The sequence below is a fragment of the Mucilaginibacter sp. P4_E8 genome, assembly GCF_056401495.1.
Genome location: NZ_JBFUJG010000001.1, coordinates 1 through 230,686, shown reverse-complemented (window position 1 = coordinate 230,686; position 230,686 = coordinate 1). Strand labels below are relative to the sequence as shown.

General features: G+C 44.2%; 230 protein-coding genes and 2 pseudogenes (1 of these 232 cut by a window edge). 110 read left to right on the top strand and 122 right to left on the bottom strand.

Going from position 1 to position 230,686, the window contains the following annotated elements; translation table 11 throughout:
* From tssR to AC1DRQ_RS01105, 12 genes are all read right to left on the bottom strand, one after another.
* Positions 1-2,223 carry the 5' portion of a type VI secretion system protein TssR domain-containing protein gene (gene tssR, locus AC1DRQ_RS01160; protein ID WP_477421815.1) on the bottom strand. 114 nt of this gene lie to the left of the window's left edge, so 2,223 of the gene's 2,337 nt are visible here — the first part of the coding sequence; it begins with the start codon at positions 2,221-2,223; the stop codon falls past the left edge of the window.
* Positions 2,224-2,229: 6 nt separating this feature from the next.
* Positions 2,230-3,171 carry a PKD domain-containing protein gene (locus AC1DRQ_RS01155; RefSeq protein ID WP_477421813.1) on the bottom strand — a complete coding sequence of 314 codons (942 nt, stop codon included), beginning with the start codon at positions 3,169-3,171 and terminating at the stop codon, positions 2,230-2,232.
* Positions 3,172-3,201: 30 nt separating this feature from the next.
* Positions 3,202-3,696 carry a type VI secretion system transmembrane protein TssO gene (locus tag AC1DRQ_RS01150; protein WP_477421811.1) on the bottom strand — a complete coding sequence of 165 codons (495 nt, stop codon included), beginning with the start codon at positions 3,694-3,696 and terminating at the stop codon, positions 3,202-3,204.
* A 529-nt stretch (positions 3,697-4,225) separates the two neighbouring features.
* The gene (locus AC1DRQ_RS01145) at positions 4,226-4,363 is read right to left on the bottom strand and encodes a hypothetical protein (protein WP_477421809.1); all 138 of its coding nucleotides are present in this window, start codon (positions 4,361-4,363) and stop codon (positions 4,226-4,228) included.
* Between the two features lie 54 nt (positions 4,364-4,417).
* A complete protein-coding gene (locus tag AC1DRQ_RS01140) occupies positions 4,418-5,143 on the bottom strand; it encodes a YoaK family protein (protein WP_477421807.1) in 726 nt (241 codons plus the stop codon).
* A 70-nt stretch (positions 5,144-5,213) separates the two neighbouring features.
* Complete coding sequence (locus AC1DRQ_RS01135) at positions 5,214-5,957, bottom strand: SDR family oxidoreductase (protein ID WP_477421805.1); 744 nt, start codon at positions 5,955-5,957, stop codon at positions 5,214-5,216.
* Between the two features lie 36 nt (positions 5,958-5,993).
* Entirely contained in the window at positions 5,994-7,064 is a 1,071-nt protein-coding gene (locus AC1DRQ_RS01130) for an NADH:flavin oxidoreductase/NADH oxidase (protein ID WP_477421803.1), read from the bottom strand.
* A gap of 77 nt (positions 7,065-7,141) precedes the next feature.
* Entirely contained in the window at positions 7,142-8,509 is a 1,368-nt protein-coding gene (locus AC1DRQ_RS01125; RefSeq protein WP_477421801.1) for an NAD-dependent succinate-semialdehyde dehydrogenase, read from the bottom strand.
* 549 nt (positions 8,510-9,058) lie between these two features.
* Complete coding sequence (locus AC1DRQ_RS01120) at positions 9,059-10,234, bottom strand: Pycsar system effector family protein (RefSeq protein ID WP_477421799.1); 1,176 nt, start codon at positions 10,232-10,234, stop codon at positions 9,059-9,061.
* A gap of 58 nt (positions 10,235-10,292) precedes the next feature.
* Positions 10,293-11,342, bottom strand: coding sequence for an aldo/keto reductase (locus tag AC1DRQ_RS01115; RefSeq protein WP_477421797.1), 1,050 nt, complete (start codon positions 11,340-11,342; stop codon positions 10,293-10,295).
* A 446-nt stretch (positions 11,343-11,788) separates the two neighbouring features.
* Complete coding sequence (locus AC1DRQ_RS01110) at positions 11,789-12,730, bottom strand: SphA family protein (RefSeq protein WP_477421795.1); 942 nt, start codon at positions 12,728-12,730, stop codon at positions 11,789-11,791.
* Positions 12,731-12,943: 213 nt separating this feature from the next.
* Positions 12,944-13,318: a cupin domain-containing protein gene (locus tag AC1DRQ_RS01105; RefSeq protein WP_477421793.1), complete on the bottom strand. Its 375-nt coding sequence runs from the start codon at positions 13,316-13,318 to the stop codon at positions 12,944-12,946.
* Positions 13,319-14,224: 906 nt separating this feature from the next.
* Here AC1DRQ_RS01105 and AC1DRQ_RS01100 point away from each other — a divergent pair.
* The 4 genes from AC1DRQ_RS01100 to AC1DRQ_RS01085 all read left to right on the top strand — a co-directional run bounded on the left by AC1DRQ_RS01100 (position 14,225) and on the right by AC1DRQ_RS01085 (position 18,270).
* The gene (locus AC1DRQ_RS01100) at positions 14,225-15,037 is read left to right on the top strand and encodes an SDR family oxidoreductase (protein WP_477421791.1); all 813 of its coding nucleotides are present in this window, start codon (positions 14,225-14,227) and stop codon (positions 15,035-15,037) included.
* A 448-nt stretch (positions 15,038-15,485) separates the two neighbouring features.
* Complete coding sequence (locus tag AC1DRQ_RS01095) at positions 15,486-15,776, top strand: putative quinol monooxygenase (protein ID WP_477421789.1); 291 nt, start codon at positions 15,486-15,488, stop codon at positions 15,774-15,776.
* Positions 15,777-16,430: 654 nt separating this feature from the next.
* A complete protein-coding gene (locus AC1DRQ_RS01090) occupies positions 16,431-17,078 on the top strand; it encodes a LuxR C-terminal-related transcriptional regulator (RefSeq protein ID WP_477421787.1) in 648 nt (215 codons plus the stop codon).
* Between the two features lie 259 nt (positions 17,079-17,337).
* Entirely contained in the window at positions 17,338-18,270 is a 933-nt protein-coding gene (locus tag AC1DRQ_RS01085) for an alpha/beta fold hydrolase (RefSeq protein ID WP_477421785.1), read from the top strand.
* 730 nt (positions 18,271-19,000) lie between these two features.
* Here the strand turns inward: AC1DRQ_RS01085 and AC1DRQ_RS01080 are convergent.
* From AC1DRQ_RS01080 to AC1DRQ_RS01020, 13 genes are all read right to left on the bottom strand, one after another.
* Positions 19,001-22,657 carry an ABC transporter permease gene (locus AC1DRQ_RS01080; protein ID WP_477421783.1) on the bottom strand — a complete coding sequence of 1,219 codons (3,657 nt, stop codon included), beginning with the start codon at positions 22,655-22,657 and terminating at the stop codon, positions 19,001-19,003.
* A gap of 579 nt (positions 22,658-23,236) precedes the next feature.
* Positions 23,237-24,409, bottom strand: coding sequence for an acyltransferase family protein (locus AC1DRQ_RS01075; protein ID WP_477421782.1), 1,173 nt, complete (start codon positions 24,407-24,409; stop codon positions 23,237-23,239).
* On the bottom strand, positions 24,409-26,622 hold the full coding sequence (locus tag AC1DRQ_RS01070; protein ID WP_477421780.1) for an alpha-N-acetylglucosaminidase: 2,214 nt from the start codon (positions 26,620-26,622) through the stop codon (positions 24,409-24,411). Before AC1DRQ_RS01070 ends, AC1DRQ_RS01075 begins: the two co-directional genes overlap by 1 nt.
* Positions 26,623-26,768: 146 nt before the next feature.
* Positions 26,769-28,385 (bottom strand): RagB/SusD family nutrient uptake outer membrane protein, encoded by a 1,617-nt coding sequence (locus tag AC1DRQ_RS01065; protein ID WP_477421778.1) that lies wholly within the window; start codon positions 28,383-28,385, stop codon positions 26,769-26,771.
* Between the two features lie 24 nt (positions 28,386-28,409).
* Positions 28,410-31,646, bottom strand: a complete 3,237-nt coding sequence (locus tag AC1DRQ_RS01060; RefSeq protein WP_477421776.1) for a TonB-dependent receptor — start codon at positions 31,644-31,646, stop codon at positions 28,410-28,412.
* Positions 31,647-31,952: 306 nt separating this feature from the next.
* Positions 31,953-33,134, bottom strand: coding sequence for a FecR family protein (locus AC1DRQ_RS01055; protein ID WP_477421774.1), 1,182 nt, complete (start codon positions 33,132-33,134; stop codon positions 31,953-31,955).
* 73 nt (positions 33,135-33,207) lie between these two features.
* A complete protein-coding gene (locus AC1DRQ_RS01050) occupies positions 33,208-33,810 on the bottom strand; it encodes an RNA polymerase sigma factor (RefSeq protein WP_477421772.1) in 603 nt (200 codons plus the stop codon).
* A gap of 159 nt (positions 33,811-33,969) precedes the next feature.
* Positions 33,970-34,263, bottom strand: coding sequence for a type II toxin-antitoxin system RelE/ParE family toxin (locus AC1DRQ_RS01045; RefSeq protein WP_477421770.1), 294 nt, complete (start codon positions 34,261-34,263; stop codon positions 33,970-33,972).
* Positions 34,260-34,469, bottom strand: coding sequence for a DUF2683 family protein (locus tag AC1DRQ_RS01040; RefSeq protein WP_477421769.1), 210 nt, complete (start codon positions 34,467-34,469; stop codon positions 34,260-34,262). Before AC1DRQ_RS01040 ends, AC1DRQ_RS01045 begins: the two co-directional genes overlap by 4 nt.
* 298 nt (positions 34,470-34,767) lie before the next feature.
* Positions 34,768-35,226 carry a hypothetical protein gene (locus tag AC1DRQ_RS01035; protein ID WP_477421767.1) on the bottom strand — a complete coding sequence of 153 codons (459 nt, stop codon included), beginning with the start codon at positions 35,224-35,226 and terminating at the stop codon, positions 34,768-34,770.
* Positions 35,227-35,504: 278 nt separating this feature from the next.
* Positions 35,505-36,263, bottom strand: coding sequence for a hypothetical protein (locus AC1DRQ_RS01030; protein ID WP_477421765.1), 759 nt, complete (start codon positions 36,261-36,263; stop codon positions 35,505-35,507).
* Between the two features lie 151 nt (positions 36,264-36,414).
* Positions 36,415-37,665, bottom strand: a complete 1,251-nt coding sequence (locus AC1DRQ_RS01025) for a sensor histidine kinase (RefSeq protein WP_477421763.1) — start codon at positions 37,663-37,665, stop codon at positions 36,415-36,417.
* Positions 37,665-38,339: a response regulator transcription factor gene (locus AC1DRQ_RS01020; RefSeq protein WP_477421761.1), complete on the bottom strand. Its 675-nt coding sequence runs from the start codon at positions 38,337-38,339 to the stop codon at positions 37,665-37,667. Before AC1DRQ_RS01020 ends, AC1DRQ_RS01025 begins: the two co-directional genes overlap by 1 nt.
* Positions 38,340-38,526: 187 nt before the next feature.
* Between AC1DRQ_RS01020 and AC1DRQ_RS01015 the strand changes: the two genes are divergently transcribed.
* Positions 38,527-39,204 carry a cytochrome b/b6 domain-containing protein gene (locus AC1DRQ_RS01015; protein ID WP_477421760.1) on the top strand — a complete coding sequence of 226 codons (678 nt, stop codon included), beginning with the start codon at positions 38,527-38,529 and terminating at the stop codon, positions 39,202-39,204.
* Positions 39,205-39,281: 77 nt separating this feature from the next.
* Here AC1DRQ_RS01015 and AC1DRQ_RS01010 read toward each other — a convergent pair whose 3' ends face one another.
* The 5 genes from AC1DRQ_RS01010 to AC1DRQ_RS00990 are packed head-to-tail and all read right to left on the bottom strand — an operon-like array spanning position 39,282 to position 42,568.
* Entirely contained in the window at positions 39,282-40,505 is a 1,224-nt protein-coding gene (locus AC1DRQ_RS01010; protein ID WP_477421758.1) for a DUF3570 domain-containing protein, read from the bottom strand.
* Between the two features lie 14 nt (positions 40,506-40,519).
* Complete coding sequence (locus AC1DRQ_RS01005; protein ID WP_477390401.1) at positions 40,520-40,747, bottom strand: DUF4266 domain-containing protein; 228 nt, start codon at positions 40,745-40,747, stop codon at positions 40,520-40,522.
* A gap of 3 nt (positions 40,748-40,750) precedes the next feature.
* Positions 40,751-41,707 (bottom strand): FAD:protein FMN transferase, encoded by a 957-nt coding sequence (locus AC1DRQ_RS01000; protein ID WP_477421756.1) that lies wholly within the window; start codon positions 41,705-41,707, stop codon positions 40,751-40,753.
* On the bottom strand, positions 41,694-42,131 hold the full coding sequence (locus AC1DRQ_RS00995; RefSeq protein ID WP_477421754.1) for a thioredoxin family protein: 438 nt from the start codon (positions 42,129-42,131) through the stop codon (positions 41,694-41,696). Before AC1DRQ_RS00995 ends, AC1DRQ_RS01000 begins: the two co-directional genes overlap by 14 nt.
* 11 nt (positions 42,132-42,142) lie before the next feature.
* Positions 42,143-42,568: a QcrA and Rieske domain-containing protein gene (locus AC1DRQ_RS00990; RefSeq protein ID WP_477421752.1), complete on the bottom strand. Its 426-nt coding sequence runs from the start codon at positions 42,566-42,568 to the stop codon at positions 42,143-42,145.
* Between the two features lie 362 nt (positions 42,569-42,930).
* Here AC1DRQ_RS00990 and AC1DRQ_RS00985 point away from each other — a divergent pair, with 362 nt between their 5' ends.
* The 4 genes from AC1DRQ_RS00985 (at position 42,931) to AC1DRQ_RS00970 (ending at position 46,834) form a co-directional block, all read left to right on the top strand.
* A complete protein-coding gene (locus AC1DRQ_RS00985) occupies positions 42,931-43,200 on the top strand; it encodes a hypothetical protein (protein WP_477421751.1) in 270 nt (89 codons plus the stop codon).
* 495 nt (positions 43,201-43,695) lie between these two features.
* Positions 43,696-44,154: a hypothetical protein gene (locus AC1DRQ_RS00980; RefSeq protein WP_477421749.1), complete on the top strand. Its 459-nt coding sequence runs from the start codon at positions 43,696-43,698 to the stop codon at positions 44,152-44,154.
* A gap of 158 nt (positions 44,155-44,312) precedes the next feature.
* A complete protein-coding gene (locus AC1DRQ_RS00975; RefSeq protein WP_477421747.1) occupies positions 44,313-46,352 on the top strand; it encodes a copper-translocating P-type ATPase in 2,040 nt (679 codons plus the stop codon).
* Positions 46,353-46,372: 20 nt separating this feature from the next.
* The gene (locus tag AC1DRQ_RS00970; protein ID WP_477421745.1) at positions 46,373-46,834 is read left to right on the top strand and encodes a hypothetical protein; all 462 of its coding nucleotides are present in this window, start codon (positions 46,373-46,375) and stop codon (positions 46,832-46,834) included.
* A gap of 29 nt (positions 46,835-46,863) precedes the next feature.
* On the opposite strand, the gene AC1DRQ_RS00965 is transcribed toward AC1DRQ_RS00970, so the two are convergent.
* From AC1DRQ_RS00965 to AC1DRQ_RS00950, 4 genes are all read right to left on the bottom strand, one after another.
* Positions 46,864-48,324: a L,D-transpeptidase scaffold domain-containing protein gene (locus AC1DRQ_RS00965; protein ID WP_477421744.1), complete on the bottom strand. Its 1,461-nt coding sequence runs from the start codon at positions 48,322-48,324 to the stop codon at positions 46,864-46,866.
* A 132-nt stretch (positions 48,325-48,456) separates the two neighbouring features.
* Positions 48,457-49,176 (bottom strand): LOG family protein, encoded by a 720-nt coding sequence (locus AC1DRQ_RS00960; protein WP_477421742.1) that lies wholly within the window; start codon positions 49,174-49,176, stop codon positions 48,457-48,459.
* Positions 49,173-51,743 carry a magnesium-translocating P-type ATPase gene (mgtA, locus tag AC1DRQ_RS00955; protein WP_477421740.1) on the bottom strand — a complete coding sequence of 857 codons (2,571 nt, stop codon included), beginning with the start codon at positions 51,741-51,743 and terminating at the stop codon, positions 49,173-49,175. Before mgtA ends, AC1DRQ_RS00960 begins: the two co-directional genes overlap by 4 nt.
* Positions 51,744-51,756: 13 nt before the next feature.
* The gene (locus AC1DRQ_RS00950) at positions 51,757-52,590 is read right to left on the bottom strand and encodes a hypothetical protein (protein ID WP_477421739.1); all 834 of its coding nucleotides are present in this window, start codon (positions 52,588-52,590) and stop codon (positions 51,757-51,759) included.
* Between the two features lie 348 nt (positions 52,591-52,938).
* Here AC1DRQ_RS00950 and AC1DRQ_RS00945 point away from each other — a divergent pair, with 348 nt between their 5' ends.
* Together AC1DRQ_RS00945 and AC1DRQ_RS00940 are read left to right on the top strand one after the other, a co-directional pair.
* Positions 52,939-54,126 (top strand): PAS domain-containing sensor histidine kinase, encoded by a 1,188-nt coding sequence (locus tag AC1DRQ_RS00945; RefSeq protein ID WP_477421737.1) that lies wholly within the window; start codon positions 52,939-52,941, stop codon positions 54,124-54,126.
* On the top strand, positions 54,123-55,175 hold the full coding sequence (locus tag AC1DRQ_RS00940; protein ID WP_477421735.1) for a response regulator: 1,053 nt from the start codon (positions 54,123-54,125) through the stop codon (positions 55,173-55,175). The genes AC1DRQ_RS00945 and AC1DRQ_RS00940 overlap by 4 nt, the downstream gene beginning before the upstream one ends.
* Before the next feature lie 330 nt (positions 55,176-55,505).
* On the opposite strand, the gene AC1DRQ_RS00935 is transcribed toward AC1DRQ_RS00940, so the two are convergent.
* Both AC1DRQ_RS00935 and AC1DRQ_RS00930 read right to left on the bottom strand, forming a co-directional pair.
* Positions 55,506-55,934, bottom strand: a complete 429-nt coding sequence (locus tag AC1DRQ_RS00935; RefSeq protein ID WP_477421734.1) for a hypothetical protein — start codon at positions 55,932-55,934, stop codon at positions 55,506-55,508.
* A gap of 20 nt (positions 55,935-55,954) precedes the next feature.
* On the bottom strand, positions 55,955-56,830 hold the full coding sequence (locus AC1DRQ_RS00930; RefSeq protein WP_477421732.1) for a universal stress protein: 876 nt from the start codon (positions 56,828-56,830) through the stop codon (positions 55,955-55,957).
* A gap of 273 nt (positions 56,831-57,103) precedes the next feature.
* Here AC1DRQ_RS00930 and AC1DRQ_RS00925 point away from each other — a divergent pair, with 273 nt between their 5' ends.
* From AC1DRQ_RS00925 to AC1DRQ_RS00915, 3 genes are all read left to right on the top strand, one after another.
* Entirely contained in the window at positions 57,104-57,898 is a 795-nt protein-coding gene (locus AC1DRQ_RS00925) for a DUF6544 family protein (RefSeq protein WP_477421730.1), read from the top strand.
* A 197-nt stretch (positions 57,899-58,095) separates the two neighbouring features.
* Positions 58,096-58,938, top strand: coding sequence for a universal stress protein (locus AC1DRQ_RS00920; RefSeq protein ID WP_477421728.1), 843 nt, complete (start codon positions 58,096-58,098; stop codon positions 58,936-58,938).
* Between the two features lie 17 nt (positions 58,939-58,955).
* A complete protein-coding gene (locus AC1DRQ_RS00915; protein WP_477421726.1) occupies positions 58,956-61,640 on the top strand; it encodes a cation-translocating P-type ATPase in 2,685 nt (894 codons plus the stop codon).
* Here AC1DRQ_RS00915 and AC1DRQ_RS00910 read toward each other — a convergent pair.
* From AC1DRQ_RS00910 to AC1DRQ_RS00895, 4 genes are all read right to left on the bottom strand, one after another.
* On the bottom strand, positions 61,637-62,707 hold the full coding sequence (locus tag AC1DRQ_RS00910) for an AI-2E family transporter (RefSeq protein WP_477421724.1): 1,071 nt from the start codon (positions 62,705-62,707) through the stop codon (positions 61,637-61,639). The two genes, AC1DRQ_RS00915 and AC1DRQ_RS00910, sit on opposite strands and share 4 nt — an antisense overlap.
* 126 nt (positions 62,708-62,833) lie before the next feature.
* Positions 62,834-63,292 (bottom strand): pyridoxamine 5'-phosphate oxidase family protein, encoded by a 459-nt coding sequence (locus AC1DRQ_RS00905; RefSeq protein ID WP_477421722.1) that lies wholly within the window; start codon positions 63,290-63,292, stop codon positions 62,834-62,836.
* 49 nt (positions 63,293-63,341) lie between these two features.
* Positions 63,342-63,599: a hypothetical protein gene (locus tag AC1DRQ_RS00900; protein ID WP_477421720.1), complete on the bottom strand. Its 258-nt coding sequence runs from the start codon at positions 63,597-63,599 to the stop codon at positions 63,342-63,344.
* Positions 63,600-63,700: 101 nt separating this feature from the next.
* Positions 63,701-65,182, bottom strand: coding sequence for an MBL fold metallo-hydrolase RNA specificity domain-containing protein (locus tag AC1DRQ_RS00895; protein WP_477421718.1), 1,482 nt, complete (start codon positions 65,180-65,182; stop codon positions 63,701-63,703).
* Positions 65,183-65,347: 165 nt separating this feature from the next.
* Between AC1DRQ_RS00895 and AC1DRQ_RS00890 the strand changes: the two genes are divergently transcribed.
* The 6 genes from AC1DRQ_RS00890 (at position 65,348) to AC1DRQ_RS00865 (ending at position 71,541) form a co-directional block, all read left to right on the top strand.
* Complete coding sequence (locus AC1DRQ_RS00890) at positions 65,348-65,491, top strand: hypothetical protein (protein WP_477421717.1); 144 nt, start codon at positions 65,348-65,350, stop codon at positions 65,489-65,491.
* A gap of 7 nt (positions 65,492-65,498) precedes the next feature.
* A complete protein-coding gene (locus tag AC1DRQ_RS00885) occupies positions 65,499-65,666 on the top strand; it encodes an Hsp20 family protein (protein ID WP_477421715.1) in 168 nt (55 codons plus the stop codon).
* A 173-nt stretch (positions 65,667-65,839) separates the two neighbouring features.
* Positions 65,840-66,712 carry a universal stress protein gene (locus tag AC1DRQ_RS00880; RefSeq protein ID WP_477421713.1) on the top strand — a complete coding sequence of 291 codons (873 nt, stop codon included), beginning with the start codon at positions 65,840-65,842 and terminating at the stop codon, positions 66,710-66,712.
* Positions 66,713-66,764: 52 nt separating this feature from the next.
* Positions 66,765-67,775, top strand: a complete 1,011-nt coding sequence (locus tag AC1DRQ_RS00875; protein ID WP_477421712.1) for a zinc-dependent alcohol dehydrogenase family protein — start codon at positions 66,765-66,767, stop codon at positions 67,773-67,775.
* A gap of 91 nt (positions 67,776-67,866) precedes the next feature.
* The gene (locus tag AC1DRQ_RS00870; protein ID WP_477421710.1) at positions 67,867-70,407 is read left to right on the top strand and encodes a cation-translocating P-type ATPase; all 2,541 of its coding nucleotides are present in this window, start codon (positions 67,867-67,869) and stop codon (positions 70,405-70,407) included.
* Between the two features lie 543 nt (positions 70,408-70,950).
* Positions 70,951-71,541 (top strand): L,D-transpeptidase scaffold domain-containing protein, encoded by a 591-nt coding sequence (locus AC1DRQ_RS00865; protein WP_477421879.1) that lies wholly within the window; start codon positions 70,951-70,953, stop codon positions 71,539-71,541.
* 144 nt (positions 71,542-71,685) lie between these two features.
* Here the strand turns inward: AC1DRQ_RS00865 and AC1DRQ_RS00860 are convergent, their stop codons facing one another.
* The 3 genes from AC1DRQ_RS00860 to AC1DRQ_RS00850 all read right to left on the bottom strand — a co-directional run bounded on the left by AC1DRQ_RS00860 (position 71,686) and on the right by AC1DRQ_RS00850 (position 73,044).
* Positions 71,686-71,979, bottom strand: a complete 294-nt coding sequence (locus AC1DRQ_RS00860; protein ID WP_477421708.1) for a hypothetical protein — start codon at positions 71,977-71,979, stop codon at positions 71,686-71,688.
* A gap of 120 nt (positions 71,980-72,099) precedes the next feature.
* Complete coding sequence (locus tag AC1DRQ_RS00855; RefSeq protein ID WP_477421707.1) at positions 72,100-72,735, bottom strand: chloramphenicol phosphotransferase CPT family protein; 636 nt, start codon at positions 72,733-72,735, stop codon at positions 72,100-72,102.
* Positions 72,736-72,813: 78 nt separating this feature from the next.
* Positions 72,814-73,044: a S1/P1 nuclease gene (locus AC1DRQ_RS00850; RefSeq protein WP_477421878.1), complete on the bottom strand. Its 231-nt coding sequence runs from the start codon at positions 73,042-73,044 to the stop codon at positions 72,814-72,816.
* A gap of 159 nt (positions 73,045-73,203) precedes the next feature.
* Between AC1DRQ_RS00850 and AC1DRQ_RS00845 the strand changes: the two genes are divergently transcribed.
* The 3 genes from AC1DRQ_RS00845 to AC1DRQ_RS00835 all read left to right on the top strand — a co-directional run bounded on the left by AC1DRQ_RS00845 (position 73,204) and on the right by AC1DRQ_RS00835 (position 75,139).
* Entirely contained in the window at positions 73,204-73,383 is a 180-nt protein-coding gene (locus AC1DRQ_RS00845; RefSeq protein WP_477421705.1) for a histone H1, read from the top strand.
* 285 nt (positions 73,384-73,668) lie between these two features.
* Positions 73,669-74,691: an LLM class flavin-dependent oxidoreductase gene (locus AC1DRQ_RS00840; RefSeq protein ID WP_477421703.1), complete on the top strand. Its 1,023-nt coding sequence runs from the start codon at positions 73,669-73,671 to the stop codon at positions 74,689-74,691.
* A 103-nt stretch (positions 74,692-74,794) separates the two neighbouring features.
* A complete protein-coding gene (locus tag AC1DRQ_RS00835; protein ID WP_477421701.1) occupies positions 74,795-75,139 on the top strand; it encodes a hypothetical protein in 345 nt (114 codons plus the stop codon).
* A 28-nt stretch (positions 75,140-75,167) separates the two neighbouring features.
* On the opposite strand, the gene AC1DRQ_RS00830 is transcribed toward AC1DRQ_RS00835, so the two are convergent.
* The 3 genes from AC1DRQ_RS00830 to AC1DRQ_RS00820 all read right to left on the bottom strand — a co-directional run bounded on the left by AC1DRQ_RS00830 (position 75,168) and on the right by AC1DRQ_RS00820 (position 76,446).
* Positions 75,168-75,434: a hypothetical protein gene (locus tag AC1DRQ_RS00830; protein WP_477421699.1), complete on the bottom strand. Its 267-nt coding sequence runs from the start codon at positions 75,432-75,434 to the stop codon at positions 75,168-75,170.
* Between the two features lie 39 nt (positions 75,435-75,473).
* Positions 75,474-75,782 (bottom strand): hypothetical protein, encoded by a 309-nt coding sequence (locus AC1DRQ_RS00825; RefSeq protein WP_477421698.1) that lies wholly within the window; start codon positions 75,780-75,782, stop codon positions 75,474-75,476.
* A gap of 232 nt (positions 75,783-76,014) precedes the next feature.
* Positions 76,015-76,446, bottom strand: coding sequence for a fumarylacetoacetate hydrolase family protein (locus AC1DRQ_RS00820; RefSeq protein WP_477421877.1), 432 nt, complete (start codon positions 76,444-76,446; stop codon positions 76,015-76,017).
* Between the two features lie 179 nt (positions 76,447-76,625).
* Here AC1DRQ_RS00820 and AC1DRQ_RS00815 point away from each other — a divergent pair, with 179 nt between their 5' ends.
* Genes AC1DRQ_RS00815 through AC1DRQ_RS00805 form a run of 3 tightly spaced genes read left to right on the top strand, consistent with a single transcriptional unit; the run spans position 76,626 to position 80,113 of the window.
* Positions 76,626-77,684 carry a sensor histidine kinase gene (locus AC1DRQ_RS00815; protein WP_477421696.1) on the top strand — a complete coding sequence of 353 codons (1,059 nt, stop codon included), beginning with the start codon at positions 76,626-76,628 and terminating at the stop codon, positions 77,682-77,684.
* Entirely contained in the window at positions 77,681-78,382 is a 702-nt protein-coding gene (locus AC1DRQ_RS00810) for a LytR/AlgR family response regulator transcription factor (RefSeq protein ID WP_477421694.1), read from the top strand. The genes AC1DRQ_RS00815 and AC1DRQ_RS00810 overlap by 4 nt, the downstream gene beginning before the upstream one ends.
* Before the next feature lie 30 nt (positions 78,383-78,412).
* Positions 78,413-80,113, top strand: coding sequence for a CocE/NonD family hydrolase (locus AC1DRQ_RS00805; protein WP_477421692.1), 1,701 nt, complete (start codon positions 78,413-78,415; stop codon positions 80,111-80,113).
* A 65-nt stretch (positions 80,114-80,178) separates the two neighbouring features.
* On the opposite strand, the gene AC1DRQ_RS00800 is transcribed toward AC1DRQ_RS00805, so the two are convergent.
* A complete protein-coding gene (locus AC1DRQ_RS00800) occupies positions 80,179-83,385 on the bottom strand; it encodes an error-prone DNA polymerase (protein ID WP_477421690.1) in 3,207 nt (1,068 codons plus the stop codon).
* A 463-nt stretch (positions 83,386-83,848) separates the two neighbouring features.
* Between AC1DRQ_RS00800 and AC1DRQ_RS00795 the strand changes: the two genes are divergently transcribed.
* From AC1DRQ_RS00795 to AC1DRQ_RS00785, 3 genes are all read left to right on the top strand, one after another.
* Complete coding sequence (locus AC1DRQ_RS00795; RefSeq protein ID WP_477421689.1) at positions 83,849-84,292, top strand: DoxX family membrane protein; 444 nt, start codon at positions 83,849-83,851, stop codon at positions 84,290-84,292.
* A 32-nt stretch (positions 84,293-84,324) separates the two neighbouring features.
* Complete coding sequence (locus tag AC1DRQ_RS00790; RefSeq protein ID WP_477421687.1) at positions 84,325-84,756, top strand: GNAT family N-acetyltransferase; 432 nt, start codon at positions 84,325-84,327, stop codon at positions 84,754-84,756.
* Between the two features lie 126 nt (positions 84,757-84,882).
* Positions 84,883-85,461, top strand: coding sequence for a TMEM175 family protein (locus AC1DRQ_RS00785; RefSeq protein ID WP_477421685.1), 579 nt, complete (start codon positions 84,883-84,885; stop codon positions 85,459-85,461).
* A gap of 47 nt (positions 85,462-85,508) precedes the next feature.
* Here the strand turns inward: AC1DRQ_RS00785 and AC1DRQ_RS00780 are convergent, their stop codons facing one another.
* Entirely contained in the window at positions 85,509-86,159 is a 651-nt protein-coding gene (locus AC1DRQ_RS00780; protein WP_477421683.1) for an FMN-dependent NADH-azoreductase, read from the bottom strand.
* A 203-nt stretch (positions 86,160-86,362) separates the two neighbouring features.
* Between AC1DRQ_RS00780 and AC1DRQ_RS00775 the strand changes: the two genes are divergently transcribed.
* On the top strand, positions 86,363-87,835 hold the full coding sequence (locus AC1DRQ_RS00775; RefSeq protein WP_477421681.1) for an aminotransferase-like domain-containing protein: 1,473 nt from the start codon (positions 86,363-86,365) through the stop codon (positions 87,833-87,835).
* A gap of 42 nt (positions 87,836-87,877) precedes the next feature.
* On the opposite strand, the gene pdxR is transcribed toward AC1DRQ_RS00775, so the two are convergent.
* A complete protein-coding gene (gene pdxR, locus AC1DRQ_RS00770) occupies positions 87,878-89,404 on the bottom strand; it encodes a MocR-like pyridoxine biosynthesis transcription factor PdxR (RefSeq protein WP_477421680.1) in 1,527 nt (508 codons plus the stop codon).
* A gap of 107 nt (positions 89,405-89,511) precedes the next feature.
* On the opposite strand from pdxR, the gene AC1DRQ_RS00765 reads away from it, so the two are divergent.
* From AC1DRQ_RS00765 to AC1DRQ_RS00745, 5 genes are all read left to right on the top strand, one after another.
* Positions 89,512-90,129 (top strand): nitroreductase family protein, encoded by a 618-nt coding sequence (locus AC1DRQ_RS00765; protein ID WP_477421678.1) that lies wholly within the window; start codon positions 89,512-89,514, stop codon positions 90,127-90,129.
* 29 nt (positions 90,130-90,158) lie between these two features.
* The gene (locus tag AC1DRQ_RS00760; RefSeq protein WP_477421676.1) at positions 90,159-90,710 is read left to right on the top strand and encodes a carboxymuconolactone decarboxylase family protein; all 552 of its coding nucleotides are present in this window, start codon (positions 90,159-90,161) and stop codon (positions 90,708-90,710) included.
* 137 nt (positions 90,711-90,847) lie between these two features.
* Complete coding sequence (locus tag AC1DRQ_RS00755) at positions 90,848-91,765, top strand: NADP-dependent oxidoreductase (RefSeq protein WP_477421675.1); 918 nt, start codon at positions 90,848-90,850, stop codon at positions 91,763-91,765.
* Positions 91,766-91,807: 42 nt separating this feature from the next.
* Positions 91,808-92,260, top strand: a complete 453-nt coding sequence (locus AC1DRQ_RS00750) for a hypothetical protein (protein ID WP_477421673.1) — start codon at positions 91,808-91,810, stop codon at positions 92,258-92,260.
* Between the two features lie 37 nt (positions 92,261-92,297).
* Positions 92,298-92,921 (top strand): uracil-DNA glycosylase family protein, encoded by a 624-nt coding sequence (locus tag AC1DRQ_RS00745; RefSeq protein ID WP_477421671.1) that lies wholly within the window; start codon positions 92,298-92,300, stop codon positions 92,919-92,921.
* Between the two features lie 164 nt (positions 92,922-93,085).
* Here the strand turns inward: AC1DRQ_RS00745 and AC1DRQ_RS00740 are convergent, their stop codons facing one another.
* The gene (locus AC1DRQ_RS00740; RefSeq protein WP_477421669.1) at positions 93,086-94,582 is read right to left on the bottom strand and encodes a Y-family DNA polymerase; all 1,497 of its coding nucleotides are present in this window, start codon (positions 94,580-94,582) and stop codon (positions 93,086-93,088) included.
* 3 nt (positions 94,583-94,585) lie between these two features.
* Positions 94,586-95,389, bottom strand: coding sequence for an ImuA family protein (locus AC1DRQ_RS00735; RefSeq protein ID WP_477421667.1), 804 nt, complete (start codon positions 95,387-95,389; stop codon positions 94,586-94,588).
* 2 nt (positions 95,390-95,391) lie between these two features.
* Here AC1DRQ_RS00735 and AC1DRQ_RS00730 point away from each other — a divergent pair, with 2 nt between their 5' ends.
* The 7 genes from AC1DRQ_RS00730 to AC1DRQ_RS00700 all read left to right on the top strand — a co-directional run bounded on the left by AC1DRQ_RS00730 (position 95,392) and on the right by AC1DRQ_RS00700 (position 99,414).
* Positions 95,392-95,664 carry a hypothetical protein gene (locus tag AC1DRQ_RS00730; RefSeq protein ID WP_429401511.1) on the top strand — a complete coding sequence of 91 codons (273 nt, stop codon included), beginning with the start codon at positions 95,392-95,394 and terminating at the stop codon, positions 95,662-95,664.
* Entirely contained in the window at positions 95,661-96,155 is a 495-nt protein-coding gene (locus AC1DRQ_RS00725; protein ID WP_477421665.1) for a helix-hairpin-helix domain-containing protein, read from the top strand. The genes AC1DRQ_RS00730 and AC1DRQ_RS00725 overlap by 4 nt, the downstream gene beginning before the upstream one ends.
* Positions 96,156-96,158: 3 nt before the next feature.
* A complete protein-coding gene (locus tag AC1DRQ_RS00720) occupies positions 96,159-96,767 on the top strand; it encodes an alpha-ketoglutarate-dependent dioxygenase AlkB family protein (protein WP_477421663.1) in 609 nt (202 codons plus the stop codon).
* Between the two features lie 52 nt (positions 96,768-96,819).
* On the top strand, positions 96,820-97,917 hold the full coding sequence (locus AC1DRQ_RS00715; RefSeq protein ID WP_477421661.1) for a S1/P1 nuclease: 1,098 nt from the start codon (positions 96,820-96,822) through the stop codon (positions 97,915-97,917).
* The gene (locus AC1DRQ_RS00710) at positions 97,914-98,162 is read left to right on the top strand and encodes a hypothetical protein (protein WP_477421659.1); all 249 of its coding nucleotides are present in this window, start codon (positions 97,914-97,916) and stop codon (positions 98,160-98,162) included. The genes AC1DRQ_RS00715 and AC1DRQ_RS00710 overlap by 4 nt, the downstream gene beginning before the upstream one ends.
* Positions 98,163-98,233: 71 nt before the next feature.
* Positions 98,234-98,995 (top strand): SDR family NAD(P)-dependent oxidoreductase, encoded by a 762-nt coding sequence (locus tag AC1DRQ_RS00705; RefSeq protein WP_477421658.1) that lies wholly within the window; start codon positions 98,234-98,236, stop codon positions 98,993-98,995.
* Between the two features lie 92 nt (positions 98,996-99,087).
* Positions 99,088-99,414 carry a nucleoside triphosphate pyrophosphohydrolase family protein gene (locus AC1DRQ_RS00700; protein WP_429401519.1) on the top strand — a complete coding sequence of 109 codons (327 nt, stop codon included), beginning with the start codon at positions 99,088-99,090 and terminating at the stop codon, positions 99,412-99,414.
* Between the two features lie 26 nt (positions 99,415-99,440).
* Here the strand turns inward: AC1DRQ_RS00700 and AC1DRQ_RS00695 are convergent, their stop codons facing one another.
* Together AC1DRQ_RS00695 and AC1DRQ_RS00690 are read right to left on the bottom strand one after the other, a co-directional pair.
* Positions 99,441-99,563, bottom strand: a complete 123-nt coding sequence (locus AC1DRQ_RS00695) for a hypothetical protein (protein ID WP_477421657.1) — start codon at positions 99,561-99,563, stop codon at positions 99,441-99,443.
* A 183-nt stretch (positions 99,564-99,746) separates the two neighbouring features.
* Positions 99,747-100,070, bottom strand: coding sequence for a hypothetical protein (locus AC1DRQ_RS00690; protein WP_477421655.1), 324 nt, complete (start codon positions 100,068-100,070; stop codon positions 99,747-99,749).
* 356 nt (positions 100,071-100,426) lie between these two features.
* On the opposite strand from AC1DRQ_RS00690, the gene AC1DRQ_RS00685 reads away from it, so the two are divergent.
* Positions 100,427-101,149 carry a hypothetical protein gene (locus tag AC1DRQ_RS00685; RefSeq protein WP_477421654.1) on the top strand — a complete coding sequence of 241 codons (723 nt, stop codon included), beginning with the start codon at positions 100,427-100,429 and terminating at the stop codon, positions 101,147-101,149.
* Between the two features lie 447 nt (positions 101,150-101,596).
* Here the strand turns inward: AC1DRQ_RS00685 and AC1DRQ_RS00680 are convergent, their stop codons facing one another.
* Positions 101,597-102,451: a DUF808 domain-containing protein gene (locus AC1DRQ_RS00680; protein WP_477421652.1), complete on the bottom strand. Its 855-nt coding sequence runs from the start codon at positions 102,449-102,451 to the stop codon at positions 101,597-101,599.
* Positions 102,452-102,707: 256 nt separating this feature from the next.
* On the opposite strand from AC1DRQ_RS00680, the gene AC1DRQ_RS00675 reads away from it, so the two are divergent.
* On the top strand, positions 102,708-103,535 hold the full coding sequence (locus AC1DRQ_RS00675; RefSeq protein WP_477421650.1) for a polysaccharide deacetylase family protein: 828 nt from the start codon (positions 102,708-102,710) through the stop codon (positions 103,533-103,535).
* 248 nt (positions 103,536-103,783) lie between these two features.
* Here the strand turns inward: AC1DRQ_RS00675 and AC1DRQ_RS00670 are convergent, their stop codons facing one another.
* Entirely contained in the window at positions 103,784-104,680 is an 897-nt protein-coding gene (locus AC1DRQ_RS00670; RefSeq protein WP_477421648.1) for a DMT family transporter, read from the bottom strand.
* Between the two features lie 248 nt (positions 104,681-104,928).
* Between AC1DRQ_RS00670 and AC1DRQ_RS00665 the strand changes: the two genes are divergently transcribed.
* Together AC1DRQ_RS00665 and AC1DRQ_RS00660 are read left to right on the top strand one after the other, a co-directional pair.
* A complete protein-coding gene (locus AC1DRQ_RS00665; RefSeq protein WP_477421646.1) occupies positions 104,929-105,096 on the top strand; it encodes a hypothetical protein in 168 nt (55 codons plus the stop codon).
* A 34-nt stretch (positions 105,097-105,130) separates the two neighbouring features.
* A complete protein-coding gene (locus tag AC1DRQ_RS00660; protein WP_477421645.1) occupies positions 105,131-105,379 on the top strand; it encodes a hypothetical protein in 249 nt (82 codons plus the stop codon).
* A gap of 227 nt (positions 105,380-105,606) precedes the next feature.
* On the opposite strand, the gene AC1DRQ_RS00655 is transcribed toward AC1DRQ_RS00660, so the two are convergent.
* Positions 105,607-106,182, bottom strand: coding sequence for a cupin domain-containing protein (locus tag AC1DRQ_RS00655; RefSeq protein WP_477421643.1), 576 nt, complete (start codon positions 106,180-106,182; stop codon positions 105,607-105,609).
* Between the two features lie 50 nt (positions 106,183-106,232).
* On the opposite strand from AC1DRQ_RS00655, the gene AC1DRQ_RS00650 reads away from it, so the two are divergent.
* Positions 106,233-106,367, top strand: a complete 135-nt coding sequence (locus tag AC1DRQ_RS00650; protein ID WP_477421642.1) for a hypothetical protein — start codon at positions 106,233-106,235, stop codon at positions 106,365-106,367.
* A gap of 203 nt (positions 106,368-106,570) precedes the next feature.
* On the opposite strand, the gene AC1DRQ_RS00645 is transcribed toward AC1DRQ_RS00650, so the two are convergent.
* Entirely contained in the window at positions 106,571-107,020 is a 450-nt protein-coding gene (locus AC1DRQ_RS00645; protein ID WP_477421640.1) for a hypothetical protein, read from the bottom strand.
* Between the two features lie 364 nt (positions 107,021-107,384).
* Here AC1DRQ_RS00645 and AC1DRQ_RS00640 point away from each other — a divergent pair, with 364 nt between their 5' ends.
* Positions 107,385-108,272 carry a bestrophin family protein gene (locus AC1DRQ_RS00640; RefSeq protein ID WP_429401537.1) on the top strand — a complete coding sequence of 296 codons (888 nt, stop codon included), beginning with the start codon at positions 107,385-107,387 and terminating at the stop codon, positions 108,270-108,272.
* Between the two features lie 313 nt (positions 108,273-108,585).
* Here the strand turns inward: AC1DRQ_RS00640 and AC1DRQ_RS00635 are convergent, their stop codons facing one another.
* Together AC1DRQ_RS00635 and AC1DRQ_RS00630 are read right to left on the bottom strand one after the other, a co-directional pair.
* Positions 108,586-109,494 (bottom strand): hypothetical protein, encoded by a 909-nt coding sequence (locus AC1DRQ_RS00635; protein ID WP_477421638.1) that lies wholly within the window; start codon positions 109,492-109,494, stop codon positions 108,586-108,588.
* Entirely contained in the window at positions 109,491-109,871 is a 381-nt protein-coding gene (locus AC1DRQ_RS00630) for a hypothetical protein (protein ID WP_477421636.1), read from the bottom strand. Before AC1DRQ_RS00630 ends, AC1DRQ_RS00635 begins: the two co-directional genes overlap by 4 nt.
* Positions 109,872-110,003: 132 nt before the next feature.
* Here AC1DRQ_RS00630 and AC1DRQ_RS00625 point away from each other — a divergent pair, with 132 nt between their 5' ends.
* Both AC1DRQ_RS00625 and AC1DRQ_RS00620 read left to right on the top strand, forming a co-directional pair.
* Positions 110,004-114,251 (top strand): NACHT domain-containing protein, encoded by a 4,248-nt coding sequence (locus AC1DRQ_RS00625; protein ID WP_477421634.1) that lies wholly within the window; start codon positions 110,004-110,006, stop codon positions 114,249-114,251.
* Between the two features lie 64 nt (positions 114,252-114,315).
* Positions 114,316-114,480 (top strand): hypothetical protein, encoded by a 165-nt coding sequence (locus AC1DRQ_RS00620; RefSeq protein ID WP_477421632.1) that lies wholly within the window; start codon positions 114,316-114,318, stop codon positions 114,478-114,480.
* A 134-nt stretch (positions 114,481-114,614) separates the two neighbouring features.
* On the opposite strand, the gene AC1DRQ_RS00615 is transcribed toward AC1DRQ_RS00620, so the two are convergent.
* The gene (locus AC1DRQ_RS00615; RefSeq protein WP_477421630.1) at positions 114,615-115,235 is read right to left on the bottom strand and encodes a hypothetical protein; all 621 of its coding nucleotides are present in this window, start codon (positions 115,233-115,235) and stop codon (positions 114,615-114,617) included.
* A gap of 922 nt (positions 115,236-116,157) precedes the next feature.
* On the bottom strand, positions 116,158-116,487 hold the full coding sequence (locus tag AC1DRQ_RS00610; RefSeq protein ID WP_429401549.1) for a winged helix-turn-helix transcriptional regulator: 330 nt from the start codon (positions 116,485-116,487) through the stop codon (positions 116,158-116,160).
* A 133-nt stretch (positions 116,488-116,620) separates the two neighbouring features.
* Between AC1DRQ_RS00610 and AC1DRQ_RS00605 the strand changes: the two genes are divergently transcribed.
* Positions 116,621-117,490, top strand: coding sequence for an SDR family oxidoreductase (locus AC1DRQ_RS00605; protein WP_429401551.1), 870 nt, complete (start codon positions 116,621-116,623; stop codon positions 117,488-117,490).
* Between the two features lie 675 nt (positions 117,491-118,165).
* Here AC1DRQ_RS00605 and AC1DRQ_RS00600 read toward each other — a convergent pair.
* From AC1DRQ_RS00600 to AC1DRQ_RS00565, 8 genes are all read right to left on the bottom strand, one after another.
* Positions 118,166-118,312 carry a hypothetical protein gene (locus AC1DRQ_RS00600; RefSeq protein ID WP_477421629.1) on the bottom strand — a complete coding sequence of 49 codons (147 nt, stop codon included), beginning with the start codon at positions 118,310-118,312 and terminating at the stop codon, positions 118,166-118,168.
* Between the two features lie 108 nt (positions 118,313-118,420).
* On the bottom strand, positions 118,421-119,008 hold the full coding sequence (locus AC1DRQ_RS00595) for an NADPH-dependent F420 reductase (protein WP_477421628.1): 588 nt from the start codon (positions 119,006-119,008) through the stop codon (positions 118,421-118,423).
* A gap of 91 nt (positions 119,009-119,099) precedes the next feature.
* Positions 119,100-119,858, bottom strand: a complete 759-nt coding sequence (locus AC1DRQ_RS00590; protein WP_477421626.1) for an SDR family NAD(P)-dependent oxidoreductase — start codon at positions 119,856-119,858, stop codon at positions 119,100-119,102.
* Between the two features lie 451 nt (positions 119,859-120,309).
* Positions 120,310-120,894, bottom strand: coding sequence for a Crp/Fnr family transcriptional regulator (locus AC1DRQ_RS00585; protein WP_477421625.1), 585 nt, complete (start codon positions 120,892-120,894; stop codon positions 120,310-120,312).
* 320 nt (positions 120,895-121,214) lie between these two features.
* Positions 121,215-121,418: a hypothetical protein gene (locus AC1DRQ_RS00580; protein ID WP_429401557.1), complete on the bottom strand. Its 204-nt coding sequence runs from the start codon at positions 121,416-121,418 to the stop codon at positions 121,215-121,217.
* 119 nt (positions 121,419-121,537) lie between these two features.
* Positions 121,538-122,377 carry a hypothetical protein gene (locus AC1DRQ_RS00575; protein WP_477421624.1) on the bottom strand — a complete coding sequence of 280 codons (840 nt, stop codon included), beginning with the start codon at positions 122,375-122,377 and terminating at the stop codon, positions 121,538-121,540.
* A 97-nt stretch (positions 122,378-122,474) separates the two neighbouring features.
* Positions 122,475-123,098 (bottom strand): response regulator, encoded by a 624-nt coding sequence (locus AC1DRQ_RS00570; protein ID WP_477421622.1) that lies wholly within the window; start codon positions 123,096-123,098, stop codon positions 122,475-122,477.
* 46 nt (positions 123,099-123,144) lie between these two features.
* Positions 123,145-125,085 (bottom strand): tetratricopeptide repeat-containing sensor histidine kinase, encoded by a 1,941-nt coding sequence (locus tag AC1DRQ_RS00565; protein WP_477421620.1) that lies wholly within the window; start codon positions 125,083-125,085, stop codon positions 123,145-123,147.
* A 119-nt stretch (positions 125,086-125,204) separates the two neighbouring features.
* Here AC1DRQ_RS00565 and AC1DRQ_RS00560 point away from each other — a divergent pair, with 119 nt between their 5' ends.
* Positions 125,205-125,816 (top strand): hypothetical protein, encoded by a 612-nt coding sequence (locus AC1DRQ_RS00560; RefSeq protein WP_477421618.1) that lies wholly within the window; start codon positions 125,205-125,207, stop codon positions 125,814-125,816.
* 486 nt (positions 125,817-126,302) lie between these two features.
* On the opposite strand, the gene AC1DRQ_RS00555 is transcribed toward AC1DRQ_RS00560, so the two are convergent.
* Positions 126,303-126,737: a nuclear transport factor 2 family protein gene (locus AC1DRQ_RS00555; protein WP_477421616.1), complete on the bottom strand. Its 435-nt coding sequence runs from the start codon at positions 126,735-126,737 to the stop codon at positions 126,303-126,305.
* Between the two features lie 171 nt (positions 126,738-126,908).
* On the opposite strand from AC1DRQ_RS00555, the gene AC1DRQ_RS00550 reads away from it, so the two are divergent.
* From AC1DRQ_RS00550 to AC1DRQ_RS00535, 4 genes are all read left to right on the top strand, one after another.
* Complete coding sequence (locus AC1DRQ_RS00550) at positions 126,909-127,307, top strand: winged helix-turn-helix transcriptional regulator (RefSeq protein WP_477421614.1); 399 nt, start codon at positions 126,909-126,911, stop codon at positions 127,305-127,307.
* Between the two features lie 444 nt (positions 127,308-127,751).
* On the top strand, positions 127,752-128,108 hold the full coding sequence (locus AC1DRQ_RS00545; protein ID WP_477421612.1) for a nuclear transport factor 2 family protein: 357 nt from the start codon (positions 127,752-127,754) through the stop codon (positions 128,106-128,108).
* 10 nt (positions 128,109-128,118) lie between these two features.
* A complete protein-coding gene (locus AC1DRQ_RS00540; RefSeq protein WP_477421610.1) occupies positions 128,119-128,472 on the top strand; it encodes a DUF1330 domain-containing protein in 354 nt (117 codons plus the stop codon).
* Between the two features lie 16 nt (positions 128,473-128,488).
* Positions 128,489-129,064, top strand: coding sequence for a Crp/Fnr family transcriptional regulator (locus AC1DRQ_RS00535; protein WP_477421608.1), 576 nt, complete (start codon positions 128,489-128,491; stop codon positions 129,062-129,064).
* Between the two features lie 257 nt (positions 129,065-129,321).
* Here AC1DRQ_RS00535 and AC1DRQ_RS00530 read toward each other — a convergent pair whose 3' ends face one another.
* Both AC1DRQ_RS00530 and AC1DRQ_RS00525 read right to left on the bottom strand, forming a co-directional pair.
* On the bottom strand, positions 129,322-129,789 hold the full coding sequence (locus AC1DRQ_RS00530) for a DUF6265 family protein (RefSeq protein ID WP_477421607.1): 468 nt from the start codon (positions 129,787-129,789) through the stop codon (positions 129,322-129,324).
* Positions 129,790-129,852: 63 nt separating this feature from the next.
* Positions 129,853-130,647: a DUF6597 domain-containing transcriptional factor gene (locus tag AC1DRQ_RS00525; protein WP_477421606.1), complete on the bottom strand. Its 795-nt coding sequence runs from the start codon at positions 130,645-130,647 to the stop codon at positions 129,853-129,855.
* A 413-nt stretch (positions 130,648-131,060) separates the two neighbouring features.
* Between AC1DRQ_RS00525 and AC1DRQ_RS00520 the strand changes: the two genes are divergently transcribed.
* The gene (locus tag AC1DRQ_RS00520; RefSeq protein WP_477421604.1) at positions 131,061-131,507 is read left to right on the top strand and encodes a GNAT family N-acetyltransferase; all 447 of its coding nucleotides are present in this window, start codon (positions 131,061-131,063) and stop codon (positions 131,505-131,507) included.
* Positions 131,508-131,655: 148 nt separating this feature from the next.
* The gene (locus AC1DRQ_RS00515; protein WP_477421602.1) at positions 131,656-131,883 is read left to right on the top strand and encodes a hypothetical protein; all 228 of its coding nucleotides are present in this window, start codon (positions 131,656-131,658) and stop codon (positions 131,881-131,883) included.
* A gap of 1 nt (position 131,884) precedes the next feature.
* On the opposite strand, the gene AC1DRQ_RS00510 is transcribed toward AC1DRQ_RS00515, so the two are convergent.
* The 3 genes from AC1DRQ_RS00510 to AC1DRQ_RS00500 form a co-directional block, all read right to left on the bottom strand.
* Positions 131,885-132,802 carry a helix-turn-helix domain-containing protein gene (locus tag AC1DRQ_RS00510; protein ID WP_477421600.1) on the bottom strand — a complete coding sequence of 306 codons (918 nt, stop codon included), beginning with the start codon at positions 132,800-132,802 and terminating at the stop codon, positions 131,885-131,887.
* A gap of 141 nt (positions 132,803-132,943) precedes the next feature.
* Entirely contained in the window at positions 132,944-134,218 is a 1,275-nt protein-coding gene (locus AC1DRQ_RS00505; protein ID WP_477421599.1) for an NAD(P)/FAD-dependent oxidoreductase, read from the bottom strand.
* Between the two features lie 10 nt (positions 134,219-134,228).
* Positions 134,229-134,930: an SDR family NAD(P)-dependent oxidoreductase gene (locus AC1DRQ_RS00500; RefSeq protein WP_477421597.1), complete on the bottom strand. Its 702-nt coding sequence runs from the start codon at positions 134,928-134,930 to the stop codon at positions 134,229-134,231.
* A gap of 294 nt (positions 134,931-135,224) precedes the next feature.
* Here AC1DRQ_RS00500 and AC1DRQ_RS00495 point away from each other — a divergent pair, with 294 nt between their 5' ends.
* From AC1DRQ_RS00495 to AC1DRQ_RS00465, 7 genes are all read left to right on the top strand, one after another.
* A complete protein-coding gene (locus AC1DRQ_RS00495) occupies positions 135,225-136,448 on the top strand; it encodes an efflux RND transporter periplasmic adaptor subunit (protein WP_477421595.1) in 1,224 nt (407 codons plus the stop codon).
* Between the two features lie 41 nt (positions 136,449-136,489).
* On the top strand, positions 136,490-139,651 hold the full coding sequence (locus AC1DRQ_RS00490) for an efflux RND transporter permease subunit (RefSeq protein ID WP_477421594.1): 3,162 nt from the start codon (positions 136,490-136,492) through the stop codon (positions 139,649-139,651).
* A 31-nt stretch (positions 139,652-139,682) separates the two neighbouring features.
* Positions 139,683-141,080 (top strand): efflux transporter outer membrane subunit, encoded by a 1,398-nt coding sequence (locus AC1DRQ_RS00485; protein WP_477421592.1) that lies wholly within the window; start codon positions 139,683-139,685, stop codon positions 141,078-141,080.
* Positions 141,081-141,139: 59 nt separating this feature from the next.
* Complete coding sequence (locus AC1DRQ_RS00480) at positions 141,140-141,601, top strand: hypothetical protein (RefSeq protein ID WP_477421590.1); 462 nt, start codon at positions 141,140-141,142, stop codon at positions 141,599-141,601.
* Positions 141,602-141,642: 41 nt separating this feature from the next.
* The gene (locus AC1DRQ_RS00475; protein WP_477421589.1) at positions 141,643-142,296 is read left to right on the top strand and encodes a TetR/AcrR family transcriptional regulator; all 654 of its coding nucleotides are present in this window, start codon (positions 141,643-141,645) and stop codon (positions 142,294-142,296) included.
* Between the two features lie 404 nt (positions 142,297-142,700).
* Complete coding sequence (locus AC1DRQ_RS00470) at positions 142,701-142,919, top strand: hypothetical protein (protein WP_477421587.1); 219 nt, start codon at positions 142,701-142,703, stop codon at positions 142,917-142,919.
* A 281-nt stretch (positions 142,920-143,200) separates the two neighbouring features.
* Complete coding sequence (locus AC1DRQ_RS00465; RefSeq protein WP_477421586.1) at positions 143,201-143,560, top strand: RNA recognition motif domain-containing protein; 360 nt, start codon at positions 143,201-143,203, stop codon at positions 143,558-143,560.
* 131 nt (positions 143,561-143,691) lie between these two features.
* Here the strand turns inward: AC1DRQ_RS00465 and AC1DRQ_RS00460 are convergent, their stop codons facing one another.
* Genes AC1DRQ_RS00460 through AC1DRQ_RS00450 form a run of 3 tightly spaced genes read right to left on the bottom strand, consistent with a single transcriptional unit; the run spans position 143,692 to position 144,618 of the window.
* On the bottom strand, positions 143,692-143,853 hold the full coding sequence (locus tag AC1DRQ_RS00460) for a hypothetical protein (RefSeq protein WP_477421584.1): 162 nt from the start codon (positions 143,851-143,853) through the stop codon (positions 143,692-143,694).
* A 7-nt stretch (positions 143,854-143,860) separates the two neighbouring features.
* Complete coding sequence (locus tag AC1DRQ_RS00455) at positions 143,861-144,076, bottom strand: helix-turn-helix domain-containing protein (protein ID WP_477421582.1); 216 nt, start codon at positions 144,074-144,076, stop codon at positions 143,861-143,863.
* Positions 144,077-144,078: 2 nt separating this feature from the next.
* On the bottom strand, positions 144,079-144,618 hold the full coding sequence (locus AC1DRQ_RS00450) for a DUF2975 domain-containing protein (RefSeq protein WP_477421581.1): 540 nt from the start codon (positions 144,616-144,618) through the stop codon (positions 144,079-144,081).
* Between the two features lie 173 nt (positions 144,619-144,791).
* Here AC1DRQ_RS00450 and AC1DRQ_RS00445 point away from each other — a divergent pair, with 173 nt between their 5' ends.
* The gene (locus tag AC1DRQ_RS00445) at positions 144,792-145,190 is read left to right on the top strand and encodes a hypothetical protein (RefSeq protein WP_477421580.1); all 399 of its coding nucleotides are present in this window, start codon (positions 144,792-144,794) and stop codon (positions 145,188-145,190) included.
* A 262-nt stretch (positions 145,191-145,452) separates the two neighbouring features.
* Here the strand turns inward: AC1DRQ_RS00445 and AC1DRQ_RS00440 are convergent, their stop codons facing one another.
* Genes AC1DRQ_RS00440 through AC1DRQ_RS00430 form a run of 3 tightly spaced genes read right to left on the bottom strand, consistent with a single transcriptional unit; the run spans position 145,453 to position 147,993 of the window.
* Positions 145,453-146,256 carry a helix-turn-helix domain-containing protein gene (locus tag AC1DRQ_RS00440; protein WP_477421579.1) on the bottom strand — a complete coding sequence of 268 codons (804 nt, stop codon included), beginning with the start codon at positions 146,254-146,256 and terminating at the stop codon, positions 145,453-145,455.
* Between the two features lie 29 nt (positions 146,257-146,285).
* Positions 146,286-147,098 (bottom strand): oxidoreductase, encoded by an 813-nt coding sequence (locus AC1DRQ_RS00435; RefSeq protein ID WP_477421578.1) that lies wholly within the window; start codon positions 147,096-147,098, stop codon positions 146,286-146,288.
* Between the two features lie 25 nt (positions 147,099-147,123).
* Positions 147,124-147,993, bottom strand: coding sequence for a hypothetical protein (locus tag AC1DRQ_RS00430; protein WP_477421576.1), 870 nt, complete (start codon positions 147,991-147,993; stop codon positions 147,124-147,126).
* Positions 147,994-148,202: 209 nt separating this feature from the next.
* Between AC1DRQ_RS00430 and AC1DRQ_RS00425 the strand changes: the two genes are divergently transcribed.
* Positions 148,203-149,024, top strand: a complete 822-nt coding sequence (locus AC1DRQ_RS00425; protein ID WP_477421574.1) for an SDR family NAD(P)-dependent oxidoreductase — start codon at positions 148,203-148,205, stop codon at positions 149,022-149,024.
* A gap of 64 nt (positions 149,025-149,088) precedes the next feature.
* Positions 149,089-149,991, top strand: coding sequence for a helix-turn-helix domain-containing protein (locus tag AC1DRQ_RS00420; protein WP_477421573.1), 903 nt, complete (start codon positions 149,089-149,091; stop codon positions 149,989-149,991).
* Positions 149,992-150,077: 86 nt separating this feature from the next.
* Here AC1DRQ_RS00420 and AC1DRQ_RS00415 read toward each other — a convergent pair whose 3' ends face one another.
* The 7 genes from AC1DRQ_RS00415 to AC1DRQ_RS00385 form a co-directional block, all read right to left on the bottom strand.
* Complete coding sequence (locus tag AC1DRQ_RS00415; RefSeq protein WP_477421571.1) at positions 150,078-150,992, bottom strand: glycerophosphodiester phosphodiesterase family protein; 915 nt, start codon at positions 150,990-150,992, stop codon at positions 150,078-150,080.
* A 9-nt stretch (positions 150,993-151,001) separates the two neighbouring features.
* Positions 151,002-152,258, bottom strand: coding sequence for an MBL fold metallo-hydrolase (locus AC1DRQ_RS00410; protein WP_477421569.1), 1,257 nt, complete (start codon positions 152,256-152,258; stop codon positions 151,002-151,004).
* An 80-nt stretch (positions 152,259-152,338) separates the two neighbouring features.
* Positions 152,339-154,405, bottom strand: a complete 2,067-nt coding sequence (locus AC1DRQ_RS00405; protein ID WP_477421567.1) for a beta-L-arabinofuranosidase domain-containing protein — start codon at positions 154,403-154,405, stop codon at positions 152,339-152,341.
* Positions 154,406-154,520: 115 nt separating this feature from the next.
* Positions 154,521-155,927, bottom strand: coding sequence for a RagB/SusD family nutrient uptake outer membrane protein (locus tag AC1DRQ_RS00400; protein ID WP_477421565.1), 1,407 nt, complete (start codon positions 155,925-155,927; stop codon positions 154,521-154,523).
* Between the two features lie 12 nt (positions 155,928-155,939).
* Positions 155,940-159,341, bottom strand: a complete 3,402-nt coding sequence (locus AC1DRQ_RS00395; protein WP_477421563.1) for a TonB-dependent receptor — start codon at positions 159,339-159,341, stop codon at positions 155,940-155,942.
* Positions 159,342-159,589: 248 nt separating this feature from the next.
* Positions 159,590-160,780 carry a FecR family protein gene (locus tag AC1DRQ_RS00390; RefSeq protein WP_477421561.1) on the bottom strand — a complete coding sequence of 397 codons (1,191 nt, stop codon included), beginning with the start codon at positions 160,778-160,780 and terminating at the stop codon, positions 159,590-159,592.
* Between the two features lie 90 nt (positions 160,781-160,870).
* Positions 160,871-161,461: an RNA polymerase sigma factor gene (locus AC1DRQ_RS00385; protein WP_477421559.1), complete on the bottom strand. Its 591-nt coding sequence runs from the start codon at positions 161,459-161,461 to the stop codon at positions 160,871-160,873.
* Positions 161,462-161,717: 256 nt separating this feature from the next.
* Here AC1DRQ_RS00385 and AC1DRQ_RS00380 point away from each other — a divergent pair, with 256 nt between their 5' ends.
* The 14 genes and pseudogenes from AC1DRQ_RS00380 to AC1DRQ_RS00315 all read left to right on the top strand — a co-directional run bounded on the left by AC1DRQ_RS00380 (position 161,718) and on the right by AC1DRQ_RS00315 (position 174,299).
* The gene (locus AC1DRQ_RS00380; RefSeq protein ID WP_477421558.1) at positions 161,718-162,014 is read left to right on the top strand and encodes a hypothetical protein; all 297 of its coding nucleotides are present in this window, start codon (positions 161,718-161,720) and stop codon (positions 162,012-162,014) included.
* Positions 162,015-162,065: 51 nt separating this feature from the next.
* Positions 162,066-162,239 (top strand): annotated as a pseudogene (locus AC1DRQ_RS00375) (histone H1); the annotation flags it as partial.
* Positions 162,240-162,693: 454 nt separating this feature from the next.
* The gene (locus AC1DRQ_RS00370; protein WP_477421557.1) at positions 162,694-165,453 is read left to right on the top strand and encodes an ATP-binding protein; all 2,760 of its coding nucleotides are present in this window, start codon (positions 162,694-162,696) and stop codon (positions 165,451-165,453) included.
* Positions 165,454-165,659: 206 nt separating this feature from the next.
* Positions 165,660-166,160 (top strand): hypothetical protein, encoded by a 501-nt coding sequence (locus tag AC1DRQ_RS00365; protein WP_477421556.1) that lies wholly within the window; start codon positions 165,660-165,662, stop codon positions 166,158-166,160.
* Between the two features lie 45 nt (positions 166,161-166,205).
* A complete protein-coding gene (locus AC1DRQ_RS00360; RefSeq protein WP_477421554.1) occupies positions 166,206-166,430 on the top strand; it encodes a hypothetical protein in 225 nt (74 codons plus the stop codon).
* An 18-nt stretch (positions 166,431-166,448) separates the two neighbouring features.
* Positions 166,449-167,024 carry a hypothetical protein gene (locus AC1DRQ_RS00355; RefSeq protein ID WP_477421552.1) on the top strand — a complete coding sequence of 192 codons (576 nt, stop codon included), beginning with the start codon at positions 166,449-166,451 and terminating at the stop codon, positions 167,022-167,024.
* 89 nt (positions 167,025-167,113) lie between these two features.
* Positions 167,114-168,187: a hypothetical protein gene (locus tag AC1DRQ_RS00350; protein WP_477421550.1), complete on the top strand. Its 1,074-nt coding sequence runs from the start codon at positions 167,114-167,116 to the stop codon at positions 168,185-168,187.
* Between the two features lie 222 nt (positions 168,188-168,409).
* Entirely contained in the window at positions 168,410-169,666 is a 1,257-nt protein-coding gene (locus AC1DRQ_RS00345; protein ID WP_477421548.1) for a serine hydrolase domain-containing protein, read from the top strand.
* 10 nt (positions 169,667-169,676) lie between these two features.
* On the top strand, positions 169,677-170,255 hold the full coding sequence (locus AC1DRQ_RS00340; RefSeq protein ID WP_477421546.1) for a cupin domain-containing protein: 579 nt from the start codon (positions 169,677-169,679) through the stop codon (positions 170,253-170,255).
* 32 nt (positions 170,256-170,287) lie between these two features.
* Positions 170,288-170,770, top strand: coding sequence for a YybH family protein (locus AC1DRQ_RS00335; RefSeq protein WP_477421544.1), 483 nt, complete (start codon positions 170,288-170,290; stop codon positions 170,768-170,770).
* A gap of 4 nt (positions 170,771-170,774) precedes the next feature.
* Positions 170,775-171,629: a hypothetical protein gene (locus AC1DRQ_RS00330; protein ID WP_477421543.1), complete on the top strand. Its 855-nt coding sequence runs from the start codon at positions 170,775-170,777 to the stop codon at positions 171,627-171,629.
* Between the two features lie 31 nt (positions 171,630-171,660).
* Positions 171,661-172,104, top strand: a complete 444-nt coding sequence (locus AC1DRQ_RS00325) for an alpha/beta fold hydrolase (protein ID WP_429401594.1) — start codon at positions 171,661-171,663, stop codon at positions 172,102-172,104.
* A gap of 508 nt (positions 172,105-172,612) precedes the next feature.
* Positions 172,613-173,605: an alpha/beta fold hydrolase gene (locus AC1DRQ_RS00320; protein WP_477421541.1), complete on the top strand. Its 993-nt coding sequence runs from the start codon at positions 172,613-172,615 to the stop codon at positions 173,603-173,605.
* A gap of 226 nt (positions 173,606-173,831) precedes the next feature.
* Positions 173,832-174,299, top strand: a pseudogene (locus tag AC1DRQ_RS00315) (RagB/SusD family nutrient uptake outer membrane protein).
* Between the two features lie 107 nt (positions 174,300-174,406).
* On the opposite strand, the gene AC1DRQ_RS00310 reads toward AC1DRQ_RS00315, so the two are convergent.
* Positions 174,407-174,685, bottom strand: coding sequence for a hypothetical protein (locus tag AC1DRQ_RS00310; RefSeq protein WP_477421539.1), 279 nt, complete (start codon positions 174,683-174,685; stop codon positions 174,407-174,409).
* Positions 174,686-175,016: 331 nt separating this feature from the next.
* Between AC1DRQ_RS00310 and AC1DRQ_RS00305 the strand changes: the two genes are divergently transcribed.
* From AC1DRQ_RS00305 to AC1DRQ_RS00295, 3 genes are all read left to right on the top strand, one after another.
* Positions 175,017-175,961: a hypothetical protein gene (locus AC1DRQ_RS00305; protein ID WP_477421538.1), complete on the top strand. Its 945-nt coding sequence runs from the start codon at positions 175,017-175,019 to the stop codon at positions 175,959-175,961.
* Positions 175,962-176,224: 263 nt separating this feature from the next.
* The gene (locus tag AC1DRQ_RS00300; protein WP_477421876.1) at positions 176,225-176,509 is read left to right on the top strand and encodes a DUF808 family protein; all 285 of its coding nucleotides are present in this window, start codon (positions 176,225-176,227) and stop codon (positions 176,507-176,509) included.
* Positions 176,510-177,086: 577 nt separating this feature from the next.
* Positions 177,087-179,474 (top strand): ABC transporter permease, encoded by a 2,388-nt coding sequence (locus AC1DRQ_RS00295; protein WP_477421536.1) that lies wholly within the window; start codon positions 177,087-177,089, stop codon positions 179,472-179,474.
* Between the two features lie 172 nt (positions 179,475-179,646).
* Here AC1DRQ_RS00295 and AC1DRQ_RS00290 read toward each other — a convergent pair whose 3' ends face one another.
* The 4 genes from AC1DRQ_RS00290 to AC1DRQ_RS00275 form a co-directional block, all read right to left on the bottom strand.
* The gene (locus AC1DRQ_RS00290) at positions 179,647-180,180 is read right to left on the bottom strand and encodes a dihydrofolate reductase family protein (protein ID WP_477421533.1); all 534 of its coding nucleotides are present in this window, start codon (positions 180,178-180,180) and stop codon (positions 179,647-179,649) included.
* 67 nt (positions 180,181-180,247) lie between these two features.
* A complete protein-coding gene (locus AC1DRQ_RS00285; RefSeq protein ID WP_477421531.1) occupies positions 180,248-181,030 on the bottom strand; it encodes an AraC family transcriptional regulator in 783 nt (260 codons plus the stop codon).
* Between the two features lie 467 nt (positions 181,031-181,497).
* Entirely contained in the window at positions 181,498-181,875 is a 378-nt protein-coding gene (locus tag AC1DRQ_RS00280; protein WP_477421529.1) for a response regulator, read from the bottom strand.
* Between the two features lie 50 nt (positions 181,876-181,925).
* Complete coding sequence (locus AC1DRQ_RS00275; protein WP_477421527.1) at positions 181,926-182,186, bottom strand: hypothetical protein; 261 nt, start codon at positions 182,184-182,186, stop codon at positions 181,926-181,928.
* Between the two features lie 348 nt (positions 182,187-182,534).
* Between AC1DRQ_RS00275 and AC1DRQ_RS00270 the strand changes: the two genes are divergently transcribed.
* Both AC1DRQ_RS00270 and AC1DRQ_RS00265 read left to right on the top strand, forming a co-directional pair.
* Positions 182,535-183,971, top strand: a complete 1,437-nt coding sequence (locus AC1DRQ_RS00270; protein ID WP_477421525.1) for an AAA family ATPase — start codon at positions 182,535-182,537, stop codon at positions 183,969-183,971.
* Positions 183,972-183,996: 25 nt separating this feature from the next.
* Entirely contained in the window at positions 183,997-184,140 is a 144-nt protein-coding gene (locus tag AC1DRQ_RS00265; RefSeq protein ID WP_477421523.1) for a hypothetical protein, read from the top strand.
* A gap of 196 nt (positions 184,141-184,336) precedes the next feature.
* On the opposite strand, the gene AC1DRQ_RS00260 is transcribed toward AC1DRQ_RS00265, so the two are convergent.
* The 5 genes from AC1DRQ_RS00260 to AC1DRQ_RS00240 are packed head-to-tail and all read right to left on the bottom strand — an operon-like array spanning position 184,337 to position 188,657.
* The gene (locus AC1DRQ_RS00260; protein ID WP_477421521.1) at positions 184,337-184,990 is read right to left on the bottom strand and encodes a YciE/YciF ferroxidase family protein; all 654 of its coding nucleotides are present in this window, start codon (positions 184,988-184,990) and stop codon (positions 184,337-184,339) included.
* Positions 184,987-185,475, bottom strand: a complete 489-nt coding sequence (locus AC1DRQ_RS00255; protein WP_477421519.1) for a DUF421 domain-containing protein — start codon at positions 185,473-185,475, stop codon at positions 184,987-184,989. The genes AC1DRQ_RS00260 and AC1DRQ_RS00255 overlap by 4 nt, the downstream gene beginning before the upstream one ends.
* 22 nt (positions 185,476-185,497) lie before the next feature.
* Positions 185,498-185,983, bottom strand: a complete 486-nt coding sequence (locus AC1DRQ_RS00250) for an inorganic diphosphatase (protein WP_477421518.1) — start codon at positions 185,981-185,983, stop codon at positions 185,498-185,500.
* Positions 185,983-186,444, bottom strand: a complete 462-nt coding sequence (locus AC1DRQ_RS00245; RefSeq protein ID WP_477421516.1) for a low affinity iron permease family protein — start codon at positions 186,442-186,444, stop codon at positions 185,983-185,985. Before AC1DRQ_RS00245 ends, AC1DRQ_RS00250 begins: the two co-directional genes overlap by 1 nt.
* The gene (locus AC1DRQ_RS00240; RefSeq protein ID WP_477421514.1) at positions 186,441-188,657 is read right to left on the bottom strand and encodes a hypothetical protein; all 2,217 of its coding nucleotides are present in this window, start codon (positions 188,655-188,657) and stop codon (positions 186,441-186,443) included. The genes AC1DRQ_RS00245 and AC1DRQ_RS00240 overlap by 4 nt, the downstream gene beginning before the upstream one ends.
* A gap of 199 nt (positions 188,658-188,856) precedes the next feature.
* Here AC1DRQ_RS00240 and AC1DRQ_RS00235 point away from each other — a divergent pair, with 199 nt between their 5' ends.
* From AC1DRQ_RS00235 to AC1DRQ_RS00215, 5 genes are all read left to right on the top strand, one after another.
* The gene (locus AC1DRQ_RS00235; protein ID WP_477421512.1) at positions 188,857-189,798 is read left to right on the top strand and encodes a manganese catalase family protein; all 942 of its coding nucleotides are present in this window, start codon (positions 188,857-188,859) and stop codon (positions 189,796-189,798) included.
* 5 nt (positions 189,799-189,803) lie between these two features.
* A complete protein-coding gene (locus tag AC1DRQ_RS00230) occupies positions 189,804-190,079 on the top strand; it encodes a hypothetical protein (RefSeq protein ID WP_477421510.1) in 276 nt (91 codons plus the stop codon).
* Positions 190,033-190,233 carry a hypothetical protein gene (locus AC1DRQ_RS00225; protein ID WP_477421509.1) on the top strand — a complete coding sequence of 67 codons (201 nt, stop codon included), beginning with the start codon at positions 190,033-190,035 and terminating at the stop codon, positions 190,231-190,233. The genes AC1DRQ_RS00230 and AC1DRQ_RS00225 overlap by 47 nt, the downstream gene beginning before the upstream one ends.
* A 19-nt stretch (positions 190,234-190,252) precedes the next feature.
* Positions 190,253-190,423, top strand: a complete 171-nt coding sequence (locus AC1DRQ_RS00220; protein WP_477421507.1) for a hypothetical protein — start codon at positions 190,253-190,255, stop codon at positions 190,421-190,423.
* A gap of 72 nt (positions 190,424-190,495) precedes the next feature.
* Positions 190,496-191,614, top strand: coding sequence for a DUF892 family protein (locus AC1DRQ_RS00215; protein WP_477421505.1), 1,119 nt, complete (start codon positions 190,496-190,498; stop codon positions 191,612-191,614).
* A gap of 118 nt (positions 191,615-191,732) precedes the next feature.
* Here AC1DRQ_RS00215 and AC1DRQ_RS00210 read toward each other — a convergent pair whose 3' ends face one another.
* The 3 genes from AC1DRQ_RS00210 to AC1DRQ_RS00200 are packed head-to-tail and all read right to left on the bottom strand — an operon-like array spanning position 191,733 to position 194,415.
* On the bottom strand, positions 191,733-192,560 hold the full coding sequence (locus tag AC1DRQ_RS00210) for a glycoside hydrolase family 130 protein (protein ID WP_477421503.1): 828 nt from the start codon (positions 192,558-192,560) through the stop codon (positions 191,733-191,735).
* Entirely contained in the window at positions 192,545-192,811 is a 267-nt protein-coding gene (locus AC1DRQ_RS00205) for a hypothetical protein (RefSeq protein WP_477421501.1), read from the bottom strand. The genes AC1DRQ_RS00210 and AC1DRQ_RS00205 overlap by 16 nt, the downstream gene beginning before the upstream one ends.
* A gap of 56 nt (positions 192,812-192,867) precedes the next feature.
* Entirely contained in the window at positions 192,868-194,415 is a 1,548-nt protein-coding gene (locus tag AC1DRQ_RS00200; RefSeq protein ID WP_477421499.1) for an FAD-dependent oxidoreductase, read from the bottom strand.
* Between the two features lie 110 nt (positions 194,416-194,525).
* Here AC1DRQ_RS00200 and AC1DRQ_RS00195 point away from each other — a divergent pair, with 110 nt between their 5' ends.
* From AC1DRQ_RS00195 to AC1DRQ_RS00170, 6 genes are all read left to right on the top strand, one after another.
* Positions 194,526-195,704 (top strand): zinc-dependent alcohol dehydrogenase, encoded by a 1,179-nt coding sequence (locus AC1DRQ_RS00195; protein WP_477421497.1) that lies wholly within the window; start codon positions 194,526-194,528, stop codon positions 195,702-195,704.
* A 217-nt stretch (positions 195,705-195,921) separates the two neighbouring features.
* On the top strand, positions 195,922-196,080 hold the full coding sequence (locus tag AC1DRQ_RS00190) for a lmo0937 family membrane protein (RefSeq protein WP_477421496.1): 159 nt from the start codon (positions 195,922-195,924) through the stop codon (positions 196,078-196,080).
* 73 nt (positions 196,081-196,153) lie between these two features.
* Complete coding sequence (locus tag AC1DRQ_RS00185; RefSeq protein WP_477421495.1) at positions 196,154-196,345, top strand: DUF2188 domain-containing protein; 192 nt, start codon at positions 196,154-196,156, stop codon at positions 196,343-196,345.
* Between the two features lie 4 nt (positions 196,346-196,349).
* Positions 196,350-196,574 carry a KTSC domain-containing protein gene (locus tag AC1DRQ_RS00180; RefSeq protein ID WP_477421493.1) on the top strand — a complete coding sequence of 75 codons (225 nt, stop codon included), beginning with the start codon at positions 196,350-196,352 and terminating at the stop codon, positions 196,572-196,574.
* A 166-nt stretch (positions 196,575-196,740) separates the two neighbouring features.
* Complete coding sequence (locus AC1DRQ_RS00175) at positions 196,741-197,007, top strand: DUF3072 domain-containing protein (protein WP_477421491.1); 267 nt, start codon at positions 196,741-196,743, stop codon at positions 197,005-197,007.
* Position 197,008: 1 nt separating this feature from the next.
* Positions 197,009-197,326 carry a hypothetical protein gene (locus AC1DRQ_RS00170; protein WP_477421489.1) on the top strand — a complete coding sequence of 106 codons (318 nt, stop codon included), beginning with the start codon at positions 197,009-197,011 and terminating at the stop codon, positions 197,324-197,326.
* 33 nt (positions 197,327-197,359) lie between these two features.
* Here the strand turns inward: AC1DRQ_RS00170 and AC1DRQ_RS00165 are convergent, their stop codons facing one another.
* The 6 genes from AC1DRQ_RS00165 to AC1DRQ_RS00140 all read right to left on the bottom strand — a co-directional run bounded on the left by AC1DRQ_RS00165 (position 197,360) and on the right by AC1DRQ_RS00140 (position 200,014).
* Positions 197,360-198,097, bottom strand: a complete 738-nt coding sequence (locus AC1DRQ_RS00165) for a DUF72 domain-containing protein (RefSeq protein ID WP_477421487.1) — start codon at positions 198,095-198,097, stop codon at positions 197,360-197,362.
* On the bottom strand, positions 198,097-198,321 hold the full coding sequence (locus AC1DRQ_RS00160) for a hypothetical protein (protein WP_477421485.1): 225 nt from the start codon (positions 198,319-198,321) through the stop codon (positions 198,097-198,099). Before AC1DRQ_RS00160 ends, AC1DRQ_RS00165 begins: the two co-directional genes overlap by 1 nt.
* On the bottom strand, positions 198,318-198,701 hold the full coding sequence (locus AC1DRQ_RS00155) for a TraR/DksA family transcriptional regulator (RefSeq protein ID WP_477421483.1): 384 nt from the start codon (positions 198,699-198,701) through the stop codon (positions 198,318-198,320). The genes AC1DRQ_RS00160 and AC1DRQ_RS00155 overlap by 4 nt, the downstream gene beginning before the upstream one ends.
* 218 nt (positions 198,702-198,919) lie before the next feature.
* Positions 198,920-199,111, bottom strand: coding sequence for a hypothetical protein (locus AC1DRQ_RS00150; protein ID WP_477421481.1), 192 nt, complete (start codon positions 199,109-199,111; stop codon positions 198,920-198,922).
* A 106-nt stretch (positions 199,112-199,217) separates the two neighbouring features.
* Positions 199,218-199,502: a hypothetical protein gene (locus AC1DRQ_RS00145; RefSeq protein WP_477421479.1), complete on the bottom strand. Its 285-nt coding sequence runs from the start codon at positions 199,500-199,502 to the stop codon at positions 199,218-199,220.
* A gap of 74 nt (positions 199,503-199,576) precedes the next feature.
* Positions 199,577-200,014, bottom strand: coding sequence for an Hsp20/alpha crystallin family protein (locus tag AC1DRQ_RS00140; RefSeq protein ID WP_429401628.1), 438 nt, complete (start codon positions 200,012-200,014; stop codon positions 199,577-199,579).
* Positions 200,015-200,119: 105 nt separating this feature from the next.
* Between AC1DRQ_RS00140 and AC1DRQ_RS00135 the strand changes: the two genes are divergently transcribed.
* Positions 200,120-200,569: a hypothetical protein gene (locus tag AC1DRQ_RS00135; protein ID WP_477421477.1), complete on the top strand. Its 450-nt coding sequence runs from the start codon at positions 200,120-200,122 to the stop codon at positions 200,567-200,569.
* A gap of 9 nt (positions 200,570-200,578) precedes the next feature.
* Here the strand turns inward: AC1DRQ_RS00135 and AC1DRQ_RS00130 are convergent, their stop codons facing one another.
* Positions 200,579-200,818, bottom strand: coding sequence for a hypothetical protein (locus tag AC1DRQ_RS00130; RefSeq protein ID WP_477421475.1), 240 nt, complete (start codon positions 200,816-200,818; stop codon positions 200,579-200,581).
* Positions 200,819-201,095: 277 nt separating this feature from the next.
* Complete coding sequence (locus tag AC1DRQ_RS00125; RefSeq protein ID WP_429401634.1) at positions 201,096-202,190, bottom strand: NHL repeat-containing protein; 1,095 nt, start codon at positions 202,188-202,190, stop codon at positions 201,096-201,098.
* A 1,021-nt stretch (positions 202,191-203,211) separates the two neighbouring features.
* Here AC1DRQ_RS00125 and AC1DRQ_RS00120 point away from each other — a divergent pair.
* The 3 genes from AC1DRQ_RS00120 (at position 203,212) to AC1DRQ_RS00110 (ending at position 204,853) form a co-directional block, all read left to right on the top strand.
* Positions 203,212-203,475 carry a type II toxin-antitoxin system VapC family toxin gene (locus tag AC1DRQ_RS00120; protein WP_429401636.1) on the top strand — a complete coding sequence of 88 codons (264 nt, stop codon included), beginning with the start codon at positions 203,212-203,214 and terminating at the stop codon, positions 203,473-203,475.
* A gap of 64 nt (positions 203,476-203,539) precedes the next feature.
* Positions 203,540-204,115 carry a hypothetical protein gene (locus AC1DRQ_RS00115; protein ID WP_429401638.1) on the top strand — a complete coding sequence of 192 codons (576 nt, stop codon included), beginning with the start codon at positions 203,540-203,542 and terminating at the stop codon, positions 204,113-204,115.
* A 171-nt stretch (positions 204,116-204,286) separates the two neighbouring features.
* Positions 204,287-204,853, top strand: coding sequence for a cupin domain-containing protein (locus tag AC1DRQ_RS00110; protein WP_429401639.1), 567 nt, complete (start codon positions 204,287-204,289; stop codon positions 204,851-204,853).
* Between the two features lie 230 nt (positions 204,854-205,083).
* On the opposite strand, the gene AC1DRQ_RS00105 is transcribed toward AC1DRQ_RS00110, so the two are convergent.
* A complete protein-coding gene (locus AC1DRQ_RS00105) occupies positions 205,084-205,644 on the bottom strand; it encodes a hypothetical protein (protein ID WP_477421472.1) in 561 nt (186 codons plus the stop codon).
* 706 nt (positions 205,645-206,350) lie between these two features.
* On the bottom strand, positions 206,351-206,722 hold the full coding sequence (locus tag AC1DRQ_RS00100; RefSeq protein ID WP_477421470.1) for a hypothetical protein: 372 nt from the start codon (positions 206,720-206,722) through the stop codon (positions 206,351-206,353).
* A gap of 272 nt (positions 206,723-206,994) precedes the next feature.
* Here AC1DRQ_RS00100 and AC1DRQ_RS00095 point away from each other — a divergent pair, with 272 nt between their 5' ends.
* Together AC1DRQ_RS00095 and AC1DRQ_RS00090 are read left to right on the top strand one after the other, a co-directional pair.
* Positions 206,995-207,987: an NADP-dependent oxidoreductase gene (locus tag AC1DRQ_RS00095; protein WP_477421468.1), complete on the top strand. Its 993-nt coding sequence runs from the start codon at positions 206,995-206,997 to the stop codon at positions 207,985-207,987.
* Positions 207,988-208,168: 181 nt separating this feature from the next.
* Positions 208,169-208,984: a helix-turn-helix domain-containing protein gene (locus tag AC1DRQ_RS00090; protein WP_477421466.1), complete on the top strand. Its 816-nt coding sequence runs from the start codon at positions 208,169-208,171 to the stop codon at positions 208,982-208,984.
* Between the two features lie 593 nt (positions 208,985-209,577).
* On the opposite strand, the gene AC1DRQ_RS00085 is transcribed toward AC1DRQ_RS00090, so the two are convergent.
* Positions 209,578-209,841 carry a helix-turn-helix domain-containing protein gene (locus AC1DRQ_RS00085; RefSeq protein ID WP_477421464.1) on the bottom strand — a complete coding sequence of 88 codons (264 nt, stop codon included), beginning with the start codon at positions 209,839-209,841 and terminating at the stop codon, positions 209,578-209,580.
* A gap of 301 nt (positions 209,842-210,142) precedes the next feature.
* Complete coding sequence (locus AC1DRQ_RS00080; protein ID WP_477421462.1) at positions 210,143-211,291, bottom strand: hypothetical protein; 1,149 nt, start codon at positions 211,289-211,291, stop codon at positions 210,143-210,145.
* Positions 211,292-211,841: 550 nt separating this feature from the next.
* On the opposite strand from AC1DRQ_RS00080, the gene AC1DRQ_RS00075 reads away from it, so the two are divergent.
* Both AC1DRQ_RS00075 and AC1DRQ_RS00070 read left to right on the top strand, forming a co-directional pair.
* A complete protein-coding gene (locus tag AC1DRQ_RS00075; RefSeq protein ID WP_477421460.1) occupies positions 211,842-212,654 on the top strand; it encodes a sensor histidine kinase in 813 nt (270 codons plus the stop codon).
* Positions 212,651-213,397: a LytR/AlgR family response regulator transcription factor gene (locus tag AC1DRQ_RS00070; protein WP_477421458.1), complete on the top strand. Its 747-nt coding sequence runs from the start codon at positions 212,651-212,653 to the stop codon at positions 213,395-213,397. Before AC1DRQ_RS00075 ends, AC1DRQ_RS00070 begins: the two co-directional genes overlap by 4 nt.
* On the opposite strand, the gene AC1DRQ_RS00065 is transcribed toward AC1DRQ_RS00070, so the two are convergent.
* Entirely contained in the window at positions 213,394-216,417 is a 3,024-nt protein-coding gene (locus AC1DRQ_RS00065; RefSeq protein ID WP_477421456.1) for a thiopeptide-type bacteriocin biosynthesis protein, read from the bottom strand. The two genes, AC1DRQ_RS00070 and AC1DRQ_RS00065, sit on opposite strands and share 4 nt — an antisense overlap.
* A gap of 89 nt (positions 216,418-216,506) precedes the next feature.
* Here AC1DRQ_RS00065 and AC1DRQ_RS00060 point away from each other — a divergent pair, with 89 nt between their 5' ends.
* Complete coding sequence (locus AC1DRQ_RS00060; protein WP_477421454.1) at positions 216,507-216,929, top strand: MauE/DoxX family redox-associated membrane protein; 423 nt, start codon at positions 216,507-216,509, stop codon at positions 216,927-216,929.
* Between the two features lie 102 nt (positions 216,930-217,031).
* Positions 217,032-217,316: a DUF6520 family protein gene (locus AC1DRQ_RS00055; protein WP_477421453.1), complete on the top strand. Its 285-nt coding sequence runs from the start codon at positions 217,032-217,034 to the stop codon at positions 217,314-217,316.
* 36 nt (positions 217,317-217,352) lie between these two features.
* Here the strand turns inward: AC1DRQ_RS00055 and AC1DRQ_RS00050 are convergent, their stop codons facing one another.
* From AC1DRQ_RS00050 to AC1DRQ_RS00035, 4 genes are all read right to left on the bottom strand, one after another.
* Positions 217,353-218,708 carry a RagB/SusD family nutrient uptake outer membrane protein gene (locus AC1DRQ_RS00050; RefSeq protein ID WP_477421451.1) on the bottom strand — a complete coding sequence of 452 codons (1,356 nt, stop codon included), beginning with the start codon at positions 218,706-218,708 and terminating at the stop codon, positions 217,353-217,355.
* Positions 218,709-218,727: 19 nt separating this feature from the next.
* On the bottom strand, positions 218,728-221,961 hold the full coding sequence (locus tag AC1DRQ_RS00045; RefSeq protein WP_477421449.1) for a SusC/RagA family TonB-linked outer membrane protein: 3,234 nt from the start codon (positions 221,959-221,961) through the stop codon (positions 218,728-218,730).
* A 24-nt stretch (positions 221,962-221,985) separates the two neighbouring features.
* The gene (locus AC1DRQ_RS00040; RefSeq protein ID WP_477421447.1) at positions 221,986-223,005 is read right to left on the bottom strand and encodes a TlpA family protein disulfide reductase; all 1,020 of its coding nucleotides are present in this window, start codon (positions 223,003-223,005) and stop codon (positions 221,986-221,988) included.
* 79 nt (positions 223,006-223,084) lie between these two features.
* Positions 223,085-223,393: a hypothetical protein gene (locus tag AC1DRQ_RS00035; RefSeq protein ID WP_477421445.1), complete on the bottom strand. Its 309-nt coding sequence runs from the start codon at positions 223,391-223,393 to the stop codon at positions 223,085-223,087.
* Positions 223,394-224,010: 617 nt separating this feature from the next.
* Here AC1DRQ_RS00035 and AC1DRQ_RS00030 point away from each other — a divergent pair.
* Complete coding sequence (locus tag AC1DRQ_RS00030; RefSeq protein ID WP_477421443.1) at positions 224,011-224,610, top strand: hypothetical protein; 600 nt, start codon at positions 224,011-224,013, stop codon at positions 224,608-224,610.
* A 304-nt stretch (positions 224,611-224,914) separates the two neighbouring features.
* A complete protein-coding gene (locus tag AC1DRQ_RS00025; protein ID WP_477421441.1) occupies positions 224,915-226,222 on the top strand; it encodes a phage integrase SAM-like domain-containing protein in 1,308 nt (435 codons plus the stop codon).
* A 1,137-nt stretch (positions 226,223-227,359) separates the two neighbouring features.
* On the opposite strand, the gene AC1DRQ_RS00020 is transcribed toward AC1DRQ_RS00025, so the two are convergent.
* The 4 genes from AC1DRQ_RS00020 to AC1DRQ_RS00005 all read right to left on the bottom strand — a co-directional run.
* Positions 227,360-228,088, bottom strand: a complete 729-nt coding sequence (locus AC1DRQ_RS00020) for a GntR family transcriptional regulator (RefSeq protein WP_477421439.1) — start codon at positions 228,086-228,088, stop codon at positions 227,360-227,362.
* A gap of 205 nt (positions 228,089-228,293) precedes the next feature.
* A complete protein-coding gene (locus AC1DRQ_RS00015) occupies positions 228,294-229,499 on the bottom strand; it encodes an alpha-mannosyltransferase (RefSeq protein WP_477421437.1) in 1,206 nt (401 codons plus the stop codon).
* Positions 229,500-229,614: 115 nt separating this feature from the next.
* Positions 229,615-230,508 (bottom strand): glycosyltransferase family 9 protein, encoded by an 894-nt coding sequence (locus AC1DRQ_RS00010; RefSeq protein WP_477421435.1) that lies wholly within the window; start codon positions 230,506-230,508, stop codon positions 229,615-229,617.
* On the bottom strand, positions 230,483-230,686 hold a 204-nt coding region (locus AC1DRQ_RS00005), incomplete at its 5' end, for a hypothetical protein (protein ID WP_477421433.1). The genes AC1DRQ_RS00005 and AC1DRQ_RS00010, both read right to left, overlap by 26 nt.

Here is a 230,686-nt window from a genome sequence, read left to right as displayed (position 1 = left end):
GATCAGGAACTTGATGTACCTTTCAAAATCGACCCGTGGCATTCGGCTGTCGCTTTTCAGGTCCTTTACGGTAAACTGATCAAACAGCTTGTTTTGGATCGGCAGGCCTGTAACTGTTTTAAAATACCGGGCCAGCGTCATAGATTTAATTGCACCGTTAGCCATATCCAAATCAAGCAGGTTGCGGGGTATGGTCAGGTAATTTTTAACCAGTTGTTTCCTGAACGAAGACTTATCGGCCTGCAGATTCTGCCCCACCATTAAAGCAATGAAATCATTCAGCTGTTTAAACTCTGCACCATTCAGCACGAGGGTGTATTGTAACAGGTTGTTATTTTTAACCACCACGTCTGCCGGCACGGTAGATGTCATGAAATATTTAAAGGCATTATGCGGCATTTTATCTGCCACATCATCGCCAACCGGCGGCGACAACTGGGCTTTTACCGTATCAGACAGGTTGGCATTGGCTATACCCCTTAACCTGAAGGCACTATCTAGCGAGGTGATCTGGTTATGGATATCAATATACGTTTCTTTCAAAAAACGCCTTGTGGCTGCGGTGATATATTTCTTTGAATTTACCTCACCCTTGGTTGGGAAAACCACACCTCCCTGAATTAAGCTGTTATTGGGATAATCAAGGTAAAAAGAAACCGAATCCAGCTGCGTAACATTGTAGGTTTGCCGGTCGTTCAGCCCCTCACCATTAATCAGGAACCCCTTCTTTCTTTCGGCTGCATACACAGCCGATTCTGAAACCAACTTTTTAGCATTCAATACAAAATTGTTGTACCATTCATTGTAATCGCTGTACATCTGTATGGTAAGTAACCGGGCATTCTCGCGACCAAACCGTTCGCTCAGCTGTTTGAAATGGGAGGTTGAATCGCCCACACTGCCTATCATTACTACCAGGTTGGTTTCGCTTTCATGGGTTTTAAACATGTCTAAAGCAGTTCTTACGCCCTCATACAATGGTTCGGCACTTACCTTACCGTCGCATTGTTTTGTTTTTTCGGCTTGTGCACCTAAAAAACTCATGAGTTTGCGATAATCAGAATATATGGCGGTGGTGCTTTCAATACCGCGGGCGCTGCAATGATCATTATCACGGTAAACCACGGCCCCATAGCTTAATGTGTTCTTTTTATCGAACTCATTAAAAACATTTTCAAGGGACTGAACCGTATTGGTTAAGCCCGGGAAATATTTTTTCATGGCGCTGCTCGCATCTATCACAAAAACCACATTGATGTTATGTATGTTTTTTCTCAAATTCAGGTAATCCGGATATTTGAGCAGGGAACCATCTATAGTGATCAGTGCATTTTGCGATTTGTTATACACGTCCGTTGCCTTACCCAAAACATAACCTGTTGAGGTATTGCTGATCACCGGTGAACTTTTTAAGATCAAATCATTCTGGCCCAGCAAAGGATCGGCATGTTCCTGGTTCAGGATCATGGAGGCCGAATCTGTCTGATCATCAGAACCGATCACGGCAGGCGATATGTATAACCGTTGGCCCCAGTTGTGGATCGCATCGGCAGCTATCCAGCCGTAAATAACCTTCCTGGCGCTGTCAGCTACCAATTGATCTTCATTACCGATAAGGTATTTACGCCCATCCTCTGATTTTTTAAAGATGTAGTTGATCTGGTGCAGCCTCACCTTGGCGATAACCTTTTTCAACTCCGGCGAGCTGTACACGAAAGCAGAGTCGGTACGGTCATAATAAAATTGTGATGCTGTTAAAGGTAGTTTACCATTGATAATAGCGATGGATTTTTCAGGGTAACCWGTGGCTTGATCGGAGTACGATCTGTTCCACATCAGCATTTTCCAGCGGGAGATCCAGCCATAACTTAAAGCACTTTTTTTATCATTTATTTTACGGCCGGTAAGCAGACTCGCATTGTATTTAATAAGCTTTAAAAACCCATTCTTTTCTTCAGCTACATAAAAGGGCTCCATGAGACTTAACTTTTTCATGAACAGGCTCCCGCCAGGGGTTGTTGTGGTGAAGTTATCGTCGCGATCAGAGAAAACTATCCAGGCTATGGTGCTTTTTGCTCCATTATCATTTAAATCGGTAGTTTCGGATGGTCTTCCAAACGCCTTAGGCATAGGTTTTACCTTTTTTTGAAAGGGTAATGGCAATTGCGCCATTACAAAGACAGCCTGAATAAGCAGGATGAAAAACAAAAATATTCTTTTCATAGGGGGTTATTTTTTTACTGTTTTGGCAGAGTGTTGTTTAATATTTAGTAAGGTTGCACAGGGCGAGTTAGCACTGATAGTGAGTTGTGCCTGATCTACAGATATCTCGCCTCCAAAAGTGAGTGTCATGCAATACGAGTAAAAATCAGTTGATCTTTTAGCGCTATCCTGCTCAATGGCTACGGTAACTTTTTCGTTGTTACATAAATACTTTTTGGTAACATAATAGTAGTTGGAGTTAAAATCGGCCCCGTTTGCAATGGCCTGTAAACGTGCCCTGATGTCGTCAATTATTTTGCGTTCACCTTCGCCCGGAACTACCAGAACAGTATCCAGGCTTGGATCAGTAATGTACATAATGTGCGTAACCGGGCGGCTTTTATCACTCCTGAGCTGCACCAGGAACTTACCGGGCGAATGAAAGGTGTATAAAGCAGTTTTGCCATTTACATCTACCCTACCGGTTTCGCCAAACGCCCATTCAAACTGGGTGCCTTTGCCCACAGCCTCTAAACGTACCTCTTCGTTTACTACACCTGATGTAGGACCATTAATAGTTAACGCAGTATCGGCTTTGGCAGTAACGGTATCTTTTACAGTTACCGGGAATTGAACCCTCATTGAACCATCAATGGTTAGCCTGATGATGTATGAACCCGATTTTTGATAGTGGTAAGTACCGTTTTGAGCGTTTGATTTGGCGCCGTCACCAAATTCCCAAAGCCATTTTTTAGCAGCCTTTGTGTTATCACTAAAAACCAAGTCTTCATTGGCGTATAGTTCATTTTTCAGAATGCTTGCATCGGCCGTACGTTTATCAAATAATGAGCTTTTCAAGAGAAATATTATAGCTGTAAGGACCAGGATTGCAATAAAAATGTATAGAAAGAAGTATCCCATGGAGTTACTGCTTACTGATTTTTCATTGTTGTTTATTGTGTTAGACATATTAGGTGTTTTTGTATTTTCTTTTTAAGATTAGCGGCTGGCCTGGTTGCCGATGGTTTCTTTCAGTTGACGGGTGGAAAGCTTACAGTCATCCAATGATTTCTTTAAATTTTCCATGTCGTTACTATTGCCCTTAAGCTCACGCCGGTTAAAGAAGAGCGTGTTATAGAGCAGGGAGAGTTGGAGAAAGGTTTTATACCGTGGGTCGAAGGCGTTTCTGTCGTAATTGGATTTGATGGAGCCCAATGAATATTTGATATCGTTTTCCAAAAAAGCGGCCTTAACGGCAGGGTCAAACTTTATGATCTGTTTATAAGCTGTATCAACCGTAGCACGCTGCACCTTAACCGTATTTTCAAATTCTGCATCCTGTGTCAGCTTATCAACCAAATCTTGTTTGGAAATAATTTTTTTGTCGCCAAAATCATGAAAGAGGCCAAAACCTATCAAACTTATGGTAAACAGAAATACGGCTATCATTAATAAAAATTGATCTCTTCGTTCTTTTATACTCAGCTTTATCATTGAAAAAAAGGATATGATTCCTGATTGATTTATGTTTCAAAACTGGGGATAAAATCACTGTTGGCATATCCCTAATAATGGGGGTATGACTAATCGTTTTTGGTGAGTGAGCGGAAAGGTTAAAAGGTAAAAGAGTTTAATTCAGTATTAAATAAAACAAATCAAACAATTGTTTATCAATGTTTTAGACATAAAACACTTGCATAATTATCAAACAATGCCATAGTTTGGCAGGTGGATTCGTTACCTTAAATATTAGTGATAAAGAGATAAAAAGGCTGGCACATTCCTCCCCCATTGTGTTGATCACAATGCCTTTATCAGGACGTGGATAGAACGAAGTAAATATCAGTAGCGCAGCGGCTTCACTACCAAAAGCGGCGAGCCGTCAAAACGCTATAAAGACGTGCCTTACTTGTTTAAACGATATTTTGATAAATAGCTTTTGCAACAACTTTCGTAAGGGAAGCCACATGCATCTTTTCATATATTTTTTTGATATGGCTGCGCATGGTTTCATAGCTGTTATTTAACTCGTTCCTATCATTTTATAACTCAGGTCATTTACTATGGCGGTAAGTATTTCCTTATCGCGCGCAGTCAGCTTATACTCCTCGCTTACTGGTTGCTTTTTGCCCCGGTACCCTTGCTGCAATATATTTAACACTCTTCGGGCAATCGATGGGGATCATAGGTGAGCCACCTCGATTGCGTGTTCTCTTTAACTCCTAAGGCGACGAAACTCACTTTGCTGGCGCCAACAGATAAAAAATGCAAGAGCTAACTGGGCGATTGGAATAAGCAAAGTGTAATTATTTGATTTTGAAGTTAACGATGCTGCTAATATTGTCCCTATAAGAAAGCAAAGACATACCAGACCGAACATTTTCGCTTGATGAAGTTCTCTGGGATTATGGTTAGGTAGATTTCCTTTAAAAAATGCTTCGGCAAAGATTCGTAGATTTCCGGTTGTAACTATTGAATTATATTCCCGTTTTCCTAATTTGTTAAAACTGAAATTTTGCATCGATGCTGCTACGGCAATTGAAAAAACCAATAGGGCGTCCGGAAAAGTATTAGGAATAAATATGGCGATTGATAAAACCAAAATTTCTATGCCTAAGCAAGTGAGCGCAGGTTTTGACAGATACTTTAATACCTTAGGCAAATGCATATAGTAAGCTATAAAGATCCCTGTCAGGAAAGCCACGAGTGACGGAAGGTTTAAAAGCGCCTGATCTCGTTGACCTTGTGCAATGTTGATACCTAGAAAAACAATATTTCCCGTCATTGTGTTAACAAAAACCCCGCCATGTGCTACGAAGGTGAATACATCCAAGAAGCCACCAGAAAGGGCAAGAAGCGCCGCAACTTCGATAGGGACATCAGAACTTGGATCACTAACGCTCTTTCCCGGGTTTACCATTGTTTTATTGTTACTGTCCATTTGTTAGAATTTAGATGATGATCAACCTTTTTTGTCAGATTTCGAGTCTCTAAACTTATGGCGTTCCCTGTTAAAAATCCTGAGCTGTTGGTCTTAAAATAATTTCATTGATGTCAACATCTGCCGGTTGCTCGATGGCAAATGCAATTGCCCTTGCGATGGTGTCTGTTGGAATAGCATATTTATAGAACTCTTGTACATTTGCGGCACTTTGGGTATGCGTTGTGCCCAATTTCAGTTCTGAATCTACAGCCCCGGGCTCAATCGTTGTTGTGCGTATGTCTGCGCCTACTTCCTGGCGTAATCCATCGCTAATGGCTCTTATTGCATACTTGGTCCCGCTATAAACCGTACCACCCGGGGCAAATACCTTGATCCCGGCAACGGAGCCTAAATTAATAAAATGACCCGATTTCTGTTTGATAAAAAGTGGTAACGCGGCCGCAATGCCATAAAGTACACCTTTGATATTGATATCGATCATATTATCCCATTCTTCCGTCCTTACTTCGGATAATGGTGCGATGGGCATGATGCCGGCATTATTGATGAGCACATCGATTTTGCCGTAAGTGTTTACTGCTTTGTCAACCAGAGCCTGCACATCAGCTTTCCGGGTAACATCCGTGGTTTGATAAACAGCTTTCCCGCCGTTAGCCGTAATTTCGTTAACGATGGCCGCTAACCTGTCCGCGCGTCTGGCACCTAAAACGACTGAGGCCCCCTGTGTTGCCAGAAATTTTGCAGTTGCTTCTCCCAGGCCGCTACTTGCGCCGGTAATAACTATAACCTTGTTTTCAATCAGATTTTTCATTTTTAAATCGTTTTAATAATTTTTATAATAAAATGGCTACCCTTTAGGCTTTGCCCTTTCGTATTGCACCGGCCAGGAAATATCATCTCCCAGTACAGAAGCGGCATGTAATGAGAAATATGGATCATTCAGCATCTCCCTAGCCATCACAATTAAGTCTGCATCTCTGTTGGTCAGAATAGTTTCAGCTTGAAAAGCATTTTTGATCACGCCTACTGTTCCCGTTAATATTCCTGTTTCCTTTTTTACTTTCGAAGCAAAAGGCAGCTGATATCCGGGGCCAACAGGGATTTTTTGATGACTTACAAGCCCACCGGTAGAAACATCTATAAGGTCGACACCTTTTTTTATTAAAACTTTGACCAGTTTTACCGAATCTTCCTGGTTCCATCCTCCTTCAGCCCAGTCAGTCGCCGATATTCGTACAAACAAAGGATAGTGTTCCGGCCATACCAATTTTATGGCATCTATAACTTCCAGCAAGATCCTGATGCGGTTATCAAAACTTCCGCCATATTCATCATCACGTTCATTGGTTAACGGTGAAATAAACTGGTGCAGTAAATAACCATGGGCACAATGAATTTCAATAACCTTAAATCCAGCCTTAACCGAGCGCTCGGCGGCCAATACAAAATCCTGAACTATTTTTTTAATATCAGCTATTTGAAGTTTCAATGGCATACGGTAAACAGCTGAATATGGGATTGCAGAAGGCCCGGAGGGAATCCACCCACCGTTATCAAGTTCTATTTTCCCATGCCCTTTCCAGGGCGAATGCGTACTTGCTTTTCGCCCTGCGTGATTAAGCTGAATTCCCGGTATACAGCCTTGCTCCATAATAAACGAGGTTATTTTACGCAGGTTCTCTATATGTTCATCTGACCAGATCCCAAGATCATCAGGTGATATCCGCCCTTCCGGAGAAACCGCTGTAGCTTCGGTAATAATAAGACCTGCGCCGCCAACGGCCCTGCTGCCGAGGTGTACAAAATGCCAGTCGTTCGCAAACCCTTCTATCGCTGAGTATTGGCACATCGGAGAAACCATGATCCTGTTTTTTAAAATAATTCCTTTAATTTCCAAAGGCGTGAAAAGTTTTGACATAATAGTTTGATTGAGATAAGCGAATTATTGTTTGATTAAATCAAAAAACGGACTTGCATTTACACCATTGGTATTTCTTATCGGACATAAACGGTTTTAATATTGACGAATTCACGGATACCGAACTCACCAAGTTCACGGCCATAACCAGAAGTTTTCACACCGCCAAAGGGTAAACGGGGATCAGATTGCACGCGTTGATTAACGTAGGACGATCCGGCCTGCAGTTCATTAGCAGCTATACGTTCGCCTTTGGCAATATCCTTAGTAAATATGGCAGAACCCAATCCAAAAATACTGTCATTGGCGATCCGGATTGCATCCTCTTCATCTTTGGCTGAAATGATAGAGGCCACGGGGCCGAATAATTCTTCGTTATATGCGGGCATTCCAGGCACAACATTAGTCAGGATAGTAGCCGGATAGTAGGCATTGTTCCCTTCCGGAATTTTGCCGCCGAGAATACATTTGGCACCTTTTTCAATAGACTTGGCTACCTGGCCATGCAATTCATCTCGAAGATCAGCCCTTGCCTGTGGCCCGATCTGGGTAGCCGCGTCAAGTGGATCTCCCATTTTCATCGCACTCATTTTATCCAGGAACAGTTGTGTAAATTTGGTGATCACCAATTCTTCCACCACAAAGCGCTTAGCCGCGATACAGCTTTGTCCGCTATTGATCAGCCTGGCGTTTACGCATATTTCTGCAGCTTTTTCAAGGTCAGCGTCAGCCAGTACAACATATGCATCACTCCCACCTAATTCAAGCACAGTTTTTTTTAACATTTCGCCGCATTTCCTGGCAACGCTTATACCGGCGGCGGTACTTCCTGTTAGCGTAGCTGCTACGATACGCGGGTTTTCGATGATCTTTTCTACCAGGGAACTGCTGATCAGTAAGGTTTGAAATATGTGAGGTGGAAAGCCAGCCTCCACAACCATTTCTTCAATAGCCAAGGCGCTGCCCGGTACATTGGAAGCATGTTTCAAAACACCTCCATTTCCAGCTGCAAGTGCTGGTGCAAGAAAACGAAAAACCTGCCATAGAGGAAAATTCCACGGCATTACCGCCAGCACAACACCAAGTGGTTGAAAAGAAGCGTAGCTTTTAGAGGCCTCTGATTTGATTATCTTATCGGTCAGATGAGCTTCGCCAAATTCGGCGTAATATTCGCAACAAACGGCACATTTTTCTACTTCCGACAGGCCTTGGGTCACCGGCTTCCCCATTTCATTAGCCAGGAGTTCAGAAAGTCCCTGCTTGCGTTCTCTGAGGACACTTGCAAGTTTATATAGCAGTGTTCTTCGAACATCATGACCCGTTTTCTTCCAGGAGAGCCAGGCCCGGTGAGTCTGCTCAATTTTTGCCGCTACTTGTTCATCATTCAGGGTAGCATATTCTTTGATCTGCTGTCCGTTCGCTGGGTTGATGGAAATGATACTCATGATTTTTTAGATTTTAATTTCAATTTGTGTATGTAAAGTTTTATTCATTCCTATATTACTGGCTTGTTGAACTTCCTGTTGGTTGATCAGCGAACATCCTACCCCGGATATTCCGCTGTTCTTTTTAGGGCAAAATTCCAGAATTTATGTTTGGTCGATGGCGTAAAATGAACACGTTTAAAATCAAATAACATATATCCAAGTTCGGTTTAGTTTATCGTTAAAGGAAATCAGTTAAATGATATACGCTATTAGTTATGTTATAGACTTGCCTGATTTTTAATGCATTAACATGCTTATTTTCGACTTTCTGAGGACAAGCCCTCAAGGCCCTGATGAGTTGAAATTATAAAAAKCTGGGGCAGGACTACCGAAAAACAGGGCTAATATAAGGGCGTTTTGAAACGCCTTTATATAAGGGCATCACGCCCTGAAGACATCATGATCTAATATTTTCCCAAAAGAAAAGGCAAAGCAAAATGGCAGTTTAATTTATATAAATCCTACAACGTTTTGTGCTGCAGGGTTCGGACTATCCGGTTACCCGTTCTACCACAATGTTGCAACCAGAAAGGTGAGGGTTGCTATCACCAAACCGTATATGAAAACGCTATAAGCTGTTCTGAGCAACCGATATTTCTTTGCCAATGCCATGCCTTGTCCATGTATGTTGTAGATCAGGTTACTGTATAATTTCTCCTTGTTTTCCATTATCTCCAGCATTGCTAAACGGTACTCTTCTTTTTTAATATTAAAAAAGTTCCCAAAGAAAAGCAGATCGGTTTCGTTATTTTTCAGTTCGTCCTGCGTAAAACGGCCCGAAAATATGTGCGGCCTTGTCGCGAGTATGGCAAACACCATGGCAAATAAACTTACACCTATCAGTATAAATGTTGGCCACAGCAGATAAGACTGTTGGGCAAGCCTGCGCAAAATGAGACTGATGACTGCGGACAGTATGATGGCGTTAACCGTTATAAGAATGTGAGCTTTGTTATCTGCCATATCACTTAAACGCTGATTATTACCGGAAGCTATCCGGATCATTGTTTCTATCCCTTTTTCAGGTATTTCCTTTTTTTCCATGTTACCTGAAATTTCAGCCTCCGTTGATTTGCAAGCATTGATGATCAGCTGCTCTCCAATCCCGGCCTTCAGATTTTTATCCACCCTCGGTTTTAATAGTTCAAGAGCGTAAAATGTTTGGAATTTATAACGGGCAGTCCATTCATAAGTTTCTTTTAACCAATCGCTTGTATCGATTTTTCTTGCGGAAATCCATTGTTGCTCTTGTCGCTGCAATTCAACTTTTTTCATGAAGGATTTTGTACCCAGATAATAAAATATGGCATCGTGCAAAATTCGCGCAAGCACATCCTCCACATCTTCCGTGTCCGGCTGTGTCATAATAATAGACGAGATCCTGTCAATCAGAATAGGTTCAACATCATTAGCGGCTAAAAATTTGGTTGCCAGATCTGATGCAGCCCCCTGGTGATCTTCCTTACGGATCAAATAACCTGTGGTATGAAACCAAGCTGCGGCAAGCAACATGAAGTGTTCCTTTTTAGATAGCTCATATCGAACCGCTATTTTCTCTGCGGCTTTTACTACACTTTTGGTCCGGTTATAAGTATGAAAACTTAATCCGGCTTTGTGATGTTCTGTGAAGCATTTTTTTACAAATTGGCGGATATGATCCAGCAATAAAGCTATATCCATCATCTTTTTATTTATTACATTATAAAAGGAAAGGTATTCTCATTTATGTGTTATTATCAAATCATTCCCAAATTGCAATGCCACCAGAGCCCCATTTAATCTGGCTTTTTTTATGGCCAATTGATAAGGTTACCTGATCAAGCTCGTTGTCAATGAAATCAAGCTCAGGCTTACCTAAGCTAATTTGCATAGCACCCGCATTGCTGATCGCCTGTTCTGCATTTCTGGCTCCGGCCAATACAATCGTTATTCCAGGTTGTAAAGTGGTCCAACGTAATACCAACTGTGCCACCGTCGCATTTTTATCTTTGGCCATCGGTTCGATCCTGTCAAGAAAAATTTTAATTTTTTCAAGATGAAAATGATTGAAATAATCATTCCGGTGATCATCGGCTTTCAGGCGGGCACCTGCAAAGTATTTCCCTGTCAGCAAGCCTCTTTCCAAAGGGGTATAGGCAATGATTCCTATATTTTCCTGAATCGCATGCGGAATTATCTCCGTTTCAATTTCCCTGGTCAACATGCTGTATGGTAACTGGCTTGATGCCAGCATGATACACTCTTCTGCTGTTTCCATCTGGGCCAGGTTATAATTACAAACGCCCGCAGTAAGGATTTTCCCCTGCTCTGTAAGTCTTTGCAGGGCTTCCATCGTTTCATCAATCCTCGTTGTGGGGGCGTTCCAATGAATTTGCAGCAGATCAATGTAATCTGTGTCGAGGCGCTTTAAACTTTCTTCGGCTTCCTTTATCACGTTTTCTTTTGAAGCGTAGTTATACACAGGGTAGCTTATTCCATTGTTATCTATGGTGAACATAAAGTCTCCTCTCCCGTTGTTACTGCCGTCCCATACCATACCAAATTTAGTTAGCAGTTGTATCCTGGACCGGTCTCTTCCCTTTATCGCTTTACCAATTAATTCCTCGCTCAAACCCAGCCCGTAAAAGGGCGCAGTGTCTATGGTACTAACTCCATAGTCAAGTGAAGCATGAATAGCACTAATTGCTTTATTTGTGTCGGTACCACCCCACATGGTTCCTCCAATTGCGAAACTTCCACAGGCAATTGCAGATAAGCTTAGCTCTGTTTTTCCTAATTTTCTATATTCCATAACTTCGTTTTAAATGAACGGTCCTGCGATCATATTCCACTGGTTCAAGTTCGCTTTAGTTAGTTGTTATATAAAATCATTTAAATAATATGCCATATTAGTTATGTTATAGATTCACCTGATTATGAATCCCTTAGTAAATTCGACATTGGTACCGGCCCGACTAAGGATCATGGGCGTTGAGAAAGTTGTATGCTTAGGCGTCGTGACGGTGATCTTACCTCAAAAAACGAGAAGAATGTTCGAAAGGATGAACCTATTAGATTTTTGATCGGTCGCTTCATGATGATGATCCGAAATTGGAAACAAACTGTTTTAAGAAAGTGTATTTTTATTTTTCGCAGTCATCCGGGGCGTGCCGACCATGTTGGAAATATAACTCAGCACCGGGAAAGATTTAGCTTTCGTCCGAAAACACCGTATAACCCGGTTTCTTTTGGGAATCATTACAAGGGGAAGGCCAGCACCATCGTGCTTCTGAACCCCTGCCTTCGGTTTACTGCGCCGGTTTCCCACATGGCTTTTAATTCTAATGACAGCTTGTTGCGCGTTGTATAACCGATACCAGGTCCGGCGGCAAATACCCGCTCTTTTGTTTCAGAAATCCCGTAATTATTTCTGTAATAATTTTGATCTCCATGATAAGAATCCTGGGTAAGTTGCGTCAGATAATAACCAACTACCCCTATAATCAATCTGTTCACCAGCGTGTATTCTAACGCATAGTTCAGATTGTAAGCAGTGCCTGTCTTTTTTGGCGAACCGATCTCACGGGTATAAAAATACATATTGTTTTTAATGCTTATAGCGAACCTGGCAACGGGAACAGCTGTCAATTCAAAATGAGGGAAGAACCTGTATCGATGTAATCCCGGATTATAATCGAAGCGCTCGTTGAAGGATCCTGTAGGAAAGCTTACGTTAACCCCTAGACGGTAAAACATATCAATGCCTAATAGTTTTTGATCGTTCCATTCAATATACGGTCCAACCAAAAGATCCCCCAACGGGTTAGGGTTAATGTTAACAGGCTTATCCTGTGACGCTGAGGTCGTAACCAAAGGCAAAAGGGCATTGAAAGCAACATTTCCGTTAAGCAGCTTCAATTTTGAGATGAAAATAAGTTGCTGCAAGGTAACAATTGAGGTCAATTTTGGCCCCGGAATCCGATCACCCCTTCCATCCCGCGTCGAAGTATTGGAATAAACCTGCAGGTATTGAACATAGTACCAACCTGGTGCGGACCATCTGCCTGCACCTATGTTATTAAAGCCAAAATTTCCTCCGGGCAATTTCGGATCCTGTGCCCTTGCATATTCGCCGAGCATTAAGAATATAAGAAATAGGATAACATGTCTTCTATTTTTCATGGCATTAGGATTAATCATTTATTTTTCAGCAATCCTGGAAATCACTACTCAAAATCATGTTCGCAATTCATTCAACAAACTTTAACCGCAGTTCAACCAAACCAAGAATGAAAAAAACCTACTCCGGGTCAAACTACGTGGAAACTTGATCGGCGTTCGCGCTTATTAGCCTTTACTGTCCGCAGGCCCTTTCCGACTTATTACTTAAATTTCTCTTTCGACTTATTCTGTTTAGTCAGGATCCTGAACATGGTTGGCAATAAAGTTTGTAGCTGCATTTTTCTGGAAAACAATGTACACCCGTTTCCACGGTTCCTGATTGAGCATCCGCCATTTATGCCCGGTACCGGTTTCATCAGTTGCTAACAATACATCTCCGGGATGAATGGTAAATTTTGCCCCCGTTTGGGTTTCAAATTCGAGATATCCCGATAAGGTGACCACATATTGTGGAACAGGATCGTTATGCCAGTCGGTGAAGGAATCTGGGGGCGATTCCTTAAATAAGGTCCGTTCTGCCTTTACAAATATATCCTCGGCAATAATGCCACGCTTAAAATGGGAATTACCGTCAGCCCCTGAGTACAAAAGGTATGCTCTTATCATGGTTTTATGTTTTAATTTGCATTGCAACCGTGCCTGCCTAATGCATTCTGCCGTGAACTATTACCACGCCAGCGCCATCCATCGAGTCTCTGCATGCGTTTCATGAAGCTTTTTCGGCCTGACGCTTCAAGGTTAGCAACTGCCCCTCTGAACCCGACGGGGCAATGACGCTTTTACCTTTTAGCCAGTTTCATCGGGCCTCCGGTACCTGCTCTCTTTGCTTCTGCAGTTTGATCGAAATCCTTTATGAAGGTCTACAGATTTCTGTGTAAATTAAAATAGCTTAAATGATACTAACAATCAGAAAAGTAATAGCGTTGATTGAAATTCCTTATGCCCTGAAGTACGATGGGGTTGTTGCGCGCATATCGAAGCTTTCGGGTTCAAAGAGAAGCAATAAAAAATAAGAATTCTGCCCGGCGTTATAACCTGAATAATAGCATTTATCAGCCAACCTCTACAGGCTGGATTCCCATCGTTGAACAAGCAATAATATAATGGAGCCAAATCCTTTGCCTAGCAGCTAAAATAACGGGATTTCAGATCTAAAATATGTGTCGTATCAGCTTCTATAATCATGAAATGGGCTTCTCCTGCCGGTAACAGCATCATAAATCTACTGAAATACAAAAGCATGCCCCCCACAATAGAACCTGTGATTTTGTTTCACCGCTGCCATTACTTGATTGATAATAAGTATCAGCAGGCTGATTTTGACCAGGAACATATTCGATCGATTTTTGACTTGTGTTTAAACGTTATGGTTCCGGCGACGAGCAGTCGGTTATGATGACCGGACGGTTCCACCGGGAGGATTTTAAAATTCCCGGCACCGGAACTTGGGGCCGACGATGATTCAGGAGAAAAACTAAATTCATTATTTTTTAACTAATAAATTTAAATATCATGCCAAACAGTAAAACAATTCTGATTACAGGCGCAGGTACCGGACTGGGAGAAGGTACAGCCATCGGGCTTGCTAAAGCAGGTCACCAAGTTATCGCCGGCGTACATATCTATCCGCAGGCAACTGCATTGCGCCAAAAGGCAAAAGAGCTTGGTCTTGAAAAAAACCTGCGGGTTGAAAGATTGGATGTCCTTGATCAATACGACGTGAATAATTCGCTAAGATGGGATATTGATATCCTGGTCAATAATGCAGGTATAGGCGAGACGGGTCCCATCTTCGAAATGCCCATAGAATTGGTTCACAAAAATTTTGAAACCAATTATTTTGCACCGTTGAACCTGGCGCAAAAATTTATTGCGAAATTCATCAGTGAAAAAAAGAAAGGAAAGGTTGTTTTTCTGTCTTCCATGGGGGGATTATTTTTACCTGCTCATTTTGGTTCATACTGTTCTACCAAGCACGCTGTGGAAGCCTTGGCTGAGTCATTGCAGCAAGAAGTCAGGAAATATGGCATCCAGATTCAAACCATAAATCCGGGAGCATTTACAACCGGCTTCAATGAAACTATGCTGGAAACAGCGTTTCGATGGCTCGATGATGACAAAAATTTCACCAAACGAGCAGAGCTACATGCCGAAATCGAAAAGCAGCTGGATTCGCCGGACTGGAAGTTAGTTCCTCAGGAAATGATCGATGTGATGATTAAAGTCATCCCGGCTGACACCGGCAAATTCAGAAATGTATTTCCTCAATTTGTCGAGGATATGCTTAAGGATAGTCAGGCAAAGGCCTGGGAAAATACTATTTAATTTGTCGGGGCGCTGTGTTTTACGGCGCCCCCGGCAAATTATAATCAACGACTCATTTCAAATCGACCTTAACCTCGCAGGAAGTTCTACCAGAATACATCACAAAAATTTACGCATATACAGCGAGTGAGTTAATTGGCTTCCTTCTACCGTCTGGACTGCTCCATTATCGTTTTAGGCTTTTAAATCAAAAGCGGATCGCAACCCGGTTTAACGCTCAACGGTCGTTAAGGTCCGCCCATCCGTAACGCCAGCAACAACATTTCAACTGTCTCTCCCGCTTATCAAGAGTATTATTATAAATATAAAAAATATTATTATAAATATAATAGAGGTTTCAGCCATGTTATTTTGATTAATCCAATTAGTACCCTAAATTCGTATATTTTATATATATACAATCCTATCCAACTGATGATCAGGAATAATTCCTCAAACAAATGACATCATGAGTATTCACGTATCAGCAATAATTAAAAGTAAAGCCGGCTTTGCGGCGGACCTGAAGCCATTTTTATTAGACTTGGTCAATGAATCCAGAAATGAAAAAGCTTGTTTGCAATACGATCTTTATCAGTCAGTTGATAATGAAAATATTTTCATCATTAATGAGGAATGGCTGGAGCAATGGTGGTTTGACATGCATCGTCAACAGGAGTATGTGGATAACTTTACCCACGCTTCGGAAGCACTGATCGAACATTCCATTGTCATGCACCTAACGGAAAAAATAGCGTAAATTCGTCATCATTTTGCCTCACGACCCCACAAACTAATAATATCTAGCTTTAAAGGCTTTCATCAAATTCTGCGGTATGACCTGTCTGTATGGGAACAGGTTTCCTGTTCAGAAGGGTTGTAGAATCCCCCATTTCTGTACGATTTTCACTTCCCTTGCTGTATCGGGTATAGGATATTATTGAAATTAATATAAAGCGAATCCATATACAATTTTTTTCACCATGGGACACGCGCTGGCCGTTTTATTTTAAAAAAGCAAGATGAACGCAACGGCCGCAATAGTTTATAGTTGTTCATACGATTAAGCATGTACAAAATATCTATCAGAAAAATAAAATTTCGCGACAAAAATCTGATATACGACCTTCCTGTGTGATAATTACTTTTGCGGCCTAAATACTTATGACGAACATTTGTGTTTGACCGTCTGCAAAACGGTCACGTTGCCCAATTGAAACCATCCCTAAGGTTAAAGTACGGCAGCGTCGTGTTAATGAGAAACTGATCAAATAAAAATTTTGAAAAATTAAAAAGATCAGCAGCAGTTTCACCAGTAATAGTGCATAACGCAAGCATCCACATCTGCCTATCGAGCGGCATTAGCAGGAGATCGCCATAACTATTTCAGTATATACGCTCATAAAATATAAAAATGACTACCCGAATTATCATATTTGACAACAATACAGAAACGACCGACAAGATCACCAGAATTTTAAACGAAAATCAGGCCTTTCAGGTGGTGGCAGCTTTTGACAATACCTCAACCTGTGTTGACGATGTAATTTCCACACAGCCCGATATCATTCTGATGGAAATCGAAACACCGGGGATTTGCAGCATAGCGGCAGTAACATCGCTTAGCCATAACTTTCCGCATATTCCCATTCTGATCCAAACCGATGTGGACGACGACCGTCGTGTGTTTAATTCTATCATAGCCGGAGCAAAAGGCTATTTATTGAAAAGCCAGCTGGCCTGTTGTTTAAAAAGATCCCTACAGGAACTCAAAAGAGGCGGCTCGCCGATGAGCCCTAAAATTTCCCGAAGCGTGCTTAGCCAGATCCAGCACCAACACCGGCTGAAAGCAAAAATACCGGAAGCCGATCACAAAATTTCCCCGCGCGAGAAAGAGGTCCTTCGCGAGCTTGTACAAGGCAAGAGTTACAAGATGATTTCTTATGAACTGAACATCAGCTACGAAACCGTTCGGAGCCACATCAAGAACCTATCTCAAAAACTTAATGCAACCTCCCTTACCAATCTGGTTGCTAATGCTTTGCATCATCATATTGTGTAGGGCATACTATTTGCGAACGTGCCTGAATCGTTCCAACCATTGCGGTGCGGGTAGGCTTGCTGTATCCGTTTAATACTTAATTGAACATGCTTATATCACCATGAGAAACATCCAATTTCTAACAGTCCTCCTGTGCTGCTGCCATTTTCAGGTCAAGTCATTCCCAAATTTCATTTATATCAGTTTAGCCAATCGACAACCCTCTGAATTTTATTATCAGCTCATAATTATGAATTTTTTATATAACACCAATTCCAAAATGAAAACAATTATTATTTATTTCAGTCTCGCATTTTTGATGTGCAGCCAGATCGCAAAAGCACAAAACAAATTAGTCGCGGGCGAGCACTTTGCAAAAGTCAACGGTATAACCATGCATTACTACGTCGAAGGAAGCGGCCCTGTATGTCTTATTCCTTCACCCGGCTGGGGCATTTCAGTGGATTACATGAGGCCAATCACCGTGCTTAAGAAACATTTTACAGTGGTATGTTATGATACACGTCATACAGGAAAATCAAGCGGACCGGATGATTATAGCAAATACACCGGAAAATACTTCAGTGAAGATATGGATGCCCTTAGAACATTCCTCGGCCAGCAGAAAGTCTGGATTGCCGGGCATTCCGGCGGAGGCTTCCAGGTACTGCGATATGGAATATATTACACTGGGAACCTGAACGGCATCATCGCGATAGATGCGCTGGCAGCGGCTGATAGTACCTACCTGGCAGAAGCTCATAAACAAATGCAAAAACGTTCCGAAAAACCCTACTTCACCTGGAAAAAGGCAAATATGGTGCTGGGTATCGACACTACGAAAAGGACCTTAGAAGAAGATCTTTCCCAAACATTTGAATTCTATTTCCATGATCCATCAAAAATGAAAATGTTCCCTTCCAATTACCTGCTGAATGATCAGGTATGGGACTATACGGGTAAAGCCGAGCTATTCGGTGAAAACCTTTTGCCTCAACTTCATAAAATTTCCGTGCCTGTTCTGGTACTTGCCGGGGACGACGACGTGGTTTGCGATCCGATTTCCCAGGCCGTACGCATTTATCAGCGGCTACCCAACGCCAGCATAGCTATTTTTAATAATGCAGGCCATTGCCCCTGGATCGAACAACCGGATGCATTCAATGCCGCTTGTGAAGCGTGGCTTAAAGAGCACCTGACCCCAGGCTCATAATCACTAGCAAATAGCACGTGATTACGACGATGGATTTGACGAGGTTAAATTTTTCATCATGCCGCAAGATCCCATTTTTCCAGTGAGTAAATATGCACGGGGCGAGAACTTCACGAAACCTTTTGCCCCGCGCCTTTCATATTAATAATTTATTTGCGGAAGACGATGTAAAAATTTTCAATCCTGTAGCGATCCGACATTGAAGTCGCTAACGTATGAGTTAGCAATGCCAAAAGGAGACCCCATTGTAAAATCGATAACCAGTCTTTTTTCCGCTTAAAATAAAACCATGTACACCAATACCATATACACCACCGAATCAAATAAGTTTCCTTTTGCCGCGATTATCATCGCCTCTCTCGGATACTTCGTAGATATTTATGATCTGCTACTTTTTAGTATCATCCGTGTTCCCAGTTTAAAATCGTTCGGTTTAAACGGTCGTCAATTTTTCTCCATTCCGCCAACATTAATTCGTACAATTCGTCATCCGATGAAGGTTGAGCTATGTAAGCCATTAATTCCATGAAATCCCGGCGCGCAATTTGATTGTTAAGGTATGCGGTAAAGAGAATTTTCAAACGACTTTTAGTCACTTTTTAAGCTTTTAACAGATTATCACGGGATGCGCCTAATGCTTTGAAATCAATCGTTGTTAATGCGCTCACTACGAAATCTGTCCCGCCCGCAAAGAATATCCAACAGTTGATTGGCATGCCGTATAGATATTTTATTCGCTTCTCAAACTCTTTACCGGGTTAGCCAGTGCCGCTTTAACAGCTTTGTAGCCTACGCTCGTCCAGGCAATAACAATTGACGCCAATATCGCTACGATAAATATGTCCGGGCCAATGGTAATCCTATAGGTGAAGTCCTGTAGCCATTGATGCATGAAGTAGTAGCCGATCGGGGCTGATATGGCGAATGCGATGACGATAAGTACGGTAAATTCTTTGGAAAAAAGGTACACAATATGCCCTACAGAGGCTCCTAATGTTTTACGTATGCCTACTTCTTTAGTGCGTTGTAAAGCCATGAACGATACAAGACCATATAGGCCAAGGCACGAAATGAATATCGCTATACCGGCAAAAATTTTATAAAGCGTGGACAGTTTGTCTTCGTTCCTGTAAAAATTGGCGATTGTCTTATCAAGGAATTGATACTCATAGATACCTTCCGGGAAAGTTTTATTCCATAGGTTTTCAATATTTGCAAGGGTTTGCTTCACGTTCCGGGGCTCGATTTTGATATTCAACTTTGCATACTGCCCCTTCCAGGGGCCCATCAATACAGGCGGGATCGCATTACGAAGTGAGGCCACATTGTAGTCTTTTACCACACCCGTAATCCGGGCGTTTAATTTCTTGTCATCCCAAAGCATAATGTATTTGCCTATGGCTTGCCTGGGGTCGGTGATACCAAGCTTATGTATCAGCGTTTCATTAACAACATAACCTGATACGGTATCCGTTTTCTTATATGGACCACCGGCTAAAAATTGAATATCGTATAAGCTGAAATAGTCAGCGTCGGCCCATTTCAGGCAGGCGGCAAAGTCGACCTGTTTGGGCGAATTATTGAATTTAAAATCACTGAACCAGCCGCCGTTATCCGACGGACCGTACAGGCTAACGCTTACGTCTTTTATTCCCGTTTGCTTTAAAAGCTGATCTTTCAATGCGTTCACCCTTGTTCTGCTAGTGCTATCCCCGGGAAAAGGAACAGTAATCACAGCCTCTTTATTAAACCCGAGTGATTTGCTTCCAAAATAATTCATCTGGTAGACCAATACCAGCGTGCCGATCACCAAAAACTGCGCTATGCAGAACTGTGCAACCACCAATACCCTGCGCAATGATACCCCGCTCGTGCGTCCGGCGTTGATCTTATTCCTCAATGCCGCTATCGGGTTAAATCCAGATAGCACAAGCGCCGGATAAAACCCGGCCAAAAAGGTTACACCAATGAGCACTCCCGCTAAAAACAAGAGCACCATTGGATCAGCCAGGAAATTTCCGCTCAGCTGTATCTCGAGCAGGTTATTCAACATCGGTAAAGCCACCATGGAGATCACAGCAGCGAGTACAAGCGCAAAAAAGGTAATAATCAAAGTTTCGCTGATAAATTGCAGCACCAATTGATAGCGGTTGCTGCCCAGAACTTTGCGTATACCTACTTCTTTCGAACGATTTACAGCCTGAGCAGTAGCCAGGTTGATAAAGTTAACGCAGGCTATGATCAGCAGGAATAAACCGATCAAACTAATTACACTAATCAATTGCTTACTGAACGGGTGCCCGCTGTACAAACCTGTTTCTGTGTTATAATGCATCTCTTTCAACGCCTGTAATTGAAAGATCCTACCTTTATTGTACGGCGCGGGCACATGCTTTTTTGCAAACGCGGCAAGGTCGGTGTTAAATTGTTTTTCGTTTACCTGCGGAGGCAAAATGATATAGCAATTCCGGTCGCCAAAAGTACTTATCCAATCCTGTGCATTGCCGCCAAGATCTCCGCCTTTTTCGATAAGTGTGACCCAGGAAAGCGCAAGTTTCATAGGGAAATCAGTATTGACCGGGGTATTCTCAAAGATCCCCGTTACTTTAAAATCGCGCTTGTTTTCGTATCGCACTATTTTTCCCATCGCGCTATGCCAATCGCCAAAAAATTTATCAGCTTCATCGCGGGATAATACCATGGTGTTGGGTTCTGCCAAAGCGGTATGTTTATCTCCCGCCAGCCACTTAAAATCAAAAACCTGGAAGAATCCAGGATCGGCGTAATAGGCCAGATCCTCTTTAAATTTCTTCAATGCCCCCCCATTGCGCCCCTCACCCACAGCGTAGTGTGATCCGTCATTTTTCATGATATTGGCGAACTGCTTTATTTGTGGGAAATCAAGCTTCAACCCATCGGTGAGTGGTAAAGGCGTCCCGCCACCGGCATGCGTTCCATCCGGACCGCTGTTTACCGTCACAATACGATATATCCCGTCTTTATTAGTATGGTAGCTGTCAAAGCTTGTTTCAAACTGAACCACCAGGAATATGAGCAGGCAGGCGGCGATACCTATGGCCAGGCCAGTAATATTGATCGTAGCATAGCTTTTATTGCGCATCAGGTTGCGCCAGGCGATTTTGAAATAATTTTTAAACATATGGTTGCGCTTTACTTTGTCATGTGACCACTTGGTAGGAGGTTCATGCTTCAAAATTAACGGCACAAACCGGTCGCGACTGCCCAAATGATAAGTTGGGCAGTCTTTTTTCAGGTTATTTTTGTATTCCAGAGGTGTTTTGCCAGTCACGTTCTTAAAAATCCGTGTAAATGTGCTTTGGGAGTTAAAGCCCGAGTCATACGCGATTCCCAGAAGTGTTAAATGATCAAGTGCGGGGTCCTGCATTTTTCGGACCGCTGCCTGAACCCGGTATTCGTTGATAAAGTCATTAAAGTTTTTTTTAAGGGCTGTATTGATGATCCGCGAAAGTTCATGCGGATGCAGTTTAAGTTTGTCGGCTAAAGAACTTAAGCTCAGCTCAGGGTCCTCGTAATAGAGGTTGGCTTTCATCATATTTTTCAACCAGGCGCTTCTGTGCTTCAGTTCAGCCGGAATCAATACATGCTGAAGCGGAGCTCTTTCCACCAGCCTGCTAACTTCCGGCCTCAAATAAATCATGATCGTAATCCTGATGAAAATGACTGCGTTTAGGAGATACAATGGGTAAAAGGAGCGTGCACCCAAATGATTATGGTAATAAAAATAATCCACTGCGGTAAAAGGTATCCATAGCAGCCATATCAGAACAAAATATTTCAGCAGGCGATCCAGCCATTGGAATTCATGCCGAAAGCGGTCACCCGCTATAAATTCCATCCTATGATAATGGCTTTCGATCAGTTTCCGGCACAAATACAAGTAAATAGTAACCGAAAAAAATACCAGTATTTGAAGTAATGGATTCCATTGCTGAAAGATCAGCGTATCGTAGGTGGGTTTTCCCGTGTTCCTGCTTTCATTGATCTGTAATATCAGGGCACCCAATTCCAATAGTGCAGGGCCGAAATGCAACAGATCCTTCAAGCGGAATTGATATTGCGGACGGGTAATTTTTAAGACATAAAAAAATATCAACGGGCCGATCGCCAGTGAAAAGTTTAAAGGTAACCAGTTCCAGCGGGGGAAATAATAATCCAGACCTGCGTCCCTTAAGAGTACCCATACCAGCCCCAACAAGGCCAGACCCAAGGCCGAACTTAAAAACCGGTTTGCAGCCCGGTCTGCTTTTTTAGCGAATCCTAATTGCAGCGCAAAAGTAAACCCGATAAAAATCAGCCCCAGAAAGGCCAGGTCATAAATGTCGATATGAAATATATATGAATTCAAGTATTATTAGTATCCCAAACGTTGTTCCAAATTTTTAACTAATTGATATATAGGAAATTACCATTTAACAGCATAAGTTACTTGTACCGAAAGCGAACGTCTCCATGTCCGCTATTAGCATATTCCATGGAGTTGGATGAAATTAATGTTTTCTATGTTCAATATTTGTTTGATGTTGTAGTTCTTTTTTCACCATCATGGGATAGCAACGGAATCCTGCGAAGCAGATATAGCGAGCCCGGCCCGAAAAGGATGCCATTGGAACGGGAAATTGTACTACAGTTTGGCAGCACGATGATGTAATAATTATCTTTAAAAAGATATAGATTGTGTAAATAAATATTAAGCTATGGGCGACGAAATATGCTGTAAAAGTACGATCCAAAATAAAAGACCACCTGTTAAATAAAACGCCATATTCTGCCATGCATTTCCGATGTTTAGATATGATTCAATATTATCTATTATACTCGCTCTTATGAGATTCGGCATACAAAAACTTTTATTCAGATGACTAGGTTTGACGAATAGCAATCCACGATAGGTAACTGACTTTGAATTTAGCTATGAGCGATGGTACTAAATTTTGAGGAAAATCTTATTGCGGTATAAAAAGTACAACAAGGTAAGCTGTACAATAAGAATGGATATAGCCACCCATACCGGTTGCCAGTTTTGAGCCAGATGACCAATAATCCCTCCGAAGAAAAAATTGGCTGTATGCTGGAAATCGATCATCCCTTCAGCTGCAAGATAGATCACTACCGAGTTTACCCCGATCAACACAAAAGGAAACGCCCACTTCCTGTACCCGGCAACATCTATCACCAGGTAAAATACTGATAGGAAAACCAGGCTCCACCCGCCTACAAGCAACACAAATGAGCTCGTCCATAAACGTTTATTAATAGGGAAAGCAATATTCCATAGTAAGCCTACTCCGATAAGTAAAACACCGGCTCCAAATAAACAGCCCCCCTTTTTCCACATCGGCCATTTTGCAGATTCAAGCTTCAGGAACTGTCCTGTAAAGATGCCTAACACGGCGGTACCAATAGCAGGAATAGTGGATAATATGCCTTCTGGGTCATGCACTTTATCATGCAGCCTGCCAGGAAGTAACAAACGGTCGATGTAGGATTCCAGGCTGCCATTCATCGTTAACACCCCTGCCCCGTAACCAGGCACGGGGATCAGTTCCATTAGGGCCCAATAGCCCAGCAATAAAATACCGAACCATAATACCTGCCCCCGCACGTTAAAATTAAGGTAAATAACGCCCGCGAAGAACCAGGCAAGCCCGATACGTCCCAGTACACTTGCAAACCGGGTATTCTCCAACCCGTTAAACTTAAACAAGCCGTTAACAACTACCCCTAAAAAAAGCAGGATAATGGTACGCCTGATCATAGAACCATAAATCTTCCGCTTAGGGGCGGATGGTAAAAGGTGTGGGTAAGCTACTCCATACTTACCGGCTTTACCGCCCATTGAATAAGGCATGGAAACCCCTGCGATAAACAAAAACAACGGAAAGATCATATCATAAAAGGTTATCCCGTTCCATTCTGTATGATGCAGTTGTCCCGACATCCATACCATGAGCGGCCAACCAGTTGCCTTAGCAAGGGCATGCACTACACCTTCCCCACTCATGATCCAAAACATATCAAAACCACGAAGTGCATCTAACGATAATAACCGTGTAGGCTTGGTAACAGTATTTCCAGGTTTAGCTATTGATGTATCCATTATTTAAGATCGTTACCCATGTTTGCTCTGTATTTTTCATATAACTGTTGCGCAACAACTGTGCTGCTGCCGGCAGGAGCAACAGGGTAAGTTTTGGATGAATTAACCCATTGCCATTCCCAGTTGCTTATTGATTTGTCAAACAGCTTAAAGTCCGGCTCTTTACCTGTTTCTATTGATCCATTCAGTAACTCAAAGAATTTTTGCCAGCGTACCTTGTAAAAATGATTAAGCAAACCGCTCCATTGCCTACAGGAGTATTCATGCAGCGGACTATCCGCATCGCCCCAAAGTGTTACCAGGTTACGGGCATTTTTTTCGAAAAGTGCTTTTTCACCGGAGGTTGTTCCCCAGCTACGGGCATCGGCTATCCAGGGGCCAAGCATAAAATCTTTGCGGGTGGCCAACAGCTTATCCATATCGGTTATCAGGTTAAGGTATTCAGTAGTATACTTGTCAAAAGCTTTATCATCTTTATCATGATATGCTTTAATCCATTTTAACTGCAGCGGTCTGCCATAGTTAGCCAGTACCTGCCGGGTTACATCAACCAGGTCATAATTAAAACCACTGCTTTGTTTGCATGCGGGTATGGCGGCAATCATTTTGTCCCAGGCAGGCAGCAGGTCTTTGCGGTTATAGTTTAATCGGGTACGTGTCCATACGGCAGCCGAATCAAGCGTTGGCCGACCGGTGATGATCGACTCGGCTCCGTCACGGATATCCTTGCCATTAAAAACGGTAGTCCTGAGTGTTTGCCAGGCATCCAATGCATCCTGGCTTTTCACCCCATAACGGTTAAATAAGTACTCCGGAAGCCATTGATCAAGATCAATGGGTTTCTTTTGCCAGGTATTTTGCGTCATCAATTCATAAAGCACCGGGGTTTGCTCAATAGCCTCCATCGTTAAGCCAATACCCACCATACGCCCCGATTTTGGATCATTAAGGGCCTGTGCCGGCTGCGTTGCTACGGCCTCTATCCTACCAAATAAATTGTTGTTACCACCATAATTATGCAACATGTTCCAGATCCAGGGTTTGCCGTAAAACGCCTCGGTTCGTTTCCATATAGGTTCATAATCGGTATTGAGGTCAAGCACGATCATATGATCATCTGGCACCGCATTCAGCAACGCTTTGATCTGTTCGTTTTGCCAGAATTTACGGTCGCTAAAAAATAACCAGCCCTGCATTACCCAAACAGCTTTTGGATCAGCCCCTTTCATACCGTCTAATACTCTTGCACTTAGTTCTGACAGAAATTTAGGATCATTTGAGGGCGGCTCGTTCTCATTAAAAGTATCGGCAGAATACAAATGATCGGTACCATAAACCTTGGTTTGCTCCTGTATGAATTTCTTACCTATTTCTGCAAATAAAGGATCTTCCGAATCAAGGATATAAGTATCGGCAAAGCCATTGTTCCAGTTGGTTTGTTTGAGTTTAGCATTGGGAAAATGCGTTTTAAATGATGCAGGAACATGACCTGTAAATGCAGGAAGTACCGGTTTTATCCCCAGCTCACGCTCGCGCTGCAATATTCTAACCTGCAGATCCTTATGACCGGTTATCCAGCTTGCGGGCAGCGGACCGTCCCATTTATCTATATTGCCCATATAAAACCAGCCAAAATAGGCGGGGCCGGTAAAAAAGCCCTGCATGTCTTTATTACTAAACCCCATGCCTTTATAAACTTTATCCCATACGTACTCCTGTCCGGTTATGGCCAGCGGCATATTGATACCGTGAAGGGCCATCCAGTCAATTTCCTTTTCCCATCGCTTCCAGTCCCACCAGCTCATGCTATAGCTATAGGTACAATAGTTAAGGTAATACCTGTACTGGTAAGGGGTAGTTTTATGGATCTTTTTGGCTGGTACAGGCAAACGCGCAGGTAAATTAAGGTTAGTTCCGTTCCAGGTGATCTGGCAATGCGCATATTCGGTGAGGTAATAATATAAAGCCGATGCCACCGCTATGCCGTTATTGCCCCTTAATATGATTTTACCCTTATGCCCTTCTACTTCAAAAACGTCCCGGGCTTCACTTTCAGCGAGCGGTTGAACAATAAAATTTTTTGCGTAACCGGGCACCACCCGTTTAATTAAAGCATAAGAAGGTGGTACATGCAACTGCGCCCTGACCTTGGTTGTTGCAACAAACATGCCGCACAACAATATATAAATGAAAACCTTTGTTTTACCAGTCATTTAATTCATGTTTTGGGTCGTTGAATTGTTATGATATGCCTGCGTTTTATCGGCAGGCTGAATGTCTTGCAACAATTTAACTTTGATCTTATGAATGTGAAATAAAGCGACGGAGTAACTCCGCCGCCTTTCAATCAAACGAACAATCAATAACCAGGATTTTGAATAAGCGCCTTGTTTAACTGCATTGCAGCGGTCGGTATCGGAAAAATCCGATGATTTGGATTGGCGTCGGTTTTGAAACCCCATGAGGTTTCGTATTTTCCAAACCTGATCATATCATTCCTGTGCCATGATTCCCAGGCAAACTCCCTGCAGCGTTCCGCGTAAAGCATGTCCAGGGTAACAGTTGTCCAGGCGGCAGATGTCGTGCGTTGCGCACGTAATAGGTTCACTAAAGTAAGCGCAGATTGCCCCAGTGTCACTGAGCCGCCTCTCAAAATCGCCTCTGCCTTCATCAGCAGGATGTCCGAATACCGGAATACCGGTATGTCATTTTTCATGTTCCGGTTCAAAGACGTAGAGTCCGGATAGAACTTGATATTATGATACCCCATATTCCAGCCGATCTCATCATTGCCCACGTCAAAAGTGCCTACATCCTGCCTTAAAACAATATTGGGTGTCAGGTTTACCTGATAAGTAATAGCCCCCCCCGGATCACTGCCCTTGTAAAACTGATCATAACTTTGATTCGTGGTGGTATAGGTTACCGGTGTTTTGCCGTCGTTTTGATACTGTAAACCCGTCAACCACTGTTTGTTCCGGATGTCATTCGGATCATCGAAATTGGCATAGTAAGCAGGCAGTGTACTGATTGCCGCATCGGGTGTAAAATTCACTTTGTATTTTGACACCAATCGCCTTGGCAAATCATAACGCTGATGTAGGTTTTGGCTTCTGAACGGCAATGTATTTGCTGCAGCCGGATCGAATGGTATCGCAAAGATAAATTCTGCGGTTTGCGGACCATTATCCGGGTAAAACATTTTCAGGTAGCTGCTCCGCGGCTCGAGATGATAAGCATTTGAATTGATTACATTATCACAAGCGCTGATACAATCGTCATACCTTTTGGTTCCCGTATAATACTCGGCATTCAGGTACATTTTAGCAAGCAGGGCATAAGCCATGTATTTGGTTGGTTTCCCGTAGGTAGTTTGACCGGTTGTACTGCTCAGGGAAGGAATGGCCCCTTTAATTTCCGCCTCGATAAAATTAAAAACCTCTGCCCTGGTCTTGTTTGGATGCGCTGAGTAGTCCCCGGCTACCGAAACGATAGGAACATTTCCGAAACTATCCATTTGATAAAAATATGCCAGGGCCCTGATCATTCTTAGCTCCGCCAGGTCCTGCTGCTTGGCTGCTCCTTCGGGCTCTGCGGATTGCAGCGTGGCGAGGGTTTGGTTAGCTAAGCCGATGATGGTTGAAGTCCAGGCCCATTCCCCGCTGACACCTGGATGGTCTTTTGTCCAGGTATGATAATGCAATTGCTGGAATTCTCCGCCGTTATACCAGTTTCCTCCGAAGGCGGGGAAGATCACTTCGTCAGTGGTAGCAGACTGCATAAAAAAGTGCTCTACCGAGATATTGCCCCGCAATGCCACATAAACAGGGCCCGCAGCCTGCGCATACTGTACCGGATTTTGCGGAAAAACGTCAGACGTCAACTCTGTTTTGATGGGTACCGATACTTTTTGACAAGATGCAAAACAGAGAATGAATGCAGCACTAAAACTAATGCTTCTTAATATTTTTTTCATGATGATTTCTTTTAACTGGTTAACTTAAAAAGACACGTTAGCTCCTATTAAGATGGTCCTGGTTTTTGGATAAAAGTTATTATAATCCACGCCGGGCGAAATACCGCCCTGGTTTATTTCAGGATCGACGCCTTTGTATTTGGTTATAATAAAAATGTTATTGCCGGACGCGTATACCCTGAAAGTTTTTAGGTATTTACTGTTCAGCTTGAAATTGTATGCCAGCGTAGCATTATCCAGGCGTAAATAGCTTCCGCTCTCCACGAAGCGCGAGGAATACAAATAAGCATTGTAATCGGCGGAAGATTCACCGGCGGCATCTTTAAGGATATTGGTATACTGCGCCGTATTTGGCCTGAAAAGGTCGGCCCGTGTCGCATCAAATATCTTATTGCCAAAAACGCCCCTGAAAAAAATATTCAAATCAAAGTTTTTATAATGAAAGTCATTCGACCAGCCCACAAGCAATTGCGGTTGAGGGCTACCCAGGTAACGATAGTCCGTACCAATAGTCGGGGCTGTCGTTAATTTGCCACTGGCATCGAGAAATTGGGATACGCCCTGAGCATTTTTCCCGGCATATTGCAAAGAGAAGAACTGTCCCAGCGGCTTGCCTGATTTCAGGATCTGTAGCGAGTGGCTGGACTGGCCAAGCCCTTCGGGAAATGAATACAATACGGAATCACCTCCCGAAAACAGCGGGTTCGATAAGCTGTTGATCACATTTTTATTATGGGCAAGGTTCAGCGAGGTTGACCACCTGAAATTAGCGTTCCTTACAGGAGTCGTATTGATGATCAATTCGATGCCTTTGTTGGTCATGCTGCCGCCATTGGCCACGATTGTCCCCGTCGGCACTAGGATCGGATCAACAGCGTACGAGAAGATCATTCCCGTCGTTTTTTTATTATAAACATCAATGGCGCCGGTTACTTTTCCTTTAAACAGTTCAAAGTCTAGGCCAAGGTTAGCGGTGGAAGTCTTTTCCCATTGCAAATTCGCGTTAGCCGCCTGCGTTGGACCCAGCGCACCTATATAATTTCCGTTGCTGTAAAAAGTACCCAGACTGCCGGAAATGGCCTGCGCGGTATAAGCATTGAAACCCGAGGAGTTACCGGTTATCCCATAGCTGGCGCGTAGTTTCAGATCATTGATAGCTGGATTGTCCTTCAGGAAATTCTCCTGGCTCAGGCGCCATGCCGCACCTACTGATGGGAAATATCCCCATTGATGCGCGATGCCGAAAACTGAACTTCCATCCCTCCGCACAGAGGCCTGTAAAAGGTATTTTTCGCCATAGTTATAGTTCAGGCGGGCGAAATCGGAAATAAGCCTGGTTTCCTGAAATACGCCATCGGCACCAAAATTAACCTGGAAACCGGAGATGGCATAGGGATTAGAAAGCGCGAAATTATTGTAGCCGATGTTATCTACCGGAAAATTGGTAGTTGTCGCCTGAAAGCCATCGCCTATCGTATTGTTCTGCCAGGAATATCCCAATACGGCGTTAATAGAATGTTCACCGATTTTTTTATCCCAGTTAAAAAAGGTCTCAATGATCTTATTTACCGTCTGCAGTGAACTTCTGGTAGCTTGACCGTTTGCGCCGAAGGTCTGTTGCGTGTGGTATCCCAGGCCAGGCTCAGGGTTATCATATAAACCATTATAATGGGAAGTAAAGTAAGAGGTATAAAATTCGCCGTGTAAGGCAGTTGTATTGAGATAAGATAAATTTAAGTTATAGGTTAAACCGAAAGGTAATTTCAACTGGGTATTGAACCCGGCCACCAGGTTATTATATTTGGTATTGCTGACGCTGTTATTCAGCATGCCGACAGGGTTGAAATAATTTTGCGTGGTTGGATTTTCAAAATAAGTACCATCAGCATTTTTTGCAGGCGATACGGGCAGGAAAAGTGCAGATTGCAGTAAAATCACATTTCGATAGGGCACGTCCTGCGCATTACTGTTGGAATTGGTTACCGATAAGCTGAATTTCAGTTTGTCATCAAACGCGCTCTGGGTTAATGCCAAACGACCAATAACACGTTCCAAACCGGTGTTTAAAATAATACCGTCTTTTTTAACGTAGTTCACGCTTGCATAATAACTGCTGTGATCCGTGGCACCGCTAAACGACAGGTTATGGTTATGTGATATAGCGGTTTTCCGTTCAATAGCTTTTTGCCAGTCGGTATTGGCGCCCTTATCGTCGGCTGAAGAAAGGGACTGGTTATTTGTTTTCAGGAAGCTCCTTAATTCGTCAGCATTCATCATTTTGAGCTGGTTAGCTACTTTTTCTGCACCGACGTAGCCATTGTAAGCGATAGCAAGCTGTCCTTTTTTACCTTTCTTGGTGGTTACCATAATAACGCCATTTGCTGCGCGGTTACCATATATGGCTGTAGCTGCGGCGTCCTTCAGCACGTCTATCGTGGCGATATCATCCGGTGCTATATTGGCAATATCAACACCTGGAACGCCATCCACTACATAAAATGGCCCCTGGGAGCTGTTGATCGTAGATGCCCCCCGCAGTACGACTGCAGCCGGCTTGTTTGGATCTCCACTGGCGGTAATGTTCAGGCCCGGAACTTTACCCTGCAGCAATTGGCCGACGTCTGTAATTGCGCCTTTATTAAGATCTTTATTATTTACGGTCGATACCGCACTGGTCAAAGTTGCCCTCGTCGCATTACCATAACCGATCACGACAACCTCGCTTAATCCTTTTGCTGCTTCAACCAGGGTGATATTTAATGATGCCTGATCATCCACCAGGATCTCCTGGGTTTCGAAGCCCAGGAAGCGAAACTGTAAAACATCTCCCTTAGTGGCATTGATCGTAAATGAACCATCAGCAATGGTGGATACGGCTACCTGACTCCCCTTGATCTGAACCGTTACACCGGGAATAGCATTACCTTTATTGTCCGTAACTTTCCCTGTTATCTTTTTAGGAACTACAGCGGTTTCCACGTTCTTATCCTCCTGTTTCTGCACATCGAGATCTTTGATAATAATGGTATTATCATCCAGTTCAAAGGTTAAAGGCTGATCTTTAAATATCTGGAGCAGCACCTGGCTGAGTTCCGTATTCGACACATTGATCGTTACCGGCCTGGCTTTGCGCATCACCGTGTTATTAAAGATAAACAGGTAGCCGGTGCGCTTATGCAGCTCTTTCAGAACGGATTTCAACTCCCTGTTTTGCATATTAATGCTCACTTTTTGTGCCATGGTATGGGCACTCAGCTGCATTGTGAATAAGAAAACTAGTAAGCCCGTGATTTTCATCGTCCTTAGGATCAGTTTAAAATATTTTCTGTTTTGTTGGTAATCCAACTCACTGTACCGAAGGGGCACAGGAATTTTAGAATGCAAGAGTAGTTTCATACATTTGAATGTTTGGGTTAAGTTTAAATCAGTATCGAAATTGAAATTTGGGTTGATCCAGGCATTTGGCCTTTCCGGCTGGAACCGGGAGGGCCTTTTTATGGAACACCACTGAGAGGGTAAGTTTTTATTTATCCATACGTTGAGATTAGATGAAAGATTAAGTTTTAATTATTTTTTTTCCACGACCACTTTATCATCGGCGATAGTAAATTTGATACCACCGGTTGTTTCAAGCATCCTGAGTGTTTTGGACAATGGAACATTCTTTTTGACCAGACCTGTAAAATTCAGAACCGGCCTGGGCCCTTTGTACACCACATCTATATCATACCATCGTTTTAACTCCAGCATTACCTGGTCCAGGTCCGAGTTATCAAAAAGGAACAAACCGTTTTTCCACGATATAATATCTTCGGTATCAACCGCTTTTATATCAAATTTTTGGGCGTTGGTATCATAAAGTGCCTGTTGCCCCGGCACCAATAATTGCTTCTCATTACCGGTGGATATTTTAACGGAACCCTCTAAAAGCGTTGTCTTACCGGGCTGCTCACGATAAGCGCGGATATTAAAATGTGTTCCCAGTACTTCTACCTTTTGATCTCCAAAGCTTACGATAAAAGGCATTCGTTTATTTTTAGCCACCTCAAAATAAGCTTCGCCGGTGATGGTTACATTTCTTGATTTGCCGGTAAATGCTGTAGGATAAGAAATAGAAGATTCGGCGTTAAGCATAACTGCCGTTCCATCCGGCAATTGCAGCCTGTACTGCCCACCTCTTGGCGTTGACATGGTGTTCATGAGCGAAGCCCCGGCGGCCGGGTTTCCGGGCACGTAAGCCAGGCTGCCGTTAGCAAGCTTAACCACGGCTGTATTACCTTGTTGCACAAGCTTCCCATTTTGTGCACTGTTAAGTACAATTTTTGCGCCGCTAGCAAGCGTTAAGATCGCTTTATTACCACCAGGTTTGACATCCTGGTGTACTTTATTTGCAGCCAGGTTCTCCTCGCTTTTTTGCAGGCGGTATTGATATATGCCAAATGACAGTGCTAAAACCAATAGGGCGGCAGCAGCATAGATGAGTTTAAACCGTTTTCTTATAGGGATAATATTTGTATCAGCATGGTCGGTGGCATCGCCGGCTAATGCAGCTTCCAGCATTTTTTCGCGGGCTCCGGCCGGGAAAGGATCTTCTTCGGACTGGTGTAATTGATATGCCTCCTCCATCAGCGCGTGAACGATCTTTTCTGAACCCGGCTCATTGATGAACTGCATCAATTCGTCGCGCTCTTCCGGTGTTTCGGTTTTATTAAAATATTGATGGAACAGATAACGTAATCTTTCAGACATTTCTTTGACTCTCTTACCACTAAAGAGTCAAAAAAAATCAAAAAGGGGTAGTCATATCAAAAAAAAATTAAATTTATTTCAAAAAACAGGCAGATGCCATAATAAACAAAAGAAAAGCAATGTCATTTTTCTCGGAAATACCCTTTTTTATAAATTTATTGGCAGCCATCATATGTTTCTTCACTGTTTCAGGTGAAATACCCAGCATTTGGGCAATTTCAATATGCTTTAAATTCCCGATTCGGCCTAATTCATAAACTTTTTTTTGCTGGGGAGGCAGTTTTTCCACCAGTTGATCTATCATCCGGCAAAAATGCTCTTCGGAGCTGACATGGTCAGGCAGATAATGTTCTTCCTTATATTGATTTTCCCATTCCTGCTGCCTGATATGCGCTGTTGCTTTTTCCTTTAGAAACCGATAGGCGCTGTTCCGTGTTATAATAAAAAGATAATTGATAAAGCTGTCGACAAAGATGAGGTCCTCCCTCCTTGCCCAGATTTTTACAAAAACGTCCTGAACGATTTCGTCAGCCGCCTCTTTAGATTCTGTAAGCCGGAAAACATATTGGCCAAGATGTTTATAATGGGCATCGAAAAGACAGGTAAATGCCCTCACATCTCCTGAAGCTACTTTGTTCAGAATTTCATTTTCATTATGAAGGGGGCGAATACTCAATGTGAAAATTAATTGAATTTAAAATTATATAAATTTTATCATACCGTTAAGTTTATTGGGAAGAATTACAACAAAAATTTTACAAAGTGAACTGTCTTACGAATAAGGGTAGAAACATTGAAAAGTTTGCGGTCGGAATAACTATAAAAGCCCATTAGGTCAGGAGGTGACCAATGGGTCCTGACGGTTATCCCAAAAGCATACGATCAGGATCGTATTTTCATATATCTTGTATAGCAGGGAACAGTTTTTATGCAGAATACATCTTCTGATACCGGTATTTTCTTCAAAAACAGGATAGATGTAAGGTGTCTCGGAGATGATTTCAAAACTTTTAGACACCTTATCCTCAAATTTTGTTACAAAACGGTCACCCCACCGCCCGCGAAGCTGGGAGACAACGGCATCAAATGTCTCTTCGGCCTCGGGCGTGAACCTGATGTCAAAGCTCATTTTTTTGAAAAATGTTTTTCTTTAAATTGCTGAATGGAAATGGTTTGGCCTTCTTCATATTGCCCGATGCTTTTTTCAATACTTTTAGTGACATGCGGCGGCAAGCTGGTCGTTTGCGGCTCGAACTGAACGTTCAATGCCTTCAGTACAGCCTTGACTGTTTTAAGCTGTTCGGCACTCACAGGATGTATTAAAATGGATTCCATATACACAAAAATACTAATTTAAGGATGAATTATTGAAATATCCATACGACTTACTTGTATTTTGTATAATGGGATGCCGCATATCCATTATTTGAATAATCCGCATCCCGGACATTAATATTTCCTGTTTTGAACAACATGGAAGCTATTGGGCAGGGTTAAATCAGGAGCTTTTCGGTACTACCGAAAAATATATTGGGTGATGATTTGCGAAAACAAAACAGCAGGTGTAAGGTGAATATTTATGCGGAGCAAGTCTTTTAATTATTATTAAATAAATAGAAAACAAACTTTTAAATTAGTTAATACCCAGAAGATTAATTCGATAGATAATGGCCGTTATTTTTAAAGTATAGGATACATCAGTATACCTTTGATCAATTCTTTTGAGCACTACATTAGGCTGTTCCGGCCTGGTTACATAATATGACAGGTAGTAAATCTGATTTTTTAATGCCCGGGCCGACAATGCTTGTGTAATCCTTTTCTGAGCTTTAAATTCCGTTTCCGTGCCGGAAAATCCTGCCGAAAAATGAACCGGATATTTTTTTGCCGGGGTGCTATTTACAGATTCTCTGATGCTGTCTTTCCGGCAGCCGAAGGAGAGTATTACGGCACAAAGAATCATCACCGGGATATTCGTTTTATAAGAGACTCCAGGCGATTTTAAACCTTTGCTTTTTTTTAAATACTTTGCATTTTCGTCTCCGATAAAATGTTTTACCGAAAAGTCAGTGATTTTGTTTAAATTTTCCATGATATTAGCGTTTAATATCATAAAGGCCAATACTATTTCTCCACAGGAAATGATTTATATCATTAATTAAAACAACACATCGAATATTTCTCTCAAACAAATACCACGGCTTTCTTCAGCGCAATACCCCTATCCTTCATTTCCGCATTCTACTATAGAATCAAAAGGGGAAGCTTATCAGCAAAACCCATCTTTATCAAAAAGCCGACACTTTTACTTTGCAATTCAAATGCCCCAACTTTTTTTGTTTTTGTAAAACGGTCGTAGCCTATGTTTCGCTAAAATCTCCTCCCTATAATAATTTTAATGATAGCCTTATCAGCGTTTTGCGTAAAACCGTATCCTACGCCACCATTAAACTCCCATTTAGGATCAAAATTCAGATCAGTCGCTGCAAATAATTGATGGTCCTGCTGTTTGAAAGCGTCATAGTGAAAAAAGGGACCGGTACTGCCATAATATTCTAATCCGAGGGCAACAACTTTAGTTACGTCATAACTGCTTTTAATATTAGGTGAAAAGGTAAATCCCCTGTTCTCATCCGGCCCTTTAAAGCTTTTCTCCAGGGTCGGGTTAACAGAAATATATAATTTATTCCATTTTTTATCTATTATAGGCCTAATTTCCAGCGTGCTTGTATTGGCTGAAAATGCACTTTTCTGAAAGCCAAATTCGGTTGAAACACTTACACCCACAGGCCAGTTCCAACGCTGTGGTGCGGCAACCCTTGGCCGAATATGAGAGCCTACATAGGCTGAGCGGCCGGCATCGCCTATGGAATTAAAAAAATAGAAGCCGGTTTCGAACCAGGTAGTCCAGCCATGGGTTATCTCCATCGTTTCATGTTCCACATGGTTTGTCGGAAGCTCACCATTAGTGACAGGTTTACTTCCATTTAGGGTAAAGTTACTGTGCAGTTCAACCATGGTTTTACCCTTTTCCACTGTTTCAGAACCATAAACCTGGATCTCATAATTGTCCTGCGCTTTAAGTTTCAGGGAAAAAAACACAAGGACCAGCAAGCATAGATATTTCATTGATATTCGGTTTTAAAACATATGCAAATCGCATTCGCCTTAAAACTATCGTGGTAATCTGAAGCAAAATTGTAGTTGGTCGCTAAATTTCAATTGTATAACAAAAGTGACAAAACAGGAACATAATAACCCTTGATCAGCGACAGTCTTCTTAACACGAGAGGACAAAAGTGTGCCATCCCGATTCATATTGGTAGCGAATAGTATAGCCGTAATGTTGGCAGATATTTTTAACCAACGTTAACCCAAGGCCGGAGCCTTGTGATTCTTTGCCTTTTTGAAAACGCTCAAAAATCAGTTGCTCATCTAAGGGATGGACAGCGCCGGTATTTTTAATGGATAATTGATCTCCGTTCAATTCGATAATAACAACGCCACCGAGGTTATTGTGCCTGATCGCATTGCTGAACAGATTATTTAATAAAATATCAATCAGGTATTTACTGGCTAACACCTGCTTGGGCTGCAGGCTGGGCTTAAACGAAAGATCTTTAGTTTGCATCAGCTCCTGAAACTGCAGCATTTTTTCGGACAGCACAGTCTCCAGGTTTATTGGTACTTCATCAGTGATCAGTTTATTTTCCAATTTTGCCAGCAATAACAACGATTGGTTAAGCCTGCTGGATTTATTGATCGAGCTGTAAATGTCCGTGATCTGTGCCAGCTGTTCTGCATTTAATGTTTCATCCTGGATCAGCGTGTCAAGCTTTGTTGTGACAACTGCCAGCGGTGTCATCATTTCATGGGAGGCATTCTCCGTAAATTGCTTCAGGTTCAAATAGTCATGGGTTACCCTTAACGACATTTCCCTAATAGCTTCGTTCAGTTCAGCAAATTCCTCCACCTTGCTTGGTTTTCCTTTAAACTGGTCAACATCTGCGATATTGAATTGCTTGATCTCTTTCAAAGTCAACTGAAATGGCTTCCAAAGCCCGTTGAGCATATACTTATTGGTGATAAATAACACCAATAGCAGGCCAGTAAGCAGAGCTAGTGTAATGATGGTAATAACTTCTATGAGATATTTTTGCCCCGCTCTGGAAATGGTGATAACAACTTTGTAATTCGTATCCTTTAATTTGACCAGGTCTTCAACCGCACGTCCTGCTTCTTTCCGTTGCTCTTTTGGATTGAAATATGCGGTATCAAAAAAACGTTTCTGTAATTCCTGCTCATTAGTTCTGATAAACACTGCATGATCTTTGTCGAGGTCATACTGTTGAGGGTCGTGATTACTGCTCCTTACATACTCTTCTGCTTCTGTCAATTGCTGCTGGAGTCCCTGGTCCAGCTGTTGCTGGGCAATGTAATTAATAGCAAAAAAATAGATCACAGCCCCGGTCAGTAAGACGGTCAAGGTAATGTAAATACTCGTCCTGGTATAGTGTGCCGATAATTTCATTAATCTATAAATTTATAACCAATCCCATAAATGGAAGTTAAATAGTCCTTACCACCTGCATCCAATAACTTCCTGCGCAGGTTTTTGACGTGCGTATAAATAAAATCAAAGTTATCATGCATATCCATCTCATCGCCCCACAGGTGCTCGGCAATGGCATTTTTGGAGATAACCTTACCCTTATTGGCAATAAAATACAATAACATATCATATTCCTTTCTAGTCAGGATAATAGCGGTTTCATTAACTTCAACCGTCCGGCCCAGTACATCGATAGCAATCTCGTTAAATAACAGTTTATTGTTAGTGTTTAAAGCTTTTCTGCGGTAAACCGCCATCAGGCGGGCCTTGAGTTCTGCTAAATGAAAAGGTTTGGTCAGGTAGTCATCGGCACCAACATTGAGCCCCTTTAATTTATCATCCAGGGAGTTGCGGGCAGAAATGATCAGGACCGCTTCGTTCCTCTGATTGATTCGCAGGTATTCCAGCACATCGAAACCCTCTCCGTCAGGCAGCCCGATATCCAGCAGAACACAATCATAGTCATAGTCAGATAATTTCTGCAGCGCAGGATTCAGCGCGCTACAGCTCTCGCAGATATTGCCATCTACATTCAAATAATTTGTGATGTTTTCACGTAAACCTTGTTCGTCTTCTATTACCAGGATTTTCAAAGCTACTTTTTATTCAAATGTAACTAACGAAACTGGAGAGAACCTGAAGTGTATGCGACCTGTTATTTTATGAACCAGATAACAATTGCGTAACTACAGATTTGCTTCATATTCATTCGGTAATTTACAAACAATTGATCATGATCAACGGATCAAATCTTAGAAAGCCAGTACCAATAAGACCAATATGGAAATTATAGCACCTGTTCGTAAAGATGTTCAGTATCATGGGCGTATCAAAAAACATTCGGCGTCACTACGTCTGTGGCACTGGGTCAATACCATTGTTATCAGCGGTTCACTGCTAACCGTACTGATCAATTCAACTATTACCGATGAAAGACCTGTATCGACCCTGGTCAAAAATGAATTAAAGAACGCCGGTGCCACGGTAAGCGGCGAGCAGGCAGCTTCAGTTGCACATGCACTTGACGACAGGGTCTGGAGCGTGCACATCTATTTTGGATATGTATTGGTGGCTTTACTTTTATTCCGCATGATCCTTGAATTCTTTCAGCTTGCAGATCAAAAGTTCATCCGTAAAATGAAAAGCGCTTACCGGCAATTTCAAACCACGAAAAAGAACAGGGAGATTGCCAAACATAAGCTTACCGTTAAAAGCATCTATGCAATATTTTACCTATTGCTCATCTTGATGGCTATAACCGGTTTGTTTTTGGCATTCGAAAATCTGTTAGCACCTTTCAAATCCTTCAGACATAGCGTTAAAGAAGTTCATGGCTTTTGTATGTACCTCATCCTTGCTTTTATCTTTGTTCATCTGGCTGGTGTTTTTTTTGCCGAACGCAAGAATAATAAAGGTATCGTCTCTGATATGATCAACGGTGGAAGCGATCATGATTGATCATATTTCCAGACGATAAGTTTTTAGCAGTAAGAGAGCTATGATCGGAGCTGTTGTCCCGACCAAAGCTAGGTTAATTATTTGAACTTCATGGCCAGGGTTACAATATTTGAATTCAATCCGGTGGAGCGCATATAATGGCCGGCCCTGATCTCCAGCGAATTGAAATGCTGCCAGCCAAACACTCCCGTTGGCGGAGACAACCTGATATTGGCCCCAACAAAATTGCTGTGCAAGGTAGATAGATCATAATCACTGGTATAATAGGTATCCGTAGGATTATGCTGCCCGTAAGGTGCAAAATATCGTGTGCCCTGCTGGTTATTATACCTGTAATATGGGCTTACCGATGCAAATGAAGTTAGCTTAATAGGTATTTCCAATTCTGCAGTATGGGCCCGGATACCCCAATTATCCATGTAGTAACGGTAAAACGTCCGGATCACAAAATGGTCATCCAGAAAATAGTTAAAGCGCACGGCTATGGGGAGTTTATACCGATTATCGGGCAGGTTCTCTACCCGTTCAGATCCATCCGTGAAATAATCACGTTGATATTTGGTGGCCAGTAAACCATGCTGATAAGAAGGCTCGATGATCAGTAGGGCTTGCAGCCGTGGCGTTAGCACCTGTGAAAGGGAGAACGAAGTGCTGAACGAATTACGTGGACTGTGATCTACAGGTCCCCGCCCATCACGGTCAGATCCTGAACCATATCCCGGCGGTCGCAATTCAACCGGCAAAATCACTTTCCAGGTATCAAGAAAAACCTGTCCCTTAAAATCAAACTGGGTATTTTTATCTTTAGATACCCGTGTAAGATTTATCCCCGCGCCAAAAGACTGATAATCGAACTCATGCGAATAAGACCCGGTTAATCCGAAAGCATTGCCGGTTTTGTCGTTTGAAACTGTCCAGTTCAAAGATGGGTATACGCGGGTATCCTGCCTGGAGGCAGAGGAAATACTATTCGGATCGATCTTATCTGATGATGCAGAGGTATAGTGATCCACCCCCAGCTCAAAGGTAAAGGTATGTTTTTTACCACTTACGCCATATTTCGAAAGTTGCAAGTCAAATGTATTGGCAAAATCAGTTAGGTTTTCGGTGCCGATGCCTCCGGTTACTGCAGAATTGTTACCATTCTGGTGATAATAAGCCGAAATGATATTGATCTCTTCAATTTTAAGCTTCCGTGCTTCGTAATTACTGCTATCCTTAACCGGCAAAGTTTTCGTTTGCGCGTGCGAAGCAACAATCCCTAAATATAGGGCGGCCACACATAAATATATTTTTCTCATGTCAAGCCGCGTTTTTAGTTACATCCACAACCACCGCCGCTTTTCCCACCATTGGCTCCTGAACCACCTTCCCTATATAATTGGAAACTTTGCTCAAACTTCTGCGATTTACGGGCTGACAGTTCCATTTCCGCATCATTCAGGCGGTTTTTTTGGTAAGCTTTTACAGACATACATGACGATAAGCCAAAGACAGGTAAACTGGCTATCAGTATTAATTTAATCAGGGGTATTTTTTTCATCTGCTAATTTTTAATATTAATATTTCTGGAGGTGTAGAGGTGGTTATCGTCATCAATGATCACACAAGCGAGCTGTTGTAATTGGTTTACTAGGTCAAGTCCTACGTGAATTCCCATAACTGTGACGGGTGTGGCCATGGCATCAGCAAACTCCGCACTGGGGCAAATAATGCTTACACTCTTAATCCCGCTTACCGGGAGACCTGTTTTCGGATCAATAGTATGGGCGTATTTTTTTCCTTTGATAATGGCAAACTTTTCGTAATTACCGGACGTAGCAATAGCCATATTGCTGATATTGAGCGTAGAGAACGGCGTCATTCGTTTATCGGGGTCGGCAATTGCAATCGTCCAGGGATTACCGTTAGGCTGTGCTCCCCAGGTGATCAGATCGCCAGCTGCGTTTACGATCCCGCTACTTACCCCGTTTAGCTGCAACACGGCTTTAGCACGATCAGCCGCATAGCCCTTCCCTATTCCTCCAAAACCAATCCGCATACCTTTTTCTTTGAGCATAATGGTTGTATTTCCGGCATCCATGATTACATTTTTGTAATTGATCAGGCGGACCGCTTCACGAGCTGTTTCTGCATCCGGTAAGCTTTTCATGTTGACATCAAAATTCCAAAGGCTTTTATCAATAGAACCATAAGTAATATCAAATGCCCCCTGAGTAAGTTCTGATATTTTCAACGAACGCGCTATTAACTGGTAAACTTCGAGGTCAACCTTTACCGGCTCGATACCTGCAGCTGCATTAATCTGGTTGGTTTGGCTATCATCGCTGAAGGTAGTTAGCAACTTTTCGATCCGACTAATCTCGGCAACAGCCATATCAATACAACTATCAGCCCAATCCCGGTTATCGCCTACCACACTGATCTCAAACCGGTTCCCCATCAGCTTCAGTATCCGTTTGTAAACGGTTGTTGCTTTTTCAATAGTTTCAATGGCTGCCATTTGCAAAAGGTTTGATTTGGTTAATAAACTGGTCGGCAGTTTCATCGGGATATCCATCCCATTCTTTTAGTACTTTACCATGCTCGTCAACCAGCAGCGTAAATGGAAACTTGCCGTCGGGATTATATTTATCGGCCAGCGCTTCGTTCAGTTTTACCTGTTCTTTGCTCAGTTGATTTTTCTTTTGCCGGGGAAAATCGGCACGAACCAACACCAGGTGATCTGTGGCAAAATCATTGAATTTTTCTGATTCCAGGATTTCCTTCCTTAACCGTATGCATGGCCCGCACCAGTCGGATCCGGAGAAATTAACCAGGATCAGTTTATGTGTTGCTGCTGCCTCCGTTTGTGCTTTATCGAAATCACCGAGCCATGTGGCAGGGCTGGTTGTAAATAAGAAAAGAAAGATGGTTAATAATTTCATTTTTATCAATTTTAAGAGAAAACCCGCAGCGATGTTCCGGTTAATGTAGTTTGATATACCGTCAGGTTACGGTTTGCCGGCGAGTTTTTAACAACACCAGCTTCTGTAAATCCGGACCCATGGTTATTACAGTAAAACTGCCGGCTACTACTCTGATAAACCAGGGGATAACGCTCGTGCGTACAGGATTGCTGAACAGCGATATAAGTACCGCCGGTTGTTTTGGCAACAATAACTCCATTAGATGCCAGATACCCGCCATTCATAAGCAGTGCAGAGTTAACTGATGTAGTAAGGTCAAGTGTAAAATTTACGCCGGAGGGGCCGCTGACACCAGATGCGGATCTGTCCGATTTTTTGGAGCAGCCTATACAGTTGATAAGCGCGAATGACGCAGCCCCAATTCCGACTGTCGAAAGAAATTCTTTTCTGTCCATAATTTAATTATTTTGTAGAAACCGGCATTAATATAGCTTAACCCTCCATGCCACTTAAATAAGTATAGACCAAAAGCGCATTAGTATCGATAAACACTGTTTTATTCGTTAAGCGTTGTATTGATTCAGCAACAATATTATCAGGAGATTCTGTAGTTGACATGAAATTGGAGACATTTAACAGATTTTAACAAGCTTGACTTTAGTGCACTAGTATTGGAAAGCGTGTTAACATGACGTTGATTTGATCTCATCATTGTCTAATTAGTCAATTTGCGAACTACAGATTTACTTCAAATTTGAACCCTAACTTAGGGTAGCTTTTAAAAACTCATTACCGGCAGATAAGTAAAAAGAATCAGATGATCAATCTATCGCAATATAGATCTTCCAAATCGCGAATCACTAAACAACAGGAGGACTATAACCGGATAACCGATCAGGTTATATCATATATAAAAAGCCTTACAGTGGAAGAAGATGCGGAAACACTTTGGTTTGGAATGAGAACAGCGGGTTTTAAATTGAGTATCAGTTCATTTAATACCAGGTTAAAAAAGCTGGTTGAAGCTGGCCTGGTTGAAAAAAGGTCAGTTGGCTATAACAAGCATTTTTACCGATTTATTAAATAAACCAATTTTTCCAAAGAAATCCTCCAGCTCCATATCATTCAGCCTATCTTTATATTCTGCCGTCCACACCATAATTTCGGCGGTTAGGTGGATATTCCGCAACGCTTGACCATACGATTCTGTGTCTAACGTTTAATCAATTGTATAAAACATATTATTAAATGAATTCTGGATGTGAGATTGTTAACACGATGTGCTGGGTTACTGGATCTACGATGGTGAAACATTGAAGATAGAGGAACAGGAACAGTTGGAGAGATTTATTATCAATTATGAGGAAACGGTCTTCTGTCATTATATCGCAATCAAACATTTTTCCTTTTCAATGTACGGTGAAAGTGACATGGGTCTCGGTGGAAGACTGACTTTGAGTATTAATATAGCGGTTCAAATGCAGTAATTTAGAAGGTGATTCTAATCATAAATTCAGTTGTTGACAGTCATTTTTTTAGCGATTAAAATAAGGGAGTTTTACAGCATGCAAAAATCAAAATCATGAAAAAAATTAATTTCCTTTTATTTATATTAACTATGATCACGGCGGTTAGAGTTAATGCCCAAACTTCGAAAGATACCACCTTTAAAGTCTACATTAATGCGAAAGGTGGTATACACAACCACGGTGGCAAACCGCTGGGGTATATTGACAAAGACAATATCGTCCGTGACAACAAAGGTAAGAAACTATATTTTATTGATGGAAATGGCAACGTGATTGATGCGGATGGTAAAAAATTGGGGATGGCCAAGAAAAATGGTTCCTATTATAATATCAATGGAGAGAATGTTCTCAGTACTAAAGACCTGGATAAAGAAAAATGTGCCATTTTAGACCCGCAGGGACATAATTTTGGTACGGCGCACCTGAATTACAAGTTGCATGCCTGCGCTGCACATTGTTATTTCCTCGAACAGCAAAAGAAAAAGGAAGAGGCAAAAAAGGCAAAGGTCTAGCACTTTAGTTCCATCAAGACACTCGGCCGGGTTATCTAACAGATACCCGGCCTTTTTATTAATACCGGGCTATGTCAATCTAAATAGGGGGCCGGTTGTTAAACAGATGCGTACTTTTATAGTAAACCACAATCTTAACGGGAAATTACCAATCCAAAATGGAACACACTCACCAGGCAGATGAAATGAAAATGGAGCATATGGACCATAGCAAAATGCGGCACGGTCATGATCCGCATCGTGGCATGTCGGAACATGCCCACCATGCCATGATGATCGCCGATTTTAAAAAGCGGTTTTATGTAGTGCTATTGCTTACTGTCCCGATCATGCTGTTGTCCATGCAGATTCAGCAATGGCTGCATATAGATTTCCGCTTCACAGGATCAACTTACGTGCTTTTTGCATTAGCTTCCGTGGTGTTTGTTTATGGCGGCTGGCCGTTTTTAACAGGGTTAGTAGATGAAGTGAAATCGAAAAATCCCGGCATGATGTTTCTGATCGGCTTTGCCATCACCGTGGCTTACAGCTACAGTGTAGCCATTGTTTTTGGTTTAAAGGGTATGGACTTCTTTTGGGAACTGGCCACGCTGATTCTCATTATGCTATTAGGCCATTGGATAGAAATGAGGTCGGTAATGGGTGCGTCAAATGAGCTGGAATTACTCGTACAGCTGATGCCCTCGGATGCACACATGGTCATGAAGGATAGGGTACATGACGTAAAGACCGGTACACTGAAAGAGCATGATATTATCCTGGTCAAACCTGGTGAAAAGGTTGCTGCAGACGGGGTCATACTGGAAGGCGAAAGCTACCTGAATGAATCTATGCTGACCGGCGAATCCAAACCTGTACAAAAAATCAAAGGTGATAAAGTGATCGCGGGTTCTATCAATGGCAATGGCTCTTTTAAAGTAACGGTATCCCATGCTGCCAAAGATTCTTATCTGTCCCAGGTGGTTAAACTTGTTGATGATGCGCAAAAATCGAAATCACAAACCCAGTTGCTGGCAGATACAGCTGCCAGATGGCTTACTGGGATCGCGTTGGTTACAGGTATCGCTACTTTTTTGTATTGGTATTTAACCGGGCAAACCTTAGCTTTTGCAATGGAAAGGATGGTGACCGTTATTGTGATCTGCTGCCCTCATGCCCTGGGGCTGGCCGTGCCATTGGTAGTTGCCAAATCAACAGCCTTGTCTGCAAAACATGGTTTACTGATCAAGAACAGGACCGCATTTGAGAACGCACGAAGAATTACCACGATTGTATTTGATAAGACAGGCACACTCACGGTTGGGAAGTTTGAAGTATCAAAGGTAGTCTCCTTAAATAAGGACTTTAATGAAAATGAACTCATTCGGCTGGCATCTGCGTTGGAACAAAAATCAGAACACCCGATTGCCACCGGCATTCTGCAAAAAGTTAACGATTTAAAGATCACCGTTCCAAAGGCGGAAAGTTTTAAGGCGATTACCGGTCAGGGTGTTGAGGCTACTGTAGAGGGTAAAAAGATAACAATTGTTAGCCCTGGTTATTTAAAGGAAAATCAAATAACTGTTCCTGATGGTTTTCAAGCTAATGATACAGAAACGGTGGTTTTTGTGTTGGTCGATAAAGAATTGGCAGGATACATCGCGCTATCAGATGAGATCAGGCCGGAGTCAGCAGAAGCCATTAAAACCCTAAAAGACGAAAATATCAAATCCACATTGCTTACCGGAGATAACAGTAAAGTAGCGGCAAGTGTCAGCAAAACGTTAGGTATGGACAGCTTTATTGCCGAGGTATTGCCGCATCAGAAATTGGAAAAAGTCAAAGAACTGCAAAGCAAAGGCGAGTTTGTAGCCATGACCGGTGACGGTGTAAATGACGCACCAGCGCTTGCACAGGCAGATATCGGTATAGCCGTCGGGTCGGGAAGTGATATAGCGGCAGAAACCGCAGGAATCGTTTTGGTAAATAGCAATCCAAAGGATATCGCCAGCCTGATCTTATTCGGTAAAGCGACCTATCGGAAAATGGTTCAAAACCTGGCCTGGGCGACAGGTTACAATGTAATCGCGTTGCCGCTGGCTGCAGGTGTGTTGTATAACCAGGGCATTGTATTAAGCCCGGCTGCAGGCGCAGTCTTTATGACGGTCAGCACGGTTGTTGTGGCAATTAATGCGAGTTTGCTTAAGGTCAAAAGGTAATCACTTACAAATAGGCACTTATGGAAGTTTACAATAAGATTATTGAACCGATTAATAGTGAAATTTGTATGGCAGCAATAAACAATATTATATTGAATTGCAAAAGCAAGAGTTTCTACGATTGTGCTGAAAATTTCCAGTTCTCAATCATTTGGGTAACTTCTTTTAAAGCTATTTTGATGGTATTATTATTGATTGTGACAAGTATGAGTAACCCATTTCCTTTTAGGGCATCTAAATCACGGCCTACCAAACAGCAGGAACAACAACGAATAATCAATGAACAGATCATTAATTATATAACAACATTGCAGGAGGATAAAAACGCGGAAACTCTTTGGCTTGGAATGAATGACCAAGGGTATAACATGAGCATCAGTTCATTTCATACCCGGCTAAAAAAAATGGTGGAAGCTGGTATTATTGAAAAAATATCATTGGGTTATAATAAGCATTCTTATAGGATCGCCTTTAAAGCTTAGTGTTGTTTTATCGTCCTATAATCATTTTACTATCTCATACTCAAGGGCCGATCCACACCATACAATGCCATTTCCAGGTTTTTATCGAGGTTATAAATATCATCATAGGTGATATACTCCCCTTCTTTTACCTCGCAGGTCAGGTAAGTGATCTTGATGGCAATGGGCTTTTTCAAATAAATATCCTGTTTGGTGTATTTGACCATTCCGTTATGCAATGCCGCGATCTTAGCCGCTGAACCATCATTTTTTAATAAAAGGGCGGCTAACTTCTCTGCCTGTTCAACCCTGATGCAACCATGACTCAACGCCCTTTCGTTCTTTTTAAAAAGCAATTGTTCGGGAGTATCATGGAGATAGATGTCATAAACATTGGGAAAACGAAAAACCAGTAAGCCAAGTGAATTATCACAACCGGCAGACTGCCTGGCATAATACAAAGCCGGGTTGCGTTTGACATTGGCCAGATTGGTTTTAAGCGGTTCCACATAGCTTCCCTTATGATCGTAGATCGCGAAATGACTATTTTCAAGATATACATTGTCTGCAAGTGCCTTAGGTAGCACTTCCTGTCTAAATATTTTAGATGGGACTTTCCATTCCGGAGCTGTGGTAAAATAGGTGATATTACTTCGTAAGGTAGGTGTTGGGTTTCCCGGCTTGCCTACGATAACTCTAAATTGATAGGTAGAATCAGGTAGATATAATTTTAAGCGGTAAGACGGTATATTGATCTGCACATAAATACTATCCCCTGTATTGGCCCAGCGTAAACGTTCCATATTTATAGCTATTTTTCTTACTTTCTCTTGCGGTATTTCGTAACAATCGCCCTGATAAAGCCCTTCCAGCAAGTGCAGCTGGTACTGCATGGCGGCATATTCCTTTTCTTTTGGCTGCACATTAGCAATGGCGGACATAACATCTTTTTCTTTCAACGTCTTGTCTAAATAGGGAACTGCTTCAAATTCCATGCTCACTCCCTTATCAATCCGGCTTGCTGAAAGTTGGGGGTTAAGTTTCCCGTAGTGCAGATGGTTCATTAAAGTGATCACTGCATCCGTCAATATGATGTCGAAACGCGCCTGGATGCTCGGCTTTACCTTTCCAGGGGTGTCCAGTATGTTATGCAGCCGGCTATACTGTAGTTCTTCCGGATGATAATCCGCATGTGACAGCCCGAACTGCAGTACGCAATCGAGCATCAGCATCATTTGCCAGGCCGGCCCTGTCTCGCTTTGCGGCTTAGTCCAGGCGGGTTTAAACCCGTTTTGCTGATAAAAGCGCTGAACCGATTTTGGGTAATATAGCTGCACATCTAAATTGCCACCCTGAACCTGCTTTTTGATCTCCTGACTTAACCCTGTATCGATTGCAAGGGCATCTGTTTTTGGTGTAAATCTTACTTTGGCATTACAATTTTGCAAATTGAATACGATGAATATCACTATCCCCAGGGATAATAAATATTGGCTTACTCTGGTTTCCATAACATTGAATTATAACATAAAGTTCGAAGGAAACCGGTCCCCAAATAATGACAATCCTCACCTTAATTTCTGATCATCAGCATTAATTATCGGAGGTATTAAGCCTACCTAAAATCCTTTCATTACCTGTTTTCAGGAATCTTCAAAAAGCCACCTCAGTGGTTTCGTTACCCGTTTAGGTTTCAATCCATACTGCTTGATGCTTTTTTCACGAATCAGGTTTGCAGCCTCCTCAATATCGTCAGTCACCAGATAAAGCAGCGTATCCTGCTCGCTTATGGTTGCGCCCTTTTCCATTACAGCGATGTGGTCAAGCAATTCCTGATGATATTCTCTTCCAAATATGATGACCGGAAAATTATGGATCTTATGGGTCTGTATCAGGGTAAGGGCCTCAAAGAATTCATCCAGGGTCCCATATCCTCCGGGCATCACCACAAAAGCAAAAGAATACTTAACAAGCAATACCTTGCGCACGAAAAAATGCTTCATATACACCCATTTATCGAGATAGGCATTTGGCAGCTGTTCAGCTGCCAGCTGTATATTGCAGCCTACAGAACGGCCGCCTACATCTTTTGCCCCCCTGTTGGCAGCCTCCATTAAACCGGGACCTCCGCCGGTTAAAATAGTAAAACCTAAGCTGGCAAATGCCGCGCCGGCACGCCGGGTTATTTCATAATATGGGTGATCTTCTTTGAACCTTGCGGAGCCAAATATGGTGATGCAGGGGCCTATAAAATGCAACGCCCGCAAACCATGGATCAGATCAATCATGGTTTGCAGGATAAACTTCAACTCCTGCAAGCGCGAATGCGGCCCCTCCAGGAAACGGATCTCGGTTTGATTCATCTGGTTAAAAATTTAAATACGTTAAAGTGGCCCTTTTTCAAAAGACGAAGCGTTCCCCTGTAAAACCAGTATTTAGCGAGTTCAGCGCTAAACATATAGCAGATGATGATCAGTAACATCCAGCCATAAAATGCGAAGGACAACTGAACAAAGCCAAACCAGACAGCTAGTGGCGTTAAAGGCAGGGTCAATACCACGATGAGGATAATTATCGTCGCTGTAAAAAGATACTTACCGGGCAGGCTTTTAAAGAACGGCAGATGTGTGCGAACAATCAGTACGATTAAGATCGCCGAAATCACAGATTCTGTGAACCAACCGGTTTGGAATATTTTTTCATTGGCATGGATAACCAATATTAACACGCCGAAGGTGAGGTAGTCGTAAACCGAGCTTAACAAGCCAAAGGTGATCATGAAACGCCGGATGAACCGCATATCCCAGCGTTGCGGTGTTTGAATATTGCTATCGTCTACCCGGTCCGTCGCGATCGCCATTTCGGGAAAATCCGTTAACAGGTTCGTAAGCAGTACCTGCTTTGGTAACAACGGTAAAAAAGGCAAAAACAAGGATGCGCCCGCCATACTGAACATATTGCCAAAATTCGCGCTGGTGGCCATAAAAATATATTTCATGGTATTGGCAAACGTTTTGCGCCCTTCCAATACCCCTTCAAGCAACACGTTCAGGTCCCGACTTAGTAATACGATATCAGCAGCTTCTTTGGCCACATCTACCGCCGTATTGACAGAAATACCTACATCTGCTGCGTGTAAGGCCGGGGCGTCATTGATGCCATCTCCCATAAAACCGACCACATGCCCGGCTTTTTTCAAAACCATAATGATCCTTTCTTTCTGGTTAGGCTCTACTTCCGCAAATATGTCCGTCAAAGGCGCCTGGTGGGCCAGCGCCGAGTTGCTCATTTTTTGAATAGCAGTCCCGGTGAGCACTTTAGGTTGTTCGATACCGATCTTCAACGCCAGGTTTTTAGCAACCAGCGCGTTGTCTCCCGTAATTATTTTCAGCCTTACCCCAAGCGTATTCAGTTTCTTAATTGTTTCATAAATCCCCTCTTTAGGCGGGTCAAATAAGGTAATAAAACCTAAAAAGATCATACCACACTCATCTTCCTTTGTAATGCTATGTGTACCGTCAATAGGTTTGTAAGCCACACCCAACGTACGGAGACCAGCTTCGCTTAACCGGATATATTGTCTATTAAGTTCCGCTTCCATTTCCCGGATATCCACCCGTTTTCCATCGCCAGTCTCCACCTGATCACACAAGGCCAAAATACCATGCGCAGTGCCTTTCGTTATTGCCATATTACAGGTGTCATTTTCAACCTGAACAGTGAGTCTTTTTCTGATGAAATCATACGGAATTTCCGTCAGGAGGTGATAATTATTTACCGTTCCCGCATTTGCAGCACAGATGGCCTCATCAATGGGATTTTGAAAACCCTGCTGCATAGCCGCATTAAGCCAGGCATAATACAACACCTTGTCGCTATGCCCGCCATGGCAATCCAGGCTGCCTCCAAGGGTTACCTTTCCATCTGTAATAGTCCCGGTCTTATCCGTGCATAAGATGTCCATGCTTCCGAAATTCTCGATAGAGGAGAGTCGTTTGACAATCACCTGCTGCCGGGCCATCCTTCTCGCCCCCGCAGCTAAATTCACACTGATAATGGCTGGCAACAATTGTGGCGTAAGCCCTACAGCCAATGCCAGGGAAAATAAAAAGGAATCCAGCACCGGTTTATGAAGCAGTACATTCGCGGCGAATATGATGATAACAAGCAATAAGGTTATCTCCATTAACATGTGGCCGAATTTTCTTATTCCTTTTTCAAAATCAGTTTCGGGTGTTCTGCTCATTAATTCCGCCGATATTTTTCCAAATTCGGTTTGGGCGCCTGTACGGATAACTAATGCTTTGGCCTTACCACTGATTACATGAGATCCCATAAACAGACTATTGCTTCTTTTGGCCATAGGAGCAGCGGCAGCAACCGCGCCACAGTGTTTTTCAACCGGAAAGGTTTCGCCGGTAAATGCTGCTTCATCAACAAATATATCCTGTGACTCCAGCAGTATACTATCCCCTGGAACAAGGTTTCCTGCGGTTAAGATAATAACATCACCGGGAACAATTTCCTCCACAGGAATTGTCTTAAGTTGGCCTTCCCGCAGCACATCACAGTGCAACTGCACCAATTTTAACAGTTCCTTAACTGCATCGGCGGCTCCTTTTTCCTGCCAGAATCCTAAAAACCCGCTAATCAGAACAATCGCCAGGATAATTACGGTATCCGCCACATCACCCAAACCAGCGGAAAGCAAAGCAGCAGCAATTAATAACAGCGTAACCGGGCTTTTAAATTGTGCCAGGAATAAGAGAAAAAAGGATGTTTTTGGATTGTTCCTGATCGTGTTGGGGCCATATTGCCGCATCCTGGCGGCAGCTTCCTGATCTGATAAGCCCCTGGGATCTGCAGATAACTGCTCACAAGCCGTTTTCGTATCAAACTGCCAGAATTTCATTTCTGTGTCGGCCGTCATTTCCATGGTTTGATCAGTATGGAAAAATGAGCAATGGCACAGCGATATGAGCGGGCAGGGATTGCCCTACATATTCACCGATAATTTCCTCAAAATGAAAGCGGTGATTGACGAGGATCAGCAAATCGTTATGCATACCGTTGATCATCACGTCCACGGCTTTGATCAGGTCACGTTCCTGGACATTGTTAAAAAACAGCTGATCGTAATCAATATGAGAACATATTCCTTCTGAAAATATACTTTGTGCATAAGGCTCCATGATATGCGGTAACCCTTTGGCGGATAAATGGGCGATTGTTAAGCTGGCGTGAAATGGCTTAGCGAGCTCAACCAGGTATTTAACAACAGCCAAACGGCAATAGCGCAGATCCGCGATATAAACCAGGCGCTCCAGATCTTTCAGCGGCCAGTCCTCCGGGATCAGCATGAGCGGGCTGCGTACCCTGTTCAGTACACCATAGGCATCCAGTTTTTCTTCCACATCGTTCTGCTTTGCTTTACGGGGCAACCCCTTGATGAGCATATACACCTGATCTTTATTGACCATCTCCGCAAAGCGAGGAATAGGGAAATCAGCAATCATTATTTCCTCGATTACCGGGTTATTATCGGTCTCTTGGCGATTTGGTTCACCAATTTGATCCGCCATTTTACTTTTAAAATATTCATGCTGCTCTACAGGAAAATTTGTTCCCACCCGCACCTTTTTGTGTTCCTGCTCCCGTACTTTTGAAGTATGGCAAATCACTATTTTTGCCTGGATCTTTCTGGCGATCAACCTGGCGAAAGCTGCTGCATGAAGATCTGCCGGTGAGTTGTCATTGAGGACGATAATAGTTTTCATAACGTATCCGGTTGAATATCCGGTCTTTGTAAATTTTGCAATAATGCCCCGGCAGTTAAATGATAAGCATCACGTCAAGAACTGTTTGACGTCAGACCCTGTAATGAAGCCGCATGTATCATCGTGATGATGCCTGCGGGTTTCTGGAACCTGGCTGGTATGCAAAAACGATCAATCTTTTACTAACTTTTCAGTAATCGGTCCATTTCCAATTCTCAATTTCCGGTATATTAAAATGATTGAATAAAAAATGACCATCGTCACCTTTTTGCACCAAAAAAATTATATATTATATTGTTCTGATTACCAATATTTGTGATCAACAATCAGTATTGATAAAATCAACATATGGAAAACACCGCCCTGTTAAAAGCGATTATCGATAATGCTATTGATGGTATCATTACGATCGATGGACGAGGTATCGTGGAAACGATCAATCCCGCGGCCTGCAAACTATTCCTTTGTACTCCCGAAGAGGTGATTGGAAAAAATGTCTCTACGCTGATGCCGCCACCTTATCGGGAGCAACACGACGGGTACATCAATCGTTACCAGCAGACCAATGAACCCCATATTATTGGTATTGGCCGGGTAGTGACCGGCTTACGCAAAGACGGCACCACCTTTCCGTTCAAGCTGGGGGTGAGTGACGTTCCTTTTTCGGGAAGAAAGATCTATGCCGGATTTATCCATGACCTTAGCCGGGAAATGGAAGCAGAGGAGCAATTAAAGGAATATGCCGCCCATCTGGAAGAACTGGTTGAGGACCGGACACTGTCCCTAAAAAAATCAGTACAGGCTTTACAGCAGGCCAAAGAGGAAGTCAGCCTTTCTCTGGAAAAAGAAAAAGAACTTGGACAGTTGAAAAGCCGGTTCGTGTCCATGGCATCCCACGAATTCCGTACGCCGTTAAGTGCGATACAATTATCATCCTCTCTGATAGAAAAATATGCGCAGCCCTTTGATAATCCAAACATCAGCAAGCATGTCGTTAAAATAAAAACCGCGATCGGTAACCTTACAGCCATCCTGAACGATTTTCTATCGCTGGAAAAACTGGAAGCCGGGAAAGTAACCCCTTCCTTCGTCTCCTTTGACCTGGTCAAGCTTGCAGAAGAGATTACGGAGGAAATGCAAATGGTGGCCAAACAAAATCAAAACATTATTTACCAGCATACCGGGATTAGCAGCCTGATCATCCTGGACCAAAATCTGGTCAGAAACTGCGTAATCAACATCATCGGTAATGCCATAAAATATTCAGGAGAAAACACTTTCATAGAATTTAACACCGAGATCAGTGAACAATTTTGTCTGATCACCATTAAAGACAACGGAATAGGCATTCCGGAAACCGACCAAAAACATCTGTTTGAGGCATTTTTCCGCGCGCATAACACCGGTAATATCCCAGGAACCGGATTAGGCCTAAATATCGTAGCGCGCTACGCCGGCCTGATGAATGGCCAGATTGAGTTTCAAAGCGACATCAACCAGGGAACCATGTTCACCATTAAATTTCCGAAATCATGAGCAAAAAAGTATTGATCATTGAAGACAACAATGACATCCGTGAAAACGTGGTTGAAATACTGGAACTGGCCGGTTACGCGGTGGCTGACGCCAGCAACGGTAAAACCGGGGTGGAACTTGCCATTAAAAACCCGCCCGACATTATTTTATGCGATATCATGATGCCGGAGCTGGATGGGTACGGGGTTTTATATATGCTGAATAAAAATCCCGAGACCTGTGCTATCCCTTTTATATTCCTGACGGCCAAAGCCGAACGGGTGGACCAGCGAAAAGGGATGGAAATGGGTGCGGATGATTACCTGACCAAACCATTTGATGATATGGACTTATTGAATGCCATTGAAAGCCGGCTGAAGAAACAGGAAATTCAAAGGAATTTTTACAGTAAATCGCTTGACCGCTTGAGCAATCTGATCGGTAAAAACGACGGATTGGCGGAGCTTAAAAAGATCATACAGGAACGAAAAATCAGGACATTTAAAAAGAACCAGGTCATATATTATGATGGAGATAAAGGCAACGGCCTTTACCTGGTCACCAGCGGAAAGGTCAAGACCATCAGACTGGCCGAAGACGGCCGTGAACTGATGACCGGAATTTATGGTACAGATGAATACCTGGGTGCCAATGCGCTTTTAGCTAATGAGCCTTATACGGATACGGCAACCGCCCTTGAAGACAGCACGGTATGTCTTATCCCTAAGGACCAGGTGGAACTGTTGCTTAATCAGTATCCCGAAGTAGCCCGTGAATTTATTAAGTTGCTGGCCAATGACATCAGGTACAAGGAAGACCAGTTGATGCAGCTGGCCTACCATTCAGTCCGAAAAAGAATGGCGGAAGCCCTGTCACGGTTACACCGGCAGCAAAGCAGCGAAAATGAGGGCTTTAAGATCACCCGGGAAGACCTCGCGGCCATGGCGGGAATGGCGACTGAAACCGTAAGCCGGACCCTTTCCGATTTTAAAGACGAAGGGCTTATAGAAAAGAAAGGCAGCCTGATTCTGATCCTCAATCCGGAAAAATTGGCTAAAATGAAAAACTGACACAGGTCAACAATTCACCAGATACTGATACAGCTCATTCCATAGAGGTTATCATACTTCTAGGATCGGCCAAGCAGAAAGCAGTTAGCCGGATTCTTCCGGGAATGCTGATATCCCAATGATCTTTTTTGCACAGCTGATCGTTTGCGTCCGGGTGGAAATCCGCGAATGTTTCCAGGTAACGCTGTTAGAGGAGGAGCATACTACGGCCATAGCTACCGCGGAATTAATACTTTTGTCCTATGCATGGCAAAACGGGTGGCGTACACGGATCATTCTGAAAAATCGGTCAGTACGCCGGTGGTATTCATATAAATCCATGTGGGATCATTATTTTTTTTCTACTTTTTCCGTTGTCATGATAGCTTCCGTGTAAGTGAACAATTCTTTTTTGGTTGTTTTCACTTCTGCAAACAAGGTCTTTAATTCCGCTTCCAGTTTATTATATTTTTCGAGAAAAGCAAAGTCCATTTCCGTTTTTGAGTTTTCAATGAATGGTTTAAGAAAATGAAGAAATTCCGGAATCTTTATTTTAAGGAAATCCAGACGCTGTTCTTGTTCCTGAATTTTTGTTGTAAAGCCTGTCGCTTTGCATGGCATTTCATTTAGCAGGCCCGCTTCCTGGTATTTGCGCAGGATATTTTTAAAAAAACGCATTTCATCCTCCATAAAAGAAATGTCCTGCAACCAGTGCTCGCTTAAAATATACAGTTCCTGCAGTTCGTACTCCAGTTGACTGTCGGTTTGTTTCGTGTTCATAACTTTGATATTTGATAAATTTAAACAGATGATTTGTCTCGAAAAACCAGTAAGGGGATATCGATGTGAGCGGCCATTTTTTTTGTATGGCTGCCTATAAACAGGCTGTTGAAAAAGCCATGTTTACGATGAACCATCGCCAGCATTTCCACTTGGCCATGTTCGTCCTTCAGCCAATCCAGTCCAGTCTCAGTCCAGCTTCCCTTGATCAGCTGACAATCAATTTCAGGATAGCCGGTCTTTTCAGTCAGTTCTTTTACTATTTCGCTCAGGGAATGTTGAAGTTGTGACGTAGCCTGTTTTTTATTATTGACATGTATCAGCAAAACACCGGCATTCAATGGCTTAGCCACCTCTACCAGTTTATGGATGCAGTTCAAATCTTCCTGCAGATTTTCGAAGTCTGTGGCAAATGCTATTTTCCGGATTTTTTTGAAATGGGTTCCAACCGGAACCAGCAATAAAGGGACGTTGCAATTGTCAATCAGTCTTTGGGCATGATTACCTATCAGCCATTGGCCTAAACCTTCATTTTTGTGTGAGCCAAGCACTACTAAACCAGCACCCTGAAGATCACTGACCTGATTAACGACATCGCATACAGTACCCGCCTGGTTTACAAAGCTCACTACAGGTTTAAATCCGTCACCTGTCACTGATTTAACAGCAACCAATTCATCTTTGAGCTTGTTTAATTCCTTTGTACTGTCTTCCATCAACTCTTCAAAAACATCAGGCGGCCAGCCAACAATACCAGTCTGTGGGATTTCTGCCGGAACGATCATGGCATTACAAAGCGTCACATCGGCTCTTAATTGTTTGGCCAGTTCAAATCCATAACGGGCCACCTGTTTCGAGCCGTCTGAAAAATCGGTGGTAATTACTATTGTTTTCATGACTTTACACATCTAATTTATCATGTAAAGCTGCCTAATTGTGTGCAGTATAAAACTGATGGCGGTCATATCTTATGGTGATCTTATGTCGGATAAAACAGTCATATTACTCGGCGGTAGCTGATATTTTCTGAATTAAAATGAGCTTCGGCATTTTTCACAGCGCAATATCACCGCATTTTTGAGCAGCATTGGTTTTGACCGGATCCTTTTTAGCACGATCATAATTATATCAGCACCAGGACTATTTTGACTCTATTATTATATCATCCCATGTTTGGATTTAAGGCTTTCACCTCTCTTAAAAAGATCTTTAACGCAGAAGTTCAGGCAGAAACCGATCAGTATCACCTGACCGGGGCAAACCGATCGCTCCGGGATATCGCAGATTTGCCAGAAGTCCTGCAACAGTGTCTGTCGGCCTCTGGCTTTGCCGGTAAAAAAAATGTGATCTGCTGGAAAATCAATTGGAAGGATGCATTCTTAAAAACAGCCTATCATCAAAGCTGGGCTCCCCTGGTATGTAAACAGGTAAACTTTTTACCTGTACCCGCAAGGATTGTGTATATGCAATCCAGATTAATGGGTATACTTCCGTTTGGTGCACGGGATAAATATCAAAACGGAAAGGGAAGTATGCTGGTCAAGCTGATGAATATTTTCACGCTATCCGATACCCGGGGAAAAGAAATGGATGCGGCAGAACTGGTAACGATCCTGGCAGAAACCATGCTGATTCCGGCCTATGCTTTACAACCCTATATCAGCTGGAGGGAACTGGATCCTTATACCCTGGAAGGGACCATTCATGATCAGGGTGTTACGGCAAGCGGTATATTCTACTTCAATGAACACCATGAGTTGCTTCGCATTGAAACTTCAGACCGTTATTATACAGATCATGAAGGTTTTAAAAAGTATAAATGGATTGCATATGCCGGAGGTTATATAGAAAGAAACGGGCTCAGATTCCCTTCGGAATTCAGGGCAGAGTGGAAAATGCCGAATGAAGACTACTGCTACTTCAAGGGTAAAATCGATGCATTGGAGACCAATATATTTGATTGAGCGATATCAAACACCATTAATAAATGAATTAGTGATTTGAATCATTTATTCTAATGCCAGGTATCATTATATAACCGATTCATTTTACAAATATTTGTAATTGTAAGTAAGCCATTGTTCAAAATGCAGCGTTTACTATTGCCAAAGCGTTACAAGCTCTTCCTCAATTGACCTTTAAATCACCAATAAATAAAACTATGGAAAAGATACTTGTTACCACCGACCAGTCCACCAATTCGAAGGCTGCAATCCGTTTTGCCATTAAACTGGCGAAGCAACGCAAAGCCGAATTGATCATTCTTCACGTATACCACCTGTTAAAACCCTTCAAATGGAGCAAACAAGCCTTTGAAGCGTATGCTGATAACTTTAGAAAAAAAACGGTTGAAGAGCTATCTACATTTATTGCCGAAATCTACAAGGCTATCGAGGAACCTGAAACCGGCCATCAATTGGTACTGGTATCTAATATCGATGTGGTGGATGGGATCATGGATTATGCGAACAGGCATCATTGCGCCTATATATGCATCAGTACCCGTGGTGCGGGCACCCTGACAAAAATATTCGGAACCCATACTGCTAAGCTGATCTCTAGTTCTGCTATACCCGTGCTATGCATTCCAAGTACTTATCATCTCAAAGAATTAAAGCATATTCTTTATGCATCGGACATGACCGATTACGAGCGCGAACTCGATAAAGTGATTGCCTTTGCACGGCCTATCCGTGCGAGTGTGGAGATGATGCATATTTCCTATCCTTATGAATTTGCATTTGATAAAGCGTTTATGGAGGCCATGTTAAAGAAAAAAGCGAATTATACGGTGCATATTCTAAATAGAAAAAGAGATATCACAAATGTTTTGCTGGAAGATATTGACGATGCCATTAAGATCAGTAAACCATCCCTTTTGGTTTTGTTTACCCATCAGTCAAGGTCCATGTTTGAAAAATTGCTTTTTCCTTCCAATGCGGAGAATTACTCCTTTTATGGAAAAATCCCTTTACTTACCTTTAATAAAATGGAAAACAAATAAGCGCTCACCAAATGATAATGAAATATCCCTTAGATCACCCTTTTTCATTATCCATGGAGGAAGTTGTAAATCTTGTTCAAACGAACGAGCATAAAGGCATTCCTCAAAATGAGGCTGCAAAGCGCAGTAAATCCTATGGACTTAATACTTACAAAACTCAAAAGCAAAAAAGCCTGTGGCTGATCATGCTTGTTCAATTCAGGAGCCCAATCGTTTACCTCCTGGTATTGGGGGCGGCCGTTTCACTTTACTTTGAGGATCTGTTGGAGACCATAGCCATTTTGGTTGTTATTGTCATCAATGCGCTGATTGGCTTTTTTATGGAAGTACAAGCACGCAGTTCCATGAACGCGCTCAAAAAAATGGACGTCATACTGGCAAAGGTGATCCGTGATGGTAAAACCAAATCAGTCCCGTCCGAACAACTGGTTCCCGGTGATCTGGTTCCCCTGGAGGCCGGGGATATAATCCCGGCAGATGGCCGTTTAGTAGAAGTGCACCGCTTACAATGTGATGAATCATCACTTACCGGCGAATCGCTTCCATCCGAAAAAAACACAGCAGCATTAACTGAAGATACGGTGGTCGGCGATCAAAACAACATGGTCTTTAAAGGCACGTCCGTGCTCAACGGGAACGGAAAAATGGTGATCACTGGTATTGCAGCACATACGCAATTAGGTATCATTACTGCTTTGGTCGAAAATTCGGCCGATACCGCCACCCCACTGGATAAAAAACTGAATAGATTGAGCCGGAAACTGATCTGGATAACACTGGCCATGACCGCTATTTTCGCGGGAACAGGATTTATTCAGGGTAAGAAAGTATTGATCATCATCGAGACATCCATTGCGCTGGCGGTGGCTGCCATACCTGAGGGTTTACCTATTGTGTCAACGGTTGCTTTATCCTATGGGATGTTGCTGATGGCCAGGCGTAATGCTATCGTAAAGAAATTATCCGCAGTAGAAACGCTGGGGAGTACCGGAGTAATCCTAACAGACAAGACCGGAACCTTAACGGAAAATAAGATCTATGCGGATACATTCGCCTTTCCGGAGGAAAGTATCAACGTACATATAGAAAATAATCTTTTAACATTTCCAAACGGTGTGATTAATGTGAGCGCCGAAAACTTTGAAAAGCTCTTGTTAACTGGTATTTTATGCAATAATGTCGTTATTACAACAGACGAAAAGAGCGGCGGGGAAAAGAAGTTTTCCGGAGATCCGGTGGAAGTTGCGTTAATACAAATAGCCATAGCCGGGGGTTTGGATACAGATGCATTAATCAAACGATATGTACGTATCGGAGAAGTTCCGTTTAGTTCAGAAATCATGATGATGGGTACGTTACACCAAACGCCATCAGGACATTTTGCTGCCGCTAAGGGATCTGTTGAAGGATTGCTGGAGAAATGCAGTAAAATACAAGCTGGTACGCTAATCAAAGCGTTGAATAAAGAATCCCGGAATGCCATACTTTTAAAATCGGAGCAAATGGCAACCACCGGACTGCGGGTATTGGCATTTGCTTACCGGTTGGATGATGCACTCAATGACCACAATTATCTGAATGATATGGTGTATATTGGTATGGCCGGTTTTCTTGATCCACCCAGAACAGATATTAAGGGGGCCATATTTACTTGTAGGAATGCAGGAATTAAAGTGGTGATGATCACCGGTGACCACCCGCAAACAGCATTAAATATAGCCAGGGAAGTAGGTTTAATTGATGCCGGCGACAAAAATGTGATCACCGGCAGGGAGCTGCCAGCAAGTGACTCATTAACAAAAGAATGGAGGGAGCGTATTTTGGCTACGGCTGTTTTTGCACGTGCCTCACCTAAACAAAAACTGGAAATTGCCGATGTTTTTCAAAAGGCCGGGTCTATTGTAGCCATGACAGGCGATGGTGTTAACGATGCACCAGCATTAAAAAAAGCAGATGTTGGTATCGCTATGGGGATCAGAGGAACCCAGGTAGCCAAAGAAACGGCCAGTATTGTTTTGAAAGATGACTCGTTCATTTCAATTGCTGAGGCGGTGGCACATGGCCGGGAAATATTTCAGAACATTCAACGGTTTGTGGTCTACTTGATGTCTTGTAATCTGAGTGAGATATTTATTGTGACCCTCTTGGGCATTATTACCCCCGCGGCTACTTTACTGCCCCTGCAGATCCTGTTCTTAAATATGGTTACAGACATATTCCCGGCACTGGCACTGGGTTTAGGCACGGGCGATAAAACCGTGATGCAGAAACCACCCAGAGATCCTGCAAAAGAAATCATTACCAATAAAGGCTGGATGGTTATTGCCTCCTACTCCGCAGCCATGACCTCGGCAGTAATTATTGCGGTCGTTTATTGTAAAGAGGTGATTCATAGCGATGACCAGGTATGTAATAATGTAGCGTTTATCACGCTCACGTTTGCACAATTATTTCATGTGTTCAATATGTCATCGGATGGGTCCGGTGTTTGGAATAATGAAATTACCAGGAACAGATTTGTATGGATCGCCATTTTCATCTGCAGCGGCCTTACGCTCATGGTTTTTGCAATACCCGGTATGCGTTTGGTTTTAGGGCTATCGGTACTTCCGCTTAAATTATGGGTAGCCGCAATAACAGTGGGTATGTTACCATTGGTCGTTGTCCAGACTTTCAAAGCCATACAGAAAAAATATAATTAAACTTTCATCAGGCTTTTTACCGGCCGCTCATCGCCCAGCAATACCCCCCATTGCTTATAATTTTCGGAGCGGTCAAACACTATTTTTAAAATAGAGAGAACGGGCATGGCCAGGAACATACCCGATATACCTGCCATGGTTCCTGCTATAATAATTCCAAGAATGGAAACAAGCGGATTAATTTTTACCTGTGAGCCTACAATACGTGGCATCAAAATATTATTATCCAGCAACTGCACAAACGTAATAGCTCCTAATACAATCAGTACATCGGCAATACTATCTGATGAAGCAAGGGTTAACAATACGCCTAAAATATTACCAATTAAGGCACCCAGGTAAGGAATAAGGTTCAAAAAAGCAAAAATAATCCCGATCAGTAACGCATTTTGAATACCAAAAAGCCACAATATTCCGCCTAAAAGTATAATGATATAGGTAATTTGTATCAATAAACCAATCAGGTAGTTTTTTACCATTTGCTCTGTTTGCCGGATACCTTCTTCTACATTTTGATACTCGTTTTGTTTAAACCACATCAGCACGAACTTTAAAAAAAGATTCCTGTATAGCATGATCAGGTACATATATATGGGCAACAGTCCTATAAATATGACTATGCTTGTCAAAGACCCTGCTGCACCTTTCAAAACACCGCCCAGGGAGCTGAAAAGTTTTTGGCTTTGTACATTAATGAATTTCAACTGTTCTGCCGGAGAGTACCCAAATGAGTTGCTTATCCATATACTTAAATTATCTAAATGTTTAGCTACAGTCTGTTCTATTTGCGGAAAATCATCTAACAAAGCTCCTACCTGGCTGGAGAACAACCAAATGATCAAGGCCATTACAATAGTTAATAATAATATCGGCAAAAAAACAGCAATGGCTTCAGGCAGTTTTAGCTTTCTGAAAAAACGAAATACAGGCAAGAGCATCAGGCTGAAGAAAAATGCCATTAACAATGGCATTATGATTGTATTTCCGGCCACTACGATAGTTCCTAAAACAAACAGACCAATTAATTCTATAGCACGTTTTACGGTTATCGGCATTTTATTGATCATAGGGTACAGTTAGGTTATACTTTTTGCAATGCGCTTTTTTTCATTACCCAATATAAGCCTTTTTATTTTACTAAATAATTAGTAGCCAGCTGGGTAAGCATACCAGATAAATATTGGCAAGGTTTTTCAGTTGGCTGTTTGTTCAAACCGCCCTGTTTTCTTGCTGATATTGATTTTATAAAGAATGAGCTCAACGTCATTTCCAATATCGCTTTCCCTGGCCGTTATACCATGCGACGGATGGGTGTCAGCTCCCTTAAGAAAAGGGCCGATCTGGTCGATGAGTTGCTGCATTGCCCGTTGTTTTTCTTCCAGCTCCGTTAATTCTTCAAAAACACCCCAGACAATTACACATTCCCAGTTAACCATATCTGTTATATGATCGACCTCAAAACATATTTCCGGGTTTTCCCGCAGCATACCGATCTTCTGACCGTCTGTAGAGTGTGCAAGGATGTACGTGCCATCGTAGACATAATTCACAGGAACAATATAGGTTGTCCCTGTGGCGTGGCAGCCGATCCGGCCAATCACCTGACTTTTTAACAAAGTCTCTATCTGGTTTTCATTTAATTCTCCTAACATGGCGGACTGTTTAATAGTTAACAATCGAATATTCCGATCCGGGGTAGTTTTATCCGTCCGGGTGCAACCGCAGTTGCTGTGCATGAATCAGGAATTCTGTCAGATGAGTAAATTGCCTGTCTTCATATTCCCATTCCAGGATGAATCGGTATCTGCCATCATCACATGGGCCGAGAGTGACTTCAAAATCTTTTTTTCCTTTACTGTCAACCAGTATCTGCTGCGCTGACTGCACATCACCACAAAGGCGCCTCAAACAGGCGCGGCCTTTAACAGGGTGCGAAAAATTAAATTTCAGACTTGGCATATCTCCTCCTTATTTAAACCGAAATGTACTACCAAATTTAGGCGCCACCGATTTCTCAAAAAATGATATCCGGCACAAAATAGCCTGATCTTCTATATTTTTCAGGCGGGCAGACCAGCCTGTTCAGCGGCATGTTTATTTTCCATTTCAGTAGGAGGCTGCACTTTTAACTCACGACGATTTATCAGGAACAACAACTTTGGTCGGCCTTCCTTCATGATCGTAATGGGAACGCGAAGTTCATCCTTTAGCTTGACCCGGAGGGCCTCCTGCGCGCAGGGTTCACCATGTACGAGAAAGACCTCCGCAGGCACCGGTTCAAATCCTTTTATCCAGGTTAGCAATTCGCGCTGGTCGGCATGGGCTGATAAGCCACCGATCTCCAAAATCCGCGCTCGAACCGGATAATATTGTCCATGTATCTTAATTTCCGGGACCTGGTTGAGCAGGGCTCTTCCACGGGTACCTTCAGCCTGATATCCGATCATCAGAACCGTGTTCTTTGCATCCCCGAGGTAATGTTTAAGATACTCCAATACCCTGCCACCGGTGAGCATCCCACTTGCAGCAAGCACGACCTTACTCCCTTTCTGACGGATGATTTTTTCCGTATGGCGGTAATCCGGGTTGATAGTCATCCCGCTGAACATCCGGGCTGTTTCAGCCTCGGGAAGTGTTAGCCAACCCGGGTATTTCAACAAGGTACGGCCGGCCGAAGCCGCCATAGGGCTGTCGAGGAAAACCGGGATACTCTGAGGTATCTCTTTGGTGTTTTTCAGCCGGTATAAAATATGCATCACATCCTGTGCCCGGCCCACAGCAAAGCAGGGAATCAGCAGGTTACCGCGCTGAAAAATCGTATCCTTGACAGCCAGATCAAATGCTTCCGCCGGATCAGCTGCACCATGCACGCGATCCCCGTAAGTGGATTCCATGACCACAAAATCGGCCATGACCGGATGAACAGGCGGGGGAAGCAATTCTGAATGATACCGACCAATATCACCGGAAAACACGATCGTCTTTCCATAACAAGTGATTTCCACAGAACATGCCCCTAAAATATGACCGGATGGAAAAAACTTAAACCAGATCTGCTCATTTAAACGGAAGGCATGTCCGGGTTCTAGCGTGCTAAACTGCTGCAGCGCGATTTCCACGTCCTTTGTCGTATACAACGGTTCGGCCGGCCGGTGCTTGCTGTAACCGTGCCTATTGGCTTTATCAGCATCTTCTTCCTGTAATTTTGCGCTGTCCCGCAGAATGAGCTCCGTCAGGTCACGCGTGGGTTTGCTCATGTAAATTTTACCCTGATAACCATTCCTGATGAATAGCGGAATATAACCGCAATGGTCCAGGTGAGCATGGGTGAGGATCATCACATCGACGGCTGAAGGTTCAACCGGCGGTCTTTCCCAGTTTCGTTCCCGGAGGGACTTAATACCCTGAAATAAGCCACAATCTACCAGGATGTTCAGATCCGGTGTTTGCAGCAGGTGCTTAGAACCTGTAACGGTTTCTGCGGCCCCAAAAGACTGTAAATAAACAGCCTCGTTATGAGGAGTATCATTTTCGTTATTCATGATTAATGGCTTTTAAATGTGATTTATATTTTCCTAAAATTAGCGCACCGGCGAAGCCAAATTATTGACGAACGTCACCATGAAAACTGATTCGGGTCATCGTGATTCGCCAGAGATAAGGGGAAATTTGAACCATAAACATTAAATAAATTATCATATCAACTGATGGAAGATTTTTGGAACACCGACAGGTTCTTTGACAAACCCTTTTTTTCAAGTGAGCCATTACCTGCAGTGAACATCCGGGAAACAAAAGATACTTTTGAGCTGGAAATAGCGGCACCGGGCTTTAAAAAAGGAAGATTTTAAGATCTCTATGGAAAATGGTTTGATGACGATCAGCCCGGAAAACAGTAATGAGCAAAAAGAAGAAAAAGAAAACTATACCCGTAAGGAGTTTTCAAAAACGGCTTTCACCCGTATGTTCAGCCCGCCGGATAACATACAGGACGGTTTGGTTATCAGTTCAAACAACTCGAAATGATACCGGAAAAGTCCCTGTCTGGCGCTTTTCTTCAACCGTAATCTATAACACATGTAAATGATGATCTGCATTATATTTTATGCCCCTTATCATATGCACAAATGACCAGGGTCATTTACCGTGGGAAGCAAAAAATCAAACTTTGTATAGCATAACACTTCAAAACCACCCGAATGAAAACGATATTAGTCCCTACCGATTTCTCCGCGCCTGCAAATAATGCAGCGCGCTATGCCCTGCAACTGGCCAAAAGCATGAAAACAGGGATCAGGCTATGCAGCGCGATTTCAGTGCCTATCGAGGCCCCGATGGCGCCGCAGGTTGTATGGCCGCTGGAAGATTATACTTCTATAAAAAATTCCATAACAGCGCAACTGGAACTGTCTGTAGAAAAGCTCAAGGAACAGGCAGAGATCCCGCCACCAGGCTACCAGCCGGCCATTGGTTACAGCAGCGAGGTTGGCTCGGTAACCGAAGTGATCAGAAATGTGATGGATGAACAGAAAATGTCCCTGGTGGTGATGGGCATGTCGGGTGCAGGCGGTCTCAGTCGGTTTTTCCTGGGCAGCAATAGCAGGGAGCTGATAGAAAAAGCCAATTTCCCAGTTATCCTTATTCCCGCTGATTTTATATACAAGCCTATTAAAAAGATTGCCTTTGCTACCGATTTAAGTAAGGGCGATACTGAGGTAATTCATTCCCTGGCCGGTATGGCGCGTTATTTCAACGCGGAAATCCTGGTTAGTCATGTTACCGATGAAAAATATGAAAGCCCTGAAGAAAAGCAGGCGATAGCTAATTTTCTCAGTGAAGTATCAGACAAAGTCAATTATCCAAAAATCTACTACCGTCATGTCAGGAGTATCGATATAGATCAAGGCCTGAACTGGCTTTATGAACACAGCCAAATCGATATACTGGCCATGGTTCACCGCCCGCATCATTTTCTTTCGAAACTGATCAGGGGCAGTCATACGCAGCGACTGGCTAAGCATATCACTATTCCATTACTGGTATTTCCGCCTGACTGCTGCACGGCTATTTAAAACATACCCAGCACAAACGTTGTTCCTTAAAATAAACTCTAATTGCGTTAAAATGGAAATTCCCGGGTTCATGCAGGCCATGGTATTCGAAAAAGCAGGTCAGCCGCTTATCCTTAAAAGGGTACCGGTACCCAAACCGGCCGATGGACAGGTCCTGCTGAAGATCCTGGCCTGCGGTATCTGCAGAACAGACCTGCATATCCTCGATGGTGAACTTGACCAGCCCAAACTTCCGCTGATCCCTGGTCATGAAATTATTGCAGAGGTAGCCGGATTGGGACAAGGGGTGAAAGCTCCGGCATTGAAAACCATCGTCGGTGTCCCCTGGCTGGGTTATACCTGCGGGCATTGCCGATACTGCAAACAGGGAAAGGAAAACCTGTGTGATTATGCCCTTTTTACTGGCTATACCATTGACGGTGGCTATGCCGAATATGCTGTAGCTGATGCCCGGTACTGTTTCCCTCTCACCACCAACAATTACCATAGTGTTTCAGCTGCACCCCTGCTCTGTGCCGGACTGATCTGCTTTCGCACCTACCGGATGATTGATCCCGCCGCAATAAATATCGGCATTTACGGTTTCGGCGCCGCAGCGCATATTATTATCCAGATTGCCCGGGCGCAAGGAAAAAGAGTTTTTGCCTTTACCCGCAACGGCGATGACGCTGCACAACAATTTGCTATGCAATCGGGAGCCGTCTGGGCCGGCAACAGCACGGAAGCCTCCCCGGAACTACTGGATGCCGCCATGATATTTGCACCCGCCGGTGAGCTGATTCCCATAGCATTAAAACAGGTGGTAAAGGCCGGTCAGGTTATTTGCGGCGGCATTCACATGAGCGAGATCCCTGCCTTTTCCTATGATCTCATTTGGGGAGAAAGAATGATCAAATCAGTAGCTAACCTGACCCGCCAGGATGGTCTGGACTTTTTCGATACACTGAAAACAATTCCTGTTCATACACAGACAACCATATTCCGTCTTTCCCAGGCCAATGAAGCCATTGAGCAATTAAGGAAGGGGCAGATCAGCGGAGCGGCGGTTTTGACGATGGCCTAAACACTGTTTATATGAAGCCGGAGCGGTTAGCTATAGCAAGTCTTTTTGTCATTCAAACTTTTAATTACGGTAACCGATGCCTAAAAAATAAATGATGGAAACTACGCCTATTACCATTCGTCCCGGATCTTCAACCGCAAAAATAGCTGGTATAAGCGGACTGAATGATGTGCAAGTAAACGAAGCCCGACAACGTTTCGGCCTTAACCGGTTGGTTTATAAAAAGAGTAATCGCTTTTTTGATGCGGTCAAAAGCTTGTCCAAAGAGCCTATGGTCCTGCTGCTGCTGGCAACCTCAGGGATTTATTTTATCAGCGGCAATACCGGTGATGGATTTTTTCTGACCGCCGCGATCATACTGGTTTCGGCTATTTCTCTGTATCAGGACTCCCGGAGCCGCAATGCGCTGGAACAGCTCAGGAACTATACACAGGCCGGCTGCAGTGTTATCCGGAACGGCAAAACAGTAAGTATAAGATCCGACGAAGTGGTTGTTGGTGACAGCCTGGTAGTTGAAGAAGGTGCAGCCATTATGGCCGATGCCACTATCATTCAGTCCAATGATTTCTCCGTTAATGAATCCATCCTCACCGGGGAATCACTACCCGTTTATAAAGATCCCGGACAAAGTGACCATTTTATTTATCGGGGCACCACGGTGGCCAGCGGATTAGCCATTGCCACAGTAACAGCCATTGCCCATGAAACCAAGCTGGGAAAAATTGGCAAAAGCCTGGAAGCCATATCCGAAGAGCCTACACCACTTGAATTGCAGATCGGTAGTTTTGTCAAGAAAATGGTGATTGCGGGTGTTGTCATATTCCTGATTGTCTGGGCCATCAATTATTACCGTTCGGCCCTCATTTTGGATAGCCTGCTAAAAGGTCTTACACTGGCAATGAGCATTTTACCGGAAGAGATACCGGTAGCCTTTACCACCTTTATGGCCATCGGCGCCTGGCGGCTGATGAAAATGGGGATCGTGGTCAAACAAATGAAAACAGTGGAGACCCTCGGCAGCGCTACAGTAATCTGCACAGACAAAACGGGAACGATCACCGAGAACAGGATGAGCCTGGCCGGTGCATTCGCTTTGCGATCAAATCGAATTGCTGATGATGCAGCGCTGTTTGATCCCAATGAACAGGAACTCATCAGGATGGCCATGTGGGCCAGTGAGCCCGTACCATTTGACCCGATGGAGGTTGCCCTGCACCATACTTATTCGCAAATATTTGCGGCTGATGAAAGGCCGCTTTATCATATGATCCATGAATACCCACTGGGCGGCAAGCCGCCCATGATGACCCATATTTTCGCTGATGGTTCGGGGCATCGGATTATTGCCGCCAAAGGGGCTCCGGAAGCCATCATGCGTTTATGTGTACTGAGCGAAGAGGAGCACCGGCATACGATGACTGCGATTGCAACACTAACCGATGATGGTTACCGGGTTTTAGGCGTTGGGGAAGCCATTTTCGGAGACGATGAATTCCCTGCCAGTCAGCAGGAATTCAAATTCACATTTAAGGGGATCGTGGCTTTTTACGATCCACCCAAAGCAAATATTACAGATGTACTGAAAGTATTCTACAAAGCAGGTTTAGCGGTTAAGATCATTACCGGCGACAATGCGGCGACAACCACCTCCATTGCCCGGCAAATCGGGTTCAGGGGATATGATAAATGTATAGACGGCGCAGCATTAATGACACAAAGCGATGAGGAGTTACAGGAAACTGTTCTCCAAATCAATGTATTTACACGAATGTTCCCGGAGGCTAAGCTGAGGGTGGTTCAAGCCCTGAAAACTGATAACCAGATTGTGGCCATGACCGGGGATGGGGTAAATGACGGGCCCGCATTAAAAGCCGCACATATTGGCATTGCGATGGGCAAAAAAGGAACAGAGATAGCCAAACAAGCTGCCTCTCTCGTACTTGCCGATGATGACCTGTCAAAAATGACAGATGCGGTAGCCATGGGCAGAAGGATATACGCCAATCTTAAAAAGGCCATTCAGTATATCATTTCCATCCACATTCCTATTATCCTCACGGTTTTTATTCCACTGATCCTCGGCTGGGTCTATCCCAATATTTTTTCACCCGTACATATCATTTTTCTCGAACTGATCATGGGACCCACCTGTTCTATTGTGTATGAAAATGAACCTATGGAAAAGAATAGCATGCTGCAAAAGCCCCGGGCATTTACCCAAACCTTTTTTAACGGAAAAGAGCTTATAACAAGTGTCATTCAGGGATTGGTTATCACCGCCGGGACTTTAAGTACCTACTGGATTGCCGTGTACCAACACGCCAATGAACCCGTTACCCGTACGATGGTATTCGGCACACTGATCGCTGCCAATATCCTGCTGACTTTGGTAAACCGTTCCTTTTATTATTCCTTATTAACCACCATTAAATACAGGAATAACCTGGTACCTGTTGTGCTCGGGATCACTATAATTGTTTCCGGACTATTATTTTATATCCATCCCTTGGCAACGTTTTTTGGATTTGAACCTTTAAGTTTTATTCAACTATCCATCAGTTCGGGCGTGGGTATACTATCGGTGATCTGGGTTGAACTTTTAAAACCAGGAAAAAGATCTGTTTTGAGCTAAAATAAGCTTTCCAATCCAAAAATCTCCGCAGACCACGCAATGTCAGGAAACCAACCACTTATAAATGATTAAAATCAATACCATGTGTGACCGATCACCGGTTTTCAATCTAAGCCTTAAACTATATTTGTATTACCCGATGGATGGAATTTATTCCTGTTTCGGTAGAGAAGCAGGACACTTCGTCTTTATTAACTGAGGCCCTGCCATATCACGGAACCGGAGATCCCGGTTCCGCTTTTTTTTAATTTTTCCACCGTCGCCAGAATAGAACATATCCGCGTTTTGTGTCCCGCTCATTTTTCGTTGGTACTGTTCCCAACAACCGTTCCCGAAAAGTTTATAGCGCTTAAAAGGATGCTGCCTATCAACTCCTGACCTGATGATTATCATTATTTACAGCGGTGCAAAGCAGGATATTTACAGTAATAAATATTCATCGTCATGGAAACGCAGGGTACAAGACAGACATGGTCAGGGAACAAACTTTACAGAACCTTAAGGCTGCTGGCTTATCTGATTATTTCGATATTTCCGATCAGTTTGCGGGCGACAACCTTAAATCTATATTGTCGGCGCCTTTCTGCTTACGTTGATACGCCAATAGCTGAATCACTAAAAAGTCAGCTGACAAGCCATAAAAATGATTTATATTATCCCAAATCAGTCGCACGCTTTTATCAGCAAAATGGTTACCGGCTTTTATGGCTAGCCCCCGGCAGTATCAGGACACCAGCTACGGAGGCGATGCTGATGCTGGATTGTGTATTCCCGTTCGGCCTTGCATACGAGGACTACCATCCTGACGAACTGTTAGCCGACAAATTATATTACTTCAGCACACATTTCGATCAAACTGGAAATGACCGGAAATCCAGCTTTGATATCCTGCTGACAGATGCCTTGCTGTATATGATCAACAACTTGCATTACGGTAAGCTTAACCCGGATTTTCCGGCCTCTTACCTGGATACTGCAAGCGCAAATGAATTTATTGCGTCGCAGTTGCTGCGGAGTGCAATACAGGGTAAAGGCTTTAAAGAAATTTTGGAGACAGCCCAGCCGGTATCAGGCGCCTATCAGGATTTAAAGCATCAGCTTGAGTTGTTAAGTGGCGCTATGTTTAACCCTTAAAAAAGCAGGCTACCTGATCAAAGCGGTATACAATCATACCTCATTACCAATCCGTATTTTCCGTATCTGGCGCTATCTTCATAGGCAGTATTATAGCAGGCACATAACCTGTTTCATTGTTCATCGGACTGCTCCGTTTCCTAATCAAACTTTTTCGTTGGAGACACGGAGCGCATGATGAAGATACCAGGCAAATTCGTCATCTTCGGATGCGCTCAGCATCGTTTCGCTAAGGTTATGCTGCCAGTTCGCAAGTGCCTCGTCTGCCGTACAACCAAAGCCGAAGACTCCTTTCTGCGGATCAGGGCCTAACAGGCAACAGTAGGCATCCCCTTTCCGGAAAACAACCGGCCTCAATTCCCGCATTTCCATCGACAGGTTGTCCGCATCAAAATTTACCGCAACCTTCTTATCCTCATCAATTTCCATCTGTTTCATAACGAAATTTTAAGGTTATAAAAGGATAACAGCGCACCGGTGTTTATTGTTTTTGATCAGCCGTGCCTTTCGTTAAACAGTCAATCATGCAAGTTCATTTCACGCTCCGGGGCCAAAGAGCTATGTAATAATAGGTAACAAGGCGAGCCTTCTGAAGGCGTCGGGCGATGTTTCGGATAATAATCGTTCCCGTATGAGTTCAGCGCAGGTTTCAGCGCTAGCTGAGGAAGTATCAACTATCAAGTCATAAATGCCGGGTACATGCACCTGCTCCCAGAGCAGCACCTGTGGTGGGACAGGTGTTTCCACTGTGCCCGTCACGTAATTTCTCGTGGAGTCCTGGCCAGGTTTGTTTCTTCGTCTCATAATTTCTTCAACAGCGCATTTAACCCCCACGAAAAAAACGTCATGATCAGCTAATATTCCCGCACAACCGGGCAGAATATGTAACGGCCTACTATAGTTATCATGGTGACAAACATCCGCGATAACATTTAAGCCACGCTTACTGTGTATGGCGATCGACTCATACAGCGCAGCATAAGAATCTGAGACAAAAGACTCCAACTCCGGCTGCTCACCTCCGGGCCTTAACCCTAATCCGGGTTGTAAACCGGGCGGGGTAATATGATCGACATACATATCTACGCCTATATTCAGCCAAATACCATCAAAGGTATTTTGCACGACTTTTACAATACTCGATTTACCTGACCTTGGCGCTCCATTTAAAATAATTATCTTACCAAATTCCATTTAATGAAATGTATTAAAAGTGGCAAAAATACAAAATGATTTCCCTCATTCATTTTTACCAATAAGCAAACCTCATTCCTAAAGTATGGAACTACCTACGCAAAAGAATGTTTGTTTTATTGTAGCAAGACCGCATAGGTTGCTTTCACCTTGTGCTTTAAAAGTGGGTTCGTTCCGGACTTCGCCTGCCCAGGTGGCCACATCAACTAAGGATTGCGTTCCCAACAGTTCTTGGATCTGGGCTTTGGCTTGCGGGGTTAATTGGTTTTCAGCAACAGTAGCTACTGCCTGATGACCTTTACCCCCCAGGGAACCAGGATAAAGGTTTTCGCCGTCGGAGCATTGCCGGTCAACAGGCTTTTTCCTACTTCAAGAGTTTTTTTTCTCCCGCTTTAAAAAAAATCAAAAAGAGAATCACAATATGTAAACCACTCACGGCGTTTCCATACCTTAAAAACAAATTACAACATGGAAAAATTCAATGCACTTAAAGAGCTGGTAGAGACAGCGGAAAATGATGCCCAAAGCTTTTTCAACAAAGGCAATAAGGCAGCTGGAACGCGGCTGAGAAACACGATGCAGCAATTAAAAAACACGGCAACCGACATCCGTAAAGAAGTAACAGAGAAAAAGAACGAAGTAAAATAAACAAGAAAAAACTGTTTTGGGAAAGCCCTGGCCAGCTAATGGCCGGGGCTTTATGCTTTACCTTTTTTAAGCGGCCAGATGAACAAGTCCTAAATTCAAACAGGCACGGCCGTAGTAAGCATGAGTTAACTCAACCAGGATGTCCCCGGATGATTTTAAAGCACTAGGCTACACCCAGAAAACGGAAGCTGTTTAGCCCGGTGCCGAATGAATTCATTATTACTCAGCTGTGACTTGCGCGCAACACCAGGACGCTTACATTTGCTGTTAAATATTGAGCATTTGATGAAGAAAATAGGATTTTTATCATTCGGGCATTGGTCTGACCATCCCGCCTATCAAGCCCATACCGCAGGCGATACCCTGCTGCAGTCCATTGATCTGGCGGTTGCCGCAGAAGAAATTGGGTTGGACGGCGCCTATTTCCGGGTCCATCATTTTGCGCGCCAATTGGCGTCGCCATTTCCGCTGCTTTCGGCTATTGGGGCCAAAACCAGCAAAATAGAGATCGGGACCGGCGTGATCGATATGCGTTATGAAAACCCCATGTATATGGTGGAAGATGCCGGTGCTGCTGACCTGATCGCCAGTGGGCGCTTACAATTGGGCATCAGCCGGGGCTCGCCCGAGCAGGTCATCGAAGGATGGCGCTATTTCGGTTATGAACCTGCCGAAGGAGAAACCGATGCAGAGATGGGACGCAGGAAGGCTTTGGAATTTTTGGATAAATTACAGGGTGCCGGATTTGCACAGCCCAACCCGTACCCCATGTTCCCTAATCCGCCAGGGTTGTTACGCCTGGAGCCGCATTCGGACGGACTGCGGGAACGTATCTGGTGGGGAGCTGCTTCTAATGCAACGGCGGTTTGGGCAGCAGCGAACGGCATGCACCTGCAAAGTTCTACCCTAAAATTTGACGAAAGCGGTAAACCTTTCCATATCCAGCAGGCGGAACAGATCAGGTTATATAAAGACGCCTGGAAAAAAGCCGGGCACCAGCGCCAGCCAAGGGTTTCGGTAAGCCGCTCCATTTTTGCACTGGTAACGGAACAAGACAGACAATACTTTGGACAGCAAGGAAAAGGGGCAGACAGCTTTGGTTACATCGAAGCTGATCAACGGGCGGTCTTCGGAAAGACTTATGCCGCCGAACCCGGGCAGCTTATCAAAGAATTGGCCCGGGACGAAGCGATACAGGAAGCAGATACGCTGCTCCTGACCATACCGAACACGTTGGGCGTTGATTACAATGTCCATGTACTATCTGCTATTCTGCGGCATGTTGCCCCTGCATTGGGCTGGCGATAAATAAGCCGGTCACCATAAATCCCTATACCATCGGGCCCTTTTTGACTTGATGTTATCCAAATAGCCTATTTTTGTAATAGGGAATTAATATTAAACCATCATTATGGCAACTACAGCGAATGATCATATGGACTGGAACGAAGTGATCAAACAGGCATTTTTTGATTCCTGGGCAAATAACTCGGCGGTAGACGTTACCAATTATGCATATAAGATCAGTAATCATTTTAACCTGGATTTGATCACCAAGAAGCTTCAGATCACCATCATGGCTTCCAAAGACAAGGCAAGTGAAATTAAATACCATACCAACAGGCTACAACTATTGGTGAATGCTTTTGTTTTAGCACTCCTTGCTATTTCCGATGATGGCAAAATGTTAACCGCACATAATATCGAATTAGCTAAACATACTTTGCAGGATAAAGAGAAGTGCAGCTATGAATAATAAGGTAGTTGTTGCTAATTTTCACCTGTCATTTTGCAGCAAATGGGCTAAGCGCCTGTCTCCATATAGCAATTGCACCGGCCATTTCCGTTTCGTCTAAAGAACAGTAACCGATGCGTATGAAGTCGTGTGGCATCGAAATATCAGGTTGAAAAAAATAATTACTGCCATCGCTGATGTATAGCCCCAGCTTTCCTGCATGCAGGGCAACCGTTCCGGCATTGATGTGCTTTTTGTAGGCTGCCCAGATAGCCAGTCCTCCGTTCGGTCGGTCAAACGTTAAATATTCTTTCAACTGCTCCCGAAGCAGCCGGCAGGTATTCTCTAACCGCTCCTAATAAATCTTGCGTGACTTTTTGAGATGCCGGGAAATTTCACCCGTACTCAAAAGCTCGGCGATTGCCTTTTCCGGTAGCCGTTCACCCTGCCGGTCCTTTCCATTCTGATAGGAGTATTCCCGCAAGACACCTGAATTCAGAAAAGCTATAAAATTACAAACCTGCCCTTCCTCTAATAACAGGTCCTTCTTCTTTAGTTTTTTGAACTGCACGATCTTCGTAAAAGCCTCCCATTCTTCCACATCAGGCTGAACTATCGTTCTTATAAATGCCTCTATTTTTATCAGGGATTGAGGATCGGTCATGTGATTATTAAGTTTACTTACTCCATTCGGTTTGACAACAACGTGCCTTTTAGTTTTGGCCGTCGAAGTTTCTACCTAATTTAGATATAAAAAACTTAATTAATACAACCATGAAACGGGTCAGATGGCCATTAAACCACCCAACCCGCCAACGAATATACCTGCTTGCTTATTTTTCAGGCTACATGCAAAGAATTCAAAAGCGTTTTCACTATGCCGGTTATACGCTTTTCTATTTCGGTACTTTTGGAACGTATTCTTTAACGCTCGTTTTTATCGTTCCCAGATAGCTAATGGAACTTTCTACCTGATCCCCGGGCTTGAGATAGCGCGGATTTGTCATTTCTTTTTTCAGGTATTGCTGCAAAATATAGGGGTGCATTTTCGCGCTGAAAAATCCACCCGTGAATACGTATTTGGTAACCGTACCAAAAATGAAGCCTTTCGTTGGCGCATTAAACACAACTCCTGCCAGCGTTCCGGTGATGACAATGCTGTTTGCCGGGATGCAATTGCCTTCGAATAAGTTAATCATTTTATCCTGATAAAAACTTTTCTTTTGGCCCCTTACCGATAGCGATCGTTCAATGACCTTATCGATATGCCAAACCATGTCTTTCGCACGCCCGTTTTGGCGTAATTCTCCATTGACTGAAAGTTTCAGGTGTAATTCTTTGACAACCGTAATTCATTGATGTTTATCAATATCGAAGGTTCTGCAGTAAATCGCAAGAATGGAACCCGTAACGCGTTTATCTCCATAAATACCGCACTTATGTACTTTATCTTTTAACTCTATAATAGTTTTTGTTGCTTTGGTATGTAAATAACAGACAATCAAAATTGAAAAAAAGCACCACCCTATCGCTTTACTGGAAATGCCAGCTCATTGGCTGGTCTGTTGCCGCACTTTACTGGGGGTATGCGGGTTATAGCCCGCGAGGATTCAACTGGGCGCTGGGCGTGCTACAGTTTAGCACCGATGTATGTCTTTACATATTCGTCACGCATCTTTACCGCAATTTCGCGCTAAGCAGGGGCTGGCAAAACCTGGGCTTAAATAAATTGCTGCCCAGGCTGGTACCGGCCATTTTGGTATTAGGCACTGTTTACCTTTTGGTAACGGTGGTAAAAATTTACTATATCAGGTTATGGCTGCAGCCCAATCTTTCAAAACCTTTTGGGGAGTTTTTTGATTTTTACCGGGACGGCATTTTAGTGGCCGGTATCAGGCTGATGTCTATCTGGCTGCTGGCTTATCACCTGTACCATTATGCGCAGCGCGAGATCAGCATTGCTCAAGAAAATGCCCGGCTGGCACTTATTACACGCGATGCGCAGCTGAACAATTTATCAGCGCAGCTTAACCCCCATTTCCTGTTCAATTCGCTTAATAATATCAAAGCTTTAATTAGTGATGACCCCAAGTCGGCACGCCGGGCGGTGGATCTGCTGTCGGAATTATTGCGAAACTCGCTTTACCACGGCGATAAGCAACTGATTACGGTAAAAGAAGAACTCGGCCTGGCCGGCGATTACCTGGAGCTGGAAAAGCTCCGTTTTGAAGAGCGTTTACAATATCATATCGAAGTTGACGATACTTTACTGAACATTGCCCTCCCCCGCCTGAGTATTCAAACCCTCACCGAAAATGCCGTTAAACATGGTATCGGCAAGCAAAAAAACGGCGGATTGATCCGTATAGTTATTCTGAAAGCTAATGGTTATCTAAACATCAGTGTGAGTAATCCGGGTACACTTACGCCAGCCAGAGAACTCCAGGGACTGGGGTTGAAAAACCTGAATGAACGCCTGCAACTTCATTATCAAAACGAAGCCGCTTTTGATATGAATGAGACAGGAGGAACGGTATCGGCGACCATTAAAATACCGGCAGCATGAAAAAGATAAGGGCAATGATCATTGATGACGAGCGCGCCGCACGCAACGAGGTAAAGCGCCTGCTTGCTCATTACCCCGATTTTGAACTGGCAGGTGAGGCATCGAATGCGGATGACGCCATGGAGATGATTGCATCGCTGAAACCGGATGTACTGTTTTTAGATATCCAAATGCCTGAAAGATCGGGTTTTGAGCTGCTCGAATCGGTAGACCGGGTACCTCTCGTGATATTTACCACCGCCTACGATCAGTATGCCATTAAGGCCTTCGAGGTGAGCGCGCTTGATTATCTACTGAAACCCATCCGCGAAGAACGTTTTGAAAAAGCGATAGCACAAACAAGGGAGAGACTGGGTAAAACGGATACCGGCGGGCAAATATTTGTGAAGGACAGGCAGCAGTACCATTTTATTCAATGGAATTCCGTACACCTTATTGAATCGATGGATAATTATGCCCGGATATTTTACGGCGATAAAAACGTATTCCTGAAAAGCTCGCTCAACCAATTAGCGGGCCGGCTGAATGGCGAGCTCTTCTTCAGGATAAACCGTGCACAGATCGTCAACCGGCAATTCATCAGGGAAATTGGGGCCAACACCGGCAACCGTTTAAAAATAACACTTCATACAGGCACCAAACTGGAGGTTTCCGAACGGCAATCGGTAAAATTCAAGCTTTGGGCCGCAGGTAAATAAACATAACAAATACACATTAACGCCATTAAAATGATGAGAAAAATATTCTCCCTCCTACTGCTATGCCTTGCTTTTTATAATATGGTACCAGCACAAAACCGACCGCATAAGGGGCAATATATCTGCGATAGTATACTCCTTAAAACCCGCGACGGCGCATTTGTTACCATAATGACGGCCCGCAAAAAAGGCGTAACAGTGAAGTTGCCCACTATTCTCCAGTTCACCATATACGCCCGCCGCAGCGATACCCTAAAGATACAGGAGGCTGCCGGTAAAGGTTACGTTGGTGTAATGGCCTACACCCGGGGTAAGTGGAACAGCCCCGGCGAAGTATTGGCTTACGAAACAGATGGCCGCGATGCCTACGACGTGATAGACTGGATAAGCAAACAACCCTGGAGCGATGGCAGAGTGGGTATGTACGGCGGCAGTTACAACGGCTTTACCCAATGGGCAGCAACCAAAAAACTGCACCCGGCGCTTAAAACCATTGTGCCATCGGCCGCGGTGGCGCCCGGGCTGGATGTACCTATGACCAACAACGTGCAAATGAGCTTTGTGTTCCCCTGGACGTATTATACCGGCAACAATAAATTCCTCGACCAAAAAGATTACGGTAGCCCGCAATGGGGCGACCTATACTGGAAATGGTACAACGAGGGCTATGCTTACCGCTCGCTCGACAGTTTAACCGGCCGGGGCGCTAACGCCATGTTTCAGCGTTGGGTAGCGCACCCCACCTACGATAAATACTGGCAGGATATGATCCCCTATAAAAAGGAGTTCGCCAATATCAATATTCCGGTTCTCACGACCACAGGCTACTACGATGGCGGTCAGATAGGCGGAATGTACTATTACCGCGAACTGATGAAGCATAACCCCAAAGCAGATCAGTACGTGCTGATAGGCCCTTACGGCCACTTTGGATCACAGGGGTACCCCGATTCGGTTTATAACGGCTATCGAATTGACAGTGTTGCACGGATCAATATCCATGAGGTTATCTACCAATGGTTTGACTATGTGTTTAAAAACAGGCCGAAACCGGCGATACTGCAAAACAGGTTTAACTTTGAGGTGATGGGGGACAATGAGTGGCGGCACGTACCTTCGCTAAAACAAATGAGTACCGATACCCTGAAATTCTATCTCGATAGTCCCCACCTTTCCCCGCTTAAGCCACTAAGAAAGGCTGCGCCGTCACAAAAGATAGACTTTGCCAACCGTGATGGTTTGAGCAGTTATTATTACGAAAACCAAATCATTTACGATAGTCTGAATACCAGCGGAATGGTTTTCACCAGCGCACCATTAACCAATCCATTAACCATCAGCGGGGCTTTCTCAGGTCTGCTGAAAACCATCATCAATAAAAAAGATATGGATTACCATGTATTACTGTTTGAGCAGATGCCCGATGGGAAATATTTTTTCCTGTCGTATTTTATGGGCAGGGCCAGCTATGCAACGAGTACCGAGAAACGCAGCCTGCTTACGCCCGGGCAAATGGAAAGCATCCCTTTCAGCAATACCTATATCACCAGCAGGCGCTTAGGCAAAGGCAGTAAAATTGTAATAGTGCTTAACATTAACAAAAGCCCTTTTGAGCAGATCAATTACGGCACCGGTAAAAATGTGAGCGATGAAAGCATAAAAGACGCCAAAACGCCTTTAGCAATAAAGTGGTTTAATGATAGCTATATTAATATACCGGTGCTGCGATAACAATAAGTTAAAGTATTATATCACCTGTCTGTCCAGTTGTTCCATTTCTACGGCAATAATGATGCTCAATGAAAATTCCGCCCTTTATGAAACGCCCCCTCGGCCGATATTGCCGGTGAAGTGGAACGCCCGTCATAATTGAGCGGTTTGGTTGTTTCATCGCCCCGCGCCAGTGTCTGCGGCATATCAACCGGCGTTTCCGTCAAACTCCGCAGCAAGGTCGTCAGGTTAAAGCAGCGATAGACCACCAAATGCGTTACCCCATTGGCAATTTGCAATTTTCCCGCCACCATCAGCAACCGCGACTGCACGATTTCCTTGCGGTATTTATCAAAGAGCGATTGCCAGACCACCAGGTTAGCCGAACCCGTTTCATCCTCTAATGTCATGAACAATACGCCTTTGGCCGTTCCAGGCCGTTGCCGCACCGTGATCAAACCCGCAATACAGACCATATCGCCATCTTTTTTATACAACAAATCGCTCACCCGCACATTGCGCAACCGTGTCAATTGCGGACGGACCAAGTCAATAGGATGGTCTTTCAGCGAAAGCCCCGTCGAAATATAATCCTGCACCACATGCTCGCCGCGCGTCATTGCCGGCAATTCCACCGGCAACTCTAAAACCGTTTCCGATAATTGCCCGTCAAAAAGCCCGACTGGCCTATCCGCCAAAGCCGAAACCTCCCACAAAGCCATTCGCCGGTCGGTACCCAAAGAACGGAACGCATCCGCGTCCGCCAGTTTTTCCAGCGCCGCTTCCGGCACCCCCGCCGCCCTTAGTTGGTCAATATGCCGGTAACCGTCCTCCCGCATAGCTACTAACTGCACCATATCGTCCTCCCTTAAGCCTTTGACCTGGCGGAAACCTAAACGCACGGTATAAAACTTCCCGCCTTTTTGTTCCAGCGTATTGTCCCATTCCGAATAGTTTACATCCACGGGTAAGACCTGTACCCCGTGTTCGCGTGCATCCCGCACAATCTGCGCCGGCTGGTAAAAACCCATCGGCTGGCTGTTCAGCAGCGCCGCGCAAAACACATCCGGGTAATGACATTTCAGCCAGGAAGAAATATAAACCAATAAGGCAAACGAAGCCGCGTGGCTCTCCGGGAAACCATAACCCTCGAAACCCTGCAACTGCTTGAACACCCGCCTGGAGAAATCTTCTTCATAACCACGGGCCACCATCCCCTCCACCATTTTCTTTTCGTAGAGGTGCAGCTTACCGTTCGCCTTGAACGAGGCCATACTGCGCCGTAACTGGTCGGCTTCCGCCGGGGTAAAACCTGCCGCCACAATCGCGATCTCCATCGCCTGCTCCTGAAAAAGCGGAACCCCTAATGTCCGGCCCAATATCTCTTCCAGTTCTTTAGACGGGTAAACCACCGGTTCCTCGCCATTACGACGCCGTAGGTACGGGTGCACCATATCGCCTTGGATAGGCCCAGGCCGTACAATCGCCACTTCGATCACCAGGTCATAAAAACAGCGGGGCTTTAAACGCGGCAGCATGGACATTTGCGCCCGGCTCTCGATCTGGAACACCCCGATGGTGTCGGCTTTACAGATCATATCATAAACCAGCGGATCATCCTGCGGCACATTGGCTAAAGTCAGCTGGATACCGTAATGCGCTAACACCAGATCAAAAGCCTTACGGATCATGGTCAGCATCCCCAAACCCAGCACATCGATTTTCAGGATGCCCAAATCTTCCAGGTCATCCTTGTTCCATTCCACCTGCGTGCGGTTTTCCATCCGCGCATTCAGCACCGGGCAGAAGTCGGATAGTTTACCTTCCGTGATCACGAACCCGCCTGTGTGCTGGCCCAACTGCCGCGGGAAACCCATCAGTTCGCAGGTTAGCTGCAACACCTTCAGGATCAGCGGGTCTTTAGGGTTCAACCCCTGGTCGCGCAATCGTTTCTCATCAAAACCTTCTTCCCAAAAATCCCAAATGGTCGCGCCGATCCGTTTGATCGTATCTTCCGAAAGCCCCATCGCTTTACCTACGTCCCGGATCGCGCCCTTATGCCGTTCCTGCGTCACCGTCGCTACAATTCCCGCCCGGTCGCGCCCGTAATCCTCATAAATAAACTGGATGATCTCCTCCCGCCGCTCATGCTCGTAATCCACGTCGATGTCCGGCCATTCGTCCCGCGCCTCCGACATAAAACGCGAAAACAATAACCTGGATTTGGCCGGGTTCACCGCCGTAATGCCCAAACAAAAACAAACCGTGGAGTTCGCTGCCGAACCGCGCCCCTGGTGCAGGATACCCAAGTCCTCCGCCTTTTGCGTTTTTTTATACACCCGCAAAAAATACCAGGCCAGGTTGCGCCGTTCGATGAAAGCCAGCTCAAATTCGATCTGCTGACGGTGCTTTTCCGGTACCGGGTCGCCCAGACAGGCTTTCGCCCGTTCCCAGGTCAGTTTCACCAAACGCTGCTGCCGCGTCAGACCGTCGACCAATTGCTCTTCCGGTTCCAGGTATTTGAGTTCATCTAAGGAAAAACGGCAGGCATCTGCAATAACAGTCGCATTAGCTAAGGCACCAGGATACCCACGGAACAGCCGTGCTACTTCATCCAATGGCTTTAAAAACCGCTCCGCATTGGGGTGCAGGTGAAAGCCTGCCGTATGGATCGTACACTTTTCCCTTATACAAGTCAATACATCCTGCAATTCCCGCCGCTCTGCGATATGGTAATGCACATCCCCGGTAGCTACCAACGGCACACCCGTTTCCGCCAACCGGAACAGCCGCTTGGCATCCTGCCCCTGATAGTTAAAAGAGGCCGCCAAATAAAGCGAACGCCCGAAAGCCCGCCGGTATTCCGACAAATCACCCAAAAAACCGGCATCCAGTTCAAAGCGACTGTTCAACTTATCCGGCGGCACCGCAACAAATAAAATCCCTTCGCTATGCGCGTAAACATCCGCCTTGTACAATTCGCATTTGCCCTTTTCCGTCCGCAAATTGCCCAAAGTTAGTAGCGCTGATAAACGGCCATAAGCAGCAATATCCGTTGGATAGGCCAGCAAACTTGCCCCATCAACCAAGTCCAGCCGGCAGGCAGTTATAAAACGGATACCCGCAGCCTTAGCTGCCATATGCGCCCGCACGATCCCCGCCAGGGAGTTCCTGTCCGTAATAGCGATAGCCGAATAACCCAAAGCCGCCGCCTGCTCCGCCAGTTCATGCGGGTGCGAGCCCCCGCGGAGAAAGCTGAAATTAGAGGTCACCTGTAATTCGCTATATTTCATCTATAACAAGATAAATAATTACTAACAAATTTAGCAAATCTAAACATATTTACAATTTTAACCCATTGATGATATTAAGTTTGTCGGTTGGAGCACAGGCGGGCGCACAAAACGGCCTTTACGATATTGTAAAGGTCGTTTTTCTATTTTGGCCATTTTTTCAATCTGCGTTTAGAGCGTATAAAGGCACTTTTTGGTTCGAGCACAATTGGCTTAACTGCGAGTGCTCAAAACCCAATTGATAAGCAATTTCCGCTACTGAAAGCGAACAGGTCGATAAATATCTTTGGGCTTTCCCAATCAACTTTTCGTGATTATGCTGCCTATTTAGTTTTAACATTAAAGACTTGATTTTTTTTTACGCAAGTTAACTCCATAGTTGACTGGCCCCTTTAAAATGTGTTAACTGGTACCTGAGACTTAAATATGCCAGAGTTAACTTTGGTTTTAAACTCAAAATCAAATGAAGCATATCGCGGGAGCAGGCCAGTTTTTATTACGATTAGCTATCGCAGTTAGCTTTTTAATGGCTGTAATGGACAGATTAGGTTTATTGGGCCCACCCGATTCCGGCGTAGCATGGGGTGACTGGAAGCATTTCGTTGATTATACCCATACGCTTATTCCTTTTGCAAATCGGCCAATAGCCAATGTGATGGGCATTGTGGCCACAATTACTGAATTTGTATTTGGGATACTCCTTATCGTAGGCTACAGAATCAAAGAAGCTGCATTAGGTACAGGTATCCTTACCCTAAGCTTCGGTCTTTGCATGGCCATATTTGTGAGCATAAGTGCTCCGATCAGTTATCCTGTTTTTGTTTTTACAGGGGGAGCGCTAGTGCTTTCTGGCCTCGATCATCATGAGTGGAGTATTGATAACTATATCAAAAAAAGATCTTTATAACTCAATTATATTTATAAAAATTAGAACTAATTATGGAATGCAGGAAGGCGATCACTAAAGCTGATATTGAATTTTGTAAAGAAGCGATCCTCGAATTTCGACCAAATCTCGATCCGGAAACAGTAGTTGATCAGGTTTTTCAGATGATCAACCAGGAAGGATTTGAATTGGTTTTCTTACCGAATGCGGATAATACGAAAGCCGGTGCATTTATAGGTTACCGAAAGTTAAACATGCTTCGTACGGGGCCTATGATCTATGTTGATGACCTGTTTACATTTCCTGAATGCAGAAATCAGGGCTTTGCCGGTACTTTGTTAGATTATGTTACCCACCATGCTACGGATGAAGGAATACAAAGCATTCATTTGGATAGCGGTTACACGCTGCACCCGGCGCACAGATTATATCTGAATAAGGGTTACTATTTGGCGTGTAACCATTTTGCCAAAGCCATTAACTAATTTAAACCGATATCAATACCCATAAGTATTGATATCGGTTTAGAAACTTTGAGCTCATATTTATTAAGCTACGATCCTGCCAATTGCAGCCATTTTGGCTACAGCTGCACATACAATTCTACCCAAATGAAAAAAGGACGCATGGAAGCTTTCAGCGATGGGGTTATCGCTATTATTATTACAATCATGGTACTGGAGTTGAAAGTACCCGAACACAGTCATGACCTGAGCGCGCTCATCCCGCTTGCTCCGTTTTTCCTGAGCTACCTATTGAGTTTTGTCTACGTGGGTATTTATTGGAACAATCATCATCACATGCACTATCTGGTCAGTTCCATTAACGGTAGCGCATTATGGGCGAACCTGTTTTTGCTTTTCTGGCTGTCGCTCATTCCTTTCGGTACGGAATGGATGGCTGCTAATCATTTTGAGCGGGTGCCGATAGCAGTATATGGGTTTTTACTCCTGATGTCCGGGATAGCTTATCGTATACTTGCAGGCATTTTAGCAAGCCATAGTGAATCAAACTCCGAATTGGCGCAGGCTCTTAGGGACGACTGGAAAGGAAAGCTTTCTACCCTAATTTACGTTATTGCGATAATAATTGCATGGTGGTTGCCCTTAGTGACATGTATATTATATGCCATCGTCGCCTGTATCTGGTTTATACCGGACAGGCGTATCGAGAAGCAAGTTATCCAATGATACGGTACGAGGTGTGGAACCCGTACCGTATCATTTGGCGAAGAACCTTATTCAACTACGATCTTGCCATCCGTAGCCATTTCGGTTATTTGATGGTAAACATCTTTTTTTGATTGCTCATACACCTCCGGATCAAAGGCGCTTCCATTTAACGCTATCTCCTGAATATCCGTGAGCCCCATGATCTTAAAAACTGTTTTAAGATATTCAGTCTGAAAATTCATGTGCGCGTAATATTCGCCTTTTTCATAACCCGCGTTTCCCCTGCTAAACAGGAGGTAAACTTTTTTATCCTTCAATAAACCCCTGTAGGGGTTTTGCGGATCATCGGGCCGCATTTTTACGGTTTCGTTAGCCCTGATCACCTGGTCTAAATAGGCTTTTAATACGCTCGGGACAGACCAGTTGTACATCGGCGTTCCTAATACGATCACGTCCGCTGCTTTGAGTTCAGCAATGTATTTGTCGCTCATTTTCAATACATCAATCTCATCTTCAGTTCTCAGCGCTGCAGGTTTAAACGCTGCTGAAATCCATAACTCAGATACATGTGGTATAGGTTCCTGGCCAACCTCGCGATGGTAGATCGTATCATCAGGATAGGTTTCTATCCATTTGTCAACAAACAATCTGGTGAGATTTCTGGTTACTGAGCGTTCACCCCTCGGGCTTGCATTAATAATCAATAAGTTCTTCATTTTTTTTCGTTTAATTCAAACAAGGGCGATCTTTGCTTCGCAATAGGTATATAGCATGAATTTTTATCATATCCTGCCGATTGTAATATATTTGTGCAACACAAATTTAAACACGACTGTTCATCGCTTCGGGTACCAGCTTTTTCTAATCAGAGTGACCAGCGTAATTTGATGTTCGGTGATAAAAATTACTTTGATTATTTATGCTTCCCTTTAAAACTTTATTAAAGATTGACAAAAGCAGTCCTGAGGCAGTGTTCAAGCAAATTGCTTCGCAGCTTGTCCTGTTAATTCAAAAAGGGATACTCATGCCCGATATGCAGTTACCCAGTACACGCCTGCTGGCGGCAGATCTGGATTTGCACCGGAAAACCATCATGGCTGCTTATAATACGCTTATTGCAGAAGATTGGCTCATCAGTAAAGAAAGGAAAGAGTATAAGGTATCTGCGCTGTTACCGATTATCAAACCCCGGACTTATGCGGGTAAGGCTAAGTCAAGTTATAAGGCTAAGCCGGCAATTGTCTTTGATCAACTGGTACATGTGCCATCTTTTCCCGAATTAGCTATTGATGCTAAGGTTATTGTAGATGATGGTTTCCCTGACGTCAATATATTCCCCGTTGAGCGGATTTCGGGAGAATACAAGCGGCTCCTTACCCACCAAACCTTAAAAAAATCAAACGCAAGCTGGAATATCGACGGCAGCCCGGCCATTAAAGAGGCGCTGTCATCATTTCTGAATGATACCCGTGGACTGAATATCGAGCCGGAAAACCTGATGATTACCCATGGTGCTCAAATGGCCATTTACCTGGCGGCCTCACTGCTCATCAAACCGGGCGATAAAGTTTTGGTGACCGACCCGAACTATTTTTTAGCGGATGCCGTTTTCAGGCAGCTTGGCGCAGAACTGGTAACTGTTCCTGTCGATGATGAAGGCGCAGATGTTGATGCCATAGCAGATGTTTTGGAAAACAACAACATCAAACTGCTGTACATTATTCCGCATCACCATCACCCGACAACGGTTACGATGAGCTCCGCCCGCCGGGCCAAACTCTTGGAGCTTATAAGACTTCATCGGGTAACTGTAATCGAAGATGATTATGATTACGATTTTCAATACCAGTACAGCCCGTACTTGCCGCTGGCCAGCGGAGCGCATGACGGCCATGTGATCTATATAGGTTCGCTTACCAAGATACTCGGTGCCAATTTCAGGCTGGGCTACATGATAGCAACAGCGGAATTTTTGCACAGCGCGATTAAATTAAAAATGTTAATTGATATGAGGGGTGATGGTTTGATGGAGGGTACCATAGCATCGCTGATGCAAAGCGGTGAGTTTTCAAGGTTTATCATGAAGGCGAACAAGTTGTATGGCTACCGCTGTAACTATGCTTCAAACCTCATCAGCAGTGAGCTCAGCCATCTGGTAGAATTTACAAAGCCGCAAGGCGGTATGGCATTATGGTTAAAGTTTAAGGAGGACGATCGGCTTGCCGGTATCATCCATAAAGCAAGCACTTCAGGGTTGCGTATTATCGGGCTGCCTTATTTGAAAAGTAAATATCTGACAAATGATGCTTTCCGGTTTGGGTTTGCTTCGTTAAATGAACAGGAATTGGAATTTGCTGTCGATATACTTAAAAAGATCACATTTGCAAAATGACCTTATGCGAACTATTGTAGCGTATTTGGTAATTGGTACTGATCATTTTGCAATAGACGAAGATAGCGCCTGATTCCATGTACCAATAGCGCCGGCCATTTCAGTTTCGTTTAGAGAGCAAAAACCTATGCGTATGAAATCATTTGACATAGCAATATCAGGCTGAAAAAAATAATTACTGCCGTCGCTGATATTTAGTCCCAGCTTTCCTGCATTCAGGGCAACTGTTTTGGCACTTATACCTTTTTTGTAGGCTGCCCAGATAGCTAACCCGCCGTTGGGCCGGTCAAACGTTAAATAATCCCCCAATTGCTCCCGAAGCAAGCGGCAAGTGTTTTCTAACCGCTCCTGATAGATCTTGCGCGACTTTTTAAGATGCCGGGAAATTTCACCCGTGCTCAAAAGTTCAGCGATTGCCTCTTCCAGTAACCGTTCGCCTTGCCGGTCTATTAATTTACGGATCGCGGCGGCTTCGTTGATGACTACTTCCGGGGCGACCATAAACCCGATCCGGATACCGGGCGCAATACTTTTACAAAAGGAACCCGCATAAATAACATGTCTACCCGTATCCATACTTGCTAAGGGAAAAAGCGGATCGCTTGTAAAGTGATAATCAAAATCATAATCGTCTTCAAGCAATGCAAATCCGTATTTGGAGGCCAGGTTCATCAGCCGCATGCGCCGCTCTGCGCTCAGGGTAACCGTAGTGGGCCGGTGGTGATGCGGGATAATATAGATCATTCTGGGTGCCTTCTTTTTACATAATTGCTCGATCCTGTCCACGTCCATGCCTTCCTTATCAACCGGAATGAATACCAGGTTGGCTCCTGCCATTTTAAAGGTCTGATTCGCATCCCTATAGCCGGGTTCCGGTACAAATACCGTGTCTCCGGGGCGGATAAGCAACTGCGCGGTCAGATAGATCGCCATCTGCGTCCCCTTAGTTATGAGTATCTCGTTTTCAGTGACCTGCAGCCCCCGAGTCCGGTTTAAAAATTTAGCGAGTTCGACCCGGAGACGATAAGAACCCTGCTCAGGGCCATACATTAAAAACCGATCTGTTAAGTGGCCCTTCCCAAATCTTCTGAACTCCCGCATTATCTGCTGAATAGGTGCTATCCTGGGATCAGGAAAACCGTCATCGATCCGGTAAAGTGGTACCGGCGTTCCCGGAGCATCGTTATCCATATTGGGATTTGTCAGGTGAGGTTTATCTGAACCTGCTTTAGTGATCAATGGATAACCCGGCTGCCGGTTTAGGTTCAATTTTCGGCTGTTTTTTTTGATGGTAGGATCTGAACTATGAGGCAGCTGGCCGGAAACATAAACGCCACTTCTGTCCCTGGTTTCCACCCAGCCCTGCGCATTCAACTCGTCGTAGGTCGCCACCACTGTTTTACGACTAAGTTTCAGGCTTTGTGCCAGTTCTCTCGAAGATGGGAGTAGCTGCCCAGGTTTCAAAGTTCCGCGACAGATCAACTGAATAATTTCCGATTCCAGCTGCTGGTACAAAGGACGATGGTTTCCTCCCTTTTTTAATGAAATGTCAAGAAATTTCTGAATCATAACTGGTTCCCTAAACTTTTCAAATCTGGTCCACTAAGGTATCCAAATAGCATCATAATTTTATCCTGTTATTTAAAAAATCATTGTTCAACTTTAATATTAAAATTATGACCAACGCTGTCATTGACACGATCCTTGGCCGTAGCGCCGCCAAGTACTACGACCCAGCCGCTACGCTGAGCGACGACGAAATCAGTGAACTGGTGCGAATTGGCACCAGCGCACCCACATCTTTCCACTTACAGAACTGGCGCTTCATAGCCGTACGTTCGCATGAAGCGAAGGCTAAACTTAGTCCGATCGCCTGGCACCAGCCTGCGATCACCGAGGCATCTGTTACTTTCATTGTTGTCGGCCAGTTAGCCGATTCCAGTGTTATACCCGAGCGTCTGGCTCCTTTGGTAGCTGCTGGCGTCATGCCGGCAGCTATGGTGCCGGATTGGGAAATCCCTGCGCGCGATCTGTACATGGAGTACCCGCAGCGTCAGCGCGACGAGGCTGTACGCACCGCCAGCTTCGGTGCCGCAGCAATAATGTATGCCGCCCGCTCGCTGGACCTGGGTTCGACGCCGATGATCGGTTTTGATGCCGAAGATGTGGCCCGTGAGTTCGGCCTGGCTGAAAACGAAATACCGGTCTTGCTTTTATCCATAGGCAAGGAACGCCCTGGGAACTGGAAGCAGAAGCCCCGTCGTCCGGTTACTGAAATACTGGATTTGGTATAATTATTAAAATAAAACTAAAAGACCCTACAATGCCTAGAATTGAAGCGCTTAAGCCGGAGCATGTGCCGGCTGATTCAAAACCGACCCTTGATGCCTTCACCAGGAACATCGGGTTCACGCCAAATATGATGGCGACCTTCGCCGCGAGCCCAATCGCGTTCAACGCATGGGCTGCCCTGTTCAGCGTCATGACCAAAGCGCTCGATGTGAAGACACGCGATAGCATCGGCCTAGCTGTATCTGAAGTCAATGGTTGCAACTACTGCCTGACTGTTCATAGCTATACAGCTAAGCATATGGCCAAATTGGAGGCCGATGAGGTCATTCTGGCCCGTATGGGCCACGCAACCGACCCGAAGCGTGATGCAGCCGTTCAGTTTGCGAAAAAAGTGATCGAGACCCGCGGCAAAGTTAGCGATGCAGATTTTACTGCAGTACGGGATGCCGGCTACACAGATGCAAACATCATGGAGATCGTTGGCCTGGTGGCCATGTACTCCCTCACCAATTTTATCAATAACGTGTCTGATCCTGAAAAGGATTTTCCGCCGGTATTGCCTGCCGGCTCGATCTCACTATAGCAAAGTAATCTCCGGGAATGCCTGGATGGTTTATGATACGGATTAACGCTAAAAATTAGAAAAATAGAAAAACTAATGTCCAGCAACATTACTTCCTTAAGTAAGTGTTTGCTGATCAACAAAAAAGGAGATGTATTATGAAAGCAATTATTGTAACAGACCAGGATGCGGGATTAGCCGGGATGAAACTGGTGGAGTTGCCCGAGCCGCCGGCGGCTATAAACGATGTCATTGTTCAGGTTTATGCGGCCAGTATTACCGGGGACGAGCTGTCGTGGCCGTCGACATGGACCGATCGCGCTGACCATGACCGGACGCCGTCGGTCCCCGGCCACGAACTGGCCGGAGTGGTAACATCACTTGGCTATGGTACGACAGGATTGTCGGTGGGACAACGGGTGTTTGGCCTTCAGGATTGGTATCGCAACGGCTCGCTTGCAGAGTACGTGGCCATTGAGGCGCGCAACCTTGCACCATTACCGGACGATGTCGATTTCAATGATGGCTCTGCCCTCGTGATGCCGGGCTTAACCGCATGGCAGGCACTTTTCGATCACGGCCAGCTGCAGTCAGGGCAAAGCGTCCTCGTACATGGGGCGGCTGGTATCGTCGGTTCGATGGCCGTTCAACTCGCGCGCCAGGCCGGCGCGTATGTAATCGGCACCGGGCGCGCTGCTCACCGTGAAGTTGCGCTCGATTTCGGTGCAAATGAGTTCGTTGACCTCGATACTGATACCTTAGAAAATATTGGACAGGTCGATCTGGTCTTTGATGTCCTCGGCGGCGACATCGCGAAGCGTTCCCTGGGTGTAATCCGCGCCGGAGGAAGGTTCGTGACCATTACCGGCTGGAATGAGGAACAAGCCGAGGGCATTCAGCAAATTGACTTTGTCGTAGAAGCCAATCGCGCTCAACTGAATGAGATCGTGCAACGGTTCCGGGACGGACATTTGAAAACGAACACCGGCAACATCGTATCGCTTGACGATGCGGTCGCTGCCTATAACTCGCCCGATCGGGTCAAGGGTAAGACGATTGTACGCGTTCGCCCGTAAGCTTGATCTCCATTTATATTTATCATACAAACATAAATTTCTATGACAGAAAAAGACGATTTCGATCTTCACGTGTTTCGTATCAGCGCTGATATAAATCAGAAATCAGGATTGTCCCCTGGTGTAAAATCCAACACACTCTTTAGCATTAGCTTTACCGTTGGTAAAGCTAATGCTATATTAAGTTTTTCAAATACAGTTCAAAAATCCACAATCACTAAAAATGTTTCGGGTTATGAAATCTGTTTTGCAAAAGGGCTTCTTAACAAAGAAACCAGTATGTTATCTGAGCAATTGGAACTGTTCAAACCTGGACTTCCGGTGATGTTTCTTATTAGCCGGCATCAGGAATGGCGCGTAAAAGAAATTTTTGAATGTATGCTGGATGAAAGTAACAAAACAGACTTATACAGGAATGAAATGATGCGAACGCTTATTCATTTACTTATGCTTTTCTCCCAGCGCCTGGTAACTACCGGTACCAATTTCTTATAATGGCTATTAACTCATCGGGAATTAGATAAAATGATATATGCGCACCTACCTTAAAATGGACAAAATACTTTCAGAAATTAGAAACTGTATGGTTTGCAAAGGTTTTTTGCCTAATGTTCCAAGACCGATTATTCAAGCGAACAATGTCTCAAAAATTGTAATAATAGGTCAGGCTCCAGGGCAGAAAGTTCAGGATAGTGGCATTCCGTGGGATGATGCCAGCGGTAACAATTTAAGAGCATGGTTAGGGGTCGACAAACAAACATTTTATAATGAAAAGATTTTTGCACTGATCCCGATTGGCTTTTGTTTTCCGGGCAGTGGAAAATCAGGCGACTTGCCCCCAAGACCAGAATGTGCGCCCTTATGGCATCAACACGTTCTAAATGCGATGACAGAGATAAAATTGACCTTATTGATCGGACAATATGCCCAGAACTACTATTTGAAAAACACTGCTAAAATTACCCTAACAGAAACAGTAAAAAACTACAAGGAATACCTGCCAAATTATATTCCATTGCCGCACCCATCTCCACGGAATAACATTTGGCAAAAGAAAAACAAGTGGTTTAAGGATAGTTTAATACAAGTGTTACAGGAAAAAGTAATATCACTTCTGGATGACAACGAATTAAGCAATACCTCACTGAAATTATAATTACCTCAATACCGTCGCCAATTTCCTCAAATCATCCATAAAGTGGTTCGAGAAGCACACAGGTGGGTGTACAAAACGGCCTTTAAGACATTTTAAAGGCCGTTTTGTATTTTTTGCACTCTGCATTTAAAACGATTACCCTTATTAGTTTCTACCGAATACCCTTAAGCAAAATACCCGTGTAAATACCAGCGCGCGTCCCCACCGTCATAATGCCCCGAACGGAACACCCAATAGCGCTGCCCCTCGCTGTCCTCCACCACATAATAATCCCGGTGCTCGCCGCTGTCCTGCCACCATTCCCGCCCGATGCGTTCCGGCCCGTCGGCTTTGATAATACGATGTCGTTTATCCTTATAAGTAAATGTTTTCGGGGGATTATCCGGCACCAGCGCCATGACTTCGATGGGTTCAGGCTCGGTTAACAAACGCATCGGGCGTAATTGCTCCGGCCAGGCCGTCGCCGGTTCTTCCGTCAGCGATGCCGCCACTTTGACTGAACGTTCGGGCCAGTAATGCTCCGCCGGCAGATAGCGCCGGATAGCTTCCGCACCAACCCTGCCTGCCACGCGGTCGAGCAACTCCGCCAGCGCCGTATCCGCCAGCCCGCGGTCAACCACCCACAGCTGCTCCTGCACCGTTTCCATGTCCTCTACTTTCAGCGCTTCCAGTATGAACAATTCAATGCCCAAAGCCGGTTCGATCTTCGCGACCTGCAAATCAAACAGTTTTAGCAAATGTGAAACACTATGCGAACCACGGTTGGTCGTAATGCCAGCCTGCACCGTGCGCCCGTCCACCCGCACACATTTCAGCACCGCTTTACGCAGCCCTTTGCCCTCAGCCTGTAGCCGCAGACACAAATCCGTTAATAATTTTTCAATAGCGATCCCGATCCCCACCGCCGTTTTGATCGGCTCCAGGCAGGGCAGCCGCTCCACATAAGGTACCGGCGGCACGATAGGCACCAACACCTCCTCCGCCCGCCCCAGTGCCTGGTCGATCCGTAATAACAGTGCCGAACCAAACCGCCGCCGCAAAGTAGGCGAAGGCATCGTGAGCATGGGCCCGATGGTGCGGAAGCCCAGCTTTTGCAGCAGTTCCAGCACCCCAACGTCCAGCCGCAAAGCCGCCGGCGGTAATCCGGCCAGTACCGGCGTTTGCCCGCCAATAGGAACGATAGGCGATACCCGCGCAAAACGCGACACCGCCCAGGCCGCACCCGGCGTATCGGCTATCGCCGCCCGCGCATCAAAGCCCGCCGCCCTTAATTTCAAAACGATTTCTTTTAAATAGCCCCGTTCGCCGCCCCAGAGATGGGCGCAGCCTGATATATCTAACAGCAAGCCGTCCGGCAGGTCGACTGCCACAATGGGGCTGTAACGGATACAGCCCAAACCCAACAGCCGCAGTAATTGCGCCGCTTTACCCGGCGTAGCATCGATCACCACCAGTTCCGGCACCGCCGCCCGTGCATCGGCCACCGCCATACCCGTAAAAGCGCCCTGCTGTTCCGCTAAAGCGCTGGCTGCCGTAATCACAACCCGGTTCTTGACCGGCGCGGCCAGTACAAAAGGCAGCGCCCGCAGCTCCTGCCGGCGGAACGCCAGCTCGTCCGTCAGCAAATGCCGGAACCAGATCGCCATAAAACGCTTTTGCATCGCTCACCCTACCTGCCTTTCTTCCAATATCAAAACCTGTTCGACCGGCACAAAACGCCCGTCCTGCCATTCCAGCACCCATTGACCCGGCTGCCCGTTACGTACTTTTAACAATTCCACCTGCCAGCGCAGGAAACCCAAACCCGGCAAGTCCCCTAAATCCGCGCTCGGTAAGGATTTCACCCGCCAGCGCGCCGCGCAGGCCGTTGAACTCAATTTACCGGAAGCGTTCCGCAGCACAAAACCCGTTACCCGGCTTTGCTCCACCGCTAAAGCAAGTCGCTGGGATTGCTTGAAATTGAGTTCCCGCACCTCGCAAACAACCGCTTTCAGCCCGGTACATTTCAACGCCTCTTCCATCACCCAAAGCGCGTCCTTGTCTTTCGCCAAACTGATAAAGATCACCTGATGCGGCGCCACCCCGAAAGCCGCCAGCGCCGGCGCGAACAAACGCCGCGCCCGCCCGATCCAGACACAGATACCACCCTGCTGCAACAGCGCCGACAGGATACCTGTCACCCAACCGCCGCCGGCCGCCGCCTGTTCACTGGAACCGCAAACCAGTTCGTGTACCGCCGCCACCGGGAACACTCCATTGGGAAAAGCCGCTTCCAACGGGCCCAGACCGATCATTGAGCGCGCACCCGTAACCGGCGGCTTATAGCCTTCCCATTGCAACAAGTTTTTGCGCAGCTCGCTGATGATATGGGCTTTACTTTCCGGCATCTTTAAATCATGGACTACAAAACTAATACTAAAAATATTAGCATTTTGTTTATATTTGAAAATTATTTTTAAAGTGATCAAATATGACCGCCAACAGCTATTTAACCCGCGAGGCCAAAGCCTTTGTCAGGCGCAAAAATGGACCGGATGAAGTGATCAGGATCATACCCGACCGCTTCCACTCCAAAGCAGCGCAATGCTACCGGCTGTGTACCGCCTTTGACGAAGACCCGGACGAACTCGGCTGTATCCTGTTCGATGCCCGGGGTTACTGGATCTATGACGGTGACTTATTATCTATCGGAGAACAGGAACAGCTTGCGGATTTTATTATCAATTATGTAGAAAGGTTATGAAAAAAACGATTAACTACCGGCTGACCATGCCGGAAAAGCAATTGCTAAAAGCCAAAAAGATCAGCCAAAAGCTGTTACCCGATTACGCGCCGGACGAGATCGCTGCCCTCATAGAAGCCGGCCCCGAACGCCCCAGGGAATTGAACGCCCTCGCCGCATTTCAAAGTATACCCTCGCTCGGTATCAACTTTGCCAAAGAGCTCATCAGCCAGGGTAATTATCATTTCGATCAACTCCAGGGAAAAACCGCGGCAGCACTTTTTGACGCTTTTGAACAGCATTGTGGCACCTGGGCCGATTCTTGCGTAGAGGATTCCTACCGCCTGCTCGTCCATTATATCGAAAACCGCGACGACAGTAAGCGCTGGTGGCATTTCACCGCCGAACGTAAAGCTTACCGCGAACAACATGGCTTCCCCGCGAACCGGCCCCAAAAGCCCTGGTACAGCGATAAAAAATATCCGAAAATGAAGGCCTATCAACGGGATTAAAACATGGAACAGCTAAGTTTTTTTGCAGAAGCAGGACAGAGCAAGGGATTGCCCAATACACTATTGGAATACTATCCAGGCTTTATTGATGAGGAAACCGGCAACGATCTGTTGCAGAAATTCATCACAGCAACACCCTGGAAACAATCCACCCAAAAAATGTGGGATAAGGAATATTTGACACCCCGGCTTACTTCCTGGCATGGGGATCCTGGTACAGCCTATTCCGTATCGGGTAAAATCTCCAACCCCAATCCCTGGACACCGGAATTGTTAATGCTCAAAGAAAAAGTCGAACAACTAGCCCACATTAAATTCAACAGTGTGCTGCTCAATTATTACCGCGACGGCAATGATTCCGTTGCCTGGCACAGCGACCGTGAAAGCGTGTTAGGCAAAAACCCCATCATCGCCTCCGTCAGCTTCGGGCAGGTACGCAGTTTTGATATCCGTAATAAACAAAACCATAGCGAACATTATGCTGTCAAACTCGAACACGGCTCCTTTCTGCTGATGAAGCCCGGCCTGCAGGAACACTGGGAGCACCGGATCGCCAAATCAATCAAACCGATGAAAGCCAGGGTTAACCTCACTTTCCGCTTAGTCCTTTAATATTTTACCAACAATATTGATTTTAAAACCATCCGCCGTTTATATTAGCAACATGAAGAAACTGTTTAATTTTTGCCTGTTAGGCGCTTCGATCACACTGATTTCCTGGGGTTTTAAAGGTCACCGCGCTGTGGCGACCATCGCGCAAAAACACCTGACCAGCAATACCGCTTATGTCGTTTCCGCCTACCTGAAAGGTGAAGGCATGGCTGATGTGGCTACCTGGGCAGACGAAAACAGAAATCGCAAAACCGCGCCGTGGCACTTTCTGAACTTGCCATTAGGTTTATCGCATGAACAATTCGTACAAACCGTACTACAAAGCGACAATAACGTATATACCGCGATCCTGAAAACGGAAGCTACTTTGAAAGACCAAACCCTGAGCGCCGATCAGAAGAATGAAGCGTTAAAATACCTGATCCATCTGGTTGGGGACGCGCACCAGCCGATGCATATCAGCCGGAAGGAAGATAAAGGCGGCAATACCATACAGGTACGTTTCGATCATAAAGGCACGAATCTGCACAGCCTGTGGGACAGTAAGCTGATCGACCATGAAGGATTGAGCGAAGCAGATATCGCTAAAACTTATGATGTGGCAACTCCTGCCCAGATCAAACAATGGCAGGCTGACAGTCCAATGGAATGGATCTGGGAAAGTTACCAGATCAGCAGCGAACTATACGCCAACACCAAACCCGGACAAGAGGTCGATGAGGCTTATTACCAAAAATATATCATAGTAACCCGCAAACGTATCGACCAGTCCGCTATCCGTTTAGCAGGTGAGCTGAATAAATTATTCAATACCGCTGCAGCACCGGTGATCACTACGGCCCCGACAACCAGCACCGGTCCTATTACTGTCGTAACTGTTAAACTCGAAGATGTAAAAAGCGCTATCGGCAAAACCGTGAACACCCAGGGCAAAGTTTACAGCAGCCGGGATATCGGCAGTATGGTACTGGTGAATTTAGGCGCAGCATATCCCAACCAGCTACTGACCATTGCCCTGAAAGGCAAAGCCAGGGAACTGGGTAATCAAATGGAAAACAAAACGATCACCGTGGAAGGCGAAGTGATCGACTACAAAGGTAAACCCGAGATCATTGTCACCGACCCGGGCAAGATCAAATTTGGATTATGAACGAACCGTTTATCATAACCGTTACTTATCAGGGCACCGAACATGAGTTTAAAGCACGTTTCGAGCGGTGGGGTTATACCCACCTTATCGCCGTGCTGATCGGTGAAACCACTTTTACCTTTGAGCCGGATGAAGAAGGCGGTTACCGGGCGCTCGCCAACCCCGAACAACCTGCTACAACAGCCAAGATCAATGTACACCTGCTCCGGGCGGTTGCTGAAAAGCTGGCCCAGCTTAGCCATTAACTCCGGCGCTAAAATCACCGGGGGCAAACTGCAAGTAAGGAAAATTGTTCAATTACATAAAGTTGAACATAATGGCAAGGATATTTATAACAGGCTCTGCCGACGGTTTAGGACAAATGGCGGCAAGGGAATTAGTGGAACAAGGCCATCAGGTCGTACTGCATGCCCGTAATGAAAAACGTGCAAAAGAAGCCTTAACCAAAGTTCCCGGGGCGGAGGCTGCACTGGCCGCAGACCTGTCGAGTATGGAAGAGACCAAACGGCTGGCAGCCGAGGTTAACCAAATAGGTAGTTTCGACGCCATCATTCACAACGCGGGTGTTTACCGGGTGACCGGCCATGCAATTGGTGCCGAAGGCCTGCCGCTGCTGCTGGCGGTAAACACCATTGCACCCTATATCCTGACCTGCCTGATCCATCCACCAAAACGCCTGATCTATTTGAGTTCAGGTATGCACCTATCAGGCGACCCTTCGCTAAAAGGCTTGCAGGGCGACCAGCCCCGGGCGAGTTATTCCGATTCTAAACTGCACGGGCTGATCTTAGCGAAAGCCGCCGCCAGGAATTGGGCCGGTGTCTATGCCAATGCGCTTGACCCGGGCTGGGTGCCTACCAAAATGGGTGGTGCGGGCGCGCCTGATAATTTAGAGCAAGGGTTTCAGACACAGGTGTGGCTGGCGGCAAGTAATGAGCCTGAAGCACTGGTGAGCGGCCGTTATTTCCATCATCAGCGCGAAGCCCATTATCAGTTAAAGGCTGATGATGCGGGCGTCCAGGAGCAATTTTTGGACTTATGTGAGCAGATCAGCGGCGTGCGTTTTCCAGAAAATTAGGCGTTATTCGCACTTGGAATCTGTAACCGGTTGTTTAAAACAAAAACTAATGATGACCGCTTGAATCGGCCAATCTTCAAAACATAATACCCATGAGCGATATAACAATAAGCGAAGTGGTCGAAAGATCAAAAAAAATAAGGGAACAATACCATGAGCTGGAACTTATCCACCATGGCAGTCAGTGGACCGTAGAGGAGGATGCGTTGGCCTTCCTGACCGATGCGGGTTTAGTGGGCCGTTTAACGATGTCGCAACAGGGTCGCTGGCCAAAAGGAGGCGATACCCGACCTGAACTGGCGCATAAATTAGGCGAATGTATCTGGTGGCTGACGATCCTGGCAGAACGCATGGATCTGAATATTGCCGATGCGCTGGAACTGTTCTTATCCAAAACGGAAACAGTACTGAAAAAATAAAGGAGTCAGGAAGGTGCTTTACCGCTTTAACGGCCTCTTAACCAAAAGCCAATAACAATACCCAGGATCACCGCGATGATGACCACTGTCCAATTTATGGAAAATTTGGTTTCAAGGCTGGCCACCTCCGCTTTGAAACTGATAACCAAAATAATATTAAGTATTTGCAAATCCGCGAAGAGGGTTTAAAGAGATTGGTTTCTCCACATTGAGCAAGAATCTCCAGTCTCCCAAACTTATCAAATAGTGAGCTTTTTGTTTTTTAACCTGCTTTTTGCTTAGTTTATCGTGATGGTAGGCTTAGGCATGGCAAGTGTTAAATGGTCAATGCGTCAGGAAGCCTTCGCCATTGTGTGTACCCTTTTTGCCGCTGCTGTTGGTTTTAGCTGAGGCGATCTCTTTTGCCTATCTGCCACACGATATTTTTCCTTCAGCAAACGGAGCAATTCAAAGCTGAACGCATCTTCAAGCGGCATGTGGTGATCTCCAATAGTCTTCGCATGCAGGCTGAGCTGTGACGCCGGCACGCGCAGGTTCTCATAGTTGATATGAGTCAGTCCGGTTACCGGATCAGTTCCAAACACAACAAAAGTATCGATCTGCCGGCCATCCCGGTCGGTAAAGATCACCGAAGCGTTTTCGTTAAAGTGTTTCATACCTCTTTATTAACCAAAAACATGCCAACGCCGCTTCTGGCACTGCATAAATGTATGCCCTGTATAGCAGTTTGGACAATATACCGGAAAATGTCCACCCGGCAGGAAATCTATCTCTAATTTGACTTTCACCCATGGTCTGTCTTCGTATAAGGGACTTCGTAGAGAAATCTGACGAATGATGTCAGGTTGAAAATAGACCACCAGGCGCAGAACATCCGTGAAGGTCAACGTAGCTATATATTAATCGACTGAGCATTTGTGACTTCAGTACTATGTCGTTGTCCGGGAAGGGGCGATGCCAAAAACTTTAATTACCGGTTATTGTTAAAAATAACTAATCAAATCAGTGAATTATGAAAATAAGAAGATTTTTAATTGGCCTGGTGATCACCTCAATGGTATCATGTTATGTAGATGCAGGTGCCACAGCGATAAAAAAACCTCTAAAGTACCAGCCTTCATCGGTAGTCCCCGCCGTTGAAGGCTGGTACTTTAGAGCCATAAGCGGCTATCCTGCGGCTATTACTTTTGAGCCGGTAGTACTATTCAAAAACGGTGATTATTGGGAAGCAGGTGGTGAGGCATTGGAAAGTTTAAATATGGCGGAGGATAAAAATAAACATCCTAAAGCTTGGGGCACCTGGAAGAAACAGGGCCAAACATTTTTGCTGACCAACAGTAAAGGACAAACTAATGATTACGAACTTGGCGAAGGCAACTGGTTCCCTGCCTATGCTTATACAGGTGCAATCAAACTTAAGCCGGCTTATGAAAAAGTTAGTGGTGGGGACTATGGCAACGGTCTAAATGCTTTAACTATTAAAAAAATTACTTTGTTAGATGGCACCCATTTCAACGAAGGTACCAACGGAGGCATTTCAACAGGAAACGCTGCGGCATGGAAAAAGTCATCAACCGGCGGGACTTACCGGATATCCGGCCACACTATTGAATTCATTTATAATGACGGCAGGGTCGTGAAAACATCCTTTGCGTTGGGTGCCAAGGGTTCGCCTGCAAAACCAGATAATGCACTAATCTTTATTGGTGGTTATGCTTACACAGACACCGAATAACCTATAGCTCTAAAGGAAGAAATATCGAAACGACGGTGGATTGGCCTTCAACAATCTATACAGTAGCCCTGCATCAGTTTTGTATGGAAACTTAAAAATCCGGAATGAAGATGTTATTTTTAGCTGTTTATGATGTAGGCTGAACCCGGCGAATTCTCATGCTTTGTGGTAAGTCTTAAATGCATTAAGATGAAATGTAAGATTTCATCAGTTTAATTTGGGGTTCAATTGAAGACAATTTTTCGTTATTCATTTATAGATCTGCTCCGGGGGCGTGGGAATAACGAATCTTACACAATTATGGATTCAAAAAAAATCCCGGAGGATTTTGTATTACCCTTGTACGCGTGAACTCCACGGCAATGTTTTTGTTTGTAATGTCAGATTTTAAAATGAAGGATGAATATTTTTGCCCTGGGCGGATTCTTTCAGCCGTACTTTACACGATCAACAAAAGACTTTCCTGCCGCCTTTCCAAAGGCCAACCACGATCAGTCCTGCCGCCAAACCCAGCGCGAACTCCATAATGATGGAGGGCAGAGCCGGAAATAACTCGTGCAACCAGGCAATATTGTGCCGGAAAATTCCACCCGACACTAATAGCAAGGCTATCGTCCCAACAATACTTAAGATTTTGATAATAACCGGTAAGGACTTGACCAACAGGCCACCAAAACCCGCATAGAAACCTTTATTACCGGAATTTTTGATCAGCTTAAAGCCCGTATCATCCATTCTGACGATCAGCGCGACAAAACCATAAACGCCAATGGTTGCCAGCAGTGCAACAGCAGAAACGGTGATGATCTGTATAGCCAGGCTTTTTTCCGCGACGGATCCCAACGCGATGATGACGATCTCTACGGACAAAATAAAATCGGTTGTGACTGCAGATCGGACCTTTGCTTTCTCCGCCTGCTGATCGTTTAGTTCACCGGCCGCAATTACCTGCCGGCCTGTTTCCGGACGATGAAAAAAGTATTCCAGTATTTTCTCCACACCCTCAAAAGCCAGGTAAAATCCGCCCAAAATCAGGATAAGGGTAACGGCTACCGGAAAAAACGCATTTAATAATAAAGCGACGGGAACAATGATCAGTTTGTTCAGTAAAGAGCCTTTTGTAATAGCCCAAAGCACGGGTAATTCCCGTGAGGCCAGAAAACCGGTCGCTTTTTGCGCATTCACGGCCAGGTCGTCACCCAAAATACCCGCAGTTTTACGCGATGCTATTTTAGTAGCGACCGCGACATCATCCATCAAAGCACCTATATCGTCCAAAATCGCAAAAAAGCCAGATGCCATATGATAGTGTAAGCTTGTAAATATAAACTAACAGATTATTATTAGGATGATAGTTGCAATGCCAATGTTAATATGGCCAATGCCTTTTTCATCTTTCGAAGTATGATCCACTTTGACCTAACAATTCTAAACCTAATCGTTTTTGCAAGAATTGTTGCCTTCTTAAGGTACAACATTTCAAATTAGGTTTCCAAATAACGCTTTGATGATTTTTTTTGCCTAAATTTCGTTGAGGTAATCTAATTTTAAACGAGCAATGAAAAAGACAACCATATTAATTCACTTATTAGTTTTTGTCAGTTACCTTACCGCATTTTCGCAACAAACGACTAAAGACGGGTCAAGAAAAGCTATTATATGCCTCACTTATGACGATGGCTTAGAAACGCAGCTTTCAACAGCTGTCCCTCAATTAAATAGCTTTAATTTAAAAGCAACTTTCTTCCTTAATTCCATTCACGGCTCTTCGCAATCCAACAAAATCGGACAAACACCAGAATCAGTTCTTGCATGGACAAATGTGGCCTTGCAAGGACACGAGTTAGCTAATCATACCTTGTTTCATCCTTGTCCGGAAAATCTTGGCTGGAACAAAACATTAGCTATTGATAATTACACGGTTGATCAAATTATAAAAGAAATAGAGATTAACAACGGGATGCTTTCGCTGCTGGACCCTAAGAGAAAGTCGAGGTCTTTTGCATTTCCATGCAATAATATTCTTGTAGAAGGTAAAGATTATTCAAAAATTATTAAGGAAAAGGGATTAATCACTTATGCCCGTGCCGGAGGAGACGAAAATAGTATAATAACAAATTTCCAATCATTGAATACGATGCAGGTTCCATCCTGGCATGTGTTTACAAATACAACACTTGAACAACTCATCGCTTTTGCAGAGAAAGCCAGGCAAACAAAGGGGATGGGCGTATATCAGATTCACGGTGTTGGCGGCCAGGTATTTGAGATATCATCCGAGACTCATAAAGCATTTTTACAATACTTAAAAAATCATGAAGATGAATATTGGGTTACCACATTTTCGGAGGCCATGAATTATATCGCTAAGAAAAATCCTCTATAATATTTAGTGTCAAATGTTATGTTACAATCAGTCTCAACAAACAACGTTTTAATCATAAGCCAAACATAGCGGTCCCTCAATCCGCCGCCACATTAACAGGCTCCCGAAGCCTTTTAATTTTACCTACCTGCCGACAAAATGGTAATAATAGGCTTAAAATCATAGAAAAGCAGAGTAATTACAAGGGGCCTCCATTCTATCTAAAGGAAGCCCCTTGTTTATAGTGACCATGAAATTTACCTGCAAAATTAATTGCAATCTTCAACTGTCGCTTCGACCTTTCGTGTCTTACTCAGCCTGTACATCTGGAACAATAGGGAACTAACTATTAATAACAAACCTGCATAAAAGGCCAATGATAGCTCACGTCCTTCCTTGTAAATTAGTATCGCAAGCAGGATGGTGTACAACGGTTCCAGGTTAAAGGTTAGACTTACCGTGAAGGACGGTATTTTCTTCAGTGCACTGTTGATCAAAAAATACATCAATACCGTGCAAAAAGACGACAATACCAATAGCCAGCCGAAATCTGCCGTCGAAGGGATTATGGATACGGCTGGAGAGATCAGGAAAAATAAAGGCATGACCAGCGTCAGGCCGATACAACCCCCAACCATCTGCCATAACAAAAATGTCCCACCCTCATACTGTTTAACAATACGCTCACTGTAAAGGGTGTACAATGCAGAAAACATGGAAGAAACAATGCCCAGGATAATTCCTGTACGATAATGAGCATCCATGCCGAATATCAGCGCGATACCGCAAAGCGTCAGTCCGCTAAGGAACAGCTCCTGAAAGGATACACGTTTTTTATTAATTATCGGTCCGAGCACCGCGTTGAAAAAGCTGCTCAGTGCAAAACAGACCACGCCGACCGAGATATTGGAGTATTTGATGCTTCCGTAGAACAATAGCCAATGGAGACCAAGTAAAAGACCAGTAAAACCGATCTTGAACTTGTCGGGGCTGGTGGTGGATGACATGGAACGCTTGATGGCAAAGAAGATTATCATGATAATGGATGATAAAAATAACCTGTACCAGCTGATTAGACCCTCGTTCAAAGTGATCAATTTGCCGAATATCCCGGTAAAGCCGGCAAGGATCAGCGCAATATGTAATTTGAAATATGCTTGTTTCATTTTTAGAAGCTGTAGTCCATTCCTGTCCATTGATGGACGGATAGGGATTTAATAAATATATAATGGATAAATATGGGTGTGAAAATTACATCAATAAGAAGCCATGACCGGTTGAATAAAAGGTCACGCAGGCCATTATGATATAACTTTTAAGCTATAAAAATGATACTGGAGGAGGAAGACAGCTTGTGTTCAGCATAATCGTATCAGACCGTTAAGTTTCCCGGTATCGCAAATATAGAAAATAATTGGATTATCATAGTCATCAGCCTGCAGCCGCTTCGCTCGGTCCCCGAACCTATACCATCATTAGAAAGGTTATGAATGACCGCTATCCGGCAGCCGCGTTCATTGCCCTGGCGATCAGGCCTATCACGAAAAGTAACAGCGAAGGTTCATGGTCTAAGGTGTTTTAAAACGGATTATCCTGACTTTGTATTGTTAAAAATTATGAGCGAGCCTGCTACATTAGTAAAATCAGAGAACAGATCAGTTTCCATCATTTGTTACCGCACCGTTCAACCCACTGCCAGGGCCAAGATTATGCTTCAGCAATTGTTATTACTTTTCTCTATAGCGGGCGAAAAAATGGTGTTTTTCGCAGGTGAACAGGTATCAGTAAAAACGCATCAGTTTGTTATGTTAACCGCCGGCAACTGTTTGATGACGGAAATAGCCGCGACGAAGAGCAACGACTAGCATAGTTTACTGTTATTTTTTGATGGCAGGTTCCTGAATGATTTCTTCGCCCGTCATATCTTTTTATTTTGTGGACAGGCTACTGCTGAAGCCAGGCCCTGCCTTTGAGCTGCCTTAATATCTGGAGGTAAGAGTTTCCTGGTAAAATTAACAAAGCAGGTTCCTGGAGATGTTGGATCCACCTTAACCTTAAAATAGTAATTAATAAAATAACCGGAGTCGTTTAATCAAAGCTTCTTAAAATATTTCAGTGGGGGACCAACTCTTTTAAAACCATGCTCCTCCCTGAATCTATCCTGTTCCGCTTCTGTCATATTTTTCGCGGCTCCCTTACTGAGCTTGGTAAAAAACTCTTCCATTCTTCCTGCCGGTTGAAAGAACATCAGGAGTTTGGCTTCCCCTTCACCCACTTTTGAAAAACTATGGGGAATTTTTCGGGGACCAAATACACTGTCACCCGCTTTGGCTTCGTAAGTGAGCTCTCCAACTTTGATCAGCAACTCTCCCTGTAAAACATACCACCATTCATCCTGGTCAAAATGATAATGAAGGGATGGCCCCCCCTCTTTTATCCGCGTCGATTCAAATACATAAATATCACCGTCGGTGTCCCTGGTGGAAACCTTTGTAAAAAAAGTATCCCCTTCCAACAGACCGATACTATTATCAAACCTATCTTTGCCTGCCTTCACGAAAAAACCTTTACCAATTCTTTTCCTGGCTGTCTGCGCCATTATTCGAAAGGGTGTATACACGAAAGCCCCTGCCAGCAGGAATCCTTTTATAAATTTACTTCTGTTCATGATGGATAAGTTGAAGAATAAAGATAACTAATTCATGAGCACGGGTCAAAATGCATAAATATTTAACAACCGCTATGCATCAGGAACTGAAAGTGAAATTAAGGATCAAGGATCACTATGGCCTGTATCACGGCCCGGTAAAAATGACTGGAACAGGGGTATTCCTGGATAAGAGTGAACTCTAGTCCATATAGCCCTGAAGGAACTTCCTATAGACAAAATCAATTGTGCTAGTTAAGAAGGATAATTGTGCTGAATCAGATCCACAAAATTGATATGGAAAAGTTACGTCAAAAACTACACCGTTACGCTCTCAAGATCATCAATCAAATGAAATAGCCGGAAGTACAAACGATGGGGGTTTGCGGTGTGACATGATTTTGTATGATTATTCCTGGGACAGAATTGCTGAAGTGATTGCCGATAGCAATCTTTCATCAAGGCCATGACCTAAAAGCAAACACCAGCCTTTCCGGCGAAGCTGTAGCCAGCAAACATTCGTCCCGGGACTTACCGCGCTGCGAAGCACTACCTTATAAATGGATTCGCCCGACCTATAAACCACTTTCAGCACCTTTGTATACCATAGCTGTTGTAAATAGCTGAAAGTAATCGGGAATATTTTTGAAGCAGAAAGGGCATTTTGCGTGAATACCACCTTCTCCTGTTTAAACAATGGATTATCCGTTTTAACCGGCGGCCGTGGGGAGGACAACCTTTGGGAAGAAATACCGGAACCGATGATCAGTAGTTTACGATCAGTGGTCTGCCGGCCTCTTTGATCCATTGAAGTTTTTAGCGGAGCAGCCGCAGGTTGATGAGCGATTGGAGTCAACATTTTATCGGTTACTAAGATTATAAAAGCAATACCGGCGTTTTACAAAAACATTATCGAAGACCGGTAACCACCGGCATAAATGGTCTGGATAATTAACAACCTTCTGTTGTAAAAACCTATTTTTATCCAATTGGTTTTAGCTGGGTTAAATAAATTGAAATGCGCGTTAGGAAGCGCTTTAAGTGCAGATAATCAAACCGCACATCAATTCTAACAATGACTAGAAAGGTGGTATAAAAGCAGAAAAGCAGCAAATAAGCTAATCTTCAATTTTTGATGAATAAAACTTTCTGAAATGATCGCTGTTTAAATATCGCTCCAGCGAACGCAATATCGCCGGTCCAATTAATTACGGATAAATAATATGTTACTAGCCAAACAAATTTCAATTACTTATTTTCTAAAACTGATCAAATGGGATGTACTGGCTATCTTCCTGTACGCTTGTTTGGTCGGCGCATTGGATTATCTTACTTTCTTTAAAGACCTGACCATCCCATTGAGCGTATCTGCAATGGTTGGAACACTTTTATCCCTGCTGCTGGCTTTCCGCACAGCGCAATCATACGAACGTTGGTGGGAAGCGCGGGTTATCTGGGGAGCCATCGTGAATGACAGTCGTACGCTCATACGTCAATTGATTCAGTTTCTTCCAAATCATGATAAAAAATCAACTTATATCAAGGAGTTTGCGACCCGCCAAACTATTTGGTGCTACGCATTGGCTGAAAGTTTAAGAAAATGCCCTTCATCAGAGAAAGTGGATCAATACATCGCTCAGTTAGGTACCGATAGTAATAACCGGCCTAATCTTTTGTTGTCGGCGCATGCTGAACAATTGCGTGCCTTAAGCGATCAATACAATCTTAACGCGAACAAACAGGTTCAGTTAGACAACAGCATCCAACGGTTAACCGATTCCATGGGCAAATGCGAACGCATAAAAAACACGGTGTTTCCCCGTGCATATAGTGTACTGATTCACTTTTTAATTTATGTACTTACGACTATATTCCCTTTCGGCCTGGACGATCATCACTGGGCAATCGAAATTTGTTTAGCAACCATAATTCCCGTATTGTTCATCGCTATAGAACGAACTGCAATATTAATGCAAGACCCTTTTGAAAATAAGCCCACGGACACACCAATGACAACCCTTGCTGAAACAATAGAGCGCAATTTAATGGAAATGGCGCATATGCCGATACCAGCGCCAAAAAGCAAGCAAGCAACTTTTTATATCATGTAAAATTTAAAACGCGGTAAAATATAAATTCTGTAAGTCGAGTAAACATTGAGTTATGGTTTGTTTTTTTTAAATTGAACGAAGGTCATACTTTTGGGGTATCCAATTTTTTGATTTCAAATGTTTAATAAAAATTTAGGATTATAAAATAACATACTGATTAGTAATTAATTACATACACGATCACTCCCGCTGTTAATCAGAGGGTCGCTGGTTCGAGCCCAGCCTCAGGATCCATTAAGTGCAAAGGTCTGGATGAACGAAGATAATAATCCTTAACAAGTTTAACAAATTACTACAGGTCAAATATCGTTCTTTAAAATGGGAGTTCATCCTTATCAGGTTCCGGCGGCGGCAATGCGCCCGTTGGAAGCGGAATGTTGTTGACGATATACAGGTTAAGAATGTCTTCCCTGTCCATAAAGATGATCTGCCTTCGCTGAACTGCGTCCAACTGCGAACCGAGCCACAGCCTGGCCGCTTTGGTGATCTCCCCGCCTGCGACGATGATGACGTGGTCGACCAATACGTTTTTGCCGATATCCGGGTCGAAAATGGCGAGCCCCAAAAGCATCAACGACTGATTGTAGACTTCAGCCACGCTATTGTTCCCTGTTTTTGTAACTCCGGCAGAATCGATCTTTCCTTTTTTTACCTGAATCCCAAAATACAAAAGATGCTGCGTCGGTAGAACGTATTTCATCCAGACGTCCTTGCCAAATTCAAGTTGCTTATCTTTATGGCCCGTGACGGTCACCCGTTGGAATCTCAGGTGACGAAACAGTGGCAGAAGAAGCGATTCTATCAATTCATCTTCACTGATCCTATCGAGATATTGAGTCAACTGTTCTTTTCGTTTTATCTCGGCAGATGACAAAGGCCTGCTTGGATTAGCTTCAGGCGACGACTCGATCGCAGATTTTGGTACGAGGGTCACCCGGCTAATGCCTTCATTTTCGAGGTGGCGCACAGGAAGCTGGAAATATTCCAGCAGTACCTTTTCCCAGTTCTCCAGGTCGTTGCGTACTTCTACGAACCGTGACACATCAACTGCGAAGAATACGGTATAAAAATAGATACCGCCATCCCAGTTGTCGTAACCGGTCTGCCGGATCGCAATTTCTGAGCGGGCTATCAGGCTGAGCATGTCCTGCATATCCTCCGCTTCGGCTAACTTTTTGACGGTATCGATCAGTGATCTGAATTCTGGTTCGCTATCTATCATTTTTTATAATTGATGTTCAAATATAAGGCAGCTCCCGCAGCTTCGATCGTGGATTGCACTTTATGAAATTGCGCGGTATCTAATTTCAATTGATCGTACGGCATATGTCCAATGATATTCAAAGCAGAGTCCGAAACATGCTTCATGCGTTCGATCACCATCTGATCCCTTCTCAGCGAATCCTTCAATTGCTGATTATTCTCCCGTATTTCATTTGTCGTCGCGTCATACCTTGTGTTCCCGATGAGTTGGCCGACATAAAAAGTACCTGACAATAAAGGAATAGCGATACCCAAAAGTACCGTCCAAAATAATTCATGTTTGATAGTATAATGTCCTGAGTTTAGCTGAGTGGTGGTACTCCTGCGTGTTGCCATAAAGATGAGCTTGAATAATTTAGGTTTAAAAGCTTTTCAACGAATTTACGTAATTTCTTATTGGTAATTCACCTTGCCGCTCTGGGATCAACAGCGAGTTTCATTAATTTGCGATTCTGTAACTTAGCATGAATGAACGACCGTATCTCAATTACTCCTCCTATCTATAATAACTACGCGACTTTGCCCTACGGTCAATTGACGTGGGATGTTTTTGAGAATTTATGCATGCGGCTTGTAAGTGCTGTTTACGGTGCACCACATGTGAGCAAATATGGATCGATGGGCCAGGGGCAGTCCGGCTTTGATATTTTGGTACGTGATCCGGATTCCGGTCGTTACCGGCTATACCAATGCAAGAAGGTGCAGAAATTTGACGGCGGTGACCTGCGAAGCGCCATAGCGAAATGGGAAAAAGATAAGTGGTATCCTGTTACGGACGAATTTATCGTGTTCAGTTCGGATGAACTGATCAACACCAGTTTTATCGATGAATTCGAACTGCAGAAAAAACGATTGGCAGTGCAGAATATTGAGTTGACCAAATTAGGCAGTAGTGAGATCGACCTGTTATTAAAAGGATTACCTGACATTGTCGAAGAGTTCTTCGGGGAGAGCTGGAAAATCAAATTCTGTATCCCAACTAAGCATAGATCCATAGATACAGGGGTGACTATACCCAAGAAAGTATATGCGAAGGTTCCGCATTACATAGAACGGAAGCTGGTAGACTTCAATAAAAAAAGCGATCTGTTTACGGGGCGTTCCCGGGAAGTACTTATCACTTTGTTCAGTTGTATCGAACACGCGCTGTTTTACGAGAAACCAGCCAGGTTGATCTTGAAAGCGGAGGCAGCTTCAGGAAAGTCTAAAGAGCTGGAGAACCTTGCATTTCGTTATACGGAAGATGAAAAACCCATTTATCCGGTGCTGGTCAGGCTGGTAAATTTCCGTTCCGATCTGCCGGCTTATGTTGCTTCATTTTTTAAGGATTGGGATAAGTTACCACCTCAGAATGTACTGATATTGTTCGACGGACTTGATGAGATACCTGCAACTTATTTTGATGACTTCGTTAAGGAGTTCAATCTTTTTTTACAGGCGAATAGTGCTGTCAACATTGTAGCCTCGATCCGTACGAATGTCTACACCAATGATATCGGCAACGGGATCGATGAGCAAAACAAATTGGTGCCGATGTATCTCAATGACCTTACCTCCTGGGAGGTCGCAGAGTATCTTGGAAAACGACTGGACAATAAACAATCACAGCGGTTTCAGGCGTTGTGCCAGCGTAAATGGGTCAAAGAACTTTTATATAATCCCTTTTATCTGTGTAGCCTGGTCGACCTCTTTTTGAATGACGAGGGCAATTTACCGCAGAACCGCACGCAGGTGATCGATAAGATCATTCAGTACAAGATATCCAGGGATAAAGATAAATATGGTGCGAAGTTGCCGGTTAACGAACTGATGCAGTTTGCAAGTAAGCTGGCGCTTTTTCTGACCCTGACAGGTAACAATGCCATTCCTGAAAAAAGCATAGCAGCATTTACTTCGCTTCCGGCGGCCGAGATATTCCGCTGTGGCCTGTTCAAGATAGAGGATATGGGTACCGGGAATATCATCCAATTCGAGCACAACAACTTCCAGGAGTACCTTGCCGCCCAGAAACTCGCAGGTTTGGAATGGGAAGTGCTGGATGACATCTTATTTCACAACACCGGGGCTTCGATGTTAAAACCGAAGATGTTCAATATGGCGAACTTCCTGTTTACGATCTTATCGGCTGATTCTGCTTCTTTCAATTTGCTGTTTGACAAAATCAAAACGACAAAATCATCGATCCTTCTCCAGTTCGAGCGGGATAAAGTTTCCGCGGATCTTAGGCTGCAGATCTTCAAAAGCATCATTCTCAGCGGTAAGGTGGAAGGGATCTATTACCTGAGCGGCGATTTTAATGGCCCGGATCTGTGTGACTTTATCAACTATTCTTCAGATGGCTTCATCTTTTTGTTAGAAGAACTCGAAATAGCTGATAAAGTAAACCACCTGTACTGCTTGTTGGATTTGATCTATTATTACCAGCAGACCAAGGTGACAAGTGCAGCAAAAAGTAACCTGTTGCGGATCATTCAACGGATCATTCTCACCGTGGACTATGATCATGCAGTTTATGACCGCGCCATAGATATTTTAACGATGTATCGCTTTTTTGACGTGGCTTTGCTTCAGGACACGATAAAGAAATGCCCGCTGATCGATCATTACATGGTCAGGGGCGCGGCCATTAAATATATCGATGAGGGCGATCTCCCGAACGAATACGAATATGTCTTGAGCAGTGACGTTTTTTTAAGAAAGGACTCTGAAAAAAGGTCGGCTGGCTTTGACCGGTTGTTGTTAGATTACGTTTACAAGCGGCTGAATGCCGCTAATGCCGTGGTGCTGCTGACCCATTTCACAGCAACAAAGAACCGGCAGAAGCAGTACAATTATTCTAACTTGTCAGATGCTGAACCTATCCTGGATAAGATCTATGTAAAACTGGGGCAGATCTTTCAGGCTACGCAGGATGAAGCTATCCTTAAGGCCTTCTTCGCTTTTTTATCGGCCTTAAGATATCAGCCGCACAAGGCTAAACAATGGGGAAAACCAATGGTGTTCTTTGACGCGCTGCCCGATCGGGCGGAATATTTCATGCCGCTATTTTTGAAACCCAGGGAGGAAGGTATCGAATATGTGCTCGGATACCTATTCAATGAAAATTTAGCAGAGCAGTTACTTTCAAAATTCGCTGCCAGCGAGATCAGCGAAGACGAGATCAACCGGTTCCGATGGTCTTTACAAAGCACCAACCGGGTCATGCACGATCATTTCCAGCAGAAGCTTTTAGATCGTTATGGTCAAAGATTCGCCTACAGGCCGTACCCGGACTGGGATCGCATAAATGCCGAAAGAGAAAAGCGTGATTTTATCCTGATCGGTGACCGGCTGGAGTTTTTGAAAGAAGCAAAAAACATTTATCGCCTCATTAACCAGGTGAAGGAAAAGCCGGACGATGACGAAAGCGAGAACCTTTTTACATTGGAGCACCACGAAAAAAAAGAGGTCCGGGACCAGGTGAAAAGCTCGATCGTGTTCAATGTTATCCATGCCTACGAGATCAAAGGTGGCTTCGGGGCATTCGAAAAGATCTTCGACGTAAAAGGCTGGGACTGGTTCGTCTTTCAACAGATCGAAGAATATTTGGTCGCTCAAAAACGGGATAAGATCGCTACTCACTTGTTGAACTATTATGGGGATTACCTGCTGCGCCAGATCGTACCGCATATCGATTTTGATAAGGCGGTTACCGACGGCGTTAACGGGGAATTTACAGTACATTTCCACAGCCAGCGTTTGGTGAATTATTTCCGTCATGGGGCAGTTAAGCTAAGCGCGGAATTGACACTTGAACTGCTCAAGTTGGATTACAGGGGACATTATCCGGATCATACGAGCGGGGATAAACAGGAAAAGCATCTGTTCGAATTGATCCATGATGTTTCAGACCCTGCAGAATTCAGGCGGTCGGCCCTACGGAACCTTGGCTCTGTTGTTTTAAGCAAGCATATCCGGGCCACGCATGCCGTTATTTGCGCACATTATGGTTTTCTGGAAAGCGCGCCGGCTATGTTGGATCTGTTGAGGGATGATGCCGTTGATGGCATTTTGAAGAGAGATGTGGTCGAGGCGCTGATAGAACTCACTGGGGATCCTTTTGTTTTTGAAACGCTGTTGCACGAATGGACAGCTATAACATCGGAGTGGCAGATCAAGGTGCTTGACTACGTCATGGCTGTAAAAGAATTTAAAGACCGCCTGATCCTTCTGACCGAAAGCTCGGACCTTCACCCTTTCCCTGAGGGTACGGAAATATTCTGGCGGCATTCTTTGCTGCGAAATGGGGTTATATTAGGTTCTCAAAAGGCAGCTTTAAAGCAATTCGACATTTGGAATGAACGATCGTCGTTGTCCCACTACATCACCTATACCTCAAACGATTTTGAAACGCTGATAACCGATCACTCGGATTGGTTCTTGGCGCAGTGTTTTAAGTTGATCAATAGGTGCGCACCTTTACTAAAAGAGCGGCGGAATGACCTATTGGAACTCATTGAAGAGATAGCCAGGAAATGTGCGGTAAGGGACCAGGTAACTTTTGAGAACGGTATCGCCGAATACGAAAGGATCATAGCAGCTCATATCGCTGAATATCCGGACGTGATCTATTTAAAATGGTATGAGCGTCGCTTGATAAAAAGCTATTACAACCATGTCTCGAAATATGAGACCGAAAAAAACGCTTGGGAAATCATAAACAGAATTGCAAGTTGATCTTAACGACATAAGTTTGGAATGGAATTTATTAACTTTAGAGAAACGTCTGAGACACCTAACTATGAGTACGAGCGAAAGTAAAATGGAAAGGAATTCGGTATCGGATCAGCCATACGAGATTTTACTCGCTAAGTCCCAAACCTGGAGCGGCCGTTTCTATGCCGGTACATGGGATAAGGTGAAACTCGGTTTGACTTCACCATTCGGAACACAGTCGGTTGGCTGAAAGAAACAGGTAATTTGTTACCGGTGTGCTGGGCCAGGGCATAGGTCTGGGTAAAGCCGTTCAAAAAGTGTAAAGCGTTTTGCTAATTAAAAAACGTATTTTCCTTTAATTTTCTACGAGGAAAATATCAGGACTCACTGCGGAAACTTCTCCAGCAATGCATTGATCAGGTTTTGAGATACATCTAATCCGGCAGTAACAAAGTCTTGGGCTTGAATTAACGGGATGATGGGTTGTACAGCACGTATTTTCTTTACTGCTTCCGCATCAATTTCTTTAAGCGATAGATAGCGCATGTAAGCTGTGAAGTACTTTTCGTCCTTGAGCATAGCTTTGTTGCAAAAATCATAATCCTCAGTTTCTCGTTCTGTAACACGTTTGGCAAAATAGGTGGCCATCCCTTCCTCCAGGTAATTTACACGATTGGGATCATCTGGGTCAGTGTCCTGTGGAACAGGTGAAAGCAGGTGCACAACTTCATGGGACAGTTGGAAGATGCCATCTTTTCTATCGTTCAATGCACCGATACCGCACAGTTCGATCTTATAAAACTCTTCTCCTGATAAAATATCTTTATCATGCATAACCATTCTGGGAGGGTGATTATGATAGTCGATGCCGATGAAAGTATAGTCTATCTTAGGGCCAAAAAGTTCTTCTGCCTCTGCAAGAAAGATGGGTTGTAAGTTGACATAGGCCTGCATGTTTTCTTCCTGGGTACTCATGATTGTTTCTTGTTTAGATTTTGCTGGCATGATACTAAGATCATGCTACAAAATTAGCATAATCCAAGAGACTGGCTACTTTAGTTTTTACAATGGGACTATATCCTCACGAATGTAGTTGCGCGTTCTTTTAAATTTCAGATCTCAAAAAACTTCAGCTCTGACGATTCGGGTCATCCGCTAAGTAGCGGATACTAGGATAGACCTTTAATAACAGGTCGAATACTTCCCTGTGCAACACTTTATCGGTTACTTTTCTTTAGAAAAGTAACCGGGCGTTATTTCCTCGGCAGTCTTTAACAGATCAAAGCAAGTTTACTTATTCATTTAACACGTCTTTAGCAGTTCAGTGGCTTTCCCGAATATATAAAATTGAATTATATGCTCGCTAATAGATTTTTGTATGTAGACAAACCTCCTGTAATTAATAATATACCGGACCGTACCCGAACTTGAAACGAACGATTCGAATAATACGCGATAGATGAACAGCCTAAAAACACAAATTACAGGACATTTTATACTTTACGAGGTTTTCAAGGTTACTACCGGGGAGGTTGTCGGAGAACTTGTGATTGCAAGGGACGAGCCGGAACATGAGCAAGCGCTCAAAAGAGAATTGAAAATTCTTGCGAAGCAACTCGGTTTCAAGGTAACTGAGATTCAATCACGTGTCCTGGGTAAGCATTAGTTCAAGAATTCATGTGTACATTTTTAAGTTTTGTTCTGACTCCCCCACAATTAGGTATGTAGAGGAATCGACGCCTTAAATAGTTGGTTCGAATTTTGTACAGTTAGGGATCATTAAAAGTGTTCTAATTCGCCTAAAACGCGTATTTGTTCAATTAAGTGGTTCGAATTCCGCCCAGTCAGGGGATCACAGGTCAGTGCTTACATTTTCGATTCAAGTTAATAGTGCTTCAGAATCTCAGTTAAATGGCATAAAAATCAATCATTTTACTTTAATTGATCGGGCGTTCAATACCATTTCCTGACCCCAAGTTGCCATATGTATCAATAAAGGCCTAACGCTTTTCCCCAACTCAGTTAAGGAGTATTCTACACGGGGCGGTATCTCCTTGAATTCCTGGCGGCTGATCATTCCATCCGCTTCCAGTTCTTTCAGTTGTTCACTCAACACTTTCCGGGATATTAAAGGCATCCGTACAGCTATTTCACCAAAGCGTCTGGTATGGTCCGACAGATTGTAAAGGATGATCGGTTTCCATCTTCCACCGATCATAGTTATCGTCGCCGTAACCGGACAAGGGGTATTTTCCATTTTATTTTCCATTAGTCACTTTTAGGTTACCACTATTTCCCATTGTTACCAAAATGTAACAGTTACTTTTTGAAATCATCATTAGTAACTTTGTGTAACAAAAGTAATTAATAAATATAAATTTTAATAAATTATGATCTTAGTAACAGGTGCAACAGGGCATTTAGGAAATGCAGCAATCCAATCACTTTTAGAAAAAGGTGTTTCGGCCATTGAAATAACCGCTTTGGTAAGAGATGAAAACAAAGCAGTAAATTTGAGTGAAAAAGGTGTTCAGCTAAAAACAGGAAATTACAATGACTACGATTCGCTTGTAGATGCCTTAGAGGGTGTAGACAAGCTCTTCCTGATCTCTTCGAATGATGTGACGGCAGATACGCTTGCGCAACATAAGAACGTAATTAACGCCGCTAAGAAGAATGGTGTACAGCACATCCTTTATATCAGTCAGGAAATTAACGACGATGAAAGAACAGCCATTCCATTCGTGATCAAGGCACACAGGGGTACTGCCGAATATATCAAACGGTCCGGATTTGCCTATACTATCTTTAACGACACGCTTTACGCTGACTCGATCGACAAGTTTGCCGGAGAAGGATTTTTAGAGAAGGGTATCTTCTTTCCCGCCGGTGACGGCAAGGTTCCCTTTGTTCCCAGAACGGATATTGGCGAAGCGGCAGCTGTAGTGCTGACGACTCCCGGACATGAGAACAAAACGTACGCGATCACCGCCAATACCGCTTATTCGTTCGAAGATATCGCAGGCTTCCTGACTGATATTACCGGTAAAAAGGTACCCTATCTGAAGCCTGACCTGGATACTTACAGCAATGCACTTAGCAATGCCGGCGTTCCGAAAGAGGTTGTCGGATTCTTAGGCGCGTTCTCTACTGCGATAAGTAATGGTGAATTCGATACACAGAAAAGTGATCTTGAATATTTACTAGGAAGAAAACCAACGGAATTAAAGAAGTTCCTTAAATATACTTATGGTAAATAAGTAGCGGAAAACGGGATAGACTTATAGAACGGCGGACCATTTAAGTTGGTAGGCCTTTTTTCCATCACTTGCTTAATGGGAGAGGTATCATATGCGCTAATAATCCAAAGCAGTACTTTGTGCTTATTAGATAAAATACATTTGCTTTTTTCAATAGTCAAGCCTATATTTTCCAGATAGAAGGCTTGACTATTTAATGACAAGAGTTCTGTGTCAAATAAAATCGAGTTTGCTTGTCGTTTCAATGTTATTCAATAGCTTCAATTGTTCCACTAATTGGTTCGAACTCTGCCCAGTCTGAGGATCATTCTCTTGCTTAAATTTTTTATTTTTTGATTTTCAGCATCTCATTAATGGAAAAAATCCCTGTTTCCGGGCGAAGCAGGGATTTTAAAGAAATTATACTTTTGTAAAATTATTAATGCCCTATCGGTGAAACCTAAACCTGCGGCTTTTCGGAAGCTCGCGCCATTGCTTGCGTGTCGACATACTCCCTAACGTTAGTCACTTTGCCATTTTGAACAGTAATGGCAATAACAAAATGGTCCTCGAACTTTTTATTCGTAGCTTTAACCCTCCCTGTGCTGAAGCCAATAACCAGAACCCGGTTTCCCTGCCCTACAAATTCTGGGGCCTCCGGGAATGACGTTTCCAGCTTTTCGGTGGACTTCTGAATTAAATCCAATAATCCAGCGTGCCCGCGCCGGTACCAGCCAGCGGCCAGTCCTCTCCCGGAGTTATCCACTCAATATCTTCGGCCGCAAGCGTCAGCAAGCCTTGCTCATCACCCCGGCCAAACGCTGCAAATAAATCCTCCACCATTCGGATATTATCCCGTGTTTCTTTGTCTTTCATTTTCCATTAATGAATTAAAAAATTTATATCCCATCTGAGCAGGAAATTTGCTTGCCTGAGCCTCTGTGCAGTTTTTTAAAGTTTAATAAAATTCTGACTGTTTAGCGGCCATCTAAACTGCTGTAATTTCCCACCGGCTGCAAGCGTGCCGAGGTCGATGGGCACAAAGCCAATTTTACTGACAATTTCACTCACGATAGCTTTCGAATTTTTATCGTCGCCGGAAATAAAAAGAACCCTTTTCCCGTTTCCAACAGCCGGATTTTCGGCAAGTACCTTTGCAAAGAGGGTGTTAAAAGCTTTTACAACTTTTGCGCCAGGTAAATAATTTTGAACAACTTCACTTGATGCCAGTCCGTCGTCTTCAATTCCGTCACCTTGTTCAAAACGATTGGAAGCGTCGATCACGATCTTTCCGTTCCAGTCCGTGAGTTTTGTAAGATCTTTGATATTTGGCCAGGGTACTGCTATCAAAACAATGTCCGCTGCAGCAGCTTCGGCCGCTGTTACAGCTTTTGCTCCGGTTCCAAGTTGTGAGACAACACTGGTAAGTGTTTCAGGTCCCTTGCTATTGCTGATCAAAACCTGATAACCATTTGCCAAAAATTGAGTGGCTGCGGCTTTGCCGATATGCCCGGCGCCAAGGATGCCTATTAATTTCATAGTGTAATTCTTAATATATTTACTATATGGTTTGGTAAACCACCGTTAACCATAGATATGATTAACTGACTTTAATTTTTAGCTTTTCGAATTAAAAACCATACATACCACCCGAAACTGAAATTTGCTCTCCTGTGATCCACGCTGCGTCATCGGAAGCCAGAAATACTGCCGCTTTCGCAATATCTGCGGGTTGTCCCCTGCGTCCAAGGGGTGTTTTTTCAACAAACATCTTTTCGTACTCACTGCCTGCAGTAACGCCCGCGCTGGCTGCACCTTCCGTATCCGTAGCGCCCGGCAAAATAGAATTGATGCGAACGTTTTTTGCACCCAGTTCTTTCGACAAAGCAATGGTGAAAGCATCTAATGCAGCTTTCGTTGATGAGTATAAGGAGGCATTCGGAAGTGGGTATTTACTGGCACCCGAACTGATATTGATGATGTTTCCGCCCCTATTGCCAAAAAGTTTCAAAGCTGCCTGGATAGTCAATACGGGTCCTAATACATTGACATTGAAACTTTGGTGGAAATCTTCTACCGAAATGAGTTCAATCGGTGCATATCCCTGAGATACCGCGTTATTTACTAAAATATCCAGCGTGCCGAAAGCATTCTTTGTTTCTTCAAACAGTCTGGTCACATCGGCTTCTTTAGACACATCGGCCTGCACCGCAATGGCTGTGCCTCCATTGTCGGTTATGGCTTTCACTACTTTATCTGCGCCCTCTTTGCTTGAGGCATAATTTACTACAACCTTTGCGCCTGCTGCAGCAAAGTGTTTGGCGATAGCTGCACCTATACCTTTGGAAGCACCGGTAACTACCGCTACCTTGTTTTCTAATTTACTCATGATTTTTATTATTAATTATATTCAAATCCTCCAGGTTTTTTCCGTTCTGAAGCACATTCAAATATGCTGCATCATAACGAACTGCATGCTGACATGAATCATTAAATACACCCAATAAATGTCACCTCAAAGTGTTGACTTAAATCAAAAAAATATGGTAACTGATTATAAAATAGGTGTTTAAGGCAGTAGTGAAAAAATCAAAGATGTAGATCGTCTGAAAGAACACAACGGCCTATATTCCATGTTGAGCACTGTTTCCTATCCAGGGAAGTATAGTGTTGGTAAATTACGAATTGGCGTTCAAAGTAGAAGTAATTGACAAATTACCCTTGCGAATCCAGACATTGATCAGGCAGATTTTTTTATTATCTTGGGAAGAGAAGATTCCCGGTCGATTCAACTTAACAGGACATTTGTATAATAGCGAAGCCTGAAATTGCTAAACGAACTATTTTAAAGCGTTTTTCTTTATCCTGCTCAAAGTTTCAGATGATAAACCAAGATACGAAGCAATCATATTTTGCGGGAACCGCTGTAGAAAATAAGGATAATCGCTAATAAATTCTTCGTAGCGCTCTTCAGCCGAATAGCTAATATTCTGTATTCTTTTCTGAGATGCAATGGTGTTGTTTTGACTGATCACGTTCGACATCGCTGAAAAGGCAGGGATTTGCTTCAAAAAATCCTCAATTTCCGCATTGGTTGATTGCAGAATATCCAGACCCTCCAGTGCTTCAATATTAAAGCGACTTGGCGTTAACCGGTAAAAACTTTCAAAATCGGCCAGCCACCAATTTTCGACCGCTAATTTCAGAATATGTTCATGTCCTTTTTCATCTACCGTAAAAGTTCTGGCGGAACCTTTCACAATAAACCCAATATATTTGCATACGTCTCCTTCTTGTAAAAAGTATTGCCGCTTTCGGAGTTTTCTGGGTTTGAAATGTGCTGTCAACAAATGCTTATCATCCTCGGAAAGCACTTTGCCTGATATTTTTTGAATGTAATCGAAAAACGCTTCAAAATTGGACATTGTACAAATATATAATTATGCGCAATTTACTCAAGCTGCTGCTAAAAGACTAAAATTTATTTAGTTGCATTGCCTGCATGATACTTAAATACTATGTGTCACATTTTCTTTTTTGGTAATTTGAGTGAAGCAACAAATAATCCCTGCTTCGAGTTTTACTGCTTTACACTATTCTTATACCGAAATTATATTGGAAACTATTCGTGGAGCAGCGTTGGAATTTACGGCATAAAAAAGGCGTAAGCTAAGGTGTAGTTTCAGCTAATATTCTTAAGCTTTCGACAAGCTGGGTCGAATTCTGCCCCGTCAGGGGACGAAATCTAAGTTCCCGAGACTGGGCTCGCAAGTTTATTACCGTTGGTTTTGATGATGCCTTCATCTTCGTTATCTGACAATATAGAATAAGTACTTCCCATAATGATCAACTTTTGACCAGTGTAATTTTCGGGTGGAACGACATTTCCGCCTATCTCTTGGTGAACCGGTACCCATTCGCTGTCGGGCGTGTTTTGTTTGCTTTTCATTATCCTGCAAAGATTAAGTATTAGCAAACTACTCAATAAAACCTAAAAATCATGTGCAACTAACGGGTTAAGACATCAACCATCCTGGCCTCTCCTTCCTCAAATTGGCAAAATACTTTTCAAAGTTTTTTCATGAACTTGATTCCATAAGTGATCACCGATGGCTGCCCATCCGCCTTTACATCCCCGATAAGCCGCTCCGGTTTCAAGGTAATTGAAGAGGTGCCCAGCGAGAAAACCCTTACTTCAGGGGTAATGCTGAATTTGGAGGTTTCAAACCCAAGGGTTCCGATGGAAAGATAGGCTATCGTGATGTTTTCATTCCAGCCTTTGTCGTAATTAAAATCTTTTACCAAAGCCTGCGTCGCTACATCTTTTCCATTATTATGCAGGTACATATATTGCGCGCCAAATGCTGTTGAAAGCACGCTCATCCTGAGTTTTGGATTGAGCAGGATAAGCCATTGCGCCCTGAAATAAACAGAGGCACCGACAGTGATACCCCCGGCAGAAATTTGGTTATTTTCATCGCTTAACCAGTTGGCAGTTGTTTTGGCCGATGGGCTGAACAGTATATCGGCCCCGAAATCAAAATCCACGAAATTAAAAATGGGGTCATAATGCGTATCGATGTAGTTGCCATAATGGTCGTAGTGATTGGAAAATATGCCGTCCCTTAATGCAGGAGTTCCGAACAACGATTTCTTTTCGATACCCAAGCTAAACAATGTGCGGCTCACATCATGATCAAAGCCTTCGGCGGCATTAAAAAAGGGTACACCCGTTTGCGGTGGTGTTTGTTCATATTTCCAATGGGTGGTTTGTATCGCCCCGTAGCCGCCTATCCCAACGTACCAGCCTTTGCGTTCCTTTACATTTTGCAATGCCTGTTCTTTGGTTTGTGCCATGCTTAAAAACGGCAGCGCTGCAAACAGCAGCAAGGAAGTGATTTGTTTCATAATGGAATAATTTTGTTGATGACTACTCAAAATTACCCCATACGGATAGCCATGGAAATAGAACAAAAGTTACATTTAGTACGGTCGTCGGTGAAGATTACCCCTGCTTGCCAAATATTTTGTTAATGGCTTCTGTACGATTCTGCACGTGCAGCTTTTCGTAGATGTGATGAATATGCTGCCGTACCGTCCCGGTGCTGATAAATAACTGGTCCGCGATTTCTTTATACAAAAAGCCTTTGGCCAGCCTGCCAAGAACTTCCATTTCACGTGTGGAAAGTTTATTTTGCTCGTCAGATGCCCTAAAGGAATTCACCACTTTGCGTGCGATAGATGCGCTCATCGGCGATCCGCCATCCTGCAGGTCTCTCAATGCTTCAGCAATCTTACCGGGCGATGCGTTTTTTAACAAATAGCCGCTTGCTCCGGCAGCCAGCGCTTCAAAAACCTGTTCACTATCTTCGTAAATGGTAAATACCATAAATTGCGTGGTACTACCTGCTATTTTCAGTTTCCGGATACAGTCCAGGCCGGTACCGTCGGGTAGTGAAATATCCATAATAGCCAGTTGCGGCGGATTGCTGAGCAGGCCCCGGTAGGCATCCGCGGTATTTTCATAAACGGCCAGGCAAGAAAAGTCGTTAGTTTGATTGATCATGAAACGGAGGCCCTCACGGATCTCGGCGATATCTTCTACAATACTGACCATAATTTTTTCCATACCGTAAAGTTCTTAAGTTTCGTACAATCATTGCGTATAACAAAAGTTATACGGGTAAGGGGACCACAAAGCGCAACCGGGTTCCATCCTTACTTATAACTTCCATGCTGCCGTTCAACTGTTCCATCCGGGATTGCATATTTTTCAGCCCGTTACCCAAACGCCGCTTTCCGTTATTTTCAATTCCCTTACCATTGTCCTGCACCAATATCTCCAGTTGTCCATTATTGGAGATGATAATTTGTACATGGGCAGCAGCTGCATGTTTGATCACATTGTGTACAGCTTCCTTTACCGCCAGGTAAACATTGCGGCGAAATTCCCGGTTCAAGGGCATGGTGCCCATTGGTTCATTTACCTTAAACGTATAGTTTATTCCGGCATTTTCCAACATATCTGCGGTACTTGCCCGGATATAGGCAACCAGGCTGTCCAGTGTATCCTGTTCGTCGCTCATCGTCCAGATCACCTCGTTCATTTTTCCGATGAGTTCTTCAGCGGCTACACCTATTTTTCGGGATGTTTCATTTGGAGTTCCCATGGTACGGCTGAGAAAGAGCATCCTGGTGAGGCCGGCCCCCATGTCATCATGCAATTCCTGGCTGATCCTGCGACGCTCCTGTTGTTCTCCTTCCAAAACAGCTTTTAAACGTTCGCTTTCCTGCTCGGCTTTCAATACCTGTAGCGCTTTGGTATTCAACTGTTGTTTTTGCAAATAGAACCGGTAGATCAGTAAAACCAGTAACGCGAGGAAAACCATACCGGCGCCGGTAACGATAAGCCACTGGCGCTGGCGCTGGGTTTCGCGCTCCTTTTGTTCCAACAGCAGGTTTTTTTGCAGGATCTCCCGCTGTTTTTTTTCAAGGCCGTATTTCGTTTCCAGTTCCTGGATATTTTTCAGCAGGGATGTATTCGTCAACAGGTTACTCACTGAGTCGTACCGGCTCCGGTAGATACGGGAGTTTTCAGCTTTACCCATCGCGATCTGCACATCCGACATCAGCAGCAGCATCTTACTCCATACTTCTTTCTGGTCATGCCGCTGCACAAAAAGCATACTGCTGTTCAGTAATTTTTCCGCGTCAGGATATTTCTTCTGCCAGAATAAGCCAAGGCATATCCCGTTAAGCGCATAAGCTTTACCCGATACGTCTTCAATGGCTTCAGCCAATGGCAGGGCCTGACGAAAATAAACTATGTACCGGTCCGGCTGGTTCAACTGGACATAGGCGTCGGCCAGACCTATCAACGCCGTTTCCTGGGAATTTTCATCGTTGATCTTCTTCCCGATACCATGCGCCCTGGTCATATAGTTGATAGACTCCTTTATTGCGCCAACATCTTTAAGGGCATTGCCAACATTAATACAGGCAGAGGCGGTGGCATAAAGGTCGTGATCGCTTTCAGCATATTTTAGCGAAAGACGGCCGTAAGTCAATGCTTTTTGCGACTGCCTGAGGTTACGGTAGAGGCCGCAAAGGTTACCATAAGCTAATGACAAATTCTGCGTGCTGCCCGCTGCTTCCAACAGGGGAAGCGCCTGCAGGTAATAATGAGCCGCGCGGGTGTAGTCTTCTTTATATTGATAAACCGCGCCCGTATTCATCAGCGATTTAACGAGTTGCTGCTTCAGGCCCGCTTTGCGGGAGATCTCTACCGCCTGAAGGTTTAATTTTAATGATTCATCAAATTTGCCCTGCACATTTAAAACCGCCGTATAGTTAGCAATGTAACGCACTACGCCGGCGGGATAATGGATCTGCTGACTGAGGTCGCGGGACAATTGGTAATAATAAACGGCAGAGTCCGGCCGGTTGCTTTCATACTGCTGGCCAAGGGTGATCAGCATTTGAGCTTTCACGGTGTCATCAGGTCGTTTGCTTAGTATTCGTTTCAGGCTGTCTTTGTTCAGGCCGACCTGCATTTGCGCGGCAGCGGATAGTACAAGAAACAATACCATAAGGCCGGTCAACGGGGCGAACTTCATAGTTTAGCTACATTATGCCTGGACGCTAATTTATTGATTTTATGTAACTTTTGTTCTATTGCCGGCCATTGTCCCTGCGGATAATTTTGTCTTAAAGATCATCACTAAAAATTATCCTTATGAAAAAGTTCAATTTTATCTTAGCAATTGTAATCATTATCGGTTTTGGCGCCTGTAAAAAAGAAGGCACCGGGGGTGCATCCGGTAAGGCAATCACCGATGAAGCCACCGCGAAAGCAGCCTTTTTAAAGATCAATAATTTGTGGACAGCAACACTTGAACCGATGATCGCTAAAACGGAAAAGACCTATAAAGATGAGACGATATCCGGGCCTAACGGTGGGCAGGCGGTGATAAATGGCCGCTACTATAAAACGAGATTTTCGTCCTCATCATCAAGCACCAGCACTACTAATTTTGATATGCTCATTACATTTAAGAACTATGTTACTGATGGGATGACGCTGGATGGCACGGTACGATTTTTCGAGTTCAGTGAGTCGCGCTCCGCTTGTTCATCCTCGGGCTGCGCGTTTACAAACCATTACAGTATCAGTTATGACACCAACGACGGCTCGGACAACAATTTCCCGCCGTTAGGCATTCAGTTCGACAACAATGGCAGCAAGGTAAATGACAAAATCCTTATTGAATCAGGCAAATCGGACAACTTTCGCTGGGGAATCACAGTAACCAACAGTGCGGGACAGGCTTTTACATTTAATTATTGAAATAATATCCCGGAAATGCCAAAAGATCATGGTCAACGCCGGGCAGCATTGCATTTGGGTCGCCGGGCCGGAAGGTTCACATCAAACGAAGGGAGGAGTGGTTCAAAGATCCCGTGCGTATCAATCACTTGTTTTTAAACAAAAGAGCCAAATGTGCCGGCGCATTGGGATATTCCGGCCGAACGTCAGGGTCGCACAGCTCACGCATCCCGCACGGCAAACGCAGGTTCAGCTATCGTTGAAGGTAGGTTGAACTGGACCCTTACAGCCATTCTTTGGGCAATTGATCGGTGCGCTGAACGAATGGGGCTTTCAGTACCGGGAGAAGATCGGGAATGAACGGTCTGCCGCTGTATCAGGCGAATAGCTTTTGGATGGCAAGAGCCGGCACTCATTATTTTACTATTATAAAATTCATTTTTGAAAAACACCTGCGTCTTCATAAAATTGAATACGCAGGTATCGAGCCAATTGCACTTGTTTTGGCTAGGCGTTAAGCTGCCTTGATTCGACAATCACAAAATGCGCGACGCGCTCTTTGATCAGCCATTTCGCCTCCTTCAAAATATACTGGTCGTCATAGCGGACACTGTAATCCGTAAGAACGCTTTTGCCGTCAGATTCCCTGATCATTTTGATCTGGGAGAAAGAAACACCGGTAGCGCTTTGGCCGTTGATAGTCACAGTATGCGGTCCGTTCAGGGTAAAATATGTTTTTACCTGCGAAGCATGCCCGTTAAATTCTTTTGCCAGGGTATCCGTGCCGGTAGTGCTGGCTACCAGATTTCCGCCCATATAAACGGTATAGGTAGCATCCGGCACAAATAAACCCATTACTTCCGAAATTTTCTTTTCATCGCCCAATGCGGCATAAGCATCCACCAGGTTTCTTAGTTCTTCTTTGATTTTGATCGTATCCATTGTCATAATTTGAATTGTTAATGAGCTTTATAAATCAGTTTGTCTGATCGCTAAGACTTGACTTCCTTTTTCATTTATTAGCAGTGTCAGTCAATTATTCAAAACTATGCTATATTTGCTTACATTTTATTAGTTGTTACCTAAAGGTTAGTCACTAACTCCGATAACATTATGAACGAAAAAAATCAAGATGACCTGCAAAACAAGGAGTTTACCGATGAATGCACTGCGATGCTGGCTGCAGTAAGCGATACCTTATATGTCATTGGGGGCAAATGGAAGCTGATGATCATCATAGCCATGGCCAGGGGCAACAACCGCTTTACTGAACTCCAGAAAAAGGTGAAGGGCATATCAGCCAGGGTACTGTCGAGTGAGTTAAAAGAACTGGAACTTAACGGCTTTATCGTGAAAAAGGTAGCCGTAGGGTATCCGGTAACCATTGAATATGAATTATTGCCTTACAGCCATACGCTCGAGGAGTTGGTTGGTGCAATGACAAAATGGGGCATGCAACATAGAGAAAAGATCAAAACAGAACGCTCGACAAGCAAAGCTTCTCAAGTATAATCTAGAAACTGAAGAACCGCTACTTCACTTTTGGCTTGCTCAGGCCATTCAATAAAAACGGGGTGATAGGCAATAAGGCTCAATAGCAGATGCTGGCGCTGGTCAGGCCTGGCATCAGCAGGGCGAGTACAGTGCTTAAAGGTGCGAAAACCAGCCAAGATCGCCCACGAGAAACTCGTTGAAAAGCCAAAGAAAAAAGTATCTGCCACTGATTTGTCTGTGACTGAGATCGCCCGCAGTTTAGGCCCGAGTATTCTCTATAACTCAGCAAATTATCCAAAAAGCAAAACCAACCAATCGCCGTTAGAATTCAGTCTTCATATAATTAAGGTGCTGCGCAAGTTTCTGCAGACCATATCATTTTTTCCATAAGTGCTTTTCAAATAATTTAAACTCTTCAACTACTTGAACTTTTTTCCGGCACAAGCCCACGACCTTTGCTGTATGGAAAACATCAAAAGTATAGAAGAGACCATTCTCACTTATACGAGTGCGTGGAATGAGACTGAAAAAGAGACCATCTTGGAGAAGATCAGCAAATGTTGGGCACCGGCCGGTACTTACACCGACCGATTAACCGACACCATTACAGGGCAGGACGCGATCACGGAGCTGATCATCAGTTCATACGGACAAATGGGGCCACGAACGTTTCAGGTACTGGCAGAACCGCAGGTACATCATCAAAGCGGACGTTTCCGCTGGTTGGCTACCCGCCCGGAAGGATACCCGGTTGAGGGTATGGATTATTTTGAGTTTGACAACGAGAACCGCATCACCCGCATTGTAGGCTTTTTTTAAACAGGAAATCATGAAAATAACATTACCGAATATTGAACCGGGCCAAGGGCCTGTGTTGATGCTGAACATGATCAAGTTCAGGGACAAAAAGATCTACTTTGAACAGTACATACCTGCGTTTAATCGTGTAGTGCAGCAATTGGGCATTGAAGGTATCAGCGTAAAACTGGTGAGCGAGGTCGTAGCTAATATAATTGCCGGCGAAGACGAGCAATGGGACGAGATCGTAGTGGTAGAATATCCGAGTGCTGAAGCGTTCTTAACCATTGCGCAGAGCGAAATCTATCACGAGATAGCTAACCCGCTTCGTGAGGCCGGGACAGCGGAACTGAAATTGTTCATGACGCGCAAAATTGACTTTTAAAAGTTATAATTGCGAAATGTCAGAACTCATCCTGTCCAATTTTGCCTTGCACATAGCACTTGCTCCTGACGAACAGGAGCAAGTGCTTGCCTTGTTGCAACGTAAGACAGTTATCAAACGCAGTATACTGCTACGCCCCGGCGAAATCGAACGACATATTTATTTTGTTAACAAAGGTTGCCTGCGCATGTACCATACTGATAAGGACGGGCAGGAACATAACCTCTGCTTTTATCCCGGGAACTGGTGGGCCTGCGACATTGTAAGTTTTTTTAAAGCGAAACCGGCTACCAACTCCATCCAGGCATTGGAAGATACGGAGGTGTGTTACTTTTCCTTACCTGCGCTTGAACGGTTATTTGTCGAGGTGCCCAGGTTCGAGCGCTTTTTCCGCATCCTCACACAAAACGGCTTTGATATGTTTCAGCGGCGGGTAACGTCTAACCTGTCCAAAACCGCCGAGCAGCGTTACCGCGAATTCCGCAGGCATTACCCGGGACTCGAACAGCGTATCTCTCAAAAGCATATTGCTAGTTATTTAGGCATAACCGCTGCTTTTCTCAGCATGATGCGCAAAGAAAGGGGCCTGTGATATCTACACCTCGTTACCTGGCAAAAACCCGCTGTCAATTTAGTTTAGCTGATCCCGCCGGAACTGCACGGGCGAAACACTGGTGCGCTGTTTGAATAGTTTATTGAATGACTGTAGATGCTCACAACTAGTGCACGTATCCAAAACAAAGCATTTTGTATCCAAATTGCGTATTTCACTGAGATAGGTTTGGAGTTTCTGATGAACCCCTTGGTGGAGATTCTGATCAAAGCGCCTCCTCGTTCCGTTTCAAGCCCTCAGTCCTTTTTGATAAAATCAAAGTCTATACTTTTCGCACCGCCGGAAATGGTTGCTTTAATGGCGTTGCCGGACAGATAATAGGTGATTTTCTTTGGGAAATCATGAGCGGTATTTTCACAAACAAATCCATTGGCTGTAATGGCTGTCAGTTTGAAAAAGGTCGGTTCTTTATTTTCAGCAATATCGGCCACATAATACACAGTATCGCTTTTAACCACCAATTCCAGTTTTTCCGAAAACACCGTGTCGGCTCCTTTCATGCTGATCCCGAACCCGGTAAATTTTTCGGAAGAAATCCTTCTCCAGGTTTCCAGCGACGTTTGACCCGGTTTGGTGTTGGTTCGTTGCCAGGTACCGATCAACCAGTTTAATTTATTAAGATTTGGTTCTGTTTTCGTCTGGCTATAGGAGCGCGCAGGACAGTAAAGTAACAGTAACGGTAAAATGATTTGGTAAATTTTCATGGTCTTTTTGACAAACATACCGTTCATATCGCTACCTGTATTGTACAAATCCGACAATTCAGGTCATTTCTTCAGAAAAAAATTGGCCAGATCTTCTTTCTCGAAATAATAAGCGGACGGGTCTTCGCCGGTAAAGGCTTTGAAGTCACGAATAAAATGCGACTGGTCGTAATACCCCGCTCTATAAACGATTTCGTTCCACGGGACCTCCCCAAGCCTGACAAGCTGGAAAATGTAATTAAAGCGGATTATCCGCCCATAATACTTGGGGCTTAGGCCAACTTGTTTTTTAAACAAACGTTCCAGCCTGCGTTCGTTGATGCCAGCGATCCGGGCCAGATCTGATACAGCGATGCGGCCATTGCTCGTGAATATTAAATCCATTGCAATTTCCACGGGATTAACGGGAAACTGCTGATAGTCCAGGAAAAACCGGTCAAATTTTGCTTTGAGTTCCGCTTCGCCTGTAAATGGTAAGGCAACGTTTTTTAGCCTTGCTAATGCCGGGAAATTCAATGATTCCAGGTCAACGATCTTTCCGGTCAGGCGAGACATATCCAGCCCAAATAACTGCGCCAGCGCCAGCGGCTTAAATTTTACGGCAACCATACCGGAGATACCGGTGTTCTCGAGGTGGAAATAACGCTTTAGCTGCCCGGCTAATAAGGATTGGGATTGGGTGCACCAAGTGCCGCTGATATCCGTACGGTAAGGATCCTCGAAATGGAAAATAATTTCTGTAAAGCCATCCGGAATAATCTTTTGAGCGTTAACAATTCTTGAAGAATCTGTCACGACCCAATAGCACTCGATTAGCCTTTTTAGCTGCGGATGTGGCTCAATTCTGAAAAACACCATGAACGTTACTGACGTTTAGCACAAGATGAATTATCATAACCTAAATTTACTGCTTTTATCTTTATAATGTTAAACATTAAATATTATCTAAATAAATTAAACTTCACACCAAATTTATTCAAATATGCGATTACCTTTATTTGTCGCCATCGTTAGCATTGAATACCAGGAGGTCAGGCCCATAGCGAATATAGCACTATCAATTCCAGGAAGCGATTAACATCCGGCAATTGATACTACTCATGTCCGCTCTATTCACTTCACCGCACTTTCCTATCAAAAAGTATGTAAAACTGAAATCAACACAAAAGGAAGTTGAGTCATCGTGAAAGCACTTTATTTCCAACAAAATAACCTTTAGCGGGAATCATGAATTTGAGAAAAACTTTAATTTTGTTATTTATTTAAGTGATATGGTGACTATTATCAGCGTTTCGGATACCAATATTTATTGTCTGACTGGCCTGGCTGGTAAAGCTTGTTCCGAGGGCTACCTGTTCGTTCAGCGTACAATACATGAATGGGATTCCGGAAAACAAAGGTTTTCCAGCCATGGAGAAGGGCTTTGGCAAATCTTACTTGACGGCGAACTTATCGGAATTGGCGGCCTTAGCCGTGATCCCTACCTAAACGATGGTTTCACAGGCCGTGTCAGGCACCTGTATATTTTGGCGGAGTTCAGGAATAAAGGATACGGCAAACAGTTGCTCAGGCATATCCTCGCCGCCGCCAGCGGTCATTTTAATACTTTAACACTTTATACTGACAACCCGGTAGCCGCTTTACTCTATGAACATTTATTCTTCTATCCATTTACAGGATATAAGGTTACCCATCGTTTGGATCTGACGCAGGCATAGTGCTTTTTGCGTTGGCGTTTTTTCAAATACCAGCATCTGATCGGTTTATTTGTATATCATTCTTCACCCTGCAAGACAAGCCAGCCAGATTGTAGCAGGTGGTATCGCAAATAGCAGTCAGTAAAACAAGTTGATTTTTTTCAGCGTTTTGAACAGATGCTCAAAAGAACATACATGGACAAATCATCATCGCTGCCTACCAGATGCAGGTATTCTTGAAATACAAACAGACCTGTTAAAGCTATCAAAAAATAACAGGCTTGTTACGGCTGAAAATAGCGGACATATTGTACAGGTAAACGATGGCAATCTTATTGTTGAAGAGATCAGAAGGATTGCCCAAATCCCTTTCGACTCCCTTCAGGAAGGTTATTAGCTTAGTTCTTAAAGCCCGCAATTGCGCCTTTATATTTACTGGGAGTGATCCCCGTGTGTTTTTTGAAAAATTTACTAAAGAAAAACTGATCGCTAAACTGCAGTTGTTGGGCAACGGTTGCAACCGACAGACCGAGATCATCCAGCATTATTTTTGCCTCTATRATCACAATTTCATCAATCATTTCACCACAGGTCTTGTTGGTTAATTCTTTCACCATTTTAGTGAGGTGTTTAGGCGTTAAATATAGCGCATCCGCATAGAATTGCACCCCGCGTTCTTCCTTGAAATGCTGAAAAAGCAATTTTACAAACGATGATAATATCTCTTCTTTCCTGGTTAATTGTACTTGTTCATTTGGTCGGTATTTTTTAAATAAAGCGGCTACTTCAAACATGAAAATATTAAAGCCATGATGAATTATCTCCGTCTTAAACGGATGCTCATATTCCGGATCATCCGTTTTACGCAACATTTTCATAACTTCATGTAGTGCATCTGCATCTTCCTCCTGCAGCATCAGATAAGGATTGTTTTGCGTGGAGAAAAAATCAAAGGATGGTATATGTTTTTCGCTAAACCGGGCTTGTGCTAAAAAATCATGTGAAAAACTGACCACTATTACTATGAATTCATCGTTAGTTTTTTGAAACTGGTGAATTACATTGAAGGGAATAATCAGGAGGTTGTTCTTTTTTATGTGATAGTTAACCAGGTTAACTTGAAAATGCCCTTCTCCTGCAAGTACGAGGCCGATTGAAAAATGACCGGAACGTAAAGGCCTCCCCAATTTTTCCTCACTGGGTCTCAATTCATCATTCCTGAAAGTAAGAAAATCTTTAGCAAGATCCTTTCGGCCTGCATCAATACTAACGTCACTAATGGTATAAGTATGAATTGAAGGGGTGTCTGTTTTCATAAACCTAACTGGCGATTAACCCAAATAAAAACCCCAAATTAATTAAATTAATTCAGGGTTTTCTCCATCCTTATTGATAGCATTTTGATAGATACCAAAGTATTTTAATAAGCTAATCACAAATAAGGCGAAAACGACAAGTTAAGTTTTTGAAGATGGCCTGATGATCATACGCAGCACCTGGTCCTTTGTAATATAGGCCAGCATCCAGTTAAACAAGGTTTTAATACGGTTACGATGATTTACTAAATAAGTTAAATGGATAAACAGCCACATTGCCCAGGCAAAAAATCCCTTAAAATGCATTTTTAGCTTTGGCATATCTGCAACCGCTTTGTTACTGCCAATAATAGCCATCGATCCTTTATCAAAATAAGTAAATGGTTTAAGGGGATTGTTATTGGAAATAGCCATAAAATTATGGGCGAGGTTTTTACCTTGCTGCATAGCTACCTGAGCTACCTGGGGGTGGCCATTGGGATAGCTTAGATCGCTGGTTTGCAAAGCAATATCACCGATAGCAAAAATGTTGAAAAAACCATTTACAACATTATGCGCATTAACACTTAAACGGTTCCCGTTTCCATAGGAGCTTTGCGGAATACCCGGAAATACCTCGCCGGTAACACCTGCTGCCCATATTAAATTTTCAGTGGATATAACTTCACCAGTAGACAGCATTAACGTATCATTTACATAATCTGTTACCCGTGTGCCAAGCCTGATATTTACACCCATATCCTGTAATTTACGATAAGTATAGGTTTGTGAAGGTTCACTCATGGCAGATAGTAAAGTATGATGACTATCTACTAAATAAATACCGCCGGCATGATCAATAAGTTCCGGATAATCTTTGGGAAAAATACTTTTTGTCATTTCAGCAAACATACCTGCTATTTCTACCCCGGTTGGCCCTCCACCAACAATAACAATAGTAGTTAACTTTCTCTTTTCTGCAATATCCGTTACCCTGGTAGCCTTTTCGATTTGCAGAAGCAAATAATTACGCATATTGATCGCATCATCTAATGTCTTCATGGGTAATGCATTTGCTTCGATGTTTTTTTGGTTAAAATAATTGCTTTTAGTACCCGTAGCTAAAACCAGGTAATCAAAATCCATCTCACCTACATCAAGTAATACTTTATTCTCCGCCGGCAAAATTTCAACCAGCTGGCCCAAACAGAAGTTAACGTTCTTTTTACCCTGGAGTAATTTCCGGTAAGGATAGCTTATATTGGAAACCTCTAAAAAGCCTGTCGCCACCTGGTATAACAGCGGCGGAAAAAAATTATAATTATTTCTGTCAATCAGTGTAATATGATAACCCTGGCTTTTTAATAAATTTTTAGCCAGGTTTAATCCCGCAAAACCACCGCCTATTATCACTACCTTCTTTTGTTGCTGCTCCATAATTTATTGATTAATTAATGTGTTTATTACGCATCCATTGAAATAGCATGTGGTTGCCTTTTGTATTGCCGTCATACAGATCCAGTATCAATGCTCCCAGTTCATCCGGGTGGATATATTTATTTTGTGCCTTGCTTTTTTTCTTATCAGGGTCCACATACAAATGATAGTATTTCATATTGGTACTCTTAATTTCTTCATAAAACATTTTGGCCATTTCTTTTTGCATGCATAGCGATAAGCGGGCAAGTTTAGCCCCTGTACTCTTTATAGTATGGCTGGTGAAATCGATACTGATAAACATGCCATGCCGGGATTTTTTCATACCGCTAAAGGATAGCCTGGCAGCAACAAAAAAAGCAGTTATATTTTGTTCCATACTGTGCTCCCAATCTGTAATTTCTACCTGACTAAGTGGCTGAGTGAGGGTAGAACCTTCAAAACAGGCGATACTCAGATCTATTTTGCCAAAACGTTCGATGATGTCATCGGTAATTTCTTTCGCCCTGTAGAAATCGGGATAATTGGCCAGAAGGGTAATGATAGAGCCGTTGCCGGTAACTGCCTCGATTTGTTTGATCCATAACAGATCCTTAGCGCTTTGTGCCGGTACGATAACAATTGCATTTTCTTCCAGCAGCATTCGTGCAATGCTTATAGCTATCGCGCCCGTACTTCCCAATAAAACCGCGACTTTATTTTTTAATGACATTTTATAAAGATTAACTGCTTGTAAAACCAATGCAAATATTGGGATTAAGAGGGCGTGTATCCATGTCTGTATGTGGTAACAATATGTCTAAATGGCTCATTAATATACAAGCAAGTAGTTGATTGACAGGAAAATGTAAAAAACTTATCTATTGGCCATATTTACTGTTAATGCGACATATACACATACTTTCACTCCATACAGACATTTTTTAACGATGGTCTAACCCTCAACTTTGTGCCATTAATTAAAAGAAAACACTTTAAATAATCACAACAATTAATGCTCATCAGTATGAAAATGTCAATAAAAACCAATACGATACTGCTAATTTTTCAATTTTCAATAGGATTAGTAGCACTCACCTCATGCGGGGGAAGGCCGGCAGCCGGTGGCCCTGGTGCAGGGGCCCCCGGAGGGCCGACCGGCCCTGCACCTTATAAATCGGCAGAAGTATATGCGGGCCCGGCCACCATTTTTTACAGCTTCCCTGCCACTATTGAAGGCGAACAGAATGTTGAAATACGCCCTAAAGTTGATGGCTTTATCCAGAAAATATTTGTAGATGAAGGTGCAACCGTGCATAAAGGCCAGCCACTGTTTGAATTACGAAATCCGCAATACGAAGCCGCTGTAAGAAGCGCTGCTGCAGCTGTTAAGATTGCAGAAGCTGACGTTCAGACTGCCGAAATGGACGTAGAAAAGGTAAGGCCCCTGGTAGAAAGAAAGATCATAAGCGATTATGAGCTAAAATCAAAGCAGTATACCTTAAATTCTAAAAAAGCTTCTTTGGCATCGGCGCAAGCGGATCTGGTTAACGCTAAAGTAAATGTTGGTTATACCTATTTAATAAGCCCGTCTAACGGCGTTATCGGAAGCATACCCTATAAAGTTGGCAGTTTGGTAAGCAGTACATCGGCAAACCCTTTGACCACGGTTTACAACACCAATAATATTTATGTATACTTTTCTTTAAATGAAAAACAACTGCTTGAATTTTCAAGAACAGTAAAAGGCACAACTATTAAAGAAAAACTGGCCACCATGGCCGATGTATCACTAATACTGGCTGATGGCACGGCGTATCCGGCAAAAGGAAGGGTTGTTACTGCGAGCGGCCTGATCAGTACCGAAACCGGGTCAGTAAGTTTCCGCGCTAATTTCCCTAATACACTTGGGTTGATACGCAGCGGCAGCAGTGCTACCATTAAAATACCCGTTAACATAGAAAATGCCCTGCTTATCCCTCAAAATGCCACTTATGATATGCAGGGTCAAAAATTTGTGTATACCCTAAGCGGTAAGGACAGTACCGTAAATACCGGGATACGTGTATCTGCAAACCCTATAGGGAATTTATATGTAGTAGAAAGCGGCCTGAAAAAGGGTGATAAGCTTGTAGTAGAAGGTGTAGGTAACTTAAAGCCGGGCATGGCTATTAAACCGCTGCCTGCTAATACCGACAGCCTGTACGCAGCTGCCGGCAAACCTGTAACTACAACTACCAGCCATAAGTAGGTCAATTTACCGTCATGGTTCACTCAAAACTATAAAATATCATGCTTAAAATATTCATCAAAAGACCGGTCTTATCTACCGTTATATCGGTAATCATAGTAATACTGGGCGTATTGGCCTATTTAGGCCTGCCGGTTACCCAATACCCCGAAATTGCCCCGCCCACTGTTAAAGTATCGGCTACTTATACGGGTGCCGGTGCAGATGTAATTCAAAGAAACGTTATTGTACCGCTCGAAGAGCAGATCAACGGGGTAGAAGGAATGACCTACATGACATCTACAGCCACCAATGATGGTGATGCTACCATAACGGTGTACTTTAAATTAGGTACAAACGCCGATATTAACGCTGTAAATGTGCAGAACAGGGTTCAACGCGCAACTAATTTACTGCCTGCTGAGGTAACCAAAGCAGGTGTTACGGTGGATAAACAACAAAGCAGTAACCTGTTGATCTTCGCCCTTAAAAGTGATAATCCGTCGTACGACCAAACATTTTTAAGCAATTATGCCAACATCAACCTGATACCGGAAATTAAACGGATAAATGGCGTAGGCAGCGTGGTTTCATTTGGTACCAAAGATTATTCGATGCGCGTTTGGCTTAAGCCTGATGTCATGGCTACCTACGGTTTAACTCCTGCTGATGTGAATAGCGCCCTTGCAGAACAAAACTTTGATGCTGCACCGGGTAAATTCGGCGAAAACAGTAACCAGGTTTTTCAATACACTATTAAGTATACCGGCCGGTTGTTGGATACCGCGCAGTTTGGCAATATTATTATGCGTGCCAAAACCAACGGCCAGTTATTACGCTTAAGGGATATTGCAAGGCTGGAAATGGGCTCGCTCACCTATTCATCAACCATGAATACAGATGATCAGCCCGCAACGGTTATTTCCATAAGCCAAACCGCGGGCTCCAATGCCCAGGCTATTATTAAAGATGCTATAGCCACCCTGGATAAAGCTTCAACATCTTTTCCTAAAGGGATAAGTTATGTGCCCTTGCTGAATGCGAATGATTTTTTAAGTGCATCTATAGAAAAAGTGGTTCATACTTTAATAGAAGCCTATATTTTGGTTTTTATTGTCGTTTTTATATTTCTACAGGATTTTCGCTCTACCCTGATACCCGGTGTATCCGTATTAGTATCTATCATCGGTACGTTTGCCTGCCTCAGCCTGTTTGGCTTTACCATTAACCTGCTCACGCTTTTTGCCCTGGTGCTGGCCATTGGTATTGTGGTAGATGATGCCATCGTTATAGTTGAAGCAGTGCATGCCAAGCTTGATGAGGGTTATCAATCGGCATACGATGCGTCTGTTGATGCCATGAGCGAACTGGGTGGAACTATTGTAGCTATTACATTGGTTATGGCCGCTGTGTTTATACCGGTTTCTTTTATCAGTGGTAGTTCGGGTGTATTTTTTAAACAGTTTGGTTTAACACTGGCTTCGGCAATTGTCATTTCGGCTATCAATGCCCTAACACTAAGCCCGGCATTGTGCGCTTTGTTTTTAAAACCGCATGAAGAGCATGACGGAACCCGGAAAAGCCTGCTGCAAAGGTTTTATACCGCTTTTAATGCCGGCTTTGATGCCCTAAAAGGTAAATACCAAAAGTCGATAGGCTTCTTAAGCCGCAAAAAATGGATCGTTCCATCTTCAGTAGTTTTATTTACGGTGTTACTCGTTTTCTTTATGAAAACATCGCCGGGCGGTTTTGTGCCCAACGAAGATCAGGGTACCATTTTCGCCGATATCAGTTTACCTCCGGGTACATCTCTTGAAAAAACCATGGAGGTTGCCAATATGGTAGATAACATGGCTAAAAAAATACCGGTAGTTGCCAACCGGGCAAAAATAACCGGGCAAAGCATTATTAACGGCACCGGCAGTAACTTTGGCTTGCTGGTGTTTAAATTAAAGCCATGGGACGAAAGAAAGGGTGTAAAAGTTGATGATGTAATTGGCCAGTTGTTTGGTATGACAGCCGGGATAAAAGATGCCAGGATCATTTTCTTTGCACCGCCTACTGTGCCCGGCTTTGGTAATTCAAGCGGTTTTACCATTGAATTGCAGGATAAAACAGGCGGCAGTATAGAAAACTTCAGCAAAGTAGCCGGCGGCTTCCTGGGAGCAATAAACCAACGCCCCGAAATTTTATACGGCGCTACAGGATTCAATCCCAACTACCCCCAATATTTGATGAATATCAATGTAGCCAAAACAAAAGAAGCCGGCATTTTAACCAGCGATCTGATGGCAACCATGCAGGGGTATTACGGTGGTATTTATGCTTCTAACTTTAACCAGTTTGGCAAACAATACCGGGTCATGGTACAGGCCGATGCTAAATACCGGAGTAATTCACAAAGCCTGAATAATATTTATGTCAGAAATTCTGCCGGTAACATGGCACCTGTATCAGAATTTGTTACGCTTACCTCAGTTAACGGGCCGCAAAGTTTATCAAGATTCAACCTGTACAACAATATATCTGTAATTGGCAGTCCAAAACCTGGCTTCAGCAGTGGCGATGCACTTACCGCTGTGCGGGAAACCGCGGCTAAAACCCTGCCTCCCGGTTATAGCTTTGACTACTCGGGCCTATCACGGGAAGAGGTAAAATCAGGCGGACAAACGGTTTTCATCTATATTCTTTGCATCGTATTCGTGTTCTTTTTGCTGAGCGCGCTTTATGAAAGTTACATTATACCGTTTGCTGTACTATTCTCGCTGCCTGTAGGCTTGTTTGGCACTTACCTCTTCGCTAAAATCATGGGCATAGATAATAATATATATATGCAAATATCTGTGGTGATGCTGATTGGCTTGCTCGCTAAAAATGCCATCCTGATCGTAGAGTATGCCGTTGCAAGACGAGAGAAAGGGATGACCATCGTTGCCGCCGCAATTGAGGCTGCCACTGCACGTTTGCGCCCGATACTAATGACATCGCTTGCCTTCATCGTAGGCTTATTGCCGCTCATGCTGTCATCGGGTGTTGGAGCTGCCGGTAACCGCTCCATTGGCACCGGCGCCGTAGGCGGGATGCTGGTAGGAACCATATTTGGTGTATTTATTATCCCGGTTCTGTATATCATTTTTCAAACATTACAGGAAAAATTCGGCAGAAAAAACAAGCATGGTGAGGCAACCGAAAGGCCCCATCCGGCAACACCCGCATTGAATTAACGATCATTAATTATTTAAACACAACATGTTTATGAACTTAAAATATTTTACCCGTACAGCTGCTGTAATTGCAGCGGCTGTACTGCTATTGCCTGCCTGTAAACTAAGGCAGGCTTATACACGCCCCGACGCTAAAACAGATAGCCTGTACCGTTCAGCACATACCTCAGATACAACCACCATCGCCAATTTATCCTGGAAACAAATGTTTAAGGATGCCCAATTACAGACTTTGATACAGGAAGGTATTACCAATAACTACGATTTGAAAATAGCCGTTGCCCGTATCAAACAAGCTGATGCCAATTTGCGCCAGGCTAAAGCGGCGTTTTTGCCAACCTTAAGTGTTGGCCCGCAATACACCAAACAAAAAGTTGCAGCTACACAGGGTGGAAATCTCGGTTTTACACCAGAAAATGTTTACGCGGTAACAGGCAATGCCAGTTGGGAAATAGATGTATGGGGTAAATTAAACAGTGCCAAAAAAGGGTCGCTTGCCTTGCTTTTACAGAGCTATGCCTATCAGCGCGCTGTGCAAACCAAACTGATTGCCGATATCGCCACCAATTATTATAACCTTTTGGCTTACGATAAACAATTGGCTATAACCCAGCAAACGGTAGCAAACCGTAAAGAAGATGTAGAAACAAATAAAGCATTAAAAATAGCTAACCGTGTAAATGAGGCATCGGTTGCGCAAAGTGAAGCCAACCGTTACGCTGCCGAAGTTACCATACCCGACCTGCAGAATAATATTCGCCAAACTGAAAATGCCTTATGTGTTTTGTTAGGAAGGCATCCGGGCCCGGTGGAAAGAAACGCGCTTGATGCGCAGCAGGTAGATACCACATTACAAACCGGTGTGCCTGCACAATTGCTCAGCAATCGCCCCGATGTACAGCAGGCAGAGTACAATGTCAGGTACTACTTTGAGCAGATCAATGTAGCACGCGCTTACTTTTATCCTTCATTGAGTATTACTGCACAGGGCGGCTGGCAGTCATCAACCGCCGGCGATCTGTTTAAAAGCGCCACCATTTTTGGCAATGTTATAGGGAACCTGACCCAGCCCATATTTAATAAAGGCCTTAACAAACAGCGGCTGCAGCTTGCCAAAGCGCAATATGAAGAGAATGTAGCAACATTTCAGCAAACCGTGCTGGATGCCGGTCGTGAGGTTTCTGACGCTTTATACAGCTACAAGACAGTTGAAGATAAAGCCTTAACCCGTAAGCTGCAATTGGATGCCTGGTTCAGGTCTGTGGATTACAACCGCGAACTGCTTAAAAACGGCTACGTAACCTATACCGATGTGTTAACCTCAGAGCAGGGTTATTTATCCGCGCAGTTAAGCAGTGTAAACGACAGGTTGCAACAGCTTACATCATTAGTAACGCTGTACAGAAGCTTAGGTGGCGGATGGAAATAGGCTTGGTATAGAATAAGCCTTGTTGGGGAGCTCAAATTAATTGCTTAAAACACTTTGTTATGAAACAAGAACATTATTTAACTTCTGCAGAAGGATGCCGGTACATCAATATGTCTGAGAACCTGCGCCGCTGCCTGGAAATAAAGCTTGATGAACTTTACAAAAACCGCGAATTCGGTGGATATCTCAACATACGGTATGCTAAGCACACGCTAACAGACGAGGTGTTAGTAAGCGTTGTAATAGGAAAACCCTTTAATGACGAGGTATTTGCCGGGCGTATTTGCCGGGCTGTAAAAACCTGGTATGGCTTGTATTATGATGACCGCAGATCTGTACTTGAAAAGTTCCTTTACTACTGTAAGCTTTGTATTCAATATAAAGGCATCCCCGGCGAAGCTAATTTTCCATTCATTTTCACCAGGGTTTTGGTAAACGAATTTACAACAGAGTTGAGCGATGTAAAATGGTCCCTGCTGGCAAGTTATCACCAGCAGGGATTTTCGGCAAAAGATCATTAAACCGGCTTTTGGATTTATGGACAATACCTGAAATTAATTTTATGGAGACTTCAAAAAAAATAGCAGATAAAGCGCATTCCCTTTTTATCCGTTACGGTATCCGCAGCATTAGCATGGATGACATTGCTGCTGATTTAGGCATCAGTAAGAAAACCATTTATCAGTTTTACTCCAATAAAGATTCATTAGTCGAGGCACTAGTAGATAAAGCAACGGACAAGCACATTTTTCGCTGTAAGACTCTTATGGCAAAAAGCGACGATGCCATTATTGAACTGTATTTTTTACTGGGATATGCCAGAGAGTTCTATAATATACTAAACCCTGCCATCATTCACGATCTCGAAAAAAACCATCAATTCGCCTATAAAAAGTTAAAGGATCATAAGGAGGTATTCCTTCATCAAACCCTCAAAGCAAGTATAGAACGCGGCATTAAAATGGATTTATATCGTGATGATTTTGATATCAATTTAATAACCAGGTTTTTCATCGAAAGTTTAGCCCTTTTATTAGATCCCGGAATATTCCCCACAACACATCATACTGAACCTAAACAGTCAGAGGAGTTGTTTGCCTATCTCATAAATGGGATAGTGACCACAACTGGAATGGAGGTCGTTAATGCCTATAAAAACCAAAAGGGCATTATGCGTTTAAGTACGTATGAAAACGGCCCGTTTTGGGACCATTAGTTATTCAGACATAACTGTGTATAATCGTATGCCTCAGAACGGTTTTTAGCCTTGTTGGCGATCGCTTTACGGATCAGTTCGACGGCAGGGTTATTCTTATTGGAATACCTGCGCGTTTTACTTGTTACGACCCTACCCCCCGAGTGGTTGACTTCACACAAACATAGCCGCAATGCGGTTATTATTACTCCATTGGATGAAGTTTTATAACGCCATTCAATTTGCCGCTTGGGAAAACGCTGGATTGCAGGTTTTTTGTGCTAAACATTCGGTAGCTTAGTATCATCATTGTCATGCAAGTTTTTAAAGTATTTATTATTCTATGTATTATATATTGCGGTAAAGCGATTGCACAGGACGGTTATTCTTGGACTCCTCAACGCTAACAGGAACATAATCAAGCAATGGCACAGATGCAGCAGGAACGGTTGCAGCAACAGCAAGCCATGCAACAACAGCAGATGGAACAACAACGTCAGCAGGAAATGATGCGGATGAATCAGTATCAACAAATGTTGCAACAACAGCAAGAATTCGCACGTCAACAACAGCAAGCTTCTTCTTCGGCAATCCTTTACAAAAGCATCTTGAAGATAAAACCCCAGTTGCTTCGTTTTGAATAAAGACATTGTTGTACTCAAAATAGTTTCCGAAAAGCCCAGGTCCCGGTAAAACCTTCTTGACAGGTTAAACCTTTTTCCCCGATAAAAGGCCTTATTGATATAGCACTTTGTTACTGCTGATAAATAACGATAATCACGCCAGTTGTTGAAGCGGCACTATCCACCAGGCGAAGCCTGGTCAATGCGTCATATAAAATCAACAAGAGGCATGGCGATAAAGTTTTAGAAAACAGACACCAAATATCGCGGCTTAAATCGGCATTCGTATCTTTACACCTACCATGGCAAAATTATTCATTGTCGGTTTTCCGAAGGACATACAGGAAATCGAACTGGTCGAGCTATTCAGCATACACGGAACGGTCAATACCGTCACGATCATTACGGACAAAAACACCGACGAAAGCAAAGGTTACGCCTTTATCACCATGACCGACAATGCCGGTGCCGAAAGAGCCATTCAGGCCCTTGACGGTGCAACTCTCGATGACCGGACGATCAGCGTCCGGTTCGCAGAAGAAAAACAACCGATTCATCCTGCCCCAAATCCGCCCCCGCAGCAACAAAGCCGGACGGCTTCGCCGCGCCGCGATAACCGTACCGAAGCGCCGAGGCCCAAACGCCCGCGCCGCCCCTCATAACGAAGGCACCTGTCCCATTAGTTAGAAACAAAGCGGTTTTAATACATTCTATCGGGTGTAAATTGCGTTTTGTCGTCAAGTCGGCTTTTATTTTTTGCACCCATGATTAAAAGCCATAAACAAGTACCTATTTATCCAAGGCTTGCAGGCAACCTTATGTATGATGAAATTCCAATTTTTGAATAATTGGGAATCAGCGCTTCTTTTTTACCTATAGAAATACTTTCTTCCTTTTGAGCATTTACACAAAAAGAGAGCAGCAATAAAACTGATGATATAACTATTGATCTCATAATCGAACTAGTTTTGGGTTTCATCTACATATTCAAGAATATCAGCAGGCTGACAATTAAGCGCTTTACATATAGCCTCTAAAGTGCTAAAACGTATGGCTTTTGCTTTTCCGGTCTTTAAAATGGATAGGTTAGAAAGATTCAGCTCAACCTTTTCTGATAGCTCGTTAAGCGACATCTTTCGCTTTGCCATCATGACATCCAAATTTACAATGATGGGCATAGTTATACCGTTAAATCGTTTTCGTTTTGGATATCTACTCCTTTTTTGAAAATTGTCGCGATAATATAGATTACAGCTCCCATCAAAATAAATGCTTGACTGTCTGCCCAAAATTGGTTTAAGTTGTCGGTTTTAAAACCGTGATGCATTAAATTTTTAGCTAACTGTCTGGCAATGTAACTTAACAGTCCAATTGAAAGGGCGTAATAACTGATGTGTGAAATTTGTCTCGCAACAAAAGTGTTGAACGGTTTTGATAAATCCATTGTGTGCATTAGCCTGATAACTGTGTAAAACAGGCACGCTTTTAAAACTGAAATGGTTAAAATAAAACTATAGATACCGAAAAAGGCCAATCTACTGTCTTTATACATTTCAGTTAAGTCCAACTTTTGATAAAGATTGTGGACAAAATCAGGCTTATACAGACTGAAAAAGAAATTGACGATTAAGCCTCCTGCTTCAATGCTCAAGCCGACAAAAATAAGCCAAGCCACAACATATAGGCCCCAAAATACGAAGTTGTTTGTTTTTGACATCATCTTAAAGTTTATTTTTGGGTAAATATAATAAATATTTAGCGATAAACAATAAAATTATTGTGAAATACAAGAAATTCTTTTTAAGTATCAATCCAGCACTGGCTTAAAATTCCAATAGGCTGACCTAAAATTGTGTTTTTAAAGTTGGCCTACTATTTATAAAACAACAGATCATGAAAAAAGTAATCTTATGCATTTTGATCATGCTGGCCACGACCAGCATGAAAGCTTTGGCGCAAACCGGCGACCAGGCTACAAAACCCGTTAAAATAGGCGATGAATGGCAGATGCCTAAAGATGTGCTCCTGCGCGCCAAAAACTTCTCAAAAGGCCTGCAAAAGTCCCTTGGACTGGATGACGCAACTACGAAAAAAGTTTTCAATGCCTACCTGGGGAATACCAAATCCGTAGACGAAATCCGTATGGGACAGGGTTCTGAAAAAGAAAAGAAAGCTGCCCTGGCAGCTAACCAGGCGGAGTTTGATCAAACGCTGAAAAACATCCTCTCGCCCGCCCAGTTTGCGCAATATATCAAATCCAGGAAAAAGGATCCATCGCCGTCGCAAAAGTAGCCGGGTAGCCGGCTTTTCTGAAAATCATATCGACTGAGTAAACTGCTACCTGCGCTGCCGCTGGGTTTGTATGGTGGTTATGTAACCGACAGGTACAAAGGCGTAAAATGCTATGATCATACATCGTGGTTACCATGAGACTATATTTTTGCAAATCAGAGGCTAAATAGTGCTTTGAGTAGTATGATTCTTCCTGGAAGGGCATATGAACTATTGGTCAGCGTATTCATATACACTGTGCTTCATCCTTCTGAATCAACATTTAACTTAAAGACGAGGCGTTATACCCGAAAAACTTTTTAAAAGCATCCGAGAAATGGGACAGGCTTTCAAATCCTACTTCATTAAAAACGGCAACCGGCGGCTGATGCTGTTCCTTGATCAGGAAATGTGCGCGTTCAAGTCTTCGTTTCTTGATCCAACGCTCGGGCGTATCATTAAACACTTTTTTGAAATCACGCTTAAATGTTGCAAGGCTACGACCGCTTAACCGTGCAAACTGGGCCATGGGTACATTGTAAAGGTAGTTTTGCCCCATAAACGCTTCAATGTCAATCTTGAAAGGCTCGCTAAAGTCAAACAACATATTTTTTAACCGTGAGTTGTGGCGCAATACCAGCTCAATCGCTTCACGCGTTTTTATTTCGGCCATAGTTGCTGTCAATGGTAAATCCGACTTAAAATAAGGAATTACGGAGTCAAAATAACCTTTCAGGAACATGTCGTGGCTCATATTGATCACGGGTTCACCTACATAAAGGCCATCCGTGATCACATCCGTCTGGCCGCTGTATTTTCGTAACGAGCCCTGATCAAAGAAAATATTCAGCGACTGGAAAGGGGTGCCATCCGCAGCAGGAATTTTAACCGATTTCAATAACAGGTTTTTGCGCAGCAGTCCTATTGATCCGGGCCCATGAGTAAAGGTAACACCGCTATGGTAAAAGGTGATTTCACCGGTAATGACGTAAGATAAGACATGGTCGTGCACAATTGCCTCACCATCCCTTTTTCTTGCTGCGCTGCAACTATATAATATATTGTGTTGTAATTCGTCGCTGGTCATGTATTCAAAGATATGCCTTTACACCATTGTTATTTCATCTGGCTCATAATCATCTTGTCGAACATAGAGTCACTCAACCATTTTTTTGCACCTAATATCATCCCGGCCATGTAGCCTTTGGCATAACGTGGTTTAGGCGATTTAACTTCTATTGAACTTTTGATCAATTCTGCTATTACTATCGGTTCTACATTATTTACCTCCGATTTGGCAAAAACGCTTTTTGCTTTTCTGGTCAGGTCGGCGTAAGCCGTATGCCCTGACGTTTTTTCGGCACTGTCAAACGCTATGCCTCCCCATTCTGTTTTTACACCGCCCGGCTCAATAATGATCACATCTACGCCAAATGGTTTCACTTCCAGGCGCAGGCTATCGCTAAGCCCCTCTACCGCAAATTTGCTGGCGTGATACCAGCCGCCCAGCGGTGTAGCCATTTTGCCGCCAATGGATGTGATATTTACAATTTTACCAAAATGCTGCTCTCGCATGTGCGGCAATACCAGCTGGCATAGCCGGGCCAGGCCGATTACATTTACTTCAAGCTGATACCGGGCATCTTCCATGGCTACATCTTCAACAGTACCATAGGAACCGAACCCGGCACTGTTGACCAGCACGTCGATACGGCCTTGTTCAGCAACGATCTGATCCACTGCTTTAACCATTGATACATCATTGGCTACGTCCATCGTAAGGGTTTTAATCCCCATATCCCTGAGCCGGGCCATTTTATCAGTACGGCGTGCAGCGCCGTAAACCGTATAGCCACTTTGGGCTAATAAGCTGGCAGTGGCCGCGCCGATACCGGCTGACGCGCCGGTTACTAATGCTACTTTTTTCATATTTTTATTGATTGATAATTTAATTTTATTGATTCATATATTTTTTTCTGAACCAGCAGTGTTTCGCATTTACACCATTAGCCTGGATCAGGTCAGAGTTATAATAATCCGGTACTTTCTTTTTCTTATTGTTAGGATAAACCGGTGTAGTTTCATTGGTCAATGCCAGGTTTTGCAAATCGTCTGGAGTGTTAAGGTTTACCGAATCCCTAACTAAAACGGCGGTTCCAACCGGTGCAGACAAGGCCTCTAAACTGTCGCGCATTGTGATAATCGGCGGCAGGGTATTTGCATTAGGCTTGTGATTGCCAACCTGTGGTTCAATAGGCGTTTGCTGAGTTTTTACATGCTGCTGTGTATCGTTATGACTTTCTTGTACATTGGTGTTACCCTTTTGCTCAGTTGCAGATTGAATGGTGTGATAATACAGTTCGTTAAACCGCATAGAATAGAATTCGAACAGAGAGAGGAAAATGGCTAAAACTACTGTTCCAATACCTGCGCCAATCCAAAATGGTTTCCTGATTAATAGGGAAAGTATCACGCCGCTCAATCCCAATATGCCCCAAAAAATGCGGATACCATGCCAGCCGCGATGTGTCTTTTCCGTTTTTATCTTTTCCTGTTTTAAGAAATCGGTCGGACTTTTTTTATAAAGCTCTATTTTTCCAGGTGTCGCTTTTTTAGTGTAGATATTATCTGCCAAGCCTCCTATGCCCATCAGTAAGCCGAATAAAAACATTGGTACAGCGAAACCTTTAAGCAACGATAACGGGCTGGCCCATTTCCAAAGCACTAATCCTCCAATTAGCAAAAGCCCGCCGATAACAGCAGCCCAGAAACCATGCCTGGCTTCGCCGTGATAGTAATCGATGATGGTTTGCAATAAATTCATGATCATATTCTTTTGGTAAGGCAAAGATCGGTGGAAAGCTCATAGCCAATTTTTCCGAAAGGCTCAAATTACTTTCACCAAAAGCTCAATAAAATTACTTGTATAAGATGTAAGCATCTGACATCTGCAAAATATGTATCCGATATTCAGCAGTTTGTATAACTCATTAACAGGCCGTTGCAGATAGTTTTGCGTCAAATATTAACGACATGAAATCTAAAGTAATTTTAATAACAGGCGCATCCCGGGGATTGGGTAAAATGTGGGCCGAAGCCTTTTTGAAACGCGGAGACAAGGTGATCGCTACTGCCCGAAATACGGAGGCCTTACAGGATCTGGTGAGTGCCTACGGAGAATTGATCTTACCTGTTCAGTTGAATGTAAATGACCGGGAGCAATGTTTTGCCGTTGTTAAGCAGGCTAACGAACATTTTGGCGGAATAGATGTGCTAATCAATAATGCAGGTTACGGTCTATTTGGGGCTATCGAGGAAACCAGCGAGCAAGAAGCCAGGGATCAAATGGAAACAAATGTATTTGGTTTGCTATGGATGACCCAGGCAATTATCCCCGTTATGCGGGAACAAGGAAAGGGGCATATCCTGCAAATTTCAAGTGTGTTGGGCATTGCGGCCTCACCGATCTTAGGCATCTATGCCGCTTCGAAATGGGCAATGGAAGGGTTAAGCGAAAGCCTCGCAGCTGAAGTTAAAGGTTTTGGTATCCATGTCACCATTGTGGAGCCTAATGCATTCGGCACGGACTGGAGCGGCGATTCAGCTGTAAGAACAACCTCCATAGCGCATTATGATGATATCAAGAAAGCATTGCAGGGTTATTTCAAACCTGAGACAATCGGTATTCCGGAAGCTACGGTGCCAGCTATTTTAAAATTAGTGGACAGCCACGAACCGCCTTTGCGTTTACTTTTGGGAAAAATTGGTTTACCGCGGGTACAGCAGGTTTATTCAGACAGGCTGGCGGTTTGGGAATCCTGGAAGGATGTTTCAATTGCGGCTCACGGTCATTAATAAATCATGAATTTAAATAATACGGCATCCAATACACGGATGCTGTATCTTTACTATTACTATAATGGAATATTATAAAAGTTTAAGCGAACTGCATAGAGCCAAAGGCTGGTCTTTACCGGAAAGTCCTTTGCTAAGCTTGATCACCTGTGAAGATAATTGCCCGGTTGCCAAAGATGCAGCCCGCAATGAATATACAACGGCGTTTTATACCATTGCGTTTAAAAAAGTATTGTCAGGTGATCTGAACTATGGCAGGACAAAGTATGATCACGAAAATGGTTCGCTCATTTTTCTTAAACCCGGCCAGATCGTAGACTTCAAAAATATCAAACTCGAAGGGACCGGATTTACCATCATGTTTCACCCGGATTTTCTGAATGGCGAACTGCTGCATCAAGTCATTAAGAAATGCAGTTTTTTTGATTATGAAACCAATGAGGCACTGCACATCTCACCGCGCGAGGAAGAAATTATGTGGGAGCTATTCCGCAAAATAGAAACGGAATACAACAACAACCAGGATGAGTATAGTAAACCGATCATTCTCGGGCATATCGAATCTATGCTGAAATATGCACAGCGTTTTTATAAGCGGCAGTTCCTGAACCGGGCGGAGCTTTCCGGTAAAATTGTTTCCAGGTTCAATGAAGCGATCCGTCAGTATTTTGAGGATGGTGCATTACAGGCCGATGGGTTGCCGACAGTAGCGGCAATTGCAGCGCAGCTAAACATGTCGCCCCACTATCTCAGTGACCTTTTAAGGCAGGAAACCGGAAAATCCGCCATCGACCATATTCATCACTATCTGATCTYAGAAGCAAAGAACCTGCTGATCGGTGCAGATTTGACCGTAGCACAGATTGCCTATCGGCTTGGATTCGAAAATCCACCATACTTTTCCCGTCTTTTCAAAAAGGGAACCGGTTTCAGTCCCGTTGCTTTCCGTAAACACAGCGAAAATTAAAGTATATAATCCCCTAAGGTTTTGATTACCAGCAAAAGCCCGGCACTGGGGTATTGATACTTCCAGGCTCGGGCGACATTTTTACATTAGTTATGTAAACCTTTTTTCTTAAGATAGCTCAATAATTCTTTTGGTCTGTCAGTCTGAATAATGGTTGCCCCGTGAGCGATCAGCCAATCCCAGCTATCTTTGGTGTTACCCAAATCAATAGCCGTATCATCGTCGTGTCCCGCATTCAGACTCGCCCAAAGCGAATTGATCCATATTTTTGATCCCTTATGGTTGATTAAGATATGATTTGCTAAAACAGCTGATGTATCTTTCTTAAAATTAAGTTCAAAGGCTACAGGTTTTATGTGCTGCTGGTAATCACTGATTGTTTGCATGGCATGTGGTTTATCCAGGTCAACAACGGCCATGAAAGTGATGCTATCTATAATGGAAGGATACCTGTCCTTTACCTGACCATAAACCGCATCTGTTTTAAAAACAGCTTGTTTTAAGGTGCCGGTATTTTTAAGTATCTGGTAAGCTTCATTATAATAATCGTAACTTTTATCCAGGTTGATCAGTACTTTACCTTTAACCAGCAGCATAACTTCCTCCAGGGTGGGTATAGTGTGACTGCCAATGCGGCCTATGCCATCTCTTAAATGAAATTTTTTCAACTCTGTTATGGTGTAGTCGCCTGGCTTACCTTTGCCATCGGTGGTACGGTCAATGGTCTGGTCGTGCATAATCACGATCACACCGTCGCTGGTTTTATTCAGGTCCAATTCGATGATATCAACCCCCATTTTTATGGCATTCTTAAATGCTTGCAGGGAGTTTTCGGGCGCATTGCGCCAGTCACCCCGGTGCGCGGTTACCATAACCTGATGCGTTGATGGATCGTGTAGCTGGCTAACTAAGCTGTCTATCCGGCTCGTTTTTTGCGCGTTTGCCGGCTGACTGAGTATGATGAAAAGAAATGCGGGAATGATGTGATGATAATTTTTCATTTTTTATTATTAATTAGCTTTGTGTACAGTAAAAGGCCCGAATATATTTTTTACGCTTAAAGTTAAACTTCTGTCATCCAGTACATAGACCAGGTATTTTTCGCCTCCGTTCAATACACGGATCAGTATATGGCCTTCCAGACTTTTAAAAGCTTTTTCGATCCAGAAACCCATATAGGTTTTGGTTTCCTGCTGCATGTAGGTATTAAAAACTTTGATACTATCTCCATCTGGCTTTTTTTGAGCGAGGCGAAAGGCCACTTCCTGTCCCGGCTGATCGGAGCACCAGCTTTGTTCCACCACGGTTCCGGGCGATAAGGTTGCTAAAAACCTGTCATTACTGGCATCCCGGTTACCATGGTGGTTAAGGGACATGGCCTCAACATGGCCTACTACTTTGGCCATCGGGGTTTCTACATCTTTTCTTCCCGGATAACGTTCACCCTCATACCCGGTATTATCGCCTCCGGTATAATAGGTAAAAGGCCCGTAGCTGATCCTGATGGCATTGCTCAAGGGGTTTTCATTGAATTTTCCATTTTCCAGGAATTGCGCTTTGCTTAGATAAGCCGTTGCCTTATTGCCAGTACCCGACCAGATGCTACCATTTGATTTGATATTACGAACGGAGAAGTTTGGATATTCCGGCTGGTTAAACAGCAGCTTCACCTGTTGATCACTACCCGCGATCAGGGCTGCCGCTTTCATTCCCTGATGGGCTTGCTGGTCGGTTATAAAGGCAAGATAGTTTTGAAACGTCCTGTTGTTTTTATAATACTTTTTGAGATCAACCGGGTAATCATAAGCGGGATAACCTCTGTCGATCATGTTGCTAATGGGGATCAGGTTCCAGACATCGGTCATGCCCGATAACCGGTAAGCTCCATCAAAAGCAACGGGACTATTTTCTTCAATATTGCCGTAATGATCCCCATGAAAATGGGTGATCAGGGCGTAATCAATAGCCGGTTTCCTGTTCTGCGGCATCACTTGCCGGATATAGGCCGCGATCCACTGGCCCGGCCTTAAGGAATCATTGGGAAATGCAGGAGATACCTTAAGCGGATAGTTAGCTTTCTCAAATTCAGCAGCGTTCATATCTCCCGCATCGATCAGCATCGTGGTACCGTCCGGCATGACTATAAAACTTGCGTTTCCCCTGCCGGTATTGATAAAGTGGATATCCAGCTGCCCTTTTTGCCATGGTGGCAATCCCCGGTTTATGAATCTTTTTTGTCCATTAGCAGTAAAAAGGGTTAGAGCCAAGATTAGTAATACAGTTAATTTCATCACTTCATTATTAAGCCCTGACAGGCAATTTGTTTAATGATATTTAAATCGTTCCTCTATTTAACTTCAGGGAATGCCGTGATCCTTAACCTTGCACCTCCCATGGGTACCAGGGTTAGCGGCGTAAGCGCCTCGTCCGTTTTTACGGGGCTTGGGGGCAGTAACCCGCAGAGGCCATACTGGTCGATTACCCAGCCGGGAATCTTTTTACCTTTAACGTTCAATTCGATTGGTGCGTTCGTATTGGTAAAAGGGTTATCATCTTTTGGCCACGGTCTTTTTATCACTTCAATCGAATTTCCGGGCTGTCCTTTATCTAAAACTAAACCATAATTCCAGGGGGATGCGGGATGGATTTCATAAGAAGGCCATTTTTCAGGGTTGGCACCGGCTTGCCAGCGCGAATCACGTGTAGCTGTAGCCGTGCTCTGTTTTTTAAGGTATTGTTCCTCAATTTTCAAAGAGTAGGTTAGCGGCCCATAATTGATGCTGACACTGTTTTTATTATTTTCCCACTGCCTTAGTCCTACCTGCATCGGTAAGAGAAGGGTTAGTTTATCGCCGTTTTTCCAGGAATTGGTTATTTTAATATAATCACCGGTTGTCGTGTTTGTTGTTATAACGACACCGTTAACTTTCACGGATGCAGTTTTGCACCAAGCACGCACCCGAAGGTATAAGGGAAAGTTTACCGGTTTGGGTGTACTCACCCTGAAATCCACCTGGTCATCAAAAGGATAATGCGTCGTCTCGGTGATCTTTACAGCCGTACGGTTCCCTACTTTGGCATTCACTTCTCCCTGCGTGTATAACTGTGCTGCAATACCATTATCTGGCGTAGCCATCCAGCTATTTTCCGCATAGTAGACCCATCCTGCGGCGTGATTATGCTGACAGCACCGGCTGCTGAAAGGGTTCATCATCAAAAATGGTCCGTTATTATCCATGCCGGGATGGTGATTTTCGCCATCGCTTCTAATCATATTTGGTGCGGTTAAATAACGTAACGATTTGTAGTCAGGCATAAAAGCCGCGGGAAAGGTGTTGAATGCGATGTCCTCGCAATTTTCGGCCCAGAAAGGATCGCCGGTAATACCCAGTAACATTTGGTCTGATGTCATTTGCTCTACCATGCCACAGGTCTCCACCGCCTGTCGTGGGTCGTTATAACCTTTGCGGGCATTTTCATCAGCAGCAAACATCCCTCCAGGCATTTGCCCGTAAAGGTTTCGGATGAAACTAAAATCCTGATAAGTTGCTTCCAGATCTTTTGCATTATGACTCTGCAGGTAAAATGTGGCCGGCTCCCGGAAACCCTGTGCAATATTGACATTGTGCCAGTTGGGCAGGTTGTTCGCCTGTCGCCAGTCGGCGGTATTTTTATCTATTTTTGCAGCCAATTCAAGCAAGAACTTATCTCCGGTACGGTTGTAGAGCCAGTACACACTGCTGAGGTTATCGCCACCCCTGCTCTTTTCCCAGTAATCTTCTAAAAACTGGTCATCGGGCACGGATAATTCATATTTAAAATACCGGGTCATAAAAGGCAGGACCCGGGTATCACCGGAATATTCATAGTAGGATTGCAGGCACCATAACATGGGCATATTGGTCCACAGGTCACGGTTGCCATTTTTTTTACGGTCAGGGCCAAAATCACCGTTGTCGCGCTGGTTGTTTAATACCGCGTCGATCCAAAAGTTGGCCTCGGCTATCATTTTTTGATCACCCAGTATATAGCCTATATTTGCATAGCCTTTAAGCCAGTAAGGTAATTCTTCCCAGCCATATTCCCCTTTTCCTTCCTTATTCAGCCATGCATTATTTGTTTTGGAAAGCCAGATACTTATTTCCCCTAAATTGCCCGTAAGGCCATCCCGCTGCAGTTGCAGCATTTTTTTTAACCAGCCGCCTGCTTTGATACTGCCAACCGGCAACTTCATAAAATAGGCGTGTGCCAAAGGCGCGCGGTTATTTACATAATGGGTATTTAAGGGCTGATTGTTTATTTTGGTCACCCATACTGCTTTCGCAGATTGGGCCATGGCAGTACCAGTATAAAAGCTCATCCCTGTTGCAAAAAGGACGAGGGCTAATATGATCCGGTAGGATTTTATTTTCATATTTCTTTTAATAGTATGGTTCAACTGTTGACATTGTTTCCCATCTGGATAGCCAGAGTCATCAGATATAATGATTTATGAAGCAGGTTACCCTTTGAGGATAACCCGCTAAAAATTAATATCCCGGATTTTGCTTGATCGCAGGATCTGTATTTACCTGTGATTGCGGAACGGGCATCAGTAAGCTATGCGGGTCAATAGTGATTAGGATGTTATTATCCTTAAACCATTGGTTCATAACGGAAACAGCCGTCCCTGTGCGGAGCAGGTCAAACCAGCGATGGCCTTCGCCAACCAGTTCCAGCCTTCTTTCCAACACTATGGCATCGCGCAGGCCAGGCTGACCGACAGCAGCGGTGCCGGCTAAGCCGGCCCTGGTCCTGATCATATTGAGATAGGTAGCTGACTGTGTGGTATTGCCCAACTCGTTTTCCGCTTCCGCGAGCATCAGCAGCACATCAGCGTATCGTAAGACCACGAAATCGCTCGGCCCGTCGGTGATCACCGTACTTGGCGGGGCACTAAGCTTACTGTTAAACGGAGCACCTGTAGACGTCAGGGTTACATAAACCCCTTTACGCAAATCGTTGGCCGCGTACAAATTATATAAGCTTAACGTGGGCAGATTATGGCCTTTGGCACCGCTGACAGTGGCAGACGGGCTAAATTGCTGATACATGAGGCTACCTTCGGAATTTCCGTTAATGCCGGAAGTGAACTGAACAGAAAAGATGATCTCCTTATTGTTTTCATTACTAACCGCAAACACATCCTGTACCTTTGGTAATAAGACATGTTTACCGGAATTGACAACGGTTAACAGTTGTGTTTTGGCATTGGCATAATCCTTTAGGGTAAGAAAAACCTTTCCTAATAAAGCTTCCGCAGCGGTTTTGATCACGCGGCCCGGCTGCGTTGGAGCGTCGGGTAAAAACCCGATCGCTGCTGTCAGATCCACTTTGATCTGGTCGTAAACTTTCGCCGCAGGTTGCCTGCCCTGACCAAAGAGTTTATTAGGGTCTGTCGTTTCCGTTATAACCAGGGGAACATCCCCGTATAACCTGACCAGGTTAAAATAAAGCAATGCCCTGATAAATAGCATTTCTCCTTTGCGCGATTGTTTTAAAGCTGCATCTGAATAGGTAATTTCATCTACCCTGTTTAAAACTACATTCGCTTTTTGAATAGCCTGATAGGAATCCCTCCAGGTCGTTTCAATAACGTCGTTAGCGGGTATGATCGCGAACTGATCCAGCTGGCCGTAATTCCCATTGTCATTGGAAGGAACCTGGTCATAGGTATTGTCTGAGGGTATTTCGGCAAATGCCGGCAGGTATAAACTATACAGGCCAGTCGACTGAAGATTGCTATAAACCGAATTAACATACTCCTCGACCTCGGTTTGGTTGGTCAGAAACTTGCTGATATCTTTGGAAGTAGAAGGATTCTGATAAAGCTCCTTTTTGCATGATGCAGCGCTAAAACATATTACTGCTATGATGATGATAAATTTTGTTTTCATGTTTGTGATTACTTAAAATGTAACATTTGCGCCGAATATGAATGATCGTGCAACGGGGTAGTTGGTATTGGCAAGCCCGTTCGTGAGCACGTTCCCGCTGGTCGCATCTGGGTTATAGCCCCTGTATTTTGTCCAGGTGAATAAGTTGTTTGCCGTAGTGTACAGGCGGATATGGTTGATCTTTACTTTTGACGTCCACGCGTCGGGCAGGTTATAGGCCAACTGCACGTTACGCAACCTTAAATAACTGGCATCAAGATAAGCTATACTGGCTGATTTGGTCAATCTGCGTGCCGACGACAGGTTACCCAGGTTTGGCGCTGCATAGGTGCCATTGGGATTTACAACAGGATCATAACGGTTTTTGAAATAGTACTGGCTCGGCATAGAGAACCCTTCGCCCGAGTCATCTAAATTAGCTAAACCCCGATCAAAGATCTTTCTTCCCGACACACCGTTAAAAGAAAAGTTCAGTTCGAGCCTTTTATAATTAATATTTCCGCCGAAACCATAAGTAAATTTAGGATTATAAGTGCCAAAACCTTTTTGATCGCGGCTGTCGATAATTCCGTCATGGTTCAAATCTTCTACGATATAATCTCCAACCAAGGTTCCTGCCAGATGCGGGGTTGTATTGACCGCCTCCTGACTTTTGTATACGCCGGTAACATTATAACCATAATATTCGGCAACAGGGCCGCCTACTTTGGTAACAAAATTACCCTCGGCACCTTGTATGATCTGGGTTTGTCCCGGTGCCAGTGCCACTACCTTGTTTTGATTGGTTGCGATATTGGCATTAAAGCCCAGTCCAAATGCCCCTGCTTTAAAATTATTTCCGGAAAGTTCCAGTTCAAAGCCTTTGTTATTAACCTTGCCAATATTTTGGATGGATGACACAAAGCCGGACTGCTCCGGTATAGGTACATCGAGCAGTAAGTTCCTGGTTGTGGAGTTATAATAATCTGCGGCTAAATTGATGCGTTGAAAAAGCCCGATATCAATACCGATATCCGTGGAGGTTTTGGTTTCCCAGGTAAGGTTATTATTGGCTGTGGTAGTTGCGGCAAAACCCGGCGACAGTGTATTACCAAAAACGTAGCTGTAATTGTAATTATTTGCAGCATTGGCAGATGCTGACCCGACTAACGCTTTAGCACTGTAGTTACCCACCTGATTATTACCGGCTGAGCCCCAGCTTGCCCTTACTTTTGCAAACGTTACCACATTGTTCTGCGGGAAGAAAGACTCTTTGCTGATCACATAACCTGCGGTAACCGATGGGAAATTACCCCATTTGTTATTATCACCAAAACGGGATGAACCATCACGGCGTAAAGTACCTGAAAACAGATATTTATCCAGGTAACTGTACTGTACACGTGCCAGGTAAGAGATCTGTGTCCATTTATAGCGGTCTGCCGTTGCCGTAAAAGCGCTTGCTCCGGCAATATTGTCGATATTATCATCCGGTATCCCGGAACCGGTAATTGATGTGGCTGATCCGGTTTCAGACTGAAAAGTATAACCCGCCAGTACGTCGAAATTGTGATGACCAATGCTTTTGGTATAATTGATCGTGTTTTCACTGATGTAATTGTAGACGTTGCCGTCATTTTCAATGGCGATAGCCGGTTTTGGTGCCGCCTGGCGATAAGCGCCGACAGTGGACGGATTATAATAGTCATAGAAATTACTCCGGACATCCGCCCCTGCCAGGGTTTTGAACTTCAACCCGACAATAGGTTCAAAGGTCAGATACGTATTACCAAATGTGCGGAAGTCGTTCCGGTTGTTTTTAATCAGTAAGGCCAGTGCCACCGGATTTTCGCCCAGCGCGCCGTCTTCCGGGGTATTAACTTTGATCTGCTGACTGACTGTTGGAGAGCCATCCGCGTTATATGCGGTAAAAAAAGGGTAACTGATCGTAATATCACTGACGACATCATTGGAGTTGTTACTGTTATTATTGAAATATTTGTCTTTGCTGTAAGATGGATTAACCGAAATACCGTAGGTGAACATTTTAGAGAGCTTCGATTCAAGCTTTACCGAACCGCTGAACCGCTCCAGCCCGTTATTGATCACGATCCCGTCCTGTTTGAAATAATTAGCCGAGATATAATAATTGGTCTTACCTGAGCCCCCCGAAACCGAGAAGTTATAACTGCTCATGGGTGCCTTACGGAATACTTCTTTTGACCAGTCCGTATTGGTCAGGCCCGGCTGGTTGTCCAGGTAAGGCTGTAAATAATTCAACCTCAACTCCCTTAAACTTGCCCCCTTACTTACCCGGGTTGCCCGGTCATCCGTAATGCTCCTGCGTGTGGGATCTTTAGAAAGATAGGCATTATCACGGGCTTCTGTAAAATAAATCGCGGCCTGATAAGCATCCACATATTTTAAATTATCGTTCCTTTCCTGGAAGCCTGAATAAACATCCAAAGAAACTTTTGGCTTATCCGAATTTCCTTTTTTTGTAGTGATCAGGATTACGCCATTTGCCGCCCTGGAGCCATAGATGGCACCTGCCGCCGCATCTTTCAGAATGTCGATGGATTCGATATCCTGGGGGTTAATGGAATTAAAGCTGCTTCCTTCCGATAAAGGAAAACCGTCTACCACGACCAATGGCGCACGGCCTGCTGTTAGCGTTCCTATACCCCGGATCACGATTTGGGGATCGGTCCCCGGCTGGGCGGAAGCATCATTGATCACCACACCAGCGGCTTTGCCGGCGATCTGCTGCGCGAAGCTGCTACCCGAGTAACGGTTCAGATCGGCTGATTTTACCTTAGATATCGCACTCGTCAGTTTTTCGCGGGCCTGGTTCCCGTAGCCGATCACCATCACGTCACTCAATTGCGACTGTTCAAGTTCCAGCGTAATATTGATCTCCGGCTGATCGGCAACCGTTACCTCTTTTCTTTTAAATCCGATAAAGGTAAAAACGATGACCTGGTCACGTTCCGCGGAAAGTTTGTAGACACCGTTCTTATCCGTTACCGTGCCTCGTTGGCTACCCTTAATGGTCACATTCACACCAGGTAAAGGAAGGCCTTTATCATCGGTTACTTTGCCTGTAATGCTCATGGGGATCTGTAACTGGTCCGATGGTTTTATCTTCTCATTGAGCACGATGGTATTATCCACAATGGTATAATCCAATGGCTGGTCCTTTAGCAAAAGGTCCAGGGCCTCCCGGATCGTTCCGTTCTGAATGTTGATACTGATCGCCGGAGCATGTTTCAGTAATTTGCTTTCGTACCAGAAGACATAGCCGCTTTGCTGTTTGATCTTGCCGATGGCCTTTTCAAAGGGAATATTCTTTTCGGATAAGCTAATGTTTTGCGCATAGGTATGCGCAGACGCGCTGAGGCACATTAAAGCTATTAAAAATACCGTGATTTTCATAACCAGGAAAATTTGAACTAATTGTCTTCGATTACTACGCAGAAGACACTGGAGCGTATAAAAATTCATACTTTTGTTGTGTTTGGGTTAATTGTATACTATCTGTCACAAGATTTTTGTCCCGATCTGATCGGGTAAGGTTGGCCCAGCATTTGCCGGCGGTGTTCGTTGCACTTCCGGCTTTTTTATGGGCTACCTGAATTTGTTTAGTTTTTCATATCGCTTATTTTTAGGTTAACTATTTATGTTTATTGTTTGACGATCAGTTTTTTATCCTTGACGGAAAACTGAACATGGTTCAGCGCCAATATTTTTAACAAAGCAGATAGGTTTGATTTCCGGGAGATCGCGCCGGTGAATGTCCTGTCGGAGATCTGCCCCTGGTATTCCACATCAATGTCATACCACCTGGAAACCTTCCGCATAATTGTTTTAAGGTCGGCATCTGTAAACGCAGTTAACCCGTTTTTCCAGGCAATGGCATCTTCCGTGTCAGCGCTTGCTACTTTAATATTCTGGTTAACGAGGGCCTGTTCCCCTGGTTTTAGTATTTTATTTTGGCCGCCTTTGGCGATCCTGACAGCGCCTTCGAGTAAGGTTGTGATAATCTCTGTTTCATCCGGATAAGCCATGATATTGAAATGCGTGCCCAAAACAGTTACCGTTTGCCCGGCTGTAGACACGCGAAAGGGCTTTAACTTATCTTTGGCTACTTCAAAATAAACCTCGCCGGTGGTTTCGACATTCCGCTCCCTGCCGGTAAAAGCAACCGGAAAATGAATGGAGGAAAGGGAGTTAAGCCAGGCTTTGGTGCCATCCGGCAGGATTACCTGATACTGCCCGCCACGGGGCGTTGTTACCGTATTGAAATCCGTTATTGCATCAGGCCCGGGATTCCGGGGCTGCGGGCTGGTCCGGTAGGCGACCAGCCCATTCGCTGTCTTGTGCACAGCGGTGCCTCCCTGTTGTGCCAGGTTGCCGTTATGGACATTATTCAGCGCGATCTGCCGGCCATTGCTTAAGGTAAGCACCGCTTTATTGCCGCCAGGCGCGATGTCCTTCCGGGTAGCCAGCATAGCCGTTTTTTTTACAGGCTTCAGATAATAGTAAGCGCCTATGCCCATAAAGATCAATAGCAATGCCGCCGCTGCATACCGGACAAACGGAAAGATACTTTTCTGGAAAGGCGCAACCTTAGCCACGTGAGGAGAAGCGGTTTGATCCGGAGCAAGACCCTTTTGCAGATCTTTGACCTGCCCGATCACCAACTGCGCGGCTTCCCTTGAAGCACGTTCAATTTCTGCTTCCGGCGGCAAAGTATAACCATTGGTTTCAAATTCATCGTACCAGGCTCTGATCTGCTTAAACTCTTCGGCGGTACACAGGCCTGCCCGGTATTTTTCGGCAAGTTCCTTCAGTTTGTTATCTTGTATTCCCATTCACCAGTATAATCCTGAAAACAGGCAACCGGTACTATGAAGCAATTGCAATCAAATTGTTAACTTCATATAAACAATCCTCCTGAGGCTTTATTTTTTAAAAACGCAGGCGGAGGCTAAGGCGAGTATAAAAGAAAGATTATCTTTTTTGAGATAGGTACGCAGGCATTGCAATGCGGATGAGATATAATTCTTTACGGTTTGTTCAGAAAGGTCAAGCCTGGCCGCGATCTCCTTAATGGAAAGCCCTTCCTTCCGGCTCAGCCGGAATACATCCTGCACGGTTACCGGCATTTTTAATAATTGCCGGTCGAATTCCTGTTGCAGGTCTTCGGCCAGTATCATTTCTTCCACCGGTAGGTGAGTGGGTTCATCCAGTAAGGAAAGTGAAACCTCCAGTGCCGATCGTTTTTTCCGAAAGAGGTACTGGTCGACAATCGTATAATGCGCTGCCCTCGACAAATAAGGCAGGAAAGAACCGGTGATGACAATGGACATCCGGTTATTCCACAAAGACAGGTAGATATCCTGCAGCATATCTTTGGTATCATCTTCTGAACCCAGTCTTTTATAGATCTGCCTGTAAAGTTGCCTGCGATAACGGTGGACAACGACTGCAAAGGCATCCGCATCATCCTGTTGCATCAATACAAGCAACGCAACGTCCGTTAAATTTTCCACTACTGCAAAAATAAGGTTCGCAGGTTAACTTCTTATTAATTCGAAAATTGTTTTTAAACTACAAGGGAAAAGTATCGCACGTATGATGGCAAGTGACCGACAATCATGCAACCGTTTTCCCGATCTCTTACAATTAGTTATTCATTTTTTGACACTAAAATTGGTAACTTCCAGCCTGTAAAATCCTTGAAATATTGAATTATAAAACGTTTATTCCCAACCCTGAGCCTGGTCCATTTGTCAAATGCTACTGGTCATGCAGAAGATGATGAAAGTTGACCTTTCCCCCTATTCGAGTTTTGCTGAACTGCTGCAAAACGGTGTAGCCGATTATACCATGGTAGAAAAAGTGAGAGGAAAGCTTGACGAGATTCACGGGAGGGTCGAATTGAAAAAAGCGATCTACGGGGAGCATGTCGATCTGGGCGATGACGACGTGATGAAAAGCAAGGACGAAGGCGCGGTTTTCGCGAGAAGATTTGTTAAGGATATGTCTAAGTATGTGGATTTTCAGGAAGAAGAACAAAAGAAGATAGATAAGATCGACGACTAACATTTATCTAAATTGTTAGTTTTGTGCTCAATTAAATTTTAAACACATGGAAAATTCACCCAATTAAAGGCGCTGGTTGAAAGCGCTGAACATGATGCCCAGGCATTCTATGAGAAATCAAACAAAGCGGCCGGTACCCGTTTGCGGAATGCACTGCAACAAATCAAAGTTGTCGCTACCGGTATCCGAAAAGAAGTAACGGAAAAGAAAAATTCAGCAAACTAAAATAAAAGAGCATCCTGTTTGGGAAAGCCTGGCTATATGCCGGGCTTAATTATTAGCGGACATTTAACGTCAAAGCTATTGAAGATGCACCCAGCCATTCTGTGACCGGAGCTAAACGGGCAGATTTTATCATTAAGACTTACCCTGGAATCCAGGTGGTCAAGATCAACTTAATCTCCCACCATTATGCTGTTATATTATCCGTTACCATTGCCCGCCCGATTTTAAAGTATTATTTTTGAGAAACTAGGGTTGCCGGGTATTTTGTATGGATAGGAGGAATATTTTTTCATATAAGTACAGAAGGTGTTGCACGTTTTTGGGGTGCCTGGCATTATTATGCCTGATAAATCGGGCCATTGCTCAGCAGCCAACCGCAATACGCGGCAGTGATTTTGGTAAATATAATCGGGTTCTCCTCGATGATTCGGTTTGGTTTTTTCACCCCGGTGATTTGCCCGGCAATAAACAACCTGTAACTTCTACAGCTGGCTGGGACACCCTGCACCATACCATTTTTGGCAAAACCGATGCGCCACGACGTTGGCGGGGCATGGGCTGGTTTGGTTTATGGGTAAGGGCGGATACAGTACTGGTGAACACGAAACTTTTCATCGCTATTAATCACGATGGCGCTTCTGAAATATTTATGGATGGCAAACCGATAGGTGGTTACGGCAAGGTGGGCCACTCGGCGAAGCAGATGCAAGCCATTCGTGCGCCAAGAGACCTCATCCCGCTTTGGTTTGCCGATACCCGCCCCCATCTGCTCGCGATCCGTTATTCCAATTTCTTTGGGGTTTACCCCAATTTCTATGGGTTCCAGCTTTCGCTAGGTGATTATGTAAAACGTGCTGAAAAAGCAGGTACCGACAAACAATTGCTTGATTATTTGCCCTTATTTGCCGCTGCACAGCTGGTACTTGGCCTGCTGCATTTCCTGTTCTTTCTTTTTTATCCCCGGCAAAAACTCAACGTGTATTATGCTTTGTTTGTATTGCTGATCGGTATCAATGGCATGGCTGTTTACCAATTTTATTTAACGCCCTATCCTTCGGTACAATACGTTGCTGATTTTACGACCTTTGCCTGTAAGGCATTGATCATGTGGTCGGCGGTCATGTTGCTTTATGCGCTCCATTACCACCGGCTGCCGCGTTGGCGCATGGCCGCCTTAACGGGCATTACGCTGTTTTACCTGACAGGTTATGTTTTAACTTTTTGGGTTTTTAGGGTGGAGAAATGGGATGACTATTATTCCGTTGCCTATATTGTTTTTATGATGGATGGGCTGTGGTCGGTAGCCCAGGTCATAAAAAGGGGGCAAAAAGATGCATGGCTTATCGGCATCGGCACCGGCACCATCATATTGGTTTATTTTTTCGCCTGGGATGATACATTTCATGTTTGGCATTACGGGCAGAATGCTATGCGTTTGTTTGTAATGGGCGCGGGATCATTAGTATTGCCGCTTTGCTTATCGCTTTACCTGGCGCTTGATTTTGCGCGTACCAATCAAAAGCTTACGGCTAAATTAAGGGAGGTAGAAAATCTATCGGCGCGAGCCCTTGCCCAGGAGGCCGAAAAAACGGAATCGATAGCCACCGAAGCCCGGCGGCTGGAGGAGGTTGTGCAACTGCGCACCGCAGAGTTGAAAGAACAGGCCAGTAAGTTGCTGGAATTGGATGCCGTTAAATCGCGCTTTTTCACCAACATTACGCACGAGTTTAAAACACCGCTTACCCTGATCATGAACCCGGCCAAGGAATTGCTGTACGCGCCTTCAGGGGACACCAATAAAAACCTCCGGCTGATCATCAGCAATGCGGAACGTTTGCTGCAACTGATCAACCAGCTGTTAGATTTAAGCAAGGTAGATAGCGGCCATATGGATGTGAACCTGGCACCGGTAGATCTGGTGGCGCTTGTAAAACTGCACACACTCTCCTACGAATCATTAGCTTTACAAAAGGGCATTCATCTGCATTTCGTTGCCGACCGGGACACACTTTGGGTCTTAGCTGACCGGGATAAAATGGATAAGATCATGCTGAACCTGCTATCGAACGCTATAAAATTCACCGACGAGGGAAAGATAGAAATAATACTATGGCAAAATGCAGAAGTACCCAACAGCGCTTTTGTTCTTACAGTAAGGGATACGGGTCAGGGAATTCCTGCGGCTAAACTGCCCTACATATTCACGCTCTTTTACCAGGCCGATCCGTCGGATACCCGGTCGGCAGGAGGTACGGGTATAGGCCTGGCACTTACCAAAGATCTGGTTGAACTGATGGGTGGGCAGATAGCGGTCGAGAGTGCCGAAGGTTTGTATACACAGATCCGGATAGATATGCCTTGCGAACTTGCCAAGGCGGTTTCTGAACCGGCAGTGGAAATCTTGCCTGATGAGTTATTTACGCCAGTGAACGATGCCAACGAAGTATTAGTAGCCGATGAAAGCAGCCCGCTCATCCTGGTGATCGAGGATCATCCCGAATTGAGGGAATTTATACGACAATCGCTGGCCGGCAGGTACCGGCTAATAACGGCGGCAGATGGCGAAGAAGGTATAGCCCTTGGCTTGCAGCATATCCCAAACCTGGTTATTACCGACCTGATGATGCCCCGGGTAAGCGGTTACGAGGTAAGCGAAACGCTTAAAAGAGACGAAAAGACCAGCCATATCCCCGTTATCATCTTAACTGCTAAAGCAGGCCTGGACAGCCGTATACAAGGGATTGAAAAAGGTGCCGATGCTTATCTCGCCAAGCCATTTGAGCAACGGGAATTACTTGCCCTGATAGAAAACCTCATCAGTGTACGCGAGCAATTACGCCTGCATTACAGCATCCGCGACCTGTGGTTTAAGGATACCACTGCGCTGCCTACCATTGAGCAGGAATTCATAGCGCGGGTACGCCAGGCTGTGGAAAGCCACCTCAACGAAGAAAGTTACGGAGCCGATCAGCTTGCTGCAGGTATTGGGCTTAGCCGCACCCAACTGCACCGCAAACTCAAAGGCCTCATTGGCCAGTCCCCCGGCGAACTGATCCGGATCGTTCGCCTGCAATATGCGCATGACCTGTTGGAACGTCGCGCGGCAACCGTATCGGAGGTGGCCTATATGGTTGGCTTTGGCAGTCCGGCCAGTTTTTCCACCAGTTTTTCCCGCCATTTTGGCTTTGCCCCGAGTAAGGTGATAGAAGCCTAATCCATAGCCATTAACCTTTAGCATTTAAGCAAAATTGTTGCTTGCCAATAAAAACCGCAACAAATTCGAAAGGATTTGCAACATACGCGAAAATTTATTCTGGATGGGGTATGTTTATTTGTGAAATGATTACGACTGTCTTATAACTTGTATTGGTACTGTTTAACGCGTTTCCAAATCATTTCACAAAATATGCTTACATACCTATGAAAAGCCTAAAAACAACCTTAGCAATACTGCTTACTGTGCTACTCAACTGCCTGATCTTTAGCAGATGCAACTATAGTAAAGGTGCCAAAAAAGACCTCCGCACCGGTTTATCGTTCAGTTACAACGGCTTTATCGTGCAGGATGCTTTATTGATCGATCCGGCTAATAAACGAATGACCGATAATAAAGTAAACTTAAATACCCGTATTGCTATAGCAGCGGTCGGACTAAACAACTATGGCCTTAAGGACGGTAAAGTTTTTCCGGGGATGATGCTTTTAGTGACCGATAAAAAAGGAACTCCCATACTTAAAGCCGACGACCTGTTTGCAGGTGACCAGGGGCATCCCCCGGCGGAAGCCTCCGAATTGCGCGGAGACATTACCCTTGCAAGCCCAATGGTAGCCGGCGAAACCTATCACGTTAAAGTACACGTTTGGGACAAGGTAAAAGCAGACAATGAACTAAATATTGAAGCAGACCTGGTTGTACAATAAGCTTTTATACACCTCAAAATTTGTTAACCATTTTAATTATTTACCATGGCCATTTTATTGCCGAGAAAACCGACCCTTATTTGCCTGGCAGTGCTGGGCCCCATTTGCGTGGTAGACGGTATTGTCAAAAAAGACACCAAAGAGATCCTGGCAATGTTGGCCGTCTTCATATATGCCATAGTAACCCTGGCCATGGACAGCAAAAAAAAGAAAAAGCTTATTGACAGAAATAACCGGGAACATAGCAATTCCCTTAACCCAAAACGATAAACCAAAACAAACAGCGTTATGCCCGATGAAAAGAGCTTTTGGACGACCCTGCCGGGAATTATTACAGGCTTTGCCGGCATAGTTACAGCCATTACCGGATTAATTGTGGCATTAAACGGGGCGGGGTTATTTAGTAAACCGGCGGCGGCAAACAAAGTATCTGCCGAAACAAAACCGGGAGCTTTAAATGAGGCGGATAGTTTAATAAGTAAACCAATAGACCCACAAAAGCCGGTTGAAAAATTGAAACCAGTATTTTCAATGACGCAGATAAAAATAGAAGACCACGAATATAAGATCATTAGTTCATCACTTGAAGCAATAACACCTGAAAGCAGCTCGCTGAAAATTAAAATTAAATACAAAAACAACAGTAACTATTCGCCGGCTACTTTTTGGAACGAGGGTTTCAGGCTTGCCATTGACGGGGCACTTACCGCACCTTCAGGAGATTTAAGCGAACTGGTTGAGCGGCATGCCGAATTGGTTGGCACCGTAATCTTTGAGGTGCCCAACAACACCTCGAGTCTTGTTTTTCACATCCTTGATGTTGGAAAAGATGTTGCGATACCCATAAAACTAGCTTCCGATTGACCTTGGTATCTTTTTGCGCCTGGCGCAAAAAGATACCCCCATTACTTTGTACATATTTATCAAAATCAAACCATAAAATCAACCATAAAATGAAAACACTTCAAACCCACTTTACATCTGGCAGGATGCAAAACATCTCCTCAAGACCCGGAAAAGATGAGATGGCAGGCATTATTTCAGAGAAAGATGGAAAAAGCATTGCCAGATCCGCGCTTGCTGCCTTACTCATGGGTAGCTTATTAATTCATTTGTATGGTTGTGGTAAACCCTCCAATAACCCTACTCCTCCCGTGGTAAATATCACGGGCTGCGCTATTACGGGCGATGTTGACCAGGCGCTCGGGTCCCGGATATTTGAATACGATGATAAAGGTTATCTTATAAAGATGACAGGCCCCAATTATTACTATGGGCCTTTTGTTGAAACCATTACAGCTGCTAAAGTTGTTGACACCTACCCTACTCAGTCGGTTGGTGGTGATGGTACCCATTACAGCGGCATCATTAAAACTACTTATAGCTATACTGGTGGCAGCGGAAACGTTTATGACGGTAATCCGGAATTTGTACACCAGGTATTTTCTGCTTCAAATCCACCTTCCTCGTTAAAAAGAGACTCGCTGTTTGGATTCTTATATGACGCCTCAAAGAAACACCTGACCACTGTTTTTATGGCCGGTAACGGTTCCGAGGATGCCGAGAATTTCAAACTTGCCGAAGTTGAACTCAATTTTACTTATGATGCCAATGATAACGTAACACAAGTAAAAATTTTATATGATTACGAGCGGAGGTTCTACATACCACAAACTGGTGAAACCCGTATCGATCACAAACAAACTTCTGATGACTTACTAAATATCACCTATGACGATAAGCCCTCCCCATACACGGCCATTTCAAAATATTGGAAGTTTATAGGCGGAGATTTTACCGGCTTTGCAGCATATAACCTGGATAAGGTTCGTTATTGGGCAAGCCGCTGCGCAATACTGAGCAAAAATAACCCGGTAAAAATTTCCGGGAAACTGGTAGAAAACTTTGGGTCGGCACCTGTGAATATTAACGCAAACATTACCTATCAATACAACGATAAAAATTTTCCGGTTAGCATGGCCATTAGTGGTTCGGCCGTAAATGCGTTTACTTACAACTGCAAATAGGCCTTGATATAAGGCACCTGTCTAAAATAATGATGCAGTGCTACCAGGGGTAAATTTAAAATGTCTGTTTACGTAGTTGATTAAGTATACAACAAACTCAAAAGCATTTGCAACAAACGCGAAAGTATTTTACCAGCTACTTATGTCTCTTTGGGCTCCCTGACAGGCTTTCGCAATTAAACGGGGTTCAATTATTAATTAAACAATAAATACCTAATACCTATGAAAAAAAATTATGAGCACGGCATTTGCTGCTTTGTAATGAATGCGCTAAAATTTACCAAATTATTGGCTGTTGCCGGCTTGTTGCTTTTTGCGAGCTGCGGTAAAGACACGCCTTCCATAACTAAAACGGATACTGGAACAGGTACAGGAACCGGCACGGGAACAGATACAGGAACGGTCATTGATACCCTTGCTGCCAGTAAAGTTGCCGTTGCCGCTTTAGATGACGAGGTAAATACTTTTATGACCACTTATAATGTTCCGGCAGTATCTGTAGCAATTACCAAAGGCGAAAAGCTGATTTATCTGAAAGCGTATGGTACAAGTGATCAATCCAAGAATGTTAAAGCTGCTATCAGCGATAGATACCGTATAGCGAGCCTTTCAAAACAGTTCACTTCTGTTGCCCTTATGAGGCTGCTTGATCAGGGCAAGATAAAGCTGGATGACAAAGTATTTGGCGACGGCGGTATATTAGGTAAAACCTATGGTACTAAAACCTACGGCCCGCATATTACCGATATTACGATTGACGAACTGCTGCACCACACATCCGGAGGTTGGGCTAATGATAACAACGACCCGATGTTTACCAACCCAACCATGACGGCTGCACAACTCATCACCGGGACTTTAGATAACCGTCCGCTTGACCATATACCGGGAACCAGTTATGCCTACTCGAATTTTGGTTACTGTATATTAGGGCGGGTGATAGAAAAAATTACCGAACAAACCTATGAAGAAGCGATAAAAACATTGGTATTGACACCTATCGGCATCACAGATATGACCATTGGTGGTAACACACTTGCCCAAAAACTACCAAAGGAAGTTACTTACTACGGCCAGTATGGTGAAGATCCTTATGCATACAATATCAGCCGGATGGATTCACACGGGGGGTGGATCGCTACAGCGACCGACCTGGCCAGGTTCCTGGTTTATATTGATAAATTTCCGGTGCGCAAAGATATTCTTACACCATCAACCTTAAATATGATGTATACCGGCTCAACAGCCAATACAGCTTATGGGTGCGGCTGGGGCATTTCAGGCAATAACTATGTTCATACGGGAAGTCTGCCCGGTACGGCGACTGAACAGGCCCGTTTGGATAATGGATTTAATTTTGTGATTTTGACCAACACCCGCAGTTGGAAAACTAAGTTTGACTATGATTTGGACCAGATATTCTGGAGGGCTTATGCCAAAAATCCAACCTGGTCTACAGATGATTTGTTTACTAAATAAAATTGCTACCATGAAACGTAATGCTTTCCTTCGAATGCTATCCGTAACCTGCGTTGTTTTAGCCAGCCCCGTTAGCGGCATTGCCAAAATATATAAAGAACTTCGGGAAAAAAACGGCTATAAAACTGATGCCGGGGCCGACCGTTTTCAGAAACCTATTAACTTATTTGACGGGGACACTTTTTATACCAAAGTATCAGCTAAAGATACGGATGGCGATTTGTATGTGTATGAATCGTCGCGCGTAAAAAAAGGCGGACCAAATCTGCACCTTCATTATAACCAGGATGAATGGTGGTACATTCTGGAGGGAGAGTTTGTGATTAAAGTGGGCGATAAACTGCACCGCGTTAGACCCGGCGATAGCGTGTTTGGTCCTCGGGGAGTGCCGCATGCGTTTTCAAAGGTAGGAGAAGGTGTTGGCCGGATGCTCACTACTTTTCAGCCGGCCGGTAAAATGGAGGAATGTTTTATAGCTATAAGCGAAGGACATATGAAAGGCAAACCCGAAGCCGAACAGGACAAGTTCAGGAAACAACATGGCTTTGAACGCGTTGGGCTACCAATTGATATACTAAAAGCTTTTTAAGGTCAAAAAAAAATTCCATTAATAAACAAGTTATGAAAGTTAATAGTTTCAGGTTCATCGTAGTTTGTCTGTGCTGGCTGTGTGGTGTTAAAGCCTACGGCCAGCAAACAGACACCGTTAAAGAAAACACACAGATAAGGCAACTCATTAAAAATTATGAAGATGCCTGGAACCGGCATGATCCTAAAGGGCTGGCCGATAATTACACTGTTGACGCCACCTGGGTAAACTGGTTTGGTGCTTATTACAAAGGCAGGGATGATATTCAATTCCATTATCAGCAGGTGCACACCACCTATTTTAAAGCCACCCATTATTATACCCGTGCGGTTGAAGATATCACCTACCCGTACCCTAACCTTGCCATATCACATGTGCGCACCGGCTTAGATGGCGACGAACGTTTTCCCGGGCAAACGTTTGAATTCCGGAGGATGATTGTACTGGTAAAACGCGACGGTGCGTGGAAGATCCTCGCCGGACAAAATGCAAAACTTGAAAAAGAAATAAAATAAATCAATGTATAAAGAACCCGCCCCATTTAAACAACAACTGAGCCTGGCATACCTATGGCTTGTTCCCCCGGCAACGGTAGCTATTGGTTTTGGTATAGGACATGTAAGCTATACAATATATTTATCCGTTTGGGTGCTAAATGCCTGCCTGATGATGCTCTCTGCCCTTCACCTTGGCGGATGCAGGCTTTGGAAGCAAGGTCGATCCGGTAGACAACAGGTTATTACCGCGCTATTATTATTTGCACCCTGGTTATTGTTTTCCATCTTCGCTGGTATGGGGCCCCCGCCCTCTACAATGCGAGGCTGGGTTGACACTGCTGCCGAACAGCAAATACGCTACACTATCCTGATGGCTGGTGGCCTATTGCTTTTATCGGGCGCTGCGCTGTTAAAAACGCAATTACAGACAAGCGGCGAAAACCTGTACTCAGTATTAGCATTTGCAGTGCTAAGTATGGCAATCCCTCTGTTTATGATCAATATGGCATTCTGGGGTTATTTCCTCAATGATGCTTTCCGGCTATTTACCGCAAACCCTACCGCAAAGCGCCCGGATTGGTATGGTCCCATAAAAAGTTTATTTTATGTGATCAGCGTTGCCGAGGTTGCAATGATATACCTCGCAATCGTGCTTTTTGCAGTTTCACTCAAAATAACAGGCTTACTGAGCCGGTCCGCGTTCCGTTGGTATATAGGTTGCGGTCTAATGGCTATGTTGCTGGCATTAATGCCGCCTAACTGGCCGCAACCGTTTGGTACAGCCGGCTACCTGGTGGCTATTCCTGCCATTCCTTTTATCATGCCCTATCTGTTCGGGATCAAACTGATCAGGAAAAATGATCCATTGGGGACTTAGCGGATCAGAAGAAAATAAAAAGTATTGTAAGATGAAAAACGCATGGATCATATTAATTGCGATCCTTCTGATGCCTCGGTATGGCTTTGGTCAGACCATTACGGCGACACCTTTATGGCAAACCTTGCCGGTTGAACCGCCAATGCTTCCTGCAGATCAAAGCGGGCTGGCTCCTGTCAATGACATTAAGCTATATTATGCCGTCTTTAATAAAAACGGGAAAGATCCGGTCATGCTGTTGCATGGAGGGTTTGGGAGTTCAGATGTTTGGGGCTTCGAAGTACCTCTGCTGTGTAAAACGCACCAGGTAATTGTGGTTGATAATCGCGGGCATGGCCGGAGCACGATGTCCGGTCAATCTCTCAACTATGACTTAAAGAGCGCTGATGTGTTGCAGCTTATGGACTTTTTACACATCGAAAAAGCCATACCGGATTCCAGGAAACACCATAAAAGCATGGGCAGGCAAGCTTAATTTGCCTACTTTACTGAATGCAAACAGTTCTTCATTGGTCCCTGGGATGCCCAAAGCCAGGAATCCAAGTTACTCCTGGGGAAGATACATGAGCTTACTAAAGCATTAGAGCTATCTCCATTGAAGAACCTTGCCTTGGAAACAATGATCGAGGTAGCTGAAAGTGACTTACATATCAAGATCCGAAAAAAGCGTGGTATCAAACAGTCTTAAGAATGCGGCAAAAGCGGTCAGAATATACCCAGGCAGCTATTTGTGTATTGTTTGGTGTAAGCCGTCAGGGCTTACTATTTAGCTCATCATAAGGCTGCCAGAGCAAAAGGCACGCTGCTAAATAAAATATTTTAGCATCATCGCGGTCAGGCAACAGTTTATTTTCGCCTTATAGGCGCACCCCCTTGTTGAAGAATTATTTTGATCCCGGATTTTTACTTGCTATTGCTATTCCCATCAGGCGCAAATCAGAACAAACTTTAGATTGAACCTAACTTATATTAATTTAGCGGGAATGAAATATAAATTATCTGGTATTTTTTTACTACTAGCCTTTTGGTCAGTGGCCGCACACCGGGAACAATCAAAGCCAGTTGATAGTAAGCAGTTTACTTTCCTAACATCAGACCATGTCAAGATACCGGTGAATGTTTCAGGAAAAGGTTATCCATGTATGTTTGTTCCGGGAGGGCCAGGCGGCGGCTACCGATCATTTGAACAATTGGGTGGCAATAAGCTCGAAAGCTTTTTAACCATGATCTATATGGACCAAAGGGGTTCGGGCAGTGCGCAAAATGCCAAAGATTACAGCATGGACCGCATTTTGCAGGATATGGATGAACTAAGAGCAAAACTTCATATTGAAAAAATGTTTTTGCTTAGCCATTCTTTTGGCGGCGTCATCCTCATTAATTATGCTAAAAAATATCCTCAGCATGTAAAAGGGATCATTTTGGTTAATTCCACGCTTCATTTTTTAAATACTGAGTCACTCCTTGAACAGATTAAATATGGATATGGACTCTTAGGTAAAGACACCGTGATCAGTGATCACTCCCTGCAGTCGTTATCTTCGGTACAAGTTACGTTAAGACAGCGTTTAAGTAAAAAGCACTTAGCATACAAACTACTTACCGACTCTGTTAATACGATTAAGGCGCTGGATAAAATTGATTCAATATATCCCCGCATAAACGATTTTGCTTATAAAATACTGGGGCCTGTAATTGATAAAAATGCCTCAATGCTTTATCCGGAATATTTTAAAAACTACACTACATTGACCGCGGCTATAAGAGTGCCGGTTTTAATAATTACGGGGACAAAAGACCATGCTATTGGTATAAACCATTACCACCTATTCAAATTTCCGCATCAAACAATCGTAAAAATCAATGGCGGGCACTTATTGTATGCGGAACAAAACGAGGCTTTTGTAAAAGCGGTTAATCAATTTATTGATTTTACCAAGCAAAAAAATACCCAAAAGCACCCTAAAAAATATTAGTAATGGATCTCTTCATTTGCACAATGCTTACAGGCGATAAACTTGCTCTCGATTAAAATCCATTGATGAAGAGAAACATCTTAACTCAGATAAGCGTCAACGAAGTTAGATTTGCTTCCTTTGTCAATTTACCTATGCGCATTGCATAGCAAGCAGGGCAATTGGAAAGGAGTTAGAAAATTAACATGTGATCAATCGCTGACATAAATTTCACTATGAGCCAAGTCTGATCAATATATTCCCGGCATTTAAAAAGTTCTCGAGCAAGATGTGGGTTTATACCAACCAATATTGGATGGGTGATTTTCCGATTATCCGCCTGGGTGAGGTTTATCTGATTGCGGCCGAAGCGGCCCTGCTTAGCACCGGCGACCAGGCTAAAGAGCTGCACAATATGTTAATATGATACGCAAACGTGCCGCTATAATAGGTCGCGAGAATGAAATGGTAATTACCCCCGGCAGAAGTGAATATTGATTTCATTTTGGCCGAAAGAGCCCGCGAATTGGCCGGAGAGCACACCCGATGGATTGATTTGAAACGCACCGGCAAACTTACCAGAGTTTACTTCCAGTCGACCAACCCGTCTGTGGCGTTAAATTTTAATGAAAAGAAACATGTTGTGCGCCCCATACCACAATCTTTCCTGGACGCTATAATAAATGGAAACGAGTTTGGTAATAATGATTATTAAAAACACATAGATTGAATTACAGGTTTGCTAAGCAACCTGTAATCGTTTTATAAATTGGTAGCCGTTTCGCTAAATAGCGAAGCGGCTTTTAATGGTTTTGAAAATAATTACCGTGCGCCATCAATCAAATTGTCTATATCCGCCTTGATCTTATGATAATTAACGGATATATCGTCTTTAATCGTTGTCCTGATTACTGGGATGGATTGGTAACTGTCTTCCTCGGTGCGGATGACGTCATGATCATTTTGTATTTGGCAATGAAAGGTTTTGAGGTCGATCTTATTGGTAGGATCATCGGGCACCATGCCAACGAATTCACCGGATGAAAGACCTGCGATTTTTGAGGCAGGTATGGCGTAATCGAGTTGTGTCGAACGACTCATCGACGTATCACTGTTGATGGATACACTTTCCATTTGCTAATTGATCTTACCGAACCGTTCAGATAATTGTTTGGCAGTATCGCCGGTCACCTGCATATTTTTAGTTAAAATACTACTTATTCGAGTATTTATAATAATTACTACACCCATAGCAACTTCATGGGCTCCGTTTGCAATGCAATATCCCTGCATCTTTAAACCTCCTATTTTTCAATTGATTACACAATAATGAACAAAAAAGTAACAAAACGTTTATGGAGATATACAGATTGACAAGCATCAATTTACCTTTGGAATATCATTTATTCAACCATTTTATAATATCAATACTATGAAAAAAATACTTATCATTCTATTAGGCCTGTCCGCAGGTTTAATAAGCTGTAAAAAAGAAGACAGAATTCCATCCGCCAAACACGAAGAAAATAGCGCTGAAAAATACGCGGTTTCGTTCGCAGTAGCACCATTTGACGTACAAACCGGAACTTTATCGGTACAGAGTGCTGCAAAAAAAACTTCAGCCTTAAAAGATAATTTCAAGTACTTATATTATTATGTAACCAAACAGAGTGATTCGTTGAACGTCATTAAAACCATCAAACAGCAATCAACCGATCCGAATTTCGGGAGAGTTACCGATACTTTGCCTGCGGGAAAATACAACATTTTTATCATTGGTGCCGCCCGTTCAGACGTGTTGGTATTTACAGGGAACGAAACGTTATATTTTCCCGGTTTATTTTTAGCCTATGAAGGACAAAACTTTCATAGGCCCCCCAACAGCATAGGAGACAACTTTTATAAAAAGATTCCGATTACTGTTAGCAAATACAGCAATCAGGATGTAAAGCTTGACCGTATTGTTGGCCGGGTAAATGTAAAGTTTACAGATGCTATACCTCCGGGAGTGTCTAAAATTGTTGTCAATTTCAATTCCGTACCGGACATCCTTGATCTGTATACAGGAGTAGAGGCTGTCACGAATAGCGTAGGTGGTGAAACCGTAACACAAACGTACATTGTTAAACCCGGGGATGTAGGTAAGACCGGTTTAACGATGGGCGATTATTTTTGGGAGGGCGGACTTTGGATAGACGTCACTTACTATGATCTCAATGGTAACGAGGTTGACCGAAAAGTTCCGACTGGCAGTTGGGTGATTGAGGCAAACACGATTGTTACTTTTTCCGGAAAACTATTCAATCTCTCAACCGGGTTTAATGTAGGCGTGAACAGTGATTGGGGTCCACAGATCAATCAGCCATTTGAGTTTTAATCTGCAAACCTGAAACAAGGGCTCCAAGCTTTTCTGCTTTCTTTGATTTTATATGTTCTCAGATGAGATTGGTCCCTTAAATGGACATTCTGGAAAGCTTGACCAGTCTATTCCGTGCTCTTTAGAGCACCGAGTTGTGTCGGCAATAAGAAAAAACTGGGCTAATTAATTAATATGGTCAAAGTGTTTCGAAACAATTTGTTTGCTATTCCGGAACGCGGTGATCAATGGCTCCGGAATGTCCGCCCTGATCGTCAGAATGGATTGATACGGGCTTTAAGCTGATCAAAAATCCCGGTAATAAAGGTTTCTACGCAGGTTTTGGTGACCTGTTGGTCAAGTCCTTACCGGTTATTATCACAGCCTTAAGTATTATTGGAACGATAGCCTTGCTTTTGGTATCGGGCGGGATTTTCAGGCACAATATTGCCTGGTTGCACCAGTTATACCCGGCCCTGCCCGCCATCACTATGGAGTTCGCGCTGGGTTTGGCGGCAGGACTGATCGCGGTTGGCCTTTGGAAAGGCGGCAGGAAAGTCTTTTGTTGATCGAGTAGAGTACGAGCTGAAAGAATTCGCTCTGGACGGGCTCTACTTTCCTTATCAATGGCCCGAACCCGCCACCTATTTAGCTCACACTAAGCAGATAGAAATGTTATGGAAATTTAATCCCACTATAGATTCAATAGGCCTGAACCTAACCGACATAAATACGTTATTGACCAGTGGACAATCAGAAGTACGGGCGGTTAAATATATGGCCAACCGCTTTAGTGATTTATAACGAATTTTGGTTTATGTGGCTGTGAGGCAGGACGTAATCCCTTTTTATCACCTCCCCGGGAAAACCCATCAGATTTAATAAGGTCAATTTTTTTCTAACAACAAGCCGCATAGGCCGCTGCTATTTGACTCGTTTCGGTTTTAACAGAGTTGGTGTACTAATATCGTACGCTTTTCCATAAACACCGTCCGGATTCGGACGGAGAGCCGCGGAAATAATCCCGGTTTACCTGTAAATTGCCGTTCAGTCTGCTGGCATAGTAATTGAACTGCCAATTAAGTAGTTTGAAGCACTTTTTAAAAGTTTTACAAAACGCTACGACTTACATTTCATATCACATTTATGTTCTCGAACTACCTGAAGATTGCTTTCCGTGTGCTTTGGCGTAACAAAATTTATGTTATCCTCAATATCGGCGGGCTTGGATTTGCGATTGCCTGCTGTATAGTGGCTTATCTTAACTATAACTACCGGGCTAATTTTGACCAGAACTACACGGGGACCGAGCATATTTATCGACTCAACAGTATGCGCGTTGTTGACGGCAGTAAGCAGCCCTGGGGTGTTGTACCCCTGCCGTTGGCCCAGGCAATTCAAAGGGATGTACCCGGAGTGGAGCAGGTTGCCCGACTGAGCAGTGCTGCGGTTATAGTAAAGCATCAGGAGAATACATTCGATGAACATATCCAATACGCCGATAAGGCCATATTTGATTTTTTTGCCTTACCATTAAAATCCGGAAATCTTTCCGGTTTTGACCAGCCTGGCCAGGTAATCATTAGCGAAGCTTTTGCAGAAAAATGCTTTTCTAAGGAAATCCCCGTAGGTCGGTCCCTGACGATCATTGGATCAGATGGAAATCCGAAGGTGTATACCGTAGCTGCCGTGGCTAAGCAAATCCCCGAAAATTCAAGTCTTCAGTTCAACATCATTACTTCTTTTGATAATGGCGCTGACGGAAATCAAACACTATCCAATAACTGGGAAAAAGCAAATCGCATTACCACCTTTGTCAAATTAAAAAACAATCAATCCGCTGGTTTGATAACAGGCATCCTTAATCCGTACGTACAGGTTAATAATCGCAACAATATTGATTGGCCTGTAGCTGGCTTTTTCCTCCAGCCTTTCTCCGATTTAGCAACGAGTTCAGATATTGATATGCCAGGATACGTTTATGGCAGCCAGCTTACCGTTAATCCCCGTGGCGTATTGGTTATTGTACCGGCGATCATGTCATTATTTATTTTGATGATAACCTGCTTTAACTTTACCAATATTTCTATTGCTTTTGCCAGCGGTCGGTTAAAAGAGATAGGCATTCGTAAAGTGATCGGAGGCCTCAGGAGGCAATTGATCTGGCAATTCCTGACGGAAAATTTGGTATTGTGTACTTTTGCATCGGCATTTGCATTATTTTTTGTCCGCCTGTTATTACCGACAGTCATGCAACTCACCGGCGTTGATCTTTCGCCTGACTTAGGCAAGGACTATGGCTTCTGGATCTTTTTGCTAATAACTCCGGCTTTCAGTGCGATCTTTTCAGGCCTTTACCCGGCTTTGTATATCAGTTCATTCCAGCCGGTAAAAATTCTTAAAGGGAAAACGGCGCTCGGTTCTTCCAATCGTTTTACGCGTTTTTTGCTGATTGCTCAGTTCAGTTTATCCTGCTTTGCGCTGGTGGTCGGTATTGTCATGTCGCAGAATGCATCATTTCAGAAGAAAGCCAACTTTGGATACGCGATCAATGAGATAGCTGTAGCAGAAATCAACAGTCCGCAGGAATACACCGCTTTTAGCCATGTTATTCAGCAATTACCGGAGGTAAAGAGTATAGCCGGGTGTACCCAACAAATCGGTGATGGAACCTACACGCAAACGGTCCAAACACATAATGACAAGATTCAGGTGCAGGCTGCAAATATCGGTGGGGAAGCATACCTCAAAACTATGGGTATTCAATTAGTTCAGGGACGTCATTTTTATGAAACCGGCGCAGATGCCAGTGAATCCATCCTTGTTAACCAAACCTTTGTCCAGCGATTGGGCCTGAAACACCCGCTTGGCCATCGCATAAGCCTCGATAGTATAAAATACACCATAGTTGGCGTTGTAGGTGACTATAAAGAATTCGGCTTACACGACCTTGTACCACCTTGTGTGCTTCACATGGCAAAACCTGCCGACTATAAATTTATGGTGTTGAGGACAGATGAAAAGAACCTGGCCCGCGTAAACGGGCTCCTACAAACGGCTTGGCACCAAGTGGCCCCTAATAGACCATACCGGGGCTACCTGCAATCAGACCTGATTGAAAAAGAGATCAGAATGACGCAGGGTTTCAAGTCGATCGCGTTTTTTCTGGCAATAGTTACCTTATTGCTGTCGGCGTCAGGATTGTTTGCACAAATTGCGTTGAATATTGACAAACGAAGTAAGGAAATCGGCATGCGTAAAGTTCTTGGGGCTTCGGTGATGCAAATTATCGGATTGATCAACCGGGAGTTCATACGTATTATCATGATTGCCTTTGTTATCGGCTCTGCTTTAGGTTATTTATTTATTAGTAAGTTTATTTTTCAGGTTATCTATAAATATCACCCTGATGCGGGTCCTGAGCCATATATTGCTACTTTATTGATCGTTATACTATCCTGCATCCTGATCATCGGAACAAAAACACTTCAGGCTGCCAGGGCAAATCCGATAGACAGATTAAGGGCGGAATAAATGAGAAAATAATTGACAAATAAAGCTTTCCTAAATTTTACCCAGCTCCCTGTCGGCACTTTTCGGTCAACTAAATTACCATTGCTATCCTAGTAGTTTACATCTATTTAAAGATATCCGCCCCAAAATAAATAGCTAAAAGCGAAACCCGCACTAATAGCAGATCAAAAAACTATTTACCGATACGGTATCGGAGCGACACCAAACCGGACTCATAAGTTTTGCATTCCAGCAGACGGATTGTAGTCCGACTATCGTTTTCCCGGAAAAGAGGCTTACCGCTACCCAGGAGTATAGGATGCACTGACAACCAGAGTTCGTCTACCAGGCCCTCTTTAAGGAGTGCATCAGTAAGCGATGCACCGCCGTAGAGCCATATATCTTTACCGGGCTGCTCTTTTATCCTTCGCGCCACAGTAATACTATCTTCCGATATAAGCACGGCGCCTTTCTTTACTGATGTAAGTGTCCCGGAAAATACGTATTCCGTCATTACCGGCATGCCGGGTACAGTTTCTCCGTTATTGCTATCGGCATACTGTTGCAACATTTCGTAGCTTTTACGGCCGATGAAGATAGCATCCACACGGGTAAAAAATTCCTTTAAACCATAGTCCTGGTCTGTAAAACACCAGTCATATTCACCATTTGGCCCTTCAATGTATCCATCTAAAGTTATGGCTAGTCCCAATATTAGTTTTCGCATATCAATCATTTTTTTTGTAAAACAAAAGTGGGTAGAACCGACCATTTCAAATTGTACAAAACGGACATCAATACAAAATATTCGTCGCAAGCGCGACCTGCCCGGGCGTGTGTCCTGTAAAAGCCTTGTAGTCACGATTAAAATGTGCCTGATCGTAATAACCGCTTTCGTAAGCCACCTCGGTTAGTGAAAGTAAAGGATACTTTTTCAGGTGATTGAGCGACCTGATGAACCTGCAGACACGCAGGTATTCTTTGGGTGATAAGCCCACAATCTGCTGGAACTTTCGTGAAAGATGGCGTTGGCTAAGGCCGGTATCATTAGTAAGCTGCTTTACAGGCATGTGTTCAGCTGATCTTTGTATCCTCTCCAGACAATAGGCTACCTGCTGGTCGTATTCATTTTGTGTCAACTGTCGCAGCAAATATTGCTGTACGATACATGTACGTGCCTTATGATTACAGGCATCAGCTAGCTTATTCTCTATTTCTGCCGCCATACCATGCCATAAATCTGACAATGCCAAAGTTCTGTCGGCTAATATATGCATCGGTAAATGAAAGAACCTGTACGCCACTCCCGGATAAAAACAAATGGCAACGCAACCAGCGCCTTTGCGCATCTGCACATCCGAGTGACGGCTCATCCGAAAAGTAACAATGCTGCGATTGTACAGCTCGTTGCCAATAATGGCCACAGCGGTATCGGTATAGTTCACAAATAGTTCAACGCAAGTATCAGGTAGTACACGTATATGATTTGTGTCTACATCAGCTTCGCAGTCCATTGTACATATCAGTTTTACGTAGGGCTGCAGCTCGGGAATGACTTCAAACTGCTGAATAAACATATTAATAAATATAGGTTATATCATCAAATTGCGGGCAAATTTTATAATAATAACTTGAATCATAAAGTAACGCGGATACGGAGCGTATTGAAAGAGTAATTGTCAAATTCCTGAGTAACGCAGCAACAACTGCTAAGTCACTGTAACCGATCATGCGCCTGGCATGCCAGCGGATAAACAACCCTTCCTTTTCGACCGTTAATACCAGCTTAATGGAAATGAAAGCCATTATTCCGTCTAAGCCTATTTATCAGTTCAGAAGTCATTAAGCGACACCAGGAAAAATCTGCGTTAACAGCAAGTTGGGAGCCGGAAGTACATTCTGGTTTTCATTCCGATTTAATGTTTTATGGTATCGTTTCCGCCTGAGACACCAAAAAAGCCCCCCGCTATTGGAGGCCTCGACAGGTTCGGCAATAACGTATCGGCTTGTAATATTTACAAAACGATTATTACTAACATTTATTTCAAACTGAGGCGCTACCGGGCTTCGCAATGTATTTCCGCACGATATAGTATAATCGGTCTAAATCGAAAGGCTTTTTTATATAAGCATCAAAGCCGGCCTTATTATATTCTTCGTGGATATTGCAGTTGCAACTCATTGCAATAACGGGCAGGTGTGGATATTTTTCTTTGATCCGGTGGCACATGTCTATACAGATATGCCCATCCAGCTTGTATTCCAGCATAATAATATGTGGCCGAACCTGGTCGATATAATCAATAAGATCTCCAGTATCAGCCGCTAATGGAAAAACAACAAAACCTTCCAGTTCCAGGACCAGGCTAAGTGTTTCCATAACCGCCGCGTCTGCCTCCTGTAAGACTATTTTTTCGCGCATAAGACATGGAGTAAACAAAGAATCGAACTATTGGTTTATATAACAGCATTTTAAAATGCTCCCGAATACTGGGGCTTGTCCTCAGTACTTATCCTGTAAAAATTTTTGTTATATCCCAACGACTTTTTTTCCACTATTCCCCTTTCTACAAGCTTTTTCAATCTGGTGTTAAAAGCACTGACGCTCATTTGATGCCCCGAAGCTTTCATTTCCATCCAGAGTGTCTCGGCATCTCTCTCCTCGTCTGTACGCGTAATATAGTTGATTATCTTATCGTTAATTAAGATATCTTTTTCCTGTTGTTTTGTCATTCTCGATTTCGAAGACCGATATTTAGGATCGCTTATCATATTATGGGATTACTGAACAAGATATTAATATTTGAGGCAGCTATCAGGATATACTCCGTCGCTTAACAAAGCGATAGACTCGCATTAAGATATTAACCAAAACTGTAGAAAAGTTGGAGTTGGCAAATTGAATCCGTTTTTTTAATAATATAGTCTCCGTTGATGGCTAGTTTTTTTGCTGATGTCCAAATGATGATCATAGAGCGAGTATATAAAAAGCCATATCGCGCCAAAACTCGTATTTTTTATGTAGTTTTGGCGTAATATAAATATGTATATCACGCCAAAACTCATATTTTATAACGGATTATGGAAAACGTAATTGGAAGAACCGAAGAAAAAGCGCTGATCCAAAAGATTGAAAAATCCGGAGAACCAGAATTACTCGCCGTGTATGGTCGCAGAAGAATTGGAAAAACGTTTCTGATCAGGAACGGATTTAGCCAGCGCCTTACCTTCGAGTTTTCAGGAACGCACAATGCCTCACTCCACCAGGAACTGGAAAGCTTTAGCCTTGCCCTGACCAATGCCAGTGGCGGAATACAACTTGCCAAGCCCAATAGCTGGATTCAAGCATTTCAAATGTTGATCCAATACCTTTCGCCTTTAATAAAAAAACAAAGAAGGGTCATTTTTTTTGATGAATTTCCCTGGATTAATACACCGCGGTCCGGCTTTTTGCCAGCATTTGAAAACTTTTGGAATGGTTGGGCCTCCAGGGAAAAAAATCTTGTTGTCGTGATTTGTGGTTCTGCTGCCTCCTGGATGATAAAGAAAGTTATCAACAACCGGGGAGGTTTACATAACAGGGTAACCCGAAGAATAAGACTGTTACCTTTTACAGTGGCGGAAACCACTGATTATTTAAAAGCCAGGAACGTCAAGCTCGACAACTACCAGATCTTACAGATCTATATGGCAATGGGCGGCATACCACAATACTTAAAAGAAATAGAACCAGGATTTAGCGCTGCACAGGTAATAGACAAATTGTGTTTCACCAAAGACGGATTACTTAACGATGAATTCAAAAACCTTTACTATTCTTTATTCGACAGTGCAGAGAATCACATTGATATCATCAGAGCATTAGCACAAAAAGGCAAAGGATTGACCAGGAGTGAAATCATCGAAACCTGTAAACTGACATCGGGAGGCTACACGACGCAGCTACTGGACGAGCTAAAAGAGTCAGGGTTTATTACGCCTTATGTGCCTTTCGGCAAAACATCCAAAGACAGTATTTATAAACTTACTGATGAATACTCGCTCTTTTATGTCAAGTTCATTGAAAACAGCCGGGCCAGAGGTCAGGGAACATGGCTGATGTTCTCAACAGGCACATCGTGGAGAACCTGGAGCGGAATTGCCTATGAAAGCATCTGTATGAAACATATTGATCAAATTAAGAATGCCATTGGAATTAGAAGCGTATATGCCGAGGTGTCTGTCTGGCGATACCAGCCTAAATTGGCTAGCGAGCAAGGCACACAGATAGATTTATTGATTGACAGGGCTGACCGATGCATTAACCTATGTGAAATGAAATTTGCTTCAGATACCTTTGAAATTACTAAATCTTATGCCAGGGAACTTGACCACAAGCTTAAAATATTTCAGGTCCAGACCAAAACTAAAAAATCGTTATTTATGACCATGGTAACAACTTATGGTGTAAAGAGCGGAAAAAACTATCCAGGCCTTATACAGGACGAAATTACCATGGATGTACTTTTTCAATCTTAACAATTCCATCGCTATTAGCACTTAAATGACAGACAGCATCCTTATTAAACTGGGACCATTAGGACAGTTTTTAAAAGAAAAAGCCGCTATTGGCTTTTCTCTGTTATCCGGTTATGGTTACTTACGTACCTATTTTCGTCGTATCGACCGCAGCATTACCATAGCATAGAGGAAAGGAACTGTTCGTTTTTGCGTTGATCCGTGACCACGAAGCCCGCTTCCGTAAAGTGTTTTCCGGCTCCTGCGAGGAGGTGATCCACCAGACCGTTGAGGCGACCGCTGAACTTTTGATCGCGGAGTTAAGCAAAGCTTAAACAAAAAGGGACGCCTTTCGGCATCCCCCGTAAAAATCACCAGGGCGTTTTTTATGCTGATTCGGCGGCTGCGGCTGCGTTCACATAATTTTCGGCTACTTGGGTCAACAGGGAATCGGCATTTTTTTCTTCAGCTAAAGTTTCATCAAACAGGCCTTGCGCTTCACTGAAGCCTAATGTTCCGGCTAAGGTGCACAGGGTGCCGTAAGAGGCGATCTCGTAATGTTCCACCTTCTGAGCAGCAGAAATAATGGCTACGTCCCTTACTTCCGTGCCTTTGTCGGTATCGGACAGCAGTTCGGTAGCTTCGTTTAGCAGGCCTTCCATGGCCAGGCATTTCTTAGCCACTGCTTTTTCACCGATCGAAGCAAAAACGCTTTCCAGACGGGTCACATGGTTCTTGGTTTCTTCGAGGTGGGTAGTAATGGTTTGTTTCAGGTCCTCCGAGGTCGCTCCCTTGATCAGTTTCGGCAAAGCGGAGGCCAAATGTTTTTCCGCCCAGTAGATGTCCTTGATCTCATCAATAAATAATTCTTTCAGCGCACTTTCTGCTTCAGGTGTGCGGCTGGCTGCTGCTGCAGACTTTTTGTTTGTTTTTGCAGGCATGATTGTAGCTATAATTTTGGTTAAAACTGTATAAAAAACGTTGCTGTTAAAAAAACAAGAAGCGTTCCAAACTCCCTGAAAAATCAGCACAATTTTCATTTTTTCCGGATGGCGCTGATCTCGCCGTTTCGTTCCATATAAATTTTTTCAATCCCCTCCATATCTTCCGTCAGCGCAGATCTCCGGACGCCCTGCATGATGTCTTCCTCACAGACCAATCCTTTTTCCATATGGTTTTTAATGAACTTCCCCTGATCAAACAGCGGAATCTTATCGCCCTCCACAAAGCGGCCGAAGGACTTGTGATGAACGATCAGCCAGCCGAATATCCGGTGCAGGGAAACGATAACAAAGCAGCAGGCGACCACCGGTACAAAAGCCGAAGCGCCAACCACCGCCCGGCTCATGATGGCTCCCAGCGAAATCGTAATAATATTATCCAGTGGCGTCCGCACACCGAATGAGCGCCGGCCAGAGATGCGGATCAGCAGGAAGGCGATCATAAAAATGACTACCCCGCGGCTGCTCATCTGCAGCGCATTGAGGTCTTTCCCCTCGCCAAAAATTTTTAACAGCAGTTCCATAGCAATTGATTTTGGTTACTATTTAATTCCTTAATAATTTGGCTGCCTGCTTTGCAGATAACCTGGCAGTCACGCTAAACTCCTTGCCCGCCTGTTCGTTATAGTTCTTAAAAAAGGCTTCCAGCTGCTCAGCGATCGCCTGCGGTAATTCTTCCAGCGTCCTGATACCGGAGAATAACTGCGAGACATCCGGGATACCGATAAAACGGTCATTCCGAATCGTTTCCCCGTTTCGTTCAGTCTGCTTGGCCTGTAATACCCCGATGACCCGGCAACTCACCAGGCAGCCGGGGAAAGTGGAGCCTTCGGAAATCACGATGATATCCAGCGGATCGCCGTCCTCGCCTTTTGTCCCGGGGATCATGCCGAAATCAAAGGGAAATACCAGCCCGGCAGGCAGGAATTTACTCAGCCTGAAACGTTTTTCCGCCGGGTCGTAATCAAACTTCTGATTTGACCCTTTCGGACATTCGATCATGACGGTAACTGTAGTTGATTTATTCATCATCAAGTCTTTTTAATTGGTTTTCGGATCCCTGATTTCCTTTTCTGGTTTTCCGCGGCGGCATCTATCGAATGTGTGCGGGTCAGGTCATTTTCCTTTTCTGCCAGGTCCGACAAGCGGATATAGAATTTATATAGCTGATCCAGCTCTTCTTCAGTCAGGTCCTCGATATTGACCATGCGGTTACTGGTGCCCTCATGCGAGGCTAATAATTCATTTAACTTCAGATGGACGGCTTTGGAATCTTTATTCTGCGATTTTTGGATCAGGAAAACCATCAGGAAGGTAATGATCGTCGTGCCGGTATTGATGACCAGCTGCCAGGTTTCCGAATAATGAAATAACGGTCCGGTGACTGCCCAAATGAGCACGGTGGATGTAGCGATGATAAATGCCGCGGAACTTCCGGTGGCCGCTGTGGCCCAGTTACTGAAACGTTCGAACAAATTCGTCTTTTTTTTCATAAGGCTTTCCATTTGATATGAATTTCGCTGTCACCGGGAATGGTAAATTCCAGGTGGCCTTCTTTTGTTTTTTTTCCTTTAGCAGGCACTTTACCGTCGTTCAGCGTCACCGTAAATTCCGGCATTTTACCTTTATCCGTTTTAACCAGCATCAAACGGCAGCTGAGCCGCGCCTCTCCCGCCAGCTTAAATTTGGCCGGACGGTGTTTTTTCGGCGAGAAGCCATAAGTCGGGTAATCGGTATAGATCAGGAAAGGCTCGTCTTCCACCTGCATATAATGGCGTGGTAGAATACCAAAAGCATTCCCCGCACCGTAAACTTCCTGCCCCACTTCGCCGGATTTCTCCCAACCGTCATGCATATCCTCCAGCGCGATCCACAGGTTCGGGTCAACTTCACCGGTCTTCACCTCATCGGATAACATCTCTTGCGGCAGCATCGTTGGGTAATAATACACGGCGCGGTCTACCAGGAAACGTATATATTCAGCCATCAGCAAACGCAGGGAAGGCAGGATATCCTGTCCTTCAGCATGCCGCAGGTAGTCATGAAAGGCACAGAAGACTTCCTGCTCCTCGTAAACCGCCGTATAGGGCGCATCGTTCAGCGGGAACAGGGCGAAGAACGATGGGAAATTCTGACCATAGCCATAGTTGCAGTCCCAAAGTCTTACATTCCTGAACACGTTAGCCAGGCACAAATAACTGAGCTCTTTATATACTTCTTTTTGGGTTACCTTATACAGTCGCAATAAAGCCCCTGCCGAAAAGGAGGTATTATTCGCCTGGTAGAATAAGTCAAAACCTAAACCCTTCAACTTTAAAGCGGCTTTTTCAGCCTCGGCCAAATAACGTTTGTTGCCTGTCAGTTCCCAGGCCTGCAGCATCACATGCGCATATAAGCCGGGCACATCCTTTTCGCCGCCCCTGCCCGGTTGTGTTTCCGCTTTGATCACCTCGAGCGTATCCATTTTATAAAACACCGGCCACCGGTAATTGAAATGGCGGGCCACCTTTATAGAAAATTCCAGCGAATCCAGGAACAGTTTTTCAGCAATTTTATCCCCTTTGAGCGCTAATCGGGATAAGTTCAATAGCGGGTGGTGCAAATACCAGGAATCCATGACCATGGGTTTCTTTTGTTCTTCATCGCCTTCCATGGTATCCGCCAATTTAGGATGCCAGCGCATGATCGTGCCCAGGTCCTCATGATAAAAAGCGGGCAAGCCTTCCTTGATCTTTTTCATCACCGCCAACTGTGAATCGTTCCATTCTACATAATCCAGCAAAGGCAGGAGCACCGCCAGCTGCACCATAACCTCCGGCGGTGTGGCATAATCACAGACATAAGCATTCAGGTAATGATTCCCGTCTACCTGTGTCCAACAACCCGGACTTTCGGTCAGGTCAGTTAAACCGTTTTGCAAAGTTTCCGGCCAATTCTTATAAGTGGTGGCTGGTTTTGGCAATTCAAGATAAACTGCCGCCAGCAGGTCAAGATATTGACGGACCATCCCCGGCTCGTCTCCCGGTACCTGGTCATCAAAAGCAATAAAGGCATCACTCAGGGTATAAGTTTTCCCGGCTTCGAGCGGTTTATTTTTCAAAGTTGGCGGCAGCGCAAATCCGATCTCCGGCCACACCCCGCCCACCGTATCACCGGCTGAAGTTTCTRTCACCTGGTTATAATCTGCCAGTGCGGTCAGGTTCTGCAGGTAAAGCACCGAGCCCGCCTTCGGCCGGGTCAGGTTAAAATACAGCTGTCCGGAACGCGTACCCACCTGGCTGACTTTGATCTCGCCTTCAGCCAGCCTATCGCTGCTTGCTGCGCCGAGCGGCACGATATCCCGCGGCCAGTAAGGGAATAAAACCGGCGCTGCCGTTTTCAACGTTGTGGTCAAGCGCAGTACGGGGATTTCTCCGGCGGGTAACCGGACAACAGCCTCGTATTCACCCATCAGCGATGTGATACGAAAGGTAATATTTTCGTCCTTCTCCACCAGCTTTTTCAGGTCGAGCTTGTCGTTGGGGGAATAAGCCAGCCGAAAGGCTATACGGCTCCGCTTCGGCCAGGAGGCGACCAGCCAGCAGGAATCGCCGATCAAAAAAACTTTAAAGGAATAACCCGCTTTATCTTGTTGGTAAACGGGGGTCAGGTCAGGACTGTTCAGTTTTTTATTCACAGTCAATAGCCAGGCTGAGGTTGCATTCATTGTAAAAAAAATTCAATCGTTAAACAAAACTTTAATACGCCGTGAACGCTGCGGTTAGCGCCAATAAAAAAAACGTAAGACATAAACTGTGCCGTGAATCAAATTGTTTTAATTTCTTAGAAAATTATTTATTTAATTTAAAGCATAATTTTGGAATGGAAATTGTATGTGAAAAAGTTCACCAATAAAATCTACAATCATGTTTCACCACGTCAAATCATTACAATTCAATGCCAGGGTATCCCGCCCTGACCCACGTTTTGCCAACCTGTTGCTGGAGCAATTCGGCGGCGAAAACGGAGAGCTGGCCGCAGCCATGCAGTACTTCACCCAGGCATTCGGCGCGAAGGTGCCGCACCCGGACAAATACGATATGCTGATGGATATCGCGACCGAGGAATTCAGCCACCTCGAAATTGTCGGCGCTACTATACAGATGTTGCTGAAGGGCGTGAACGGCGAACTTAAAAACGCTGCCGATAGTTCCGAAATCATGCAGGTATTGAACGGCAAGGCTGCCAAAGAGGATATTATCCACGAAGCTGTATTTGCTAATCCGCAGTTTGGCATCATCACCGGCGGTGGCGTAACCCCGCGCAACAGCCAGGGCATTCCCTGGTGTGCATCCTACATCCACTCCAATGGCGACCTGACCGTAGACCTGCGCAGCAATCTGGCTTCGGAATCACGGGCCAAGCTCGTTTATGAGCATTTGATGAAATTTACGGAGGATCCCTATATCCATGAAACGCTGTCTTTCCTGATGACGCGCGAAGTAGCCCACTATAAAATGTTTGAAGCGGCGCTGGACAGCATTCCCAATAATTTTCCGCCGGGCGTACTGGCAGCTGATCCGCGGTTTACGCAACAAGCCTACAATTTGTCCGATGGCGCCGTTCGCGGTCCCTGGAACGAAGGGGAAATGCCGGGCCTGAGTAAGGACTGGAACTTTGTTGAAAACCCCTTGCAACAGGTGCAGGAAACCGAAGGACAAACGAAATTACCCCAGGATTTCAGCAAAGAATTAAAGGCAAAAGATAAGCTGGACAAAGAGATGAGCGCAGCTAAAAGCGCCGAAGTAAAGGATGCCGAGCCGAAAGGCATTGCGCAATGGAGTACCTATGAACCTGTAAATGCATAACCCGTATGAAGATGAAACGTGTGAAAAAATTGTATGGCTTACTGATGACCTTTTCATTGCCGTTGCTGATCGCCTCCTGCGATCAGCGTGACAGCCAGAAAAAGATCGGTGGCAGCCAGGACACCTCCAGTGTCCATAAAGCCGGAGGACCTGCTATCCGGGATACGGCGACCATTAACAAAGATCGCCGTGATTCTGCCCTAAGGCCGGCAAGCGATTCCACCAGTAAAGGTAATGCTGACCCTTCAGGGCATTTATCCGGTAATCCCGTTAAGCAATAAGCTGATGAATTTGAAAGGACAACGGGTGGTTAGCCCGGACGGACAAGGAGAAGTACTGGAAACCACGGACGACAGCGTTGTGGTTAAGCTGGATTCCGGCGAAATAAAAACTTACCCTTCCGACGATGTCGAAGACGACAGCAGCGCCGGTTAGAACACATTATTAATATATTATGCAAAAGAATTTTTTTTCTATAATCATCCTCGTGGCCTTGACGAGCCTGAGTAGTTGCGCGGCAATCGAAGGCATTTTTAAAGCGGGCGCAGTCGTCGGCATCATTGCCGTGATCGTGGTGATCGGCATTATCCTATGGCTCTTTTCCCTGTTCCGGGGCAAAAACTAATAAGCCGTGCAGGAAGCTGTATTCTTCAGGAATAATAACAAATAATTATTTACCACTAACAAACGAATACCTATGGAAAACACTGAAAGAGCCCTCGATGTGCTCAACGATCTCATCAAGATCAACAATGACCGGGCAGCCGGTTTTCAAAAAGCAGGCAAAGACCTGGAAGGTGACGAGAATGGACTGATCCCCGTCTTTAATAAATTAGCGGGCGAAAGCCGGCAATACGTAGCGGAACTGAGCGATATTGTGCAGCAATACGGCACTGAGCCCGCCGAAGGCACCAGTACTTCCGGCGACCTGCACCGCGCCTGGATCGATATCAAATCCGCCTTTACGGGCAGCGACCTTTTAGCTATCCTGAACGAATGCGAACGTGGTGAGGATGCCGCCAAAGCCGCTTATAAGGATGCGCTGGATCCGGAAAATGAGCTCAGCGCGGAGCTGGCCCAGGTCCTGCAAATACAGCAACAGGGCATTACCGAAGGCCACAACCTGATCAAATCCCTGCGTGACCAGGTGGCAGAATACGATAACGACGATCAAGATGACGTACCCATAGCCGAGGAACCATCGTATGAAGGCAACGCAACTGAATATCGAAACCAAACGGCTTACGCCCCCGAACCGGAAAGCATGGAACAGGAAGAGGCATGGCAGAAAGAAACGGAAACAAACAGCGGCAATTCTAAACTTCTGGAGTTTTTTGTCAATGAGCTAAAGGACTTACGTTGGGCAGAAATGGAACTCGTGGACACCCTGCCCGAAATGGCCGAAGCTGCTACTTCCGGCGAACTCAGGAATGCCTTTGAACAACACCTGGCGGAAACGAAAGAGCATGTTACCCGCCTGGACCAGATATTCGATATCCTGGGCCTGGAAGCCGAAAGCCGTAAGTGTGAGGCCATGTCCGGTATCATCGATGAAGGTGATGAGATCATCAGCGCTACAGCAGAAGGCACCGCGCAACGCGATGTGGGACTGATCTTTGCCGGACAGAAAGCAGAACATTATGAGATCGCTTCTTATGGCGGTATGATTGCTTTAGCTAAAACATTAGGCTACTATGAGATTGCGGAGTTATTGGCGCTCACACTGGATGAAGAAAAAACAGCTGATGCCATACTCACGGAAATTGCAGAAAGTCAGGCCAATTACGCAGCCAGTAATGAGCCGGCGAAAGATTAAGTAATGTCACCGTATGGTAGGTTGGGCCGCTTATTTTGGGCGGCCCTTTTTGATTCCGCTATTTTGCTGTCATCATACATCATATCATCGTTAAGGGCTTGCGCGCCAAATGGTTCTCTTAGCTTAACTTTTTTAAGATATCATTGATCGAAAAATGCGCACCGCAGACAAACTCATCCGCGGCACCATAGTACATCGTTAGCCGGTCGCCATCTACCACATGACCATTGGTAAAGACCACAAACCCGAAAAATCCGCTCAGTTCATAGGTCTCCGTCGGCACCATGATCGGCTCAGTTGTTCGGGAGATTACTTGAGACGGATCGTTAATGTCCATCAGAAAAGCGCCTAAACAATACTGGTGCTCCGCGTTCGCGCCATGGTAAATCTCCAGCCAGCCCTGATCTGTACGGATCGGCGCGGCACCAGCATCAACCCGTGCGCCATCCCATAAGCCCGGCCGGGTTTTAATCAGGCATTGGTGCTTGCCCCAATGCCGTCCGTCGGAAGATTCGGCCAGCCAGATATAATTGCCGCCGATCTCTTTACTGCTGGGCCGGTGCAGGCAGTAATACTTCCCACCGATCATTTCTTCAAAGATCGCGCAGTCTTTATTGTGCGGGGGCAGGATCATACCGCCGGATTCAAAATGCTGCCAGTCTTTGGTTATTTGCAGTCCCACGCCAACACCACTGTCCGATACAGCCGTATAGGTCAGGTAATAAGTATCACCGATCTGGCTGACCCGGCAATCTTCGATACCGAACCCTTCCAGATAGCCCTGCCCGAATAAAGGAACATAGCCGTCCGGCTCGGCAAAGCGCACACCGTCATCACTGGACAATAGCCGCAAATGAGAAATGGTCGTCAGGTAATCCAGGCCTTTATAACTGATCACCCGCGCGTCGGTAGCGATCAGGTCCGGGTCGTTCAACGGCACCTCCATGATCTTGGTATTCCCGTGGCGGTCATGGCTGGAAAAAAGAGCACGCCTTCCTTTTGCGCTACACCTTCGGCTACCCTGACCAGGAGCCAGATCCTGCCTTCAAAACGAAATACGCCCGGATTCAGCAAGCTGATGATCTGCAGACCGCCGGCGCTTGGTCGCAGGTCCTTTGGTAACAATAAAGGGTTTTCCGGGAAACGTTGGGTTATATCTTTCATCCTTTTTCCCGGCTCATTGATGAGCTGTACCATGGTTCGTTTTTTAAAGATTGAACTGATCGTCGGGTGATGTCACTAACAATATTTGCTTAGTTTTCATCACTGTTGATCCTGGGCAGGTTTTTGGTTGCGGGTCCCGTTAGTACATTTCCGTGTATGTCGTACCGCGCACCGTGGCAGGGGCAATCCCAACTTTTTTCTTCACCGTTCCAGTTCACAATACACCCTGCGTGGGTACAAACGGGGCTGAGCGCATGGATAGTTCCCTGTTCATCCCGGTAAGCAGCTATCTTTTCGCCTTCTACCTCCACTACCTTGCCGGTCCCCGGCCGTAATCTTTTTAAGGAATCGGTTCCATGGATACCTACGCGATCAGCCACAAAATGATAGGCGACATCGGCATTCTCTTTAACAAACTCGCTGAAGCCATCTATCGGTTTAATGCGTGAAGGGCTGAACAAGTCCTGGTATCTGTTGGGCCGCTTCCTGACCAGGTCGCTGAGTATTTTACCCGCGATGCTGCCCAGCATCATCCCGTTCCCGTTATAGCCGGTCGCGCAGTAAACACCATCCGCTGCCAGCGGCATCCGCCCGATATAAGGCAGGCCGTCCACCGGTACATAATATTGGGACGACCAGCGATATTTCACCGAGGACACATTATAATATTTCCGAATATATTTCTCCAGGTCGGCAAAGGCTTTTTCCGGATCGTCATGACCAGTCTTATGATCATTGCCACCGGCGATCAATAATTTTTCGCCGTCAATCACATGCGTCCGGAAATAATGATAAGGTTCCTGCATATCGTAAACCAGCGCATCCGGATAAGTATCGGTTTTTAATTTCAAGCCCAGCACATAACTGCGGTAAGGCGCACACTCGAAATTGAACAGGTTGATGTTGGGCGGCATATGGGTGGCATAGATCACAGCCTTAGCGCGGATAGTACCCTGGCCTGTTCCTGCGGCGTGTAGGCCATCAGCTGTTTCTATACCAGTTATCCGCGTATTTTCTAAAATCAAGCCGCCGGCTTCCAGGTAAGCTTTTTGCAAGCCCTGCAAATACTTTAAAGGGTGAAACTGTGCCTGCTTATCAAAAACCAGGGCCTTTAAATATTCCACCGCTGTCGGCACTTCCTCCGTATAACGTACAGGCACGCCTACTTTTACCGCGCCCTTATAGATCTCGTCCAGTTGTTTAACCTCGTCTTTGGTTTCTGCATATAGAAAGCCCGGTTTGGTTTCGTAATCGCAATCAATTTGGTAAGTGTCAATATGGGATTTGATGGCACGATAGCCTTCATTGATCGCATCCGCGAAAAGCTGCGCGCCTTCTTCCCCAAAGGCGCTTTCCGCTTCGGGGTAAGTCGTATCCGCAAAGGTGTTGATGTGCGCACTGGTGCCGCCGGTAGTTCCAAAGCCCGGGCTATGCGCCTCAGCGATTACGGTTCGTTTGCCGCCTTCCTGCAACAGTAGTGCCGCTGTCATGCCGGTGATCCCACCCCCAACAATCAGCGTATCAAAAACCATTTCAGGGACAGCTCCCTTCGTTGAAAAATTGTCGTTTAAGCCATCCTGCCAGACGCTTTCCTGTGCGCCGTCACGGGCGATCATGTTGTCAGATTTTGTTGCCATAATGCTACTACAAAAATTACCACAACTCTGTTTGACAATATCTTGTATATTTCTAAACAAAAAAATTTCTTTCAAGTTAATTAAGGACATCGAAAATTAATGGCCAACTTATGAAAGCAGCAGTATTCCACAAACCCGGCGATATCCGTTACGATACCGTTGAAGACCCGCGTATCGAAAAGGATACCAATGTTATTTTAAAAGTCACGTCCACTGCCATCTGCGGGTCCGACCTGCACATCCTGAGCGGCAGCGTACCGCAAACCAAGCCGATGGTCATGGGCCATGAATTTATGGGCATCGTGGAAGAGGTGGGTAAGGACGTAACCAAACTCAAAAAAGGCGACCGGGTCGTCGTACCTTTTCCCATCACCTGCGGGCATTGTTTTTTCTGTCAGCATGATGCTTCACCGGCTTGCGAAAACTCCAATTACAAGCATTATGGCCCCAACGGCGACATGATGGATCAAAAGGGCGCTGCACTTTTTGGTTATACAGACTTATATGGCGGTTACTCCGGTGGTCAGGCGGAGTACGTGCGTGTGCCCTATGCGGATATCAGTCCGCGTATAGTGCCAGAAAATATGACCGACGAACAAGTGCTTTTCCTCACCGATATATTTCCGACCGGCTGGTCGGCTATTGATTGGGCCGAGCTTAAAGGCGGCGAAATTGTCGCCATCTTTGGCTCTGGTCCCGTTGGCTTAATGGCTCAAAAAGCCGCCTGGGTCAACGGCGCCGGCAGGGTGATCGCTATCGATCCCCTGAACTACCGTCTGGAAAAAGCAAGAGCTGTAAATAAGGTAGATACCCTTAACCCGCACGAGGTAGACGTAGTGGAAGCTATCCGTGAAATGACCGGAGGTCGCGGGGCTGACGTTTGCGTGGATGCCGTAGGCTTTGAACCCGAACGGAATAGGCTGGATAAAGCCAAAGCGCTCATCAATTTCGAGGTAGGCAGCATGAAAGTCCTGGATATGGCCTTCAAAGCCGTGCGCCGCATGGGCACTGTATCCATTATGGGTGTTTACGGCTCTACCTACGACAACTTCCCGCTGCACAGGATATTTGATAAAGGCATTACCCTGAAGATGGGACAAGCGCCGGTCTTGAATTATATCGACCATTTAATTGACCTGGTGAAAGCAGAAAAAGTGGTGCTGGACGATATTATCACCCATACGCTGCCTTTAAGTGACGTAACGCGCGGTTACCACATCTTTGACAAGAAAGAAGAAGACTGCGTAAAGGTGGTACTTAAACCCTGGGGAACAGCAAAAACCAACTGAAAATACCGAGCCGGTTAAGATTGAGCACTAATCATTAAAAGCAATTTAAAAGGCATTTTTCAGGAAAACATTTCCGCGGCGCTGTCCTTTAAATTAAGCGAATTGCCATTTTTGACTACAGTCGGAACCTGTAAAACGCTCATAAATAAAGCCACAATCCATAATGGTACCGGATTTGTATCATCTATACTATCTATTTACTTAAAACATCAACACCATGAGATCACTATTGTATATCATCGCTGTCATCCTGGTTATTGGTTGGGCGATTGGAACCTTTGCTTACGCAGCAGGCAGTTTAATCCATGTTCTGTTAGTTATTGCCATCATCGCTGTCGTGCTGGGTTTCCTGCGCAGGGATACGACTACTATATGACAAATAGTTAAAAGGAAGAACCTGGTTGTCCAAATAACCGGGTTCTTTATCATTAAAAATAAAAGGAGGAACCATGCCCTGGTATAACGGAGATTACCCCCCATCCTATAAAAATCAGCCGCCGAAACTGCGGGAAAAGGCGGTAGAGATTGCCAATGAGATCCTGAAGGAAAGTGGAGATGAAGGCATCGCTATAGCGACGGGCCTGAAAAAAGCAAGGGCGTATTTTAAGGATCATCCGGAAGAAGCGGATAAAAAAAAATAATCATATGCCCTCTGCCGTTATTGCCGCGTATGAATATGATGCAGCTTCAGAAACGCTGACTGTTCGGTACCACTCCGGTAAAGTGTACAATTACCATCAGGTACCCGAAAAGGTTTTTAAGGAGATGCGATCTACCATGGTCAAAGGTATCTGGTTTAACCGGCATATCAAAGGCAAATATCCTTTTGAAGAGATGACGCCAGGTTTAAATCAGATCAAGCTATTATGAACTAACCATTGTACTGTGCTGACAAGGTCCGGACTTTGTTAACCACAAGGACGCTTGATCGTTTTGATCAAGCCTGATATTCCGCCCGCTATTCGTAGTAAAATATTGATCATTTTTCTAAACATATCCGATGCAACAGCTGTTACTAATTATATTAGTACGACTTATGAAAAGTAATGATAATGAAGAAAAGCTTTTTCGGGGAGACGAGGACGCTGTAGATACATCACAAAATAAAGGCTCAAATACGATAAAGGATCCGGACGACTGGACAACAGGCGACGAGAAAATGACAGGTGCTCAGCATTCCTATCTGACGACGTTATGCGCCGAAGCCGGCGAGGAATTCAATGAGCGGCTTACAAAAGCCGAAGCCTCCAAACGAATAGAAGAATTACAGCAGAAAACCGGGCGCGGTTTAGAAAACGGATAGTATGCCTTGCCCACTTATTGTGTTGCCGTTCCTGAAAGTCGACGGTATGGCGATTTATCCTTTTATTTTACTCAAAAATAAAGCCGACAGAAACAATGAACGATTAATCCGGCATGAGGCTATCCATCTTCGCCAGCAACTGGAGATGCTTATCCTACCGTTCTACCTTTGTTATCTGGCAAATTACTTCATCAATCGCTTTAAATATGACGATGAAAGCGCTTACCTGAAAATCATATTCGAGCGGGAAGCCTATGCCGAAGAAGGCAATCCGGCCTATTTGAAACAAAGGAAATTATGGGCATGGACCAGCTATTAACTGAGCTGCATATTTTCAGCCGCATCGTGATGCTTAGTTTTGTTCTTCCAGGCAATGTTTTAGAAAATGAAGGTTTTGCAGGGCGGCTCCCGCTGTATTATTAAAGTAAACGTAAACGGATTTACCTTCCTGCTGCCACTCTGTGATATACGAAGCATATTCATACAGGAAACTTTCACTATAACTGCCTTTATAATTGCCGGAGGGACCATGAAAACGCAGGTAAACCAGGTCATCGGCGGTAAGCTCCAGTGGCGCGGCTGATTTGGGCATATCTTGCAAAACCATGGCGACCTGATGCTGGTTTAAGCGTTCAAAAACTTCATCCTTGTACCATGATCGGTGACGGAATTCCAGGGCGATGGGCCAGGTATAGGTTTTAAGTATGACAAGCAACGCTTTCAATTGCGAAAGAGCGTTTACTTGCAGGCTTGGTGGGAATTGAACAAGCAGGCAGCCTTGCTGCGTTTGCGGTAATTGGATCGCTTCCATGAAACGCGCAACGTCTGCTTCGGAGAACAACAGGTTTTTCTGATGGGTAATCTCTTTCCAGAGTTTAAAGGTGAAGCGAAAACTTTCGGTCACCTCGCTTGCCCAGCGTGTCACGGTCTTTGCCTGTGGTATTTTATAAAACGAACTGTTGATCTCAATGCTGTTTTCCTGCAGGGCATAGTAAGCCAGGCGTGACAAATGGCTAAGCTCCGGTGGGAAATCCCGTTTAGGCCGGTCGATCTGCAGGCCGCTCGTACCACCAAAGAATTTCCCCACCATCAGTCCAGGATAATATACCAGTGGTGTTCGTCATCCAGCGCATAGCTCAGCCCATCGCTCATTTCATAGACATCGCGGCCGTGTTTTTCACTGTGATAATATTTCTCGTCACGAATGACTGTTCCATTATTCTCCACGCGCAGGAAGAAAAGCAGTGCACCCAGATTTGGCGCCACATCTTTGAGGTGCCTCGCCTCCCCTTCTTTGACAAATGCGGAGCTCATACCTGGTTAAGTTTGGCTTCCATGCTTTGGGTGGTATGCGGAACGGCACGCAGGCGTTCTTTCGGTATCAGCTTACCGGTCGAGCGGCAAATCCCATAAGTTTTATTTTCGATGCGTGTCAGGGCGCCTTCCAGTTGTTCGATGAATTTCTTCTGGCGTGCAGCCAGTTGATTGGTTTGTTCCTTTTCATAAGTGGCTGATCCATCTTCCAGGGTCTTGCCGGCAATCGCGGCTTCGTCACCATTGGTGTTGGCCGAACTTAATGAGCCGGCCAGTTCGTATAGCTCTTCGCGGGCTATCCGGATCTTTTCCACAATAAGGTCCTTAAATTCCTGTAGTTCGCTGTCGTTGTATTTTGTTTTGATGATCTCTTGTTGCATGATATTCTTAACAAGTTTTGAAAGTAAAGGTTGGCGCAAACATTCAATATTAAATTTCTATAAAAAGCGTCCAGGTAACGGCGCGCACGAAAAGATTTTAACCAATAGCTACAACGTACACTGCCGGTTTACTGCATATCAAAGTGAGCTTAATAGCGTTCAAACCAGAAAGCGTCAAACAATTAAAGCTAACCCGCTACAGCCCGCACACCCGATGTTTAAAGAATATCTGGTCGGGGCGGCGTTTCCTGCGGATTGTTTTCCGGCGGATACTCGTCCGGTATGATCTGCGGGTCTTCCTGCGGTACTTCCGGTTCCGCCGGATCTTCCTGCGGGCTTATTTCCGGATTTTCTTCCGGCACCGGATATTCCGGTTTCTCTCCCGGAAAGGTCTCATGTTGCTTTCCCATTGTGTTTCATGTTATCTTTAAATATAACCTCCCACTGCCGCTATTGTTTAAAACCTCCTGATTTATTAGAATTTGCCGGATCAGCCATCATCGCAGTTATCCGTCATCACATGTCCTCCAGGTTTTTTAAGCGAAAGACCTCCCTGGCAATGAGTTTGCTGTTACAGCCAAGTTCTTCCAGCGTGCAGCAAATAGTCTTGATCTTCACCGGCAAATCACCAACGGTTTCCATCAGGTCGATATGTAAGGGTGCCTTTGTATCCTGACGCCCTTTTAAGCTGTTAAAAAGTTCATAAGCTGCTTCCCGCCCATTTCCAAAGAAATATTGCCCGTAATTCACAAAACCCTGCGGCGTATTGACGCTAAGTAAAATATAAAATTGCGTTTCCATAGGATGTTAAAATCAAAGGGCCCCTGTAAGCAGGAGCCCTTCGGTTTAAAAAATAATTTTTTAAATAATTACATTTATTTGATCTCGATCTGGCGGCGCACCAATTTGGCCTCCTCGCGTTTAGCGATATCAATGTGCAGGATGCCGTCGGTATAAGAGGCATCGATCCTGCTGTCGTCCGCGCTTTCAGGCAGCGTAAACGAACGCACAAAAGAACTGTAGCTGTATTCGCGCTTGTTGTAATTTTTTGCGTTGTCCTGTTGATTAGCGGAGGTTTCCACCGAAATGGTTAAGTTGTTGCGTTCCAGGTTCAGTTTAAAATCATCCTTTTTCAAACCCGGTGCAGCCAGTTCTACATGATAGTTATTTTCGCTTTCGCTGATATTGACGGCAGGCACGCGGGTAACCATACGGTCGCTAACGAACGTGTCGTTAAAGATGGATTCAAAAACATCATTAATGCCTGGCAATAATGAATTGTTACGGTTGTTGTTAAATTTAACTAAGGTCATGGCCTTTTCTCCTTTAAATTTTACTTTAAAAAATAAATGAACAATAATTAATTAAACCGATCGTGGTGATCATTGGATGTCTTACAAGCAACATGCCAATCCAAAATGATGATAGAAAAAATGAAAATCCGGCAGTTTCAGGCTGAATTTTTTTCAGTGTGGGTGCCATTTTTTCACTGGCTGAGCGTGTTGCATAAGATGCCTGCAGCTATTTCACTATTCGTATCAAACATTATGCGCCTCTGGCGCTTATGTATGCCTATGGCAGCTATCAAAAATGTTAAACCACTCAGCGCAGAAAAGCTGTTTGACCTTTTAAAAACGGAATTCGCGGATTATATCAATGAAAAACTGGGTTCCAACCTGGCCATTGATTACGCCCATGTGTATGATGTGATCAACGTGCTGTTCCCGGAAGTGATCGAAGGCCCAGCCCTGACCATCACGGTAACAGATGATGTGCTGATCGTTACTGTTCATGCTACAGATTCGGATTACAATACCGATTTACTGGAAGAACATTTGATCCGTTTCCTGGAGTTAAAAGCCAGTTAGCCGGCCATTTTATTTTACGACGTGATTAGCCGCGGCGTTAACCACTTTCCTTTTGATTTTGTTTTTTTTGCTGACGGCATCCGCTGCCGCGTCTTTAGCAAACGACTTGATTTTCTTTTTCAGGCTTTTGCGGGTGTCCTTGCCGATTTCGGTCAGGAACAGAAAAGCGATGGCGCCTGCAGCCACCGCGCCTATAGCGATAGCACCGATCAGTGCCGTGTGGTTATCTTTTTTTAATGGATTTCTCATAAAAGATGAACACCGCTTGCCGCTTATTGTTCGCAATTGCTTAAGCTGGTGACGCTTTCAGGTCCGACGAGAAATATTTGCTTTAACAGCTCAGCCGTGCCGTTTTGCACCGGTGAGGAGGGCAACTAACGGGGTTTATCCAGGTATGACATCTGCGCGCACTTGAGATTAATAGAAAATACTATTAGATAAGTTTAAATGTATAAGAATATCCAATAGTGCAGTGATACTCCGGTCATAAGTTGAAGTTCGAGTAACCTATCAAATAAGACCAGTATCATTGCTTTGTTATTTTTCTGATGACACCATTAACTTGATCCGCCACAAATATACCGTTTGGGTTTACGGTTAGCCCTGTCGGAACGTTGAAACTTGCCTGTAATGCAGATCCATCCTGGTAACCCTCGGGTAAGTTTCCGGTAATAGGAGTAAGAACATTAGTATACGAAAGATGAAACAACTGGTTTGATACCACTTTATTTCCGTCCGAAAAAGATCTGACAAAGAAAAACACATTTTCATATGGAGATAGATTATAGTCTTTATCTCGTTTAGTTACGGCAAAAGTTTCAATGTAATGGAGATTTTTATAGTCGGGTTTCAACCTATAGACAGTTGTTACCTTGCCTTGTTTGCTGATTTTCCTTATACTTTGCCCCACATCGATACCTCCGCCATCGACGACCCAAAGGTAACCGTCTTCCCCAAATTTGAGATAAGTTGGATAGGTGAAATGTGCGTTTTCGCCTTGCCCGTCTGCATACCCGCGCACACCCTTTTTTCCTGCAAGTATGCTCGTACCTCCCTGTTTTGTAAATTTAATAATTCGGTTGTTGAGGAAATCGGCCATGTAAATGCTGCTGTCAGGTGCTATCGCTAAGTCAAGGATCTGCGTAAGTTTTTCCTTCACCGGCAGAACAGTTATTTTTTTGTTCTTATCTGCTTTAACTATAGCATTGGTATCAATACTGCCATCGGTATTCGAATATCTACTTACAAAATAGACACTGCCGTTCGCCCCCGCTTTGATGCCGTAAGGACTGTCATAACTCAAATATTTACTGTAAATTCCATGAGGGCTCACTTTGTAAATTGCATTGCTGAAAGGTAAGGTAACATACATCGATCCCACAGCATCACTGCATATATAGCAAGGATATGGCAATGACGGCAAGTTCGTCCCGGAATTCCTGCCAACTACTGTACTCACTACATAGGATGAAGTCAATGAACTTGCTGTTGAAGTAGCTAAACTAATATTTTTTTGTTCCGAAATTTTAGACAATGGCGTGTCTTTTTTACAGCTTTGTAACGGTAGAATTCCGGACATGCATACGCTAAGCGAAATCATCTTGATAACTTTTGCTTTCATGGTAACTTAATTGGTTATTCAAAACTAACAGCAAAATAGCTTGCAAATATGGGTCGACTATAATTGTGAAAAAATTGTAAAGAAATGACCGGGTTCTATGATAATCTTATGCCGTGATCCCTGCCGGATCATTACCAAATCCTTAGGACCAAGGGATGCGGATGTCCAGGGAAGCCTGACCAAAACATGGCTTGCCACTCCGCTTCATTATGAGTTTATGTGAGAAATAAGAAGCAAAAGACAATAATTAGAAATTCCTAAATCAACCTTTTTCGGCCCGATATGCGGTTGGACATTGGTCATTGTATTGCACTCGGCCTTATTGTGTTCGGCTCCAGGGGGGAATTAAAATCGGGTCCGGAACGAAAGAACCTGTGCTCTTACATTCAAAGCTCGATTCAGGACCAGCAAAGACCCGAAGGCGTACAGCTCTACCAAGACAATTAATAAGACACGCATCGTCCGGGGTCTTGAAGCTACTGAAGCAAGCCATCTTTCAAGGGAAGCTGCTTGGGCTTCACTTTGGCGAAGCGCCGGGCCCTTAAAACCCCGGCGGTATTTTTATTAATCAATCACTGTTCCAGATTAGCAACTTGCTGATATATAGCAAATAGTGTTTTATTGAACGAATTATTGTGACAAACGAACATGGAGTTATTCGCTTTTCAGCGTAGTGTCATATCCAAAAAATTATTGCATAAAGGTATGCTTGAACAAGCCGTGCGAATCAGTAAACAAGATCTTGAGTCGAGAGATATTTAGTGACAAAAAATCGGACAAGACTTGATTTTCAAGCTTGTCCGATTCGGTAACCCTACTAGGCGCACTAACCGCACCCCGTGCGAAGTCGAGCCCCTCTTAAATGACATCTTATTACAGGTTAAACGCTTGAATAAGGAAGACCAGCTTAACCTTTTAGAAAAGCTTGCACTGTTAATTCGTAAATCTGAACACAAGGAAAATAAAACAAAGTTAACTTCTATATCTGGCGTAGGTTCTTCTCTATGGAGCAATACCGGTATTGACGGATATATCGACCAGGAAAGACAGTGGTAATAATGCTGATTTTTATCAAAAGCGTATTTTTCTGGATACTGCTCCGCTAATCTATTTCATCGAAGGCCATTCAACTTACCAGGATAAATTAATGGCGTATTTTACTTCGAATGATAATGGAGATTTTACTTTCATTACCTCTTCCATTGCGCTTTTAGAAGTTTTGGTTAAACCTTTAAAGGAGGGCAAATCAAAACTCGTTACCCAGTATAAAATTCGCTTTTTGTAGGTTTGCAGAAAATATATTAAAATTCCTTTTTTATGAGGGCAATTTTACCTTAATTTTAGGTGATATGAGACATACTAACAAGCTAATTTTATTAACTGCGATTTGTGCAATAACAGTTAATGCGTTTTCTGTGCATGCTCAACAAAATAATGATATAAATAGAATTACTCAACGTGATGGCAGGCATGACTTCGATTTTGAAATAGGCACCTGGAAGACAGCGTTAAAACGTTTACAGGAGCCTCTGACAGGTTCATCGTCATGGGTCGAATACAGCGGTACCACTGTGGTCAGGAAGGTTTGGAACGGTCGTGCCAACCTGGTCGAGCTCGATGTGACAGGTCCTTCAGGACATATTGAAGCGTTAAGCTTGCGCCTATATAATATAGTAGCCCATCAATGGAGCTTGAATTTTTCCGGTAGCGGCAGTGGCGTTATGAGCCAACCGACAATAGGGCAATTCCAAAATGGACGAGGAGAATTCTACGATCAGGAAACATATAATGGCAGAGCAATCTTAGTCCGGTTTATAATATCTGATATCACAGCCAACTCTTGTCACTTTGAGCAAGCCTTTTCTGCTGACGGCGGCAAAACATGGGAAGTAAACTGGGTGGCAACAGATACAAGAGTAAGATAATAGCTGGCAGCCGGAGCAATGGTAAGCTCCTTAGCCGCCAAATTATTGTCCACAAAGTTTGCTATTGAAGACCATTCTGCTAGCGTAACTAAATCATTATAACTACTTTTATATCAACCTGGTAATACGCCGTTAAGGTCCTTTTTATATACCAATGCAAATCGTTTTATCATGAAAAGAAATAATTTTATTACTTCCGTGCTAATGTTTGCGGCGATGCCGTTAACATCCCTTGCTATTGATGTAAAAAGATTATTGCGCATAAACAAGGGCTTTAAAATAAACGCGGGAGAAGGCCGCATACATGGCCATATTAAATTAAAAGGGGTCAATTCCAACATATTGGATGTAAAAATATCCGGCAGTGATACCGATGGTGACCTGGCCATTTTTGAGCAAACAAGTTTATCGCAGGGCCGGGGTACACCGCTGCATGTCCATCTTTTGCAGGATGAAATATTTTACGTTTTAGATGGCGCCTACTATTTCCAGGTTGGCAAAGACAAGTTTCATTTACGTACAGGAGAAAGTATTTTTTTACCCCGCAATGTACCTCATGCCTGGACCCAAGTATCCGAAAAAGGAAAAATGACGGTTACATTGCAGCCGGCCGGTAAACTTGAAGAATTTTTTGTAACCATGCAGGCTTTAGATCATGAGCCAACAGAACAGGAACTTGCCAAAATTTTTAACGATCATGACATGCAAATTGTAGGTCCTCCCTTAAAACTGGATTAAAATTCATAGCGTTTCAGTGTACCATTAGAAGCACCGGGTAAGGTGCTCCGTCACTTGGCGTCTTTGTAGGCCTCCTCTTAGAATAATCTTTAGTGTTTCCGATAAACAGGGATTGTCCTGTAAATAAGCAAAGTAGCATTTTTCGGAGTATTCCCGAGGTAGACTAAACCAATAGGATCGTCATCGTATTTGTCGTCACAATTACATATTAGCCGGGGTCTGGGCGAAACTCAGGCTTTTAACTGGTGTTCAATATTCATCAGCAACTTATAAAAGGCATGGTATATTTTTCGTAATTGGGCAGGGTTATTAATGCCCTCGTCAATGTTTAGTTCCAGATAGGCATGTTGTTTGTCATTCTCATCTGTATCAACATAAATTCCGCAGTCAAAGCTTTCAAGCGTGGAAAAAACTTTTTGTATATCAGCATCCGCAAATACATGCCGAACCTTTTCCTTATTGTCGGTTTTAATAACGAGGTGTTTATCCAGGTTTGGATAGCCAATTTCCACATCCTGCATGCCAAAAAATTTACCAACCTGGTCGATAAAACTTTTATCATGTATGGCGAATTTAAAGGTATTTTTATGTGACAGAATCGCACTCAGCTGGGTTAATGCCGAGCTGGCTTCAAAGCCTCCGCCCAAATCGATGCCAATATATAATTTGATCTGCTTTTTTCCCTGTTTTATGAGCAAGTTATAATCAAATATATCTTCCTGGAGGATGGACGCTACACCAACCCACACTTGCTGTTCGGTATTGCCTGAAACGATCTTTGTATCTTCCATAAATTTAATAACAGATTAAACAAGCTTATGTTTAACTAATTGGCCAGTACGCGTTTAAACTAAGTACAAACTGAACTATCTTTTTTCGGTAAGCCCCTTTTCATTCACTGGAAAGATATGCCAGAATGTAGCCACTTCGCCACGATGGAGCAACCGGAGCTTTTTTCGCCGATTTTAAGGAATTTGCCGCTGGCTTTGACATTCATCGCCAGGTGAATTATCGGCACTTCAACAAAAAACAGCCAGTGCTGCGGGGATGATATACACTAAGACAGTAGAGGCTGCGTTAAAAATATATCAGTTATTTCAACCAACACCACTACTATTTCTACCGGTGTTTCTATTGTTTATTGATAAAAAAATAAAGCTTATGGAAACGGCCAAGTGTTTCTGATGAATCTTTCATGATCCTATTGTCTGTTTTAAATTTTATACAGCAAAATTAAATCCAGGTTATGACAGCAGTGTGTCAGAGGTGGTATTTTTCTTTTATTATAAATGAAATTATTTTGCCAACAAACCTATTGTCATTATCAGATTATACAGCCATTACTAGAAATGATCCGTATAGTTCTTTTACAGAAATAGCTGATCTATGGCGGCCGCAGTGTTTCATTATGCTGATCCAACCGTTGCAAAAAGCGCGAAAAAATTTAAAGTTCAAGTGTAAGTTCCCTCGATATTTAAAAATAGCTTCAGCAAATTTCTATTTGTTTTTAAAGACATGGTTATACAAGTTGACCTCTGCCCCGTTGGCCATTCCTTTCATTAATGCCAGGATCTCTGGAGAATAATTGCCCAGTAAGTCTAATCTCTTTATTTTCCAATCCACCTTGTATTTATTCATCACCGGTGCAAAAGCCTGCGCGTGTTTAATTAATTCACTCTCGTTGGCATAAGATTCCAATAAGAGGATGGTCAAAGTCTCCGGGTCATAATGACATTCATGGATTAACACTCCGGCTCCTTCACGAGGCACAACGATTTTCGCTTCTGCCATGAATTGTTCAAGTTTTTCCCAGTCATTGGGATTAACAGTCGCGGACATGGTAAGCCGCAAAGTTGATTGTTCTAACATGTTAAGTTTATTTAATTTTTTATCCGCTAACTCAGCAGCGTAGCTGGCTAAATAAGTTGACAGGCATTTATAGCTGTTCTTACTTATTTCATAATCTAAAGATAGGATGGCTTCTAAAAAGAAGTTTTGTTAAGATTGTCAAATATGCTTTGTTGAAAATGCCATTTTAAACAACGTATAATTATATGTGACAATTACAGCAAAGTTAAATTGACAATCTCAACAAAACAGGAGACTTGAAATGAAAGTAATTTTGGTAAAAAATTATTTAAATGAAAGCTATAATATTGAAAGAGGTGGGCGGGCCGGAAAACCTGGTTCCCGCAGAGGTTCCTGTACCATCAATTAAAGATAATGAAGTGTTGATCCGTGTAAAAGCGATCAGTATAAATCCTGTAGATGCCTATGTTCGTAGAAACCAGGCAGCATTGGATATGATCTATGCCCGAACAGGCAATGAAGAAAATATCATCCTGGGATGGGACGTTGCCGGTGTTGTAACTGAAGCGGGAGAAAGTGTGACAAAATTTAAAATCGGAGATGAAGTCTTTGGTAACTTCAAGTTCATAGGCCAAGCGAATGCCTATGCAGAATTCGTTGCGGCACCCGAAGATGAAATGCTGTTGAAACCATCTAACGTAAGTTTTGAGGAAGCCGCCGGAGCAACAATGGCTGCTTTAACCGCATGGGTATCATTGGTGAGCTTTGCGCAAGTAAAAAATGGGGATAAGGTCATTATTTATGGGGCATCCGGCGGGGTTGGGCATTACGCGGTACAACTGGCCAAGCATTTTGGTGCCTATGTCATCGGGGTTGCCTCTGGTGACAACAGAGAGTTTGTTTTGGGCCTTGGAGCAGATGAGTTTATCGATTATAAAACGCAGGCCGTTGAAGATCTTATTAGCGATGCTGATATCGTACATGATGCCGTGTGGATAGAATCAGAAACAGGCAGTACAGAGAACACTCACCTGGGCCGTTCAATTAAAACGCTCAAGAACGGCGGTAAACTATCCAGCATCGTCATATATCCGGATCAGGAATTTACCGACAAGGCAAAAGAAGAAAGAAATGTAATCGTCAAAAGAGTTAACGTAACTCCTAATGCGAATTATCTGGAAGATCTTGGAAATATCGCCCGCTTACTATCTTCAGGTGAAATTAAAACCCATGTGTCGCAAGTGCTGCCTCTGGCGGATATGGCTAAAGCCCATGATGTGATCCAGAGCAAAAATACGGTTGGTAAAATAATTCTCGTGCCATAATTACCACACGATAATGCCAGCTGATCTTGCCCTACCTGGGTATACTTAACACTATAATTCAGTACAAGATTAGCTGGCTTTAACGACGATCTAATATGCTACCCTTAGGAATATCACCACTTAAATAAAATGTATTTTTGTATTTGCAATATGCGTATCGTAAACAAACTTTATAACCATCATGGCCAAACAAAATTTCAGTAGATTTACGGATCTTGTGTGGACGGTTACAGAAGAGGGGATTTATAAGGATGACCTTAGCCTTGACTTTCATTCGTTTGTCAGGATCATTTCCGGTGAAATGAAAGTAATTCAGGCAGATAGATCTTATACTTTTGGATCGGGCAGTATGTTGCTCTTTCCGAGAAATCAATTGTCGAATGTTATTAAGCAACCTAAAGATGGCAGGCCTTATAAGGCGCTTGTTTTTGGGTTAACACTTGAGCGCTTAAAGGTATATTACACCAGGCAAAAAGCGCTGCTAACCTCAGCTCCGGACTATACGGTGAGAGTATTGAGTGATCAGCCATTGCTGGAAAGCTTTTTTGCTTCTGTGACGCCTTATTTTGATCTTCAACACAAATTACCGGAAAGTATTGCGGTGCTAAAATTAGAAGAGGCCGTGTCTATTCTGCGTTTTATTGAGCCTGGCATAGATAGCGTACTGGCTGACTTTTCAGAACCCGGAAAGATCAACCTGGTCGATTTTATGGAAAAGCATTATAAATTCAACATGCCACTTAAAAAATTCGCCTATCTTACCGGACGCAGTCTTTCCACCTTTATTAGGGATTTTAAAAAAGCTTTCAAAATAACGCCGCAGCGTTGGTTGATTCGAAAGCGGCTGGAATTAGCTCACCTTCAGCTTGCCGGACGAGGAAAGAAAGCTGTGGATGTTTACCTGGAGACTGGATTTGAAAACCTTTCTCATTTCTCTTTTGCTTTTAAAAAACAATTTGGCTATTCACCGACAGAAATTATGGGAAAGCTTAGATAAGGCGCAAATGGGTTTTGCATCGAAGCATGAAAGTAATCTATATAATCAACGCTGCTCTTCAGGTTTTGAATAACTGAATACATTTGTGCTCATTTGGGCGTAAAAAGGTTTAGCCTTCTGGATAACCCTTAACACCTTGTCGTTATGCGGGTTAATATGATGGATGCCTCATTGGCATTAGCGAGCCAGGGTATGTTTGTCCTTAGCAATGAATTAGCCGACGATAAACTGATAATCGGGGCAATTTCACCTGAAATTACTTTTTTCGTTTCTGTAGTTTTAATTCCAATCCTGCTCCTTCATTGCCCGCCAATACAGCTCTTGATGAGTCGTTTTTGTGGATCATTGGCTAAATGATCTGAAAAACAAGAATTAAGGTTGGTTTGAGGATACTTATTCGCACTAAATGAAAAACAAAGCGTAATAGCACTACAGAAAATTTATTGCAGGCTCCACGCTTGAAACTTTTCAGAGAAAGGCGTGGTTATTTCGCTTCAAACCCAATAAACCCATCGGACTTATAAAAGGTGCCGGCATCGTCAACTGCCGTCTTAAAATATGAAACTGCATGCAGCTTATGTTTCGGCAAAAAATTAGGGTTTATCATCAAAGCCATCATTAAAAAAATCTTTCAAGCTGATATCCAGAGCTTTCAGGACTTTAAGTAAAGAAGAAAACTTCAAATCCTCCCCATTCTCATAACGCCAGATCTGGGTACGGTTGAGATCTTTTTTAAAAGCGAACTTTTCGTAACTGGTCTCGCCCTGAGCCTCCCGTACAGCACGCAACCTGTTGCCTAACTTTTTTAATAACAGCGTAATGTATTCGCTTTCCTCATCGAATTTATCAGTTGACATAAAGTAAATTAAATCAATCCGATGCTCGAAAAGTACCGCTTATAAGATACATCTTATATGATACATCTTATATGATACACCTAATAAGAAACAAATCCGATATTTTATTTAGCTTTGTGTCAGGCTGCACCAATGGATGTAAACAGGATTTTACGGACACCAATCCATGAACTTGACTTGAGCAAAAGTTTTTGCGAAGGATGCAAATTAATGGAATTTGAAACTTTAGAGGATATTTGTTTTATCCTTCCGGAAGAACTAATCAGGAAGAACGGCTTCAGCTATACCTGGCTTGCGGAGCTTATCGAATACCTCGAAAAAAACAAGTTGCTATACTTATTACAGCCAATACCGGGAAAAAATTACGGTTGATCCGGGCGATCATCTTTTGAAGCAGGTCACGAATGCGGGTAGCAGAGTGAAGGTCGATACTGTAAAATTCTTTACTGAGACTTTTAGCAGAAACCAATGGCTGCCGCGTCGTTTTAAAATGGTCACAAAAAAATTGAAAAATCGAAGATAAGCTTTGTGTTCCAAAAACATCTTCCTCATACAATAGTTTAATCAAGCAGGCCAGATAGGCTACGGATAAATTTAGTGTCAGTTTCTCATCGTTGTTATTTTTTATACCGCCATTTGCTTTTTCAAGCAACAGGGTCACTCTTATCTGTTCATTTAGCCAGTCCCCAATCATCCGTTTCACAGATGGCCAGGACGGCGCATATGCTATTTGCTGTTCAGGAGTCGCCATTAGTTCTGCGCGTTGCTTCCAGAGACATTTTAAGGACAGCCCGCCTGTTTCCGATTGGCTTGCATTTTCGATCAGGCGGCGTTGTAAATAATTAAAAAAGGCTAAATTATTATAGTTGATCCGGATCAGAAAGGCGACCAGGGATCCTTCGATATCCGGCGACCGCCAGGATAAACCGGCTAATTCAGTAACGGCTGCAGCCACATAGTCGAGCGAACGAAAAGTATAGCGTAAATTGACTTGATTAGCGCTAATTTCTTTCAGCCAGGTCTTGATACAAATGGTCAACGCCGGGCTTAATCGCCCCCCGTTTAAAGCAGCAGTGATCAAACTGATGTCGCCCGCAAGTTGCCCGATCAGCCGATCGCGATAGACCGCCGGCGCATGGCTGTCCAGCTGCAAATATTCTGCATAATAGGTCCGCAGGTGATCAATCAGGGAAAGCAGCCATTCCCGGGCTTCATGCTGATTTTTTAAAAAGCACTGAAGGGTATCGGCAATTTCCGTGATACCCTTCAGTTGATAACAAAAATAAGGGACCAGACCATCCTTGGGCATGCCGGAAAGAACTGCGTCGAGCCATGCATCCTGAACCTGCCTGCATATGGTAACAGTATCAGGATCAGGCAGGCCCGATCCCGCAAGCACGGAATGATTTGCAGTCAGGCAGTCGAGTCGGTGTAGTTCATTTCGCAACATCGCTTTAAATAATTGTCTGTATAACCAGGAATTGGTTATCTCTTAAAAATGTGGGTACTTGTAATGCTCGTTAAACTGGAACTAGGCGTATCAGTATCAGACATTCTGTTGTTTTTGCCTGCCGCTTTAAATTCGTTAAGCGTCTGGGTTCTTTTTTGCGGAAGTTTGTTTGATCTTATCATTTTGATTTTTTTTTATTAAATTAAGGTTAATATTAAAGCCATAGATATTTATTACATATTAGCGGCAATTCGCAAGTAAAAAACCTATTTTAGGTATGAATTCAATAACAACTGTATTAAAAATTATTAATAGTAAAACAACCTTCATTACGATAATATGCTGGATAATATTTATTTCTTATGAATTGGGAATAGTTTATTTCGTACAGGGAAAAATAGAAGAACCATTCGTCTATCTTATATATTACCCAATCAACATTGCCTTTTTTTACAGTTGTGTCAGTATATTAAAGTTCACTTTCAACGGTCCAAGGATAAAATATATCAGCGGCCCCCTATTTATTTTAGTCATAATTATTCTATATTTATTGGTTAAGGGGCTCGCTGATTTCATTTTAGATAGTGAAAGTATTGCAGGTAAAAGTTCACTGATTTATTTTCAAGGATTTTTTCAAAGGAATATATACAGAGGGCTGTATTTTGCGGTCCTTGCCACATTTTACTGGTCAGCCGGTCATATCGGGCATTTTCGCAGACAAGCATCGGCCGCCGAAAGGCAGAAATTAATTATTGAGAAAGAAAAAGCGGAACTGGAAAACCTGCTCACTAAGTCAAAAAATGCTTACCTCCAGCAGCAACTGAGTCCGCACATGCTGTTCAACACCCTTAATTTCGTTTACAATAGCGTTCAACGTTACTCGGAAGACGCGGCGCGGTCCATTTTTCTGTTATCCGAGATCATGCGTTTCAGTTTGAAGGGAACCGCCTCCGACGAACAAGTCCTTTTAGAGGACGAAGCCGATCAGATCGAAAACCTCCTGGAGATTAACCGCTATCGTTTTAAAGATCCGGTTTATATCGATATTTCGATGGAAGGAAACTTCCACGGCTATAAGATTATTCCGCTTATCCTGCTCACACTGACTGAAAATGTCTTTAAACACGGCAACCTCCTGGAAGAAACCCAACCGGCTACTATACGATTGACCGTCGACGATCAGCGTAAGTTGACCTATAGCAGTAGCAATTTAAAAAAATCAAAGAACGGAAACCAGCGTGGTCAGCACCTGGGTTTGCAGAATATCCGGATCCGGCTGGATTCCGTATATCCGGAAAACTATCAACTGGATATTCGCGATACCGGCAATTTATTTGAATTATCCTTAACTTTAAATTTATGAGCCTCAGCTGTTATATCATTGATGACGAACGACACGCCATCGACGTTCTGACCAGGTATATCGAAAATACACCGGACCTGGAGTTATCGGGTACTGCGACAAACCCGCTTCTGGGTATAGCGGAAATCACCAGCGGCCAGCCTCCCGCAATCACCTTTCTCGACATTGACATGCCGAAACTGAACGGCCTCGAGGTCGCGGACCTTTTAAGTGCTGTCACCAGGATCATTTTCACCACGGCATTCCGGGAACATGCGCCGGAGGCTTATGAGAAAGATGCGGCGGATTACCTATTGAAACCGGTTACTTATGAGCGGTTTCTTAAAAGCGTCGTTAAAGTCCGGAAAACGTTAGCTGTTCCAAAAAACAGCGACCCGGCATACGCTCCGTATTTTTTTGTCAAAAGCGGCATCAAAGGGAAATTCACCCAGGTTACCCTTGCTGAAATTCGCTATATCGAGAATATCGGAAATTACATTTATATCCATACCGATAAAGAAAAAATAGCCGCCTACCTGACGCTGGCTGAGATATTAAACCATTTACCGGAGGAAGATTTTTCCCGGATCCATCAGTCCTTTATCGTCAGCCACCGATGTATTCAATCACTGGAGTACAGCCAGGTGAGGCTTTCCGAACAATTATCCCTGCCGGTGGGTGCCACATTCCGGCAGGGATTTCGCCTCAAATTCCGGGACACCATACTGGTCAGCAAACGGGAAGCCCAGCCGGATAAAGACTAAGCTTTTATTATCCTCCGGGCAATGCGGGAAGTCAGGTACTTGTCCAGATAATAATAGACTAACATTTCCTGCTGACGATGCTGAACGGTAAAAGTCCGGTTAAGCTGCATATGCACGGCATCCGCCAGCAAGGCGATCTTCTCCGTAATGGGATATTCCCGGGTTAACTTCGCCAGGTTGCGGACTTTTCCGAGCATGAGTTCCATTAGCTGCGGCTCTTCGATGTCACTCCATAAGGTTGCCATGACCGGCCTCCATTGGCGGTACTGCTGATCGAGTGCTACCCTGAGTTTTTTATCAGCCTTAAACTCATTCAAAAAACCTGCGCTCACGTCCCTGGTAAAACCCAGCATCTCCCCTTCCACCCCGTTAAAAAAGGCATGAATCATCCTTTCGGCGGTGAACAAACCAAATTGAAAATTATCCCGGGCCATTGTTCCGGCCGCAACCTCCTGCACATACCAGGCAGCCAGTTCGCTGCCGCAGTGGAAAAGGTCCTCTACATCAGCGATGAGTAAGGCACTGTATCTTTCCATTTCCCGCTCGTAGGTATCTACCTGGAAATTTCTGATCATTTTATCGTATCCGCCCGCTGACATCCTTTTGTGGAGTTCCGGCAAGATCTTCGCCAGGTCTGTCTCTTCGGCATATAGCCTTACCCGCAGGTGATACCCGCCTTGCGTATAGCGGATAAAGAACCATTTTTTGATCCAGCCCCCATAATCCTTCAGCAATGGGAGGAATACTTTCGTTAATATAATATCAGCCACCCTTGACGAACAAAAAACCTTGAGGTACAGCCAGTCGCTACCGGCCATGAACCGGCGGGGTATATCGGCCGGCATATTCATATTTTGATGACGAATCCCGTTGTAAATTTGATCCGGGTGCGAGAGAAAGGCAATGAATTGTCCGGCCAGCGGCTTGTTTCCCGACATGACGGATCGGTCCGGGTACAGGTATTCCCTGATGATCACCTTTTTCAATCCCCGGATACATTCCAGGAAAAAGGTGGCTTCAGCGGCCACCGCCAGGTCAAATACCAGCTGCTGGTCGGTTGCCCCCAGACTGATATGTCGTGGCAGGTGGTGGAAACGCCTGAACTCGTTCAGCAATAACAATGCCTCTGCCTGGCTGACGGTAAAAAGCATATCGAGCTCTGTAGCTGTAAACGTCCACCTGGCCAGGCTGATCACCACCTCACGGGTGCAAACCCTGGGATAATAAGCTATTTCCGGAAAATAAACTTCCAGATCGAATGAAAATAAAGTATTTATGCTCTGATATTGCAGGTCACCTAATAAACGGAATACAGGCAGGGCGTGATGCCGGAAATTATAGGCGGTAGCCAGCCGTGGAATCACGCGTTTGCCCAGCCGGATCGATTCCAGGATCAGTTCACCGTTTTGTACAGAAACGAGGAGATCAGCCGGCGGTATCTGCATGGCCACCGGCTGAACAGAAACCACATTGACAGGAATCTCGTAGTCATAGACCGGCTTCCGGCGGTTGATGTTATCGGTATGGGTGTCCGACAGCTGACCGATATCCGCAAACACCACGTCGGGATTTGCGGCAGCTTCCGTAACCGCCAATTCCCTGCTCAAGTGATGCACCGCTTCACTAAAGCAGGAAAAACGGCCGATCAGCGCAGTGGCGGTCACGCCTCCTGCATACTCCATCAACAGATGTTCGCCGGTGTTGCGGTACATCAGGGCCTGGGTCTGCGCAAGCGTCTGCCCGGTCATAGATTTGTTTTTAAGTTCATTGATATCCTCTTCCCTAATAACCAGCGGCGACCAGGGGTCGCGGAGACTGTCCCCCATCCAGCGCCGAAAGAGCAACTGGTGAACCGGGCTCCATTCCAGGAGCGTGCCGGGCCTGATGTCTTCAGGAAAGCTGATGCTATGGAATGGGTCGTTATCCGGCTCAGGTGCCAGCAAATTCCCATAAGTGATACCCGTATCGGTATCCAGCGCCAGTAACAAGGGGATTTTTTCCTGATCATAGCGTGCGGTAAACTCGCTGATAAAAGCAGCCAGGTCTTCCGGCTGCTGCACGGAACTTAACAGGGACAACACCTCCACGGCCCCCAGAAGCTTGTCCTGATCGGTCACTGCCGGCCCGCCTGACTCCACCCTTTTTTCTACCGCCGCATAAAAGAATTGGGAAAGACCTGCCGTATATGCCGGTGGCAGCATGCCGGCCAGTTCCGCCGAGGCATCAGTCAGGGGAAAAAGATTTGTCAGGCTGCACGCCTCGTGCCTGTCCCAGTATTGCCGCCACTCCGCAAATGGTGTGCTTATACCGTTCCGGTGATCTGAGCGGATAACATTACCGGCGCGGCTGGTCAACAACACTTGTTCCTGAATTAAAAACGCCAGATAATCCTGTGCGTCTGCTAATGTGCACTCCCCGTGCCGGCAGATCCACGCCAGGGCACTTTCCTCATTGATATCACCGGTACCGATCATGGCAACTAATCCCGCATTGAAACCGGCCGCTTCCATAGCTTCCAGGGTAAATGTATACCGGCCATCTGGCTGAACTGCCGATTTAACATAACGAAAGACGTCCTGACTAAGATAAAGGCAGGGATTAACCACCAGCCTGTCGTTGAAATATTCCCTGGGAGCAAGGTGATTGACCCTTTCCATCAGCTGCTGATCAGGCAACAGGTGCAGCGTGCCGCCGGACGCGGCCGGCAGCCTTACGGGGTCACCTGCCCCCCACTGCAGCAAACTGAAAGACGCGAAACTTCCAAATGGTGTCGGCCGGAAGCAGATCCGGTTATAATACTTGAGCAGGGTATGCTGCTGCCTGGGCGCCAGCCGCTCGTAACTGAAATTGTTTTTTTCCAGGACCCGGTAAAAGCCGGGACTCGCCAGCCATATGGCATTAAGAAAGTCCTGTTGCCGGAGCACGGCGGGCAGCCTGTTCAGGTCATACCCTGTGAAACTATAATGCGGCGCTCTTAAAAACAGCGCAGGCAAAAATTTATAATCTTTAATATCAGCCATTTAACATTCAATTATGGGGTATACTACCCTTTTCATACTGTTTTTGCATTCCGGGGGACCCTTTATTTGTGTCATCAAAAGCATTGATCATGAAAACACAGTTTAAAACCGTCCCCCTGTTTTTACTCATCGTCCTGTTCACTTATGCAGCCGCCAGCAAACTGATTACGCCCGCTGAATTTCGTGCCGAGCTATACCGGCAGCCTTTTCCGCATGACCTGGCCGACTTACTGCTTTACGGCCTGCCGGCAGCCGAGCTGATGACCGTCCTGCTCCTTTGCCTGGAGCGGACACGGGCGGCGGGCTTTATGCTTTCGCTTGGGCTGCTGGTGACCTTTACTGTTTATATCAGCCTCGGGCTGCTCCATTTTTGGCCGCATGTACCCTGCTCCTGCGGGGGCATCCTGGGGCGCATGGGCTGGGGGCCGCATCTGGTCTTTAACCTGTTTTTTACGGGTCTGACCATCGCGGCCCTTTTAGTCACCGAAAAAGCAAAACTATTGACCTCCTAATAACCTCCACAGGGGAAGCCGAAAACCTGCGAAAAGAGTAGGCCTATTTTCTTACCTTAAGTTTTTCGTTCGCTTTTTAGCAAAACAAGCGTTCAAACGATTATGAAAAATTCAAAATCGGTGTTCATCGCCCTGGCTTTCATCCTGGGTATCGGCGGCGCATTTGCCAGCAAAGCGCATCAGCCGGCAAAACCGTTTACTGCTTCCTGGTACCAGTTTAACGGCAGCCCGACGCAGACCAATGATCCCAGTAAGTATTCGCTGATCCCGGCTGATCCGGGCTGTGCCGGAACCGGAGATCGCTGCGCGGTTTTAGCCCAGCCCAGCGCGACCAATCCTAACCAGCCGGATCTCGCGCATGTTACCCGGATTGAGCTGGAACCTTAACCGCTCGCAGGAAGGTCCTTATGGGGCCTTCCTGTTTTAGTTCTGCCCAATACCCGTATCGCTGATCACGGCCTGCGGAAGGGGCCAGACGTACCCGGGATCATCCGGCGCCAGTTCATAACGTTTCCCGCCGATCACTTTAACCAGCGTTTTGGCCCATGCGGGCTCCCGGTTCAACCGGCGCAGGTCTGTCCAGCGTTGCCCCCTTAAAATCAGTTCCTTCCGCCTTTCTGTTAATGTCCATTGTAATACAATTGTCGGGTCGTTACCCGTCAGCGGCCGGTACGAGGCCTCGCTGTACCTTTTTTTTCGCAGCGTGTTCAGATCTTCCAGCGCCAGCGTAATCTTGCCCGACCGGGCATAGCACTCTGCCCTGATCAGGTATAGCTCATCTGTAGCCGGACCATTGAAAAGCCGGGTGGTGCTGCCGTCATAGCTTCCCTTGAAATTCATGTAGTGGGTACCCTTGAGCGGTGTAAAAAACAACAGTTTCCGCAGGTCATCGGAAGCGTAAGACGCATACAAGGCGGTATCGATCAGGTAGCGCGCGCCGGTGAGCATCGGTTCCGGATTAATGGTCGTATGCAGGATCACCTCATCGTTAAAACGCGAAAAGGGTGCGCCTGCCGCATTAGCCAGCTGGTTATAATCCAACAGGGTGCTGTTGAGCCGCAAACAGGAATCCGCAAACAAGCCGGCCTTATCATAAAGGCGCATGGAAAGGCAGGCCCGCGCCAGCACCGCATAGGCCGCTGCCCTCCCGGGACGGGTTTTGGTAACAACGGTAACGGGTAAGAACGCCGCCGCTGCGGAAAGATCGCTGATGATCTGCTGGTAAGTCTGGCCGACCGTAGCGCGGGCGGACTTGCTATTGGGGTCGGACGAGGCCCGCAGGACCAGCCCGGCATCACTTCCGGCGGTTTGTTCGTCGTAGGCCTTGCAGAACTCCTGGGCCAATTGCCAATAGGCATATCCCCTGAAAAACACCGCCTGTCCTTTGATATTTCGCCAATCGGAAGTATTGTTTCCGTATTTAGCCACGCCTTCCAGCACCACGTTGTCGGTAAAAATATTGGCGTAGGCAAACGACCAGTCATTTGTCGGGTTGTCATTAAATACGTTCCTGTCCCAGATATACGCATTCCGGACGGTCAGGCGGGCCGCGTTCCAGGTCGCGTCCGTGACAAAGCCGTCGTCGGCGCCAGCCGTTCCGGCAAAGGGGCCGAAAACGTTGAATTTGGAGGTATTATCCATCAACGCCTGGAAATCGGCGGCGGAAACAGGGACCTGCAGGCTTGAGGATGGCTTGACGTCCAGCTGCTTCTTGCAGCCGGTCAGCGGGCCGGTCAATGCGGCCGCGAGCCAAAGGAGATATATACTTTTCTTGTTCATCTTTGTTTATTTATGGCGTTTAAAAATTACCGCTGAAACCCAACGCGATCGTTTTCGGCGGCCGCATCGCGTACGGGTAATCCGGGTCCAGCGCTGTTTTGGTGGCCTTCCAGAGCAGCCCCAGGTTACTGGCATACAGGTAAACCTGGAGGTGTTTGAAAGGCAGCTTCTTTCCGTGGCCGCGATCCGTGTCCCAGGCCAGGCGAAGGTCCTGCAGCCGGATATTGTCCCCCTTTTCTACGTTGACCGAAGACTGGTTATAGAACTGGTCGCGCTGGCTGTTGGCCGGATAGCTGAGTGAAGGTACCTTTGTTGTTTTTTCATCACCCGGCTTTTGCCAGCGCTGGGCGTAATCGTCGCTTTCCGTATCATTTCCACTGAATAATGCGGTATAGGAGAGGCTGCGCCGCAGGAAATAATAGCTGAACTTATAGCTGATCAGCGCCGAAAGCGACACACCTTTAAAGGAAAAAGTATTGCGCAGGCTGCCGTACACCTGCGGTACGGCCGAGCCGCTGTATTGCAGGTCGCCTATTTTGGTGCTGCTCAGGATCGCATTATAATCTTTGCTGATCTGACCGTTAACATAGCCCTGCGGATCGCCGGTTTGCCCGTCAAGGCCCGCCCATTGATAGGTCAGGATAGCAAAGGGCGCCTTACCCACCAGCGGCGAAACCTGCAGGCCGTCGCCTACGTAGGGTGAGGCCAGGTCGTCATACTGGTAATATGTAGTCACTTTACTTGCCGCATAGTTGAAAAGCAAGTCGGTCTGCCATTTCAGCTGACCAGGCAGGTTACTGGCATGCAGGTTGACTTCGACGCCGTTGCCTTCCATTTCGGCCACGTTGCCTTTGTACTGGAACAGCAGGGTCGCCGGGTTGAGCACGCCGGTGGTCTGGTCGAGCGGGCGAAAACCGATCAGGTCGCTGCTTTTTTTCCGGTAGTAATCCACCGAGCCGGACAATACGTCCCGGAACAGCGTAAAATCAAGTCCTAGGTTGATGGTTCTGGTTTTTTCCCAGCCCAGCTCGGGATTGGGCGGGTTGTTGATAAAGGCGTAGCGCTGTTTGCCGATCGGGTCCTGCCCGCCGTAGGTAATCGTGGTTTGCGCCGCCAGCGTGTTATCGACATTGCCGCTGTAGCCAAAGCTGGCACGCAATTTAAGCAGGGGCAGCCAGCCAACGTGGAAGAACGATTCGTTGGAAGCTGTCCAGGCGCCGCCAAAGGAATATAAGGGCACCCCTTTCCGGTTGGCGTTCACGCCAAAGATGTTGGACTCGTCCTTGCGGGCGCTGGCGGATATGCTGTAACGCCTGTCAAAGCTATAGGCGGCATTGGTAAAATAGGAAAGGTTATAGTTCCGGATCGTCTGGTAACTGTTCAGGTACGGTATGGTGCTGCTGAAAAAATAGGAATAGTTGGAAAGCGGGAAATTGGTCACGTAATCGACCGGCAGGCCGGACTGGGTATCGGCGTTATAGCCATAATCCCCTCCAGCCCGGGTTTGGGTTTGGTCGTTGCGGTACTCATAACCGGCCAGTGCCGAGAATTGGTGCCTTCCCCAGCCGCCGGTATAATTGAGCTGGGCGCGGATAGCGTTGGACAGCAACCGGGTATCCGTAGTTTTCAACACACCGCCTTCGGGCACCGGTAAGGTCAGACTTCCGTCGGGGTTTACCTGGGTGTACTGGTTAACCAGGTTCCTCGCATAATAACTTTCCGCACCGTACAGCAGGGTGCCCTGGGTCTGCGCGGATTCCAGCTGATAGCGCAGTTCGGCCTGAAGGCCCGGCAGGATGGTATATTTTAGCGCGGTGTTGAACAGCAGGTCCAGCTGGTTACTGTGGTTATCGATGTGTTGATCATCGCTCAGCGGGCGGTAACTCCAGTCCTGGAATCCATTGGCGCGGGCGCTTTCGATAAACGATCCCCGGTAATCCAGGTTGATCGGGAGCGCATTGCCCTTGTTGTCCGCCAGGCTGGCATAGGGATAAAGCTGCCGGCCGTCACTGCTGACCAGCGAGCCAGCGTCGGCCCTGCCGGTAACGGTCCGGCTGTGGGTGATATAGGTCCCGAGATCCAGCTGCAGGTTCTTCAGCAGGTAAAAACTTTGATCAGAACGCAGGTTCAGCCGCTCGAAGCGCCCGTCCAGGGCGGTCAGGTTATGATCATAGCCCGCGGAAAACAAATAAGTGCTTTTATCGGATCCGCCGCTCAGGTTCAGGGCATATTGCTGGCTGACCGCCTTGCGGTACCAGAACTGCCGGAGGTCGTTGCGGACATCGTGCTGCGCGAGCGCATTGATCTGGGCATCGGCCTGCCGGGGCATAAGCTGACCGTCCCGTCGCGCGATTAATAACTCAACCACCGGCGAAAGGGAAAGGTGGGAATAGGCGTTTTCATAATCAGTATAAAACCCCTGGTCAAAAAGCGTCCGCTCTACGCCGACAAAATCTGCGGAGGACATCCTGGGCAGGTAAAACACATCGGGTTTATCTGCGACAGTGACATTGGCGTTGAAGCTGACGGAAAGCGGTTTATTGCGCCCGCCTTTTTTGGTGGTGATCACGATCACGCCGTTACTGGCCCGGACGCCCCAAATGGAGGCGGCGGCAGCATCTTTCAGGATGGTCACGCTTTCCACATCATTGGGGTTGATATTATTGAGGTCGCCGTTATAGGGAAAGTTATCCAGGACAACCAGCGGCTGCGCGTTGCCGAACAGGGTGCTTTTGCCCCGGATAACCGGGGTATTTTGCTGCCCTGTCCTGCGATCAAACAGGATCGTACTCACGCCGTCCAGGCGGCCCAGCACGTCGGTACCGACCGAGCGGTTATACAACGCGCTACCGACCTTTTCAAAGGACCCCGTGGCGCTCTCCCGCCGCAGGGTCTGGTAGCCGGTGGATACCACGCTGACCTCCTGCAGCTGCTGTGCATCGGGCATCAGGGTGATCTGGAAAAAGGTATTGCCGCCGACGATGGCGATGACGGGCATAAAGCCCGGCTTATAGAATTCAAGGGTATCTGCAGGCACTGCGCTTAACTGGAAATGCCCATCGCGCCGGGTAAAGGTACTTTGTTCTTTTCCTTTGACGCGGACCCTGACGCCTTCAAGCGGTTGCCCCTTACTGCCAGCCACCATACCCGAGATTTCAGGGGCACGAAGGCCTGATTGCGCCGCCGCCATACAGGTTCCGCAAAGCCAGGACAGGGCACAGGTCAATAAAACGGTACGATAAAAATGTTTCATGTTTAAAATTCAGGTTGTTAATGGCTATAAGGTAAAGTCGCGCTCATCGTCCGGGCTGCTTTCGGGACGTGTTACCGTAAATACTTTTTTATCAGGGTCCCAACGGGTCTCCAGGCCGAAAAAGCGGTCAAGATCCTGTTTAATACTTCGCCTGACCAAGGCCGCCGAGCGCCCGGGCAGGATAAGCTCATAGCAGTACAGCCTGGCGATATCCCGTACGGCGGTTCTTTTGGGGCGATATTGGATAGTTTCGCGGGCGTTACCCTGGATACCGGTGTCCGGCAGTGATTCGAGTTCTTTATAGACGAGCGCGTACAGCAAGCGCGGCGTTACATTGGTGGCCCGGACCCGGATCTGCTTGCTGACCGTGTCTGTCACGGCCTGCTGGCTACCTGGAAGACCTTCGAGGTAACCGGTAATAACGGAGCGATACCGGAAGGCATCTTCTTTGCCGCCGTTATTGCCTATGAGCAAGGGCCGCTCCCGGTCATAGTCCATGACGTCCTGCTTGGTTCTGGCCTTTAGGCCTTTCCCGGATAGCACGGCTTTGATCTGCTCCGGGTTGACGGCGGCCGCTTCGGTTTCACCAAGCACTACCCCATTTCCGCCGATCCATACATCGTGCGGCAGGAGCCTGTGCGGGAATAAGGCCTGCAGTTCCTTGTCCTCCACCACGGAGGGCAGGCTGAGATCACGCAGCAGGGGATTGTTTTTCCAGAACGCTATCACGCGTTCGTTTTTCTCGGCGGATACGGGGAGGATCACCACCCTGCCTGGAAACTGCTGCTGGATGGAGTCCAGCCGGGGCATAGCGGTGATGCAACCTCCGCAATAGGTGGACCAGAAATCCAGGATCAACAGTTTGCCTTTGAAATCAGAGATCCGGGCGTGTGTATGCCCTCTATAATTGACCAGGTGGCTCAACTGGAGATCGGGAACGTGGTCCCCGACCTTTAACCCGGCACTGCCGGTAGTTATATTTTCCTGTGCCGCCACCTTTAAAAAAAGGCAAAGCAAAGCCAGGAAGCATATTTTTAGCTTCATTTTTGAAGATTAAATGTTAAAAATCGGGTTGGTTAGTTGCTTACCCGGATGTGATAAATCGATAATAAACATCAAGCGGTTAACCTGCCGGATGATGCTCCGGTTCTCCGGATCTGCCGCAAACGACACATGGTCCCGAACCAGGTTCCTTTCTCAATTTCCCGATCGCTTCCACCAGGTCGATCAGGTGATCAAACAAGGCCGCGACCAGGGCTTCTTCTTTATCCAGAGCAGCTATTCCTTTTTCATCGTTTGTCGCGTATTTGCTGAATACCTGCCATAATAATAATCTGACCGGGCCTGAGCTATATAAGGTAAAAAACACCCGGACGATCTGGGCGGGTTCCCGTACCCCGAAATCTTTCAAATCAATAACAATAGCAGCCATAAAATCAAAGCAATTTAAATCCAGGCTATAGCTGCGGCAGTTAGCCGGCTACAGCAAAAGATCAATGAAAACAAACAATAAAAGGAATCAAACGGCAATCCCTTAACTATTAACTGATGGCATTGCCGTTTTCACGATTTATGTGGGAGATTTGATGATGTTACGATAAAGGAATTTTGAGGAAAAAAAAGTAGCATAATAAGTAGGTACAAAACCAATGACATGGCTTATAAAAAATATAACGACTGAATTATTTTTTTCACTTGCTATTTTGTTCATACCCGTATTCTATACGAGTCTTCAAGGAAGGAGCCCAACATAAATTTGGGGTCTGCCAACCATGGTTACATTAAAGTTTCTGACGCCTTACGTTAACATGGAATTACAGCAGACCCCAAACCTATCTCGGCATGCAAATATAACATACCTACCATAGATTATGGGATATTCTGCTGTCCTACGTTAACGGCGTCAGATTTGTAACCGCAAGACTCTTTTATACTAATTTATTTGTGTTAATATAAACTACTAACTAATAAAGTAAATATACTGAATAAATTTAAACTACCAAAATTATTGAATAATTTTTAGCGTAAACTCTTTGCTCTCTTTATGGGATGGATGGTTTACAAAATGCATTATACAAGGAGTCAATTAAAAATCGATTTAAAGCACTTCTTATTGCCACTGATTTAACCATATCTGGCTTTACCCAATATATAGGAGGAAGCGAAAGTCATTACTATGCTATTTCAAATGGCACGCGAAGCCTTTCCGAAGAAACAGCTAAAGCTATTGGTAAAAAACTAGGATTCACCGGTGAGAAAATATTTAATTTAACATTCAAGCTTCCAACTAATTTCAATAAGGTACTAGAATTGAATAATTTTAAGCTTAACCATAAAAACAACCCTGAATATTTTCGAAGTACATTATCTATTCGAAAGAAATCTAAGCACGTCGAAAACATTATTAATGAATCAACAATCTTCAATCGTCCTATTTACCTGAATGAAGCTAAACAAAGGATAAACGAATACTCCTCTTTACATCAATATAATAGTGATCAGCTTTCAAAAATCCTAAATTATCTAGTAACCTGTGGTAAATTATCGAAAGTAAATAGACCAATAAAACTTAAAAACGGCAAATTTGGAAAAAGAGTGGTTGATGTGTTTTTCAAAAATGATATTTCAAGCGACGGTTTGGATCTTTAACAATGCTCCCATCGAAAAATTCTACAATAACATTGCAATATAAAATATCTTAGTTAGAAATAAGGACTGAAAATCCTTGTGTCGCTGGTTCGATCCCAGCTGATACCACAAAATCAAAAAAGGTCTTTTTCATAGCGAAAAGGGCCTTTTTTTGTATGTTTGGGCAGTTTTCAAAGGCTAATACGGACTGTCAGGAACGATCCGTTCCGATAGCTTTTACATAATTTTTTGTTTAACCCCGCGAAAAAAGGGCACAAATAGGGCACAAAACTATTTGACCTCTTTTGCCAAAACAGATTATGTCATGGCTACTGTAGGTATTAAAATCCACAAACACCACAAAAAAGCAGACGGAACTTACAATGTAAAAATCAGGGTTGCACACAAAGGGGAGAAAAAATATATCGACACTCCACATTTTGTTGTTGACAAACAGCTCACCGCCAAATGCACCCTCAAGGATGCGATTTTAAAACAGATACTTAATAAGACACTCGATGATTACCGAGTAACGATCAGCAATCTGGGACCTAAACTCGAACTCTTTAGTGCGGAAACTTTAAGAAATCATTTAAGGGACAAGGACGAACCGATGGATTTTTTTAAATTCTGTCAGGATCACATCGCAGGATTAGAAAAAGAAAAGCGAAAGGGATCAGCCGGGACATTGAAAACAGTACTGTATAGTCTCAGAGACTATTTCAATCAACCATTCATCTCCCCACTGGAGATTAATGAGTGGATGCTTGCTTCCTATGAAAAGCATTTACGTGCGAGACGAGAAATAAAACGAATGAACCAGGGCAAAATACGCACGCGAATTGTAAAGGGAATGACCGACGGTGCGGTACACAACCATTTCCGTGACCTGCGTATCCTCTTTAAGGCGGCTATGAAATATTTCAACAAACCACAGATCGGAGAAATACGGATTTCATATTGTCCATTCGACAACTATAAGATCGTGGACGTCCCTGAGACGAGGAAACGAAATTTAGATGTCGAAAGAATAAAGCTCATTAGGGATTGTAAGGTTGAACCGGGAAGCCGGGCAGAATTGGCCCGTGATCTTTTCATGCTATCGTTTTACCTATGCGGCACAAACGCCATTGACTTTTATCATTTAAGCACTGATAATATCAAAAAAGGAAGGGTGGAATATAACAGGAAAAAAACTTTGAGAAGAAAAGACAGGGCCTTTATCAGCATTAAGCTTATAAAAGAAGCGAAACAACTCTTAGACAAATATCTTGGTAAACTTCATACACGATATTGTAGTTCCCATGGTTTAGACAGGGCCATTAAGGAAGGGATGGTCATCATTAATAAAAAGACGGGGCTTACCGGGATAACTTATTACTGGGCACGACACAGCTTTGCCAATCTTGCGCGCAACAAATGTCGAATGAGTAAAGATGATGTGGCTTTGGCCCTTAATCATGTGGATCAGGGAAACAAGACTACTGATATTTATATTGAGAAAGACTGGAGTATCGTTGATGAAGTACAATCACGGGTTCTGTTGCTATTACGGGAACAGGATGAGTTCAAGGTAAACACTCTGACTAATCCCGCAGAACGACGTAAAACCATGCGCCTGGTAAGCGCATAAAAGACAATTTTATTATGAGAACATTCATTTTATTATTCTTGACGTCTATAATCGGAACCGGCGCATTCTTGTATGCAACCGCCGCGCAGAATAAGTTACCAGCGTTTTTAGTGGGATTTGGTATTTGGGCCTTATTTATCGTTTATGTTGCCAAAAAAAACAGAATATGACGCATTTATTCAAAGTCGATTTCAAGACACATTAATTCAAATATAACGCACAGACTCGACTTACGTAATCATTTATTTAAGGGTGGGTTTGTGTTTTTCTTGAACAAAGGCGTTCAGATTGTAATTTCTAGCGCAAAAGACAATCGTTGTATCATTTTTTAATCTGATCAATATAATAATGATATTTATCATTATGAAGTATTGGTTCGATATGTTGATTTTTCAAAATCTATATCTGCTTATCTAGATTTACAGCCATATTAATCATAGTAGTATGGCTCTAAAGACTTTGCAAAACGCTATAATATCTATTACATTAAAATTAAACTTAGATTAAACTTTAATTTACCGGGCATTGGTGTTATTCTTTTGTTCCTTTATTAATTTCCATAGTGCGGTGTTGTAGCTGGTGTTTTCGAACTGTGATTTGTTCATATGTGCTTATTCTTACCCTTTCGCCTCTTTCATCAAACTATTGTTTCTTGCCGGCGGCAGTAGCATCGGTCTTTATCTATGCTTTTATCTTATAGAGGACATTAAAGGATTGAAAACTATCTGCAAGTGCGTTGAAATAGCCCCTATTACTTTTCTATTAGGCAAGGCATAGCTTCACCAGTTTGGCTCGTTACAAGGGATGAGCAAGGACAATGGGGGTCTGACGTTAAATCATATTGATAGTATGCGTAAGACAACGGATATTTACATTGAGAAAGATTGGAGTATTGTCGATGATGTGTAAGCAGCCGTTTTGGCTCTATTGGCATCGAATGCAAAATAAGACGTTACAGAATCTAAGAAATGCAAACAGATTGCGGTTCTTTAACATTAAATTTTATTAAATTAAAAAGACTTAATCTTTAAGTATCAAAGTCCTTCTTCATTAAATGCTAAGATTGTTCTTGCCAATAATTCCACATAATTATCCCGGATGAGTAGGATCAACTTTAAACTATTCAATGTAAACAGATTATCTGGAGGTTTCTATTGAATAGATAAATGCATCTGATTTGTAATATCCAATATTATATTCAATAGGCCTTTGTCCCTGGTCAAAAATAAACCTTTTCCTGAATAAAATGGGACTCCCCTCCTCAACTCCTAGCTTTTGCGCAATAAAGGAATCTGCGGCCTTGGCACTAATTTCATCTTTTGATAAACTGGGAATTACGGAATATTCTTTTTCTAGCAATTCATATAAAGGGCTTCTAAAATCCTCTTCCCCTGTAAGGCCAACGCGTGGATGAAAGTAAGACGCAAAATAAACTATAGGCTCGTCATTCGTTCCTCTAACCCTTTCCATTTTTAAGATTTCCCGGTCGGCATTTATTTCAAAAAAACAGCATAGAGCCTTGTCCGGAAATTCCCAGCACACATGGAATTCGAAGTTTTGGACGGGTAATCCTTGCATGATCATCTCCTGTGAAAAACTATGCCAATTAGTTGATTTGGAACTAAAAGGCAGATTTGCAACTTTTGTTCCATACCTCTTCTTTCGAACTATCAGCCCTTCAGATACTAATTTGCTTATAGCCAATCTCACGGTAGCACGGGAAACACCGAGCTTGGCAGCCAGATGTAATTCATTTGGAAAGATCTTCCCGTCTTTGTATTCTTGTTCGGTGATCAAAGCCCTTAACAAGTTCTCGGTTTGCACATGTAGTGGTATGTTACTTTTACGATTTATAGCAAGTTTCATGTTTTATGATGAGTTTTATAGTTAGTAATAAGCTATGATGACTACAACTTTCACCAGTTTTTGTAGCCGTTTTCAATACGTTTATTAATGAATAGCTGTATTCCTCTACAACCAACTTTAGTTTTCAGAGCCATCCTAAACACAGCCATCCTCTTGAGATGTTCAAACTGAACTCAGATAGAAGACGAAAAGCGATGGATTATACTTATTGTGGTAAAGGAAAAACAGGGATTGAAACTACGTCTTTGGCCGCATTCAAAAGTTGCGTTAAATCACTTATAAAATCCTTTCTGTATTGGACAATAAATAGATGCTGCAATAGCTGAGCATATGATTTTGAACTGCGAAAATCCTTCAAAATTTCTAAACAAGTAGATTCATAATCGCCAAATAAATCAACAAACGAACAAGTTTCTACATCTCCACTGATATCCACCATGCCGAATCTTAGGTTTTCGGCTTGCAAGGTTTTTGGTGCAAACCTTACATCATCACTTTTTCTACGCTTAATTGTAGTCCACAACTCTTTTTCATCATTTACGAGTGACCATTTCATAAGATTTCTATGTAAAAAAAGTATTTCACCGTCAGGATCATGCTGAACCATAGTAAAACCGTAAAATTCATTATTAGCATTCATGTATCCGCAGCTGCCTACTGGTTTGGGAATCATGTAATACGTACTTTTTAATGCTAACCATGCAAATTTGAAAGTATCCTTATCTCCCAATAGCATTTTATAATAAATCTGATGATTAACATTAAAATGCATACTCAAATTAAGCTCCTTCCAGCATTTTTCCTTGTTGATAAGTAATTGCCCGCTTTCCTGTTCAATAGTATCGTAGGCGGTTGAGTTTACGACTTTCCAGATCATATTACTTTTTGCTGTGGTCCATGCATCCGGCCAGAAGATAGTTCCATGCTTTATATACTCATTACAATCAAATAAATAACTCGGATCTCTGACACAGTTATTGTCTGCATCAAGAAACAGGACTTCTTTGAATGAACTATGTAGAATAGCAAAAGGCTTCATTACATAACCTTTAAGCGGTGCTTTAGAATAATCGTTACAATTAATACAAGTCACATTGAAATCTTGAAATTTTTGAATCATTGAAGAGTTTATTTCATTTCCCTCATACCATAACTCAATTGGCAAGTTACATCCCAGTTTCCTTAGCATCGCGATACTTACCCATGCACAGGGTATATACAAAAACCCGCCCGCGCACATAACAATACCTTTTCCAAAAAAATCATTCGGATACGCAGGTATGTTATGGACAAATTCCTTCCATTCGTTTTTTAAATTTGATATTTCTTTCCGGCTAAGCCGAAAATTATTCTCCCTTACAAAGTTTCCGGTAAATCGCTGAATTACCGGTTTGGTGATTTTCTCTCCCATAAATAATATTGTTTTTGCTTTATATTATGTCGGCTGATGAGTCTCGACACAGGAACATTTCTTAAACTTGTCGGATTGGACGGCATGTTAGACGCAACGTTCAACCCTATTTAAATTACGATTTACGCATATCAATACTCATCTGTTTTAATAAGGAATCTTTCACTTCAGCAACAGATATTTCTTTCATACAAATACAACCGTATGGGCACTTACTTTTTAAAAGCACATCAATACAAGGTGCGCATTGTAGATTTTTATAAAGATTGATATTATTCTTGTGCCCCCAGATCTGGGGGGTCGATGGACCGTACAACACGACGCCAGGCAGGTCAACTGTATTAGTTGCATGTGCCATAAATGAAACCACACCAAGAAAACTTTTTGCATATTTTAAGATAGCAATTGATTCCCTTAACGTAGTTTCCCCTCGCATATCGATCGCCCCATTGATTTTTTTTTCCGTTTTCAAGCCTAATTGAATGAAAGTATATTCTGGCATTGTCCGAATTAATTCTTCCCAATTTTCTACCGGCCAATGTTGATTTGCCGAGGTCTGAGAAGTAATATTAATTATTATGGGGTTACTATACTTACTTAATAATTTTAAAGCTCTAGTTTCTTCCTCTTTCTTTAGATAAATTTCAAGCCTCTGCTCAGCTAATTCCACCCCTATCAATTCAGCAATCATTGCTGACGAATGTATAGCATACCCTTTGCTTGGAACACATGAACCATAGTTATTTACATGATATTTCTTGAGCGCTATATGAGGTCGAAAAAAATGCAAAGTCATGTCTAGCGGTAATGTCCAGAATGAAATTATTTTCAATTTATCAATAAATGGATTGTTTGAATAAATATCGTAGTGTCCTTGATTTACGCAATAGACAACTATTTTACTTTCTGGATGCTTTAATTTTATAGATCTAAACACGGGCGTAGTTAATAAAGCATCGCCCAGCCCTCCAGACGATACTATTTTAAATACTTTGGAGGTTTTCATCATATTCGAAATTTGATTGTATTGTTTTTAATTCTTTATAGGCAAATTCATAGACCGCTTTTTCTTTATAGAGGAAATCCAGCTGCCGAAGGTCCCTTTTGCGGATTTCTTTTTCCATTTCCAAATTAAGGGCATTTGTGATTACCTGTAATTTGCTTGCATATTCAGAAACTTTTTCCTG

Coding starts and splice junctions, on each gene's coding strand:
- AC1DRQ_RS01010 (WP_477421758.1), bottom strand. CDS start 40,505: ATGAGAAAAATATATTTATGTGTGGCCGCCCTATATTTAGGGATTGTT.
- AC1DRQ_RS00845 (WP_477421705.1), top strand. CDS start 73,204: ATGGAAAAATTCAATGCACTTAAAGAGCTGGTAGAGACAGCGGAAAAT.
- AC1DRQ_RS00020 (WP_477421439.1), bottom strand. CDS start 228,088: ATGAAACTTGCTATAAATCGTAAAAGTAACATACCACTACATGTGCAA.
- AC1DRQ_RS00870 (WP_477421710.1), top strand. CDS start 67,867: ATGATGGAAACTACGCCTATTACCATTCGTCCCGGATCTTCAACCGCA.
- AC1DRQ_RS00610 (WP_429401549.1), bottom strand. CDS start 116,487: ATGGAAAATACCCCTTGTCCGGTTACGGCGACGATAACTATGATCGGT.
- AC1DRQ_RS00295 (WP_477421536.1), top strand. CDS start 177,087: ATGTTCTCGAACTACCTGAAGATTGCTTTCCGTGTGCTTTGGCGTAAC.
- AC1DRQ_RS00305 (WP_477421538.1), top strand. CDS start 175,017: ATGAAAAAAATACTTATCATTCTATTAGGCCTGTCCGCAGGTTTAATA.
- AC1DRQ_RS01070 (WP_477421780.1), bottom strand. CDS start 26,622: ATGACTGGTAAAACAAAGGTTTTCATTTATATATTGTTGTGCGGCATG.
- AC1DRQ_RS00235 (WP_477421512.1), top strand. CDS start 188,857: ATGTTTCACCACGTCAAATCATTACAATTCAATGCCAGGGTATCCCGC.
- AC1DRQ_RS00205 (WP_477421501.1), bottom strand. CDS start 192,811: ATGGTACAGCTCATCAATGAGCCGGGAAAAAGGATGAAAGATATAACC.
- AC1DRQ_RS00450 (WP_477421581.1), bottom strand. CDS start 144,618: ATGATGTCAAAAACAAACAACTTCGTATTTTGGGGCCTATATGTTGTG.
- AC1DRQ_RS01150 (WP_477421811.1), bottom strand. CDS start 3,696: ATGATAAAGCTGAGTATAAAAGAACGAAGAGATCAATTTTTATTAATG.
- AC1DRQ_RS00855 (WP_477421707.1), bottom strand. CDS start 72,735: ATGGAATTTGGTAAGATAATTATTTTAAATGGAGCGCCAAGGTCAGGT.
- AC1DRQ_RS00625 (WP_477421634.1), top strand. CDS start 110,004: ATGAACGACCGTATCTCAATTACTCCTCCTATCTATAATAACTACGCG.
- AC1DRQ_RS00720 (WP_477421663.1), top strand. CDS start 96,159: ATGGAACAGCTAAGTTTTTTTGCAGAAGCAGGACAGAGCAAGGGATTG.
- AC1DRQ_RS00765 (WP_477421678.1), top strand. CDS start 89,512: ATGACCAACGCTGTCATTGACACGATCCTTGGCCGTAGCGCCGCCAAG.
- AC1DRQ_RS00925 (WP_477421730.1), top strand. CDS start 57,104: ATGTTTGGATTTAAGGCTTTCACCTCTCTTAAAAAGATCTTTAACGCA.
- AC1DRQ_RS00265 (WP_477421523.1), top strand. CDS start 183,997: ATGACAGACAGCATCCTTATTAAACTGGGACCATTAGGACAGTTTTTA.
- AC1DRQ_RS00090 (WP_477421466.1), top strand. CDS start 208,169: ATGGCCAAACAAAATTTCAGTAGATTTACGGATCTTGTGTGGACGGTT.
- AC1DRQ_RS00705 (WP_477421658.1), top strand. CDS start 98,234: ATGGCAAGGATATTTATAACAGGCTCTGCCGACGGTTTAGGACAAATG.
- AC1DRQ_RS00655 (WP_477421643.1), bottom strand. CDS start 106,182: ATGAACAGAAGTAAATTTATAAAAGGATTCCTGCTGGCAGGGGCTTTC.
- AC1DRQ_RS00745 (WP_477421671.1), top strand. CDS start 92,298: ATGCGCACCTACCTTAAAATGGACAAAATACTTTCAGAAATTAGAAAC.
- AC1DRQ_RS00345 (WP_477421548.1), top strand. CDS start 168,410: ATGAAAAAAAATTATGAGCACGGCATTTGCTGCTTTGTAATGAATGCG.
- AC1DRQ_RS00270 (WP_477421525.1), top strand. CDS start 182,535: ATGGAAAACGTAATTGGAAGAACCGAAGAAAAAGCGCTGATCCAAAAG.
- AC1DRQ_RS00940 (WP_477421735.1), top strand. CDS start 54,123: ATGAGCAAAAAAGTATTGATCATTGAAGACAACAATGACATCCGTGAA.
- AC1DRQ_RS00135 (WP_477421477.1), top strand. CDS start 200,120: ATGATGATAGAAAAAATGAAAATCCGGCAGTTTCAGGCTGAATTTTTT.
- AC1DRQ_RS00560 (WP_477421618.1), top strand. CDS start 125,205: ATGAAAAAGTTCAATTTTATCTTAGCAATTGTAATCATTATCGGTTTT.
- AC1DRQ_RS00785 (WP_477421685.1), top strand. CDS start 84,883: ATGAAAAAAGGACGCATGGAAGCTTTCAGCGATGGGGTTATCGCTATT.
- AC1DRQ_RS01100 (WP_477421791.1), top strand. CDS start 14,225: ATGCCAAACAGTAAAACAATTCTGATTACAGGCGCAGGTACCGGACTG.
- AC1DRQ_RS00910 (WP_477421724.1), bottom strand. CDS start 62,707: ATGATCAATAAAATGCCGATAACCGTAAAACGTGCTATAGAATTAATT.
- AC1DRQ_RS00600 (WP_477421629.1), bottom strand. CDS start 118,312: ATGGTGGAGGATTTATTTGCAGCGTTTGGCCGGGGTGATGAGCAAGGC.
- AC1DRQ_RS00230 (WP_477421510.1), top strand. CDS start 189,804: ATGAAGATGAAACGTGTGAAAAAATTGTATGGCTTACTGATGACCTTT.
- AC1DRQ_RS00440 (WP_477421579.1), bottom strand. CDS start 146,256: ATGACCAGCGACGAATTACAACACAATATATTATATAGTTGCAGCGCA.
- AC1DRQ_RS00575 (WP_477421624.1), bottom strand. CDS start 122,377: ATGAAACAAATCACTTCCTTGCTGCTGTTTGCAGCGCTGCCGTTTTTA.
- AC1DRQ_RS00970 (WP_477421745.1), top strand. CDS start 46,373: ATGGAAGTTTACAATAAGATTATTGAACCGATTAATAGTGAAATTTGT.
- AC1DRQ_RS00095 (WP_477421468.1), top strand. CDS start 206,995: ATGAAAGCTATAATATTGAAAGAGGTGGGCGGGCCGGAAAACCTGGTT.
- AC1DRQ_RS00415 (WP_477421571.1), bottom strand. CDS start 150,992: ATGAAAAATTATCATCACATCATTCCCGCATTTCTTTTCATCATACTC.
- AC1DRQ_RS01095 (WP_477421789.1), top strand. CDS start 15,486: ATGAGTATTCACGTATCAGCAATAATTAAAAGTAAAGCCGGCTTTGCG.
- AC1DRQ_RS00285 (WP_477421531.1), bottom strand. CDS start 181,030: ATGTTTATTCAGCAGTTTGAAGTCATTCCCGAGCTGCAGCCCTACGTA.
- AC1DRQ_RS00190 (WP_477421496.1), top strand. CDS start 195,922: ATGAGATCACTATTGTATATCATCGCTGTCATCCTGGTTATTGGTTGG.
- AC1DRQ_RS00950 (WP_477421739.1), bottom strand. CDS start 52,590: ATGAAAACTATTATCGTCCTCAATGACAACTCACCGGCAGATCTTCAT.
- AC1DRQ_RS00185 (WP_477421495.1), top strand. CDS start 196,154: ATGCCCTGGTATAACGGAGATTACCCCCCATCCTATAAAAATCAGCCG.
- AC1DRQ_RS00780 (WP_477421683.1), bottom strand. CDS start 86,159: ATGAAGAACTTATTGATTATTAATGCAAGCCCGAGGGGTGAACGCTCA.
- AC1DRQ_RS00615 (WP_477421630.1), bottom strand. CDS start 115,235: ATGCCAGCAAAATCTAAACAAGAAACAATCATGAGTACCCAGGAAGAA.
- AC1DRQ_RS00470 (WP_477421587.1), top strand. CDS start 142,701: ATGGCACAGATGCAGCAGGAACGGTTGCAGCAACAGCAAGCCATGCAA.
- mgtA (WP_477421740.1), bottom strand. CDS start 51,743: ATGACGGCCGACACAGAAATGAAATTCTGGCAGTTTGATACGAAAACG.
- AC1DRQ_RS00070 (WP_477421458.1), top strand. CDS start 212,651: ATGAGCCTCAGCTGTTATATCATTGATGACGAACGACACGCCATCGAC.
- AC1DRQ_RS00810 (WP_477421694.1), top strand. CDS start 77,681: ATGAAAAAGATAAGGGCAATGATCATTGATGACGAGCGCGCCGCACGC.
- AC1DRQ_RS00570 (WP_477421622.1), bottom strand. CDS start 123,098: ATGGAAAAAATTATGGTCAGTATTGTAGAAGATATCGCCGAGATCCGT.
- AC1DRQ_RS00480 (WP_477421590.1), top strand. CDS start 141,140: ATGAAACAAGAACATTATTTAACTTCTGCAGAAGGATGCCGGTACATC.
- AC1DRQ_RS00200 (WP_477421499.1), bottom strand. CDS start 194,415: ATGGCAACAAAATCTGACAACATGATCGCCCGTGACGGCGCACAGGAA.
- AC1DRQ_RS00640 (WP_429401537.1), top strand. CDS start 107,385: ATGTTACTAGCCAAACAAATTTCAATTACTTATTTTCTAAAACTGATC.
- AC1DRQ_RS00085 (WP_477421464.1), bottom strand. CDS start 209,841: ATGTCAACTGATAAATTCGATGAGGAAAGCGAATACATTACGCTGTTA.
- AC1DRQ_RS00795 (WP_477421689.1), top strand. CDS start 83,849: ATGAAGCATATCGCGGGAGCAGGCCAGTTTTTATTACGATTAGCTATC.
- AC1DRQ_RS00530 (WP_477421607.1), bottom strand. CDS start 129,789: ATGAAAATTTACCAAATCATTTTACCGTTACTGTTACTTTACTGTCCT.
- AC1DRQ_RS00520 (WP_477421604.1), top strand. CDS start 131,061: ATGGTGACTATTATCAGCGTTTCGGATACCAATATTTATTGTCTGACT.
- AC1DRQ_RS00505 (WP_477421599.1), bottom strand. CDS start 134,218: ATGGAGCAGCAACAAAAGAAGGTAGTGATAATAGGCGGTGGTTTTGCG.
- AC1DRQ_RS00750 (WP_477421673.1), top strand. CDS start 91,808: ATGACAGAAAAAGACGATTTCGATCTTCACGTGTTTCGTATCAGCGCT.
- AC1DRQ_RS01130 (WP_477421803.1), bottom strand. CDS start 7,064: ATGTCAAAACTTTTCACGCCTTTGGAAATTAAAGGAATTATTTTAAAA.
- AC1DRQ_RS00540 (WP_477421610.1), top strand. CDS start 128,119: ATGAAAATAACATTACCGAATATTGAACCGGGCCAAGGGCCTGTGTTG.
- AC1DRQ_RS00545 (WP_477421612.1), top strand. CDS start 127,752: ATGGAAAACATCAAAAGTATAGAAGAGACCATTCTCACTTATACGAGT.
- AC1DRQ_RS00590 (WP_477421626.1), bottom strand. CDS start 119,858: ATGAGTAAATTAGAAAACAAGGTAGCGGTAGTTACCGGTGCTTCCAAA.
- AC1DRQ_RS00055 (WP_477421453.1), top strand. CDS start 217,032: ATGAAAAATTCAAAATCGGTGTTCATCGCCCTGGCTTTCATCCTGGGT.
- AC1DRQ_RS00325 (WP_429401594.1), top strand. CDS start 171,661: ATGAAAAACGCATGGATCATATTAATTGCGATCCTTCTGATGCCTCGG.
- AC1DRQ_RS00145 (WP_477421479.1), bottom strand. CDS start 199,502: ATGGAAACGCAATTTTATATTTTACTTAGCGTCAATACGCCGCAGGGT.
- AC1DRQ_RS00160 (WP_477421485.1), bottom strand. CDS start 198,321: ATGAGCTCCGCATTTGTCAAAGAAGGGGAGGCGAGGCACCTCAAAGAT.
- AC1DRQ_RS00840 (WP_477421703.1), top strand. CDS start 73,669: ATGAAGAAAATAGGATTTTTATCATTCGGGCATTGGTCTGACCATCCC.
- AC1DRQ_RS00535 (WP_477421608.1), top strand. CDS start 128,489: ATGTCAGAACTCATCCTGTCCAATTTTGCCTTGCACATAGCACTTGCT.
- AC1DRQ_RS00100 (WP_477421470.1), bottom strand. CDS start 206,722: ATGTTAGAACAATCAACTTTGCGGCTTACCATGTCCGCGACTGTTAAT.
- AC1DRQ_RS00960 (WP_477421742.1), bottom strand. CDS start 49,176: ATGAATCAAACCGAGATCCGTTTCCTGGAGGGGCCGCATTCGCGCTTG.
- AC1DRQ_RS00660 (WP_477421645.1), top strand. CDS start 105,131: ATGAGCGAGCCTGCTACATTAGTAAAATCAGAGAACAGATCAGTTTCC.
- AC1DRQ_RS00985 (WP_477421751.1), top strand. CDS start 42,931: ATGATCAATCTATCGCAATATAGATCTTCCAAATCGCGAATCACTAAA.
- AC1DRQ_RS00180 (WP_477421493.1), top strand. CDS start 196,350: ATGCCCTCTGCCGTTATTGCCGCGTATGAATATGATGCAGCTTCAGAA.
- AC1DRQ_RS00860 (WP_477421708.1), bottom strand. CDS start 71,979: ATGAAACAGATGGAAATTGATGAGGATAAGAAGGTTGCGGTAAATTTT.
- AC1DRQ_RS00760 (WP_477421676.1), top strand. CDS start 90,159: ATGCCTAGAATTGAAGCGCTTAAGCCGGAGCATGTGCCGGCTGATTCA.
- AC1DRQ_RS00975 (WP_477421747.1), top strand. CDS start 44,313: ATGGAACACACTCACCAGGCAGATGAAATGAAAATGGAGCATATGGAC.
- AC1DRQ_RS00390 (WP_477421561.1), bottom strand. CDS start 160,780: ATGGGAATACAAGATAACAAACTGAAGGAACTTGCCGAAAAATACCGG.
- AC1DRQ_RS00995 (WP_477421754.1), bottom strand. CDS start 42,131: ATGAAATTATTAACCATCTTTCTTTTCTTATTTACAACCAGCCCTGCC.
- AC1DRQ_RS00670 (WP_477421648.1), bottom strand. CDS start 104,680: ATGAAACAAGCATATTTCAAATTACATATTGCGCTGATCCTTGCCGGC.
- AC1DRQ_RS01105 (WP_477421793.1), bottom strand. CDS start 13,318: ATGATAAGAGCATACCTTTTGTACTCAGGGGCTGACGGTAATTCCCAT.
- AC1DRQ_RS00710 (WP_477421659.1), top strand. CDS start 97,914: ATGAACGAACCGTTTATCATAACCGTTACTTATCAGGGCACCGAACAT.
- AC1DRQ_RS01065 (WP_477421778.1), bottom strand. CDS start 28,385: ATGAAAAAAATATTAAGAAGCATTAGTTTTAGTGCTGCATTCATTCTC.
- AC1DRQ_RS00115 (WP_429401638.1), top strand. CDS start 203,540: ATGAGACATACTAACAAGCTAATTTTATTAACTGCGATTTGTGCAATA.
- AC1DRQ_RS00150 (WP_477421481.1), bottom strand. CDS start 199,111: ATGGGAAAGCAACATGAGACCTTTCCGGGAGAGAAACCGGAATATCCG.
- AC1DRQ_RS00195 (WP_477421497.1), top strand. CDS start 194,526: ATGAAAGCAGCAGTATTCCACAAACCCGGCGATATCCGTTACGATACC.
- AC1DRQ_RS00775 (WP_477421681.1), top strand. CDS start 86,363: ATGCTTCCCTTTAAAACTTTATTAAAGATTGACAAAAGCAGTCCTGAG.
- AC1DRQ_RS00675 (WP_477421650.1), top strand. CDS start 102,708: ATGAAAAAGACAACCATATTAATTCACTTATTAGTTTTTGTCAGTTAC.
- AC1DRQ_RS01085 (WP_477421785.1), top strand. CDS start 17,338: ATGAAAACAATTATTATTTATTTCAGTCTCGCATTTTTGATGTGCAGC.
- AC1DRQ_RS00585 (WP_477421625.1), bottom strand. CDS start 120,894: ATGTCCAATTTTGAAGCGTTTTTCGATTACATTCAAAAAATATCAGGC.
- AC1DRQ_RS00715 (WP_477421661.1), top strand. CDS start 96,820: ATGAAGAAACTGTTTAATTTTTGCCTGTTAGGCGCTTCGATCACACTG.
- AC1DRQ_RS00025 (WP_477421441.1), top strand. CDS start 224,915: ATGGCTACTGTAGGTATTAAAATCCACAAACACCACAAAAAAGCAGAC.
- AC1DRQ_RS00945 (WP_477421737.1), top strand. CDS start 52,939: ATGGAAAACACCGCCCTGTTAAAAGCGATTATCGATAATGCTATTGAT.
- AC1DRQ_RS01015 (WP_477421760.1), top strand. CDS start 38,527: ATGGAAATTATAGCACCTGTTCGTAAAGATGTTCAGTATCATGGGCGT.
- AC1DRQ_RS01035 (WP_477421767.1), bottom strand. CDS start 35,226: ATGGAAAATTTAAACAAAATCACTGACTTTTCGGTAAAACATTTTATC.
- AC1DRQ_RS00340 (WP_477421546.1), top strand. CDS start 169,677: ATGAAACGTAATGCTTTCCTTCGAATGCTATCCGTAACCTGCGTTGTT.
- AC1DRQ_RS00130 (WP_477421475.1), bottom strand. CDS start 200,818: ATGAGAAATCCATTAAAAAAAGATAACCACACGGCACTGATCGGTGCT.
- AC1DRQ_RS00445 (WP_477421580.1), top strand. CDS start 144,792: ATGAAAAAAGTAATCTTATGCATTTTGATCATGCTGGCCACGACCAGC.
- AC1DRQ_RS00400 (WP_477421565.1), bottom strand. CDS start 155,927: ATGAAAACAAAATTTATCATCATCATAGCAGTAATATGTTTTAGCGCT.
- AC1DRQ_RS00105 (WP_477421472.1), bottom strand. CDS start 205,644: ATGGAAGATACAAAGATCGTTTCAGGCAATACCGAACAGCAAGTGTGG.
- AC1DRQ_RS00835 (WP_477421701.1), top strand. CDS start 74,795: ATGGCAACTACAGCGAATGATCATATGGACTGGAACGAAGTGATCAAA.
- AC1DRQ_RS00050 (WP_477421451.1), bottom strand. CDS start 218,708: ATGAACAAGAAAAGTATATATCTCCTTTGGCTCGCGGCCGCATTGACC.
- AC1DRQ_RS00330 (WP_477421543.1), top strand. CDS start 170,775: ATGTATAAAGAACCCGCCCCATTTAAACAACAACTGAGCCTGGCATAC.
- AC1DRQ_RS00155 (WP_477421483.1), bottom strand. CDS start 198,701: ATGCAACAAGAGATCATCAAAACAAAATACAACGACAGCGAACTACAG.
- AC1DRQ_RS01000 (WP_477421756.1), bottom strand. CDS start 41,707: ATGGCAGCCATTGAAACTATTGAAAAAGCAACAACCGTTTACAAACGG.
- AC1DRQ_RS00990 (WP_477421752.1), bottom strand. CDS start 42,568: ATGGACAGAAAAGAATTTCTTTCGACAGTCGGAATTGGGGCTGCGTCA.
- AC1DRQ_RS00525 (WP_477421606.1), bottom strand. CDS start 130,647: ATGGTGTTTTTCAGAATTGAGCCACATCCGCAGCTAAAAAGGCTAATC.
- AC1DRQ_RS00645 (WP_477421640.1), bottom strand. CDS start 107,020: ATGTTGACTCCAATCGCTCATCAACCTGCGGCTGCTCCGCTAAAAACT.
- AC1DRQ_RS01060 (WP_477421776.1), bottom strand. CDS start 31,646: ATGCAGCTGAGTGCCCATACCATGGCACAAAAAGTGAGCATTAATATG.
- AC1DRQ_RS00290 (WP_477421533.1), bottom strand. CDS start 180,180: ATGCGAAAACTAATATTGGGACTAGCCATAACTTTAGATGGATACATT.
- AC1DRQ_RS00380 (WP_477421558.1), top strand. CDS start 161,718: ATGCAGAAGATGATGAAAGTTGACCTTTCCCCCTATTCGAGTTTTGCT.
- AC1DRQ_RS00225 (WP_477421509.1), top strand. CDS start 190,033: ATGCTGACCCTTCAGGGCATTTATCCGGTAATCCCGTTAAGCAATAAG.
- AC1DRQ_RS00730 (WP_429401511.1), top strand. CDS start 95,392: ATGACCGCCAACAGCTATTTAACCCGCGAGGCCAAAGCCTTTGTCAGG.
- AC1DRQ_RS00110 (WP_429401639.1), top strand. CDS start 204,287: ATGAAAAGAAATAATTTTATTACTTCCGTGCTAATGTTTGCGGCGATG.
- AC1DRQ_RS00495 (WP_477421595.1), top strand. CDS start 135,225: ATGAAAATGTCAATAAAAACCAATACGATACTGCTAATTTTTCAATTT.
- AC1DRQ_RS01115 (WP_477421797.1), bottom strand. CDS start 11,342: ATGGAATATAGAAAATTAGGAAAAACAGAGCTAAGCTTATCTGCAATT.
- AC1DRQ_RS00565 (WP_477421620.1), bottom strand. CDS start 125,085: ATGAAGTTCGCCCCGTTGACCGGCCTTATGGTATTGTTTCTTGTACTA.
- AC1DRQ_RS00690 (WP_477421655.1), bottom strand. CDS start 100,070: ATGAAACACTTTAACGAAAACGCTTCGGTGATCTTTACCGACCGGGAT.
- AC1DRQ_RS00365 (WP_477421556.1), top strand. CDS start 165,660: ATGAAAAGCCTAAAAACAACCTTAGCAATACTGCTTACTGTGCTACTC.
- AC1DRQ_RS00935 (WP_477421734.1), bottom strand. CDS start 55,934: ATGAACACGAAACAAACCGACAGTCAACTGGAGTACGAACTGCAGGAA.
- AC1DRQ_RS00880 (WP_477421713.1), top strand. CDS start 65,840: ATGAAAACGATATTAGTCCCTACCGATTTCTCCGCGCCTGCAAATAAT.
- AC1DRQ_RS00595 (WP_477421628.1), bottom strand. CDS start 119,008: ATGAAATTAATAGGCATCCTTGGCGCCGGGCATATCGGCAAAGCCGCA.
- AC1DRQ_RS00430 (WP_477421576.1), bottom strand. CDS start 147,993: ATGAATTTATTGCAAACCATCATCGATTACTATCACGGCGAAGCCAGG.
- AC1DRQ_RS00885 (WP_477421715.1), top strand. CDS start 65,499: ATGGAAAATGGTTTGATGACGATCAGCCCGGAAAACAGTAATGAGCAA.
- AC1DRQ_RS00175 (WP_477421491.1), top strand. CDS start 196,741: ATGAAAAGTAATGATAATGAAGAAAAGCTTTTTCGGGGAGACGAGGAC.
- AC1DRQ_RS00065 (WP_477421456.1), bottom strand. CDS start 216,417: ATGGCTGATATTAAAGATTATAAATTTTTGCCTGCGCTGTTTTTAAGA.
- AC1DRQ_RS00060 (WP_477421454.1), top strand. CDS start 216,507: ATGAAAACACAGTTTAAAACCGTCCCCCTGTTTTTACTCATCGTCCTG.
- AC1DRQ_RS00905 (WP_477421722.1), bottom strand. CDS start 63,292: ATGTTAGGAGAATTAAATGAAAACCAGATAGAGACTTTGTTAAAAAGT.
- AC1DRQ_RS00280 (WP_477421529.1), bottom strand. CDS start 181,875: ATGCGCGAAAAAATAGTCTTACAGGAGGCAGACGCGGCGGTTATGGAA.
- AC1DRQ_RS00550 (WP_477421614.1), top strand. CDS start 126,909: ATGAACGAAAAAAATCAAGATGACCTGCAAAACAAGGAGTTTACCGAT.
- AC1DRQ_RS00580 (WP_429401557.1), bottom strand. CDS start 121,418: ATGAAAAGCAAACAAAACACGCCCGACAGCGAATGGGTACCGGTTCAC.
- AC1DRQ_RS00210 (WP_477421503.1), bottom strand. CDS start 192,560: ATGGAGGTGCCGTTGAACGACCCGGACCTGATCGCTACCGACGCGCGG.
- AC1DRQ_RS00620 (WP_477421632.1), top strand. CDS start 114,316: ATGAGTACGAGCGAAAGTAAAATGGAAAGGAATTCGGTATCGGATCAG.
- AC1DRQ_RS00915 (WP_477421726.1), top strand. CDS start 58,956: ATGAAATATCCCTTAGATCACCCTTTTTCATTATCCATGGAGGAAGTT.
- AC1DRQ_RS00310 (WP_477421539.1), bottom strand. CDS start 174,685: ATGAGTCGTTCGACACAACTCGATTACGCCATACCTGCCTCAAAAATC.
- AC1DRQ_RS01045 (WP_477421770.1), bottom strand. CDS start 34,263: ATGAGCTTTGACATCAGGTTCACGCCCGAGGCCGAAGAGACATTTGAT.
- AC1DRQ_RS00930 (WP_477421732.1), bottom strand. CDS start 56,830: ATGAAAACAATAGTAATTACCACCGATTTTTCAGACGGCTCGAAACAG.
- AC1DRQ_RS00320 (WP_477421541.1), top strand. CDS start 172,613: ATGAAATATAAATTATCTGGTATTTTTTTACTACTAGCCTTTTGGTCA.
- AC1DRQ_RS00030 (WP_477421443.1), top strand. CDS start 224,011: ATGGATGGTTTACAAAATGCATTATACAAGGAGTCAATTAAAAATCGA.
- AC1DRQ_RS00165 (WP_477421487.1), bottom strand. CDS start 198,097: ATGGTGGGGAAATTCTTTGGTGGTACGAGCGGCCTGCAGATCGACCGG.
- AC1DRQ_RS00920 (WP_477421728.1), top strand. CDS start 58,096: ATGGAAAAGATACTTGTTACCACCGACCAGTCCACCAATTCGAAGGCT.
- AC1DRQ_RS00040 (WP_477421447.1), bottom strand. CDS start 223,005: ATGAAGCTAAAAATATGCTTCCTGGCTTTGCTTTGCCTTTTTTTAAAG.
- AC1DRQ_RS00250 (WP_477421518.1), bottom strand. CDS start 185,983: ATGATGAATAAATCAACTACAGTTACCGTCATGATCGAATGTCCGAAA.
- AC1DRQ_RS00605 (WP_429401551.1), top strand. CDS start 116,621: ATGATCTTAGTAACAGGTGCAACAGGGCATTTAGGAAATGCAGCAATC.
- AC1DRQ_RS01120 (WP_477421799.1), bottom strand. CDS start 10,234: ATGATGGATATAGCTTTATTGCTGGATCATATCCGCCAATTTGTAAAA.
- AC1DRQ_RS00355 (WP_477421552.1), top strand. CDS start 166,449: ATGCCCGATGAAAAGAGCTTTTGGACGACCCTGCCGGGAATTATTACA.
- AC1DRQ_RS01110 (WP_477421795.1), bottom strand. CDS start 12,730: ATGATTAATCCTAATGCCATGAAAAATAGAAGACATGTTATCCTATTT.
- AC1DRQ_RS01055 (WP_477421774.1), bottom strand. CDS start 33,134: ATGTCTGAAAGATTACGTTATCTGTTCCATCAATATTTTAATAAAACC.
- AC1DRQ_RS00080 (WP_477421462.1), bottom strand. CDS start 211,291: ATGTTGCGAAATGAACTACACCGACTCGACTGCCTGACTGCAAATCAT.
- AC1DRQ_RS00260 (WP_477421521.1), bottom strand. CDS start 184,990: ATGAAAATTGTGCTGATTTTTCAGGGAGTTTGGAACGCTTCTTGTTTT.
- AC1DRQ_RS00680 (WP_477421652.1), bottom strand. CDS start 102,451: ATGGCATCTGGCTTTTTTGCGATTTTGGACGATATAGGTGCTTTGATG.
- AC1DRQ_RS01075 (WP_477421782.1), bottom strand. CDS start 24,409: ATGGATACATCAATAGCTAAACCTGGAAATACTGTTACCAAGCCTACA.
- AC1DRQ_RS00360 (WP_477421554.1), top strand. CDS start 166,206: ATGGCCATTTTATTGCCGAGAAAACCGACCCTTATTTGCCTGGCAGTG.
- AC1DRQ_RS00900 (WP_477421720.1), bottom strand. CDS start 63,599: ATGCCAAGTCTGAAATTTAATTTTTCGCACCCTGTTAAAGGCCGCGCC.
- AC1DRQ_RS00140 (WP_429401628.1), bottom strand. CDS start 200,014: ATGACCTTAGTTAAATTTAACAACAACCGTAACAATTCATTATTGCCA.
- AC1DRQ_RS00475 (WP_477421589.1), top strand. CDS start 141,643: ATGGAGACTTCAAAAAAAATAGCAGATAAAGCGCATTCCCTTTTTATC.
- AC1DRQ_RS00455 (WP_477421582.1), bottom strand. CDS start 144,076: ATGCCCATCATTGTAAATTTGGATGTCATGATGGCAAAGCGAAAGATG.
- AC1DRQ_RS01090 (WP_477421787.1), top strand. CDS start 16,431: ATGACTACCCGAATTATCATATTTGACAACAATACAGAAACGACCGAC.
- AC1DRQ_RS00740 (WP_477421669.1), bottom strand. CDS start 94,582: ATGCAAAAGCGTTTTATGGCGATCTGGTTCCGGCATTTGCTGACGGAC.
- AC1DRQ_RS01125 (WP_477421801.1), bottom strand. CDS start 8,509: ATGAGTATCATTTCCATCAACCCAGCGAACGGACAGCAGATCAAAGAA.
- AC1DRQ_RS00650 (WP_477421642.1), top strand. CDS start 106,233: ATGCATAAATATTTAACAACCGCTATGCATCAGGAACTGAAAGTGAAA.
- AC1DRQ_RS00245 (WP_477421516.1), bottom strand. CDS start 186,444: ATGAAAAAAAAGACGAATTTGTTCGAACGTTTCAGTAACTGGGCCACA.
- AC1DRQ_RS00460 (WP_477421584.1), bottom strand. CDS start 143,853: ATGAGATCAATAGTTATATCATCAGTTTTATTGCTGCTCTCTTTTTGT.
- AC1DRQ_RS00350 (WP_477421550.1), top strand. CDS start 167,114: ATGAAAACACTTCAAACCCACTTTACATCTGGCAGGATGCAAAACATC.
- AC1DRQ_RS00465 (WP_477421586.1), top strand. CDS start 143,201: ATGGCAAAATTATTCATTGTCGGTTTTCCGAAGGACATACAGGAAATC.
- AC1DRQ_RS00015 (WP_477421437.1), bottom strand. CDS start 229,499: ATGGGAGAGAAAATCACCAAACCGGTAATTCAGCGATTTACCGGAAAC.
- AC1DRQ_RS00700 (WP_429401519.1), top strand. CDS start 99,088: ATGAGCGATATAACAATAAGCGAAGTGGTCGAAAGATCAAAAAAAATA.
- AC1DRQ_RS00010 (WP_477421435.1), bottom strand. CDS start 230,508: ATGATGAAAACCTCCAAAGTATTTAAAATAGTATCGTCTGGAGGGCTG.
- AC1DRQ_RS00875 (WP_477421712.1), top strand. CDS start 66,765: ATGGAAATTCCCGGGTTCATGCAGGCCATGGTATTCGAAAAAGCAGGT.
- AC1DRQ_RS00805 (WP_477421692.1), top strand. CDS start 78,413: ATGATGAGAAAAATATTCTCCCTCCTACTGCTATGCCTTGCTTTTTAT.
- AC1DRQ_RS00555 (WP_477421616.1), bottom strand. CDS start 126,737: ATGGATACGATCAAAATCAAAGAAGAACTAAGAAACCTGGTGGATGCT.
- AC1DRQ_RS00965 (WP_477421744.1), bottom strand. CDS start 48,324: ATGGAAACCAGAGTAAGCCAATATTTATTATCCCTGGGGATAGTGATA.
- AC1DRQ_RS00630 (WP_477421636.1), bottom strand. CDS start 109,871: ATGGCAACACGCAGGAGTACCACCACTCAGCTAAACTCAGGACATTAT.
- AC1DRQ_RS00500 (WP_477421597.1), bottom strand. CDS start 134,930: ATGTCATTAAAAAATAAAGTCGCGGTTTTATTGGGAAGTACGGGCGCG.
- AC1DRQ_RS00435 (WP_477421578.1), bottom strand. CDS start 147,098: ATGAAAAAAGTAGCATTAGTAACCGGCGCGTCAGCCGGTATCGGCGCG.
- AC1DRQ_RS00980 (WP_477421749.1), top strand. CDS start 43,696: ATGAAAAAAATTAATTTCCTTTTATTTATATTAACTATGATCACGGCG.
- AC1DRQ_RS00890 (WP_477421717.1), top strand. CDS start 65,348: ATGGAAGATTTTTGGAACACCGACAGGTTCTTTGACAAACCCTTTTTT.
- AC1DRQ_RS00635 (WP_477421638.1), bottom strand. CDS start 109,494: ATGATAGATAGCGAACCAGAATTCAGATCACTGATCGATACCGTCAAA.
- AC1DRQ_RS00800 (WP_477421690.1), bottom strand. CDS start 83,385: ATGAAATATAGCGAATTACAGGTGACCTCTAATTTCAGCTTTCTCCGC.
- AC1DRQ_RS00755 (WP_477421675.1), top strand. CDS start 90,848: ATGAAAGCAATTATTGTAACAGACCAGGATGCGGGATTAGCCGGGATG.
- AC1DRQ_RS00125 (WP_429401634.1), bottom strand. CDS start 202,190: ATGAAAGCAAAAGTTATCAAGATGATTTCGCTTAGCGTATGCATGTCC.
- AC1DRQ_RS00275 (WP_477421527.1), bottom strand. CDS start 182,186: ATGACAAAACAACAGGAAAAAGATATCTTAATTAACGATAAGATAATC.
- AC1DRQ_RS00255 (WP_477421519.1), bottom strand. CDS start 185,475: ATGGAACTGCTGTTAAAAATTTTTGGCGAGGGGAAAGACCTCAATGCG.
- AC1DRQ_RS00485 (WP_477421592.1), top strand. CDS start 139,683: ATGAACTTAAAATATTTTACCCGTACAGCTGCTGTAATTGCAGCGGCT.
- AC1DRQ_RS01005 (WP_477390401.1), bottom strand. CDS start 40,747: ATGAAAAAAATACCCCTGATTAAATTAATACTGATAGCCAGTTTACCT.
- AC1DRQ_RS00825 (WP_477421698.1), bottom strand. CDS start 75,782: ATGACCGATCCTCAATCCCTGATAAAAATAGAGGCATTTATAAGAACG.
- AC1DRQ_RS00790 (WP_477421687.1), top strand. CDS start 84,325: ATGGAATGCAGGAAGGCGATCACTAAAGCTGATATTGAATTTTGTAAA.
- AC1DRQ_RS01135 (WP_477421805.1), bottom strand. CDS start 5,957: ATGAAAAATCTGATTGAAAACAAGGTTATAGTTATTACCGGCGCAAGT.
- AC1DRQ_RS00685 (WP_477421654.1), top strand. CDS start 100,427: ATGAAAATAAGAAGATTTTTAATTGGCCTGGTGATCACCTCAATGGTA.
- AC1DRQ_RS00335 (WP_477421544.1), top strand. CDS start 170,288: ATGAAAGTTAATAGTTTCAGGTTCATCGTAGTTTGTCTGTGCTGGCTG.
- AC1DRQ_RS00425 (WP_477421574.1), top strand. CDS start 148,203: ATGAAATCTAAAGTAATTTTAATAACAGGCGCATCCCGGGGATTGGGT.
- AC1DRQ_RS01155 (WP_477421813.1), bottom strand. CDS start 3,171: ATGTCTAACACAATAAACAACAATGAAAAATCAGTAAGCAGTAACTCC.
- AC1DRQ_RS00220 (WP_477421507.1), top strand. CDS start 190,253: ATGCAAAAGAATTTTTTTTCTATAATCATCCTCGTGGCCTTGACGAGC.
- AC1DRQ_RS00725 (WP_477421665.1), top strand. CDS start 95,661: ATGAAAAAAACGATTAACTACCGGCTGACCATGCCGGAAAAGCAATTG.
- AC1DRQ_RS01025 (WP_477421763.1), bottom strand. CDS start 37,665: ATGAAATTATCGGCACACTATACCAGGACGAGTATTTACATTACCTTG.
- AC1DRQ_RS00215 (WP_477421505.1), top strand. CDS start 190,496: ATGGAAAACACTGAAAGAGCCCTCGATGTGCTCAACGATCTCATCAAG.
- AC1DRQ_RS00395 (WP_477421563.1), bottom strand. CDS start 159,341: ATGAAAATCACGGTATTTTTAATAGCTTTAATGTGCCTCAGCGCGTCT.
- pdxR (WP_477421680.1), bottom strand. CDS start 89,404: ATGATTCAGAAATTTCTTGACATTTCATTAAAAAAGGGAGGAAACCAT.
- AC1DRQ_RS00490 (WP_477421594.1), top strand. CDS start 136,490: ATGCTTAAAATATTCATCAAAAGACCGGTCTTATCTACCGTTATATCG.
- AC1DRQ_RS00045 (WP_477421449.1), bottom strand. CDS start 221,961: ATGAAACATTTTTATCGTACCGTTTTATTGACCTGTGCCCTGTCCTGG.
- AC1DRQ_RS01030 (WP_477421765.1), bottom strand. CDS start 36,263: ATGAAATATCTATGCTTGCTGGTCCTTGTGTTTTTTTCCCTGAAACTT.
- AC1DRQ_RS00895 (WP_477421718.1), bottom strand. CDS start 65,182: ATGAATAACGAAAATGATACTCCTCATAACGAGGCTGTTTATTTACAG.
- AC1DRQ_RS01040 (WP_477421769.1), bottom strand. CDS start 34,469: ATGGAATCCATTTTAATACATCCTGTGAGTGCCGAACAGCTTAAAACA.
- AC1DRQ_RS00035 (WP_477421445.1), bottom strand. CDS start 223,393: ATGGCTGCTATTGTTATTGATTTGAAAGATTTCGGGGTACGGGAACCC.
- AC1DRQ_RS00405 (WP_477421567.1), bottom strand. CDS start 154,405: ATGAAAATAAAATCCTACCGGATCATATTAGCCCTCGTCCTTTTTGCA.
- AC1DRQ_RS01140 (WP_477421807.1), bottom strand. CDS start 5,143: ATGGACAGTAACAATAAAACAATGGTAAACCCGGGAAAGAGCGTTAGT.
- AC1DRQ_RS00170 (WP_477421489.1), top strand. CDS start 197,009: ATGCCTTGCCCACTTATTGTGTTGCCGTTCCTGAAAGTCGACGGTATG.